This window comes from Actinacidiphila sp. DG2A-62, from assembly GCF_035825295.1.
Classification (GTDB): Bacteria; Actinomycetota; Actinomycetes; order Streptomycetales; family Streptomycetaceae; genus Actinacidiphila.
The window spans coordinates 2,106,785-2,337,470 of sequence record NZ_JAYMGI010000002.1; the positions used below are offsets into that span (position 1 = coordinate 2,106,785).

At 73.8% G+C, this 230,686-nt stretch carries 175 protein-coding genes, 1 other RNA gene and 9 pseudogenes (2 of these 185 cut by a window edge); 78 read left to right on the top strand and 107 right to left on the bottom strand.

The annotated features are described in order from the left end of the window. On the top strand, nucleotides 1-238 hold the end of the coding sequence (locus tag VSR01_RS09300; RefSeq protein ID WP_326448775.1) for a hypothetical protein. The gene continues 1,943 nt to the left of window position 1, outside the view; only the last 238 of its 2,181 coding nucleotides appear in the window; the start codon falls outside the window, past its left edge; its stop codon occupies nucleotides 236-238. 87 nt (nucleotides 239-325) lie between these two features. Here the strand turns inward: VSR01_RS09300 and eda are convergent, their stop codons facing one another. Both eda and VSR01_RS09310 read right to left on the bottom strand, forming a co-directional pair. Then, nucleotides 326-949, bottom strand: a complete 624-nt coding sequence (gene eda, locus VSR01_RS09305) for a bifunctional 4-hydroxy-2-oxoglutarate aldolase/2-dehydro-3-deoxy-phosphogluconate aldolase (RefSeq protein WP_326448776.1) — start codon at nucleotides 947-949, stop codon at nucleotides 326-328. Nucleotides 950-1,120: 171 nt separating this feature from the next. Next, complete coding sequence (locus VSR01_RS09310) at nucleotides 1,121-2,014, bottom strand: NADP-dependent oxidoreductase (protein ID WP_326448777.1); 894 nt, start codon at nucleotides 2,012-2,014, stop codon at nucleotides 1,121-1,123. Nucleotides 2,015-2,083: 69 nt separating this feature from the next. Here VSR01_RS09310 and VSR01_RS09315 point away from each other — a divergent pair, with 69 nt between their 5' ends. Next, nucleotides 2,084-2,671, top strand: a complete 588-nt coding sequence (locus VSR01_RS09315; RefSeq protein ID WP_326448778.1) for a TetR/AcrR family transcriptional regulator — start codon at nucleotides 2,084-2,086, stop codon at nucleotides 2,669-2,671. A gap of 241 nt (nucleotides 2,672-2,912) precedes the next feature. Here VSR01_RS09315 and VSR01_RS09320 read toward each other — a convergent pair whose 3' ends face one another. Then, the gene (locus tag VSR01_RS09320; RefSeq protein WP_326448779.1) at nucleotides 2,913-3,347 is read right to left on the bottom strand and encodes a MarR family transcriptional regulator; all 435 of its coding nucleotides are present in this window, start codon (nucleotides 3,345-3,347) and stop codon (nucleotides 2,913-2,915) included. Between the two features lie 188 nt (nucleotides 3,348-3,535). Between VSR01_RS09320 and VSR01_RS09325 the strand changes: the two genes are divergently transcribed. The 6 genes from VSR01_RS09325 (at nucleotide 3,536) to VSR01_RS09350 (ending at nucleotide 9,629) form a co-directional block, all read left to right on the top strand. After that, complete coding sequence (locus tag VSR01_RS09325; RefSeq protein WP_326448780.1) at nucleotides 3,536-4,726, top strand: PP2C family protein-serine/threonine phosphatase; 1,191 nt, start codon at nucleotides 3,536-3,538, stop codon at nucleotides 4,724-4,726. Nucleotides 4,727-4,867: 141 nt separating this feature from the next. Beyond that, entirely contained in the window at nucleotides 4,868-5,758 is an 891-nt protein-coding gene (locus tag VSR01_RS09330) for an STAS domain-containing protein (protein ID WP_326448781.1), read from the top strand. After that, nucleotides 5,755-6,198, top strand: a complete 444-nt coding sequence (locus tag VSR01_RS09335) for an STAS domain-containing protein (protein ID WP_326448782.1) — start codon at nucleotides 5,755-5,757, stop codon at nucleotides 6,196-6,198. Before VSR01_RS09330 ends, VSR01_RS09335 begins: the two co-directional genes overlap by 4 nt. Beyond that, a complete protein-coding gene (locus VSR01_RS09340) occupies nucleotides 6,198-6,641 on the top strand; it encodes an ATP-binding protein (RefSeq protein ID WP_326448783.1) in 444 nt (147 codons plus the stop codon). Before VSR01_RS09335 ends, VSR01_RS09340 begins: the two co-directional genes overlap by 1 nt. Continuing rightward, entirely contained in the window at nucleotides 6,638-7,702 is a 1,065-nt protein-coding gene (locus VSR01_RS09345; RefSeq protein WP_326448784.1) for a SpoIIE family protein phosphatase, read from the top strand. The genes VSR01_RS09340 and VSR01_RS09345 overlap by 4 nt, the downstream gene beginning before the upstream one ends. A 4-nt stretch (nucleotides 7,703-7,706) precedes the next feature. Continuing rightward, nucleotides 7,707-9,629, top strand: a complete 1,923-nt coding sequence (locus VSR01_RS09350) for a PP2C family protein-serine/threonine phosphatase (protein WP_326448785.1) — start codon at nucleotides 7,707-7,709, stop codon at nucleotides 9,627-9,629. A gap of 31 nt (nucleotides 9,630-9,660) precedes the next feature. Here VSR01_RS09350 and VSR01_RS09355 read toward each other — a convergent pair whose 3' ends face one another. Continuing rightward, complete coding sequence (locus tag VSR01_RS09355) at nucleotides 9,661-10,167, bottom strand: MarR family winged helix-turn-helix transcriptional regulator (protein ID WP_326448786.1); 507 nt, start codon at nucleotides 10,165-10,167, stop codon at nucleotides 9,661-9,663. A gap of 203 nt (nucleotides 10,168-10,370) precedes the next feature. After that, nucleotides 10,371-11,204: a LysR family transcriptional regulator gene (locus tag VSR01_RS09360; protein WP_326448787.1), complete on the bottom strand. Its 834-nt coding sequence runs from the start codon at nucleotides 11,202-11,204 to the stop codon at nucleotides 10,371-10,373. A gap of 70 nt (nucleotides 11,205-11,274) precedes the next feature. Here VSR01_RS09360 and VSR01_RS09365 point away from each other — a divergent pair, with 70 nt between their 5' ends. Then, nucleotides 11,275-11,700, top strand: a complete 426-nt coding sequence (locus tag VSR01_RS09365) for an ester cyclase (protein ID WP_326448788.1) — start codon at nucleotides 11,275-11,277, stop codon at nucleotides 11,698-11,700. 127 nt (nucleotides 11,701-11,827) lie between these two features. On the opposite strand, the gene VSR01_RS09370 is transcribed toward VSR01_RS09365, so the two are convergent. After that, on the bottom strand, nucleotides 11,828-12,787 hold the full coding sequence (locus tag VSR01_RS09370) for an NADP-dependent oxidoreductase (RefSeq protein ID WP_326448789.1): 960 nt from the start codon (nucleotides 12,785-12,787) through the stop codon (nucleotides 11,828-11,830). Between the two features lie 147 nt (nucleotides 12,788-12,934). Between VSR01_RS09370 and VSR01_RS09375 the strand changes: the two genes are divergently transcribed. Further along, nucleotides 12,935-13,840: a LysR family transcriptional regulator gene (locus VSR01_RS09375; RefSeq protein WP_442785427.1), complete on the top strand. Its 906-nt coding sequence runs from the start codon at nucleotides 12,935-12,937 to the stop codon at nucleotides 13,838-13,840. On the opposite strand, the gene VSR01_RS09380 is transcribed toward VSR01_RS09375, so the two are convergent. Beyond that, a complete protein-coding gene (locus tag VSR01_RS09380) occupies nucleotides 13,830-14,750 on the bottom strand; it encodes an alpha/beta hydrolase (RefSeq protein WP_326448790.1) in 921 nt (306 codons plus the stop codon). The two genes, VSR01_RS09375 and VSR01_RS09380, sit on opposite strands and share 11 nt — an antisense overlap. A gap of 116 nt (nucleotides 14,751-14,866) precedes the next feature. Next, nucleotides 14,867-16,348, bottom strand: a complete 1,482-nt coding sequence (locus tag VSR01_RS09385; protein ID WP_442785428.1) for an MFS transporter — start codon at nucleotides 16,346-16,348, stop codon at nucleotides 14,867-14,869. A gap of 175 nt (nucleotides 16,349-16,523) precedes the next feature. On the opposite strand from VSR01_RS09385, the gene VSR01_RS09390 reads away from it, so the two are divergent. Next, nucleotides 16,524-16,877 (top strand): MarR family winged helix-turn-helix transcriptional regulator, encoded by a 354-nt coding sequence (locus VSR01_RS09390; protein WP_442785660.1) that lies wholly within the window; start codon nucleotides 16,524-16,526, stop codon nucleotides 16,875-16,877. Nucleotides 16,878-16,931: 54 nt separating this feature from the next. Here the strand turns inward: VSR01_RS09390 and VSR01_RS09395 are convergent, their stop codons facing one another. From VSR01_RS09395 to VSR01_RS09405, 5 genes and pseudogenes are all read right to left on the bottom strand, one after another. Continuing rightward, nucleotides 16,932-18,131, bottom strand: a complete 1,200-nt coding sequence (locus VSR01_RS09395) for a GDSL-type esterase/lipase family protein (protein WP_326448792.1) — start codon at nucleotides 18,129-18,131, stop codon at nucleotides 16,932-16,934. Between the two features lie 428 nt (nucleotides 18,132-18,559). Next, entirely contained in the window at nucleotides 18,560-19,078 is a 519-nt protein-coding gene (locus VSR01_RS09400) for an acyl-CoA dehydrogenase family protein (RefSeq protein ID WP_326453575.1), read from the bottom strand. A gap of 37 nt (nucleotides 19,079-19,115) precedes the next feature. Beyond that, a pseudogene (locus VSR01_RS37700) lies at nucleotides 19,116-19,550 on the bottom strand (acyl-CoA dehydrogenase family protein); the annotation flags it as partial. Then, nucleotides 19,505-19,801: pseudogene (locus tag VSR01_RS37705) on the bottom strand (acyl-CoA dehydrogenase family protein); the annotation flags it as partial. The pseudogenes VSR01_RS37705 and VSR01_RS37700, both read right to left, overlap by 46 nt. Nucleotides 19,802-19,893: 92 nt before the next feature. Beyond that, nucleotides 19,894-20,637 carry an IclR family transcriptional regulator gene (locus VSR01_RS09405; protein ID WP_326448793.1) on the bottom strand — a complete coding sequence of 248 codons (744 nt, stop codon included), beginning with the start codon at nucleotides 20,635-20,637 and terminating at the stop codon, nucleotides 19,894-19,896. Nucleotides 20,638-20,847: 210 nt separating this feature from the next. On the opposite strand from VSR01_RS09405, the gene VSR01_RS09410 reads away from it, so the two are divergent. The 7 genes from VSR01_RS09410 (at nucleotide 20,848) to VSR01_RS09440 (ending at nucleotide 26,880) form a co-directional block, all read left to right on the top strand. Beyond that, nucleotides 20,848-22,221 (top strand): MmgE/PrpD family protein, encoded by a 1,374-nt coding sequence (locus VSR01_RS09410; protein WP_326448794.1) that lies wholly within the window; start codon nucleotides 20,848-20,850, stop codon nucleotides 22,219-22,221. A 15-nt stretch (nucleotides 22,222-22,236) separates the two neighbouring features. Next, complete coding sequence (locus tag VSR01_RS09415) at nucleotides 22,237-22,740, top strand: MaoC/PaaZ C-terminal domain-containing protein (RefSeq protein WP_326448795.1); 504 nt, start codon at nucleotides 22,237-22,239, stop codon at nucleotides 22,738-22,740. A 16-nt stretch (nucleotides 22,741-22,756) separates the two neighbouring features. Further along, nucleotides 22,757-23,200, top strand: a complete 444-nt coding sequence (locus VSR01_RS09420) for a MaoC family dehydratase (RefSeq protein WP_326448796.1) — start codon at nucleotides 22,757-22,759, stop codon at nucleotides 23,198-23,200. Next, nucleotides 23,197-24,375 (top strand): CaiB/BaiF CoA transferase family protein, encoded by a 1,179-nt coding sequence (locus VSR01_RS09425; protein WP_326448797.1) that lies wholly within the window; start codon nucleotides 23,197-23,199, stop codon nucleotides 24,373-24,375. The genes VSR01_RS09420 and VSR01_RS09425 overlap by 4 nt, the downstream gene beginning before the upstream one ends. Nucleotides 24,376-24,431: 56 nt before the next feature. Further along, a complete protein-coding gene (locus VSR01_RS09430) occupies nucleotides 24,432-25,325 on the top strand; it encodes an HpcH/HpaI aldolase/citrate lyase family protein (protein WP_326448798.1) in 894 nt (297 codons plus the stop codon). A 104-nt stretch (nucleotides 25,326-25,429) separates the two neighbouring features. Continuing rightward, a complete protein-coding gene (locus VSR01_RS09435) occupies nucleotides 25,430-25,681 on the top strand; it encodes a hypothetical protein (protein ID WP_326448799.1) in 252 nt (83 codons plus the stop codon). Between the two features lie 224 nt (nucleotides 25,682-25,905). Further along, nucleotides 25,906-26,880 (top strand): alpha/beta hydrolase fold domain-containing protein, encoded by a 975-nt coding sequence (locus tag VSR01_RS09440; protein WP_326448800.1) that lies wholly within the window; start codon nucleotides 25,906-25,908, stop codon nucleotides 26,878-26,880. 16 nt (nucleotides 26,881-26,896) lie between these two features. Here VSR01_RS09440 and VSR01_RS09445 read toward each other — a convergent pair whose 3' ends face one another. The 4 genes from VSR01_RS09445 to VSR01_RS09460 all read right to left on the bottom strand — a co-directional run bounded on the left by VSR01_RS09445 (nucleotide 26,897) and on the right by VSR01_RS09460 (nucleotide 30,758). Beyond that, entirely contained in the window at nucleotides 26,897-27,793 is an 897-nt protein-coding gene (locus tag VSR01_RS09445; protein WP_326448801.1) for a cyclase family protein, read from the bottom strand. A gap of 90 nt (nucleotides 27,794-27,883) precedes the next feature. Next, complete coding sequence (locus VSR01_RS09450) at nucleotides 27,884-28,849, bottom strand: alpha/beta hydrolase (protein WP_326448802.1); 966 nt, start codon at nucleotides 28,847-28,849, stop codon at nucleotides 27,884-27,886. Nucleotides 28,850-28,865: 16 nt separating this feature from the next. Further along, nucleotides 28,866-29,726: an LLM class flavin-dependent oxidoreductase gene (locus VSR01_RS09455; RefSeq protein ID WP_326448803.1), complete on the bottom strand. Its 861-nt coding sequence runs from the start codon at nucleotides 29,724-29,726 to the stop codon at nucleotides 28,866-28,868. Nucleotides 29,727-30,068: 342 nt separating this feature from the next. Beyond that, a complete protein-coding gene (locus VSR01_RS09460) occupies nucleotides 30,069-30,758 on the bottom strand; it encodes a GntR family transcriptional regulator (RefSeq protein ID WP_326448804.1) in 690 nt (229 codons plus the stop codon). Between the two features lie 166 nt (nucleotides 30,759-30,924). Here VSR01_RS09460 and VSR01_RS09465 point away from each other — a divergent pair, with 166 nt between their 5' ends. Genes VSR01_RS09465 through VSR01_RS09475 form a run of 3 tightly spaced genes read left to right on the top strand, consistent with a single transcriptional unit; the run spans nucleotide 30,925 to nucleotide 34,519 of the window. Further along, nucleotides 30,925-32,118 carry an alpha/beta hydrolase gene (locus tag VSR01_RS09465; RefSeq protein ID WP_326448805.1) on the top strand — a complete coding sequence of 398 codons (1,194 nt, stop codon included), beginning with the start codon at nucleotides 30,925-30,927 and terminating at the stop codon, nucleotides 32,116-32,118. A gap of 25 nt (nucleotides 32,119-32,143) precedes the next feature. Next, nucleotides 32,144-33,652, top strand: coding sequence for a phytoene desaturase family protein (locus tag VSR01_RS09470; RefSeq protein WP_326448806.1), 1,509 nt, complete (start codon nucleotides 32,144-32,146; stop codon nucleotides 33,650-33,652). 48 nt (nucleotides 33,653-33,700) lie between these two features. Next, entirely contained in the window at nucleotides 33,701-34,519 is an 819-nt protein-coding gene (locus tag VSR01_RS09475) for an IclR family transcriptional regulator (protein ID WP_326448807.1), read from the top strand. 87 nt (nucleotides 34,520-34,606) lie between these two features. On the opposite strand, the gene VSR01_RS09480 is transcribed toward VSR01_RS09475, so the two are convergent. Next, nucleotides 34,607-35,221: a TetR/AcrR family transcriptional regulator gene (locus VSR01_RS09480; RefSeq protein ID WP_326448808.1), complete on the bottom strand. Its 615-nt coding sequence runs from the start codon at nucleotides 35,219-35,221 to the stop codon at nucleotides 34,607-34,609. A gap of 80 nt (nucleotides 35,222-35,301) precedes the next feature. Here VSR01_RS09480 and VSR01_RS09485 point away from each other — a divergent pair, with 80 nt between their 5' ends. Then, entirely contained in the window at nucleotides 35,302-36,201 is a 900-nt protein-coding gene (locus tag VSR01_RS09485) for an SDR family oxidoreductase (protein WP_326448809.1), read from the top strand. Here the strand turns inward: VSR01_RS09485 and VSR01_RS09490 are convergent. From VSR01_RS09490 to VSR01_RS09515, 6 genes are all read right to left on the bottom strand, one after another. Beyond that, nucleotides 36,183-37,169, bottom strand: a complete 987-nt coding sequence (locus VSR01_RS09490) for a branched-chain amino acid ABC transporter permease (RefSeq protein ID WP_326448810.1) — start codon at nucleotides 37,167-37,169, stop codon at nucleotides 36,183-36,185. The genes VSR01_RS09485 and VSR01_RS09490 overlap by 19 nt on opposite strands. Then, nucleotides 37,166-38,029 carry a branched-chain amino acid ABC transporter permease gene (locus tag VSR01_RS09495; protein ID WP_326448811.1) on the bottom strand — a complete coding sequence of 288 codons (864 nt, stop codon included), beginning with the start codon at nucleotides 38,027-38,029 and terminating at the stop codon, nucleotides 37,166-37,168. The genes VSR01_RS09490 and VSR01_RS09495 overlap by 4 nt, the downstream gene beginning before the upstream one ends. Then, nucleotides 38,026-39,255, bottom strand: a complete 1,230-nt coding sequence (locus VSR01_RS09500) for an ABC transporter substrate-binding protein (protein ID WP_326448812.1) — start codon at nucleotides 39,253-39,255, stop codon at nucleotides 38,026-38,028. The genes VSR01_RS09495 and VSR01_RS09500 overlap by 4 nt, the downstream gene beginning before the upstream one ends. A gap of 26 nt (nucleotides 39,256-39,281) precedes the next feature. Next, nucleotides 39,282-40,769, bottom strand: a complete 1,488-nt coding sequence (locus VSR01_RS09505; protein WP_326453576.1) for an ATP-binding cassette domain-containing protein — start codon at nucleotides 40,767-40,769, stop codon at nucleotides 39,282-39,284. After that, nucleotides 40,766-42,538, bottom strand: coding sequence for an FAD-dependent monooxygenase (locus tag VSR01_RS09510; protein WP_326448813.1), 1,773 nt, complete (start codon nucleotides 42,536-42,538; stop codon nucleotides 40,766-40,768). Before VSR01_RS09510 ends, VSR01_RS09505 begins: the two co-directional genes overlap by 4 nt. Before the next feature lie 547 nt (nucleotides 42,539-43,085). Further along, on the bottom strand, nucleotides 43,086-43,847 hold the full coding sequence (locus tag VSR01_RS09515; protein WP_326448814.1) for a FadR/GntR family transcriptional regulator: 762 nt from the start codon (nucleotides 43,845-43,847) through the stop codon (nucleotides 43,086-43,088). A 216-nt stretch (nucleotides 43,848-44,063) separates the two neighbouring features. On the opposite strand from VSR01_RS09515, the gene VSR01_RS09520 reads away from it, so the two are divergent. From VSR01_RS09520 to VSR01_RS09540, 5 genes are all read left to right on the top strand, one after another. After that, on the top strand, nucleotides 44,064-44,918 hold the full coding sequence (locus tag VSR01_RS09520) for a fumarylacetoacetate hydrolase family protein (RefSeq protein WP_326448815.1): 855 nt from the start codon (nucleotides 44,064-44,066) through the stop codon (nucleotides 44,916-44,918). 38 nt (nucleotides 44,919-44,956) lie between these two features. Further along, the gene (locus VSR01_RS09525; protein WP_326448816.1) at nucleotides 44,957-45,880 is read left to right on the top strand and encodes a VOC family protein; all 924 of its coding nucleotides are present in this window, start codon (nucleotides 44,957-44,959) and stop codon (nucleotides 45,878-45,880) included. Between the two features lie 5 nt (nucleotides 45,881-45,885). Continuing rightward, the gene (mhpA, locus tag VSR01_RS09530; protein WP_326448817.1) at nucleotides 45,886-47,538 is read left to right on the top strand and encodes a bifunctional 3-(3-hydroxy-phenyl)propionate/3-hydroxycinnamic acid hydroxylase MhpA; all 1,653 of its coding nucleotides are present in this window, start codon (nucleotides 45,886-45,888) and stop codon (nucleotides 47,536-47,538) included. A 120-nt stretch (nucleotides 47,539-47,658) separates the two neighbouring features. Further along, a complete protein-coding gene (locus VSR01_RS09535; protein ID WP_326448818.1) occupies nucleotides 47,659-48,309 on the top strand; it encodes a helix-turn-helix domain-containing protein in 651 nt (216 codons plus the stop codon). 93 nt (nucleotides 48,310-48,402) lie between these two features. After that, nucleotides 48,403-49,143 carry an SDR family NAD(P)-dependent oxidoreductase gene (locus VSR01_RS09540; RefSeq protein WP_326448819.1) on the top strand — a complete coding sequence of 247 codons (741 nt, stop codon included), beginning with the start codon at nucleotides 48,403-48,405 and terminating at the stop codon, nucleotides 49,141-49,143. 63 nt (nucleotides 49,144-49,206) lie between these two features. On the opposite strand, the gene VSR01_RS09545 is transcribed toward VSR01_RS09540, so the two are convergent. Continuing rightward, entirely contained in the window at nucleotides 49,207-49,776 is a 570-nt protein-coding gene (locus tag VSR01_RS09545) for a TetR/AcrR family transcriptional regulator (protein WP_326448820.1), read from the bottom strand. A 328-nt stretch (nucleotides 49,777-50,104) separates the two neighbouring features. On the opposite strand from VSR01_RS09545, the gene VSR01_RS09550 reads away from it, so the two are divergent. From VSR01_RS09550 to VSR01_RS09565, 4 genes are all read left to right on the top strand, one after another. Then, entirely contained in the window at nucleotides 50,105-50,740 is a 636-nt protein-coding gene (locus VSR01_RS09550) for a (2Fe-2S)-binding protein (protein ID WP_326448821.1), read from the top strand. Further along, entirely contained in the window at nucleotides 50,740-51,717 is a 978-nt protein-coding gene (locus VSR01_RS09555) for an FAD binding domain-containing protein (RefSeq protein ID WP_326448822.1), read from the top strand. The genes VSR01_RS09550 and VSR01_RS09555 overlap by 1 nt, the downstream gene beginning before the upstream one ends. Beyond that, the gene (locus VSR01_RS09560) at nucleotides 51,714-53,933 is read left to right on the top strand and encodes a xanthine dehydrogenase family protein molybdopterin-binding subunit (protein WP_326448823.1); all 2,220 of its coding nucleotides are present in this window, start codon (nucleotides 51,714-51,716) and stop codon (nucleotides 53,931-53,933) included. Before VSR01_RS09555 ends, VSR01_RS09560 begins: the two co-directional genes overlap by 4 nt. A gap of 63 nt (nucleotides 53,934-53,996) precedes the next feature. Beyond that, complete coding sequence (locus VSR01_RS09565; protein ID WP_326448824.1) at nucleotides 53,997-55,133, top strand: XdhC family protein; 1,137 nt, start codon at nucleotides 53,997-53,999, stop codon at nucleotides 55,131-55,133. Here the strand turns inward: VSR01_RS09565 and VSR01_RS09570 are convergent. Continuing rightward, nucleotides 55,069-55,689, bottom strand: a complete 621-nt coding sequence (locus VSR01_RS09570; RefSeq protein WP_326448825.1) for a TetR/AcrR family transcriptional regulator — start codon at nucleotides 55,687-55,689, stop codon at nucleotides 55,069-55,071. The genes VSR01_RS09565 and VSR01_RS09570 overlap by 65 nt on opposite strands. A 407-nt stretch (nucleotides 55,690-56,096) precedes the next feature. Between VSR01_RS09570 and VSR01_RS09575 the strand changes: the two genes are divergently transcribed. Together VSR01_RS09575 and VSR01_RS09580 are read left to right on the top strand one after the other, a co-directional pair. Beyond that, nucleotides 56,097-57,716, top strand: a complete 1,620-nt coding sequence (locus VSR01_RS09575; protein ID WP_326448826.1) for a GMC family oxidoreductase — start codon at nucleotides 56,097-56,099, stop codon at nucleotides 57,714-57,716. A gap of 66 nt (nucleotides 57,717-57,782) precedes the next feature. Next, nucleotides 57,783-58,343 carry a hypothetical protein gene (locus tag VSR01_RS09580; RefSeq protein ID WP_326448827.1) on the top strand — a complete coding sequence of 187 codons (561 nt, stop codon included), beginning with the start codon at nucleotides 57,783-57,785 and terminating at the stop codon, nucleotides 58,341-58,343. 158 nt (nucleotides 58,344-58,501) lie between these two features. Here the strand turns inward: VSR01_RS09580 and VSR01_RS09585 are convergent, their stop codons facing one another. Continuing rightward, entirely contained in the window at nucleotides 58,502-59,686 is a 1,185-nt protein-coding gene (locus VSR01_RS09585; RefSeq protein WP_326448828.1) for a hypothetical protein, read from the bottom strand. Nucleotides 59,687-60,375: 689 nt separating this feature from the next. On the opposite strand from VSR01_RS09585, the gene VSR01_RS09590 reads away from it, so the two are divergent. Further along, a complete protein-coding gene (locus VSR01_RS09590) occupies nucleotides 60,376-60,555 on the top strand; it encodes a hypothetical protein (protein WP_326448829.1) in 180 nt (59 codons plus the stop codon). Nucleotides 60,556-61,234: 679 nt separating this feature from the next. Here VSR01_RS09590 and VSR01_RS09595 read toward each other — a convergent pair. From VSR01_RS09595 to VSR01_RS09620, 6 genes are all read right to left on the bottom strand, one after another. Further along, nucleotides 61,235-76,891, bottom strand: coding sequence for a hypothetical protein (locus VSR01_RS09595; protein ID WP_326448830.1), 15,657 nt, complete (start codon nucleotides 76,889-76,891; stop codon nucleotides 61,235-61,237). Nucleotides 76,892-76,956: 65 nt separating this feature from the next. Further along, entirely contained in the window at nucleotides 76,957-84,762 is a 7,806-nt protein-coding gene (locus tag VSR01_RS09600) for a hypothetical protein (protein ID WP_326448831.1), read from the bottom strand. Between the two features lie 1,929 nt (nucleotides 84,763-86,691). Further along, complete coding sequence (locus VSR01_RS09605) at nucleotides 86,692-88,020, bottom strand: toxin glutamine deamidase domain-containing protein (RefSeq protein WP_326448832.1); 1,329 nt, start codon at nucleotides 88,018-88,020, stop codon at nucleotides 86,692-86,694. Between the two features lie 11 nt (nucleotides 88,021-88,031). Further along, a complete protein-coding gene (locus VSR01_RS09610; RefSeq protein ID WP_326448833.1) occupies nucleotides 88,032-90,443 on the bottom strand; it encodes a hypothetical protein in 2,412 nt (803 codons plus the stop codon). Next, nucleotides 90,440-93,460, bottom strand: coding sequence for a hypothetical protein (locus VSR01_RS09615; RefSeq protein WP_326448834.1), 3,021 nt, complete (start codon nucleotides 93,458-93,460; stop codon nucleotides 90,440-90,442). The genes VSR01_RS09610 and VSR01_RS09615 overlap by 4 nt, the downstream gene beginning before the upstream one ends. Next, complete coding sequence (locus VSR01_RS09620; RefSeq protein ID WP_326448835.1) at nucleotides 93,457-94,461, bottom strand: toxin glutamine deamidase domain-containing protein; 1,005 nt, start codon at nucleotides 94,459-94,461, stop codon at nucleotides 93,457-93,459. Before VSR01_RS09620 ends, VSR01_RS09615 begins: the two co-directional genes overlap by 4 nt. Before the next feature lie 1,001 nt (nucleotides 94,462-95,462). Between VSR01_RS09620 and VSR01_RS09625 the strand changes: the two genes are divergently transcribed. Further along, complete coding sequence (locus tag VSR01_RS09625) at nucleotides 95,463-96,401, top strand: hypothetical protein (protein ID WP_326448836.1); 939 nt, start codon at nucleotides 95,463-95,465, stop codon at nucleotides 96,399-96,401. Between the two features lie 4 nt (nucleotides 96,402-96,405). Then, nucleotides 96,406-97,104, top strand: coding sequence for a hypothetical protein (locus VSR01_RS09630; RefSeq protein ID WP_326448837.1), 699 nt, complete (start codon nucleotides 96,406-96,408; stop codon nucleotides 97,102-97,104). A gap of 683 nt (nucleotides 97,105-97,787) precedes the next feature. Here VSR01_RS09630 and VSR01_RS09635 read toward each other — a convergent pair. The 19 genes and pseudogenes from VSR01_RS09635 to VSR01_RS09730 form a co-directional block, all read right to left on the bottom strand. Continuing rightward, nucleotides 97,788-100,322: a WXG100 family type VII secretion target gene (locus tag VSR01_RS09635; RefSeq protein ID WP_326448838.1), complete on the bottom strand. Its 2,535-nt coding sequence runs from the start codon at nucleotides 100,320-100,322 to the stop codon at nucleotides 97,788-97,790. An 85-nt stretch (nucleotides 100,323-100,407) separates the two neighbouring features. Next, entirely contained in the window at nucleotides 100,408-101,262 is an 855-nt protein-coding gene (locus VSR01_RS09640; protein WP_326448839.1) for a type VII secretion system-associated protein, read from the bottom strand. Nucleotides 101,263-101,265: 3 nt separating this feature from the next. Continuing rightward, nucleotides 101,266-101,589, bottom strand: coding sequence for a hypothetical protein (locus tag VSR01_RS09645; RefSeq protein WP_326448840.1), 324 nt, complete (start codon nucleotides 101,587-101,589; stop codon nucleotides 101,266-101,268). A 64-nt stretch (nucleotides 101,590-101,653) separates the two neighbouring features. Then, a complete protein-coding gene (locus tag VSR01_RS09650) occupies nucleotides 101,654-102,094 on the bottom strand; it encodes a YbaB/EbfC family nucleoid-associated protein (RefSeq protein ID WP_326448841.1) in 441 nt (146 codons plus the stop codon). Nucleotides 102,095-102,253: 159 nt separating this feature from the next. Then, complete coding sequence (locus tag VSR01_RS09655) at nucleotides 102,254-103,204, bottom strand: hypothetical protein (RefSeq protein ID WP_326448842.1); 951 nt, start codon at nucleotides 103,202-103,204, stop codon at nucleotides 102,254-102,256. A 443-nt stretch (nucleotides 103,205-103,647) separates the two neighbouring features. Continuing rightward, complete coding sequence (locus VSR01_RS09660; RefSeq protein WP_326448843.1) at nucleotides 103,648-106,233, bottom strand: hypothetical protein; 2,586 nt, start codon at nucleotides 106,231-106,233, stop codon at nucleotides 103,648-103,650. Nucleotides 106,234-106,715: 482 nt separating this feature from the next. Continuing rightward, nucleotides 106,716-108,032 (bottom strand): WXG100 family type VII secretion target, encoded by a 1,317-nt coding sequence (locus VSR01_RS09665; RefSeq protein ID WP_326448844.1) that lies wholly within the window; start codon nucleotides 108,030-108,032, stop codon nucleotides 106,716-106,718. Nucleotides 108,033-108,075: 43 nt separating this feature from the next. Beyond that, nucleotides 108,076-109,107, bottom strand: a complete 1,032-nt coding sequence (locus tag VSR01_RS09670) for a hypothetical protein (RefSeq protein ID WP_326448845.1) — start codon at nucleotides 109,105-109,107, stop codon at nucleotides 108,076-108,078. 141 nt (nucleotides 109,108-109,248) lie between these two features. Then, on the bottom strand, nucleotides 109,249-109,542 hold the full coding sequence (locus tag VSR01_RS09675) for a WXG100 family type VII secretion target (RefSeq protein WP_326448846.1): 294 nt from the start codon (nucleotides 109,540-109,542) through the stop codon (nucleotides 109,249-109,251). Nucleotides 109,543-109,591: 49 nt separating this feature from the next. Beyond that, complete coding sequence (locus VSR01_RS09680; protein WP_326448847.1) at nucleotides 109,592-109,939, bottom strand: WXG100 family type VII secretion target; 348 nt, start codon at nucleotides 109,937-109,939, stop codon at nucleotides 109,592-109,594. A gap of 65 nt (nucleotides 109,940-110,004) precedes the next feature. Beyond that, a complete protein-coding gene (locus tag VSR01_RS09685; RefSeq protein WP_326454010.1) occupies nucleotides 110,005-110,835 on the bottom strand; it encodes a hypothetical protein in 831 nt (276 codons plus the stop codon). Between the two features lie 241 nt (nucleotides 110,836-111,076). Continuing rightward, nucleotides 111,077-111,826 (bottom strand): annotated as a pseudogene (locus VSR01_RS09690) (AAA family ATPase); the annotation flags it as partial. Continuing rightward, nucleotides 111,763-113,439, bottom strand: coding sequence for a right-handed parallel beta-helix repeat-containing protein (locus VSR01_RS09695; protein WP_326448848.1), 1,677 nt, complete (start codon nucleotides 113,437-113,439; stop codon nucleotides 111,763-111,765). The pseudogene VSR01_RS09690 and the gene VSR01_RS09695, both read right to left, overlap by 64 nt. Next, nucleotides 113,436-116,792: a hypothetical protein gene (locus VSR01_RS09700; protein ID WP_326448849.1), complete on the bottom strand. Its 3,357-nt coding sequence runs from the start codon at nucleotides 116,790-116,792 to the stop codon at nucleotides 113,436-113,438. Before VSR01_RS09700 ends, VSR01_RS09695 begins: the two co-directional genes overlap by 4 nt. A gap of 1 nt (nucleotide 116,793) precedes the next feature. Continuing rightward, a pseudogene (gene eccB / locus VSR01_RS37710) lies at nucleotides 116,794-118,124 on the bottom strand (type VII secretion protein EccB). 18 nt (nucleotides 118,125-118,142) lie between these two features. After that, entirely contained in the window at nucleotides 118,143-119,552 is a 1,410-nt protein-coding gene (eccD, locus tag VSR01_RS09715; protein ID WP_326448852.1) for a type VII secretion integral membrane protein EccD, read from the bottom strand. 94 nt (nucleotides 119,553-119,646) lie between these two features. Then, nucleotides 119,647-123,628 (bottom strand): annotated as a pseudogene (gene eccCa, locus VSR01_RS09720) (type VII secretion protein EccCa). A gap of 186 nt (nucleotides 123,629-123,814) precedes the next feature. After that, on the bottom strand, nucleotides 123,815-124,465 hold the full coding sequence (locus VSR01_RS09725; RefSeq protein ID WP_326448853.1) for a helix-turn-helix transcriptional regulator: 651 nt from the start codon (nucleotides 124,463-124,465) through the stop codon (nucleotides 123,815-123,817). Between the two features lie 135 nt (nucleotides 124,466-124,600). Then, a complete protein-coding gene (locus VSR01_RS09730; protein WP_326448854.1) occupies nucleotides 124,601-127,708 on the bottom strand; it encodes an AAA family ATPase in 3,108 nt (1,035 codons plus the stop codon). 411 nt (nucleotides 127,709-128,119) lie between these two features. On the opposite strand from VSR01_RS09730, the gene VSR01_RS09735 reads away from it, so the two are divergent. Continuing rightward, entirely contained in the window at nucleotides 128,120-129,241 is a 1,122-nt protein-coding gene (locus VSR01_RS09735; RefSeq protein WP_326448855.1) for an RICIN domain-containing protein, read from the top strand. A 23-nt stretch (nucleotides 129,242-129,264) separates the two neighbouring features. Here the strand turns inward: VSR01_RS09735 and VSR01_RS09740 are convergent, their stop codons facing one another. From VSR01_RS09740 to VSR01_RS09765, 6 genes are all read right to left on the bottom strand, one after another. Then, nucleotides 129,265-129,648: a LuxR family transcriptional regulator gene (locus VSR01_RS09740; protein ID WP_326453577.1), complete on the bottom strand. Its 384-nt coding sequence runs from the start codon at nucleotides 129,646-129,648 to the stop codon at nucleotides 129,265-129,267. 28 nt (nucleotides 129,649-129,676) lie between these two features. Beyond that, nucleotides 129,677-132,568, bottom strand: coding sequence for an AAA family ATPase (locus VSR01_RS09745; protein ID WP_326448856.1), 2,892 nt, complete (start codon nucleotides 132,566-132,568; stop codon nucleotides 129,677-129,679). Between the two features lie 251 nt (nucleotides 132,569-132,819). Further along, complete coding sequence (locus VSR01_RS09750; RefSeq protein ID WP_326453578.1) at nucleotides 132,820-133,653, bottom strand: dioxygenase family protein; 834 nt, start codon at nucleotides 133,651-133,653, stop codon at nucleotides 132,820-132,822. Between the two features lie 52 nt (nucleotides 133,654-133,705). Beyond that, a complete protein-coding gene (locus VSR01_RS09755; RefSeq protein ID WP_326448857.1) occupies nucleotides 133,706-134,557 on the bottom strand; it encodes a dioxygenase family protein in 852 nt (283 codons plus the stop codon). Between the two features lie 59 nt (nucleotides 134,558-134,616). Next, the gene (locus tag VSR01_RS09760) at nucleotides 134,617-135,606 is read right to left on the bottom strand and encodes an amidohydrolase family protein (RefSeq protein ID WP_326448858.1); all 990 of its coding nucleotides are present in this window, start codon (nucleotides 135,604-135,606) and stop codon (nucleotides 134,617-134,619) included. Between the two features lie 10 nt (nucleotides 135,607-135,616). After that, entirely contained in the window at nucleotides 135,617-136,180 is a 564-nt protein-coding gene (locus VSR01_RS09765) for an NADPH-dependent FMN reductase (RefSeq protein WP_326448859.1), read from the bottom strand. A 103-nt stretch (nucleotides 136,181-136,283) separates the two neighbouring features. Between VSR01_RS09765 and VSR01_RS09770 the strand changes: the two genes are divergently transcribed. Continuing rightward, nucleotides 136,284-136,880: a MarR family winged helix-turn-helix transcriptional regulator gene (locus VSR01_RS09770; RefSeq protein WP_326448860.1), complete on the top strand. Its 597-nt coding sequence runs from the start codon at nucleotides 136,284-136,286 to the stop codon at nucleotides 136,878-136,880. A 190-nt stretch (nucleotides 136,881-137,070) separates the two neighbouring features. Then, the gene (locus VSR01_RS09775; RefSeq protein ID WP_326448861.1) at nucleotides 137,071-138,036 is read left to right on the top strand and encodes an SDR family oxidoreductase; all 966 of its coding nucleotides are present in this window, start codon (nucleotides 137,071-137,073) and stop codon (nucleotides 138,034-138,036) included. Nucleotides 138,037-138,146: 110 nt separating this feature from the next. On the opposite strand, the gene VSR01_RS09780 is transcribed toward VSR01_RS09775, so the two are convergent. Then, complete coding sequence (locus VSR01_RS09780) at nucleotides 138,147-138,884, bottom strand: response regulator transcription factor (protein WP_326448862.1); 738 nt, start codon at nucleotides 138,882-138,884, stop codon at nucleotides 138,147-138,149. 307 nt (nucleotides 138,885-139,191) lie between these two features. On the opposite strand from VSR01_RS09780, the gene VSR01_RS09785 reads away from it, so the two are divergent. Genes VSR01_RS09785 through VSR01_RS09795 form a run of 3 tightly spaced genes read left to right on the top strand, consistent with a single transcriptional unit; the run spans nucleotide 139,192 to nucleotide 142,771 of the window. Beyond that, nucleotides 139,192-141,474 (top strand): hypothetical protein, encoded by a 2,283-nt coding sequence (locus VSR01_RS09785; protein ID WP_326448863.1) that lies wholly within the window; start codon nucleotides 139,192-139,194, stop codon nucleotides 141,472-141,474. 35 nt (nucleotides 141,475-141,509) lie between these two features. After that, a complete protein-coding gene (locus VSR01_RS09790; protein WP_326448864.1) occupies nucleotides 141,510-141,704 on the top strand; it encodes a hypothetical protein in 195 nt (64 codons plus the stop codon). Then, nucleotides 141,704-142,771 (top strand): S53 family peptidase, encoded by a 1,068-nt coding sequence (locus VSR01_RS09795; RefSeq protein ID WP_326448865.1) that lies wholly within the window; start codon nucleotides 141,704-141,706, stop codon nucleotides 142,769-142,771. Before VSR01_RS09790 ends, VSR01_RS09795 begins: the two co-directional genes overlap by 1 nt. A gap of 134 nt (nucleotides 142,772-142,905) precedes the next feature. Here the strand turns inward: VSR01_RS09795 and VSR01_RS09800 are convergent, their stop codons facing one another. Further along, on the bottom strand, nucleotides 142,906-143,250 hold the full coding sequence (locus tag VSR01_RS09800; protein WP_326448866.1) for an ArsR/SmtB family transcription factor: 345 nt from the start codon (nucleotides 143,248-143,250) through the stop codon (nucleotides 142,906-142,908). Nucleotides 143,251-143,449: 199 nt separating this feature from the next. Here VSR01_RS09800 and VSR01_RS09805 point away from each other — a divergent pair, with 199 nt between their 5' ends. Further along, nucleotides 143,450-144,664, top strand: coding sequence for an MFS transporter (locus VSR01_RS09805; RefSeq protein ID WP_326448867.1), 1,215 nt, complete (start codon nucleotides 143,450-143,452; stop codon nucleotides 144,662-144,664). 89 nt (nucleotides 144,665-144,753) lie between these two features. Here the strand turns inward: VSR01_RS09805 and VSR01_RS09810 are convergent, their stop codons facing one another. Continuing rightward, complete coding sequence (locus VSR01_RS09810; RefSeq protein ID WP_326448868.1) at nucleotides 144,754-145,533, bottom strand: response regulator transcription factor; 780 nt, start codon at nucleotides 145,531-145,533, stop codon at nucleotides 144,754-144,756. Between the two features lie 603 nt (nucleotides 145,534-146,136). On the opposite strand from VSR01_RS09810, the gene VSR01_RS09815 reads away from it, so the two are divergent. Then, nucleotides 146,137-146,850 carry an SDR family oxidoreductase gene (locus VSR01_RS09815; RefSeq protein WP_326448869.1) on the top strand — a complete coding sequence of 238 codons (714 nt, stop codon included), beginning with the start codon at nucleotides 146,137-146,139 and terminating at the stop codon, nucleotides 146,848-146,850. 137 nt (nucleotides 146,851-146,987) lie between these two features. Here VSR01_RS09815 and VSR01_RS09820 read toward each other — a convergent pair whose 3' ends face one another. The 4 genes from VSR01_RS09820 to VSR01_RS09835 form a co-directional block, all read right to left on the bottom strand. Then, complete coding sequence (locus VSR01_RS09820; protein ID WP_326448870.1) at nucleotides 146,988-147,206, bottom strand: hypothetical protein; 219 nt, start codon at nucleotides 147,204-147,206, stop codon at nucleotides 146,988-146,990. A gap of 23 nt (nucleotides 147,207-147,229) precedes the next feature. Then, nucleotides 147,230-147,979 (bottom strand): hypothetical protein, encoded by a 750-nt coding sequence (locus VSR01_RS09825; protein ID WP_326448871.1) that lies wholly within the window; start codon nucleotides 147,977-147,979, stop codon nucleotides 147,230-147,232. Nucleotides 147,980-148,167: 188 nt separating this feature from the next. After that, nucleotides 148,168-149,508, bottom strand: a complete 1,341-nt coding sequence (locus VSR01_RS09830; RefSeq protein WP_326448872.1) for an acyltransferase — start codon at nucleotides 149,506-149,508, stop codon at nucleotides 148,168-148,170. A 268-nt stretch (nucleotides 149,509-149,776) separates the two neighbouring features. Beyond that, entirely contained in the window at nucleotides 149,777-150,409 is a 633-nt protein-coding gene (locus VSR01_RS09835; protein ID WP_326448873.1) for a TetR/AcrR family transcriptional regulator, read from the bottom strand. Nucleotides 150,410-150,496: 87 nt separating this feature from the next. On the opposite strand from VSR01_RS09835, the gene VSR01_RS09840 reads away from it, so the two are divergent. Continuing rightward, a complete protein-coding gene (locus VSR01_RS09840) occupies nucleotides 150,497-151,516 on the top strand; it encodes an NAD-dependent epimerase/dehydratase family protein (protein WP_326448874.1) in 1,020 nt (339 codons plus the stop codon). Between the two features lie 71 nt (nucleotides 151,517-151,587). Here the strand turns inward: VSR01_RS09840 and VSR01_RS09845 are convergent, their stop codons facing one another. From VSR01_RS09845 to VSR01_RS09855, 3 genes and pseudogenes are all read right to left on the bottom strand, one after another. Further along, entirely contained in the window at nucleotides 151,588-152,403 is an 816-nt protein-coding gene (locus VSR01_RS09845; protein ID WP_326448875.1) for an NAD-dependent epimerase/dehydratase family protein, read from the bottom strand. Continuing rightward, nucleotides 152,400-152,873: a MarR family winged helix-turn-helix transcriptional regulator gene (locus VSR01_RS09850; RefSeq protein ID WP_326448876.1), complete on the bottom strand. Its 474-nt coding sequence runs from the start codon at nucleotides 152,871-152,873 to the stop codon at nucleotides 152,400-152,402. The genes VSR01_RS09845 and VSR01_RS09850 overlap by 4 nt, the downstream gene beginning before the upstream one ends. Nucleotides 152,874-153,039: 166 nt before the next feature. Further along, nucleotides 153,040-153,283, bottom strand: a pseudogene (locus tag VSR01_RS09855) (aldehyde dehydrogenase family protein); the annotation flags it as partial. 450 nt (nucleotides 153,284-153,733) lie between these two features. Between VSR01_RS09855 and VSR01_RS09860 the strand changes: the two are divergent. Further along, on the top strand, nucleotides 153,734-154,354 hold the full coding sequence (locus VSR01_RS09860) for a malectin domain-containing carbohydrate-binding protein (RefSeq protein ID WP_326448877.1): 621 nt from the start codon (nucleotides 153,734-153,736) through the stop codon (nucleotides 154,352-154,354). A gap of 455 nt (nucleotides 154,355-154,809) precedes the next feature. On the opposite strand, the gene VSR01_RS09865 is transcribed toward VSR01_RS09860, so the two are convergent. Then, on the bottom strand, nucleotides 154,810-156,309 hold the full coding sequence (locus VSR01_RS09865; RefSeq protein ID WP_326448878.1) for a GMC family oxidoreductase: 1,500 nt from the start codon (nucleotides 156,307-156,309) through the stop codon (nucleotides 154,810-154,812). Between the two features lie 902 nt (nucleotides 156,310-157,211). Here VSR01_RS09865 and VSR01_RS09870 point away from each other — a divergent pair. The 5 genes from VSR01_RS09870 to VSR01_RS09890 are packed head-to-tail and all read left to right on the top strand — an operon-like array spanning nucleotide 157,212 to nucleotide 160,998. Continuing rightward, on the top strand, nucleotides 157,212-158,435 hold the full coding sequence (locus VSR01_RS09870) for an ATP-binding protein (protein ID WP_326448879.1): 1,224 nt from the start codon (nucleotides 157,212-157,214) through the stop codon (nucleotides 158,433-158,435). Then, a complete protein-coding gene (locus VSR01_RS09875) occupies nucleotides 158,432-158,857 on the top strand; it encodes a roadblock/LC7 domain-containing protein (protein WP_326448880.1) in 426 nt (141 codons plus the stop codon). Before VSR01_RS09870 ends, VSR01_RS09875 begins: the two co-directional genes overlap by 4 nt. Next, a complete protein-coding gene (locus VSR01_RS09880; protein ID WP_326448881.1) occupies nucleotides 158,854-159,204 on the top strand; it encodes a DUF742 domain-containing protein in 351 nt (116 codons plus the stop codon). Before VSR01_RS09875 ends, VSR01_RS09880 begins: the two co-directional genes overlap by 4 nt. Continuing rightward, complete coding sequence (locus VSR01_RS09885; RefSeq protein WP_326448882.1) at nucleotides 159,182-159,775, top strand: GTP-binding protein; 594 nt, start codon at nucleotides 159,182-159,184, stop codon at nucleotides 159,773-159,775. Before VSR01_RS09880 ends, VSR01_RS09885 begins: the two co-directional genes overlap by 23 nt. Beyond that, nucleotides 159,772-160,998 carry a cytochrome P450 gene (locus tag VSR01_RS09890; RefSeq protein WP_326448883.1) on the top strand — a complete coding sequence of 409 codons (1,227 nt, stop codon included), beginning with the start codon at nucleotides 159,772-159,774 and terminating at the stop codon, nucleotides 160,996-160,998. Before VSR01_RS09885 ends, VSR01_RS09890 begins: the two co-directional genes overlap by 4 nt. Before the next feature lie 130 nt (nucleotides 160,999-161,128). Here the strand turns inward: VSR01_RS09890 and VSR01_RS09895 are convergent, their stop codons facing one another. Further along, nucleotides 161,129-162,298, bottom strand: a complete 1,170-nt coding sequence (locus VSR01_RS09895; RefSeq protein ID WP_326448884.1) for a serine hydrolase domain-containing protein — start codon at nucleotides 162,296-162,298, stop codon at nucleotides 161,129-161,131. A gap of 188 nt (nucleotides 162,299-162,486) precedes the next feature. On the opposite strand from VSR01_RS09895, the gene VSR01_RS09900 reads away from it, so the two are divergent. Then, complete coding sequence (locus VSR01_RS09900; protein WP_326448885.1) at nucleotides 162,487-163,068, top strand: TetR/AcrR family transcriptional regulator; 582 nt, start codon at nucleotides 162,487-162,489, stop codon at nucleotides 163,066-163,068. A gap of 248 nt (nucleotides 163,069-163,316) precedes the next feature. On the opposite strand, the gene rnpB is transcribed toward VSR01_RS09900, so the two are convergent. Further along, nucleotides 163,317-163,719, bottom strand: an RNA gene (rnpB, locus tag VSR01_RS09905) — RNase P RNA component class A. A 143-nt stretch (nucleotides 163,720-163,862) separates the two neighbouring features. On the opposite strand from rnpB, the gene yaaA reads away from it, so the two are divergent. Next, a complete protein-coding gene (yaaA, locus tag VSR01_RS09910) occupies nucleotides 163,863-164,651 on the top strand; it encodes a peroxide stress protein YaaA (protein ID WP_326448886.1) in 789 nt (262 codons plus the stop codon). A 10-nt stretch (nucleotides 164,652-164,661) separates the two neighbouring features. Here yaaA and VSR01_RS09915 read toward each other — a convergent pair whose 3' ends face one another. Together VSR01_RS09915 and VSR01_RS09920 are read right to left on the bottom strand one after the other, a co-directional pair. After that, entirely contained in the window at nucleotides 164,662-166,011 is a 1,350-nt protein-coding gene (locus VSR01_RS09915; RefSeq protein WP_326453579.1) for an MFS transporter, read from the bottom strand. 5 nt (nucleotides 166,012-166,016) lie between these two features. Continuing rightward, on the bottom strand, nucleotides 166,017-166,472 hold the full coding sequence (locus tag VSR01_RS09920; protein WP_326448887.1) for a MarR family winged helix-turn-helix transcriptional regulator: 456 nt from the start codon (nucleotides 166,470-166,472) through the stop codon (nucleotides 166,017-166,019). 223 nt (nucleotides 166,473-166,695) lie between these two features. Here VSR01_RS09920 and VSR01_RS09925 point away from each other — a divergent pair, with 223 nt between their 5' ends. Continuing rightward, a complete protein-coding gene (locus VSR01_RS09925) occupies nucleotides 166,696-168,276 on the top strand; it encodes an AMP-binding protein (protein ID WP_326448888.1) in 1,581 nt (526 codons plus the stop codon). A gap of 73 nt (nucleotides 168,277-168,349) precedes the next feature. On the opposite strand, the gene VSR01_RS09930 is transcribed toward VSR01_RS09925, so the two are convergent. Continuing rightward, nucleotides 168,350-171,616, bottom strand: coding sequence for a TIM-barrel domain-containing protein (locus VSR01_RS09930; protein WP_326448889.1), 3,267 nt, complete (start codon nucleotides 171,614-171,616; stop codon nucleotides 168,350-168,352). Between the two features lie 479 nt (nucleotides 171,617-172,095). Between VSR01_RS09930 and VSR01_RS09935 the strand changes: the two genes are divergently transcribed. Continuing rightward, nucleotides 172,096-172,620 carry a ricin-type beta-trefoil lectin domain protein gene (locus VSR01_RS09935; protein ID WP_326448890.1) on the top strand — a complete coding sequence of 175 codons (525 nt, stop codon included), beginning with the start codon at nucleotides 172,096-172,098 and terminating at the stop codon, nucleotides 172,618-172,620. Nucleotides 172,621-172,863: 243 nt separating this feature from the next. Here the strand turns inward: VSR01_RS09935 and VSR01_RS09940 are convergent, their stop codons facing one another. Beyond that, on the bottom strand, nucleotides 172,864-173,532 hold the full coding sequence (locus VSR01_RS09940; protein WP_326448891.1) for an XRE family transcriptional regulator: 669 nt from the start codon (nucleotides 173,530-173,532) through the stop codon (nucleotides 172,864-172,866). A gap of 199 nt (nucleotides 173,533-173,731) precedes the next feature. On the opposite strand from VSR01_RS09940, the gene VSR01_RS09945 reads away from it, so the two are divergent. Continuing rightward, nucleotides 173,732-173,944, top strand: a complete 213-nt coding sequence (locus VSR01_RS09945) for a hypothetical protein (protein WP_326448892.1) — start codon at nucleotides 173,732-173,734, stop codon at nucleotides 173,942-173,944. Beyond that, nucleotides 173,901-174,353 carry a DUF6907 domain-containing protein gene (locus VSR01_RS09950; protein ID WP_326448893.1) on the top strand — a complete coding sequence of 151 codons (453 nt, stop codon included), beginning with the start codon at nucleotides 173,901-173,903 and terminating at the stop codon, nucleotides 174,351-174,353. The genes VSR01_RS09945 and VSR01_RS09950 overlap by 44 nt, the downstream gene beginning before the upstream one ends. 80 nt (nucleotides 174,354-174,433) lie before the next feature. Here VSR01_RS09950 and VSR01_RS09955 read toward each other — a convergent pair whose 3' ends face one another. Further along, entirely contained in the window at nucleotides 174,434-174,940 is a 507-nt protein-coding gene (locus VSR01_RS09955; RefSeq protein ID WP_326453580.1) for a hypothetical protein, read from the bottom strand. Between the two features lie 184 nt (nucleotides 174,941-175,124). Between VSR01_RS09955 and VSR01_RS09960 the strand changes: the two genes are divergently transcribed. Then, a complete protein-coding gene (locus tag VSR01_RS09960; RefSeq protein WP_326448894.1) occupies nucleotides 175,125-175,595 on the top strand; it encodes an NUDIX hydrolase in 471 nt (156 codons plus the stop codon). A 68-nt stretch (nucleotides 175,596-175,663) separates the two neighbouring features. Here the strand turns inward: VSR01_RS09960 and VSR01_RS09965 are convergent, their stop codons facing one another. Next, nucleotides 175,664-176,392 (bottom strand): SDR family oxidoreductase, encoded by a 729-nt coding sequence (locus VSR01_RS09965; RefSeq protein WP_326448895.1) that lies wholly within the window; start codon nucleotides 176,390-176,392, stop codon nucleotides 175,664-175,666. A 133-nt stretch (nucleotides 176,393-176,525) separates the two neighbouring features. Between VSR01_RS09965 and VSR01_RS09970 the strand changes: the two genes are divergently transcribed. Then, nucleotides 176,526-177,578, top strand: coding sequence for an Lrp/AsnC family transcriptional regulator (locus VSR01_RS09970; protein ID WP_326448896.1), 1,053 nt, complete (start codon nucleotides 176,526-176,528; stop codon nucleotides 177,576-177,578). 203 nt (nucleotides 177,579-177,781) lie between these two features. Here the strand turns inward: VSR01_RS09970 and VSR01_RS09975 are convergent, their stop codons facing one another. Further along, nucleotides 177,782-178,234: a DUF1772 domain-containing protein gene (locus VSR01_RS09975; protein ID WP_326448897.1), complete on the bottom strand. Its 453-nt coding sequence runs from the start codon at nucleotides 178,232-178,234 to the stop codon at nucleotides 177,782-177,784. Between the two features lie 104 nt (nucleotides 178,235-178,338). Between VSR01_RS09975 and VSR01_RS09980 the strand changes: the two genes are divergently transcribed. Next, the gene (locus VSR01_RS09980) at nucleotides 178,339-178,911 is read left to right on the top strand and encodes a TetR/AcrR family transcriptional regulator (protein ID WP_326448898.1); all 573 of its coding nucleotides are present in this window, start codon (nucleotides 178,339-178,341) and stop codon (nucleotides 178,909-178,911) included. Between the two features lie 133 nt (nucleotides 178,912-179,044). Here the strand turns inward: VSR01_RS09980 and VSR01_RS09985 are convergent, their stop codons facing one another. Further along, nucleotides 179,045-179,839, bottom strand: a complete 795-nt coding sequence (locus VSR01_RS09985) for a TetR/AcrR family transcriptional regulator (protein ID WP_326448899.1) — start codon at nucleotides 179,837-179,839, stop codon at nucleotides 179,045-179,047. 123 nt (nucleotides 179,840-179,962) lie between these two features. Between VSR01_RS09985 and VSR01_RS09990 the strand changes: the two genes are divergently transcribed. After that, nucleotides 179,963-180,682 (top strand): SDR family oxidoreductase, encoded by a 720-nt coding sequence (locus VSR01_RS09990; RefSeq protein ID WP_326448900.1) that lies wholly within the window; start codon nucleotides 179,963-179,965, stop codon nucleotides 180,680-180,682. Nucleotides 180,683-180,799: 117 nt separating this feature from the next. On the opposite strand, the gene VSR01_RS09995 is transcribed toward VSR01_RS09990, so the two are convergent. Further along, the gene (locus VSR01_RS09995; protein WP_326448901.1) at nucleotides 180,800-181,846 is read right to left on the bottom strand and encodes a zinc-dependent alcohol dehydrogenase family protein; all 1,047 of its coding nucleotides are present in this window, start codon (nucleotides 181,844-181,846) and stop codon (nucleotides 180,800-180,802) included. A 394-nt stretch (nucleotides 181,847-182,240) separates the two neighbouring features. Between VSR01_RS09995 and VSR01_RS10000 the strand changes: the two genes are divergently transcribed. Continuing rightward, nucleotides 182,241-183,254 (top strand): dihydroxyacetone kinase subunit DhaK, encoded by a 1,014-nt coding sequence (locus VSR01_RS10000; RefSeq protein WP_326448902.1) that lies wholly within the window; start codon nucleotides 182,241-182,243, stop codon nucleotides 183,252-183,254. Nucleotides 183,255-183,442: 188 nt separating this feature from the next. Beyond that, a complete protein-coding gene (locus tag VSR01_RS10005) occupies nucleotides 183,443-184,225 on the top strand; it encodes a DAK2 domain-containing protein (RefSeq protein ID WP_442785429.1) in 783 nt (260 codons plus the stop codon). A gap of 255 nt (nucleotides 184,226-184,480) precedes the next feature. Here the strand turns inward: VSR01_RS10005 and VSR01_RS10010 are convergent, their stop codons facing one another. Together VSR01_RS10010 and VSR01_RS10015 are read right to left on the bottom strand one after the other, a co-directional pair. Continuing rightward, nucleotides 184,481-185,173: an HAD family hydrolase gene (locus VSR01_RS10010; RefSeq protein ID WP_326453582.1), complete on the bottom strand. Its 693-nt coding sequence runs from the start codon at nucleotides 185,171-185,173 to the stop codon at nucleotides 184,481-184,483. A 760-nt stretch (nucleotides 185,174-185,933) separates the two neighbouring features. Further along, a complete protein-coding gene (locus VSR01_RS10015; RefSeq protein WP_326448903.1) occupies nucleotides 185,934-187,058 on the bottom strand; it encodes a ScbA/BarX family gamma-butyrolactone biosynthesis protein in 1,125 nt (374 codons plus the stop codon). Nucleotides 187,059-187,228: 170 nt separating this feature from the next. Here VSR01_RS10015 and VSR01_RS10020 point away from each other — a divergent pair, with 170 nt between their 5' ends. Together VSR01_RS10020 and VSR01_RS10025 are read left to right on the top strand one after the other, a co-directional pair. After that, a complete protein-coding gene (locus tag VSR01_RS10020) occupies nucleotides 187,229-187,888 on the top strand; it encodes a ScbR family autoregulator-binding transcription factor (protein WP_442785430.1) in 660 nt (219 codons plus the stop codon). A gap of 337 nt (nucleotides 187,889-188,225) precedes the next feature. Continuing rightward, nucleotides 188,226-190,267: pseudogene (locus tag VSR01_RS10025) on the top strand (SpoIIE family protein phosphatase). Nucleotides 190,268-190,400: 133 nt separating this feature from the next. Here the strand turns inward: VSR01_RS10025 and VSR01_RS10030 are convergent. Further along, entirely contained in the window at nucleotides 190,401-191,582 is a 1,182-nt protein-coding gene (locus VSR01_RS10030; protein ID WP_326448904.1) for a type III polyketide synthase, read from the bottom strand. Between the two features lie 359 nt (nucleotides 191,583-191,941). Between VSR01_RS10030 and VSR01_RS10035 the strand changes: the two genes are divergently transcribed. The 3 genes from VSR01_RS10035 to VSR01_RS10045 all read left to right on the top strand — a co-directional run bounded on the left by VSR01_RS10035 (nucleotide 191,942) and on the right by VSR01_RS10045 (nucleotide 194,778). Next, the gene (locus tag VSR01_RS10035; RefSeq protein WP_326448905.1) at nucleotides 191,942-193,105 is read left to right on the top strand and encodes an epoxide hydrolase family protein; all 1,164 of its coding nucleotides are present in this window, start codon (nucleotides 191,942-191,944) and stop codon (nucleotides 193,103-193,105) included. 52 nt (nucleotides 193,106-193,157) lie between these two features. Then, nucleotides 193,158-193,625, top strand: coding sequence for an alpha/beta fold hydrolase (locus VSR01_RS10040; RefSeq protein WP_326448906.1), 468 nt, complete (start codon nucleotides 193,158-193,160; stop codon nucleotides 193,623-193,625). Between the two features lie 91 nt (nucleotides 193,626-193,716). After that, nucleotides 193,717-194,778: a glycosyltransferase gene (locus tag VSR01_RS10045; protein ID WP_326448907.1), complete on the top strand. Its 1,062-nt coding sequence runs from the start codon at nucleotides 193,717-193,719 to the stop codon at nucleotides 194,776-194,778. Between the two features lie 42 nt (nucleotides 194,779-194,820). On the opposite strand, the gene VSR01_RS10050 is transcribed toward VSR01_RS10045, so the two are convergent. Both VSR01_RS10050 and yczR read right to left on the bottom strand, forming a co-directional pair. Further along, nucleotides 194,821-194,946 carry a hypothetical protein gene (locus tag VSR01_RS10050; protein WP_326448908.1) on the bottom strand — a complete coding sequence of 42 codons (126 nt, stop codon included), beginning with the start codon at nucleotides 194,944-194,946 and terminating at the stop codon, nucleotides 194,821-194,823. Between the two features lie 61 nt (nucleotides 194,947-195,007). Then, nucleotides 195,008-196,501, bottom strand: coding sequence for a MocR-like transcription factor YczR (yczR, locus tag VSR01_RS10055; protein WP_326448909.1), 1,494 nt, complete (start codon nucleotides 196,499-196,501; stop codon nucleotides 195,008-195,010). Nucleotides 196,502-196,562: 61 nt separating this feature from the next. On the opposite strand from yczR, the gene yczE reads away from it, so the two are divergent. Then, on the top strand, nucleotides 196,563-197,462 hold the full coding sequence (gene yczE, locus VSR01_RS10060) for a membrane protein YczE (RefSeq protein WP_326448910.1): 900 nt from the start codon (nucleotides 196,563-196,565) through the stop codon (nucleotides 197,460-197,462). 137 nt (nucleotides 197,463-197,599) lie between these two features. Here the strand turns inward: yczE and VSR01_RS10065 are convergent, their stop codons facing one another. After that, a complete protein-coding gene (locus VSR01_RS10065) occupies nucleotides 197,600-198,430 on the bottom strand; it encodes a siderophore-interacting protein (protein ID WP_326448911.1) in 831 nt (276 codons plus the stop codon). A gap of 605 nt (nucleotides 198,431-199,035) precedes the next feature. Here VSR01_RS10065 and VSR01_RS10070 point away from each other — a divergent pair. Continuing rightward, on the top strand, nucleotides 199,036-199,833 hold the full coding sequence (locus VSR01_RS10070) for a helix-turn-helix domain-containing protein (protein WP_326448912.1): 798 nt from the start codon (nucleotides 199,036-199,038) through the stop codon (nucleotides 199,831-199,833). A 19-nt stretch (nucleotides 199,834-199,852) separates the two neighbouring features. Continuing rightward, nucleotides 199,853-200,731 carry a TOPRIM nucleotidyl transferase/hydrolase domain-containing protein gene (locus VSR01_RS10075; protein WP_442785661.1) on the top strand — a complete coding sequence of 293 codons (879 nt, stop codon included), beginning with the start codon at nucleotides 199,853-199,855 and terminating at the stop codon, nucleotides 200,729-200,731. Nucleotides 200,732-200,797: 66 nt separating this feature from the next. Here VSR01_RS10075 and VSR01_RS10080 read toward each other — a convergent pair whose 3' ends face one another. The 3 genes from VSR01_RS10080 to VSR01_RS10090 all read right to left on the bottom strand — a co-directional run bounded on the left by VSR01_RS10080 (nucleotide 200,798) and on the right by VSR01_RS10090 (nucleotide 203,901). Then, nucleotides 200,798-201,706, bottom strand: a complete 909-nt coding sequence (locus VSR01_RS10080; protein ID WP_326448914.1) for an ABC transporter ATP-binding protein — start codon at nucleotides 201,704-201,706, stop codon at nucleotides 200,798-200,800. Continuing rightward, a complete protein-coding gene (locus VSR01_RS10085; RefSeq protein WP_326448915.1) occupies nucleotides 201,706-202,722 on the bottom strand; it encodes a FecCD family ABC transporter permease in 1,017 nt (338 codons plus the stop codon). The genes VSR01_RS10080 and VSR01_RS10085 overlap by 1 nt, the downstream gene beginning before the upstream one ends. 117 nt (nucleotides 202,723-202,839) lie before the next feature. Beyond that, entirely contained in the window at nucleotides 202,840-203,901 is a 1,062-nt protein-coding gene (locus tag VSR01_RS10090; RefSeq protein WP_326448916.1) for an ABC transporter substrate-binding protein, read from the bottom strand. Between the two features lie 797 nt (nucleotides 203,902-204,698). On the opposite strand from VSR01_RS10090, the gene VSR01_RS10095 reads away from it, so the two are divergent. The 3 genes from VSR01_RS10095 to VSR01_RS10105 all read left to right on the top strand — a co-directional run bounded on the left by VSR01_RS10095 (nucleotide 204,699) and on the right by VSR01_RS10105 (nucleotide 208,692). Continuing rightward, nucleotides 204,699-205,178, top strand: coding sequence for a copper chaperone PCu(A)C (locus VSR01_RS10095; RefSeq protein ID WP_326448917.1), 480 nt, complete (start codon nucleotides 204,699-204,701; stop codon nucleotides 205,176-205,178). Nucleotides 205,179-205,629: 451 nt separating this feature from the next. After that, nucleotides 205,630-208,104, top strand: coding sequence for a heavy metal translocating P-type ATPase (locus VSR01_RS10100; protein ID WP_326448918.1), 2,475 nt, complete (start codon nucleotides 205,630-205,632; stop codon nucleotides 208,102-208,104). Between the two features lie 99 nt (nucleotides 208,105-208,203). Next, nucleotides 208,204-208,692 (top strand): hypothetical protein, encoded by a 489-nt coding sequence (locus VSR01_RS10105; protein WP_326448919.1) that lies wholly within the window; start codon nucleotides 208,204-208,206, stop codon nucleotides 208,690-208,692. A 172-nt stretch (nucleotides 208,693-208,864) separates the two neighbouring features. Here VSR01_RS10105 and VSR01_RS10110 read toward each other — a convergent pair whose 3' ends face one another. From VSR01_RS10110 to VSR01_RS10125, 4 genes are all read right to left on the bottom strand, one after another. Continuing rightward, the gene (locus VSR01_RS10110) at nucleotides 208,865-209,512 is read right to left on the bottom strand and encodes a sigma-70 family RNA polymerase sigma factor (protein WP_326448920.1); all 648 of its coding nucleotides are present in this window, start codon (nucleotides 209,510-209,512) and stop codon (nucleotides 208,865-208,867) included. 1,066 nt (nucleotides 209,513-210,578) lie between these two features. Beyond that, the gene (locus VSR01_RS10115) at nucleotides 210,579-211,508 is read right to left on the bottom strand and encodes a hypothetical protein (protein ID WP_326448921.1); all 930 of its coding nucleotides are present in this window, start codon (nucleotides 211,506-211,508) and stop codon (nucleotides 210,579-210,581) included. A gap of 131 nt (nucleotides 211,509-211,639) precedes the next feature. Continuing rightward, the gene (locus VSR01_RS10120) at nucleotides 211,640-212,704 is read right to left on the bottom strand and encodes an SCO family protein (RefSeq protein ID WP_326448922.1); all 1,065 of its coding nucleotides are present in this window, start codon (nucleotides 212,702-212,704) and stop codon (nucleotides 211,640-211,642) included. A gap of 471 nt (nucleotides 212,705-213,175) precedes the next feature. After that, entirely contained in the window at nucleotides 213,176-214,165 is a 990-nt protein-coding gene (locus tag VSR01_RS10125) for a hypothetical protein (protein ID WP_326448923.1), read from the bottom strand. A 344-nt stretch (nucleotides 214,166-214,509) separates the two neighbouring features. On the opposite strand from VSR01_RS10125, the gene VSR01_RS10130 reads away from it, so the two are divergent. The 3 genes from VSR01_RS10130 (at nucleotide 214,510) to VSR01_RS10140 (ending at nucleotide 217,372) form a co-directional block, all read left to right on the top strand. Next, the gene (locus VSR01_RS10130) at nucleotides 214,510-214,896 is read left to right on the top strand and encodes a hypothetical protein (RefSeq protein WP_326448924.1); all 387 of its coding nucleotides are present in this window, start codon (nucleotides 214,510-214,512) and stop codon (nucleotides 214,894-214,896) included. Between the two features lie 146 nt (nucleotides 214,897-215,042). Beyond that, nucleotides 215,043-216,542 (top strand): aminotransferase class V-fold PLP-dependent enzyme, encoded by a 1,500-nt coding sequence (locus VSR01_RS10135; protein WP_326448925.1) that lies wholly within the window; start codon nucleotides 215,043-215,045, stop codon nucleotides 216,540-216,542. Nucleotides 216,543-216,622: 80 nt separating this feature from the next. Further along, nucleotides 216,623-217,372, top strand: a complete 750-nt coding sequence (locus tag VSR01_RS10140) for a YqjF family protein (protein WP_326453584.1) — start codon at nucleotides 216,623-216,625, stop codon at nucleotides 217,370-217,372. 62 nt (nucleotides 217,373-217,434) lie between these two features. On the opposite strand, the gene VSR01_RS10145 is transcribed toward VSR01_RS10140, so the two are convergent. The 14 genes and pseudogenes from VSR01_RS10145 to VSR01_RS10210 all read right to left on the bottom strand — a co-directional run bounded on the left by VSR01_RS10145 (nucleotide 217,435) and on the right by VSR01_RS10210 (nucleotide 229,996). Further along, on the bottom strand, nucleotides 217,435-218,901 hold the full coding sequence (locus tag VSR01_RS10145) for a complex I subunit 5 family protein (protein WP_326448926.1): 1,467 nt from the start codon (nucleotides 218,899-218,901) through the stop codon (nucleotides 217,435-217,437). Nucleotides 218,902-219,251: 350 nt separating this feature from the next. Continuing rightward, nucleotides 219,252-219,599 carry a sodium:proton antiporter gene (locus VSR01_RS10150; RefSeq protein ID WP_326448927.1) on the bottom strand — a complete coding sequence of 116 codons (348 nt, stop codon included), beginning with the start codon at nucleotides 219,597-219,599 and terminating at the stop codon, nucleotides 219,252-219,254. Next, nucleotides 219,599-220,420 (bottom strand): MnhB domain-containing protein, encoded by an 822-nt coding sequence (locus tag VSR01_RS10155; RefSeq protein WP_326448928.1) that lies wholly within the window; start codon nucleotides 220,418-220,420, stop codon nucleotides 219,599-219,601. Before VSR01_RS10155 ends, VSR01_RS10150 begins: the two co-directional genes overlap by 1 nt. Further along, on the bottom strand, nucleotides 220,417-220,854 hold the full coding sequence (locus VSR01_RS10160; RefSeq protein WP_326448929.1) for a Na(+)/H(+) antiporter subunit B: 438 nt from the start codon (nucleotides 220,852-220,854) through the stop codon (nucleotides 220,417-220,419). The genes VSR01_RS10155 and VSR01_RS10160 overlap by 4 nt, the downstream gene beginning before the upstream one ends. 4 nt (nucleotides 220,855-220,858) lie before the next feature. Further along, nucleotides 220,859-221,236, bottom strand: coding sequence for a cation:proton antiporter (locus tag VSR01_RS10165; protein ID WP_326448930.1), 378 nt, complete (start codon nucleotides 221,234-221,236; stop codon nucleotides 220,859-220,861). Further along, nucleotides 221,233-221,520: an MrpF/PhaF family protein gene (locus VSR01_RS10170; protein ID WP_326448931.1), complete on the bottom strand. Its 288-nt coding sequence runs from the start codon at nucleotides 221,518-221,520 to the stop codon at nucleotides 221,233-221,235. The genes VSR01_RS10165 and VSR01_RS10170 overlap by 4 nt, the downstream gene beginning before the upstream one ends. Further along, the gene (locus tag VSR01_RS10175; protein ID WP_326448932.1) at nucleotides 221,517-222,080 is read right to left on the bottom strand and encodes a hypothetical protein; all 564 of its coding nucleotides are present in this window, start codon (nucleotides 222,078-222,080) and stop codon (nucleotides 221,517-221,519) included. The genes VSR01_RS10170 and VSR01_RS10175 overlap by 4 nt, the downstream gene beginning before the upstream one ends. Before the next feature lie 191 nt (nucleotides 222,081-222,271). Next, nucleotides 222,272-224,737, bottom strand: coding sequence for an ATP-binding SpoIIE family protein phosphatase (locus VSR01_RS10180; RefSeq protein WP_326448933.1), 2,466 nt, complete (start codon nucleotides 224,735-224,737; stop codon nucleotides 222,272-222,274). Between the two features lie 132 nt (nucleotides 224,738-224,869). Next, nucleotides 224,870-225,850: an electron transfer flavoprotein subunit alpha/FixB family protein gene (locus tag VSR01_RS10185; RefSeq protein ID WP_326448934.1), complete on the bottom strand. Its 981-nt coding sequence runs from the start codon at nucleotides 225,848-225,850 to the stop codon at nucleotides 224,870-224,872. A 14-nt stretch (nucleotides 225,851-225,864) separates the two neighbouring features. Beyond that, nucleotides 225,865-226,650 (bottom strand): electron transfer flavoprotein subunit beta/FixA family protein, encoded by a 786-nt coding sequence (locus VSR01_RS10190; RefSeq protein WP_326448935.1) that lies wholly within the window; start codon nucleotides 226,648-226,650, stop codon nucleotides 225,865-225,867. After that, nucleotides 226,598-227,365: a TetR/AcrR family transcriptional regulator gene (locus VSR01_RS10195; RefSeq protein ID WP_442785431.1), complete on the bottom strand. Its 768-nt coding sequence runs from the start codon at nucleotides 227,363-227,365 to the stop codon at nucleotides 226,598-226,600. The genes VSR01_RS10190 and VSR01_RS10195 overlap by 53 nt, the downstream gene beginning before the upstream one ends. Nucleotides 227,366-227,494: 129 nt before the next feature. Continuing rightward, nucleotides 227,495-228,292 carry an alpha/beta fold hydrolase gene (locus VSR01_RS10200; RefSeq protein WP_326448936.1) on the bottom strand — a complete coding sequence of 266 codons (798 nt, stop codon included), beginning with the start codon at nucleotides 228,290-228,292 and terminating at the stop codon, nucleotides 227,495-227,497. Nucleotides 228,293-228,568: 276 nt separating this feature from the next. After that, nucleotides 228,569-229,040 (bottom strand): annotated as a pseudogene (locus tag VSR01_RS10205) (carboxymuconolactone decarboxylase family protein). 101 nt (nucleotides 229,041-229,141) lie between these two features. Then, nucleotides 229,142-229,996, bottom strand: coding sequence for a helix-turn-helix transcriptional regulator (locus VSR01_RS10210; RefSeq protein WP_326448937.1), 855 nt, complete (start codon nucleotides 229,994-229,996; stop codon nucleotides 229,142-229,144). A 269-nt stretch (nucleotides 229,997-230,265) separates the two neighbouring features. On the opposite strand from VSR01_RS10210, the pseudogene VSR01_RS10215 reads away from it, so the two are divergent. Next, nucleotides 230,266-230,686 (top strand): annotated as a pseudogene (locus tag VSR01_RS10215) (SDR family NAD(P)-dependent oxidoreductase) (it continues 331 nt past the right edge of the window).

A 230,686-nucleotide genomic window follows, 5' to 3' on the forward strand; every position in this document is an offset into this window, starting at 1 on the left:
GGACTCCGCCGTTTCGGACGCCGCCGTCCTGAACTCCGCGGCCCTGGACGCCGCGACGCCGGACGCTGTTCCGCAGGACGACGCCGCGCCCGACGCGGCGCACTTCCCGTGCCTGCTGCCCGGCGAGTCGCGCGCGGTGACCCTGGGGTGCGGCGCCGGGCCGGCGGCCTCCGGGTCGGCGGGCGCCGTCCAGGTGGTCGCGGAGGCGTACAACGCGCTTGCGGCGCGGGCTTGTTGAGTTCGTACCGCGTCGAGCGGACGCCGGCGGCGGCCGGATGCCTTCCCGGCCGCCGCCGGCGTCCCCCACCCCGTCCGCGGTGGGCCGTCAACGGCCGCTGAGCGCGGCGGCTTCCGCGGCCAGCGCGGCGACCCGGTCCCAGGCGCGGGCGCGCAGCGCGTCCTGCGGCAGCATCCATGTGCCGCCCACGCAGGCGACGTTGGGCAGGCGCAGGTACGCCGGGGCGCGGTCGGCGTCGATGCCGCCGGTGGGGCAGAAGCGGGCGCGCGGCAGCGGCGAGGCCAGCGAGCGCAGGTAGTCCGGGCCGCCGGCCGCCTCCGCGGGGAAGAACTTCATGTCGGTGACGCCGCGCTCCAGCAGGCCGAGCGCTTCGCCGACGGTGGAGACGCCGGGCAGGAACGGCAGTCCCGAGTCCCGCAGCGCGTCGAGCAGGCGGTCGGTCCAGCCGGGGCTGACCAGGAAGCGGGCGCCGGCCTCGACGGCGGCGGCGGCCTGTTCCCGGCCGAGCACGGTCCCCGCGCCCACGACGGCGCCGGGCACGGCGTGGGCGACGGCCCGGATCGCCTCCAGCGCGGCCGGCGTGCGCAGCGTGATCTCGATCGCGGTCAGGCCGCCGTCGACCAGGGCCCTGGCCAGGGGGACGGCGTCCTCGGCGTCCTCCAGCACCACGACCGGGACGACGGCCGGGGCGAGGTCGAACACGGATTGCATCCGGTCATCCTTGCCCGCACGCCCACCTCCCGCAACGCGCGTTGCACCCCTCGCAACGACCGCGCCCACGCGAGCCGGCGCCCCGTCCGGGCGGCTCCTCCCGTCGCTGCGGGGAGGCGGTGTGCGGCCGCGCGGCGGGCGGCTGTGCGGCTGTGCGGCTGTGCGGCAAGCTCAGACCACCATGACCCTGCGCCCGCGCGTGTGGCCGCTCCGGCTGTCGGTGTGGGCTGCCGCGGCGTCGGCGAGCGGGTACGCCTTGTCGACCGGGATGCGCAGCTTTCCCCGTGTGATGAGGTCGACCGTCTCGGTGAGCGCCTGCGGCACGCTCCCGGCCACGCCGGAGAACCGGACCCCGAGCCCGGGGGCGGCGAGGTCGGCGATGGAGATCACCTTCCGCGGGTCCCCGGTGAGTTCGACGAGTTCACGGATCACGCCCGAGCCGGCCAGGTCGAGGGCCGCGTCGATCCGGCCGAGCGCGCGCACGCGTTCCACCCAGCCGTCGCCGTACGTCGTGGCGACGGCACCCAGGCTCCGCAGGTAGTCCTGGTTCGCGGCCCCGGCGGTGCCGACGACCGCGATGCCGCGGTCGCGGGCGACCTGCAGCACCGCCGACCCGACTCCCCCGGACGCCCCGCTGACCAGCAGCGTCTGTCCCGGCCGCACGCCGACCTCGCGGATGACGCGCAGCGCGGTCTCCATCACCGAGGGGTAGCCGGCCGCCTCCTCGAACGTCAGCCCTTCGGGCATGCGGGCCCAGGCCGACAGCACGGCGAACTCGGCATACGTGCTGGATCCTTCGCCGAACACGCGGTCGCCGACGGCGACCCCTTCGACGCCCTCCCCCACCTCGTCCACCACCCCGGCGGCGTCCTGTCCGACTCCCGACGGCAGGACGAGCGGATGGGCGCCCAGGACCTGGCCCTCACGGAGCCTCCAGTCGACGGGGTTCACACCCGCCGCGCGCACGGCGACGCGTATCCGGCCGGGCCCCGCGTGGGGTTCCTCGGCATCGATCAGTTGCAGGACGTCAGGGCCGCCGAACTCGGCGAAGCTCACCATCTTCATGCCGGGACGGTAACACTAACGGTTCCATTACTGAAACCGTTAGGATTTCGTACCTGCTAGCGTTGGTGCATGACCGTGTCGTCCGGGCGCCGCGAGCGCAAGAAGGCCGCAACCCGCCAGAAGATTGCCGACACCGCCGTACGGCTCTTCCTGGACCGCGGGTACGACGCGGTGGGCATCCGCGACGTGGCCGCCGAGGCCGACGTGGCCGTCACCACCGTCTTCGCGCATTTCGCCTCCAAAGAGGCCCTGGTGTTCGAGCGGGACGCGGACTTCGAGCAGCGCCTGACGCGGGCGGTCACCGACCGGCAGCCGCACGAGCCGCTCCTCCCCGCGCTGCGCCGCGTGATCGAGGCCCTGGTGGACCACTGCACGGCCGACGGCGCGGACCCGGTCTGGCGCATGGTCGACGCCTCACCCGCCCTGCGGGACTACGAGGAGTCGATGAGGCTGCGCCACGCGCAGTCCCTCGCGAACGCCCTCGCCGCCGATCCCCGGCTGCCGCAGACCGCGACGGCGGGCCGGGCCCTCGCGAGGTTCGTGATCGACGCCTACTCGCTGGCCCGTGAGTCCGCCGATCCCCAGGCCGCCCTGGACGAGGTCTTCCCGATGATCGAGGCGGCCTGGGAGGCCGCCGCCCCTGCCCCACGCGCGTGAGGAAGCCGTCGGGACGCTCGGCAAGGAGCGCCCGACCGGGGGTAGACGGGTACGGGTGAGGGACGTACGGGCGAGGGGCGCACAGGACAGTTGCCGTTTGACAATGATGGCCGCGCGGCAACAGAGTGACCCCTGGTCGGGGTGCTCGGGGAAGGACAGGGAACGGTGGCCGAGGACCGCTCTGTGTGCCGCCGGCCCGCGTACGGCGCGCGCCCGGCGGCCGGCCGCTCCCGCGGGCGGTTCAGGCCGTCCGGCTGCCGGCGTCCTGGGCGGCGCCGTGTATCTGCGTAGCCGCGGCGGCGCAGAACGCCTCCAGTCCCTCCAGCAGCGCGACCCGGCGGGCCGCGGGCACCTCCGCGAGCACCGCCCGCAGTTCCCGCTCCCTGCGCGTGCGCAGATCGGCCAGGAAGGCGCGCCCCCGGCTGCTCAGGTGCAGGCGCACCTCGCGCCGGTTCTCCGGACTCGGCACCCGCTCGACGAAGCCCGCGGCCTGGAGCCGGTCGAAGAGCCGGCTGGTGGCCGGCGGGGTGGAGGCGAGGGACTCGGCGAGCGTCCGCAGGTTGATGCCGTCGTGGTGTTCGAGGATGTGCAGCACGCGCAGCTGGGACGCGGAGGTGGGCGTGGTCGAGGCACGGCCCCACACGACCTCCAGCAGCTCGACGGCCGTGGTGGTCACGCGGGCGACCTCATCGGGCTCAGGGCGACGGAAGGCAGTCACGGTCACACTCTCGCAGGCGCTGGGATGCCCGTCAGCGTACTCGCCGCCCGGGCCGGCCCGGCGGCCCGCTGGTCCATGCGGCCGATCGCCGAACCCGCCCCCGGGCGGAACCGCACGTTGTCCGGAAAGGTTGGTGCAGTCCTCCAGTGAACAGATACCAGGCCGCTGAGCGCGCCCTGCGTACAGCGGCCCCGCACGCGTTGCTCGACGCCGTCCGCGCGGTCCTCGCCGAGCACTACGGCGCCGAGGACGTCGAGTTGTTCATGGCCGATTACGGTCTCAGCGTGCTTCAACCGGTGTCAATACTGCCGCACACGCTGGAGCCGGTGTCGGTGCACAACAGCTCGGCCGGCCGCGCCTTCGGCTCGCAGGCGCCCTTCGTCGAGGACCTGCGGGACGGCAGGGCGCGGCTGCACCTGCCGGTGAGCGTGCGCGGCGACCGGCTGGGCGTGCTCTGCGTGACCCTGCCGGGGAAGGACGCGGCCCGCCGGTACGCCGCCGAACTGGCCGACATCGCCGAGGTGCTCGGGCACGAGGTGATCGTGGCCGAGCGCGACACCGACCTGTACCTGCAGGCGCGGCGCAAGGACCGGCTCACGCTGGCCGCCGAGATGCAGTGGCAGCTGCTGCCCGGCCGCTCGTGCGCCCGCCCGGAGTACGAGTTGGGCGCCCAGCTGGAACCGGCCTACGCCATCTTCGGCGACAACTTCGACTGGTCGGCCACCGCGGACCGGCTCACGCTCTACGTCACCAACGGCATGGGCGAGGGCATCGAGGCCGCACTGCTGACGAGCCTGGCCATCAACGCCCTGCGCAACGCCCGCCGGGCCGGCGTCTCCATCGCCGACCAGGCCGCCCTGGCCGACCAGGCCGTCTACGCGCAGTACCGGGGCCGCTGCTACCTGTCCGTCCTGATGCTCGACTTCGACATCGCCACCGGCACGGCGCAGGTGGTGGACGCGGGCTCGCCCCAGGTGCTGCGCCTGCGCGACGGCAAGGTGGAGCGGATCGGGCTGGACGCCCAACTGCCGCTGGGCATGTTCGAGGAGACCGACTACGTGGCGGAGGACGTCCAGGTGCTGCCCGGCGACCGGCTGGTCTTCGTCAGCGACGGCGTCCACGCGGTGGCCTCCCCGAGGGGCGAGACCTACGGCGAAGTGGCCCTGGAGCGCGCCATCCACGCCACCCGGCTGCTGCCCGCCGCCGAGGTCCCGCGCGCCATCCTGCGCGAGTTGACCGGGCACCGCGGCGAAGCGGCCGCGGACGACGACGCCCTGGTCGTGTGCCTGGACTGGCACGGGGCGCCTGCCGGGGACGGGCACGGGGCGGCCCGCTGAGACGGGGCCGGCGGCCGCGCCGGATGCGGAGATCCCGTGTTGGCCGCCTCCGGCACGCGCGCTAACGTTTGCCATGTGGCAACAATTGCCTCATGGTTCGCCGGAGGCGGGCAACCCGTTCCGGAGAGGGAGACGACGCAGGTGACGGAGTTCGACACGGCCGGCGACGCGGCGCGGGAGCTGGGGCGCTTCTTCGAGCGGCGCCGGGAGCAGATCGCCCAGCGGTGGGCCGACGCGGCGCTGTTCCGCACGGTCTTCACCCACTCCAGGGACGAGGCGGTCGAGGCCGCCAAGGCCGTGGTGGACGCGCTGGCCGAGGTGGCGGGCGCCTGGCGGCTGGAGGACGTCGAGGCGGCCGGCTTCGGCGGCGTGCGCGACCGGCTCGGCCGGATGTCCGCGTCGCGCTCCCGGGCCGGGGTCGCCCCGGCGCGGATCGCCGGCGAGGTCGCCGACCTGCGCGAGCCGGTCGCCGCGCTGCTCCGCGGCGAGTTCGACGATCCCGGCGACGAGCACGGCCACGCGTGCCTGCTCGCGCTGACCGTGCTGATGGGAACCCTCCGGGTGGTGGTCATGCAGACCGCGCTGAGCGAGGGCGAGGAGCTGATCGCCCGTCAGCGGCAGCAACTGCTGGAGGTGGCCACCCCGGTCATCCGGCTGTGGGACGGCGTCGTCGCCGTACCGCTGATCGGCACCCTGGACAGCGCGCGCAGCCAGACCGTGATGGAGAACCTGCTCGACGCGATCGTGACCCAGCCGGCCCGCTACGCCATCCTCGACATCACCGGCGTGCCGACCGTCGACTCCCTGGTGGCGCAGCACCTGATGAAGACCGTGGCCGCGGCCCGCCTGATGGGCGCGGAGTGCGTCGTGTCCGGCATCCGGCCGGCCATCGCGCAGACCATCGTCCACCTCGGCATCGACCTCGGCTCGATCGTGACGCGCGCCACCCTCGCCGACGCCCTGGCCTACGCGCTGGCCCGGCAGGGCAGAGCGGTCTCCCCGGCTCCCGTCGCGGGAGCGCCGGCCCGATGACCGATGCCCCCGCTGCCCCCGCCTCCCCCGCCTTTCTCGCGGCCACCGTCCCCGTGCTCGCGCTGGGGGACGTCCTGCTGGTCACCCTGAACGGCGACCTCCCCGACGGGGTCGCCGAACGGCTCCAGCACGACATCACCCACCGGATCGCCCACAGCCCGACCCCGGTCGGCGGCGTGGTGATCGACGTCTCCGGCGTCGGCATCGTCGACTCCTACCTCGGCCGCGTCCTCGCCGACATCGCGGCCGGCGCCCGGCTGCTGGCCGCGCGCACGGTGCTCGTCGGCATGCGCCCGGCCGTGGCCATCACCCTGGTCGAACTCGGGCTGTCCCTGCCCGGCCTGGAGACGGCGCTCACCACCGGCGAGGCCCTGCGCCTGCTGGACCACCCGGCGGCGGCGCCGCCCCCGCGGCCGGAAGAACCGGAAGAGGGCGCGTGATGCACGCCCCACTCGCCCCCACCGCCACCCTCCCGATCGGCTCCGACGCGGACCTGGCCTGGATGCGCCAGCAGGTGCGCCAGATGACCGCCGACCTCGGGTTCACCCTCGTCCAGCAGACGAAACTGGTCACCGCGGCGAGCGAACTGGCGCGCAACACCCTCGTCCACGGCGGTGGAGGGCACGTGGAACTGACGCTCCTGGAGGACGGGCGGCGGCGCGGACTGCGGCTGTCCTTCGTCGACTCCGGCCCCGGCATCCGCGACGTCGCGTCGGCCATGACCGACGGGTACACCACCGGCGGGGGCCTGGGCATGGGCCTGAGCGGGGCCAGACGGCTTGTCCAGGAGTTCGCCCTGGACACCCGCCCCGGCCAGGGCACCAGGGTCACCGTCGCCGACTGGACCTCCGCCCTGCCCGCACCGCGCGGAGGCGGGGCATGAGCAGGGTCTGGGACGTCCCGGTGCTGGAGAGCACCCGGATCAAGGACGTGCAGACCGCCGCGGAGACCGCCTGCCGCCACGCGGGGTTCGACGCGCACGCCACAGCGGTCGCCGCGCTGGTGGCCACCGAACTGGCGACCAACCTCGTCAAGCACGCCGCCGCCGGCCGTATCGTCATCGGCCTGGTGGGCGCCGCCCGCGTCGGCGCGGACGCCGCGCCCGGCGTGCAGATCAGCTCGCTCGACCACGGGCCGGGCATCGGCGACGTCCCGATCGCCCTGCAGGACGGCTACACCACCGCCGTCTCCTCCCTGGGCGCGGGTCTGGGCGCCTGTCTGCGGCTGGCCGACGAGTTCAGCCTGCACAGCCGGCCGGGCCAGGGCACCGTCGCCGTCGCGCGGATCGGCCCGCCGCGCCCGCCGGGAGCACCGCGCGAGCGGTCCGACGCGCCCGGCGGCGGCGCCCGCGCCGGGGGCATCAACGTTCCTCTGGCGTACGCCGAGCACTCCGGGGACGCCTTCGCCTGGACCCGCTCCGGCCCCCGCGTCACCCTGATGCTCGCCGACGGGCTCGGCCACGGCGCGGGGGCGGCCGAGGCGTCCACCGCCGCGGTCGAGGCGCTGCGCCGCCACGCCGACCTGCCCCCCGCCGAGATCCTCCGCCGCCTGAACGACGCGCTGCGCCCCACCCGCGGCGCCGCGGTCAGCGTCGGCCAGGTCGACGAGGACACCGGCCGGCTGTCCTTCGCCGGCGTGGGCAACGTCGGCGCCCGGCTGCGTGCCGGCGGGCGGTGGCGGCACCTGCCCACCCACCCGGGCATCGTGGGCGCCCACTTCCCCGCCTCCGTGCCGGTGCACCAGGCGCCCTGGCGGACCGACAGCCTGCTGGTCGTGCACAGCGACGGCCTGCCCGGCCGCTGGACGCCGCCGGAGGACCCGGAGGTCCTCGCCTGCGAGCCGCCGGTGCTGGCCGCGGTCGTCCTGCGGAACGCCGGCAGCACCGCGAGCCCGCTGCGCGACGACACCAGCGTGGCGGTACTGGCCCCCGGCCGCGGGGCGTGAGCCCATGACCGTCACCCGTGCCGTGAGGAGGATCGGCTCCCTCGCCGACGCCGCCGCGGCCCGCGCCGCCCTGGCGCGGGTCGCCGCGGACGGCGACGCGCCGGCGCTGCCCCGGGCCCGGTTCCTGTCCGCGCTGACCGCACGGCTGCGCCGCTGCCTGGACGAGGGCGGCGAGTGGACGCTCCTGCTGCACCTGCACGCCCCCGCCGACGGACAGGACGGCCGGCTCGACGTCCGCCTCCGGCCGGCCCGCCGAACCCGCCCGCGGCCCGGCGAGGACGAGCCGGAGCCCGTCCCCGCGCGACGGCGCGAGGACGGGCCGGCGCCCGCTTCCGTCCGGCCGGGCGAGGACGAGCCCGTGCTCACCTGCCCGCTGCGCCGCCCGGTGGCCCGGGACAGCCTCCGCGGCGGGATACCGGCGGCCGAGGCCCTGCTGCGGGCCGACGAGGACACCGCGGCGGTGCTGGGCGCGCTGGACCAGCAGGAGCAGGTGGTACGGCTCTACCGCGAGGAGCTGCACCACACCAACCAGGGGGTGCTGGCCCTGCACGCGGAGCTGGACGCCGCGGCGCTCGCCCAGCGCGAACTGCTGGACGCCGAACGCGCCGCCCACGAAGCGGCCGAGCGGGCGCGGCGCCTGCTGACCTTCCTCGCCGACGCGAGCGCGGCCGTCACGGCGTCCCTCAGCCACACCGACGTCCTGCGCTGCCTCTCCGAACTGCTGGTCCCCGACTACGCGCGGCACATCGACGTGTGGATCTTCGAGGAGGAAGCCGACGAACAGCGCCCGCGCGGCTCGGAACAGCACTCGGCGGCCGCGGTGGTGGCCGCCCGCACCGGCCGCCCGCAGCACGCGGCGCCCCACGCCGGCGGCCTGCCCGGGGTCGACGACCTGCCGCCCTCCGCGCTCAGCCCGGACCGCGCGCTGCTGGCCATACCGCTCGTGGCGCAGCGCACGATGGGCGTGGTGACCCTCACCGCGCCCGGCGCCCGCTTCGACGCGGACACCTCGGTGATGCTGGTGGAGCTCGCCCGCCGGGCCGGCGTCGCCCTGGACAACGCCCGCCGCTACGAACAGCACCGCGACACGGCCGAGGCGCTGCAACGCGCCCAGCTCACCGACCTGCCGACGCAGCCGGGCCTGCTTCTGGCCGCCCGCTACCTCCCCGCCACCGGGGGCATGAACATCGGCGGCGACTGGTACGACGCCTTCCGCCAGCCCGACGGGAGCCTGCTCGCCGTCATCGGCGACGTCACCGGCCACGGACTGCGCGCCGCCGTGGTCATGGGCCAGTTGCGCACGGCGCTGCGCGCCTACGCCATCGAGGCCGGCGACAGTCCCGGCCGGATCCTGACACGGCTGCACCGCATGCTCCGGCACCTGCAGCCCGATCTCTACGCCACCGCGCTGATCGCACGGTTCCGGCCGGGCGAGACCCGCGTCGTGTGGGCCTCGGCCGGCCATCCGCCGGCCGTCGCCCGCACGGCGGACGGCGCCGTGCGGACCCTGGACGCCAAGCCCGGCGTGATGCTCGGCATCCCGGTGCCGTACGAGTACCCGGACCACGCCGTCGACCTGCCGCCCGGCTCGTCGCTGGTGCTGTACACCGACGGGCTGGTCGAGCGCAGGGCGCTGGGCATCGACCCCGGCATCGACCGCCTCGTCCGGGCCGTGGCGGGGCTGCGCGCCCCGGACCTGGAGGAGGACGTGGAGGCCGCCGCCGACTCCCTGCTGCGACCGCTCATGGCGGACTGCGAGGGGAACGACGACGTCTGCCTCATGCTGTGCCACGTTTTGGCGTCGGCGCGGGACGGCCACCGCGGCGCCCGGCCGGCCGCCGCCCTCGCGCGCGGCGCGGCGCCGCCGCGCGAGCGGCCCCGGCCGCGGGACGGCCACCGGGCGGCGGTCCAGGGCCGTCCGCGGTGACGCGGCTCAGCTGGTCGGCCGGCGCCGCGGCTCAGCTGGTCGGCCGGCGCCGCGGCGCGGCGCGCGCGTCCTCCCGCGCCACCGCGAAGGCGCGCAGACCGCGGCTGAGCGCCGCCCGCTCGCCCGCCCCCATGGCGGCCAGCGCCGCGACCAGGGCCCGCGCCCGCAGCGCGGCGATCTCGTCCAGGAGGTGCCGGCCGTGCCGGGTGAGGTTCAGCCGCACCTCGCGGCGCCGGCTGGGATGCAGCACGCGTTCCAGCAGACCGGCCGCCTCCAGCCGGTCGCACAGCCTGCTGGCGGTGGGAAGGCCGATGTCCATGCTCGCGGCCAGCCCGGTGAGGTTCAGGCCGGGCGCCGCCTCCATGACCTTCAGCGCCCTCAACTGATGGAGCGACAGCCGCAGGCTCGCGTTCTGGGCGGCCTGCATCCACAGGTGCGACAGGCTCTCCACGGCATCGGCGATCTCCAGCGCGAGGGAACCGGCGTCCTCGCCGGCCCTCTCTGGCTGGTCGTCCCCGAACCCACCGAGACGCGTCACGAACGTGTCACTTCCGGTCTCTGCCCGCCCGTACGGATTCCGCCCTCGTCCGGGTCCCGTTTCCACGCGGTACCCGCAGAGCCGCCGGACGCCGTACGTCCTCACTCGCGCACCGCCTGCCCCACCTGACCCGCCGCACACGCGCCGCGCGCGCCCCGGCGGCGTCCAAGGACCGGCCCCCGCCCGCCTGGTGCGAGGGTCGCCTAGTGCGGCGGCCGTGTCGCGGCGATCTCGGCCGCCGTCCGGACGAACGCGGCGAGCGCGCGGTCGCGGCGCTCCTCGGGCCAGACGGCGAGCAGGGTCGTACGGCGACCGTCGACCGGCACGGCGGCCAGGTCCCGGCCCAGGTGGCGTGCCACGGACTCGGGCAGCACGGCGACCATGCGGCCGAGGGCGATCAGCTCGGCCACCTGCCCGGTGTCCTTGATGACCGGCCCGCTGCCCGGTGAGTCCGCGGTCCACCGCGGCACGGTCTCCCCGGCCAGGTCGTCCATGCGCACGGACGCGCTCCCGGCCAGCGGGTGGGTGCGCGGCAGCACCGCCATCTCGCGTTCGGTCAGCAACTCCTCGGTGGCCAGGCCCTCCAGGTCGTCCTGCGGCAGCCGTAGCAGCGCGACGTCCGCGGTTCCGTCGCGCAGCAGGGCCTTCTCCTCGCCGATCCCGCAGATCGTCACCTCGACGTCGACCGCGTCGGGGTGGGCGGCGAATTCCTCGAGGACGGAGGCGAGCAGGCCGGCGTCGCCGCCCGGCTTCGTCACCAGCGTCAGCCGCCGCGCCTGCCCGGCGCGCCGTGCCAACTGCTCCGCCGCCGCGAGCGTGGAGAGCGCCTTGCGGCCCTCGCTCAGCAGGACCTCGCCGGCCCGGGTGAGCGAGACCTGGCGGCTCGTACGCTCCAGCAGCCTGACGCCCAGCCTCCGTTCCAGCCGGTTGATCGCCCGGGACAGCGGGGGTTGGGCGATACCGAGCCGCGCGGCGGCCCGGGTGAAGTTCCGCTCCTCCGCGACCGCGACGTAATAGGCCAGCTCCCGCGAATCCATACCCCCAGGGTATGGGCGGGCGCACCGATCGGTCTTGGCGCCGTTCGCGGCCGGCTGCTGGACTGAAGCCATGACAGGAAACGTCGACGGCGAATCCAACGCCGACCGCATGCGGCTCTTCGTCGAGCAGGTGCAGCACGAGGGGCGGTTCGAGCTGATCGACAGGCTCGTGCACGCCGACTACCGCAACCACACGACCGAACCGGGGCAGGGAGCCGACCGGGAAGGGCTCCTGGCCACCATGGTCGCCCTGCACGCGGCCTTCTCCGACCTGTCCGTACGGGTCCTGCACTGCGTGGGCGACGGAGATCTCGTGGCCACCCACAAGATCTTCAGCGCCAGGCACACCGGCCCGTGGTTCGGCGTTCCCCCGTCCGGCAACGAGGTCCGGTTCCGCGTGATGGACCTGGTCCGGTACCGGGACGGGCAGATGGCCGAACACTGGGCCGTCGCCGACGCGTTGAGCCTGCTGCGGCAGACCGGCGCGCTCTCCTGAGCCGAGCGGCCAGGCGCTGCGGGCGGGAAGCGCTCACCGTGCGGGCGGCGGGACGGGAGGCGCCGCGCCGTCCGAGCGGCGGGACGGGAAGCGCCGCGCCGTCCGAGCGGCGCGCGCGGGGCGCGGCTCAGCCGATGTGCAGCACGGTCTTGCCGCGCAGCCGCGCCGTCCGGGGTTCGCCGGCCAGGGCTCGCGGCGCGTCGTCGAGGGTCAGCGTCGTGCCGATGACGGGTCGGATGCCGCCGGCGGCGGCGAGTCCCACGAGGTCGCCGAGCCGCTCCGGCTTGCGGTCGAGCGTGTAGCGCGCGGCGCGGACGCGTGCGTCGGCCATCAGCTGGTCGTCGAGGCCGAAGGCGGTCGACAGCAGCGTGCCGCCGTCCTTCACCGCGCCGGCCAGGCCACTGGTGAGGGAACGGTCGCCGACGAGGTCGAGGACCGCGTCGAGGCCGTCGGGGGCGAGCCGGCGCACCGCCTCGTCGAGGGGCCGCGCCCCGCGGACGAGGATCTCGGCGGCGCCGAGTTCGCGCACCTGCTCGGCGTGCTGGGCGGACGCGGTGGCGAGGGTCCGGATGCCGCGGGCCGCCGCTGCCTGCACCGCGAAGGTGCCGACGCCTCCGGTGGCGCCGAGGACGAGCAGGGTGCCGCCTTCGGGCACCCGGGCGTGCTCGATCGCGCCGAGCGCGGTCATCCCGGCGGTCGGCAGCGCGGCGGCCACCTCGCTCGGCATCCCGGCGGGGACGGTCGTCAGCGCGCCGAGCGCCGGCTCCTCCTGGACGACGCAGACCTCGGCGAAGGTCCCGAACTGCAGCGGCCGGCTCCAGAACTGGCCGACGACCCGGTCGCCCACGCGGAATCGCGACACGTCGTCACCGACCGCGGTCACGGTGCCGGCGCCGTCCATCCCGAGCGTGAGGGGGAACCGGTACTCCCCGAGCCGTTCCAGAGCGCCGGACGCGATGGCCGTGTCCAGCGGGTTGAGCGCCGCCGCCTCGACGGTGACCTGGACCTGGCCGGGGCCGGGTTCGGGCACGGGCAGCTTCCTGAGCCGCGGGGTGTCGCCGAAGCGCTCGATGGTGAGGGCGCGCATGTGTCTCTCCGTTCTGCCGCGGAGCCGTTCGCCCGCCGCGACACCAGCGTGGGGTCGAGGTGAGGCCCGGGGGAACGACCGATCCGGCAGCCATCAGGAACAAAAAGGTAGTAATCCCGGTGCCGGGCGGGTCGTAATGTGGTTCCCATGGCAGTGGAGTCCCGGGCCGTGCGTTACTTCGTCGCGGTCGCCGAGGAACGCAGCTTCACCCGCGCCGCGAAGCGGCTCGGCATCGCCGGCCCCGCGCTGTCGCGGGCGATCCGCACCCTGGAGACCGAGCTCGGCGTACGCCTGCTGGAGCGGTCCACCCGCGTGGTGGAGCTGACCGAGCCCGGCGAGGTGCTGCTGACCCACGCGCGGCCCGCCCTGGAGGCTCTCGACGCGGCGGCCCGACGCGCCGTGCGGGCCTCGGCGCCGCAGCGCGGCCTGGTGCTCGCGGTGAAGGCGGACTCGGACGGCGGCCTGCTCGACGCCCTGCTCGCCGCGGTGGCCGCCGATCCCGACACCGGGCCGGTCGCCGTGCGCCTGTGCGGGTGGCGGGAGCACACGCGGCTGCTGCGGACGGGAGAAGCCGACGCGGCGCTCATGTTCGAGCCCTACGATCCGGGCGGCATCGACGCGGACGTCGTCGCGGTCGAGCCGCGCGTGGCGGCGCTGCCGGCCGATCATCCACTCGCCGGAGCCGGCCGGGTACGGCTCGCCGACCTCGGGATCGCCCCGGCGGACGTCCTCGACCGGGTGGAGCACGACATCGGCGAGCACGGCGTCCACGACCTCGCGCAACTGCTCGCGCTCGTCGGCCTCGGCCAGGCGATCACCGTGCTGCCGCAGTCCGTCGCAGCGCAGTACCCGCGACGCGCGGTCTCCTACGTCCCCGTCGAGGACTGCCCGCCGGCCGCGCTGGTCATCGCCTGGCCGGAACATTCCCGCAGCCGCGGCGTGGCCGCGCTGGTACGCGCGGCGGCGGCCGTCGCGCGGTCGCACGGCATCGGTGCCGCGTCGGACGACCTGTCGGCGCCGGGAGTCGGCTCCGGTCGCCATCTCAGCCGATGAGGGTCTGCGCCGGGGCCGCGGCGCCGGCGAGGTGCCGGAAGAGGAATTCGGACGCTCGCCGCAGGGCGGCGTCTGCCTCGTCCAGGAGGGTGGCGACGGCTTGGAAGACGTGGTGGACGCCGGGAGTGACGTCGAGGGTGACCGCCACGTCGTCGGCCGCGGCGCGTCCGGCGAGTCTCACGGCGTCGTCGAGCAGGCACTCGTGCGAGCCGGCCTGGACGAGCAGCGGCGGGAAGCCGTGGAAGTCGCCGAAGACAGGGCTGACGAGCGGGTCGGTGCGGGGTCGGTCGCCCGCGTACTCCCGGGCGCGCAGGTCGAGCGCCGCGCGGTAGAGGACGGGATCGACATCGGCCTTGGTGTCGACGCTCGCGCCGGAGAGGGTGAGGTCCGTCCACGGGGACATCACGAACGCGGCGGCGGGCATCGCCAGACCCTCTCGTCCGGCGGCCAGGAGCGTGGCGAGGGCGAGTCCTCCGCCGGCGGACTCTCCCGCGACGGCCAACCGGGACGGCGCGTAGGCGCCGAGTGCGGCCCGGTAGGCGTCGAGCCCGTCGGTGAGCGCTGCCGGGAAGGGGTTCTCCGGTGCGAGGCGATAGTCCACGGACAGGACCGTGACGCCGTTGCGGGCGGAGATCTGGCCCGGCAGTCCAACGGTCTCGGCCGCGGTTCCGATCGCGTACCCGCCGCCGTGGAAGTACAGCACGGCCAGGCCCGGCTCCGCGGGTCCGGTGGAGATGCGCACGGCCGGCGTGTCGCCGAGTCGGATGTCGTCGACGACGAGATCGGCCGGGCGCGGACGTGAAGCCATCAACTGCGCGAACAGGGCTCGCTGCGCCACCGCCTCGCCCCCGGTGTCGAGGGGTGAGTCTCGCAGCGTCCGAGCGATGGCTTCGGCTTGTTCTCTGCTCATGAGCGTTCTTTCCGGTGGGAGTGGTCGTGGGCCGGCGACGTGCCCCGTCGAGAGGGACCGCGACCCGGATCAGGAGGAGTCAGGAGGCGTCAGGAGGAGTGAGGAGTCAGGAGGAGTCAGGAGGCGTCGTCCTCCCCCAGCAGGGTCCTCTCGACGTTCGCCGCCGTGGCGTGAGCGGCCGGTGTGGTGATCGCGAGCCCTGTGGCGGTGATGGCGATCCCGCAGCCGAGGACGACCCACCAGCCGGAGTGGCTTGCCTGTGCGATGTCGAGGTGCGGGCTCGCTCCTGCCGCGGTGCCGGCGAGCGCGCCGACGATCGCGACGCCGAGCGCTTGGCCGATCTGGCGGCTGGTGGACGCGATCCCGCCGGCGACGCCGGCCTGCGCCCGCGGCATCCCGGACACGGCGGCGTTGCTGATCGGGGCGTTGAGCACCCCGAACCCGGCGCCGAACAGGGCGTAGGCCGGCGCCAGCAGTGCGTAGGAGGTGTGGTCGGTGAGGCCGGTGAGGATCGCGGCCGAGGCGGTGATGCCGAGCCCGCCGACCAGCAGGGGGATACGCGGGCCGCGGGCGGCGACGACCCGGCCCGAGATCGGCGCGACGATGATCGTCAGGACGGCCATCGGGAGCGTGTGCAGGCCGGCGTCCAGCGGCGACATTCCGCGGGTCTCCTGCAGGTAGAGGGTGTTGAGGAACAGGAACCCGCCCAGGGACGCGAACGCGCAGGCCGCGACGACGGTCGCGCCGGCGAACGGCAGACTGGCGAAGAACCGCAGATCGATCAACGGCTCCTGCGGCCGCCGCTCCCACACCAGCAGGGCGCACCCCGAGACCGCGGCCACGGCGAACGCGATGACGATCTTCGCCGAGCCCCACCCGGAGCCGGGTCCCTCGATGATCGCGAAGGTCGAAGCGGCGAACAGGGCGATCACGAGCACCTGGCCGGCCGGGTCCGGGCGGCGTGGCCTGGGCGCCCGCGACTCGGGGACGAACCGGGCGGTCAACGCGATGGCGGCCGCGGCGACCGGGATGTTGACCCAGAAGATCGACCGCCATCCCGCGGAGCTGACCAGCGCGCCGCCGACGATCGGGCCGAGCGCCATGCTGACACCGATGATCGCCGCCCACACGCCCATCGCCCGCGCGCGCTCGCGCCGATCGGTGAAGGTGTTGGTGATGATCGACAGCGCGACCGGGTTGAGCATCGACCCGCCCACCGCCTGAACCGCGCGGAAGGCGACCAGCGGACCGACGCCGGAGGCGAGGCCGCACAGCAGCGACCCGACGCCGAACACCGCGAGGCCGACCTGGAACACGCGGCGGCGGCCGAACCGGTCGGCCGTCGACCCCGACAGCATCAGCAGGCTCGCCAGCACCAGCGTGTAGGCGTCCACGATCCACTGAAGCCCGGAGACCGCGGTGTGCAGATCGTGGCTCATCGCCGGAAGCGCCACGTTGACGATCGTGTTGTCCAGACCCACGATCAGCAGGCTCAGACAGCAGATCGCCAGCACACCCCAGCGCCGCCTCCCGTCCTGCTCGACGGCGGACGCGCGGTCGCCGGTCCTCGCCTCGTCGCTGTCGCTCTTGGTAACCACGATCCCCACCGTAACTAAAAGCCTTGATGAGGATCAAGTTCTTGATATGCCTCAAGCACCTCTAGACTGATGCCATGGACCAGCCGCCGGACGTCATCCCCGAACAAGCGCTCCAGCGGGTCGGCTGGGCGCTACGCCGCGCCGACCTCGCGCTCCAATCCGCGAAGAGCCGGCCCTGCGAGCGGTCGGGCTCTCCACCGCCTCGTACTCGCTGCTGATGCACGTCCACGTCTATCCAGGGCTCAACGGCGCCGAGCTGGGACGCCGCCTCGGCGTCAGCACCCAGGCAGTCGCCCTGCTGGCGACCAAGCTCGAAGCAGGCGGACTGGTCGAACGACGCACCCACCCCCGGCACCGCAACATCCAGGAGCTGTACCTCACCGACGAGGGCCACCGCACGCTTCAGGCCGCCTACCAGCACGTCGGCAGAGTCGAGGACAAGCTCACCGACGCACTCGGCCCCGAGGACGCCCGACACCTGCGCGACCTGCTCGACACGGTGATCGCCGCGCTCGCGGACACCGAGTGAGGCCGCGCCCCCACGGGCAGTTCGTCCGGCTCGCCCGCGTCGACCCGACGCCGGTCAGAGCGGCAACCGCGTCAGGACTTCGGCCATCGCCTGGGCGAGCCGCTTGGACCCGTCGACGTTGGGGTGGGTGCGGTCGGGGGCGGCGTACGCGTCCGCGAGGCGGGAGGGGTCGGCCGGGGAGCGGATCGCCGCGTCGAAGTCGACGTACGCGTGCCCGCAGGTGCGGATCCACGCGTTGACCGCGAGGCGGAACTCCTCCCGGCCGGGCTCGTCCGCGACCTCCGGGCCGAGGGGTGTGACGGTGGCGAGGATCACGGTGAGCCCTCCCTCGCGGGCCCGCTCCACGAACTCCCGGTAGCCGTCGATCAGCTGGGCGACCGTCGGCATCTCGTCCAGCGGCGTGATCCTGCCGGGAAGGCCCCAGTCGTTGCTGTTGTAAGCGATCACCACGTGCGTGACGCCGTGGGTTTCGAGCACGTCCTCGTCGAACCGGGACAGCCCGGCCCTGCCCCACGACGGAGTCCGTCGCGGCGCGTCCAGGCGCATCCGGTTGCCGGCGATGCCGCGGTCGAGGACGGCGATCTGGGCGTCGGCGGGCAGCAGGGCGGCGGTGTACTGCGGCCATCCCATCACGGTGCTGGAGCTCCCGAGGCAGACGACCACCGCCTTCGCGGGGGCTCCGGCGACCTCGACGGTGCGCAGGAACGGGCCTCCCGCCGGCAGCGACCAGCCGGTTCCGTCGGGCGCGGGCGCGAACTCGGTTGCGGTCATGGGGATCTCACGCGATGCGCTGACCCGCGTCGGCGCCGACCCTTCGAGCGGGAACTCGGGTGACCCCGCGAAGTCGCCGGGACGCGACCGGTCGAAGGTGAATCTGTTCGCAGTCGCGTAGGGCGTGGGGTCGGGCAGATACACATCCACGAGAACCTGGTGGCCGTGGCCGACCGCCAGGTCCGCGGGGTCGCTCCAGCGTGACTCGCGGGCCGGGATGTCGGTGGAGGGCTTCCCGTCGAAGAAGACCTCGGCGAACCGCCCGCCGACTCCGACCGCGCACCGTCCGATCCGCACGGGGCCGTCCGCGAAGCGGTTGCTCAGTTCCACCCGTACCCGGCTGCCGCCGATGCTCGCCGGCACCGTCATACGGACGGTGACGTCGTCGAAGGGCGGCTCGTCGTCCTCGCCGCGGAAGTCCGTCATGGCCTGGGTCCAGGTCGGCCGCCAGCCCATGGCGCCCCTGGTCTCGTGTGTACGCATACCGGTCTCGCCTTCTCAACCGCGGATCTCGGGGCATGGAGCTTGTTCCATCACAAGTATGGAACATAGTTCCAGTCGTGTCGACGCGAGGTCGTGCCACGAGCACGGGGAAGAGCACCCGTCGGCCGGGGCGGGCGCCGCGGTCGGACGGCTGTCCCGGTCGTCCCGTCTCGGTCATCCGGTCTCGGGCGTCCCCGGGCCGCGGAACGTCGCGCGGTAGGCGATCGGCGAGACGCCCAGCGCCTCCTGCAGGTGCAGTCTGAGCGATGCGCCGGCGCGAAGCCGGCCTGCTCGGCGATCCGGTCGACCGGCAGGTCGGTGCTCGGACCGGACCCGGCGCCCACCGCGCGTGAGGCCGCACCGGTCACGGGCCGGGCGCCCGCGCGGGACGGGGCGACCCCGCGACCGCGTGCGCGTGACTGCGGCTCTCAGCACAAGGGGCTGCGGGGCAGCAAGCGGTCCGAGATGATCTTCTGCTGGATCTGGCTGGTCCCTTCGAAGACGGTGGTCAGGCGGGCGTCACGCCAATAGCGCTCGACTCGGTGCTCGGTGGTGTAGCCGTTGCCGCCGTGCAGCTGCATGGCCTGGCCGGTGACCTCGACAGCCATCTCGGTGGCGAGGAGTTTGGCCATCGCGGCCTCCCGCTCGCAGGGACGGCCGAGGTCGATCAGGTGGGCGACCTGCTGGTAGAAGGCGCGCGCCTGGTCCACCCGCGCGGCCATCTCGGCGGCCATGAACCGCAGCGCCTGAAAGTCTCCGATGGGGTGGTCGAACTGGTGGCGTTCCTGCAGATAGAGCAGGCACTCCTCGACCGCGGCCCGGGCGAGGCCGACCGCCCGCGCGGCGGTGTGCACGCGCGCCACGTTGAGGTCCTGTTCGACGGCGCGGAAGGCGTCGGCGTCCTTGCCCTCGCCGCCGGCGCCGCGACGGCCCAGATCGGCGACCAGGTTGGCGGCCTGGCACGCGCAAGCCGTCGAACTCGAGGTTCCAGGTGAGGAAGCCGTGGTAGCCGATCTTGTCGATGGGGGTCCCGGTCAGCCCTTCCGGGAATCTGCCGGGCTCCTTCTCGACGATGAGGGCGCCCATGCCCGCTGACCGCCGCTCCCCGGGCTCAGGGTCCCGCACCCGGCACAGGACCTGGATGAAGTCCGCGGCCTTGGCGTTGCCGCACCACCGCTTGGTCCCGGTGACGACGAAGTGGTCTCCGTCGCGCACCGCGCGCGTGCTGACGCCGGCGAGGTCGGAGCCGGCGCCGGGCTCGGACAGGGCGACGGCGCCGATCCACTCACCGCGCGCGCTCTTCTCCAGCAGCCGGCGGCGCTTGGCCTCGTCGTCGAAGCCGGTGCCCAGGCCCTGGGCCCGGCGATGATGCTGGCGACGCTCATCCAGCCGCGGGCCAGCTCTTCGGCGATCAGGCAGTACTCGAACACCCCGAGTCCCATGCCTCCGTACTCGGTGGGGACGAGGATCCCGAAGTAGCCCTGCCTGCCCAGCTTCTCGATCAGCGAGCGCGGCATCTCGCCCTTGAGCTTGTCGAGTTCGTCGGCGACCGGGCGCACCTCCTCCTCCGCGAAGCGGCGCGCCTCGGCCTGGACGGCCGGCCGCGAACCGGTGTCGTACGGAGGAGCCAGGACCGGCACGGGCGGAGCCAGGACGGTGGGAGAACTCATGGGCTACTCCTTCGTATCCCGTATGGCGGCATGGCATGCCGTTCATGCTTCTGGGGAGCATGCGCCCGGCCCCGCCGCCGCGTCAACCCGGCCTACCTCGTGAGATTGGCGCTGATGTCGGCCGCGGCCCGGACCGCCAGGGCCCCCCAGTGCGGCACCTTGCGGTGGTCGAAGCGGATGTCCGGCATGGAGATCGCGATGCCGGCGACGGGCTTGCGGTCGCGGCCGAGCACCGGCGCGCCGACGGCGCACACATTGGCCCGGTTCTCGCCGATGTTGACCGCATAGCCGAGCTCGCGGATCTCGCGGATGTTCTCCCGCAGCCGGGCCGGGTCGGTGATGGTGTTCTCGGTGACCCGCCGCAGGCCGTGGGCGATGACGCGCTCCACGTCCGCGTCGCCCATGGCGGCCAGCATGCTGCGGCCGATCGCGGTGACGTGCAGCGGCCCCGAACTGCCCAGGCGGTTGTAGGTGCGCACGGGCTGGTCGCAGTCCACCCGGTCGATCAGCACGATCCGCTCCAGGCCGTCGAGCACCGAGAGGTGGATGGTCTCCTGGGTGGCGTCGCGCAGCGCGGCCATGGGCTCGGCCGCCGCCTCCCGGACGCCGGTCTCACCCACCGCCCGCCTGCCCACGATCAACGCCCTGGCCGTCAGATTCCACCGGGTCTGCTCCTCCTCGGTGGGCCGCAGCCATCCCGCCTCGGCCAGCGTCACCAGGATGCGCTGCACGGTGGAGGTGGGCAGGCCGACCAGGCGCGAGAGCGCACCCACGCCGATGGGCTGGTGCTCGGAGACGGCCTCCAGCACCCGGAAGCTGCGTAGCACGCTCTGCACAGCGGTTCTCCTTCACTCAACGATCGGCGGCTGACGCGTCACTCGTTCACGCGTCCGCTCATTCACGCGTCCGCTCATTCACGCGTCCGCTCATTGACGCATCGCTCATTGACGCATTGACGCCGCGGACGACCGGGGCCATGCTGAAACCACGACTTTGGAACGGCATGCCGTATCGTGGCATGAATTTTCCTTCGCTTCAACGAAGAGGTGAAGACATTGCTCCAGACCTCGCCCCCACCCCCGCGCTCGACGACCGCGGTGCTGGCCACCGCCGTCTGCCGACTGCGCTTCGAGGATCTTCCGCCGCGGGTGGTCGCCCTCGCCCGGCACTGTCTGCTCGATGTGCTGGGCGCCATGCTCGCCGGGGCCCGCGAGCCGGCGGCGCGCATCCTGGCGGACTTCACCGCCTCCGAGATCCAGGGCGGCCCGTGCACCCTGGTCGGCATGCCGGGCACGGCCGCCGCGTCGTCCGCCGCACTGGTCAACGGCGCGGCCGGCCACGCCCTCGACTTCGACGACGTGATCAGCACCGTGGGCCATCCCTCGGTCGCCGTGGCTCCGGCCGCGCTCGCCGTGGCGGAGCGGACGGGCGCTTCCGGGCGCGCGCTGCTGACGGCGTTCGTGGCCGGAGTGGAGGCCGAAGCGAGAGTCGCCGAGGCGGTCGGCCCGGCGCACTACGCCCGGGGCTTCCACTCCACCGCCACCTTCGGCTCCTTCGGCGCGGCCGCCGCGGTCGCGCACCTCCTGGGCCTCGACGCCGCGCGCACCACCACGGCGCTGGCGATCGCCGGGACCCAGGCCGCCGGGCTGAAGGCGGTCTTCGGCACCATGAGCAAACCCCTGCACGCGGGTCGGGCGGCGGCGAACGGAGTCGTCGCCGGTGAGTTGGCCATGCGGGGTTTCACCAGCGCGGACGACATCCTCGGGCACCCGCAGGGCTTCGCCGCGGCGGAGTCCGACGTCTTCGACCCCCGGGCGCTGTCCCCGCAGTTCGGCGATCCCTGGCGGCTGGAGGAGGTGCGGTTCAAGACCCATGCCTCCTGCTTCCTCACCCACGCTTCCATCAACGCCCTGATCGCCCTGCGCGAGCACGACGGATTCGGGCTCGGCGATGTGGAGCGCATCGCGATCGCGGTCCCGCCGGGCCATCTGGACGTGTGCGGCATCGCCGAACCGCGCACCGGGCTGGAAGCCAAGTTCAGCCTGACCGGCACGGCCGCGCTCGCGCTGATCCACCGGCGTGCCACTCCCGACCTGTTCACCGACGCCGCGACCGCCGATCCGGCCGCCCTGGCGCTGCGCGAGCGGACCGCCGTCGTTCCCGACCCGTCGCTGTCCGGTCCCGTCGCCGCCGTGCGCGTCGCGCTGCGCGACGGACGCGAGCTGCGCTCCGTGTGGGACATGCGAGCGCCCGCCTGGAGCGAGGACCCCGCCGAACGGGACCGCGCCCTGACGGCGAAGTTCACGGGACTGGCCGAACCGGTGATCGGCCCCGAGCGCGCCGCCCTGGCGGCGGACGCCGTCGCCGGACTGGCCGGACTGGACGACGTGCGCGTGCTGTGCCGACAGCTGCGCGCCTGACCCGGAGGTTTTCTCATGTCACACGAACTCGCGGCGATCAGGAAGCTCGCCCGCCTGCTGGACAAGGGCCGGTGCTTCGAGGACTTCGAGGTGGACCAGGTCTTCGAACACCACTGGGGCCGCACCCTGACCGAGGCCGACTCCGTCCTGTTCACCACGTTGACGCTGAGCTACAACCCCGTCTACTTCAACGCCGAGACCGCCCGGGAGCACGGGCACAAGCAGCTGGTGGTGCACCCGAACCTGCTCTTCCTCGCCGTGTTCGGGCTCAGTGTGGAGGATCTCAGCGAGAACGGCGGCCCCTTCCTCGGCGTCGAGCAACTCACCTTCCACCGGCCGGTCCTGGTGGGCGAGACGGTCCGCGGGCGCAGCCGGGTCCGCACCGTCCGGCGCTCCGACAGCCACCCGGGCATGGGCATCGTCGGCTGGCACACCGAGGGCCTGGTCGGCGACGAGGTCGTGGTGGATTTCGTCCGGACCAATTTCGTGCGCACCGCCGACGCGCCCAGCGTCCTGTGAGCGAGGAGACATCGACATGTACTTCGAGGACTTCACCGTCGGCGACGTCTACCGGCACGCCCGCGGCAAGACCGTCACCGAGATGGACGGCGTCCTGATCACCAACCTGGTCATGAACACCGCCCAGGCCCACTTCAACGCCCACTCCCGTGAGGGCAGCGCCTTCCCGCACGTCCTGGTCTTCGGCGGGGTCACCATATCCATGGTGATCGGCTTGGCGACCCAGGACACCGGCGAGCACGCGCTCGCCGAGCTCGGCCTGGACAAGATCCGGCTCCGCGCCCCCGTCACCCACGGGCACACCCTCTACGCCTACACCGAGGTCCTGGACAAGCAGGACGCCGACCGGCCCGACGCCGGTGTGGTCCGCTTCAAGCACTGGGGCGTCAACCAGGACGACGTGCTGGTCTTCGAAGGCGAGCGCACCACGCTCGTCCAGCGGGCGGGGGCACGGCGATGACCGGCCCACTCGACGGAATCGTGGTGGTCGACCTGACCCGCGCCCTGTCCGGTCCCTACGCGACCATGCTCCTCGCCGACCTCGGCGCCGACGTCATCAAGGTCGAGTCCCCGGCCGGCGACTCCTCCCGAAGCACCGGTCCCTTCCCCCGCGACGACGAGACCCGCCACTACGGCGGCTACTTCCAGAGCGTCAACCGCAACAAGCGCAGCGTCGTGGTGGATCTGCGCGCGCCGGAGGGCGCCGCGGCGGTGCGGCGCCTGGCCGCCGGCGCCGACGTGCTGGTGGAGAACTTCCGCGCCGGGATCATGGACCGGATGGGCCTGTCCTACGAGTCCCTGCGGCGCGACAACCCCCGCCTGGTCTACGGCGCGTTGCGCGGGTTCGGCGATCCCCGCACCGGAGCCGGCCCCCATGCGGACCGGCCGGCCTTCGACGTCGTCGCCCAGGCCATGGGGGGCCTGATGGGCATCACCGGCCCCGCGGACCAGCCCACCAAAGTCGGCCCCGGCATCGGCGACATCTTCCCGGCGGCGCTGCTGGCGGTAGGCGTGCTGGCCGCCCTGACCGGCCGCGCGCGCACCGGACGCGGCCGGTTCGTGGACGTCGCGATGTACGACGCCATCGTCTCCCTGTGCGAGCGGACCGTCTACCAGCACTCGTACACCGGCGCCGTTCCCACCGGCGAAGGCAACGACCACCCGCTGCTGTGCCCCTTCGGCCTCTACCGCACCGCGGACGGCTGGGTGACCATCGCCGCCCCCCGCGACCACCAGTGGCAGACGCTGTGCACCGCCCTCGATCGGCCCGACCTCGCGAAGGACCCGCTCTACGCCACCAACAACGCGCGGGTCGCCGTGCGCGACAAGGTCCGCTCCGTCATCGAGGAGTGGACCACGCGGCACACCTCCGCCCAGGTGGTGGCGGCCGTCGCCGCGGACGTGCCCTGCGGTCCGGTGAACACCGCGGCAGACCTGTACGCCGATCCGCATCTTCGGGTCCGGGAGATGCTCGTCGACCTCGAGCACCCCGGCAGTGCGCAGACCGTCACCGTGGCCGGACAGCCCATCAAGTTCGCCGGCTCCGGGACCGTCGTCCATCGCCGCGCTCCGCTGCTGGGCGAGCACACCGCCGAGATTCTCGGCCCCGGCGCCCCGGCGGGCCGCGACCGCTGACCGTCCGCCGCCCCCGTTTCCTTCTCCCGTCGTTCATCGGAAGGCTTGCCATGCGCATGCGCCGCAGCGAACTGTCCACCCCCGGCAGCAACGAGAAGATGCTCGCCAAGGCCGCCGGCAGCGACGCCGACCTGGTCTTCTGCGACCTCGAAGACTCCGTCGCGCCCGCCGAGAAGCCGGCCGCGCGAGGGAAGATCGCGCACGCCCTGATCAACCACGACTGGCGGCCGGCCACCAGGGCCGTGCGGATCAACGACCTGGAGACCCCCTACGCCTACCGTGACATCCTCGACGTCGTCACCGGCGCTCGCGAGGCCCTGGACATCGTCATCGTGCCCAAGGTGAAGTCCGCGCGGGACGTGTGGTGGGTGGACCGCCTGCTCACGCAGATCGAGACGGACCTCGGCCTGACCAAGCGGATCGGCATCGAGGTCCTCATCGAGGAGGTCGAGGCGATGATCGCCGCGGAGGAGATCGCCCATGCCTCGCCCCGCCTGGAGGCGCTGATCTTCGGCCCCGGGGACTATTCCGCCTCCCAGGGCGTCCGGGTCGCGGCGATCGGCGCCGCCGACGGCGGCTACCCCGGCGACCTCTGGCACTACGCCCGCAACAAGATCGCCATCGCGGCCCGCTCCGCCCGGATCGCGGCCGTCGACGGTCCCTTCGCCGACTTCGGCGATCCCGACGGCTACCGGCAGCAGGCCCGCCTCGCCCACACCCTCGGGTTCTCCGGCAAGTGGGCCATCCATCCCAGCCAGATCGCCCCGGCCAACGAGGAGTTCCGCCCCACCGACGAGGAGATCGCCCAGGCCCGCAAGCTGGTCGCCGCTTTCGACGAGGCGCAGGCGCGTGGACTGGGCGCGGTCGCCGTGGACGGAACCATGGTCGACATCGCCTCCGTGCGCCTGCTGCGCAACACTCTCGACGAGGCCGAGGCTCTCGGCCTGTGAGCACCCTGTGAGCACCCTGCGAGGCCACTGCGACGCCCCTGCGAGCATCGGCCTCAGTCGTGCGGTACGGGCAGCAGCAGGTAGGAGGGGGGCTTCGGGCCGTCGTGGCCGGCGCCGGGCCCGACGTGGTCGTGGGCCTGGACGTCGGGCGCGAGCGGGCAGCCGGCGGGCAGTTGAACACGATCTCGGCGTCGTCCGGGGCGAAAGCGCGCAGCACCAGGAACAGGTCGCTGTCGACGGTCGAGGACGCGACGGGGAGCTTCGCGGCCACCGAACCCGTGGGTCCTCCCCCGCAGATGCAGGAACGGCCTGCCTTTGCCGTACGGGCCGCAGGCGAGGAGGACGGTCCCGCGTGAGTCCCGGGTGACCGATGCGAACGAAACTGAGCGGTGACGCCGTCGCTGAAGGGGAACGCGCCGCCCTCGCTCGAAGCGTCGCAGGGCGCTGCGATCGCGGGCTCTGCCATTGACCGGGAGAATTCGTGGGGCGACCGCCCGCCTGGGGCACCATCACGGCGAGGCCGCGAGTCGGCCCGCCGTGCGTCCGCCGCACCGGGCGCACGGGGCATCGAAGGAAGGGCGTGGTCAGCGTGACCGAAGCGGACGACGACTACGAGCGCCTGCGCGCGGAACGGCTCTCCCGCATCCCGGACCGGGAACGCACGGCGATCGAGCGGTGGCCCGATCTCGCGGAGATCGGCGTCTCGGGAGTGCGCGCCCTGATCTCCGGCAGCCCCCGGCGACCGGCGCATCCGGGCGTCGCCGTCCGGGACGTGGAGGTCGAGGGACCGGGCGGTCCGGTTCCGGTGCGGATCCACACCCCACCGCACGAGGACGGCGAACGCCTGCCGGTGGTCGTGCACACGCACGGCGGCGGATTCGTCGCCGGCGGCGGCCTCGACATGTGGGACGCCTCGAACTCGGCCCTGGCCGCGGCCGTGCCCGCGGTGGTGGTGCACCCCGACTTCCGGCTGCCGCCGGAGCACCCCTTCCCCGCGGGCCTGGAGGACAACTGGGCGGTGCTCAACTGGGTTGCCGGCGGTGGTGACCGCGACGCGTGGGACACGAGCCGCATCGCCATCGGCGGCGGCTGCTCGGGCGCCAACATGGCCGCGGCGCTCGCGCTGATGGCCAGGGACGCCGGCGGCCCCGACATCGCGCTGCAGTGGCTCCAGGCGTGGCCGGCGGACCTGCGCAACGACACGCGCTCGCAGGCGGAGTACGCCCGGGGGTACGGCCTGCGGAAGTCGGACAACGACTTCGTCACCGCGCAGTACCTCGACCGTCCGGAGACCCGGTGGGACTGGCGTGCCTCCCCGCTGCTCGCGGAGTCGGTCCGCGGTGTCGCCCCGGCGTTGATCTGGGTCGGCGAGTGGGACATCCTGCGCGACGAGGACGTCCGGTACGCCGACAGACTGCGTGACGCGGGCGTACCGGTCGAACTCCACGTCGACCCGGAGCAGGGCCATGTCGTCGCCGACCCGGGGCCGGCGACCGCCCGGCTGGTGGCCTGCCTGCAACGCGCGTTCGGGCTGCCTGCGAAGGAGGACCACTGAGCGGCCCGCCGCGCGTCTAGAAGATCGCCAGCGGATTGGCCGGGAGCCCGGTGGCGCCGCGTACCGGAAGCGGGCCGAGCGCGAACAGGAAGCTGTACCGCTCGATCTCGGCGCACACCTGCGCGAGTTCGGCCACGTCGACGCAGTCGATCAGTGGCATTCCCAGCCGGGCGAGTGCCGTGTTGTGCAACGCGGGTGCCGGTGCCGACGGTTCGGGGAGCTTGTCGCCGATGTCACCGGCGTACAGGCACACTTCCCGCTCCGCCAGCCACGCGACGGCGCTCGGCGAGGTGGTCGGCAGGGGGCCGAAGGGATCGTCCGCGGCGACCCATCCCCCGCGTACGACGAGCGCGTCGCCGGACTCGACGCGCACGTTCTGGCGCCGCTCGGCCGCCGCCAGGTCGTCCGCGGTCACCACGTGGTTCTCGGCGAGCCGTCCTCCCGGCGCCAGGTCGAGAAGCACACCCCGGGTGACGATCCCGCCGACGAACGCCGACGACGAACTCCGGCTGACCGTCGCCCCGGCGGTGGCGTCCGCGACCGACACGCCGGGGTAGACGGTGTCGTCGACCGGTATGTGCGCCAGGGCGTCGATGTGGGTCGACCGCGCGTGGTGGACGTTGATCAGCAGGACGTCGGTCAGGGCGGGCGTGGGCGAACCGGTGAACGTCAGTGCCTGCAGGACCGCGGACGGCATGCCCTGCTCGGCGAACGCGACGGGTGCGGCCATGGGCACCGGCGTGATCGGATGGGCCAGGGAGACGACCCGGCCCGTCCTGGCTTCGGCCGCGCCGCGGGCGCGTGCCGCGGGCGTGATGAAGTTCAGGGTGCCCCGGTCGTCGTCGGCGCCCCAGCGGCCCCGGTTGGTCGGCGGTTGGTCTCCGTGCGGCCTGGTGACGTCGTCCGTGTCCATCGTCGGTTCCTCGCAGGGTTGTTGTCTGTGGTCGGTCGGTCGAAGGCGGCCGGCTCCGTGCGCGTTCGCGCCGGCTCCGTCTGCCGGGTGTCAGCTCGTGGTCAGGAGCCGCCGGACCCAGGCGGCTCGGGTCGCCGACGCGGTCCGGGACAGCGCGGCCTGTGGCGCCATGCCGTCGGATCCGTGGAAACCGCCCGGCCAGACGTGCAGTTCGCACTGGACCCCGGCCTGGAGCAGCCGGGCGGCGTAGTCGATCGCCTCGTCGCGGAAGGTCTCGACGGAGCCGACGTCGACGAACGCGCTGGGCAGGCCCGCCAGGTCGGTCGCCCGGGCCGGGGCGGCGTAGACGCTCACCTGGTCACCGCCCCTGCGGTCGCCGAGCAGCGCGTTCCACCCGGTCGCGTTGCTGGTGGCGTCCCAGATTCCCTCGCCCCGGAGTTCCCGGCTGCTGGGAGTGAGGAAGCGGTCGTCGAGCATCGGGCACATGAGCACCTGGCCCAGCAGCCGGGGGCCGCCGCGGTCGCGTGCCAGGAGGGCTGTGCCGGCCGCGAGCCCGCCGCCGGCGCTCGCCCCGGCGACGACGATGCGCTCCGGGTCGCCGCCGATCTCGGCGGCATGCTCGTGCGTCCACAGGAGTCCCGCGTAGCAGTCCTCGACCGGGGCCGGGTCGGGGTGTTCCGGCGCCAGGCGGTAGTCCACCGACACCACCACCGCCCCGGTCTCGACGGCCCAGTCCAGCACACCCGTCACCCCGGTGCGGTGGTCGCCGATGATCATGCCGCCGCCGTGCATGTAGTAGAAGACGGGCGCGCCCGGCGCCGTGCCCACCGGCGTGAGGACGAGCAGCGCGATCTCGGGGGCACCGGGCGGGCCGGGCACGGACAGGTTCCGCACCTGGACGGTTCCGTCGCGCGTGAGGGCCTCGTCCGGGACCGCGAACATGGGGTTGGCCCGCAGGCCCTCGATGTCGTCGGCGGTGACGGTCGGCGACACGTACTGGTGGACGACCGCCAGCGCTGCGGCGAGTTCCGGGTCGAGCGGCGGGTGCGTGGGCATCGGTGGTTCCTCGGTCTCAGGGGAAGGTGATCGTGTCGAAGAGCGGGATGATGACGGCGTCGGCGGCCCAGCGGGCGACCGCGGGCGGATAGGGCGCGTGGAGCCCGAGGACGATGTGGCTGAACCCGCCGTCGAGCGCCGCGCGGACGGTGTTGCGGGTGTCCTGGGGACGGTCGTAGGAGACGGGCAGGACGATGGACCGGGTGATCTCGGCCGGGTCGCGGCCGATCTCCTCGCACAGCCGGTCCAGGACGGCGCTGCGTTCGATCGCCTTGTCGATGCTGCCGCCGGGCATGTTCCACCGGTCGGCGTGCTCGGCCGCCACGCGCAGTGTCGCGGTGGCCTGCCCGCCGACGAGGATCGGCGGGCGGGGCCGCTGGACGGGCTTGGGACTGCCGTACGCCCCCGTCAGGCGGTGGTGGTCGCCGTGGAAGTCGAACGGCGCGGTCTCGGTCCACAGTCGGCGGATGATCGTGCACGCTTCGGCGAGGCTCTCCACCGCGTGGGCGCTGTCGTGGAACGGAAGGCCGTGAGCCGCGTACTCACGTCGCGCGTGCGGCACGTCGGGCCGCGAGCCGACACCGATCCCGAATTCGAGTCTGCCGCCGGAGACGACGTCGACGGTGGCGGCGATCTTGGCCAGCAGAGCCGGTGGGCGGAATCTGTTGCTGGTGACCATCACCCCGAGCCGCAGCCGCTCGGTGCGGGCGGCGAGGGCGGACAGCAGCGTCCAGCCCTCGAAGGTGGGACCGTTCGGGTCGCCGCCGAGCGGCATGAGGTGGTCGAACAGCCAGGCGTGTGCGATCTGCGGGATGCCGTCCGCCTCGCGCCAGACCCGGAGGACGTCGTCGTACCCGACCTGCGCGGGGGCGGTCATGATGCCGAAACTGGGCCCGCGGGCCGGGGCGCGGTGGCCGGTCACAAATCGCCGCCGCCGGCAGGTGTGGTGCTGGTCATGGGATGGCGCCTTTCAGGGGACGTCGGGCGTCGGAAAGCGCGCGGCGTCTGAGAGGATGACAAATATGGAGCGCTGCTCCGATTCACCGTACGGAGCATTGCTCCGTTTTGCAAGCGGAGATCCGCGCCGTCAGCGATCGCGTCAGCTCTGGTTCATGGACGGCGCGGGCCGCCTGCGGCACTGGCGGTGGAGCCCCGAGGCGGGCTGGAGCCACGACACCTGGGGCAGCCGGCGGCGTCCGGCGCTCGGGGCCTTCCGCGCTCAGAGACCCGCCGCGTCGATCTCCGCGGCGGAACGTTCCAGCAGCACGTCGGTGGTGTGCTGGATGTGCGCGGCCAGCAGCGCGGCGGCGGCGTCCGCGTCCTGCGCCAGGACGGCGTCGAGCAGCGCGTGGTGCTCACCGGCGATGTCCCGGTGCTCGCGCCCCAGCGGGACCGACCACCGGCGGTACAGCTCGGCGGAGTCCCGCAGCGAGGCGGCCATCGCGAGCAGTCGCGGATTGGGGCAACCGGAGAGCAGGGCCAGGTGGTAGGCGTTGTGCGCCGCGACCCACTCGTCGGCGAGGCGGGCCGGATCGTCGCCGGTCATCTGCGGGGTGCGTTCGAGCCGGTGGTGGGCCGCGAGCACGGACGACTCCCAGGCCACACCGCCCTGGGCGAACGCCTGGCGCAGCACGAGCGTCTCGATCGCGAGCCGCGCCTCGGTGAGGTGCCGGAGATCCTCGACCGACACCGGCGTCACGCGGAAACCGTACTGCGGCTCCGACTCGACCAGCCCCTCGGCCGTGAGCCGGGTGAGGGCCTCGCGGATGACCCCCATGCTCATGCCGTAGCGCGCCGACAGCTCCGCGAACGGCAGGCGCGCCCCCGGAGTCAGCCGTCCGGCCAGGATGTCGGCCCGCAACTCGGCATGGACACGGGCGGCCCGCGTGGGTGCACCGCTGCGACTCATGGGGGCAGTCAACCATCTTCGGCTTGCCGCATCAATTTCGAAAAATGCTTGACCTATCGATAACGAGGTCTCAGGCTTTCCCCCATCGGCCTGGCGGCTGCGGCGCCGCCCCATCTGCCCTCCGCGGCGCCCGGGCGTCCATCAACGCGTCATGTGGAGACACCGAATGAAGCGAACGAGTGGAGAACCCGCGTCCCGCACCAGTCGGCGCACCTTCCTGGGCATGAGCGCCGGAGCGGCCGGACTGCTGGCCGGCACCGCGGGGCTGGCCCGGGCCGAGGGGAGCGGCACCGCCCCCGCGTCCGCCCCGGCCGCGACTCCGGCCGCGAGCGGGGACGAGTCCCTGCTGTGCCTGCCCGGGATCCCGGTCGCGGTGGACTACGACGCCCTGCGCACGCAGCGCATGACGGAGGTCGACCCCGAGATGCGCGCCATCTACGACCAGGTGGCCGCGGGCCCGTCGATCCGCGAGATCGGCATCGACGCGATCCGCAAGAGCGGCCAGACTCCGGCCAACGCGGTCGTCCCGCCCGGTGTGACGGCTCGCAACATCGAGATTCCGGGGCCGGCCGGGCCCATCCCGACGCGGATCTGGATGCCGGAGGGCGTCCGCGAGCCGGTCGGGGTCTATCTCAGCACCCACGGCGGCGGCTGGAACTTCGGCAACGGCATGGAGTACCACGACGCCGAAGAGGGCCAGCACGTCCTGGACTGGGGCTGCGCGGTCGTCCGGCCGGACTACCGCATCGCGCCCGAGCACAAGTTCCCCGCCGCCATCGAGGACTGCTACGCGGCGCTGACGTACCTCGGACGGCACGGCCGTAGCCTGGGCCTCGACCCCACCCGCATCGGCGTCGGCGGCGGCTGCGCGGGCGGCAACATCGGAACGGTCATCTCCCTCATGGCCCGCGACGCCGGTGAGGTGACGCCGGCCATCCAGTTCCTGTGGTCGCCGGCCTGCGACATGCGCAACAACTACCGCTCGCACCTGGAGTTCGGCTCGGGCTACGGGCTGCGCCTGGACGACGCCGACTTCGTCAGCCAGAACTACCTGCCCTCGCGGGAAGCCTCGTACGACTGGAGGGCCTCGCCCATCCTCGCCCCGACGCTCAAGGGCGCGCCCCCGGCCCTGGTGTGGGTCGGCGAATGGGAGATCCTGCACGACGAGACCATGGCGTACGTGGACCGCATGCGCGACGCGGGCGTCAAGGTCCACCTCATCGAGGGACCGCAACAGGGCCACGGCTTCATCTATCTCTACCCGCAGACGGCATACTCGCGGACGACACGACCGAAGATCGACGCGATCATGCGCAGCTACATCGGCCCGAGGCGCCGGTCGCGGGAGAAGCACGCCTGAGCAGGACCGGCGGGAAAGGCGCACCATGTACGACGTCATCGTCATCGGCGCAGGCGTCAACGGCCTGTCCGCGGGGCTGAACCTGGCCGCGTCGGGACTGCGGACGCTGATCCTCGACCGGAGCGGCCGGGCCGGCGGACAGGCGGTCACCCACGAGCCGCTGCTGCCGGGGTTCCTGGTGCACCCGCATGCGAACTACCTGTCGTACCGGGACCTGCACGCCCTGCAGCCCGACCCGGCCTCGCGGGTCGTCGCCGCCCGCGCGGTCAGGCCGGTCGCACAGCACGGTCTGGCCTTCCGCGACGGCGGGCCGCCCGTGGTCCTCCACCGCCGGGACCACCAGGACAGGACCCGCCGATCGCTCGCGCGGCATTCGGTGCGCGACGCCAGGACGTACGCGCGGTGCAAGAAGATCGCCGACCAGCTCACCCCCGCGCTGTCCGCGCTGTTCTTCTCCTCGCCCCGGGCGGAGTCCTTCGCCGGCGACCTCGCCGAGGTCGCGCGGGCCTTCGACGGCGTCGTCGACCCGAAGCTCCTCGGCTCGCGGTCGGCCCGGGCGCTCATCGACGAACTGTTCGAGGCCGACGCCGTACGCACGCTGTTCTACCTCCTCTTCGCGGAGTTCTCCGGAGACCTCGAAGAACCCGGTGGGGACGTCGGCGTCCTCGGCTACGTCTTCTGGCTGCTCGGCCGGCGGGAACTGCCGCTCGGGGGGATGGGCGCGGTCCCGGACGCCCTCGCGCGCGCCGCGGCGGCGGCCGGGGCCGAGATCCGGCTCGACGCCGAGGTGGCGCGCGTCGTGGTGGAGCGGGGGGCCGTCCGCGGCGTCCGGCTGCGCGACGGGAGCCTCCTGCGCGCGCCGATGGTCGCGTCGAGCATCGGCTACGACGTCCACCTCCGCGAGCTGATGGAGCCCGCCGACCTGTCCGCCGCCGAACGCACGGCCCTGGCCCGCTTCGAGAAGGCGAACGCCGGTCTGATCGGCAGCTACGCGGCGTGCCTGACGCAGCCGCCCCGGTACGCCAGCGGCGCGCACGACGCCGACATCGACGCCTGCGCCCAGACCTTCGTCGGGCTGGACAACACGGGCGAGGTGCTCGACCACTTCAGGGGGCTGCGGTCCGGAGAACTGCCGGCGCCCTGCGGCCCGGTGCGCGTGAACACCCTGTGGGACCCCGGCCAGGCGCCGGCCGGGCACCACGTCGCCGGGGCCGACTGCGCGTTCCCCGACGGGCTCGACGACGCCTACCTCTCCGGCGTCGGCCGCTCCTACCCGGCCGCCTTCACCCGCATGTGGAAGCAGTACGCGCCGGGCGTCGAGGACAGCGTCCTGGCCCAGCACATCTCGCTGTCGCGGGAGGTCAACCGCACGATGAGCCTGCGCGAGGGCGACGGCCAGTACCGGGGCCACGCCCGCGGCCTGTACTTCTGCGGCTCGTCCACCCACCCCGGCGGCGGCGTCCACGGCGCCTGCGGCGTCAACGCCTACCGCGTGATGACGGCGGACCGCTCCGCGGGTGTGGCGACGGCCTGACACCGCGTACGACGCGGCCGGCGTCGAGTCGTCTGCTACTTTCATTGAGTGGAAGAGGTGCCCATGCCAGGACCGGCGGCCAGGCCGCCCGCCGCGCGCGGCCGGGGGCACCGGCCGCCGGTCGGAGAACCCGTGCTGGACAAGGCGTTCCGGTTGCTGGAGTCGTTCTCGGACGACGAGCCCGCGCTGACGCTGACCCGGCTGAGCAAGGCCGCCGGTCTGCCGCTGAGCACCACGAGCCGGCTGGCCCAGAGCCTGGTGCGGCTCGGGGCGCTCGAACGCGGCGCGGACGGCGCCTACACGATCGGGCTGCGGCTGCTGGAGCGCGCCGCGCTCGCGCCCCGCGGCCACGGACTGCGCCGCACCGCGCTGCCGTTCATGGAGGACCTGCACCGGGCCACCAGCCAGCACGTCCTGCTCGGCGTGCGCGACGGCGGCGAAGTGGTCCTGACCGAACGCCTGTCCGCGCCCCACGCGGGCAAGGTCGACTACCGGGTGGGAGGCCGGCTGCCGCTGCATCTCACCGGCATCGGCCTGGTGCTGCTGGCGCACGCGCCGGCCGAGTTCCGCGACGCCTATCTGCGCGTCCCGCTCACCGACGACCAGGGGCGCCCGCTGGCGGCGCGGATGCTGCGCCGCCGCCTGGACGGCGTGCTGACCGCCGGAGTGGCCCACCTGCGCCGGGTCCTGCCGGAGCCGGCCTGGTCCGTGGCCGCCCCGATCCGCCAGGGCGGCGAGGTGGTGGCGGCGCTGTCGGTCGTCGCGGCGGACGGGTCCCTCAACCCGCGCGGGATCGAACCGGCCGTGGTGGCCATCGCCCACGCCGTCTCGCGCGAGCTGAGCGCGGGCGCGCGCCGCGAGGCCTGAGCGCGCACCGCCGTCCGCGGCCTGTGCAACGCTCCTTCGGCGAGAGCCTGAGCGCGCGTCGTCCTTCGGGCTCGGCGGCGCGACGTCCTACGGCCGCGAGCGCGTCGGCGACGCGTGGTCGCTCGCGCGGTCGCCCGACCGGTCGGCGAGCACCGACGACAACGCGTCCAGGTCGTCGCGGAAGAGCGTCGGCAGATCCTGGTGCTCCGGATCGGCGTACCACCGGGCGAGCGCGCCGCGGAACACCCACATGGCCGTCTCGGCCGCCAGGGTCGCGGCCTGCTCCGCGGCGCCGCGTTCACGCAGGGCCGCGGCCATCGCGGCGGCGAGCTCGGTGTGCTTGGTCAGGTCGCGCTCGCGCAGTTCGGGATTGGCCGCGAGGAGGTCCTTCCGGACGATCGCGGCGCGCCGGTTGCGCTGGACGGCCTCACAGCGCTGCGCGAAGGCCGCGACGACGGCGTCGATGGGAGACGTCCCCTCGGGAGCGCCCGCGATGACGGCGACGGCCTCGCGCCGCATCGTCTCCATGGAGTGGAAGAAGACGTCGCGCTTGTCCGGGAACAGCCGGAAGAAGGACCGCTCGTGCATGCCGGCCCGGGCCGCGATCTGCGCCCCGGTGGTCCGGTCGAATCCCTGGGCGACGAAGAGCTCCACCGCGGCCTTGGCCAGCCGGCCGCGCGGATCAGGTTCCCATCGCCCCATGGTCACGATTCTAGCGTGATGGCAGTCGCTGCTATCGCATGCTACGTTGATAGCAGTCACTGCTATCACGGAGGTACGCCATGAAGGTGTTCGTCACAGGGGCCAGCGGCGGGATCGGCTCCCTGCTCGTGCCCGAACTGCTCGCCGCGGGTCACGACGTGCTGGGACTGGCCCGTTCCGACGCCTCCGCGCGCATCGTGCGCGCGGCCGGCGGCAGCGTGCTGTCCGGTGAGATGACCGACCCGGACGTCCTGCGCACCGGCGCCGCGGCAGCGGACGCCGTCATCCATGTGGCCTTCAACCACGGCCCGGACCTCGCGCGATCGGTGGACGACGAAGCCCGGGCCGTCGAGACGTTCGGCACGGCGCTGAAGGGGAGCGGCAAAGCGCTGGTGATCGCGTCCGGCACGCCGATCGTGCCCGGCAGGCTCGCCACCGAGCAGGACTCGCCGGTCGCCGACGACCCGATGGCCGCCACTCCCCTGGGACGGCGCGGGCGGACCGCCCGGTACGTCCTCGATCTGGCCGATCAGGGAGTGCGGTCGGTCGTCGTGCGCCTCCCCCGGTCGGTGCACTCCCGCGGCCGCAAGTACGGCCTGGCCGGGGCGCTCATCGCGGCGGCGCGGCGCACCGGGGTCTCCGGTTACGTCGGCGACGGGAGCCAGCGCTGGCCCGCGGTGCACCACCTCGACGCGGTCCGGCTGTTCCGGCTGGCCCTGGAACAGGCCGAGCCGGGCACCTCGGTGCACGCGGTCGCCGACGAGGGCGACCCCATGCGCACGCTCGCCGAGACCATCGGCGGTGTGCTCGGCCTGCCCGCCGAGCCGGTGCCGGCCGGGCACTTCGGCCCGGCCGGCGCCGTCTTCGCCCTCGACCAGCCGGCCTCCAGCGAGCTGACCCGCGAGAAGTTCGGCTGGCAGCCCACTCACCCGAGCCTGATCGAGGATCTCGCCGCCGGGGACTACCCGCCCTCGAACTGACCTCGGGCCGGCGGTTCCGGGGCGCGGAGCGGCGCCGCGCGCCGGCTCCGCACCCGGGCGAGCCCCCTGGTGAGCAGCGGCCACAGGCCCTGGGGCGCGAAGCGGACGATGAGGACCAGCAGGACGCCCTCCACGATGATCCCCGCCGTCTGGTAGCTCTCCAGTTGCTTGGTGAGCAGGTAGTACACGACGACCGCCCCCACCGCCGGGCCGACGACCGTGCCGATGCCGCCGACCACCGTCATGAGCAGCGCGTTGACGGTCCAGTTGAGTCCGAGCATGCCGCCGGGCTCGAAACTGAGCTGCTGGAGGGCGAGGAGCGCCCCGGTCAGTCCGCTGAGGGCGCCGCTCACCGTCAGCGCACCCAGCCGGTGCCGGAACACCGACACCCCGAGGGCCGCGGCCGCCGGTTCGTCGTCGCGGACGGCCTTCAGCCGCATGCCGTAACCGGAACGTGCGACGAGGTGGGTGGTGATCATCGCGGCGGCGCCCACGAAACAGGCCAGCTGGAACACCTCCACCGGCCCGGGGACGCCGGCCGCCGGCAGGTTCAGACCCGTGGACCCCCCGGCGTACGACCAGTTCACCACCCACGCCTGCAGGGCGAGCGCGGCGGCGAGGGTGCCGATGGAGAAGTAGTCGCCGCGCAGGCGCAGCAGGGGCACGGCGAGCAGCCCCGCCAGGACCGCGCCGCCGAGCGCGGCGGCGGCGACGGCGGGCACGTAGCCGACGCCGGCATGGATTTCGAGGAGCCCGGCGCAGTACGCGCCGGTGCCCGCGAACGCGCTGACCCCGAGCGAGACCAGGCCGCCGTAGCCGGCCAGGATGTTCCAGCTCTGGGCGAGGCTGAGGAAGGCCAGCAGCGTGGTGGCGGTGTCGAGTTGGTACGGGGTGAACTGCGAGGTGGCCTGCGACCCGACGACCGCCAGCAGGGCCGGCGCGACGGCGCCGGGCCACATACGGTTCATGACGCCGCCCTCCGGGCCAGCAGCCCCTGCGGCCGGAGCGCGAGGACGACGAAGAACAGCAGGTAGACGGACAGGTCGCGGTATCCGCCGCCGAACTGCGCGGCGGCCAGCGACTGGACCAGCCCGAGGAGGAGCGCGCCCGCGAAGGTGCCGGCCACGCTGCCGACCCCGCCGAGGACGACGACGGCGATGCCGATCAGGAGGTACGAGGTGCCGGTGGTGGGGGTGAAGCTGTAGGTGACGCCGAGCAGCACGCCGCCCACGGCGGTGACGGCGGCGCCGAGTGCGAAGGTGACGGCGTAGACCTGCCGGATGTCGATGCCCATCAGTCCCGAGGTCGTGGGGTCGGCGGCCGCGGCGCGGACGGTGGTGCCGAGCCGGGTGCGGTTGAGCAGCAGGTGAGCGGCCGCGCACAGGACGGCCGCGGCGGCGAAGGCCACGAGATAGGCGGTACGGGTGTGGACTCCGGCCAGCGTCAGACCGGAGGTCGACAGGGAGCTGGACAGTGCCTTCGGCGTCGAGTCGAAGCCCTGCGCGAAGGCCCCCTGGGCCAGGAGGGACAGTCCGAACGTCGCCACCAGGGCGCCGTCGGCGCTGCGGACGAGCAGCCCGGTGAGCAGGAAGCGCTGGAGGAGGTAGGCGAGGGCCGCGGTCACCGCCACCACCAGCGGGAGCGCCGCGAACGGTCCCAGGCCGAGGTGCTCGCCGGCGAGGTACGCCAGGTAGGCCCCGGCCACCAGCAGCTCGCCGTGGGCCAGGTTGATCAGGCGCAGGACTCCGAAGACGATCGACAGTCCGAGCGCCACCAGGGCGTACAGGCCGCCCAGCAGCAGCCCGTTGACCACGGTGTCGGCGTTCATCGCAGCCCCTGGGCGGGCGCCTGGAGGACGACTCCGGGGGCGGCCGGCGCCACCACGGCGACGTCGCCGTGCTGCCACTGGGTCAGCAGGTACGGCGTGACGGACGTGTGGCCGCGGCCGAAGGAGATCCGACCCAGCGGATAGTCCGCGTCGGTCTGCCGCAGTGCGGCGTTGACCTGGTCGGCGTCGGTGCTCGCGGCCTTGCGGAACGCGTCGGCGACGACGCCCGCCACGGTGTATCCCAGCACGGCGATGTTCTCGTCGGGCAGGTTCCCGGGGAACGCCTTGCCCAGGGTGTTCGCCAGTGCGGCGCTGTCGGCCGCGCCCGTGGCGGGCGACCAGAACTCGTCGGACAGCGTCCCCTCCGCCAGGGGTCCCAGGGCCTGGGGCCAGCTCTTGCCGGAGGCCGCCTTGGCGGCGAACGCGGCGGTGGGCTTGTAGTCGAGCGCCTTCATCTGCTTCCACAGGGCGATGCCGTCCGGGGGAACCATCTGGGCGACGACGAGTTGGGCGCCCTTGCGCTTCGCGTCATCGATGAACGACGCGAAGTCGGTGGTGCCGACGGGGAAGGTGTAGTCCCCGACGACGGTCAGGCCCTTGGCCGCGGCCTGCTGCTTGTACAGCGGGCGCTCGGCGACGCCGTCCGGCTCGGTGTCGGTGAACAGCGCGACCTTCTTGTTCGCGCCGACCTCGGCCAGGCCCTCGGCGACGGCGCGGGCCTGGTCCCCCTCGTCGAAGAACAGGTCCCACGCGTACCTCCACCCGGCCTTGTTGCCGGCCTGGAACGCCCGCACCGGGGTGCAGGAGGTGACGTAGGGCACCTTCTGGCGGTCCGCGGCGAGGGCCTGGGGCACGGTGATGGGCGGGGTGCAGGCGCCGAGCAGGGCGCTCGCGCCGTCCTTCAGCACCAGCTCGCGGACCTGCTGCGTGGCGGTGTTGGGGTCGCTGCGGTTGTCCAGGACGGTCAGCTTGACGTGACGTCTGGTGCCGCCGACGTCCAGGCCGCCAGCGGCGTTGATCTGCGAGACCCGCTGTCTGTAGCCGGCCTGCAGGTCCACGCCGAACTGGCCGAGCGCGCCGGTCAGCGACAGGCTCGCCCCCAGCACGAGGTCCTTCCCCGAGGATGCGGCGCCGCCCTTGGCCGTGCCGCCGCAGGCGGACAGCAGGAGCAGCGGTGCGAGGGCGCCGATCGCGGCGGCCCGGCGGAGTGCGGTGGTGCGGCTCATGGGAACACGGTCCTTTCGGGGGCGGCTCAGCCCCGGGAGGGCAGAGCGGATTGCGTGCCGGCGCCGAAGTAGAAGGCGTTGAGGACGTCGGGGTCGGCGAGCGGTCCGGGGGGACCGCTGTAACTGACGCGGCCGCGCTCCAGGACGTAGACGCGGTCCGCCACGGTCAGCGCGCGGTGCACGTTCTGCTCGACCAGCAGGACGGCGACACCTGTCTGACGGATCGTCGACAACGCCTCGTACAGCGCGTCGACGGCCACGGGCGCCAGCCCGAGCGAGATCTCGTCGCAGATCAGCAGTCGGGGGCGGGACATCAGGGCACGGCCGATGGCGAGCATCTGCTGCTGTCCGCCGGAGAGGCCGCCGGCGCGGCGGTCGGCGAAGTCGGCGAGCACGGGGAAGACCGCGTGCACGTCGGCCATGCGGCGGCGGAGTTCCGGTCCGCGCAGGCGCGGCCCGGCCGGCAGCGCGAGATTCTCCCGTACCGTCAGGTCCTTGAAGATCCTGCGCCCTTCCGGGCAGTGGGCGATGCCCTCGCGGTTCCTCGTGTGCGGCCGGTGCCCGGTGATGTCGCGACCGTCGAGGAGGACCTGTCCCGACGCCGGGCGCAGCAGGCCCGACAGGGTGCCGGCCAGGGTCGACTTGCCGGCCCCGTTCGCGCCGAGCACGGCGACGATCTCGCCCTCGGCGACGTCGACGCTCACCTCCCGCAGCGCGGTGATGTCGCCGTAGGCGGTGGTCAGCGCCGAGGCCCGCAACAGGGGCGCGGCGTCGGCGGCGGGACGGCGGGGGGCCTCGGGCGCGGCGGGCCGTGCCGGACGGCCGGCGCCGAGGTAGACCTCCCGCACCCTGGGGTCGGCGGCGATCTGCGCGGGGGTGCCGTCGGCGATGAGCTTGCCCCAGTCGATGACCAGCACCCGGTCGACCAGTGAGGCGACCACGCCCTCGACATGTTCGACGAGCATCAGCGAACGGCCCTGGCCGTGGATGGCGCGGATGAGCGCGATGACGTCCTCCAGTTCGCGACCGTTGAGGCCGGCGGCCACCTCGTCGAGCAGGATCAGCGCCGGGTCCACCGACAGCGCCCTGGCCAGTTCGAGCCGCTTGAGATCCAGCAGCCGCAGGGACGCGGCCGGCAGGTCCGCCTTGCCGGCCAGGCCGCAGGTCTCCAGCACCTCGTCGACGTACGGGTCCCGGTGTCCGGCGCGCCGTCCGCCGCGCCGGGCCATGGCGCCGATCTCGACGTTCTCGCGGACGGTGAGCCCCCTGAAGGGCCGCGGGATCTGGTGGGCGAGCCCGATGCCGTGCCGGGCGATCGCGTGGACCGGCAGCGTCTCCACGGCGGTGCCGCCGACCAGGACGGTCCCCTCGTCCGGCCGGTACACCCCCGACAGGAGTTTGAGGAGGCTGCTCTTGCCCGCGCCGTTGGGTCCGATCACGGCGACGGCCTCACCGGCGGCGATGCTGAAGCTGACGTCGTCGACGGCGGTGACGCCCCCGAAGCGCTTGGTCAGTCCCTGGACGCGGACGTCCGCTCCGCCGGCGGGGCGGAGGGGCGGAGGGCTGGTGCGCGGCCCTGGACCCGGTGGCCCTCAACCTGGTGGCCCTGATCCTGGTGGCCCAGCACCCGGTCCCACAGCGCGTCGGGGTCGCCGGGCTCGGTGCCGCACCACGCGATGTGCTGGTCGGGCCTGACCAGCACCAGCCGGCCGTCCGGCGGTTCCCCGGCGCCGGGGTCCTCGACGCAGCGCAACGGGACTCCCCGGCTCAGGGCCGCATCGCGCAGGCGTCGTGCCGCGGGCCGTTCCTGGTCGCCCAGCAGGGTGTACTCGGGGCCCAGGCGGTCGTACAGGGACTCGGTCGGCGACAGCCAGCGGTGCGGAAGGCGGTGACCGGCCGCGGTGACCGGTACGTACCCCTCGCCGCCGGCGGCCGCCGTGCCGGTCCGGACGCCCGTGCCCGCTGCGGCGTCGGCACCGGACACGGCCGTCCCGTCCCGGTCGGGGACGACGATGGGAGAGCGCGGATAGGCGGTGCCCAGGACCAGGGGGAGGCTGTGGAACTCGGCGTCCTTGGTCCGGAGCACCGCGTCGCGGACCGCGGGCAGCGCCTCGGCGAACTCCTCGTCGGTGCCCGTCAGGCGTGGATCGGCCAACTCGGCGGCGAGAGTCGTCATGTTCGCGGTCGCCGCGGCGATGGTGGCGGCCGCCACCGGGCGCCGCTCGCTCTCGTAGCTGTCCAGGAGCGCGGGCGGCGCCCAGCCGTTCAGCACGGCGGCGAGCTTCCAGCCGATGTTGACCGCGTCGCCGATCCCGGTGTTGTAGCCGTGGCCGCCCCACGGCGGGTTGAGGTGCGCGGCGTCGCCGGCCAGGAACACCCGCCCGGCGCCGAACCGGTCGGCCAGCTGCATCCTGGCCCGCCACGGATCGCCGGCGAGGATCTCCACCGGCACCTCTCCCCGCGGATCGCCGATGAGGCCGCGGACCAGGGAGAGGGGGTCGGCGGCTCCCTCGTCGGCGTCCACGCCCACGGCGATGCCCCACCACAGGTCCGCGAGGTCGAGCCGCCCGAGGACCCCTGGCCGCGCGGGGTCGAGCACCCAGTACTGGACGGCGTTCCCGTGCGCCGTGCGGGCGTCCAGGTCCGGCGCCCGGAAGACGACGTTGTAGTTCGGCCGGCTGTCGTCGCTGCCCTGCAGAGCGGCGCCGATCACCTCGCGCACCATGCTGCGTGCTCCGTCGCAGCCGAGGGCGTAGTCCGCCCGGACGGTCCACGCGTGGCCGTCGGCGTCCTGTACCTCCGCCTCGACACCGGTGTCGTCCTGCGTCAGGGCGGTGACGGTCGTCGCCGGGCGCAGGGTGACGGCGGGATGTCGTTCGGCCGCTTCCCGCAGCACCGACTCCACCAGGGGCTGCGGGACCTGCTGGCCGGCTTCCGCGACGAGGTCGTCGTGCTGGAGGGCCAGCCCGAAGCAGCGGTCGAAGCGGGTGACCTCGCGGCCGAGCAGCGTGGTGCAGAAGACCACCTGGTCCGACCACGCGGGTGCCAGCGGGGCCCGGTCCCGCAGGGCGTCGGCGACTCCCCACCGGCGGAAGTGTTCCATGGTGCGCGCGGACGTCGTCTTCGCCCGGGGGCGTTGCCACGAGACGGCGGGCCGGGTCTCGACCACGGTGCTGGCCACACCGTGGAAGGCCAGTTCGAGCGCGGCGGACAGGCCGACCGGGCCGCCGCCGACGATCAGCACCGGGGTGCGACCGGGCGGTGTGCGTGTCTGGGTGCTCAAGGCGATCCATTCGCGGTGCGGACAGGACGCCCGGAACGTGTCGGCAGGGGGCGCCCTGCGCGGTGCGCGCCGCGGTGGGGGCGACCGCCCTGCGGGCGGCGCTTCGGGGCCGTCCGGCGGCCGAGCCGACTGGTCGGCGTCCGCAACAGCCGGCGAGCTGCCGGTCGGCGACCACAGCATGCGCGGCCGGGCGCGTGCCGTCGCCAGGAATGCCATTGAGCGGAACCCGCCCGGGGTGGACCCCCGCCGGGCGAGGACCGGCCGAGTCGGGCCCGGCCACGTGGGGCCCCGCCGCGTGCACCCCGACCGCGTGCACCCCGGCCGGGTGAGGCCCGGCCACGCGCGGGTCCGGCTGGATGGGGCCCGACCGCGCGCCCCGACCGGGCGAGGCCCGGCCACACGGGACCCGGCCACACGGGACCCGGCCGGACGGGGCCCGGTCGCGGACGGTTCCGGCGGGTGCGACGACAGCCGCGGCTGTCCGCCCCCGGGGTTCCGGGGGGCGGTCGTGCGCGGAGCGCCTACGCGGCGGGCCGCGCCGTCCGGCTCACGGCTGCGCCGGAAGCCGCGCCGGCGGCGCGTCCGCCGCCTCCGGGCTGGTGTTGTGCGCGTGGACCAGGCGCAGCGCCTCGGCGCGGTCCCGGCGGTCAAGGGCGTCGACGAGAGCGCCGTGCAGACGGTGGCGGTCGGCGATGTACTCGCCCAGCGGCCGGTCGCCGAAGGGCTGGACGGCCAGCGTGTGGCTCTCGATCAGGTCCAGCAGGCTGCTGTACAGCGAGCGCAGCAGCGGGTTGGGGCTGATGGCCGCGATGCGCGCGTGCAGCCGCCAGTTCGCGTGGACGAAGGCCACCGGGTCCTCCGTCTCCACCGCCCGGCGCATGTCGGCCAGCTTCTCGCGCAGATCGGCGATGTCGGCCGGCGAGGCGTGCCAGAGCGCGTCCTCGATCAGCAGCGGGTCCAGGGCGTCGCGGATCCTGACGGCCTCGGCCACGTCCGTCTGCTGCGCGTCCAGGGCCAGCACGGAGTTGCCGAGGCGGACCATCGGGGACTGCTCGGCGGTGAACAGGCCGCCGCCGGGACCCGGCCGCACGGTGATCACGCCGCGGGCCTGGAGGAGGCGCAGCGACTCGTTGAACGTCCCGACCGACACGCCGCACTGGGCGCGCAGTTCCTCCTTCGTGCCCAGCCGCACCCCGGCGCCGCGGCCTTCCGCCAGGGCGAGGATGTGGCGCGCCGCGGCCTCCGCCCGGGTCGTCCCCGCGCCGACGCGCCCTGAACGGCCCGACGCGTCCTTGGGTGCGGAGCTCACATGACCCTCCCGAGGGCTCGCCGCGCCCGCTTGCCCGCGACGTGCGGGCAGGCCGCCGCGGCGTTTCTGCAATTGATTATGCACTTTACGCCACCAGGGGCTTGACGTCAGCCGGACCTGGACACAACATCAGAATAATCATCATGCTGAATTAGGCGAGTGACACTCGTCGCTCCGCCGATCCGGCCCGACGGCCCAGAACCCGGGGAGCCCCACGTGCGTATCGCCAACCTCCGTGACCGACTCGTCCTGATCCGCGGGAACGAGGCGATCGACGTCGAGCGGGCCAGCGGCGGCCGGTTCGGGCCCGACCCGCAGGCCGTCTACGAGCGGTGGGCCGAGTTCCGGGCCTGGGCCGCGGCGGCCGAGCGGGCCTCGGCGCCGCCGGCCGGCGAGACCTTCGCGCCCCGCGACCTCGGCTCGCCGGCGCCGGCGCCCCGCCAGGTGCTGGCGATCGGTCTCAACTACCGCGAGCACGCGGCGGAGTCGGGCTTCGAGGCGCCGGAGGGCCTGCCGCCGGTGTTCACCAAGTTCGTCACCTCGATCACCGGCCCGGTCACCGAGGTCACGCTCCCCCAGGGCGGCCACTGCGACTGGGAGGTGGAGCTGGTCGCCGTGATCGGCGAGCGCGCCCGGCACGTCGCCGAACGCGACGCCTGGAACCATGTGGCCGGCCTGGCGGTGGGCCAGGACATCTCCGAGCGGGTCAGCCAGCTCGCCGGCCCCGCGCCGCAGTTCAGCCTGGGCAAGTCCTATCCCGGCTTCGCTCCCGTCGGCCCGTGGCTGGTGACTCCGGACGAGTTCGCCGACCCCGACGACCTGGAGCTGCGCTGCACCCTCAACGGGATGGAGGTGCAGAAGGCCCGCACCCGCGAGCTGATCTTCTCGGTGCCCCGGCTGGTGTCGCGCCTGTCCGCCGTGCTTCCGCTGCTGCCCGGTGACGTCGTCTTCACCGGCACCCCGGCGGGCGTGGGCCTGGGCCGCGACCCGCAGCACTGGCTGGCTCCCGGCGACGAGCTGGTCAGCACCATCGAAGGCATCGGCGAACTGCGCCAGCGCTTCACCGCCTGACCGCCCGGCCGGTCCGGAACGGACGAAGGAGTCCTGTCATGGCACTGCACCGCCTCACCTCGGTCACCATGGGGGTGCCCGATGTCGCCGCCACCGCGGCCTACTACAGCGCGTTCGGACTCACGCCCCAGGACGAGGGGTGGTTCGCCACCCGGGACGGCGGCCGCCAACTGCGGATCGTACGGGCGCCCACCCGCCGCCTGATCGAGGTCCGCGTCGGCGTCGACCACCCCGACGACCTGGCGGCGGCGGCCGACCGGCTCCACCGGCTGGAGATCCCCACCGAGAGCACTCCGGGCGCCGTCACCGCCCACGACGGTCCCACCGGTGTGCGCGCGGTGCTGGAGATCGCGCCGCGGCTCGTCCAGGAGCCGGCGCCGCCCGGCGCCTACAACGGCCCCGGGCGCGTCGACCGCGCGCAGGGGCGCGCCCCGGGCATCCTGCGCGACACGCCCGTCAGCCCGCGCAAGCTGGGCCACGCGGTCGTGGGCACCACCGATCTCGACGCCACGACCGCGTTCTTCCGCGACGGCCTGGGCTTCAAGGCCTCCGACTACATCAAGGACCACGGCGCGTTCCTGCGCTGTTCCACCGACCACCACAACATTCTGGTGCTCGCCGCGCCGGTGACGTTCCTGCACCACACCTCCTGGCAGGTCGACGACATCGACGAGGTCGGCCGCGGCGCGTACGCCATGCTGGAAGGCCACCCCGAACGCCATGTGTGGGGGCTGGGGCGGCACCACGCCGGCTCCAACTTCTTCTGGTACCTCAAGGACCCGGCCGGCAACTTCAGCGAGTACTACTCCGACATGGACTGCGTCGTCGACGACCAGTTGTGGACCCCGGAGGTCCTCGAAGGCGCCAAGGGCCTGTTCTCGTGGGGGCCGCCGCCCCCGCCGTCCTTCCTGCACCCCGAGGACCTCGCCGCCCTCATGACCGGCAGCCACCACGCCGGGTGAACCCGATGGCTCCCCGACTCCTGCCCGCCGCGCGACACGACGTGGCCGTCGTCGGCTTCGGCCCGGTCGGCCAGCTGCTGGCCCTGCAGCTCGGCCGCGCCGGACACGACGTGGTCGTCCTGGAACGCTGGCCCCGCCCCTACGACCTGCCGCGCGCCGTCCACTTCGACGACGAGACCGGCCGCATCCTGCAGAACGCCGGCGTGGGCGACGCGGTACGCGCCGTCACCGACCCGGTCCCCGACCACTACGAATGGCGCAACCGCCACGGTGACCCCCTGGTGCGGATCGACTGGTCCGGCACCGGCCCCAGCGGGTGGCCGGTGGCCAACTTCTTCTCCCAGCCGCAGCTGGAGGCCGTGCTCACCGAAGCCGTCGGCGCGCAGCCCACCGTCACCGTGCTGCGCGGGCACGAGGTCGTCGACGTCAGCGACACCGGTGAGGAGGTCCTGGTCGCCGCCCTCACCCCGCAGGGCGGCACCCGGACGCTGCGGGCCCGCTACGTCGTCGGCGCCGACGGCGCGAACAGCTTCGTCCGCGAACGCATCGGGACCGGCATCCGTGACCTGGGGTTCTTCTACGACTGGCTGATCGTCGACGTCATCCCGCGGGAGAAGACGACCTGGTCCCCGATGAACTGGCAGCTGTGCGACCCCGCCCGGCCCACCACCCTCGTCTCCGGCGGACCCGGCCGGCGGCGCTGGGAGTTCATGCTGCTGCCCGGCGAGACACCGCGGGAGTTCGACACGGCCGACACGGCGTGGCGGCTGCTGGAGCCCTGGGGCCGCACCCCCGACAACACCGCCATCGAGCGTCACGCCGTCTACACCTTCCAGGCCCGCTGGGCGGAGCAGTGGAACGCCGGCCGCATGCTGCTGGCCGGCGACGCCGCGCATCAGATGCCGCCGTTCGCCGGCCAGGGCATGTGCTCGGGCCTGCGCGACGCGGCGAACCTCTCCTGGAAACTCGACCTGGTGCTGCGCGGTCGCGCGGACGCGAGCGTGCTCGACACGTACACGAGCGAACGCATGGATCACCTCCAGCACGCCATCGCGATGTCCATGGAGCTGGGCCGGGTCATCTGCGTACTGGACGAGGAGGAGGCCGCGGCCCGCGACGCCCGGATGACCGCGGCCGGCGCCGACCCGGCCCGCGCGCTGCCGCCGATGCCGGCGCCGCGGCTGGGCGAGGGCATCCTGCACCAGGACCCGGACGGCGCCCGGATGCCCGGCGCCGGTCAGCTCACCCCGCAGCACCGGGTCACCCACGCCGGCCGCACCGCGCTGCTGGACGACCTCACCGGCCACGGCTTCACCCTCCTCGCCGACGGTCACGCGCCGCTCCGCGCCCTCGGCGCGGCCGAGCACGAGCTGCTGCGCGACCTGCGAGCGACGGTCGTCCCGCTCTACCACGCGGCGGACAGCTCCCGCCCGGCCGACGGCTGGACCGACACCGACGGCGCCTATCTGCCCTACCTGCGCGCCCAGCGGCACGCCGCGGCGCTGGTACGCCCCGACTCCTACCTCTTCGGCGCCGCGGTCGACGGCCCCGGACTGCTGCTCCTGGTCCGGCAGCTTCGCGATCGCCTCACCACCGATCCGACGAAGCCGGCCCGCTCCCGGTCCACGGCGGCTGCCGCGACGCTCCCTCCCGGGTGAGGGGATCTCAGTCGGGCAGGGCGGGCGGGAGCCCCGGCCCCGGCCAGGCGGACCCGGGAGCCGCATATACAGTCGTCTTTGTCTACGGGTGTGTTCGTGGGTAAGGGCAGGGGTCCGGCTGTGCAGAGGGAGCCGCGCAGCGTCGTCGACGGCGCGTTTCGCGTATTGCGCGCTCTTCCCGAAGCCGGGCGGGAGCATCAGGTGACGCGTCTGGCGTACCTGACCGGGCTGCCTCGTCCCACCGTGCACCGGCTGCTCGGCCAACTGCGCGACTCCGGCGTGGTGACGTGGGCCGACGGTCACTGGGCCCTTTCGGCCTCGCTGCTGGGCCTCGCGCAGCAGGTGGAACCGCTGTCGGGTCTACGAGCGGCGGCGTCGAGAGTCATCCAGAGTCTTCGGGAGGAGACCGGCGCCGCGGTCTCCCTGGTCGTGCCCTCGGAGGACTCCTTCGTGGCCCTGGAGATGCTTCCGGGCAGCGAGCCGCTGCCGATCGACGCGCGCAGTGGGGCGCGGATGCCCGCGTCGACCGCCGCCGCCCTGGTCCTGACTCCGGGCGCCCCGCCGGCGGCGCGGGGGCGGCCGTTCGGTGCCGCGATCGACGACCAGGACGTGCTCGACGGGTTGACCTGCTACGCCGTGCCGGTCGGCCTGCCCGGTGGGCGGCGGGCGTCGCTCCAGATCGCCACCACGGCGCTGCGGCCCGCGGAGAGGTTCGCGGCGCCGGTTCACCGAGCCGCCGTCGCACTGGAACGCCGGCTCTCCGTGCTGTGACCTGGCAGTTATCCGTCCAGCGGACAACCTTCCGTCCCGGCGGAATGTTTCCTCCATCGTGGGGAGGACCACCCCATCGACGGAGGGACTCTCATGGTGGACCGGAAGATCGCCCTGGTCACCGGCGCCGGACGCGGACTCGGCATGGGCATGGCGAAACACTTGGGGCAGTCGGGCGTCGCGGTTGTCGGCACCTATCTCACCAGTGAGCGCGCGGCCGCCGAGGCCGCTGGACCAGACCTCGTCTTCTGCCGACTCGACGTTTCCCGCATCGACACGTTCGCGGACTTCGTCACCACGGTACGGAGCACGCTGCGGAGCAGTTTCGGCGTGGAGACCTTCGACTACCTGGTCAACAACGCGGGCATCGGCACCTACGCTCCGTACGCCACGACCACCCCGGACCAGTTCGACGAACTGGTCCGCATCAATCTCAAGGCGCCATTCTTCCTCACCCAGGCGCTGCTGCCCCTGATCAACGAGGGCGGCCGTGTCCTCAACGTGTCGACCGCTCTGACACGGGGGGTCGTTCCAGGGATGTCCGCCTATGCCGCGACCAAGGGGGCGATCGAGGTCCTGACCCGCTACCAAGCCGTCGAACTGGCCGATCGGTCCATCCGGGTCAACACCCTCATGGGAGGGGCGGTCCTGACCGACTTCGGCGGGGGCATCATGCGCTCGCCGGAGGTGCAGCAGCTTGCCGCCCACACGATTGCCCAGGGCCGAATCGCCACCTCCGACGACATCACCGCCGCTGTTCCCGCCATCCTCTCCGATGCCTTCCAGTGGGCGACCGGCGCGATCATCGACCTTTCGGGCGGCCAGAGCCTCTGACACGCAGGCTCCGCACGAGGCTTTGAGGCCCCCGGGGGGAACAGCGGCACCTGACCGGGGCGCTCAGCTGCCGGAGTCTCCCAGGGTCTCCCTGAGCGAATCGAGGACCTCGTCGACGACTTGGGGCAGCTCCCGCTCCGGCTGGTCGCCCCAGAGCTCGAACGCGACCCGGAACGCGGCGACCATGGCCTCGGCGGTCACGCGTGCGGCGCGATCCTCGACGCCGCGGGCGCTCAGCGCTTCGGCGATGGTGTCGGCGACCGCCGCGAACATGATCAGCTCGCGTTCCCGCAGCTCCGGAGTGACCGTGATCAGGCGCCGGCGGTCCCTCGCCTCGTCCTGCCGAAGCTGCAGCGCCGCGGCGGCGATGTTGAGACCCGAGGCGGCGGTCCTGGCGGCGGACCACGCGGGCGGCGCCGCCGCGATGGTCTTCGCGACCCGCTCCCGCAGCTCCTCGTGGCCGGTGAAGAGCACGTCGCGCTTGTCGACGAAGTGGCGGAAGAAGGTGCGGGTGGTCACGCCCGCCCGCGCGGTGATCTGCGGGACGGTGGTCCGGGCGAAGCCGTTCTCGAGGTACAGCTCGAGGGCCGCTCGCTCCAAACGGCCGCTGGTGTCCGGCTCCCATCTGCCCATGAGCGGATTCTAGTGCGCGAACGCCCGGGTTCCGGATCCGACGTCGCAGCTCAGGCGGCCCTTCCAGCCGCCCCGGCCCGCGCGCGTCCGATGCCGCTGGTGCTGCCGTGATTGACCGCTCCCCCGACGCCGCATAAGATAGTCACCCGCATCTTATTTAGGGATGGTCGGCCCACGCCAGGTCCGCCACCCCGCTCTCCGGCTCCCGTCATGACGGCCGGCGCCACCCGCACGGGCCGCCCGGGCCACCCGCCGAGCACGAGAGCACCCCAGGATTTCCCGCCTTTGTGCCTGCGCGGCCCGCGGTCGCGTACCCACTGGAGACCTCATGACCGAACACGAACGATCCGAAGAGCCGGGCGACGGGTTCTCCCGCCGCGGCCTTCTCGGCAGGGCGAGCGCCGTGGTCGTCGGCGCCGCCGTCGTGTCGACGGCTCCGCCGGGCGCGGCGTCCGCCTCCGACGCGGCTGCTCCGGCGACGCCCGCTCCCGGAGTACACCCGGTCGACGTACGCCTCACCGTGAACGGCCGCCCGGTACGGCTGAGAGCGGACCCGCGGTGGACGCTGCTGGACACGCTGCGGGAACGTCTGGAGCTCACCGGCACCAAGAAGGGCTGCGACCGGGGACAGTGCGGCGCCTGCACCGTCCACGTGGACGGCCGCCGGGTGCTGTCCTGCCTCACCCTGGCCGCCGCCGCGGACGGCAGCGAGGTCCGGACCATCGAGGGCCTGGCCGACGGCGGTGAACTCCACCCGATGCAGCAGGCGTTCATCGATCATGACGGCTTCCAGTGCGGCGCCTGCACGCCCGGGCAGATCATGTCGGCCGTGGCCCTGGTGGACGAGGGGCGTGCGACGTCCGACGACGAGATCCGCGAGCACATGTCGGGCAACATCTGCCGCTGCAGCGCGTACCCGTTCATCGTCGACGCCGTCACAGCAGGCAGCAAGGTGATGCGCTGATGCGTGCCTACGATTTCGCGGCGCCGCGGTCGCTGCGTTCCGCGCTCGACAAGGCCGACGCTGACTCGGCCTATCTGGCCGGGGGCACCACCCTGGTGGATCTGATGAAGCTGGACGTCATGACGCCGAGCCGGGTCGTCGACATCAACCGGCTGCCGCTGCACGGCGTGCGCCTGGACCGGCAAGGACTGCACATCGGCGCCCTCGACCGGATGAGCGACGTGGCCGACCACCCGCTGGTGCGCACCCGCTACCCGGTCATCAGCCGTGCGCTGGAGCTCAGCGCCTCCCCGCAGCTGCGGAACATGGCCAGCATCGGGGGCAACCTGCTGCAGAGGACCCGGTGCGGCTACTTCCGGGACCTGAGCACCCCGTGCAACAAGCGTGAACCAGGAAGCGGCTGTTCGGCGCTGGACGGCCAGAACCGCACCCACGCCGTCCTCGGCGGCAGCGACGCGTGCGTGGCCACGCACCCCGGCGACCTGGCCGTGGCCCTGATCGCCCTCGACACCGTGGTCCACCTCTACGGATCGGGCGGCGCCCGGGACGTGCCGCTGGCGGACTTCTACCTTCTGCCCGGTCGGACCCCGCACCTGGAGAACACCCTGCGCCCCGGCGAACTCGTCACCGGCATCACGGTGCCGGCGCTGCGGTGGGCCGCCGACTCCACGTACGTCAAGGTCCGGGACCGGGCGTCGTACGAGTTCGCGCTCGCCTCGGCCGCGGTCGCGCTCGACGTGCGCGGCAGGACGATCGTCGAGGCCCGGGTCGCGGTGGGCGGCGTCGGGACCCGGCCCTGGCGCCTGCGCCAGGTGGAACAGGCCCTGGCCGGCCGGCCGCTGGCCGCGGCCACCTACGAGACCGCGGCCGGGCACGCCGCCGACGGCGCCCGGCCGCTGCGCCACAACGCCTTCAAGATCCCCTTGCTGCGCCGCACGCTGGTGCGCGCGCTGACCGAACTGGGAGACGCACGATGACCGCCACCTCCCCGGTAGGACACGAGATCAGCCGGGTGGACGGCCGGGCGAAAGTGACCGGCACCGCTCGTTACGCGGCGGACCAGCGCGTCGACGGCACGGCGTACGGCTACCTCGTCCAGTCCGCCATCGGTCTGGGCAGCATCAGCTCCATGGACACCGCGCGGGCGCTGGCCGCGCCGGGCGTGATCGCCGTGTACACGCCCTTCAACCCGCTCACGCTGTACGCGCGGCAGGGTGATTCGGCCGAGCGCTACGTCCCCCTGCAGGACGACACGGTGCGCTTCCGGGGTCAGATCATCGGGCTGGTCGTCGCCGAAAGCTTCGAACAGGCCCGTGACGCGGCCGTCCTGGTCCGCACCCGGTACCGCGAGGATCTGCGCCCCAGGACATCGGTGGCCGCTGCCGCGCCGGGCAGCACCGTGCCCAGCGACGCCGTCGGCTACCCCGGCCCGCCGAGCCGGAACAGCGTGCTGGCCCCTGGCGTCGCCTCCATCGACGACGCCCTGCGCGACAGCGCGGTCGTCGTGGAGAGCACCTTCTACCAGGATCCGCAGAACCACTGCGCGATGGAACCGCACGCCACGATCGCGGAATGGCGCGACGGCCGACTGACGGTGTACGTGGGCGCGCAGGGGCCGCAGCAGTACGCGGCTGCCCTGGCCGGGCGCCTGGGCGTCGCATCCGACCGGGTCCATGTGGTGAGTCCCTTCGTCGGTGGCGGCTTCGGCGGCAAGTACAAGGTGTGGAACGACGCGCTCGTCACCGCGGCCGCCGCCCGCGACCTGGGACGGCCGGTCAAACTGGTGACCAGCCGCGAGCAGGTGTTCGTCCTGAACGGGCACCGTCCCGCGCTGCTGCAGACCGTCAAGCTGGGAGCGTCCCGCGACGGCGTCCTGAACGCGGTGTGGCACGAGACCGACTCCGAGGACTCGGTGGTGGGCTACTGCCCCAACCTGCCGGCGGAGGTCACCCGCGGCCTGTACAAGACGCCCAACCTCCACTTCGACCAGCGGCAGGTCACCCTCGACCTGCCGCCCGTCTCGTCGATGCGCGCGCCCTGGGCGACACCCGGGACGTTCGCGCTGGAGACGGCGATGGACGAACTCGCCGTCAGGACCGGCGTGGACCCCCTGACGCTGCGCATGCGCAACTACGCCACCACGTCCCCGGAAACGGGCAGGCCGTGGTCGAGCAAACACCTGGACGAGTGCTATCGCGTCGGGGCGGAGCGTTTCGGCTGGGCCGACCGGAGCCCGGTGCCCGGTGCCCACGTCGACGGAGAGTGGCTGGTGGGCATGGGTATGGCGAGCGGGATGCTGACCGCGACGCGCGCTCCCGCGTCGGCACGGGTGCGCTTGTGCGACGACGGCACGGTGACGGTGGCCTCCGCCATCTCCGACCTGGGAACGGGCGCCACGACGATGCTGGCCATCGCCGCCGCCGACGCCCTGGGCGTTCCGCTGACCAACGTCTCCGCCGAACTGGGCGACTCCGCGCTGCCCGCCGGCGTACCCGCGATCGGTTCCATCGTGACGGGCAGCACCGTACCCGCCGTCCAGGCCGCGGCACGCGACGCGATCACCGCGCTGATCGCCCTGGCCGTGCAGGACCCCGCGTCGCCCTTCCACGGCAAGAACAGCGCCGACGTCCACTACCGAGAGGGCCGGCTGGAGGCCGGCGGCCGCTCCATCGGCTTCGCACCGCTCCTGCGCGCCGTCGGCGACCCGGCGGTCGAGGCCGTCGCGACCACCGCTCCCGGGGCGGAGACGAACCGGTACGCCATGGACAGCTTCGCCGCCCACTTCTGCGAGGTGCGCGTCAACCGGTTCACCGGCGAACCCCGCGTCAGCCGCTTCACCACCGTCGTCGACGTCGGCCGGGTCGTCAACGCCAAGGCCCTGCGCAGCCAACTCGTCGGCGGCGTCGTCTTCGGCATCGGCAACGCCCTCCTGGAGGTCAACGCCATCGAGGACAGCGGACGGCTCGCGCACAGCAGCCTCGCCGACTACCTGGTACCGGTGAACGCCGACATCCCGGCCATCGACACCCACTGGCTGGACCACCCCGACACCGTCTTCAGCGCGTTCGGCTCCCGCGGCGCGGGTGAACTCACCGCCGTCGGGTCCTCCGCGGCAGTGGGCAACGCCGTCTACAACGCCACCGGCATCCGCGTCCGGGACCTGCCCATCACCCTGGACAAGCTCATCTCCTGAGGCGCCGCGAGGAAGCGGGAGAACGGGAGGAACCCCAGCGGTGCGGCCACGGAGGAGGACATCATGCGGGATCTCGCAACGGACCTGATCGGCTGGCAGGAAGAGGGAGCCGCTTACGCGGTGGCCACCGTCGTCTCGGCGCACGGCAGTGCGCCGCGGATGCCGGGGGCCGCCATGGCCGTCCACGCGGACGGCCGGGTCGTCGGCAGCGTCTCGGGCGGCTGCGTCGAGGCCGCGGTCTACGACCTGGCACAAGAGGTCCTGGCCACGGGCACGCCTCGGCTGGCCCGCTTCGGCTGGACCGAGGACGACGCCTTCGCGGTCGGCCTCACCTGCGGCGGGACGATCGAGGTCTTCGTCCAGGCGGTCTCCGCAACGGAACCGGTCGCGTGGGCCCTGCGGGCGAGTGCGGCCGGTCGTCCGGTCACCCTCGCGCGGGTGCTCAGCGGCCCGCTCGCCGGGGCCGCGGTGGCCGTGTCCGACGACGCAGTCCGCGGCGGAACCGGCGATCCCGGGCTCGACGCGACGATGACCGCGGACGGGCGGGCCATGCTGGCCGGCGGCGGCACGGACACCAGGGAGTACGGCCCTCACGGGGCATGCGAGGGCGACGAGGTCCGGGTGCTGTACGAGCCGTGGACGGCGCCGCCCCGCCTCCTCGTCTTCGGAGCCCAGGACTACGCCGCGGCCGTCACCCGCGTCGGACGCTTTCTCGGCTACCGCGTGACCCTGTGCGACGCGCGCGCCACCTTCGCCACGCCCAGCCGGTTCCCGGACGCCCACGAGGTCGTCGTCGCCTGGCCGCACCGGTATCTCGCGACGACGCCGACCGACCGCCGTACGGCGGTGTGCGTGCTGACCCATGACGAGAAGTTCGACATCCCGCTGCTCGCGGACGCGCTGACGCGCGACCTCGCGTACGTCGGCGCTCTCGGCTCCCGGGCCACCCACGCCGCCCGGCTGGAGCGTTTGCGGCAGGCGGGTGTGACGGCCCGGCAGCGTGCCCGGCTACGCGCCCCCATCGGCCTCGACCTGGGGGCCAGGACGCCCGAGGAGACCGCCGTCGCGATCGCCGCCGAACTCGTCGCCTGCCGCCGCGGCGGAACGGGCCGACCGCTCTCGACGCTCGAAGGCCCTATCCACGCCCGGCCGGACGGGCGCCAGGACCCGTCCGGCCTGCTGTCGCCAGCGGCAGGATGATGGTGTCGACGATCTCCTCCAGCGTCGCGGACGGGACGGGCCCCATGGTCCGGGTGATCTCGACGGTGAAGAGATCGAAGGGCAGCGAACGGATCCGCGGGGTGAGCGACTCACGGTCGACCTCGCCGCGTTCCACGGCGGCCTCCCAGATCTCGTCCAGATTGCCGGCCATGAGCGTGATCAGCGTCTGGGGGGACGTTCCCGACTCCTTCGCGAACGCCGCGAGACGCGTCTGGAACACGGTCGCCATCTCGCTCCGCGTGCCCCTCTTCTCCTCCAGGTACGCCAGCAGGTCTCCGCGCAGGGTCCCGGTGTCGGGCAGGGCCGGGCGGTTCTGTTCGAGCCAGTGGCGTATGGCGGCGAGCACCAGCTCCCGGCGGTCGTTCCAGCGCCGGGCCAGCACGGGCCGGCTGGTCCCGGCGCGTTCGGCCACCGACTCCAGGCTCAGATTCTCGTAGCCCTTCTCCAGGAGTTCCTCCCAGGCGGCCGACAACAGGGCGCGGTCGAGCACCTCGCCCCTGCGGCGGGTCCGCTTGTCCGGCACTTCGTCCCCCATGAGACCGACCTGCGTACGTGGCTTGTCCAGTGCTGAGCCCTCACTATAAGCAGCCGGCTCCCGGCTCCCGCCTCCCGCCTCCCGCCTCCCGGCGCCCGCCGGGCCGGCGCGGCGCCCCGACGGCGCTCTCCGCCGCTGCGTGGCGCGGCGGCGCTCCGGCGGCGCTCCGGCGGCGCTGCGGCCGGAACCCCAGCGGCAGGGGCGGACCTCGATCTTGCCCGTTTGCTCCCCCGGTGCCCGTACGCCCGGGAAAGCCGCGGTCGCCGCGGTCGGGCCGTTCGCCGGGGCCGAACCATCATGGGCGGTGGCGGCCTGCCCGCAGCCCGCCCGAGGCGGCGGGGGACGGCGTCGGCGGCGGAGCGTCCGTTCGACGGAGCAGGACCCGACGACCCGAGGGGACGATGGACGTGAGCACCGAGCCCGCACACGACGGCACCGCGACGGCAGCGCATCCGGGGCGGCTCGATCTCGCCGACCGCATCGACGACGGCGAGACCTTCGACTACATCGTGTGCGGCGCCGGCTCCGCGGGTTCCGTCGTCGCCGGCAGACTCGCGGCCGACCCCGATGTCACCGTGCTGCTCGTGGAGAGCGGCGGCGACGACGACGCCGACACCGTGCGCGATCCGGACCTGTGGCCGCTCAACCTCGGCGGCGAGCGGACATGGGGCCATGTCACGGAGCCGAACCCGCACCTCGACGACCGCCGGCTGGCCTACGCGACGGGCCGCGGGCTGGGCGGCGGCGGGGCCGTCAACGCCGGCGTGTGGGCCCGCGGGCACCGGAGCGACTGGGACTCCTTCGCCGAGGCGACGGGCGACCCGGGCTGGGACTACGCCCACGTGCTGGAGGTGTACCGCAGGATCGAGGACTGGCAGGGCGCGCCCGATCCCGAACGCCGGGGCAGCGGCGGTCCCCTGCGCGTCCGGCCGGCGCAGGACGTGCACCCGCTGTTCACCGCCTACCTGGACGGCGCCCAGAGCGCGGGGTTCCCCCGCTTCGACAGTTCCAACGGCGCCATGATGGAGAAGGACACCGGCTGCTCCGTCCGTGAGGAGAACATCCACGCGGGGCAGCGCCAGACCCCCTTCCGCGCCTACGTCGCCGGCCTGGTGGGCCGGCCGAACCTGACCGTCCTGCCGCACGCGACCGTCTCCCGCGTCCTGCTCGCCGGCCGCCGCGCCGCAGGCGTCGAGATCGTCCACGACGGGAGGACGCTGCGGGCGAACACGTCGCAGGAGGTGGTCCTCTCCCTCGGCGCGATCGGCACGCCGGCCGTCCTCATGCGGTCCGGGATCGGCGACGAGGCCGAACTGCGCCCCTTCGGCATCCCGACCGTCCAGCACCTGCCGGGCGTCGGCCGCAACCTCGACGACCACATGCGCCTCGGCTGCGTGTGGGAGGCCAAGGACGTGCCGATGCCCCTGCCCACGCGCAGTCAGGCGGTCTGCGTATGGAGCGACGCCACCCGTCCGGGGGCGCCGGAGTTCGTCATGTACCTCTCCCCCACCGCCTCGGTCTCCGCCGAGAGCGCCGACCGGTTCCCGCTGCCGGACCGGAGTTTCACCCTGATGGCGGCCATGCGCCCGCGCGCCGGCAGCCGCGGCCGGGTGCGGCTGGCGAGCACCGATCCGCTGGCCGGGCCGCGTATCGAGACGAACTTCCTCGCCGACCCCGACGACCTGCGGTCCGCCCTGTCCGCCGTCACCATGGCCCGGGAGATCGGCAACTCGGCCGCGCTGCGCCCGTTCGCCGAGCGGGAGGTGTCCCCCGCGACGTCCTCCAGGTTTGTCCGCGAGGAGTTCGTGCGCAGCTCCGTCGAGACCTTCTGGCACCAGAGCGGCACGGCCCGGATGGGACGCGACGGCCTCGCCGTGGTGGACAGCCGCCTCAAGGTGCACGGCGTCGACGGCCTGCGGGTCGCCGACGCCTCGGTCCTCCCCCACGTGACGGTCGCCAACACGATGGCCCCGTCCATGGTCGTGGGCGAGCGCGCCGCCGAGATGATCGCCGCCGACCGCGGCTGACGGACGCGGGGTCCCGCGGGACCGCCCGGAAAGCGGGTGGCCCTCACGACGGAGGGGAGAAGCGACGTGCGTACGGTGCTGGACGACGAAGTCGACGTGTCCTACAGCCAGATCTACGTGGAGAGCCGGCACGCGTCCGAGTTCGACGACGTGAGCGAGGCGTTCGGCGGCCAGCGCAACGGGCTGTGCGGTGCGGCCTGGCCGGGTGTGATGTGGCTGGCGACCGGGCTGTACTACGGCCGGGTCGGTTTCCGGGTCGAAGTGCACCGCAAACGGCCGGCCGTGGACCTGGGGTGGGAGGAGATCGTCGAGGCGTCCTACCGTCCGGCGGGTGACGCCTCGTTGGTGGAGTGGGGCGGCGGGAACTCCTGGGACCTGGGCCTGGCGGACACCGACTACCGGGTCCGGTACTCGGCCTCCGGGATGGACCGCGCGGCGGCGGCGTACCGTCGCGGCGACCGGGAGCCGGTGATCGACCGCTACCTGCTGCAGTTCTGGCCCTGCGCGCCGGAACCGGACGTGGTGGTCAAGCAGACCGCCCGGGCCGCGGTCTACTGGCACGAGCGGGTCAGCACGCTGCCGCCGCCGGTCGTGCCGGATGTGGGCCGGCAGGCCCGTCGTCCATGACCGGGCGCTCGCCGCGCTGAGCCCGGGCCGCAGGCCGGGTGAGCCGGGCCCGCAGGTCGCGCTGAGCCCGGCCAGAAGGCTGGGGTGAGCCGGGCCCGCAGGTCGCGGTGAGCCCGGTCCGAAGCCCGCAGTGAGCCCGGTGCGCGCCCGGCCGCCGGCTACGCGCCCGTGGCCTCCGCAGGGCAGATCTCGATCGCGCTCATCCGGTCGACCCTGACGTAGACGCGGTGGTCCAGCTCGTTGGCGACGACGCGGGACAGGACCACCGCCGCGGCCATGCGGTGCGCGCTTCCCATGCGGAGCTCCAGCCGGAGGTTGGCCGGGTTCCGTCCCTCGGCGGCCCACCGGGAGCGGATGGTCTCGGCCACCTCGGCGCCGAGCCGGTGGGCGAACTCCTCACCCTGGGCCACCAGGCGCGGGTCCGCGCTGCTCAGCACGCCCTGCACCTGTTCCAGCGCCTCGGCGGGCAGGCCGTCGGGCGCGTCGAAGGTGTACGTGTCGGTCGACCGGGGCTGGATCGACAGCGACAGCGACAGCGCGGAGCGGGGCACCGCCGGCTGCTCCTGCGGAGCGGGCGCCGATGCGCCGGAATCCGCGGGACGGACCACCGCCGCTCCGTCCGGCGCCGTGTCGCCGAAGATGTCCGGCAGGGACTCCTCCAGGCCGTCGGCCAGGTGGTACGTGCCGGTCGCGTCGGGCTCCTTCTGCACCGGGAGCATGCCGTAGAGGCCGGCTGGGGCCTGGACCCGCAGGATGCCGCGCGGGCCCCGGAACTGCAGTTCCAGGTCGAAGCTGTAGTAGCGGAACCGGCGGGTCTCGATCCGGTTGTCCATCTCGATCCCGTCGCGGCGTCCTTCGTACTCGGTGGAGTCGTCGAACGAGACCTCGGCAGGCAGCATGGCGAGGAAGGCCTCCTCCCCGGGCTCGCCGCCGGCGGCCTGCGGACCGAGGGAGTAGAAGAAGCCGCCGCTGTTCTTGACCGTGTCGACGGTCTCCTCGTCCATCTGGACGTACCGCCGCGCCTTGAACACCGCGCCGTCCTTCGGCCCGATCACCTCGGCCCTGCGGATGTTCATGCCCACCAGGGCGGTACGGTCGCCGGCTCGGAGGTTGCCCTTGCCGGTGCCGCGGGTGACCACGTCGTCGCGTCCGACCGGCGCCTCGTACACGTGGGCGAGCAGCTCCAGGATGTTGGGGAGCAGCATCGCGGCGCTGGTGAAGTTCTGGTAGCGCAGGCCGCGCACCGTGCTGAAGTCCAGGCCCGGTATCCGCCAGGCGCCGTCCGCCGACAGATCGGCCGGCGGCCTGAACGGCGCGGCGGCCAGCGCCGCCCACCGGTGCACCGCCGCCGCGCCGGGGAAGGCGAACGGGTGCAGCGCGTGCGCCAGCTTCTCCCGCGGGGTGGTGGGAGTCCGGTCGCGGTCCGGGGAGGACAGGTCCGGGGTGATCGGGGCCAGGTGCCAGGCCGCGCCGGTGCCGTGGACCGGTTCGAGGCGGGGCCGGCCCTTCCTGGACCAGGTGGGCGGGCACGAGGACCCGGAGCGCGCCGGCCATGCGCGCCTCGTCCGACCGGGCGAGCGGCCGCGCCTGGTACCAGAGATCGGCCATCTCCCTGCCGTACCGCAGGAGGTCGGCGCCGTGCAGCAGACCGGCCCGGGTGGTTCGCAGTGCGACGGCGACCGCCTCGGGCAGTTCGGTGCTGACCGCCAGGTGCACGGTGAAGACCAGCGGATGCTCGAACTCGTGCGACTCGTCGGGGTTGACGCGGAAGATCTTCTGCACCTTCTCGGCGTCCTCGGCCGAGCGCTCGGTGGCGTGCCGGTAACCGGCGCCGCCTTCCAGGCCCCCGAGCCCGGTGTCCTTGCCGCCCTGGACATGGCCCTCGACGCCCCCGCCGTAGCGAGTCTCCCGGGACTTCGTGCGGGACGGCACGTCCTGCCCGTGGGCCCGCAGGGTCAGCTTCACCTCGGGTCGCGGACGGTCGGAGGTGTGGGGCAGGACCTGTGCGGTGACCTTGATGCCGAGGTAGCGGGTGGAGCCGAACGCCCCCGGCAGCGGCAGCGGCAGCCATCGCACCACACCGGCGTCGCTCAGCAGCATCGTGTACTGGGCGCGCAGCGCCTCGTTGCCGAAGGACGCCTCCAGTTCGTGCAGCGGCAGGTTCGCCCGCTCGACGCCGTCCTTCTTCTCGGTCCGCAGGACTCCGTTGTGACGCAGCGTCGTCTTGATCCAGTCCAGCACGTCGCCGCCGCGCAGCCGCTCGGGGTAGCCGGTGCCGGGCAGCAGGGCGGGGTGGACGTGGCGCGGCATGCGCGGCGACGGCGTCTCCAGCGGTGCGAGCCCTGCCAGTGCGGCCAGCCCCAGGTCGTGGACCAGCCGTTCGGGCACGAGCGTGTCGAGCCCGTGCCCGACCCGCAGGTAGCGACTGGTCGACGTGAGACTGCTGCCCTTCCAGCGCAGCAGGGTCACCTCGAACACCGGGTCCATCCGGAAGCCGTACTCGGCGCCGCCGTACACCGCCCGGGAGACGGAGACTCCGGTCTGTTCCAGCGCCTTCTGCCGCTTCCACGCCCAGTCGGCCCTGGCCTGGGCGTGCACTCCTATGCTCATGAACGGCTTCTCGTGCGACTCGCCCTCCTCGCCGGCGCCGGACTTCTCCTGGTCGCCGCCGGAGCGGCTGAGCAGTCCGTGTCCGACGTGGATCAGCGGTCCGCCGGCCGCCTCCGGGCCGGCGCCCCATCCGTGTCCCCGGCGACGCTTGTGGTCCACGCCGCCCTGGGCGTAGTGCTCCAACTCGATGGACTCGGCGGGGCTGAGAGGACGCGGCCGGTAGCCGCGCAGCCGGAGCCGGACGGCCTGCTTCCTTCCGTCCTCACCCGTGGGCAGATCGATCACCCGGCCGGTGCCGGTCTCGGTGTCGAAGTGCTCGGCGAGTGCGGAGGGAGTTCCCATGTCCTTGAGGGCGTCGGGCCAGTCGAAGCGGTCCTCGGCCCACCGGGCGGGCAGGCCGTTCGCCCGCGCGTACATCTCGGCCGCCATCCGGGGCAGTTCGGGCAGGGCGAAGAAGGCGGGGGTGACCCCCGAGGCGCCGCCGACGCCGAAGTCGACGACGTCGTCGTCCGGCCAGAAGAGGAGTTCCTCGGTGCGGCCGGCCAGTTCGAGGGTCTGCCGGTCGATCGGCTCGGCCGGGACGTGCTCGTGCGGGACGACGACGCGGGCGACGGTGTCGCCCGGCCGCGGGATCCACCAGGCCTCCGCGGGGGCGGGATCCGGCCGGTCGATCCACCAGCGCTCGGTGGGGCCGCCGGCCGGCCGCACCGCGAGTTCGTAGACGACCTCGTAGACGTGCTCGTCGACGTCCCCCGCGTCCTCGCCCGCCAGCCGGACTTCACCGTGCCGCCGAGGTCGTGGCCGTGGTCCTGCTCGTAATTGCCCTCGCCGCGAAGGGAGAAGAACTGGAAGCGGACCGCCTTGCCCAGCGGGCGCTGCAGCGACGCGCCCGCGCCGGCCTTCGTGTCCCACTTCCCGCCGCGGTGCCCCGACACCTGGGCGCTGTACAGGCCGCGGACGTCGACGGTCATCGGGTAGCTCTCGGGTTCGTCACCGATCCGCTCGCGCACGTGGGCCTGTGCGAAGAGCTGGTAGTCCCGCCCACCGACGGTCACGGTGTGGTCGATGCCGTACATCAGCGCCGCCAGGTCGGTCTCCAGCGCGGGCCTGCCGTACCAGTTGACGAGATCCAGGTCGGCCTGCGACCAGTCGGCGCCCCGGCCTCGGGTGCGCGCCGCGTCCAGCTCCACGAGCTTGGCGCGCAACTGGTCGTGCACGAGTTCCGCGCCCGGCAGCGCGATCAGCCGGCCGAAGCCGAGGCCGCGCCGTGTGGCTGGCGCCAGGGGCTCGCGGGGGTGCGGGGCCGGCAGCGGGAGGTCGAGCCGGGCGGGCCGCCGGTAGGCCGAGGCGGGCAGCGGGAGCGCGGCCTCACGCAGCAGCGCCCGCACGTGCGGCTGCGCGCTCACCGGCCCGTCGTCGGACCGGCCGGCCGCGCGCAGCGCCGGCGTGCGGACCGCGCCGAGCAGCCGCCGCTCGAAGTCGGGCGCGTCCGAGCGCGGCACGGCGACCTCGCTGTCGACCTCCTCCCGCACCGGCTCGACCGTGTGCGTGGTGGAACGGATTTCCACGGTGACCGCCTGGCCCGCCAGGTAGCGGCTCAGCAGGCCCTTCTGTTTGAGCACCGTCTGCCCGCCGGACTGCTCGACGAGCCGGTGGCCGGTGTCGCGCCCGTCGCCGAGGGTGACGGTGAGCATGGGAGCACGTGAGGATGCCTTGGAGTGATCCTCCGGGTTGTGCAGCCCGGTCAGGTCGAAGCCGGCGCCGATCGCCGCCTTGCTGGTGCTGTGCCGGCCCTGTGTGATGTGCAGGGTGCTGCCCGAGTCCTCGCGGACCTTCGCCGTGACGTCGCCCAGGTACTGGAGCCGCTCGATCGATCCGCGGATCACGAAGTGGGCTTCGAACGAGCGCGGCAGCCCGGCGGCGTTCCGTCCCGCCGGGACGGACACCTTCTCGGTGACGATGCCGTTGTCACCGAAGGGCCGGCTGCGGTCGAGCACCGCCTCCTCGTTGAGGAGGTCGTGCACCTTGTCCACGGCGGCCAGGACCGCGGGGGCGGGCAGCCCGGCGCCGAGCAGCCGCCGTTGCAGCGAGGCGGCGACGGGGATCAGGTCGATGGCGTTGAGCACCTCGCGGGCCGTGCCGGGCCGACGCCCGCGGGAGCCGCCGCCGGTGAGCGCCGCCCCGGCATCCGGGCGCGGCGCGTCCGCGCTCGCCAGGTCGCTCGGTACGTCGAGGGCGAGGCGGCCGGGGGACACCGGCACGTCCCCCCGCTCCACGCCGTCGACGAACACCAGGACGCGCACCCCGCCGTCGAAGCGGGTCTGCTTCTTCGCTTCGAGCTTGCGGCCGACGACGACGGTGCGCTTCCACCCGGACGACCGGGTGTTGGCGACGCTCGCGGTCAGTCTCGGCACGACGGGCAGGAACGCGCTCGCGACCGACGAGGCGATGGAGAGCACCGACAGCATGGCCGCGTCGACGCCCTTCTCGACCTCGTGCTCGCGCTGGAGACTCGTGGTGGTGGTGGCGTAGCCGCTCCCGTAGACCTCGACGTCGCCCTCCTCCGGCTGCACGGCGGGCACGAGGGCGGCCGGCACCGGGCGCAGCCACACCAGCCTGCCGTCCAGCACCAGCGTCCTGCCGCGGTTGAGCAGTTGCTGCCAGGTCTCCTTGGACTTGGTGGCGAGCACGTCCTTGAGCGCGTCCCGGAGGCCGGTGCGCAGGGCCGGACCGTCCTCCGGCCGGAGCGCCGCGCTCGCGGCCTGCCCGGCCGCCAGGTCGAGGGCGGCCGGGTCCGCCCAGGGATGGACCGCGACGACGGCCGCCGCGCCGAGCGCCCCCCGCTCCATGTACCAGGGCGCCAGATGCGGTGACGGCTCCGGCAGAAGCTCCTGCTCCTGCTCCGCGTCCTGTTCCTGACCCTGCCCCGGCTCCGGGACCTGCTCCGCGTCCTGCTCGGCGCCCCGCCCGGCGTCCTGTTCCGGCGCCGGGTCCTGCGGCGCCACGGCGGTGTCGCCGGGAACAGCCTCCGGCAGGGTCTGCCCGGCGGTGTCGCCGGGAGCCGCCTGCCGCACCGCCGGGCCGGGTCCGAGCCAGAACTCGGGGTCGGGGTAGCTGAGTCCGGCGGGTGCGGGCTCCGCACCGGCGCCGGCCGGCACCGGTGCGGAGGCGCCGGGCACGAACATGCGGTACCCGGCGGGCTTGCCCTGCCCGTCCTCGGCGACGTGGATCTCCGTCCGGCGGCCACCGGGACCGCCCGGAACGAGGGCGAAGCCGCTCGTGAACTGGAGGATCGTCACGCCGGTGCGGTCGGCTGCGCGTTGCAGCACCGGCGCGGTGACGGCCAGGGACGCTGCCGTCGTGCACGCCGCGACCGTCATCGTCGTCAGGTTCTTGGCGGCGACGGTTTCCGCGAACTTCTTCAGCCGCCCTTCGTCGAAGACCGTGTCGCCGTGTCCGACCAGCCAGGCGCCGGTGGCGGGCAGCGGACGGCGGTCCGCCGTCCTGCGGTTCGCCGCGTCGCGGGACCACTGGTTGTAGTGCCTGAAAGCGGGCAGGTGCGGCAGGGCCCCCGCCAGCCGCGCGTAGTCCGTACCGTTGAGGACGCCCCATCCGAACCACTTCCCGTTCCCGTCGGCGAGGTCGCGCCTCACGGCCGCGCCGGACTGCCAGGCGCCGGCGCCGGGCGGGGTCACGCCCATCGCGGTCAGCGCGGGGCCGTTGGCGTACAGCCACACGTGCCCGTCCGCGGCACTCGTCAGCGGCTGCTGCCGGCTGGCCTCGGGCACCTTGGGCCGGTAGACGGGAGTGACTGCGGTGGGGACAGTGGCGCGTACCAGATACCCGGGCGTCCGTGCGCTCTTCGTGCTGCCGCCGCCCTTCCCGGGTCCGGTTTTTTCGGTCACGGCGCCGGGACGGCGGCTGGTGCGGGCGCCCTCGACGGTGAGGCTGGCCATCCCCTCCGTGACCGCGTCGGGCAGCATCCCCGGGAAGGCCGGCTCCTCGGGGAAGGCGGCCAGGCTGTCCGTGACCTCGGTCGTGGCGCCCCGCGCGATCGTGCGGTCGAACGTGGCACCGGTGCCGGAGACCTTGGTGGTGTCGCCGGTGTCGTACACCTTGAGGTCCGACAGGTCCACTGTGACGGTGGCCCCGCTCAACGTCCGGCCGTGCAGGGTGATGTGGTGCCCGTCCGGCGTGAGGGCGAGCACGAAGGCGTGGGTCAGGTGGACCGCGTCGGTCTGGTGCATCAGCGGCTCGGCGCGGCGGGCGCTGACCAGCGGCCGGCCGGCGTGGGCGGGATCGGCGTCCAGCAGGAGGCCGCTGACGTACTCGTGCAGCCGCGGGGCCTGGAAGGGCTTGACGAGGACCAGGGCGTCCGGCGGGAAGCCCGGGGTGGCGCCCTGGCTCCACTGCTCGCGCAGCGACACCGACTGCTCGGCGATGGGATCGGCTCCCGCCGCCGCGTGGTACTCCTCCATGGGCACGGTCAGGCGCAGCACGTCGGTCGCGGCGGTCAGCTGACGCGGCTTGGAGTCCCAGGTGCTTCCTTCGGCCGGCGACCGGCCGAGCGCCTGGGTGACCTTGCCGCGGACGCCTCGATGCGGCCAGGTGTGCACCTGGAACTCCACGGTGACCGCGTGCACGAACCGGTGGGCGCCCCCGGACTGCTCGACGGTGATGGTCTGCTGATCGCCCTGCTCGTGCACCGGCCCCCAGGCGCGGGAGACCGTGCCGGCCGCCGTGGGGTCGAGCGGCAGCTGCCCGGCGAGCTGCTCGGCGACGAAGTCGCCGATCGTGCCGAGGTCGGACACCGCGGGCTCCGCGTCGGCCGACGCGCCGGCGCTCAGCGTGTTCGTCACCGCCTCGCGGGTCCGCGTGCTCGTCGTGTACGTCGTCGTCGTGGTGTAGTCGTCCAGCGTGTAGTCGTGGTGTCCGGCGCCCAGAGTGAGCTTGACCAGAACCGACTGCTCCCAGGTGATTCCCTTGTGCTGTTTCGACGCCTGGGCGAACAGCGGCAGCCCGCCGTTGAGCGCCTGGTTGAGCATCTGCGGCAGCCCGCCCGAGGTCGCCCGGTCGAATACCTGCTGTTCGAGCTGCTGGGCCATGTCGGCGAACAGCTGTTGCGGCGCGCCCTGTGCGAGCTGCGGATGCTGTGCCCGCCAGTCCCGCATCGCCTTGTCGAGGGCGTCGACGACGGCGGTCAGCGCGGCCGGAGGGTGCAGGGCGGGCGTGCCGATGCCGTGCCCGATGTCGGTGGGCGGCTGCCACAGCGGCAGGGTGGGGGCCCTGAGCAGTCCTGGCTTCGGAACCGACCCGGACGGGCGCTGGGCCGCGTGCATACGGTGGTAGCGGTCCTGGTCTTCCGGGTGCAGCTTGACGACCTGCTCGTCCGGCAGGACGCCGAGCGACGCCAGTTCGCTGGCGGGGATCCAGACCGCGACCGCGTCCGGGACGTCCCTGACCTTGGCGTGCGGCGCGCCGGTCGACCCGTGCTCCCCGGTCCGGGGCCCGCTCCAGACGCGGTCGGCCCGCGCCTGGAGGACCCGGGTCGTGTCGAACACCACCCGGTAGGCGCGGTCGGTGAAGGTGGTCTCGGTCCTGGTCTGCACCGTGCTGTCGTCGGAATCCTTGTGTGCGTGCGTGAAGCTGGCCCGGGCCTTGCCCGTAAGGCCCGCCGAGAAGTTTCCCGCCTCAAGCGTGTAACCGGTCTTCGCACTCGCCTCCGCGCTCTTGGACCGCTCGTCCGAGGAGGGCAGTCTGGTGGTGGAGACCTCGGTGACGCGGAAGGTCCGGGACTCGTCACTGTCGGTGATGCGGGGATCGCGCAGGAACTCGCCGAGGCCCACGTGGCCGTAGGCGTCCTGGCCGCCGAGGGGACCGCCGTCGTTGTGGCTCTCCAGCGACAGCCAGTCCGTTCCGGCACGCGGATTCGTCGTCGCCGTGAACCGGGCCTGGCGGACGTCCCGGCGTGCCCACAGTCCCAGGGCCATGGGGCCGGGCAGGCCCCCGCGGTCCTCGCCCAGCGCCTCGGCCTGTTCCCCCAACAGGCCGTGCGCGGCCAGCCGGATGCTCTTGCCGCGCCAGCCGCTGGCCTTCGGCATCTCGTCGAGCATGCCCGCCGCGGTCGACCGCAGAGCCCCGACCGGCTTCATCACCTCCACGTCCGCCACCGCGGGCAGCGCGATGCCGTCGCGGATCAGGTCCTCGGGCCGCGCGGGACGCCAGGGGGTCTCCACGGTCGACGACGCGACGTCCTCGGTGAAGTGCTTGACAGTGTCGGCCGGTCCGGAAACGACGATCCGCACCTGGTACGGGAGGGTGGAATCCTGCTTCAGCTCCTCCCAGTCGTCGCCCTGGGAGGTCTCCCCCGCCCGCGCCTCGACCGTCAGCGGGTAGGAGACACGCTGCGGCACCGTGTCCGGCTGCCACGACCGCTCCTGCGCCACCTCCACGGCGATCTCGTCGGTGTGCTCGGCGTCCATCGACAGCCGCATCGCCGCCGAGGTCTCCAGCGGCCCGGGCAGCCCGTCGACGGTCAGCTCGGCGCTGGCGGACCGGCCGTGGCCGCGGCCGCTGCGGCGGGCGGCCCCGGTGGCGACTCCCCGGCCGAGGCGCAGGTCGCCGGCCGGACCCTCGTAGCGGCCGCGGCCACGGTTCACCGTGCCGCGCAAATAGAGGCGGGGTCCGCCTGCGGACGGAGTGAACATCACTCCTTCGTCGCCGTCCACCAGGGCCGATACGTTTCCCCTGCGCCGCAGGAAGTTCTCCAACTCCTTGGCTGTGCGAGCCTCGGCGGTTGGGCCCAAGCGCAGCAGGCGCACGGCCTTGATGGAGATATGGGCCACCACATCCTCGGGCAGTTCGTGGCGCGCGTCGACGTGATCCGGAATCTCCTTCATGTCCAGACCGGCGGGCAGATCCCCCGGGCTGGCGAGGGTCGAGGGGGACGAGCTGAGCCACAAGGTGACGCCGCCGCCCTCCAGCCGCCACGACTCGCCCGCGGCCGACACCACGTAGGCCAGCGGCGCCTCGTAGTGGTCGAAGTCCCCGTGGTAGGTGTCAAACAGTTCGGTTCGGAAATTGATAACCGCCTCGTCGACCTCCGTGGTGAAGCGGTCACCTTTCAGCTCCAGCGAAACACTGGGCAGCAGGTTCGTCAGCGGGTCGCCGGTCTCCGCGCCCAGCGTGCCGCCCAGGCTGTGCCGGTGGCCGCTGCGGACCGTCTCCGACGCCTCGTCCGTGTGCGTGTACGTCACGCTGCGCTCGCCGCGGTCGGCGAACTCGCCGCGCAGTGCGGCGCTTCCCGGCGCCGCGCTCCGCGGGGGCGCGAGCGCCACCACGACCTCATGCCGGCCGCTGGTGAAGCCGAACGTGGCCCGCGCCGGCTCCCTGAGCATGCCGCGCGCCTCGTGCACCTGGGGCTGGCGCAGGCCCGCCACCCATTGGTCGAACCTCTGCTGCTCCTCCGGCGTCGCGAACGGACCGACGGCTTCGCTGTTCTTCAGCAGGTCCGGCAGGCCCTTCAGACCGTGGAAGAAGGCGTACCGCAGCTTCTCCACGACGCGCTGCGCGGACTTGAACGCGTCGGCGCGTTCACGGTCTCCCGCTCCGGCCCGCACCTGCGGATAGCCCAGGGCGACATCGGCGTGCGAGCCGGCGCCGGTCCGGGGCCGCGCCCAGGACAGCTTCATCGGCACGGTCACCCGGACTTTGTTTTCCTCACCCTTGTCCGCGGACACCTCGAACGTCACCGCGTGGTCGGCGACGTCCGCCGTCACCCGCGACTCGGTCGCCGACACCTTCTCCTGGCCGCCGGCGCGAGCGGTCACCGAGTGCTCCCGGGTGTCCCCGGCCAGGCCCCCCGACAGCGTCACGCCCGGGTGCACCGGCACCTTCACCAGCGACAGGGGGTCCAGGGCCGTACGCTCGGCCGAGTCGCTGAACACCTGTGGCGCCGAGGTGACGTGACCGCCTTGCGCCCGCTCCCCGGTCGACTCCGTGCTGCCGGTCGGCGGCGCGATGCCGACGACCTGGATCGTCACCCGCCTGCTGCTGACCTGACGGGCGGTCCCGTCCAGTGCCCCTGGGAACAGGTCCTTCAGCGCCTCGTCGGAGAACGCGTCGCCCCCATCGGATCCGTTGAGCAGGCCGCTGAGCGCAGTACGAAGAGCCGCACCGTCCGCCTCGGCCACCGTGGGATGCTCCCGGGCGGCCCGGCCCAGCCATCCTTCCGGCTCCACCTGGACCTGACGGCCGACGCCCGCGGCGGACGCCCCCATCTCCGCGAGCGTGCGCTCCAGGAACCCGGCGAAGTCCTCCTGACGCGGTTCGGGGCCCCGCCGCAGGCGCAGCGCCTCCAGGGCGCTGCGCACACTCGAACTCCGGCGGCTGCGCGTGGTGGCCGACTGCGCCGACCCGCTCCGCGGCCTGCGCGCGGCGGCGTCCGCCGGGGACAGCCCGCCCGACGTCGGCCGTTCCGTCGCCGATGCCCTGCTCGGCGACAACCCGCTGGAGCCGGGCCGCTGTTCGGCCGCGGGGGGCACGCTCAGGGAGAGCCTGTGCGAGCCGGGCCGCTGCTGCGAGCCCGGCCGGCGCTCAGGGCGCGGGGCTCCGCCCTTCATGGCCTTCACGGCGATCGCGGCGGTTCCAGCGGTTGCGCTTGTCGCGGCGGCCGGCTGGTGGGGAACCGCGGATTGCTGGGAGGCCGCGGTCATGGGCTGCTGCGAGAGGGCCGGCGCCTGGACGGCGGCCGTCTCGGACCGGGGCACGACGGCCACGAACGACAGATAGGGCTCGCCGTCCTCGGCGAACGCCGTCTTCCGGAAGTCGAGGGCGAAGTCGGCCTGCCAGGGCAGCAGCGCTTGCCGCCGCGTCGGGTCGCCGGCGGCGAAGGACACGTCACGGGCGGCAGAGCCCTCGACCCGCACCACCATGCGGTGCCACCCGGCGGCGGGGGCGGGCCCCATCGCGGCGAGTGCGTCCTCCGCGCTGCGGTAGGCCGTCTGGAACCTCGGCAGGCTCAGCAAGTCGGGCAGTGTCGGCTGCTCCGCACCCGGTTCCGCGGGCGCCCAGGTGGCGACGTACACCGCTTCGTCCTCGGGCAGCCGCGGCAGGGCGACCAGCGCCTCGCCCAGCATGGCCTGGGTCCTGCGGAGGGAGGACCGCAGCAGCGGCGCCCCGTCGGTGAACCAGCGCGTCAGGTCGGCGTGGAGGTCCAGGTAGTCGTCATCGTCGGAATCCGTGTCTGCGAGCGTGCGGGTCAGCCTCACGAACTCCTGATCGCCGGACAGCAGGTAGGAGAAGTCGTGGGAGCCGGTGTCGAACGTCTGAAGAACCGTCTCGCGCAGGCCCTCCGCCAGTTCGCTGTCGCTCCCGCCGGCTCCGGGGTCGTCGAGGTCGACGTGCAGCAGCGCGTGGTCCGGAGCGTGGGTCGCCAGGAACAACGCGGCCAGATGCGCGGGCAGCAGCCCGTCCAGCGATGCGTCCGGGTGCAGCGCGGCCCATTCCCGTAGCACCGCGTGCCGTGCCGCCCAGGTGGGTGCGCCGACCCTCGGGGCCCACGGCGCGGGCACCTGCGGCGGAGCCTTGGCCGAGCCGAGGGTCCGGACGGCCGCGGCCAGCCCCTCGGGCACAGCGAGGCCGCCGGTCTCCTTCTCCCCGACCCGCACGGAGTGCATCCGGTGATGCGGCGGAAGCCAGTTGCGGCCGTACTTCTGCGTCCGCTCGGCCTGGGTGCCCGTGAAGGGCGACAGCTTCGCGCCGACCCAGTGGTACATGTGCAGGGCGCCGGCGGCCAGAACCTCCGTGAGTTCCCCCGCGTCGACGTCCGCGCGGCGGGAAGCGATGTTATGGACGTAGTCGTGGAGGATCTCGGCCAGGGTCCGGGTCGCTGTGGCCAGTCGCCAGCCGATGATCGCCTTCAGCAGCCGCAGGTGACCGCCGGGTTCGCCGACGGCCGCGTGCGCGTCGAACATCGGCGTCACGCCGGCATAGTCGCCGACGCGCAGGAGCATTCCGCGGGTGGCCTCCAGGTCGCTCTGGGCCCTGGCATCGTCCGCCTCGGAGGTCCAGTCCGTCCCGTGAACACGGGTGACCGCCCGGTATATCCCCTTCATCACGTCGGCCACCGACGACGTCACGTCGGGGACGGCCACCTGGTACGTCCCCGAGTCCGCCAACGCCTGGGCGAACCGGCGGGCGAAGGCGAGCAGGTCCGGGTCGCCGTCGAAGGCCGCTCCGATCGCCTCCTCGTGGGCCAGGGCGACCTGCCTCCACCGGCTGTCGGCGTACCAGTGGTGGGCGACCAGTTCCTGGCCGGCCAGCGGCCCGCGAACACCGGGAGGTTCCGGTGCGGCGCCCACCGGCTGCCAGAGAAATGTTTTCCACGGGGACAGGGCCCCGGAGTCCTCTCCGAGCACCACTATCTGTTGCTTCCAGGGTGGCCCGACCTCGGCCAACGCGACCGTATCGGTCGCGCCGATGACATCCCCCTCAGAACGCCGCGAGGCCGCGGACTGCTCTGCGACGGCCTTGACACCGGGTGCGCCGGTGCCGGCCGAGCAGACCAGTAGGAGCTGCGGCGTGGCGCGGTCGAGACCGAGCCGCAGGATCAGTCGATCGGCGCTGCGGGCGGCCACCAGGCCGCTGCCTGCCTTGAGTCCTTCGCGGGTCGGCATCGTGAGGCGGCCGTCCGTGCCGTGGGAGCTCCAGAGGAGGAACGAAGGGGCTCCCACGGAGTTCAGCCCCGTGGTGACCGGCGGCGGAACCGGACGGCCGCCGCTCCACGCCTGGTCCTCGGCCCTGATGAAGTACTCCGTCACGTCCGGCAAGACCCGATAGGTGCTCCGCCATTCGAGCCAGTCCGGACCACTGTCCACGGCCTCGCCGTAGAGCACGCCGCCCGCGGTACGGATTTCCCTGGTGATGAGCTGCCGCTGCCATACGGGTGTCCGCTCCGGTTCCGCGGGCTCCCAGGTGACCAGCACGTACCCACCGCCGGCCGCCATGTCGAGGACGATCTCCCGCGTGACCTCGGAGTACTGGGAGGCGTCGGGGAAGACCACCTGGTCCCGGGGATCGCGGGCGAACGGCGCGAACTCGTAGGCGCCCACCGGCCTTTCGATCCGGTGCACCACCGGGTGCCCGCCGCTCCGTGCGGCGGCCCGAAAGGCAGCGCGCACCGCGGACGCGCTGTCGGTGGTCGCCTGGAACAACGCGGGCAGTTCAAGGGACCCGCCCGCCTCCTGCTTCCCGCCGGTGTCCGCGGGCCGGAGCGACACCCCCGGCTCCTGGCCGCCCCAGAACACCGGCGCCTCGGTCTCGGGCAGACCCGCGATCACCGCCCGGCGCGCCATCTCCGCGTGCTGAGCCAACTCCGCCACCAACGCGTCCGTGGCCACGGCGTCGGCCACCGCCCGCGCGTTCTCCGCTGTCCACCTCCAAGGCTGGTGCACGAACTTCTGCACCGCCTTCTCGCGGAGGAGTACGAGCGGCAACGAGGCGGGGGGCATCCCGTGTCCGAGTCCCTGTTCCAGCCCTTCCAACTGGGACCGGATCGCCTCCCGCAACCCCTCGCGGCCGCCGGCGACGACGTCCGAGCCCATGAGAGCGGCGTCCGCACCTCCCAGCAGGAACAGCGCGGTCGTCCCCGATACGACTGGTGTGATCTGCCCCCGGTGGCTCCGCATCCACCGCAGGCCCGCGGCACGACGGCGCCACGCCGCGTCGCTCCGGCCGGACGGGGACATGAATACACCCGCCCCCGCGAGGTCGTCGGCGAGGCCCTCGATGCCCGTTCCCTGCTGCCCGCCCGGGGAGAGCAGATCCTCCGCCCACTCTTCGTACCGTGCCTGGTGCGGAGGCCGGGACAACACGTCCGCGAGCGTCGCGTCATCGGCCAGCGGCCCTGCCGGGATCTGCCCCAGGGGATCCAGCAGGAACGGCACCAGACCGTACAGTTGGGACGCGTCGGCCTCCACGGCGTCGGCCGTCCGCAGATCCGGCTCCATCCACTGCGGCGGACGCGCATCGTCGACGTCCACGACGCCGACGCGCTGCGCCGCCCCCAGCAACTGCCCCAGAACCGGCGCGTGGGCGGCCTGGGCCAGGGTCCAGCCCAGCACGGCGTTCCGGAAGGCGAGGGTCTCCGAATAGCCGCTCCGGGGGTGCTTGCCGAACGGCACCACGCCGATGTCGCGGTGGACCCGCAGCAACGTCTCCACCTTGCCGATGCGCGCCGCCTTCTCGTCCGCGTGCTCGGCGGTGATCGGATACCCCAGCTCCACCAACCGCTCGGTCAGCGCCGGATCCACCGGAGCCGGTCCCGGCAGGCCGTGCCGAGCGGCATAGAACTCCGCGCCCCTCGCCACCGCCGCCATCACCGACGACAGGCTGGGAGTCTTCCCCGCCGTCTGGTCCAGCAGCGCGTCCAGAGCCGCCTGCGGACTCGCCGCGCCGCCCTGGTCCTGCGGCGGGATGAAGACCGGTGCGTGCTTCCCGGGCCCGACCAGCTCCTCGACCTTCTGGGCGAGACGGGCCAGTGTGGCCTGCGCCGCCAGCCGCCACACCGGATTTTCGACCATCACCCGGCCGAGAGCCCGTTCGTACTCCCCGGCGGTCTCCAGCCACGTGGTCCGGTTGTCCTCATCTCCGAAGTACAGGGACGGGAACAGGGGCCTGGCCTGCTGCGGCTGACCGGCCACCGCGGACGGCAGCGACGACGGGCCCGGCTGCGACGCCGGCGAGGCAGTGTCCTGCTGGGCAGACTGCCCGGCCGTGGCCGAGTGCTGGGCGGCCGGCGCGCCGCCGCGCAGGCGTCGGCCCGCGGGCCGGGTCTCGTCCGCGGTCACCGGGCGGACCAGGATCTCGGAACTCGGGTCCTGGACCAGATCCAGCACGATCTGCTGGGCCAGCAGGTTCAACGTCGCGTTCTTCAGGCCCTGACGCGCCCGCAGATACGGATAGCCCCTCTGCAGGTCCCCGGTCGTGAACGGATTCAGCGGAAGGTGGTTCCGCGCCAATTCCTTGTTCAGCTCGGCGAGCAGTTTTCCGGCGCCGACATCGTCCAGTTCTGGCTCCGGCGGGTACTGCCACCACCAGATGCGGTCCGTCCCCATAGCGGGCTCCCAGGCCGCCTCCGGCTCGAACCAGGCGACCGCACTCTTCCCCTTGCCCTTGCCCGGCGCCGACCAGGGCACCTGCGTCTGCACAGACACCGGCCACCGCGGTGCCACCGCCGCCTTCCCGCCCCGCGGACGCCGGCCGGCGACGCGCGGGCTCCATGGCGCGACCTCCACACGTCCGGCGACCGGTCCTGCCACCGGTGCGGAGGCGGCGGAACGGGTGTCGGCGGTCGGGTCGGCGGCGACGATCCACTCGAACGGCTCATGGCGCGCGTCCTGCGCCCGCAGGTGCGAGGTGACCAGGACTTCGGTGTCCCACGGGAACATCGCCTGCCGCAGACCGGGACGGCCGGAGGCGAAGGACACGTCCCGCGCCGCCGACGCCTGGACCTCGACCACCACCCGCTGGTAGCCGGCCACGGGAGGCACTGTCGCCAGCGCGTCCTGCGGGGTGCGCAGGGCGAGCTGGAACGCCGGGATCACCAGTCTCTGCGGCACCGCGGCCGTGGCCGGGTCCCCCGAGGGCCAGTAGACGCCGACGTAGACCGGCTCGCCCGCGGGCAGGTGCGGCAGCTTGCCCAGCGCCTCGGCCAGCATCCCCGCATGCAACGGAATCCAGGACCGTACGGTGGGCGCCAGTTCCGCGGCGCGCCGGATCAGCCGCTCCCGCGCCTGCCCGTGCCGCGGATCGTTCGGGTTCCGCAGGGCGGGGTCCGCGCTCCACTGCAGGAACGGGGCGTCGTCGGCGAGCAGGTACGGGAAGTCCGCCGATCCGCGGTCGACCAGGTCCTCGACGACGCGCGGCAGCTGCGCATGCGCTTCCGCGCGGGTGAGCAGGTCGTGGTCGGGCTGATGGGTCGCCAGGAACAGCGCGGTCAGGTGGGCGGGCATGAGACGGTCGAGCGGCGATGCGGAGTGCTCCCGGCCCCACGCGTCCACCGCGGTCCGCCGTTCGGCCCAGGTGCCTGCGCCCACCTCGTCCGCCAGGTCCGGCGTGACCGGCGGCAACTGCCCGGTCATCTCCCCGATGGCCAGCACGAGTCCCTCGGGCACCGTCAGATCGCCGGTGGTCCGGATGGTGAGCCCGGGGTGGTACATCTGGTGGTGCGGCGGCAGCCACGCCTCGCCGTACTGTGCGAAGAGGTCGTCCCAGGCGCCGGCGATCGGGACCAGGTTCCTGCGCACCCAGTCGTAGATGTCCACGGCGTCGCCGAGCAGCGCGTCGCGCAGGCCGTCGAAGGCGATGCCCCGGTTGTCGTCGGCCACGGTGCGCGAGTAGTCGTGGAGAACCGCGGCAAGGGTGCGCCCGGTGGACCGTCCCAGGGCGATGGCCGCCAGCAGCAGTTTCCGGTCGTCCAGCGTCTCGTGGTCCGGCCGTTTGAGGACTACTTCCCGATAGGCGTCGAAGAGCGGCGCCATGCTGCGGAACTCACCCCTGCCCACCAGGACGCCGCGCTGCGCGAGGAACTCGGCCTGTTCCTGGCCGTCTTCCGCGAGGGTGTACGTGCGTTCCGCGGGGGCGTCCGTGCGTTCCGCGCGGGCGGCGTGGACGGCGGTGTCGATCGCCGCCATCAGGGTCACGAGCGTCCGCGTGCCCTGCGGCGCGACCACCGAGTAGCCGGAGCGGTTCAGCTCGTCGGCCAACTCCTCGGCGAAAGTGAGCAGTTCGGGGCTGCTGACCGAGGCGTCGAAGATCGCGGCCTCGTGCTTCTCAGCTGTCTGCCGCCAAGCGGGGGTCTGGAACAGCTGGTGACGTCCGGATCGCCGACCGCCGAACGGCAGGCCGACACGCTCGTGAGCGGTCGGAGCGAGCGCTTTCCTCTGGAAGCTCAGCCACGCCGCATCCGGCCCGCCTGGTGTGCTCTCGGCATAGATCTCGGTCCGCAGGCTCCTGCGGACCATCATCCCCGACGTTCCGGTCGCTGCGGTGACCGAGCCTCCCGCACGCCGGTTCGCGGCGTTCTGGGCGAAGGGCGGGACGCCGGCCTCACCGCCCGAGGCGGCGTAGCAGACCAGAAGCAACTGGCGTGTGGCGGGCGCGAGCGTGTCCGCGAGGCGGCCCGCCAGCCCACCGCTTACCCACGTGACCCCCTCCGGGCCGAATACCTGCCCGGTCGCGGGCCGGCCATGGGTGGCGAACACGACGAACGGCGGCTCATCGTCGGTGAACCCTGTTGCGACAGGAGGGTTCACCGGGCGCCTCGTGCCGTCCTTGTCGCGGATGACATAGTTCGTGAGGTCGGGCAGGAGCGGGAAGGTCCACCGCCAGGCGCTCCAGTCGAGGACGCTGAATGCGGAGTGTCCGATGACCGCTCGACTGCCGGTCGTCGTCTCGACGCTGATCGCCCGGAGCATGTACTGCTCCTGCCATGCCGCCTTGGTTTCCTGCTGGACCTGCTCCAGGGAGACCAGGACATATTCCCGGCCCGACGCGAGGTCGCGCGCCCGCTCCCACTGCGTGGGCCGGAACAGGGCGCCGTCGGGGAAGGCCGCCTGCTTGCCAGGATGCCGCGCGAAGGGCCCGAACTCCCGTACCCCCACCGGCTGTTCCACCTGGAACACCACCGGCGCCGCCCCCGACCGGTCGGAGTCCAGGAAAGCCTGCTCCCTCGCGGCCCGGCCATCGGACGTTGCCTGGAACAGCCGCGGAACGCGCACCGGCTCGGACGAAGGCACGAGGGCGGCCGGCGGCTGCGCGGCCCACCACACCCGTCCCTCCGCCTCGGGCAGGGTCAGCAGCGCCCGACGCGCCATCTCCGCGTGCTGTGCCAGCTCCGCCACCAGATCGTCGGTGGCCATCTCATGCGCCAGCTGCACCGGCCGATTCTGTGTATGCGGCTGGGCACCCTCGACGAGCTGACGCACCCGCCGATCGCGGAGCATCACGTAGGGCAGTTCCGCTGCCGGCGCACCCTGGTCCAACCCCTCAAGCAGCGACAGAATCCGTCGTTCCAGCTCCGCCCGGCCCTGGGCGGGGGAACGGCCGTCACCGCCGGGTCCATCAGCACCGCGTCGGCGCCGCCCAGCAGGTGGAGAGCGGCCAGATAACCGGCATAGGGAGCCCTGGGGTAGCGGCGGCGGTGTTCCTGCATCCACTCGATGAAGGCCCAACGACGCTGCTGCCACAGATCCCTGTCCCGCGCCGAACCCGCTGCAATGGACATGGCATCGGAGGCGAGATCCCGCCGCAGGGTGTCCAGGTCCACCTCTGTATCGATGAGGTCGGGGTACAGCAGGTCTTCCGTCCACTCTTCGTATCTGACCTCGTGCGGGAGTCGGCGCAGACGCAGGTCACGGCTCTCGGATTCGAAGAGGAACGGCACCAGACCGTAGAATCCCGCCACGTCGGCCTCCACGGAACCGGCCGTGCTCACGTCCGGCTCCATCCTCCGTGGCGGCACCGCCATGTCGGTGTCGACCACACCGGCTCGCTGCGCCGCGCCGATCCATTCCACGAGTGTCGGCACGTCAGCCCGATCACCGTGCTCGCTCGTCCCGCTCTGCAACAGTTTCGAAGCGATCGCGGCGTTGCGGAACACGACCGCACGCGTGTCCTGTCCGCTGAAGTCGCGGGTCCGCGCGCCGAGGTTGGTGACCCCGATCCGCCCATGGACCAGCAGCAGCCTTTCGAATTCGGCCAAGCGCGCCTTCTTCTCGGCCGACAGGTTCTCGGCGACGGGATACCCCAGGTCGTGCAGTTCCCGGGCCAACTCCGGGTTCATGGGCACCACCTGCAGATTGTTCCGAGCGGCGTAGAACTCCGCACCTCGCTCGACCGCGTCCATCACGGCGGTCAGCGAGGGCAGCTTCTTCCCGCCCTTCTCGTCCTCCTCGTCCTCCTCGTTCGTATCGTCCGTCACCAGCAACGCATCCAGGTCGTCGCGCAGCTGATCCGAGGAACGGCCGTCCTGCGGGAAGAACACCCGCCGCTCCTCACCCTTCGGGACCAGCGCGGCCACCTGCTTGACGAGCGCGTCGAGGGTGGCCTGCGCGGCGTGCAGCAGGTCCGCGGAGCCCGCCATCGAGCGCCCGACCTGCTTCTCGTAGCGCAGCGCCGTCCCGACCCACTCCTCCCAGTCCTCCTCGTCCTCCCCGAAGTACAGGCTGGGGAACAACGCCCTGGCCTGGCGCGACTGGCCGACCCCCGCCGCGGACGGCAGCGACGACGGGCCCGGCTGCGACGCCGGCGAGGCAGTGTCCTGCTGGGCAGACTGCCCGGCCGTGGCCGAGTGCTGGGCGGACGGCGCGCCGCCCTGCAGGCGTCGGCCCGCGGGCCGGGCCTCGCCCGCGGTCTCCTGACGGACCGGGAGCGCGTGGGAACTGAAGGCCGCCCCCGCGAGGGCCGGCTGGGACGGCCCGGGCACCGTCTGCGGCTGCGGGGCCGCGGGCTGCGGACCGTACGTGACGTGGCGGGTGTTCGCGGTGCGGTCGGTGGCGGCGACCGACTCGTACGGCCGGCCGCCGGCGTCCGGCATCCACCCGTAGGAGGTGACCTGGATCTCGGTGTCCCAGGGGAACATCGCCTGCCGCAGGCCGGGACGGCCCGAGGCGAACGACACGTCACGCGCCGCCGAGCCGTCCACCGCGATCACCGTCCGGTGGAAGCCGGGCGGGGAGGCGTCCACCGCGGTCAGCGCGTCCTCCAGCGTGCGCCACGCCGGCTGGAACGCCGGGATCGTCATGACCTCCGGCATGGGGGCGGCCGCCGCCCCCGGAGCATCCGGCCAGTGCACCGCCACGTACACCCGCTCGCCCTCGGGCAGGTGCGGCAGCCTGGCGAGCGCCTCGCCGAGGATGCCCAGATGCAGCGGGATCGAGGGGAGCGCCCGGTCCGCCAGCAGTCGGCCCCGCTGGAGCAACCGGCTGCGCACCTCTTGGTGCCGCAGGTCGCTCGGGTCGCTCAGCGCGGGGTCCTGGCTGAGCTGCGCGAACCGGCTGTCCTGCGTGAGCAGGTACGGGAAGTCCGGCGCGCCGTCCGCGAAAGCGGACAGGGCGTCGGTGTCTCCACGCAGCAGGCGCTGGTCCGGCTCGTGGGTGGCCAGGAACAGCGCGGTCACGTGGGCCGGCCGCAGGAGGTCCAGCGGTGAGCCGCCGTGCGTCCGGATCCACGCGCTCACCGCGGCCTGCCGCTCGGCCCAACTGGCCGCGCCGGCCTGATGCGCCACGCCCTGCGTCCCGGGCGGCATCTGACCGGACATCACGCCGATGGCCCTGACGAGCCCCTCGGGCACCTTCAGGTCGCCGATGGGCTCGGCGGCGAACTTCGCCTGGTGCGTCAGGTACATCCGGTGGTGCGGCGGGAGCGCGCTGTGGCCATGGCGGGCCACGAGGTCCTGCAAGCCGCCGATGTGCCGCGCCAGGTTCCGGCTCACCCAGTCGTACACGTCGGTGACGTCACCGAGCAGGGCGTCGTTCAGGCCCGCCGTGCTGACGGCCTGGTTCGCGGCGGTGGCGATGGCGTAGTCGTCGAAGACCTGGGCGAGGGTGGCCGTCCGGGTGAACAGCCGACGGGCGATGGAGGCGAACGCGGGGTGGGGCATCCGGTGGTGGGCGGGCTGCCACGACTCGTCGTACCGTTTCGGAAGGTCCTCCCAGCTGCCGGTGAACGGCGCCAGGGTCCGGCGTGCCCAGTCGTAGAGATCGACGGCATCCCCGAGCAGGGCGTCGCGCAGTCCGGCCAGGTCGATGCCGTGGTCGTCGCCGCCGACGTTGCGCGCGTAGTCCTCCAAGACGTCGGCGAGAGTGGCGGTGCCGGTGGACAGCCTCCAGCCGATGACGGCTGCCAGCAGCCAGCGGTGGTCGTCGGCCGCCGTGGTGGCGGGCTGCCGGTCGAAGACGACAGCACGCTGCGCCGCGAACAGCGCCGCCGTGCTCGGCTGTTCGCCGGTGCGCACCAGCAGGCCGCGTTCCTCCAGGAAGGCACGGCGCTGTGCGCCGTCGCCGGCCACGACGTACACGCGATCGTCGCGGGTGGCGTCGTCGATCGCCCTCATCACGTTCACAAGCGTCGGCGCGCCCTGCACGAGCACCGGGAAACCGGCGCTCCTCAGCGCGGCGGCCAGTCCGCTCGCGAAACCGGCCAGTCCGGGGTTGCCCGCGAGCGCGGCCCCGAGGAACTTCTCGTGCTGTTCCGCGATGTCCTGCCACCCGCGGGTGCCGTTGCCGAACCACCGGCGGCGGCCCGGCCTGCGGCCGGCGAAGGGCAGAGCGGACCGCAGCTCTGCCGGCACGGGCACCGGCTGCTTGCCGAACTGCTGCCACCGCGGGTCCGGGCCGCCCTTCTCACCCTGGACGTAGACGTCGGGCAGCGATGTGCCGGGGGCTGAAGCCGTCACCACCACGGCGTTCCCCGCGATGACCCTCCCGCCCCGACCCCGGTTGGCCGCCGTCTGACCGGCGGACCGGGCGCCCTGGGCGGCGTAGCAGACCACGAGCAACACGTCCTGGGTGACCGGGTCGCGGCCCGTCAGCCGCATCACCCGGTCGGCGAGCCGGGCGGCCACCGTGCCGCTCCCGCGCGCGAGCCCCTCACGGCTGTACGCGGCCACCACGTCGTTCGGCAGGCCGTGTGTCTCGATGGCAACGGCGTTCGGGCGGCCCACGGAGTCGAAGCCCGAGGCGACAAGGGGCGTGGGCAACGTGTCGAAGCTGCCGTCCTTGTTCTGGAGCATGTAGTCCGTGGCCCCGGGCAGGTGGACCATGTTCCACGAGAAGTGGGGCCAGTCCGCACTGTTGATGGCGGAGTACGCGAAGGGGATTCCGCTGTCGGTGCTGACCAGCCGGACGACGGGGTCCGCTCGCCACACCGGCCCGTCGGTCCGCTCCACCTGTTCCAGCGGGATGCGGAGATACCAGCGCCGCCGCTGCACGTCCCAGACCCACTGCGGCTTCAGCGGGCGGAACTCCACGTCGTCCGGGTAGGCCGCGTGGTCACCCGGTCGCTGGGCGAACGGCCCGAACGCCCGCGCCTTCGACGGCTGCTCCACCCAGTAGACGACCGGCACGCCCGAACCCGACCGGTCGACGGCCTCGAACGCGTCCCGGACCGCGGCCCCGCCGTCCAGCGTCACGCGCGACAGCGCGGGCCTGACGAACCCGCCCGGCTGGACCGACCCATGTGACGGTCCGGGCGCCGACTCGCCCCACCACACCGGCCCCTCGGTCTCGGGCAGAGTCAGCAGCGCCCGCCGCTGCATCTCCGCGTGCTCCGCCAACTCCGCCATCAGCTCGTCCGAGGCCAGGTCGTCAGCCAGCGAGGCGAGGTGCTGCGGCGTGCCCAGCGCCGGGTGCGCGACGAGTTCGGCCACCAGCGGTTCGCGCCGCATCACCAGCGGCAGCTCCGCTTCGTCCGCCCCCTGGACCAGCCGTTCCAGCCACCCCAGGATCCGGCCGCGCAGGACGCTCCTGCGGGCGGCGTGGGGAGCGGCGTCCAGGCCGAGGAGCGTCAGCGTCGCGTCGGGACCTCCCAGCAGGTACAACGCGATCAGATGGCCGGGGGTGGCACCCTGGTAGTGGTGGCGGTGCTCCCGCAGCCATGCGATGAAGGCCTCACGGCGCTGCCGCCAGCGGTCCGGGTCCCGTTGGTCGGGCCGGAACGTCACGGTGCCGGAATCGAGAGCGTCGATCAGGTCCGTCACGGCCCGGCCGTCACCGGAACCGTCGACGTCCAATTCCAGGAGGTCGGCGGCCATCTGCGCGTACCGCTTCTCGTGCGGGAACCGGCGCAGTGTCGGGTCGATGCTCTCGGGGCTCAGGAGGTAGGGCACCAAGCCGTGCAGCTCGGCCACGTCCGCCTGCACCACGGTGGAGTTCCGGAAGTCCGGTTCCATCCACTGCGGCGGCACGGCCATGTCGGTGTCGACCACGCCCGCCCGTTGCGCCGCGCCGAAGAGTTCGGCCAGCGACAGCCGCCCGGCGAACGTGGCGAACACCGCACCGCGGAAGGCGACCGCGTTCGCGTCCACCTCGTCCCCAGCGCCGTACAGGTGGCCGAGGGAGACGACGCCGATCCGCCGGTGGACCAGCAGCAGCCGCTCCACGGACCGGATCAGCGCCGTCCTCCCGCCGTCCGGTGTCTCGGGCACGGGATGGCCCAGCTCCCACAGCCTCCGCGTCAGGCCCGGGTCGACGGGCGGCACCGTCAGGCCCTGGCGGGCGGCGTAGAACCGCGCGCCCGCGCCCACCGCGGCCATCACGGCGCCCAACTGGGGCGCCTTGGCCGGGGCCCACTCCAGGAGCGCGTCGAGCTGGGCGGTCAACTGGTACGAGGGGCGCTTGTCCTGCGGGAAGAACACCCGTGCGGCCCGGCCCGGCGGGACCATCGGGGTCACCTTCGCGACCAGGGCCGCGAGGGTGGCCTGCGCGGCCTGACGGTACGACACGCGCTGCTGCAGGGCACGGAGGACGGCGGCTTCGTACCCCCGCGCGAGCCGCAGCCAGTAATCGCGATGGGTGTCGTCCCCGAAGTACATGCTGGGGAACAGCGGCCTGGCCTGCGTCGGCTGACCGGCCTCCACCGCGGCCGGCGCGCCGCCGCGCAGGCGGGGCGGTTCCGTGCCGGCGATCAGTTGCGCGATGGCCTCGCCGCGGTGGTGGGGGTTGCGGCTCTGCTGCCAGCTCGGCAACCGGTCGTGGAATCGGGCCACTTCCTCCGCGGTCGCGTCCCCGCGTTCGGGCCGCAGCGTGCGCAGCACACTCCGCGCCCGCTCCAGCACCGCCGGATCCCAGGCCGGGCCCTCGCGCGCCTCCTCCGGCTCCCAGTACACGGCCGCGGGATCCGCCGGCTCGATCGCGTCGATCGCGTCCGCCTGCCGCTGACGTGGGCGGGACGGCGCGGGCGCATGCTGCGGGACGGCCGTGTCCGACGGCTGCAGGACGGGCTGCTCCGAAGCCGCCGGCCGCTCGGGCTCGGCGCCGGCCCGCGGTTCGGGTTCGGGTTCGGACCGTGCCGGGGCGGTGGTGGGCCAGTGGGCCGGTTTCTCGAGTTCGGTGAGGACGTCGGTGAGGGTGGCGCGGGGGCCGAGGAGGCCGGTGTCGATGGGCAGGCCGTCGCGGTAGGCGGTCCAGCCGGTGGTCGGCGTGGCGGTGAGGTGGAAGCGGTCGGCGGTGCGCCGGGCGAGGCCGGTGGCTCCGGAAGCGGGGCGGGGGTCGCCGTGGGCGCCGAGGACGTCCACGGTGTAGGGAGCCAGGAGGCGGCTGAGCTCCTGGGCCAGGGCGGTGCCGCGCGGTCCGTAAACGACCAGGCGGCGCGGGGGCGCGACGCCGTCGGCGGTGAGCCGGGCGGTGATCTGCTCGGCGAGTTCCGCGGTGGTGAACGTCTTGCCGCGGACGGTGTACGTGCCCTGCTCGTCGGGGGCGGCAAGGGCCAGCGCGCGGGCACCCGCGGGCAGCGGCTCCAGGCCCAGGGCGTCGGCGTATTCGGTGGTGTCACTGGGGAGGGCGTAGCCGGACGGGGTGGTCTTCCAGGCGAGCGCCGAGTGGGTGGCGGCCGGGGCCGCGCCGCCGAGCAGGCTGGGCCACATACCGGTGCGGAGGTATTGGACGATGGCCAGCCCCAGTGCTTCCGCTTGTTGGTTGCTGGGCTGGGTGTCCTGGCCGTACCGCAGGTTGCGGGGCCGTTGATCGTAGGCCTGGTCAAGCTGCTGCATGGTGAACGTGACGTTCGGGAAATGCGCGGACAGCACGTCGTCCATCGCGGCACGAACCGGTTGGTACCAGAGGTCGTTGCCGCGGTCCACCTCGGCTCCGGCCGGCGCGGGCGGGTTGTCCGCGGCGGTGATGGCATCGACGTCGTAGGGGTCGTTGCCGGGTGGGGCTGGCAGGGCGGTGAGTTGGACGGTTGCGGTGGAGTCGAGGACGGTGCCGTGGGGTTCGTAGTCGAGATCGCCTGCCTGGTCGGGTCCGTTTTGGAGGTCGGCCCAGTGGATGCCGTGGTCGTAGGTGTAGTAGGCGGCGATGGCCCCGCTGGCGCGGGTGGGGTGGTGGAGGAGAACGAGGGCCATGCTGCCGGGGCCGGCCCGGTGGAGGGCGTCTTCGATGTCGAGCCACCCCACGCGGGTGGTGTCGGGAGCGCGCAGGAGCTGGTCGAGGACTTGCCGCGCGGGCACAGGTGCGCCGTCGAGGATGTCTGGGACGCGGATACCGTCGACATGAATGATGTCGGCGAGTCGGCTGAGCAGGTCGACGCTGAGATGACCCGGTTCTGTGCCCATGGGGTCGGGCTCGCCGGACAGCGGGGCGCTGGTGTCTTTGCACCAGCCGACCGTGGTGGTGAAGTCGTCGAGGGAGAGGACGGGACCTGCGAGGAGGTCGGAGCGCATGCGGTGCCAGACGACGATCGCAGCGATCTGTACGGGGTTGTGCCAGATCTTGGGGGAGTATTGCCATCCGCGGAGGTGGCGCTCCAGGGCGGTGCGGAGTTCAACGGCAGTGACGCCGCGAGGGGCGCGGGCAACCCCGGTGAGGGCATGGTCGAGGCTGCGCTGGTTGTCGAGGATCGCGGCGACAATGCCCCATTCGCCGGGGAAGGCGGATGTGACGCGGTCTTGATGGAGGTCGGAAGGCCCGATGGGCGACCAGCGTGCGACATGGTCGCCGCCGACGGCGTAGAGCAGGCCGATGGTCGTGCCGCCCTCACCGATGGTGTAGCTGCCCGCGGGCGTGCTGATCCGCAGGGTCAGGTCGTGCACCCGGGCAACCGCGGCGGCAATGACGCCATCACCGGGAAAACCGAAGATCTCAGGCTGGCGGAACCGGTCGATGACGTCCCGGCGCGCGAGGTCGAGCTGGCCGTCATCGCACAGGACGTCGACGACTCGCTCCCCGATCCATTCAGCGCGGGGAAGTTCGAGATCAGCCGGCCTGGTCTGCCTGCCGGACCACCAGATCAGCGACGATCTGGGCGGTGAGCCAGGGGCTGTCCCACAGCCGGCGATCGTCCCCCGGGCGGTTCAGGTCGTCCTGCAGGACAGCGATCACATACTGGTGGGCCTCCGGACCTGTCAGAGGCCGCCCGCCAGAGTCGGTCAGCACGGTCGCGGCGGCTACGGCATCGAGCAGACCACCGCCGTGATGGGCGAGGGGGAAAACGACGGGTCCATGGCCAGCCGAGACCTCGATATGCGGCGCGAACGGTGCAGAGGAGACCTCCGCGGCGCCCGCCGCACCCGACGAAACATCGGCCTCGGCAGACTCGGGAACCATTCCCCCAGGCCCCGCCCAATTGATGCCCCAGCCCTCTTTCCTCTTGCCGCGTGGCACCAAACGCATCCTCGCCCGCCTCAACGCCGCCGCCTCCAGCGGCCCTGCCACGCTTGCGGGTTTGGTGAGGTCGTGCAGCCGCCTCCTGATCTTGTTCTCCCAGTCCGGCGCTTCCTTCCTGCGCTGGGTCGGCATGCGCCCGGGTTCCGCCTGGGAAACGATCCGCCCGTCCCCCGAGCCGAAGAACAGAAGATCGATATGCCGCGCACGCTGTTCATCAAGCTCTGCATCAGTAGCCGCCGCCGGATTCTCCCGACGCAAACCCTCGGATTTGATGCCCCAGCCATTCCCGCGTGGCACCACAGGCATCCCCGCCCGCCTCAGCGCCTCCGCCTCCAGCTCCCCCGCCACGCTTGCGGGTTTGGTGAGGTGGTGCAGCCGCCTCCTGATCGCGTTCTCCCAGCCCGGCGCTTCCTTCCTGTGCTGGGTCGGCAGGACGCCGGGGTCCGCATGGGAAGCGATCCGCCCGTCCTCCGAGCCGAAGAACAAAAGATTGATATCCCGCGCACGCCTTGCATCAGTAACCGCCGCCGGAGTCTCCAAACCCTCGGATGTAATGCCCCAGCCATTCCCGCGTGGCACCACAGGCAGCCCACACGCCTCCAGCGCCGCCGCCTCCAGCGGCCCCGCCACGTAATCGGGAGAGGTGAGCTGGTGCAGCCGCATCCTGGTCTTATCCTCCCAGGCCGGCGCACCCTTCCTGCTCCAGGTCGGCAGGACACCGGGGTCCGCACGGGAAGCGATCCGCCCGTCCTCCGAGCCGAAGAACAGAAGATTGATATGCCGCGCACGCTGTTCATCAAGCTCTGCATCAATAACCGCCGCCGGAGTCTCCAAACCCTCGGATGTAATGCCCCAGCCATTCCCGCGTGGCACCACAGGCAGCCCACACGCCTCCAGCGCCGCCGCCTCCAGCGGCCCCGCCACGCTTGCGGGTTGGGTGAGGTCATGCAGCCGCTTCCTGATCTCGTCCTCCCAGTGCGGCGCACCGTCCCTTCTACTGGCCGGCAGGACGCCGACTGTCGCGTGCGGGCCGGAGAACAGACGACTTATCCGCTCCGCATTTTGTACATCAGGAGATGCGTACTCCGGCTCCCAGTTCGGGTCGTCTGCTTCGAGGGCCGATGTGTCGTGCTGGTCGGTGACAGAGTGGTCGGTGCCGGCGAGCGCGGCGGTGTCCTGCGCCGATTCCGCCCGGCGCGAGCGGCGCGAGCCCCCGCCGGGCGCCCCGCCGTACAGCCCAGGCGGGGCCAGCAGATTCGCGATCGCCCGGACCTGCGCGGCGGTCCACGGCTGTCCCGGCTCCCCCCGAAGCGCGGGAGGCAACTGCCCATACAGCTCGGCCACCCTCGCCGCGGTCACCGACACCCCGGGCCGGTGCGCGTCGTGGTCCGCCCAGGCAGCATGCACCGCCGCCAGCAGACCCGCGTCCCAACCCGGACCCTCGCCGACCGAGGACTCCTCGGGCGCCGCCACCTCGATGGAGTCCCGCCCGTCCGACCACACCACGCGGCCGGGCGCCAGGTCGTCGACGGTCTGGGCGAGCACGTCCGCGCCCAGGCCGCGCAGCCGTTCTCCCGCAGACAGGACCTCGTCCTGCCGCCCTCCGGCCTGTCCCTGCTGGCCTCGCGCTCCGGCCTGCGGGCGCCGACGCCTGCGGCGCCGGCCGGTGCACCGTACTCGTCGGTCACCGGGTGGTCGACGTGGGGCAGTTCGGGGTGCTCGGACTCGGTGACCCCCGCAGGCGCACCGTTGGAGCCGGCGTAGGTACGGCCGGTGCTCGTCACGACCAGGACCTGGGCCAGCGCGGCAGGCAGGTCGGGCGCCTCGGCGGTCGTCGCCACGGATCGCCCGTCCGACGGCTGCAGGTCGATCCACTGCACCGGGCCCCGGGGCAGGCTGTGGGCGAGGAAGGCATGGCCCAGCTGGTTGGGGCGCTGCACCAGGATGAATGCCGTGGAGTTGGGCCCGGCCTCACGCAGCGCCTGCGTCACCTCTCCCCACGTGGACGGACGCGTCCACCCCTCGCCGGGTGCGATCCGGGCCCGCGAGCCCCTTCCGCCGAGAACCCTGTCGTCAGTGGTCCACGGGGGCGCGATGCCCTGCGGGAAGAAGTCGCGGCCGACCTCTTCGACCAGCGCGAGACACGAGTTGGGAGACAGCGTGCCGCCGCTGCGTGCGGCGACCCGGCGGACCGCGGCACGAAGCCGGCCGAGGAGCTGAGCCGACGTCAGCGACAGCCGGGGGCGGTCCGCCACCGCGCCGCGGACCTCGTCGGCACGCGTCGGTTCCGCGCCTCGCCCCATGCCGGCGACACCGGAGACCGGCTCGGCCTCCCACGCGAGGGCCCCGTTCTCCAGCGCCTCGTCGTCGATGTCGACTCCGAGGAACTCTCCCGTCACAGGCCGGCCCCGCTCGGGCGCGGCGTGTTCGGGCGGCGGCGCATAGCCCGCGCCCCCCGGGCCCTCCGGGGAGTCCGGGGGTGGGTCCCCGAGCACCTCGTCGTACCCGGGCAGCTCGTCGTACCCAGGCGGCTCCTCGTGCACGGTCGACGCCTCGTACCCGGGCGGCTCCTCGTGGTCCTCCACGTCCGAGTGGCCACTCGACGAACCGTCGTCCTGAACGGGCGGCTGGTCGACACGGCGCTGGGGACCGCCCGAACCGTCCGCACCGTACTCGTCGGTCACCGGGCGGTCGATCAGCGCGAGAGCGTCGGACGCGGACTCGGCCAGGGGCAGACCGACGGGGGCGGGGGCGCGGTCCGTTTGCTGCTCCGGCCGGCGATCCGCGTCCGGCGGGCGTACCGCGTGCTGGGCCTCCTCGTAGCCCGGCGGATCGTGCGGCGGCACCTGGGACGGCGGCCGGGCATCCAGCCGACCGTCCAGTCGGCCGTCCAGTCGGCCGTCAGCCGCCGGCCTGGGCCGGGCGGCCAGCCGCCGGGCGATGTCGAACGCCTGCGCCGCGAGCGGGCCGGTGTGCAGACGCTGCGGCAGACCGCTGTCGTAGTGGCCCAGGATGGTCTGCCGGTCCGCGGTGCCGGCGAGGCCCATCGCGGCCAGATCGTGCTCGACGGCGGCGACCAGGACGTCTTCGCCCTGCAGGTTGAGCGCCGGGGCCGGCCGCCGCCGGCGGCGGGAACGTCGCCGCCCGTATCGGCATCCCTCGGCGGTACGTGGAGACGAGGCAGTCCGTACCGGCTCCGCACCGTATTGTGCATGTCGACGGACCAGTGCCCGAGTCGGAAGAAGTCGGCCGCCAGGTCCGCCGGAGATGAGACGGCTGCGGCGAAGTGCGGCGCCTCCAGCCAGACGGCCTGCAGCCGGCGGCCGACGCTCCTCGGGATGTTGAGGTCCTGTCCGCGGAAGCCGGCGCCGCCCCTCGTCACGTCACCGGCCTGGGTGTACGGCCCGCTGTCCAGGAGCAGATCGTCCACGAGCAGACCGTCCAGGAAGTCCCCGATCGTATCGGAGGTGCGACCAGTTCTGACGGGAAGCCGCCAGTCGAGCACGTCGGTGAACTCATCGCCCGCGTACCCGACCAGTGTGTCGGTGAGCTCCTGCCGTATCCGATCCCTCTCGTCCGCCAAGAACGCCCGGGCCACCGGACCGAGGCCGACCCGCACGGCGGCGAGCTCTTCGTGGAGGACCAGCGCGGCGAATGCGGCGGCTGTGCCCGGACCCGACCCGCTCTGCACCGCACGGGCGGCAGCAGCGCTCTGGGAGTAGCCCAGCACCGCCGCGTCCCGCACCACATGCCAGTCTCCGTTGGTGCGGGCGGAACCCGGTCCCCGGTGGCTTTGGGCCCATTCCAGGAAGGAGTGCGCAACCCGGTCGGCGAAGTCGAGCGCGGCATGGCCGTCCGCAGCCTGCTGCGGGGTGTCTGCGGACGCGTCCAGGACCTGACGCATGAAGTCCGCGATCCCGCCGATCTGCACCGACTCGTGGAGGCTGACCGCCATCGTCCCCGTGCCCGACGGGTCCTGCCACACCGGCACGCCCGACGACGCGTCGGCCACCTGGTACCCGGCCGGCGCGGGGAAGATCGCCGCCAACCCCGCGTTGGGCGGTGCGGCGGCCAGCCTGGTCAGGACGTCCTCGAACGCCGCCATCACCTGCGCCCGGTCCACCCCGTCATGGGACCCGCCCGCCAGGGCAGAGGCAGGTTCCGAGATCACCTTCAGAACATGTGTCCCGCCAGAACCTTCGGCGCTGATGCGCAGGACACCGGGCAGTTCCACCAGCGTCCCGCCGTGCGCGACAGGAGCGTCCGGGGGCAGGAAGTACCCGTCCAGGACCGCCTCCCAGCCACCCGCCGGGTCGAACCCGTCGGTTGCCCCGGTGGGCCTGAGCGGATACCGCATGAGCGGACGGTCCATCGTGTTCGTCGGATACGGATCGACCGCGCCGACCATGCGCCGGGGGGTGACCACCGTGTGCAACAGCGACTCGATCGCCCACTCCAGCCGGTCGACGGCGTTCGACCGCATGGCGTCCGACGGCTCGGCCGCGCGCCAGGCCGACACGGCGGCCAGCACCTGCCGCAGATCACCCTCGCCCGGCCACCGCGGCAGGCGCGCCACCGCGCGGTCGATCGCCCTCGTCTCAGCCGACCTGCGCCGCCCGGGGACACCTGACGACCGCCGCCAGCCCTGAACGACCTCACGCGCCACCCGGTCCGCGCGCTGCCCGACGAACTCCCGGGACAGATGACCGATGTAGGAGGGTGCCGCCATCAGCTCGAAGCCGTCCGGATCGCTGTAATCCGGCACAGGCGCCTGCGCCGCCTCGTAACCCTCGGTCGATGGCCGGACGCCCTGCCGCTCCGCCGTGTCCGGCACGGCGGGGGGCAGGGCCCGCAGGAAGGAGGCGCCGGGTGCCCTGACGGTCCGGGCGTCGTCGACGCCGTCGGCTTCGGGGAAGGTACCGATCTGGTGGGCTTGAGAGGTGCGCGGCAGGTAGAGGTAATCGACCCGGAAGAGCGGGAATGCGATCGAACCGCCGAGGTGCTCATCGGTGACCGTGATGTGCACAGGCTGGCCGAGTGCGACGGCCACCGCGTCGGCGAAACTGAACAGTTCCTCCGGTAGGCGGGCGTGGGGATAGACCATCACGACCGGCTGGTCCGGCCTCCTGCCCAGTGCTTCCAGCAGGGCCGCGAACTCCGGCCCGGACGGCCAGAGGCCACCCGACGCCCCGAAGACGTAGGGGATTCCCTGCGAGGTCGCCGTCCGGACGACGAAGGCATCGGAGCGGCCGAACCGGTCACGGACCGCCGCGAAGTCCGGCCGGCCCCGCTGTCGGTCAGTTCGTGCACGTGGGAGGCGAACACCGCGCCGGCGCCGCCCGGTTCGGGAACGACGAGTATCCGGCCCAGCGGCCGGAGCCGGTCCAGGCCGGTCACACCGGCCGGGAGCTCCCAGCCCACGGACCCGGCGGAGACCGTCTCGGACTGGCCTGACGGCGGGGCGCCTTCCGCGGCGGCGGACGCGTCGGCTGCCGCCGGCTCGGTGTCCTGGCCCGCCGCGTCCAGCGCACCGCGCTGCGGATCGGCCGGCCCGTCGGTGGCGTCCTGAAGCGTGTGCGGAGCGACCGGTTCGCTGGCCGCCGACCGCGCCGCGGCCTCGTCGGTCACGCGGCCCGAAGCCTCCGCCGAACCGGACTCCCGGGTTTCGGACCCGGCCTCGCCGGTTCGGGGACCGTCTTCGGCCTGCGGCACCTGTCCGGTGCCCGCGGCCCAGCCCAGGGCGGTCCCGCGCGGCGCCTCCGCTGCGAAGCTCCACATCAGGGGGGCCTCGGGGGTCCGCCAGGCCGGGACCAGCGACGCGCCGAGCGTGTCCAGCGCGGCGCCCAGATCCGGCCCCAGCGGGACGTCCCGCCCGCCCCGCCCGGCCCGCGTCCAGCCCCAGCGCGGGTCGGTGTCCACGGTCATGCCCCCCGCGGCGGACGCTTCCGGCGCACCCGCGGTGATCACGGAGGCAGAGAGCTGCACCGGGTGCCCGGACGGCGCGATCACCACCGCGTCCGGCGAGCCCAGCTCTTCCGCGACCCGGCTCCCGAACGACGGCGTCCTCGCCCCCCGCAGACCGGCACGGCCCGCCTGGCCGGCCACCAGCACCACCGGCACCGGCGCGTCCCGCTCCCACGCGGTGTTCTCCTCGATCCAGCCGGCCACCTCCCGCGCGCCACGCCACCGGCCGTCCAGATAGAACCTGTCGCCGCCTGCCCAGTACAGGCCCGGGACGAGCACGGCACGCTCGGCCCGCGGCAGCCTCGTCCACATACGCTGCCCGTCCGCATGGCCCGACTCCGTCTGCTGCCGGGCCGGCGCCGTACCGTCGGCCTGCGGCAACTCCGTCCAGGTGACCCGGTCGGTGAGAGTCAGGTCGGCCCGGCTCGGGAACCGCGTCACCGGGAGCGCCGAGGCCGCGGCGGTCTGCGCAACGGCGGACGGACCGGCGGACGGACCGGTGGAGGGGACGGCGGACGGGACCGTCCCGAGGTCCTCGGTGGCCTGCCACCTGTGGCTCCACAGCACGGGGGTGTCCGGGGGCGCGGCGGCCGGGGTCAGCCGCACTCCGTGCCTCTCGAGCAGCGCGGCGCCCAGATCCGGCCCCAGCGGGACGTCCCGCCCCTCCGGCCCGGACTCCATCCAGCCCGTGGCCGGTCCTGTGCGCATGGTCACGGCACCCGGACCAGCGGCTTCCAGCGCACCCGCGGTGATCCCGGTGGCAGAGAGCTGCACCGGGTGCCCGTACGGCGCGATCACCACCGCGTCCGGCGAGCCCAGCGCCTGCGCGACCCGGCTCCCGAACGACGGCGTCCCCTCCGCTCGCAGAGCACCACGGCCCGCCAGCCCCGAGACCAGCACCACCGGCATCGGTACCGGCGCGTCCGGCTCCCATGCGGTGTTCCGCCGGATCCAGCGGGCCACACCCGCCGCGTCACGCCAACGACCGCCCACGAGGAAGGTGTCGTCAGCCGGCTGGTAGGGCCCCGGCAACAGCACGGCGCCCTCGGCCGAGGGTCCCGCGTGCCAGCCGTGGTTCGCGGTCGAGAACTCCTCGTCGCGCGGGAATCGCGGCCTGGCCATCACCGTCAGCCCGGCGCCGTGAGCGACGGCGGCCTGGGTGTCGGTGAGGTGGGCGAAGTCGCGGTAGGCGTCCAGCGCGTCCTGGCTCAGCCCAGGGGTGGCGATCGGATTAGCCCGCAGGGGGATCGGCGTGGACCCGAAGAGGGTGGCCAGCAGCTCGATGAGCGGGGCGGGTTCGGTCTCCCGCAGCCGGTCGGCGCCGTTGTTGCGCTGCTGGCCGGTGTAGGGGTCGCGGCCGTGGTTGGTGCCGAGATAGGCGTTGACGGACTGGGCGAAGTACTCCACGGCACTGCGCGAGGAGTAGTTGTCGGCGGGCCTGCGCGTGGAGTCGGCGAGCCTGCGCGTACCGTCGGGCCACTGCGCGTCCGGACCGGCGGCGCGCTTGGCGTCGTACACCGCGCGGATGAGGCCGCGTTGACCCTCCGTCAGGCCCCACTCGTAGATCATGTGCGCCAACTCGTGCGTGGCCGCGGAGTACCCGTCGGGGTAGTGCCCGCCGGGGCGGCCGACACCGGCGGTCTCGCCGACGAGGTTCTCCTCGGGGATGGCGACGAAGGCCTCCTGACCGGGATGGGTGGTCAGCCCGCGCAGGTCGTCGACGGGCCGGTCACCGCCGCTGTCGGGGTGCGCGGTGAGGTTCTGAAGGCCGGCGAACTCGGGCAGGTCCGTGACGCGCAGACCGCGTGGCACGACCACCACCTGGACGCCGTTGTCGCTGAGCCGGCCCACCGTGGCAGGGTCCCGCAGCATCGGTCCGAGCAGCCGACTCGCTTCGACACGGGCGCTGGCGGGCTGCTCCACCTCATCGGGTATGCGGAGCCGGCTCTCGATGAACTCCGCGGCCTCCGGCAGCATTTCGGACCGGACCGCCCGGCCGGAAGAGGTCGGCTGCGGTACTCGGGACGGCCGTTCGCCCTCGTGCGCCATCGGTGGCGCGGCGTACGGCCCCCAGGCGTGCCCCGCTGCCTCAGCTGCCAGCTGCGCGTAGTCCGGCGGGGGTTGGATCTGCTGGAGATGCCGGTCCAGCTCGATCGTCATGAAGAGATCGCCGGCGGGTAGAGGGGCCGGGCGCTGACCCGTCCGAGCTGGGCGTCGACCCAGAAGATCTGGCCCTGGTAGTTGACCGCGTTGTATTCGTGCGCATTCCCGTTCTGGTGCCGGAACGCGATGATCGCCGAAGAGCCGTGGCCGTTGTCCAGCAACCGGTCCGCCAGGGACCGGTACACCTCCGCCGCGCTCGTGTGGTGCGTCCGCCACCGGGCGTTCAGCCACTGCGCCGTCCGGTCGTTCCCGGTGCTCCGGCTCTCAGGATCGTCCGGACGCAGCACCGCGGCGGCGACCGTCGGCCGGCCGTGCCAGGTCGCGATGAAGGCACGCGACGCTTCGACACAGTTGACCAGGCGGCCGCTGGTACGGCGCGCGCCGGAGCGAGGCTGCCGCCCGTTGATCCGCTGGACCCAGCTGGCGGATCCCAGGTCGGTGAGGATACTGTTCCGCGGTTGACGGCGGTTGAGGCTGCGGACCGGTCCGGCCAAACCGTAGGTGAAACCCCGTGGATCCGGAAAGCGCTGATGGCCGCCGCGCCGGTCGAGCGGAAAATCCTCCTCCAAATGCGCCTGCAGAGACGCCTCCTGCTCCGGGGACGGACGCTCCAGCCAGCCCGATGCGTAATCACCTTCCCTGAAACTCCGCAGGGTGTCGGCCGGGGAGCCCGGCTGCGGCGTGTATTCCTGGCCGGCGGGGTATCCGCTGTCCGCGGACGCATGGGAATACTGCATCGGCGGTGCCGCGTAGGGCCCCAGGGAGGCCGTCGGGACCTCCTGCGTGGCCTGCTCAGCTGTCTCCGGGACAGGCGCGACGTCCTGCCGCGAAGCCGACGTCGTGCCGGAACGCTCCCCGGCGGACGACGTCGCGGGCTGCTGCCGGGCCGGGTCCTGCGGTACAGGAGTCCGGGCCGCGGCGCCGCTGCCGTCGTAACGGGCGACGCCGAGCGGCGCCTCGGGGCCGTGGCTCCACACGATGGGGGCGTCGGGCGGCACGGGGCCGGCGACAGCCGCACTCCGTGCGGTTCCAGTGCGGCCTCCGCCTCCGTCGCCTGGACCGACTGCGAACCCTCACCGAGCCCGCCCTCAACAGGAGCACTCGGCTCCGACCCGGACTCGACGGGGACGTGCACGGTCCCGGCGGGTGCCTGTTCCAGACCGTCCTGGTTCTCGGAAGGCGACCCGTCAGCAGAAACAGACGGCTCCCCGCCCGGTCGCGCTCCTTCCCACCACTCGTCGATGGCCCTGTCGATCCGCGACTCGATCTCGCCCGGATCCATCCCCAGGTCCTGCAATCGCTGACGGGCAAGGGCCAACCGCGCCGCCGTGCTGTTGAATTCACCAGGATCAGCAGCCCCGGACCGCATGTTCCGACGTGCCTCGACGTCGTCGTACGGCAGAACATGGTCCAGGCCGAGCCTGGCTGTGTCATGGCTCGTGACCGCGTCGTTGTACTCCTTCCACGCAGCGACACGCTCCGCCGGCGAACCCTGCCCACCGGCGCCGGCGATCGCCTCTTCCATGGCGGAGGTCCAGGTGTCAGGGACCGCCGGCGCATCCGACCGGCCGTTCCTGGCCTCGGGAAGCGACCGGTCGGCGGCGGCACCGGTGGCGCGGGGCTCCGGTTCGGCGTGGGCCGACGCCTGCTCCTGGGGGCGGGCGGACACGGTCTGCTCCAGCGGAACCGGCTCGTGGAGCAGCTCATCGGCGGCGTGGTCCGTGGGGCGGTTGGCGACAGGCGTGGTCCGCGGCGGCGACGGCTGCTGGACCGTTGTCTGGACGGACTGCGGGCCGTCGCCGGGGCCGGCCTCGGCGGGAGAACGCAGTTCCGACGGGGCTCCGGACTCGGGCGCCGGCTCCGGCTCCCGCTCGGACGAGGACTCCGGCTCGGGCGAGGGTCCGGACTCGGGCGAGGACTCCGGCCCTGGCGGACCGGGCGGCGCCGGAGGGGGGTCGGAGGACGGGAGGGAGTCCAGCGTGCTCTGGAAAGTGTTCTCGTGGTCCTTCTCGTGTTCCAGCCATGCGGCGATGTTGTGCTCATGCGGCGCGAAGAGGTTGTCGAAGGTGCGGACGGTCTCCTTGCGGAAATCGTCGGCGGTTTCCTTGTAGAGCACGTCCGCGGGCGAGAGCCTCTCCCCCACGGGGGCTTCCAGCTTCACGTCCTCGTCCCAGCGCAAAGGATGGAAATCCTCGGCGGCGCCCTCCAGGACCTGCCTCAGGTTGAATTCGTGGTCGAACCTCGCCTCGACCGAGGCATCGAGCTGCGCGCGGTTGTCGTCGTAGGAGTGGGCGGGCCGGTTGTCGTCACCGTCCCAACGGGGCTGGACGTGGCCCCGGGTGTCCGGCTGCTTCAGGTGGCCGAACCAGTGCTCGTCCACCATCTTCTCGTTGACGTGGGTGAGTTCGGTGGTCAGGCGGTCCTGGGCGCCCTCGTCGAGGGACCGCAGGTACTCGTCCTCGTAATAGCCGAACGCCTCGTTCAGCCGCTCCTGCAGATCGGCATTGCGGAACTGCCGGAACTCGGCATGCCCGATCCGACTGCCCAAGGTGTCGAACATCCGGCCGACGGTCTGCTGCCAGTTGCGCGCGAACTCCGCCTCCGCGCGAGCTGCTGCCACCTCCGGATCGGCGGCCTCCAGTACCTGCTGGAAGGACCTGCGAAGGTCGTCCTGGAACTCCTGACGGAGCCTGGCGAGCTCCTCCCCCCGAATTCCTCCGTTTCCGTCGACGACCGCCCGGACTCGCTGTCCGTCTCCGTATCCGTCGACGACCACCCGGAGTCGCTCTCCGTCTCCGTATCCGTCGACGACCACCCGGACTCGCTCTCCGTCTCCGTATCCGTCGACGACCACCCGGACTCGTCCCCGCCGAATTCCGGCCGGGGCGGGCCCCAGCAGGCTCGGCCTCCCCCAGGGGCCACTGGAGGGACATGGTGAGGTCATGCTCGAACTCCCGACGGAGCCCGGCAAGGTCTTCCGCGCTGATCCCGGGCCGTGCCGATTGCGCGAGCCGACCGTCCAAAGCGTTGTGCATATCGTGGACGGTCTGCTGCCAGTTGCGCGCGAGCTCCTGCGCGCGGGCGGCTGCCCCGTCGGCGGCCAGCCGTGCGCGCTGGTAGGACATGTGGATGTCGTCCTGGAACTCCTGACGGAGCCTGGCGAGGTTCTCCTCGTCGAGTACGTGCTCCGGCAGCCGCTCCGTGACGGGCTCGGGGTCGACGATCTCGTTCAGCTGCCGCGTGGCCTGCGCGACCTCCCTGGACGAGTCCGCAAGCAGTCCGATCCGCTGGGGCAGGTTCTCGCGCAGCGCCGAGACCTCTGCGTCGATCGCCCCCCTCTGCGCGGCTTGGTCGTCGGGGAACTCTTTGTGGGCGCGGTCGACGATCGAGCGGACCTTCGCGAAGGTGTCGGCGCGCAGGTGGGACAGCGACGTCGGTACGAAGCCGTCCTCGCCGGGACGCGGCTTGCCGTTGTCGGTGTCGTAGGTCGGGTCCTTGTAGTGGTCTGTCTCATAGTCGTCGCGACTGGGCAGGCCCTCCGCCTCCTGGAGGTACCGCCCTCCGAACAGGTCGCTCTGCCGTACCTGCTCGACGGCGTCGGCGAAATCCTTTTCCATGCGGACCAGTTCGGCATGGCGTGAGGACGCGTTGGCGAAGTAGCGGTCGGCGGTCGCCATGTGCTGCGCGTAGGCTTCGTCCCACGCCGCTCTGTGGTAGCCGTCAGGGCCCTTCGCCTGCCACCGCGCCTTGAAGTCGTCGAGGACGGCGCGGAGGAAGTACTCCTCCGCCTGCCGGTGACCGATGCTGTCCTCGGGCAGGTACTGGCCGCTGACCAGGTCCTTCTGGACGAAGTTCCGGTAGCCGTCCTTCAGGGCCACGGCCGCATGACCGGGTTTCTCCTGCTGGAAGTAGTACAGGAACTCATTCGTACGGGCGTCGCGGCCGGCGCGGTAGTCGCTCCACTGGGCCACCGGCTCGAGCGGAGACGGACCGGTATCCGGCGGCGTGAGAATGTCGCCGGACGGATCGCTCCCGGACCCGGGGTGCTCGTTCCCGGACCCGGGGTGCTCGTTCCCGTGCGCCTGGGACGACGTCCCGGTTCCGGCCCCGGTCGGCCCCGTCGGAGCGCCGTCCGGCGTCCGGGCCGGGTGCGGAGACGTGGCGGCCTGGGCGGCATACGACTGCGCGACCTCGCCTTGGTGCGCCTGTCCCCCGGTGGGAGCGGACTCTGCTCTGTCGGAATCCGACGAGGTCACGTCCTGTCCACGGATCGGGGCACGGGCGGGCGGCGGACCCTCGGAGATCGGCTGCGGCCCGCCGGGGGTCAACTCGGGCTGCCGGGGTCCGGTCTCCTGAGCGCCAGGCCCGCGCGGACCACTCCGCCGCGCGTCGGTTTCCTGGACGCCGGGCTCGGACGAACCGTGCTCCTGCGGGCCGGGCTGCTGCGAGCCGGGCTGTCGCGGTCCCGTCTCCGGCGCGCCGTCCTCCGGCGGCCGCGACGCACGAGGGGGCGCGCCTGAACCGCCCGTCGTGGTGGTCCGCGGCGTCGGCTGCGATCCGACGCCGGTGTGCGTCGAGCCGCCGCCCGGCTGCGGCACGATGCCGGCGGGCGGCTCCGGGGAGATGGTCCTGTCCGCGGGCGCGGTGGGCGTCTCGACCTCGCGCGGCTCCGGCGCGGTGGGCGCCCCAGGCTCGCGCGGCTCCGACACGGTGGGCGCCCCGGGTTCGTGCACCGCCCCGCGGGAGGGCGGTGGCACCGCCGACGCCGGGGACTCGTGCGCCGTGGAGGGCGTGCCCTCGTGCGTTCCGGCCGCGGCGGCGCCGGTCGGCGGAAGGTGCGGCGCGGGGACCTCGACCTCCGTGTGCGGGCCGTCCAGGCCTCGCAGGCTCGCGCTCCCCGCCTCCGGAGGCTGCCCGGCGGACGGTTCGAAGGAGCCATGAGGGGATGGCGGGATCGGCCGGTACTCGGCAGGGTGGAACAGGCCGCGCGACTGGCCGCCGGCGGGGGAGCCTCCGAGGGCGGGGGTTCGGACACCCTCACGTCCGGCTGGGGCCCCTGCGGCCCTTCCAGACCGGGCAAGCCACGGTCGGGAGCGGTCCACGGCGTCGACGGCGTGCCGGACGGGGTTCGGGGCCCGTCACCGAACTCCGAGACCCGCGACGGCGATTCCCCGTCATCGATCTCCGAGACGACGACGTTGCTCCCCACCGACCTGTCGTCCAGCGAGGACACCACGCTCGTCGCGTCGCCATTCGCCGGATAGCGCTCGTCGAGCCGATCGGCCACCCGGTCCTTCGGTCCGGGTACCTGGCCGAGCGCCTCGGCGGTCAGCCTCGTCCCCTCCGCGGGGGGCGGGGCGGGCCTGCTCAGGTCGGACGTGATCGGCGGCGTGCCGGACGGGGTTCGGGGCTCGTCACCGAACTCCGAGACCGGCGGCGGCGTACCCTCGTCGTCTTGGAAACCGCCCAGCAGCGGGTCGCGCTCGCCCCCCTCGAGGCCCCCGGCAGACCCCTGGTACGGCTCGTACGGCGCATACCGCTCGACGGACGACGAATCGGCCTCGCTCTCCCAGCCGTCGAACTCACCTCGCCCCTCACCCGCCGCACGCGGCCCACCGCCCGGCCCGTCGACCGAGAGGCCGACACCGCGACCGAAGGGACGGGACCCGCCCCCGCCAGAGAAAGAAGCGGTCTCCGCATCCTCGTCCTGGAAACCGCCCAGCAGCGGGTCGCGCTCGCCCCCCTCGAAGCCCCCGGCAGACCCCTGGTACGGCTCGTACGGCGCATACCGCTCGACGGACGACGAACCGGCCTCACTCTCCCAACCGTCGAACTCACCCCGCCCCTCACCCGCCGCACGCGGCCCGCCGCCCGGCCCGTCGACCGAGAGGCCGATACCGGGGTCGAAGGGGCCGGACCCGCCCGCGCCCTCGGGAGGAGCGGTCTGCGGGCCCGGGGTCTCGGTGGACACGCGCGGAACGGCGCCGCCGAGGTCGGGCGGCGTCTCGTCCATCTCCGGGATCTTGGCGTAGCCCTCGCCCTCCGGGCCGCCCTTGCCGCCGCGCAGCGCCGGAATGTGCCCGATCGCGCCGCCGACCAGGCCCGCGACGAAACCGAGCCCCGGGGAGCCGTCGAGGCCGAACGCCGCGTCCGAGGCCGCCGTCCCGGCCATGCCGCCGAGGCCGCCCAGCGCCATCTTGCCGAGGAGCGAGGAGACGATGGCTTCCCCGGGCTTGCCGAGCGCTCCCACCCCCGCGAACAGCCCGCCGGTGATGGCTCCGGAGATCGCACCGGACCCGACGGCGATGATGAGATCGCCCCAGTCGAACTGGTGCCGGTGTCCCTCGGCGAACTGGATGCCCTGGGCCGCCGCGGACATGAGACCGCCGATTCCCGCGCCGATCGCGGCGGCCAGTGCCACTTCCGCGAGGATTCCCAGGATGATGCTCCGGCCCGCGGCGAGCCATTGGCCGATCAACCAGGGGGCCCACCAGGCGAGGAAGGCGATCTCCGCCGCCAACGAGGCCAAGGTCATCAGGATCATGAGCTTGGCGTACTCGATCTTGACCGCGAACTCATCGATCTTGTCGGCCAGTTGTTCGCAGGCCGACGCCACGTCCTCCAGGTTCGTCTGGAACTTCCGCAGATAGGACTCGAACTGCTCCGCGGTCGCGCCCGACACACCCGCCCGGACGTCGGAGAGCACGTCCCCGAACCGCTCGGAGATCGAGCGCAGTTGTTGCGCGTAGTCCTTGTGCGCCTGGCACAGGGCCCATAGTTTGTCCTCGTCCGCCTTCGGCCAGGTGCCGCCGGCCAGGGCGGCCACCCACTCCAGCTCCGGCGGCATCATGATGCTCATGCGTGCCACCCGCCTTTCCGGGCATGCCGAAGCACGGCGCCCGCCGCGGAACGGGCAGGCGCCGGGACGGCGGACGGGGAGCCGGTCAGAGGAAGTCGCCCCTTTCGACGTCGGCCGCGGCGGCGGAGCCGTCATCAAGCGGGGGTGCGACGGGAGCAGACGGCACGGCGACCCCGGCCGGACCGCCCGGACCGTCGTCGTCGGAGGGGGCAGCGGTGCCGCCTTCCGCCGCCGGCGCGGGCAGCAGGTCGTCCAGGGCGCCGAGCCAGCCGTCCTCGTGGTCCGCGACGCCGGCGGCCTCGACCGCCTCGCGCAGCGGCCCGAGTTCCAGCGTCATGCTCACCGGGCCGGAGGGGTTGAGGAAGAGCAGATGGCCTTCGGGCACCAGGTCGAGCAGTTCCGGGGCCCGCATCGGCCGGAAGGACAGCCGGCCCGCGGTCTGCAGGTGCTGCGGCGAGGTGAACACCGGCACGACCGGGGTCTCGTCGTCCGGCGCCAGGGCGGACAGCGGCGCGCCGCCCGGCGCCATGAACACCGCGACCTCCTGCTCGGCCAGGGCGCGCGCGATGTCCTCGGGCGGTCCGTAGTCGGTGGTGGCCAGCTGGATCGCCGCGTCCACCGGGTCGGTCGGGTCGGCCCAGCCCAGGGCCCTGGGCGAGGGGCGGTAGTCCTCGTTCTCCTGCCACTCCACGATCTCGCCGTGTTCGTCGGAACGCCAGCTGCCGATCATCGCCCACTCCGGCGGCTCGCCCTGCCCCGACCACGTGGGGTCGATCAGGCCGAACCAGTGGTCGGGGGCGAGCCTGGCGGCTTCCACGACGTGGTCGGGCGGCGTCGGCATCTCGTGGGGGGCCTCTTCCCCTCCTTCGGCTTCCTCTCCTGCGCCCCCTTGCGATGCCGTGATCGCCATGTCCTCGGGTCCTTCCGGGGTGCTGCTCATCCGTCACGCACCGTCGGTCGGTTCGATCGCCACCTGCTGGCCGGTGATGACAGCCTGGGCCTCGATGGCGTTCAACGCCGCCACCAGGTCGTTCAGTTGGCCTGCCGCGTCATCGAGCGCCGCGCCGCCGTCGGTTCCTGCCTTCAGCGCGTCGGAGTGGGGCTGCAGGTATTCGCCCGCGAAACTCTTGCCGTTCTTGTCGTCACCCCACGGCTGGCCGAGGGCCTGCGACCGTTCCTCCAGGTCGTGGGCCGCCTGCTTCAGCGTCCACGCCAGTTCGCCCAGTGCCTCGGCGGCCAGATGGATCTTGTCGGTGTCGACGTGCACCGGACCGTCCCCGGAGGACCCGGAGGATTCGGACGACGAAGAGGCACCCCCGTCGTTCCCGCCGCTACTCACGTCCGCCGGCCTTCGTCGCGCCCAGTCCCTGTTCGAGGTACGCCCGGACCGCGTCGGGCATGCGCACGTCCTCGGGGATCAGCACACGCGGGTCGAAGTCGCCCCGTGCCAGCGCGGCCGGCGTCAGGCCGCCGGGCAGGGGTCCGAGGGCTGTCTCCATCACCTGTTCCAGCGCCTTGGCACGGGCCTTCTCCAGGGTGCTGACGATCACCTTCGAGAGTTCCTTCGGCGCCATCGTGCGGTAGGCGTTGGTGGGGAACTCCAAGGCGGTCACCTGGCCCTGTGCGCCGACGGTCACCTTGACCGAACGCCGGGGCGCGGTCGCCGTGGCCTCGATCTCGTTGATGCGGCGGTGGGTGTCCACCGCCTGCTCCCGCGCGGTGCGGTACTCGGTCAGCAGATCCTCGATCTGCTGATCGTAGGGAGACGGCATGGGTGTCCTCCTGCCTGCTGTGGTCCCCACCGGTCGGACGCGGTCGAGTCAAGTCCGGCGGACCTCGGATACCAAGGGACTGCGGCCGTGGTTGACCGCGTGAACAGCCGCTTCTGCCCTCGTGCACACCGGCCGCCGCCGCGCTGCGGCGGCCGGAGGTCAGCCGGGGGTGCCCGTACGGCGCGGGCCGGTCCCCCAGATCTCCTCGCTCTGCCGCAGCAGGTCGGCGACGCTGGACTCGCGGTCGTCCGGCTGCTTGCCCTTGGCGCCCTTCCGGCCGTTGGCTTGAGCGTCGGTATCCTCCGGCCCGCCGGAGTTCTGCGCGGGCGGCGGTTCCTCGGGCCCGGTCGCGCAGGTGAACTCCATGCGCCGCGGGGTTCCGGGCCCCGGCGGCTTCGGCTTCCAGGCGGGCCGTACCGGTTCGCCGAACGGCTCCGCCTCGCCCGCGGTGTTGAGGCGTCCGACCGCGTACGCGGCGCCGGCGGCCCCGATGAGGGCGGCCGTCTCCTGGTCCGCGGTGAGCACGCCGGACCCGGCGGCGTGGGCGGATGCCCCTGCGGCGGGTTCCCCGAGCAGGTGCAGCAGCGAGGTGTCCGGCGCGTCCCAGGAGGACACGTCGTCGACTGCCGGTCCCGCGGCGGCGGTCACGGGGTCAGCGGGTGCGCCCGCACTGATACGCGCGGCGTCGCCTGGGGCAGCGGGAACGTCGGCGCTGGAACCGGCGGCGGGTGTACGCGCCCCGGAGGCCGCGGTCTGCACCGGCCTGCGAAGCGATCCCTCGACCGGCGAGTGCGGAGAGGTGTGCGCCGTAGCCTGAAGCGGACTGCCGCTCGGACCGGCCGAGCTGCCCGATCCGGCCGAGCTACCCGAACCGGCCGTGCCGGCCGCACCGGCGAACTGCCCCCGTACGGGCTGGGCGGGGGCTACGGTGCCGGCCGACGCGGCGACGGTCGCGCCCGCCGGGTGGGTGAGCGTCTCGTACGCCTCCCCGTCCGCCGGGTGGCCGTGCGCCGGGGAGGCGGCCACCTCGGCCGGCTGGGCCTGCGCGGCCGGTTCCCTCTCTGCCTGGGCGATCTGGTCCGCGCCCGCCTCCGCCCCGACGTCGTCCACGCCCGGAGCGCGCGGACCCCGCGCTTCGAGTCGCAGGGGGACTGCCGCGGGCGTGACGGCGGCAGCCTCGGACACGGCGTCGGCCGTCTCCGGAACCCCTGCCTCCGATGCCTGCGTTCCCTCCTGGGGGCCGACTCCCTCATCGGGGGTCGCCGAAGTGGCGTCCGGACGAGCGGCGTCCGGCGCGCCGGAGCCGGCCGGGCCGACCCCCTGCGAGCCGGCGCCCTCCCCAGCGGCCGTCGCTGGAACAGCGCCCGCCGGACTGGGCCCGGCGGGAGCGGCCTCCCACAGTTCGGACCCCGCGTCGACCACGGCGTCCGGCGCGCCGGAGCCCGCAGGAGAAGTCCCGTGCGGGCCGACACCCGGCTGCGCAGCGCCCGCCGGGACCGCCCCCGCCGAAGCGACCTCTTGCGAGGGCGAGCCGGCTCGCGCCTCGTCGGACGTCATGGGGGCATCATCCGCTGACGTGGCGTCCGGCGCACCGGCGCCCTGAGCCGGGGCGGTTTCCCAGAGCGCGTCCTGCCACGCCGTGGACCGCTCGCCGCGGCGGTCGTCCGGGCGGCCGGCCGCGCCCGCCCCGGAACCGGCCGCGGCGCCCCACGCGCCGGCCGCCAGGAAGGACAGCCCCTCCAGCATGGCGGTCGCGGACTCGTCGGCCGGCGATGCGGTGTCACGGGCGGCATCCGGGCCGGCGGGCACGCCGGTCGGCGCGGCGGCGGTCGCGGAGCCGGCGTCATCCGCCCCAACAGCGGGTCCGGCCGCGGGTCCGGCCGCGGGTCCGGCCACGGCCGCGGCGTCGCCGCCGGGCAACCACAGGCGCCCCGCCCCCGGCGCCGCGCCCGGCGAGGAGCCGGCATCGACGCCGTGCCGCACCGGGGTGACCGACCACGGCTCGCGGTCGCCGGCCAGGAGTCCGGACGCGTCGGACGCGGGCCGGTCGCCGTCGCTGTTCCCCCGCCCATGCCGCCCATTCCGCCCATCGGCATCATCGGCGTACTGGCGGCGGTTGCGCCCGGGCCTTGCGCGGGCGTGCCCCCGTCGGCCGCCGAACCGTCCAGACCGACCAGACCGTCCGGACCCGCCGGGGAGGACGGCCCGCCCGGCAGATCGAGGCCCGGAGCACCGGACGTCGGAGCGCCCGACAGACCGCCCGACAGACCGCCGGACCCGGCTACGGACGTGTCCCCGCCCAACAGGTCGTGCGAGGACTGCGGGCCAGGCAGGTCGAGGCCAGGCCCGCCCGGCGCCGTACCGTCCGGCAGACCGCCGGCCCCGCCCAGCGACGTGTCCCCCAGCCACGGCTGCGCACTGCCCTGCAACAGACCCGACGCATCCGACGACGGCACGTCCGAACCGCCCGCACCCGCACCGCCCGCACCCGAACCCATCCCACCCATCGGCATCATCGGCATCGACGAGCCCACAGTGCCGGGACCGCCGACGCCCTGAGCAGGTGTATCCGCTGCGAACGCCAGGGTGTCGAGCCCGTCCAGTCCGCCGAGTCCGCCGAGTCCGTTGCCGACGGACTGCGGGTTTGGCAGGTCGAGGCCAGGACCGCCCGACGCCGTACCGTCCGGCAGACCGCCGGCCCCGCCCAGCGACGTGTCCCCCAGCCACGGCTGCGCACTGCCCTGCAACAGACCCGACGCATCCGACGACGGCACGTCCGAACCGCCCGCACCCGCACCGCCCGCACCCGAACCCATACCGCCCATCGGCATCATCGGCATCGACGAGCCAAGGGTGCCGGGACTGCCGGCGATCTGGCCGGCCGGGTCGGAGGCGAGGGAGGTGTCCGGATAGGGCTGGAACTGCTCGCCGAGGTTCGGCGCGGCGGTTCCGGTCGTGTTCAGGGCGGGCAGGTCGGAGCCGGGGTAACCGGACGCCTCGGACGGTCCGGAGTATCCGGGGAGGTCGACGCTGCCCGGGCTGCCCACGGAGCCGGTGCCGAAGTCGTCGGCACTGTCCGGATACGGCGAGAGACCCTTGCCCGTGTCCTCCGACGCCCCGGTCTTGCCTCCGCCCGTACCCGTGCCGAGCGAGAGGCCGGGATACGGGACCGGGCCGGGCATGTCCCCGGTGACGGGCGCGGTGCCGCCGGGATTCAGGGCCGCGTCCATGGTCGGGTCGAGCGTGCCGTCGCCGGGCAGGCCGTCGCCCGGCAGGCTTCCGCCGTTGCCGAGCGAAGGGTTCCCCTGGTAGTCCTGCACGCCCGGGTAGTCGGAGGGCAGGCCGCCGTCGACGCCGCCCGGCCCGTCGCCGCCGAGGCCCGGAAGGCCGCCGACCGCGCCGGTGTCGCCGCCGGGATACGGCACAGGACTGTCCGCACCCGTGTCGCCGAAGTCCGGCAGGTTCCCGCCGGCGCCATCGGAGCCGCCGCCGGGGTACGGCGCAGGACTCCCCGAAGCCGCGAAGTCCGGCACCTGCCCGCCGCCGGCACCGGAATCGCCACCACCGGGGTAGGGCACCGCGCTTCCCGGACCCGATGAACCGAAGTCCGGCAGATTGCCGCCGTCGCCGGCCGAACCCACATCCGGGTACGACGTAGGATTGTCCGGACCCGACGAGCCGAAGTCCGGCAGATATCCGCCGCCGCCCGAACCCATGTCGGGATACGGGACGGGATCGCCGGAGTCGCCGTAACCGCTGGAGTCTGTGGGGCCCGGGCCTCCCGACCCGTTGGCCGGATTGTCGGGCGGCGTGGAGTAGGCGGCGTTCTCGATGGTCACCCGGTAGTGGTCCGCCAACGAGCTCATCACCGCCCGCATGTCGGCGCTCATCCGGTCCGAGAGCCCCGGGACCTGGCTGACCGCGACACGCCCGTCGTCCATCGTGATGTCCCGGAGGTGAGCATGCGCCCACTGCAGAGCCTTCATGGCGTACCAGCTGTCGATGTCCTCGAGCCTCATGATGGCGTACCTCAAGGTCGCCGCATCATTCGCCAGTTGCTGCGGAACGTCATAGTCACCGGTGATGCCGCCGGACAGCTTGTCAGCCATGTCCTGCGTCTGCTTCACCAACGTCGTCATGACACCGTTCAAAGCCCCGGCAGCAGCACCCTGCCACGGCCCGTCCGGCCCCGTAAGCGCCCCGACCTGATCACCCAGCTTCTCAGCCGCGTCACCAAGCACCTTCTGCACGTACCAGAAAGCATCCGCAGCATCCTGAAGCGTCTGAGGATTGGACACCGCCGAACCGTCCACCGCGGGGTTGTCCGGATCGAAGCCGGTGACATAGCGCATGACGTCTTTCCAGTCCAGATGACTGTAGTCACCATGCTCAGAAGACGCACCACTACCCGAGCCGCCGCTCCCACCATCCGCACCAGAACCAGAACCAGAACCGGAACCAGAGCCGGAACCAGAGCCGGAACCAGAGCCGGAACCAGAGCCGGAACCAGAGCTGTTGTTTCCGCTGTCCGTCCCGGACCCGGAGTCGCCCGACCCGCTGCTGCCCTCGGCCATGCCCTACGCGCTCCCATCCCCCTCGCGGCTTGTGGTTTCGTGACCGCCTAGAACCCAGGCAGTCCGGCCGGCTCCTTCTGATCCGTAAGCGCCACCGGGCCGGGCCCCTCGTCCACCGTCAGCGGATCCACCCGCTCCCGCCTCAAGGTCCGGTAGCCGTCGTCCGGGTCCGACGTCGCGGCGTCGGCGTGGCCCTTCACCAGGGTGCGGTAGGTCTGCGGATCGCTGTCTGACAAGCCGTCACCAGCCTTGTGCAGTACCCGCGTGGTGGGAGCCTTGTGCAGTACCCGCAGGGCGGGCGTGTCGCCGGACGGATCGGACTGACCGGTCGGCGGCACGGTGCCGGGGCCCGGCGTCGCCGCATCGCCGCCCGACGCGGCACCGCCGTCGCCGACCGCCTGCGTACCATCCGGCGGCAGGTACCCGGCCGCCGCGTTCGAAGCGCCCGGTGATGCGCCACCGTCACCGCCCGAACTCGTGTCGGGATACGAGTCAGGAGGTCCGTAGCCGCCGTAGCCGCTGGAGTCGCCGTAACCGGCGGAGTCTGTCGGGCTAGGGCCAGGGCCAGGGCCTCCCGACCCGTTGGCCGGATTGTCGGGCGGCGTGGAATAGGCGGCGTTCTCGATGGTCACCCGGTAGTGGTACCCCAGCGTGCGTATCACCGTCTGCATGTCGGCGGTCATCAGATCCGTGAGCAGCGGTTTGGTGTGCGCCTGGCTGATGGCGACACGCCCGTCGTCCATCGTGATGTCCCGGAGGTGATCATGCGCCCACTGCAGAGCCTTCATGGCGTACCAGCTGTCGATGTCCTCGAGCCTCATGATGGCCCACTTCAACGTCGCCGCATCGTTCGCCAATTGCTGCGGAACGTCATGATCACCGGTGATGCCGCCGGACAGCTTGTCAGCCATGTCCTGCGTCTGCTTCACCAACGTCGTCATGACACCGTTCAAAGCCCCGGCAGCAGCACCCTGCCACGGCCCGTCCGGCCCCGTAAGCGCCCCGACCTGATCACCCAGCTTCTCAGCCGCGTCCTCAAGCACCTTCTGCACGTACCAGAAAGCATCCGCAGCATCCTGAAGCGTCTGAGGATTGGACACCGCCGAACCGTCCACCGCGGGGTTGTCCGGATCGAAGCCGGTGACATAGCGCATGACGTCTTTCCAGTCCAGATGACTGTAGTCACCATGCTCAGAAGACGCACCACTACCCGAGCCGCCGCTCCCACCATCCGCACCAGAACCAGAACCAGAACCAGAACCGTTGCTTCCGCTGTCCGCCCCCGAGCCGGAGTCGGTGTTTCCGCTGTCCGTCCCGGAACCGCCGCTCGCGCTGTCCGTCCCGCTGCCGCTGTCCTCGGCCATGCCCTACGCGCTCCCATACCCCGGCTTGTGCTGTCGTGACCGTCTAGAACCCAGGCAGTCCGGTCGTCCTCTCCCGCACCCAGTCCTCATCCGACGTCGTGCCCGACGTCCCGTCGGTCTTGACCCTCACATCCGGGTCCGACGAACCATCGGCCTTGACCCTCACGTCCGGGTCCGACGAACCGTCCGCCCTGACCCTCACGTCGTCGCCCCTGACCCTCACGTCCGAGTCCGACGAACCATCGGCCTTGACCCTCACATCCGGGTCCGACGAACCGTCCGCCCTCACCCTCACGTCGTCGCCCTTGTCCCTCACGTCCGAATCCGACGGAGCCGACGGATCAAGACGAACCCGCACGGCCTCTCCCGGATGCACCACCGGACCGGGACCTTCAGCCACAGGCGCTGGCTCCCCCGTCAGACCGTCCGGGTTCGACCACGTGGGCGAAGAACCCCCGTACGAGCCGTCCGGCACCCGCGGCGTTACCGCGGACGGGGCGGCGCCGGACGGAGCACCCCACACGCTCGGTGTGGCAGCCGAGCCACCGTACGAAGGGTCGTACGGACTGCCGGACACATCGGACGGGTACGGACTGCCCGACGTACCCGACGTGTCACCCGACCCACCGTACGGATAGCCGTACGGACTGCCCGACGTACCGGACGTGTCCCCCGACCCCGAGGTGCCCGTGTCCGTGCCTTCGGTCGCCGATCGGATGGCCTGGATGTCGCCTTGAGCCTCCCGGATCAGATCGCTCAGCTCGTTCCCCGCCTTCGCATTGACCTCCTCGATCGTCGAGTATTTGGTGGCGATGTCCCTGATTCCTTCGGCCGTGCCCTCCAGCGCCGTGCACAGGGCGTGCAGCGAGTCCAGGTAGTTCTGCTGCAGACCCTCGCCGCCGGACTTGCCGGTGATCGCGGACGTGAGGTTGTGCGCCTCCACGAACCGATCGTCTCCGGCCAGAATGGGGTTGAGGTGGTCCGGGTCCAGCTTCTGCCTGGCCGTCTTGACCACGCTCGCGATGGTGTCCAGGTTGTCGGCGAAGATCTTCAGCGCGGAGGTGTCGACGGACACGTTCCCGGGTCCGTTGCCGACCACGCGAGGAGGATCGGGCATGTCCGGTATCTGCTGGCCCTTGTCGACCGTGCCCGTGACGGGCGGGACGGTCGTGCCGTCCGGGTACCTCAGCGGGCTCGAATCCGAGCTCACTTCCTCTCACTGCTCCCAGAGGCTGGTGCCGTACTTCTCGCCGCTGGCGTAAAACTCACCGACGTTGCCCACTGCCGCCTGGGCGCGGTTCAGCAGATTCTGCATCTGGACGAAGAGGTCCGACCACTCCTGCTGCGTCCGGTTGTAGAGCTGCCTCGGGTCGCTGTTCACCCAGTGCTGGAGGTTCCGGTGGACCTCGTCGTTCAAGTTGGCCAGCGTCTGGCCGAGCCTGTTGCTGATGGCCTGAAACTCACCCTCGACGTACTGCATCTGTTCGAGGCTGACCTGATACGTCGTCATATCCCTGCTCTCCTTGACTTGTTGGTGAGTGCGCCGGCGGGACCGTGCGTCAGAAGCCGGGGAGGCCACCCGCGATCGCGTTCTTGAGGGCGTTCGCCTCGTCGACGGTGTTGCTGTGCACGGCCTGGTAGTTTCCGGTGTCGGCCTCGAACTTCTCGTAGATGGTCTGAAGCTTCGACCGGACGCTTGAGAAGTCCTCCAGCCACTGGCGCATGGCACCCAGGAACACCGACGCCGCTTCGCCTGTCCAGTTGCCCCCCAGGGTCTCGACTTGCGCCTCCAGGCCCGTGTATTGATTGCCGGTCTCGGCCAGCGCCGACTCGAACGCGGGCATCGTGGCCCGCATTCCGTCGATGTCGATACTGGTCAGTCCCGTGTCCGGGAGCGGTGTGCTCATGTCCTGTCCTTCCGGCTACGCGTGCCGCGCCGTCCGACGCCGCACCGAGAACTGTTGCTTCCATGTCAATCGTGGGCTGCCAACCCGCCCGCAAGAAATGCCGCGGGCTCCTTGTTGCCTGCCGGTACAGGAGGAGTTGTCTGCCTGTGCGCGGCCGCCCCGGGCCCGGGAAGGGACGGTTCGGCGGGAGTGGCGGCGGCCGTGGCACGCTCGGGAGAGACCCGCTCCGCCATCCGGTCGGCGAGCCGGTGTGCTCCGCGCGCGCCGTCGGCGAGCGGCCGGTCGGCCAGCCGCGCCACCAGCGCGCCGCGGGTGGCCTCGTCGACCTCGTGTCCGCGGGCGGTGAGTCGCCGGCAGATCAGTTCGGCCACCTCCTCCGCGGTGTACGCGGGGAAGCGCAGGAACAGGTCGAAGCAGCGGGCGACGTCGGGGCGTTCGCGCATGAGGTCGCCGAGCCGGCTCTGGGGGCCGCGCAGCGCCAGCGCGGTCTGCGGGGTGCGCTCCGCGTGAGCGACGAGCGCGTCCCACACGGCGGTGCGCTCGGCCGCGGGGCGCGCGGTGAAGGCGGTGTCGAGGTCGAGTTCCAGGACGCCTCCGTCGGCGTCGGCCAGCAGCGCGGCGGTGTAGGCGCGCGCCTCCCCGGGGCTGCGGGCGAACACCTTGGACAGGGCGATCCGGTGCACCGCCCCGTTGCGCAGCACGCCGGTCTCGGCCAGGCACTTCGCGTACAGCGCGGACACGGCGGTGCGACCGCTTCCGGTGTCGCCCGCCAGGACGACGTTCGCCGCGTGGGCGGGCGGCGCTCCGTCGCGGCTCGCCGAGACCAGGTCGTTGACGCGCTTCAGGAGGGCCGCGCGTACCTCTCCCAGGCCGCACAGCCCGGCGAGGCGGCGCATGGCGGGCGGCGGCTCGGCCGGCGGGCCGGCGGAGCGCTGCGGCGGGCCAGCGCGCTGGCGCGGGCTGCTCCCGGCCGGGCCGGGCGGCGGCCCCGGCCCCGGGCCCCGGCACGTCCCCGGCCCTCGCGGGCGGGACGTCCTCCGCCTCGGACACGTCCGCCGCAGGCACGTCCGCCGCGGGCACATCCGCCGCGGAAAGGCGGTTGAGCGCGGTGCTGTCGTCGGAGGAGGGACCGGCCGCGAGCCGCGACGCCTGATTGCTGATCATGGTCTCGAACAGCGAGCGCGCGACCCGGCCGTTGCCGAAGGTCGGCCCCTTGGGGACGGCCTCCAGGTAGCGGGTGAGGGCGTCCAGCGCCGAGTCGTCCATCTCGTAGTAGTGCTTGCCGCACAGGCCCTGCACGATGGTGACGAGTTCGGAGACCTCGTAGTTGGGGAACTCCACGGTGCGCGCGAAGCGCGAGGCCATGCCGGGGTTGGACTCCAGGAACTGGTCCATCTGCTCGGAGTAGCCGGCGACGATGACGACGATCTCGTCGCGGTGGTCCTCCATCAGCTTCATCAGCGTCTCGACGGCCTCCTGGCCGAAGTCGGGCCCGCTGCCCTTGGACTGGTTGGTGAGCGTGTACGCCTCGTCGATGAACAGCACGCCGCCCAGCGCCTTGTTGAAGACCTCGGTGGTCTTGATGGCGGTGCCGCCGATGATCTGCGCGACCAGGCCGGACCGGGACACCTCGACGATGTGTCCCTGGGCGAGGATGCCGAGTTCGGCCAGCACCGCGCCGTACAGCCGGGCCACGGTGGTCTTGCCGGTGCCGGGCGGCCCGGCGAAGACCAGGTGACGGCTCATCGGCGGCATGGGCAGGCCGAGTTCCAGCCGGCGCTGGGCCATCTTGTTGAGGTTGATCAGCCCGGTGACCTCGCGCTTCACGCTCTCCAGGCCGACCAGGGCGTCGAGTTCGGCCAGCGGGCCTGTGGTGCCGGCCGCCATCCCGCGCCCGTTCGCCGCGGCACTGTCCGGCCCGGGGCCGGCTCGCCGGCGGGCTCTGCCGCGCCGGCGGAGGCCGGTACGCCGTCCTGGCTGCGCAGCCGGTTGACCTGCCCGCCGCCGTTCCCGCTGACGTCGCAGTGCTGGACCAGCACCGGTTCCTCGGAGTTGCTGCGCACGCCGTCGCCGACGTTGCCGGTGATCAGACAGTCGGTGAGGTCGGCGCGCCCGGAGATCTGGACGTTGACGCCGTGTCCCTGCGCCTCGTGCACCCGGCAGCCGGTGGCGATGAGGGTGCCGCCGCCCAGGACCCGGGCGCCGTCTCCGGCGGTGCCGGACACCTCGCTGTCGCGCAGCAGCGCCTCGCCGTCGGTGCCGACCAGGACGCCCGCGCCGGTGACGCTGGAGTCCGCGGCGGCGATGCGGGCGCCGCCCGACACCGCGAGGCCCCAGTCGCCCGTGGCACGCAGCCGAACGTCGGTGAGGAGCACGGTCGCGCCCTCGTTCGCTTCCAGGCCGGTGCCGCGCTCGGCCTCGATCTCGCCGGCCTTCAGGGTGAGCTGCGCGGAGCCGGTCACGCGCAGCCCGGCCGACCCGTCCCCGACCGACAACTCCCGGAATTCCGCAGCGGCTTCGCCCCCCAGCTGCACGGCGGTCCGCTGCGCGCCGCTGATCCGCAGCCGGTGGAACTCGGCCCGGCTGCCGTCCTCGACGATCACCGCCAGCGGGGTGCCGGTGATCGCGCAGTCCTCCAGCCGGGGGGTGGAACCGCCGGTCACCTGGACGCCGCTCGCGGCCGCCGAGTCCAACGTGCAGCCGCGCAGTCGCGGGGACGCGCCGCCGCCAATGTGCAGCGACTGCCCGCCCGAGCCGGTCAGTCGGCAGTCGATGAGCGTGGTCATGCCCTTGCTGGTCAGATACGCGTCGAGGCTCGCGGACGACGTCACGGTGGTCCGCATCAGCTCGGCCCTGGCGTCCTGCTCCACGACGACCGCGGGCTTGCGGCTGTCGGCCACCGTGGTGTTCTCGACGGTGACGGCGCCCTGGCCGTTGACGCAGATGCCGTTGCCGCCGGAGCGTTCGACGGTGCAACCGCGTACGGTCAGGCGGCCGTTCTCGGCGACGACGACCGCCGAGGAGCCGAAGTCGCGGGCGGCGGTGTCCTCCAGGGTGTTGTCGGCGGGCGAGGTCACCACGACGCCGGCGCCGCCGGGGTTGGTGACCGTGCAGTTCCGGGCGGCCAGGTGGCCGGACTGCCAGGCGATGACCGCGGCCCACGCCTGGTCGCCGGCCACGGTGCAGTTCTCGACGGCGGTCTGCCCGCGGCGGATGTCGAGGACGGCCGCGTCGGCGTCGGACCCGTGGAGGGTCAGGCCGGTCAGCCGTACCGCGTCGGCCTCGACCACGACCGTGCTGCCCATCGGCGACTCCAGCCGTACGCTGCCGGGCGTGCCGTCCCCGGACAGCGTGACCGCCCGGCTGATGGTGAGCGACTCGGTGTACGTGCCCGGGGCGACGGCGATCACCGCGCCGTCCGGCGCGGCGGCCAGCGCCTGTGAGACGGTGCGGTAGGTGCCGGTCTCGGTAGCGGAGACGCGCAGGACTTGGCGGATCACGGATTCCCCCTTTGCTGTGGCGTGCTGCCGGGGCCTTGCTGTGGCGTGGTGCCGGGGTCGAGTGCCGGCGTCGGGGCGCCCGGATCGCCGGGCGGTCGCTGGAGCAGCCCGGGGGCGGCGCGGAAGGCGTCCGCGTGCTCCGGCGGGAGGGGCTCGCCCATGGCGTCCTCCTCGGTGCCGTCCTCGGCCTTCTGCCAGCGGGCGTGCAGCTGGTCGAGGCCGGTGAGCGCGATCTCGTCCAGCGGGACGCGTTCCTCGCGCGGCTGTCCCCGCTCGTCCAGCTCGGCCGCGGCCATCTCGCGCATCAGCACGGCCGGGCGGTCGCCGCCGACCGTGCGCAGCACCTTGAACCGGGTGCCGGGCGCGAACAGCAGGCGGTCGGGCAGCTCCGGGACCACGAGCGCGGTCCGCCGGGCCGTCAGCGACCACAGCACGATGTCGGTGTCGCCGGGGAGTCCGGGGCGGACCGAGGACAGGGCGGCGAGGAAGGACCGCTCGACGACGACCGAGCCCTCCCGGTACCAGGCGTGCTCGGCCGGGGTGAGGGCGGCCCGCGCGATGGCGCCGCCCCGGTGCGAGGGCAGGCGCCGCAGTCCGCCGGCGGCGCACCGCGCCAGCGGGACGTGCGGGCCGGTGGCGGCCGACCGGATGGCGGTGTCGATCGCCGAGGTGCTTCCGGTCAGGTACAGGCGGACGGCCGCGAGGTCGGTGAGGGCGTCGCCCACCGAACTGCGCGGCCCGCCGTGCAGTCCCGGCGCCTCCGACAGCACACGTGAGACGAGGGCGGCCGCGGTGTCGTAGCGGGCGCCGAGGTTGCGGCGCAGCCAGTCGCGTTCCCGCTCGACGCCCTTCGCAGGCGGCAGCACGTCGGCGGCGGGGCCGGGCTCGGGCTGCACCCGGACCTGGCCGTCGCCGGGGGGCGCGGGAGCCGCCGCGGACTCCGGCGGCGTCGCGAACCCCGGTGACGTCGGGAAGCCCGGCGGCTGCGCGGCGGGAGCGGCCGGTCCGGCTTCCGGCGGTGCGGCGGAGGTGTCCCCGGCCGCCACCGGTCCCCCGGCCGGAGCGGGCTCCGCCGCGGACCGATGCGGGGCCGGCGACTCCAGACGGATGCGCGGAGCCGAGGCAGGAGTGCCGACCGACGCCGCGGCCGCCGGGTCGTTGTGCGGGACAGCCGAGGTTCCTGCCGGGGCGGGACCGGACGCCGCGCCCCCGGGCGGCGTGGTCACGTCGTGCGGGGCGGAGGGCACGGGGGCACCCCCCGCCCCGCCGCCGACCGGACGCGCGGGGAGTGACGCGGCCGGCGGCGGTCCAAGATCCACCGACGCCTGCGAAGACGCCGGCGGCCGGTCGGCGGCCCACACACCGCCATGCGGGGCGGAGAGCACGGGGGCACCCTCCACCCCGCCGCCAACCGGACCCGCGCCACGGGGGAATTGCGCGGCCGGCGGCGGTCCAAAACCCACCGACGCCTGCGAAGACGCCGGCGGCCGGTCGGCGGCCCACACACCGCCATGCGGGGCGGAGGGCACGGGGGCACCCTCCACCCCGCCGCCAACCGGACCCGCGCCACGGGGGAGTGACGCGGCCGGCGGCGGTCCAAAGTCCACCGACGCCTGTGGAGAAGCTGTCGGTGGCGGGTCGGCGGCCGGTGGTGTCTCGATCACCGGCCGCGCTGGGGAAACGGATGCGGACGGGTCGGCGCCGGGCCAGGGCGGCGCGAGCGGCGCGGGCCTCTGGGGGTCCCAGGACCCGGAGTCCTCCGCGTCGGTCCGCGTGGACGCAGGGAGTGATCCGGACGCCGGCTGGGCCGCGGCGGTCGACGGGCCGCCCTCCAGCGACCAGTCGGCCGGACCGGACTGTCCCGCCGGCCCTGGCTGCACCGGCGGGCCGCCGTTCGCCGAACCGCCGTTCGGCTGCCCGGCGCCGGGCCCCGGAGCGATCGCCGGAACGGGCCCCGCCGCCCCCACCGCCGGAGCGGGCGTCACACGCGCCGCCGGGTACGTCGCGGGCGGGGTGCCCCCGTCCGGCGGTATGGTCCGCGCGGCGCTGGAGGGCAGGACGCGGCCGCTGGTGGCGAACGTCGGGTCGAGCGCGTTCACCAGCTCGTAGGCCACCGTCCGCATGCGGTCGGCGACCGCCGGGTCGTCCTGTTCGTACAGGATCGCGGGGTACGCGGGGTCGGCGGGCGCGGTGCGGACCGCGTAGCCGCCGAAGGGCTCGGCGGGCGGCCGGACCCACAACCCGCTCGGCACGACCTCCAGCAGCACGTCCGGCGCGTACCGGTAGACGCCGGGCGCCACTTCGGCGACGGCGCCCGCCGGCGCCCGGGTGCCCAGCGCCACCGGCGGCGCCGGGTCGCCGCCGCTCTCCGCGCGCGGCGCGTAGCCGAACCCGTCCGCGTACGGGCGCCAGCCGAGGCTGCCGTCGCCGCGCAGGGTGCGCACCTCGCGCGACACGCCGTCCTCGCCGGGGGCCGGCAGGCCCGCCTGCACGATGACCCGGTGGCCGAGCCGGTCGGCCAGCGCCTGGCCCAGCGACTCGCCGCCGGGCACGGCCACCGGGCCGTACGGGACGAACCGCACCAGGTGCCGGGCGCTGCCGGGGACCGTGGCCCAGAACGCCGCGATCTCCTCCAGCTCCAGCACGCCGGACGACCCCGGGCCGCCGAGCACGATGCCCAGCAGCTCCGGGTCGGCGACCAGCAGGTCGATGAGGCGCTGCCGGTCCCGGGCCAGGACGCCGTCGTCCGGGCCGCCGCGGATCCACACGCCGCCCGGCAGTGGTTCGGCGACCGCGCCGACGCCGAGCTGCTGCGGGCGGTCAGGGACCGAGTACTCCCACTGCGGCTTGGGGAAGCGCCGGCTGTCGGGGGCCGCCGACAGTCCGGGGCGGAAGCGCAGCCAGCCGGTGCCGTGGTCGGCGGGCACGAACAGCGCCCCGCCGGCCGCCGGGACGACCGTCCCGTCGGGGGCGAGCACGATCCGGTCGAGACGGTCGGCGAGCCACTGTGCGGCCCGCCGGACGTCCTCGCGGGTGCCGCGGCCGGGCACCAGCCGGAAGCTGACGCCCCTGCGGTCCAGGACCCGGGCGACGCTCTCCCACACCGAGTCCTCCGGGCTGGCCGGCAGGTCCAGCACCACCAGGGTGTGCTGCGGGTCGGCGGCCAGCCGGCGGACGAAGGCCAGCGCCCGGCTGTCGACGAAGCCGCGCGGGTGGACCAGCAGGGCGTTGCCGACGCTCCGGGACTCCACCGCGGGTCCGGCCGCCCGCAGCGCGGCGCGGGCGAACCGGGCCGACAGCCGGTGGGCGAGGTCGCGGCGGGCCGCGGCGCGCTCGTCGGGGGCGCCGGTCACGTCAGTTCTCTCCGGGCACGGCGACGAGCGCCTTGGACCGGCTCAGCTGCGGTCCGGTGGTGATCTGGTCGAGCGTGGCCTGCGGCAGCATCCGCGGGGTCAGGCCGCCGTAGCCGAGCGCGCCGGGCGCGTCGCTGCTCAGGGGGTACTTCACCGCACGGTCGGTGATCAGGTACGGCGTGGGGGACTTCGCGTCGTGCGGGCCCTTGGGCGGTGCGGCCAGCACTCCGGCCTCGGGCGGCAGGAGCACCGCGGCGGTGGTGTCGGCCGCCCTGCCGGTCTCCCGGACCAGCGTGCTGTACAGCGCGGAGCCCTTCATGTTCTGCATCAGGCACAGCGCGGAGCGGTCGGCGGTGGCGTCGGCGCCGGTCAGCAGGTCGGGGACGCGGTGCAGCAGGGAGGTGTCGGCGGAGGACGGCAGGGCCGCGACGGCGCTGGGGCTGACCGTCCGCGGGTCCTTGCCGCTCGCGGCCGCCAGCAGCGCGGACTCGGTGGCGGTCAGGGAGGCGACGCCGTCGCGTTCCAGGACGTAGTAGTGGCTGGTGCCGGAGACGACGGTACGCAGCAAGGCGCCCGTCTTCTCCGCCGTGCCGGCCACGGTGCGTCCCGGGCCGCCGGCCCCGGGATCGTGGCCGCGGCGAGCGCGGTGCCGGTGGGCAGGGCGTTCAGCCACGCCGAGGTGGCCGGGACGGGCTGTTCGGCGTCCATGCCGAGGGCCAGGAGCGCGGAGCGGTCGCCGATGGGGTGCTTGGTGTTCTGCCACAGCACGTACCGCTTGCCGTCCGGGCCGGCCACCAGCACGTAGGTGGAGCCGGACACCGCGTGGACGGTGCCCGGCGCGAAGTCCAGCGTCTCGCTGACGTCCTTGCCGGGCCGCAGGCAGTCCGCCCAGGCGCCGGTCATCAGCAGCCCGGTCGCGTCGGGCACGTCCTCGGGCGCGCCGGGGATGCCGATCGTGGAGCCGCGGGGCACGCCGGCGAGCGCGGACCGGCCGACGTCGTGGACGCCCGCGCCGCCGGACGCCAGCAGCGCGGAGGCGTAGTTGGCGGTGGGGTGGAGCTGTCCGTCGGCGTAGAAGTAGCGGGTGCCGGTGCCGCTCTCGACGATCAGGGCGCCGTTGGTGGCCCAGGAGTGGTCGCCGGCCGGCTTGAGGTAGCCGTAGGCGGCGGCGGCCAGCACCAGCAGGCAGGCCAGCATCACGCCGAACACGGCGCCGAGCCCGGCTCTGCGCATCGGGGTCTCGCCGCTGCCGGGGTCGCTGGAGACCAGCGAGGAGGCCAGCCGCCCGGTGGCGAACTGGTACGCCTGGAGGTGGTCGCGTCGGGTCTGCACAGTCGTCCCTCGGATCTCTCAGATCGCGTGGCGCACGCGGGCGTAGACGTGCAGCAGTTGCAGGAGCAGCGGTAGCAGCGCGATCCCCGACAGCACCTCCAGCACGTCCGCGGTGTGCCCCCACACCGGCAGCAGCCGGGTGTGCGGCAGCCGCCACGCGCCGACCAGCAGCAGCACGGCGGCGACCAGCACTCCGAGCAGGAGGGCGCAGCGGGTGCCGGTGCCGCCCGCCGCGGCGGTCCACGCCAGCAGGACGGAGAGCGCGCCGAGCACGCCGGAGAACGTGGCCGGCACGCGCTGCCAGATACCGTTCAGGCCCTTGGCCCGCAGCAGGACCGCGCCGGAGAACACCAGCGGAAAGGCCCGGGCGGCCCACCCGTCGGCGAAGGCGAGCACCGCGAAGTCGGCCGTGCACAGCAGGGCGACGGACAGGGTGAACACCGTCAGCAGGGCGTCGGCAGCCGCCGCGCGCCGGCTGATCGACCCCTCCGAGTGCGGCTCCACGTCCTCCTGGAGTTCGGCCGCGTTGTGCGGCAGTTGGGGTACCCGCACCCGGGCCAGGCGCAGTGCCGTACGCGGCGCGAGGTGCCCGAAGAGAAAGGCGGCGAGCGCCACGACGCTCAGGCTGCGCACGGCGTCCCAGCCGGTGGCGGCGGCCAGTCCCGCGGTGAGCGCGGCCAGCGCGGGGGCGAACAGCGCGGCCCCGGTCACGGCGAGCGGCACCCGCGGTGTGGGCAGCAGGACGACCGCGGCGACCAGGACGCCGCAGACCGCGCCGAGCGCGATGCCGCCGGGCCGCGGCGCGGTCAGCCCGGAGTGCCGGTCGGCCGCGGTCAGCCCGGCCAGTACGGCGAAGGCGCAGGCGCCCAGGCCGGTGACGATCGCGATCCCCCGGTCGGCCGACCACCGCTGGTCCAGTACGCAGCAGACGCCCAGGCCGACCGCCGCGACGCCGTACAGCACCGGCACGACCGTGCCCTTGCCCGCCAGGGGCACGGCGGCGGCGAGGGCGAGCAGCACCAGGCAGGCCAGCGCCAGGAAGAGCCGGCGGGTGGTCTCCGGGCGCCAGCGGTCGGTGCGCGCGCCGACCACGTGCGCGACGCCCTCGGAGGCGTCGTCGAACTCCAGCTCCGGCATCGGGTCGTCGGCGGGCCGCAGGTACAGGACGTCGCCGTGGCGCAGTCCGGCGGTCTGCGGGGTGGCGTCGAGGTCCAGCGGCGGTTCGCCGAGGCGTTGCAGCGTCCAGGTGCCCACCGGCCGGGCCGGGTCGGCGGGGACGTGGCGCAGCAGCACCGGCAGCAGCGCGGAGACCCGTGCGGTGACCGGCACGGCCAGGTCGGCGCGTCCGGCGGGCCCCGCGATGGTCAGCCGGCACACCTCGGTGCCGTACGGACCCGGGGTGCGGGCGGCCGGGATGGCGGTGGTCATGGTGCTCCTGGGAGGGCGGTCGTGGGACGCGGACGGGGCGACCTGGTGTCTCGACAGGGGGCGCCGTGGGTTGGGTTCGACGCGGAAGACGTCGTCAGGAGCCGACATGTCCCACCTGCATCAGCCGGATGCCGCGGCGCGTGACGAGCTGGGCGCGGCCCGGCGGGAGGGTGCGGGGCCGGGCCTCGCCGATGAACTTGCCCTCCTCCTTGGGGTAGGAGTGCAGCAGCGCGGGGCTGCCGAGTTCCCACATGCGGCGCAGCACCGGGTCCATCATGGCGCGGCTCGCGCCCGAGGTGGACCGGGAGATCACCATGTGCAGGCCGATGGTGGCCGAGTGGGCCAGCATCGGGGCGAGGGCGGTCAGCGGGGAGCCGGCGCCGGGCGTTCCGCCGTACAGGTCGTAGTCGTCGATGACGATGAACAGTTGCGGACCCGTCCACCAGTCGCGGTGCGGCAGCCGTTCGGGGGCGATGTCGGGGCCGGGCACGCGCTTGCCGACCGAGACCGCGGCGCTGGCGGCCAGCGAGGTGAGGCTCTCGCCGTCGACCGCGAAGCCCACCCGGTACTCCTCGGGGACGACGGCCAGCAGGTCGCGCCGGGTGTCGGCGAGCAGGATCTTGGCCTCGTCGGGACGGTAGCGGCGGGTGACGGCGTCGATGACCACGCGCAGCACGTTGGTCTTGCCGGTCTCGGCGTCGCCGAACACCATCAGGTGCGGTGCGGCGGCGAAGTCGTGCCACACCGGGGCCAGTCGCTGCTCGTCCCAGCCGAGGCACACGCGCAGGTCGCCCTCGGGCGCCGGAAGCCGGTCGAGCGGGAGCCGGGCGGGCAGCAGGCGCACGCCGGGCGCCGGGCGGCCGGGCCAGAAGGCGTCGATCTCGGCCACGGCGGACTTGGTCGCCTCGGTGAGGCCGTCGGTGCCGCCGACGCTGTCCAGCCGCGGCAGCGCGCTCATGAAGTGGAGCTTGGCCTTGGTCAGGCCGCGGCCGGCCTGGTGCGGGACGGTCGCGGCCGGCTTGGAGCCGAACTCGGACTCCATGGGGTCGCCGAGCCGCAGTTCGAGTTTGGTGCCGAACAGGTCGCGGGCCCGCGGGCGGATCTCCGACCAGCGCACCGCGGAGGCGACGACGTGCAGCCCGAAGGACAGGCCGCGGGCGGCAAGGTCGGTGATGCGCGGTTCGAGGTCCTCGAAGTCCTGCTTGATCGTGGACCAGTTGTCGACGACGAGGAAGACGTCGCCGTACGGGTCGTCGATCTCGCCGGTGTCGCGCTTGCGGCGGTAGGCGTTCATCGACTCCAGTCCGCGTTCGGTGAAGCGCTGTTCGCGCACCTCCAGCAACTGGGTCAGTTCCTCGACGGTGCGCTGGACGCGGTCGCGCTCCATCCGGGTGGCGATGGAGCCGACATGCGGCAGGCCCGCCGTGGACTGCAGGCCGCCGCCGCCGAAGTCCAGGCAGTAGAACTGCACTTCGCGAGGGGTGTGGGTGAGGGCCAGCGACAGCATGAGGGTGCGCAGGGTGGTGGACTTGCCGGTCTGCGGGGCGCCGGCCACCGCGAAGTGTCCGTCGGCCCCGGACAGATCGGCGATCAGCAGCTCGCGCACCTGCTCGAAGGGCCGGTCGACCATGCCGAGCGGCACCCGCAGCCCGCCGAGCGCCGGGTAGTCGCCGACGGTCATGCCGCGCTGCGGGTCGGGCACGATGCCCGGCAGCAGCTGGTCCAGGCTGGGCGGGGACTCCAGCGGCGGCAGCCACACCTGGCGGGCCGGCGGCTGGCCCCTCCAGCCGGTCGATGAGGACCTCCAGCAGGCTCTCCTCCTCGCCGCCCGCGGGCTCCGGGCGCGGCTCGGCGCCTTGGGCGAGCCGCTGCTCGGCCGATTCCAGCCCGTCGGGGTCGTCCACCGCCGGCCGGGGGTCCGGCAGGCGCTGCTCCATCGAGAACACCGCCACGTCCTCGGCGCCGAGCGCGGCCTCGTCGGGCCGGGCGGCGGTGGCGGTCACCGGGCACGGCCCGGAGACGTAGGCGGCCTTGAAGCGGGCCAGGTTGGTGGTGTCGACCTTCAGATAGCCGTTGCCCGGCGCGGACGGCAGCTCGTAGGCGCTGCCCACGCCGATCACACTGCGGGACTCCATCGAGGAGAAGGTGCGCAGCGCGATCTTGTACGACAGGTGGCCCTCGACGCGGTGGATGCGCCCCTCGTCCAGGCGCTGGGAGGCCAGCAGCAGGTGCACCCCGAGCGAGCGGCCGAGCCGGCCGATGGTGACGAACAGGTCCACGAACTCCGGCTTGTTCGCGAGCAGTTCGGAGAACTCGTCGACGACGATCAGCAGGGAGGGCAGGGGCGTCAGCGGCGCGCCGCCGAGCCGCGCCTTCTCGTACTCGAACAGGGAGGCGTAGCCGCTGTCCCGCAGGAGTTCCTGGCGGCGGATCATCTCGCCGTTGAGCGAGTCGCGCATCCGGTCCACGAGGTGGAGTTCGTCGGCGAGGTTGGTGATGACGGCCGAGGTGTGCGGCAGCCGGTCCATGTCGAGGAACGTCGCGCCGCCCTTGAAGTCCACCAGCACGAAGTTGAGCACGTCGGAGGAGTGGGTGGCCGCGAGGCCGATGACCAGGGTGCGCACCAGCTCGCTCTTGCCGGAGCCGGTCGCGCCGATCAGCAGCCCGTGCGGGCCCATGCCGGTCTGCGCGGACTCCTTCAGGTCCAGCTCCAGCACCTCGTTGTCCTCGGTGATGCCGATCGGCACCCGCAGCCGGGCGCTCTGCGCGGCGCGGGTGCGCCACAGCGCGGCGACGTCGAAGGAGCGCGGGTCGCGGATGCCGAGCAGGGTGCCGAGGTCGAAGTCGGACTCCAGCGGCTGCTCGACGAGTTCGACGCCGCCGCTGGTGCGCATCGGCGCCAGCTGCCGGGCCAGGTCCTCGGCGGCGGTGAGGGTCAGCGCGTCCGCCTGCGCGGTCACGGAGCCGTCGGCCACCGCGTACTCCACCTCGCCGTCGCGCACGGTCAGCCGCAGCACGTGCGGGCCGCCGGTCATCGCCCCGGTGGCGTCCAGCAGCACCACGTTGCGGATCCCGTCGGTGAGCAGCCGGGAGGTGTCCGGGACGAGCACGCGGTAGGCGACGACGACTACCAGGGGTTCGGTGGGCCGTGGCGGCGAGCCGGGATCGTGCTCGGGGCGGTCGGTCACCTCGGCGCCCAGCAGATCGAAGAGCGTGTCGTGGTCCTCCGCCACCAGTCGCAGCGGACCCGCCTGGTCCTCCTGGGACGGATGGGCGTTGTGCGGCAGCCACTTCAGCCAGTCCCACTCCTCGCGGCCGACCGCGTCGGTGAGGACGGCGATCCGCAGCTCGTCCGGAGCGTGCAGGACGGCGAGCTGGCCGAGCATGGCCCGCAGCAGGTCGAGCGCGGCCGGGCCGTCGCCGGCGAACTCCACGCTGGTGAACCGGCGCAGCGGCACCGGCACCGGCACGTGGCCGACGGACTGGAAGGCCTTGGTGAAGCGCCGCAGCGAAACGGCCGTCAGCGGTTCGAGATCCTCGACCGGCTTGGTCTCCGGCGGCACCAGCAGCAGGTCGGCGCGGCTGGTGCCGACGCCGATCCGGATCCGCCCGAAGTCGTCGTGGGCGCCCCTGCGTTCCCACAGCCGGGGCCCGGCGGCGACCGCCCACAGATCCTGCGGGCGCGGGTTGTCCCAGGAGGCCGCGGCCCGCTGCTCGGCCGCGGCCCGCCGGGCCCGCGTGCGCAGCTGGGCGAGGTAGCGCAGGTAGTCGCGGCGCTCCGAGCGCATCTTGCGCTTGCGCTCGGCGCCCCTCCGGCCGATCTGGCTCAGACCCATGCTGATCATGGCCGTGCCCATCATCCCGGACATCATGAAGGTGTACGGAGACCGGGTGCCGACCGTGAACATCATGGCCATGGCGCCCATGCCGAGGGCCATCGGGATGTACATCAGGGCGGAGGTGAAGTCCGCGGTGGCCGGTTCGCCGAGCGCGGGCGGTTCGGCCAGCTCGATCTGCCCTTCCGGGGCCTGCGGGCCGGAGGCACGCGGCGGGCGCTTCACGACCACAGTGCTCATGGGCTGTCCTTCACGTACGTGGGCACCTCCGTGGAGCCGAGTGCCCTTCGACAGGGCCGCGCTTCAGGTTATGGACGGCGCGCCCGCGCCAACGCGCCCGAAGGGGCCGGTTGTCCATGCGGACAGCGGACTCTGCCCGGCCATCCAGCGACGGCGGACTCGCCCCGCCGCCGCGGCCCGCGGCGGTCAGATGAGGCCGGTGCGGATGGCGTACGACACCGCGTGCGTGCGGTTGCGCAGTTCCAGCCGCTTCATCAGCCCGTAGAGCACGTACTTGATGGTGCGTTCGGAGAAGCGCAGCCGGTCCGCTATGTCCGCCAGTTCGCAGCCCTCGGCGAGCAGCCGCAGCACGTCCACCTCACGGGCGCTCACCCCGGAGGCGCTCAGCCCGCGGGGCGCGAGCACCTCGCGCTGGATCACCCGGATCTGCTCCATCAACGCGCCCTGCAACGGCGCGGGGAGGCTGCCACCGCCCTGCGCCACGGAGATCAGCGTCTGGGCGAACTCGGTGGCGGCGAAGGAGCCCCGCGGCAGCACCGCGCGCACTCCGCGGTCGACGGCCGCCGACACGTCGGCCTCCCAGCGCCGGCCGACCACCACCACGAAGTTCAGACCGCCCGGCTCGGCCCCTGCGTCCTCCGCGAGGCGGTGCAGCAGCCCCAGAGTGGAGGCGTTGGCGACCTCGGCAGCCACCACCGTGACGTCCGCCTCTCTCGCGGTTTCCGCGAGCGACAGCCGGCGGTCGTACCGCAGGTAGCTGACCAGCCCGGCACGCGTCAGCTCGTCGGACGAGTGAACCGCCACCCGCACGGTGTCGGTGAGCACTTGCTGTTGCATGTGCACCCTCCTGGTTCAAGGTCTAAACCACAGAACGGGATGCTGCCACGCGCGCATCGGGTCATGACGGACTTGTCCGGCCCCCCTCGCTAGCCGCAGGGAAATGTGGCACCCTCCGGCCGCCCGGCCCTCACCTCACCAGTCCGCCGCCGGCATGCTCCTGCGCAGCACGGCCGTGACCAGTTCGGTACGCGACCGCGCTCCGGTGCGGGCGAACAGCCGGGTCAGCCGGTTGGCGACGGCGTCCGGGCTGAGCCCGAGCGCCGCGGCGATCTGGCGGTTCCTCAGCCCTTCGGAGACCAGGGTGGCCAGCAGTCGGTCGCCCTCCGCCATGGCCTGGTCGTGGTCGGGCACCGGCACTTTGGCCCGCCGCATGTCGGTCCGCGCCTGGAAGCGCCACAACGGGGCGCCGACCTGGCCGAAGAGCTCGTACGCCTCGGTCAGCAGTGATGCCGGCTTCTCGCCGAGCCGCGCGGCGGCCAGCAGCGTCGTCGCGGTCTCGAACGGCTGCTCCCGGCTGCGGGCCAGCGCGACGGCGTCCGTCAGGTGCTTGCCCGCCGCATCCGGGTCGTCCGCCGCGTGCAGCCGGGCGGAGGCCACCAGCCACAGCAGGCGGCTCCGCCCGCTCTCCGTCCGCGCCGCGATCTCCTCCAGCTGTCGCACGCACTGCGCCGCACCCGGAAGGTCCCCCGCCTGGACGAGCAACCCGACCAGTTCGGCCAGGAGTTCGTCGGTCGCGAAGACCTCGCCGTGGGTCCGGGCGGTCTCCAGGCCGCGGCGCAGCACCCGTACGGCCTCCGCCGGGTCGCCGAGGGTCCGCGCCACCTCGGCCTCCGCGCGGTCCAGCAGGTGGCGCGGATCGGCCAGCGGGGCCAGGCCCTCGCGGATGTCGGCGATCAGCCGCCGGGTGGCGCCGATCCGGCCGCGGGCCAGGAGTATCACCGTGGCACGCTCGGGATAGAGATGGATGTGCAGACCGGACGCGACCGGATGGCCGTTCGCCCTCAGCCAGCGCAGATGCCCCATCGCCTCGTCCCAGCGGCCCTCCAGCCGACGCCACTGGAACCTGAGATGGGCCGGCGTCTCCTCGACGGTCATCCCCCGGGCGGCCAGCAGGCCCGCCGCTTCCCGCAGGTCGCCGGAGTTGAGGAGCTGTTGCACCTGGATCAGCGTCACCATCTGCCGGCCCTGCTCGCTCAGGCCGCCGATCTCCGGCAGGGTGAGGCTGCGCCGGAACCTCTCCGGCCGGCCCAGCACCAGTTCGGCCACGCCCCGGCAGACCTCCGCCAGCACGCCGGCCGCACCCGCACTCCACTGTGCTTCCGGCTGCCCGAGGACTTCCTCGGCCGCCCGCCACCGGCCCAGACAGCACAACGCCAGCGCGCGGCCCAGCGCCACGGCCGCCGGCGGCAGCCCGAGCGGCCACCACCAGCGCGCCTCGGTCATGTGCGACAGCTCCGGGAAGAGGCCCGCGCCGGAGGTCGACCCCGCCAGCGCGCAGATGCCCATCTGGAGCTGCTCCTCGCCGGGACCCCCGCGCCCCGCGGCCGACTGCAGCAGTTCCCCGACGGCTCCCCGGACGCTGCGGTGGTCGGCCTCCACGGTGGCGCGCAGGGCCCGTGCGAGCAGCAGCTCGTCGCGGGTGGTGGTCTCGCCGGCCAGCTGCGCGGCCGCCTTGAGCCACTGGAGTGTGAAGCGCCGCCCGGGGCCTCGGCCCATCCGCTCGGTGGCGGCGACGAGTTCCGCCACCGCCCGCTCGGTGTCGATCAGCGGGCCGGCCTTGACGATCCGGTCCGGCAGGTAGGTGCCCGCGTCCGCCTCCGCCACGACATGGGCGGCCGGTTCCGCATCAGCGCTCCCGCCGGCCAGCCCGTCCCCACCGCCGGCCGCGGATTCACCGCCGGACACGGGTTCACCGCCGGCCGCGGATTCACCGCCCGTACGGTCCCCGGCCGCCCACAGCGCCTGCACCGCCGCCGCGGCCAGGCGGCCCCGTTCCAGCGGTCCGAGCCGCTCCCGTACGGCGTGCTTGGTGAGCGGGACCCTGAACGTCCAGCCGCGGGTGGCGCCGTCCTCGCGCACCGGCAGCTCCTCGACGATCCCGGCGTCCAGCAGCTCGCGCAGCCCGGCCCGCACGTCCGCCGCCGGCAGTCCGTAGACCTCGGCGATCAGCGCGCACACCGCCGAGCCCAGCGGCCACAGCACGCTCAGCCCCGACGCCACCTTCTCCGCCGGCTCGCCCAGCGCCCGCAGCGCCTCGGTGAAACGGTTGTCCCGCGGCGCGGCCGGCAGCACCCTGCCGCCGTACAGCAGCGCCGGCCTCCCGGCGGTCAGGACTTCGCCGTGCCGGGCCCACTCGGCCAGCAGGATGTCGACCGCGGCGGGAAGACCCCGGCTCGTGTAGTGCACCAACCTGATCAGCGCGGAGTCGGGGACCGCCGGCAACCGCCGCGCCAGCAGGGCGGCCACCTCGGCCCGGGCCAGCGGCGCCAGCTCGATGACCCGAGCGGCGGGGTGGCAGCCCGGCAGCAGTCCGGCCGCGTCGCCGCCGCCCGGCGCCCGCCTCCGGCCCGCCGCCCCGCCGGGCCGGAGCAGGGACAGCACGAGGCGCACGCCCGGCGCGGCCCGCGCCATGTCGAGCGCGCCGAGCAGATCGACGGACGCGCGGTCCGCGTACTGCACGTCGTCCACGACGACGAGCGCCGGCGCGGCATGAGCGAGCGCCTCGGTGAGCGCCTCGGCCGCCGCCGCCCGGTCGTCGTGCTCGACGGCGGCGGTCATCTCCGCGACCGGGTCACCCGTGCGCCGCGGCCCGCCCGGGGCGGGCCGGTGCTGCTCCAGCGTCCTGACCAGCCGCAGGGCCAGCAGGTAAGGCCGCAGGCCGTCCCCGGGCACGCAGTCCACCGGGAGCACCGTGCCGCCTGCCGCGCCGTGCCTGCGGGCGGCGGCCCGCAGGAAGGCGGTCCGCCCGGCGCCGCGTTCGCCGACCACGAAGACGACGCGTGGCCCGTCAGGATCGGCCAGGCCGCGGTCGATGACGGCCGACTCCCGGTCCCGGCCGATGAGGGTGTCGCCGCTGTCGGCGCCCGCCCCGGCCCACCGCCGGCCGGCGGCTCGACCGCGGCAGTGCTCGTCACCACGCCTCCCCCGGGCGTCGACGGCCGGTCGGGTACGCCCCGGCCGGCGAAGGCCGGGAACCGCCGGGTCACGGCGACCCGTCGAGGTCATCCCATACGAAGGCATGCCGTTCCTCTGATCGTTCGGGCGCGGCCTCCGCGCCGCCGGGCCGGATCTGACGCGGCGCCGGTGCGGAGGCGGTGTCGCGGCGGCGCGACCCGGGAGGCCGATCCGCCGCGTGCACGGCATCGCGGCCGGCCGTGGCGGCGGCAGGACACGCGCGGTCGCAGCGAGCGGACCGGGCTCCTCCGGTTCCGGATTATCGCCACCGACGGCCGCAGGCAGGCAACCGCCGGGCGGCGTGCTGCCTGTCTGTACGGGATCTCCTGTACGGCCGGGAAGAAGGCGGCGCGCAGACCCCGCGGCAGGTCGGGCGCGCCGTCCCGGACGACTAGCATCCGTCACCGGACGAGCCGGTCCCGCGCCTGTTCCGGCCTGCGCCCGGCTGTTCCCGACCCCTTCCCGAGGAGGCGTGCCGTGTCGTCGTCCGAGCAGCGAGAGCCCGTCGGCGGCGCCGAGCCCGCGGGAACCCCGGCCGGCGCGCCGCGTCCGGAGACACCCCGGCAGGGCGGCGACGCGGCGGCCCCGCCCGGCGGCGGTGTCGGCGTCGGCACCGCGGTCCGTTCGCTGTTGCGGCGCCCACGGGCGGAGGTGAGCCGGCGGCCGGACCCCGGCTCGCCCGCGATATGGGACCGCGACGACCACGTCCTGCCCGCCCCGGTCACCGGACCGTCCGGGCCCGGCGGCGGCTCGACACCGCCCGGCCGGCCCACGCGTACCGTCGTATGGGCCGCCGTCTGCGGCGTGGCCCTGCTGTCCGTGCCTTTCGTCGTGGTCGCCGCCGGCTCGCACGGCGACAAGCCGCACGGCGCCGCGCACACCACGCTCGCCGACGACGACCGGCCGGCGCCCGCCGTCCCCGGCACCGTGGCGGCCCCGCTCCCGCCGTCGCCCTCCCCCACGGCCTCGTCCACCCGCAAGCCGCCGCACAAGCCGTCGCGCAAGCCGTCGCTCGCGCCCTCGCCGTCCGTCGCACACGTCGCCGGCCGCGCCGCGCCGCACACCAAGGCGGCCCCGCCCCCGGTGCGGACGCCCGCGCCCCACAAGCCCACCTTCGCCGAGGTGTTCGGCGGCGCGAACCGCGTCCTGCTGAAGAACCTCGCGACCGGCATGTGCGCGGACCTGCCCCAGTACGGCAAGGGCAGCGTCGGCGGGGTGATCGACCAGTACGACTGCCAGGCCGGCGCCGCCGACAACCAGGAGTGGGACCTGAAGGTCGTCGGCGGCCCCAAGGGCCCGGGCGGCGCGCGCCTGTTCACCATCAGCAACGACGCCGACCACCTGTGCATGGACATCCCGTGGTACGGCGTCGAGCCGGTCGGCACCAGGGTGACGGAGTACACCTGCGACGCCACCACGGACGACAACCAGCTCTGGTACCTGGCGCCCGGGCAGGGCAGCCACTACCGCATCCGCAACTACGTCTCCGGCAGCATGTGCCTGGGGGTGGCCGGCGGCGCGGGGACCCCGCACGGAGTGAGCCTGATCGTGGAGACGTGCAAGACCACGTCGGACGACTGGGCCATGACCACCGGCTGACGGCGCCACGGCCACGCCGTTCGTCATCGCCCCCGCGAGTCCGGCGGCAGCCCGAGCCAGTCGAGGCGACCGTCCAGCCGGGCCGCCGCGAGTTCCGACCGCGAGCGGCAGCCGGTCCGCCGGAACAGCCGGGTCAGGCGCTGCTCCACCGTCTTCTCGCTGCATGCCAGCCGCAGGGCGATCTGCCGGTTCGTCGCGCCCTCGCTGACCAACTCGACCAGGCGCAGGTCCAGTTCGCCCGCTCCCCCACCGGCGGTGCGCCGCCTGGGCGCCGAAAGGCCCAGCCCTCGCGTCCGCGCCCAGTGCCCGAGCGGGGACCGCTCGATGTGCCGGACGCCCAGCTCGTGGGCCTCCTCCACCGCGGCGGCCAGCCACGGCTCCGGAGCCTTGTCGGCCAGGGCCCCCATTTCGAGGCACAGCAGCCTCAGCGGCTTGTCACCCCGCTCCCCGGCCAGGTCGAGCACCTCGCGGACGGTGTCCGGATCGCGGCGCAGCACCGAGCGGGCCAGCAGCAGCGCCTCGCCCGCCCTCGGCGAGGCCGACTCGTCGTACAGCGCCTCCAGTTCCGACACGGCCCGGTGGGTGACCTCCGGCCGGTCCTCGTAGCCGCCGTACTGGAAGAGCCGTCCCAGGAGCCGTTCCAGGCCCTCCAGCAGACCGCTCTCGCGCGCCCTGCGCACATCGCGCCAGCCGCCCTCGAACGCCTCGTCCGGGTTCCCCGAGCGATACCGCACCCCCAGCCGGACCCACCCGCCCAGCGGATGCACCACGGTGTCGGGTACCTGGCCGAGCCAGGCCAGGGCCCGCTGCTGCTCCCCTGACGTGCTGTGGATCTCGGCGGCGAGGACGCGGGCCGGCACACTGGGCCGGCCGCCCCGGGCCGCGGACGTACGCTTCGATCCGGCGGGCGCACGACAGGGCCTCCTCCCACTGTCCGGCGGTGTACGCGCCGACCATGGCGCGGTAGCGCTCGGCGACGCTGCCCCAGTTCGTCTGGCACCAGTTGTCCAGGACCGCGGCGAACGCGCCCGCCAGGTCGCCGTAGCCCGCCGCGGTGCGGATGGACTCCAGGGCCGCGTCGCCGGGCCCGCCCGGCGGCAGGTCCGCGCGGGCCGCCCGCAGCGCGTCGCCGCCGCTGACGGCCGTGGCCAGCAGCCGCAGGATCGCGGGAGAGGGAAGCGCGGGGGCAGTTCCCCAGACCGGGCCGGGCGAGGGGCCGGGTTGGGGTGCGGGGCCCTGGACGGGGTCGCGCGCGAGGCTGTCGCTCAGCCCGTCCGCCCGTCCGTCGGCGCCCGCCTCGGCGCAGGCCGCCACCGCGATCCCGCGCGTGGAGCCGTCATCGGCCGGCCCTCTGTCCGGCGCCGCCGCACCGGTCCGGGCCGTCGTTGCTGTCGGCACCGGATCGCGCCCGCCCGTCAGCCCGTCGACGGCCGCCGCCACGGCGGCGGGCAGGTCCGGGTCGGCCTGATGGGGGGCCTGGTGGTCGGGCTGGTGACCGGGCTGGTGACCGGGCTGCTGTTCCGTCTGCGCGCCGGGCTGCTGGACTGCCTGTGGGTCGCTCTGTGGGTCGCTCTGTGGATCGGCCGGTGGGTCGCTCTGTGGATCGGCCTGTCGGTCGGGCGGCTGGTCGGTCTGCGGCGCGGCGCCACCTCGCGCGCCCACGCCCGGGCGCTGCTCGGGTAGGGCCGGTCCGATCCCGTAGCGGCTGCCCAGCTCGGCCAGTTCGGCGATCCCGGGCAGTCGCCGTACCGCCCTCCACGGCTCCCCGCCGTCGGCGTCCGCCGAGATCTGCTGGTAGAGCGCGGCCAGGCCCCATGCCGCAGCGGGGTCCGCCAGCGCGGCCGGAACGGCGCCCGGCCCGGCCTCGACGGTGGCCCGCAGCGGTTCCCCCAGCGCGAGCAGTCCCGCGGGGTCCGCGGCGCGCCATGCGAGCACGGCCGCCGTCTGCAGGATGCGCACCCGGCCGGGGTAGTCCGTCGGCAGCCGCCGAAGCGCCGCGAGATAGGCCCGTACCGCGCGGCCCGGGGCCACCCCGGCGTACGCGCCCGCGGCCGTCAGCAGCAGCCGGGCCGCGTCCTCGTCCTTGACCAACTCCCCCGCGGCCACCACGTGTTCGGCCAGCCTCGGGTGGTCGGCGCTCGCCGCCGGGCCCATCCGCCCGACCGCCGCCGCCACGACCCCGGCGTGCGACGCCGGCAGGTTGAGGGGAGGCGGTGGCGTCGTCCGAAGCGCCGCGGCGAAGGCCGGTACGGCGAACCTCAGCACTCCGGCCCGGTCGACGGTGAGCACGCGGCGCGTCACCAGCCGGTCCAGGATCTGCGCGACCGTGACGGCCTTCCCCGGCGTCCACTGCCCCATGTCCTGCACATCGGTCAACCGGAAATCCGCGACGCCGGCCAGGTGCGCGAAGACCACCGTACGGGCCAGCACCTCCTCCTCCAGCGGCAGGCCGGGGTAGGCGACGCGGCACGCCTCGGCCACGGTCCCCCTCAGACGGAGGGCGTCCTGGGCGCTGACCAGCAGGACCCGGCCGTCCAGTTCCAGCAGGCCGGCGTCCTCCACGAGCGCGCCGAGGACGGACAGCAGCGCCTGGGGATTGCCCGCCAGCGGCCCGAGCGAGCGCATGACCGCCTGCGCCACCTCCGGCTCGGCCGGGCGGCCGAGCCACTGCTCGACCAGCGCCGGCACGTCGTCCTCGGTCAGCGGCGCCAGGTCCAGCACCCGATCCGCGGCGGCGAGCAGCTCCGCGCCCGGGTGACCGGGCGCCTCCGAGCCGGGGTGACCGGGAGCGTCCGGGCCGCCGTGGCCGGGCGCCTGCGAGCCGTGGGCCATCACCACCGGCAGGCCGGCGGGGCGGAAGGCGCGGAGCATCAGGCCTAGCGCCGAGGCGGTCGGTGCGGGCATCCGTTCGCAGTCGTCCACGACGAGTGCGAACGGGACGTAGTGGGCCGCGTCGGCCAGCATCCGGCTCATGGTGGACAGCACGGTCAGATCGCCGTCCCGTCCGGCGGTCCGCAGCTCCGCCCGGCGGATCTCGGTGATCCGCACCGGGAGCCGGCCGTCACGGATCCGGGCAAGCACCCGGCAGACGGCGTGGACCAGGGCGGGCACACCGGGCTCGCCCTCCGCGGACTCCCAGGCCAGCCGCATCACCTTGGCGCCGCTGTCGGACGCGATCCGACATGCCTCCTTCAGCACAGCCGTCCTGCCGACTCCCGCCACCCCGGTGAGCACCAGCGTCCGCGCGTGGCCGACGCCGCTCAGCGTCTCGACCACCGCGCTGACCTCGTCGTCTCTCCCCACCAGAGTCGGCCGGTGCTGCGACAAACGATCACTCCTTTCCCACCAGGCGCATCCACCTATGGAGATACTTCTACACCTCCGACATTTTCGTCTCCGGGGCAGCCTACGAGGGGGCCCTCGCGGGGCGGCAGGTGCCCGCGCCCGGGGGTCGCGTCGTCAGGGAGCCCGGGGCGGCAGGGAGCCCGGGGTGTCAGGGAGCCCGGGGTGTCAGGGAGCCCGGGGTGTCACGGAGCCCGGGGTGTCACGGAGCCCGGGGTGTCACGGAGCCCGGGGTGTCAGGGAGTCTGGAAGGAGCGTTTGGAGAGCCCGAATCGGTAGCCTTCGATCATGGTCCGGACGGTGGGTTCCGGGTCCGCGGCGGCCCCGAGCGTGACGAAGAGCGGCATGTAGTGCTCGGTGGTGGGGTGGGCGTAGTGCAGGGCGGGAGCTTTGCCGCGGTAGTCCGCCAGCGTCTCGACGTCACCGCGGGAGAGGGCGTCGGCCGCCCAGGCGTCGAACTCGGCGGACCAGCTCGGCACCACGTTGTGCACGAACTGGTCCCGGGTGAGGAAGGGGACGCCGTGGGTCATGAAACCCGACCCGACCACGAGGACGCCCTCTTCGCGCAGGGCCCTCAGCCGCCGGCCGATGTCGATGAGCCGCGCGGGCGCGTGGACCGTCGGCAGGGACATCTGCAGGACCGGCACATCTGCGTAGGGATACATGGTCTTCAGCGGCACCCATGCGCCGTGGTCCAGGCCGCGACGGGTGTGCTGGTGGACCGGTTCGTCATCCGGCATCAGGGCCGCGACCTTGGCGGCCAGCGCGCCGGCGTCGGGTGTTGCGTAGGTCATCTCGAAGTAGCGCCGGGCGAAACCCCCGAAGTCGTAGACCAGCGGTGTGCCGGCGCCCGACGCGGACAGGGCGAGCGGCGCCGACTCCCAGTGGGCGCTGACGATCAGGATGGCCGTCGGCTTGGGCAGGGCCTGCGCCCAGCCGAACAGTTCCCTCATCCACAGCGCGTCCTCGAACAGCGCCGGGGAGCCGTGGCTGAGGTAGAGGGCCGGCATGGGGCCGTCGGCCGGTGTCCAGCGGCGCTGGTCGCGGCTGGCGGGCGCCTGCTCGGTCATGAAGCGGTCGTAGACGGCCTCGGGGGGTGTGGTGATGTCCATGGGGGTCACTTCAGGTCGTGGTGGGGGCGGGGCGCAGGACGAAGTCGTGGGTGAGGGTGCGGTAGGGCCGGTCGAGGCGATCGTCGTGGTGACGGGTGGTCGTCCCGACCGCCTCGGCGGGCACGCCGCCCTCGATGGTGCTCTCGACCAGCGGATCGCCGTCGAAGTAGATCTGGGTGGTCAGCGGCAGGCACCCGTCGGCGGAGACGATCGCGTGGATGTGCAGCGGGCGTGCCCCTTCGAGTCGCAGGGCGCGGATCAGTGTGCCGAGCGGGCCGTCCGCGGGCAGGCCGAAGGACTCGGTGCCGGGCATCACCGTGCGGAACTCGTAACGCCCGTCGGAATCGGCGACCACCCGGGCGCGGAGGTTGTCCGCCGGGATGCCGGTGGAGTCGTTGGGGATGGTCAGCGGCTCGAAGTCGCTGCTGTCCATGCCGGAGTAGACGTTGTCGGCGTCGATCTGCCAGATCTCCAGGGCGGCTCCCGGCTGCGGGACGCCGGTGGTGGTGCGTACGGTTCCGGACACGATGAGGGGTTCACCGGGTTCGTCGGAGCGCATCGGCAGGACGGCGGGGCTGTGCAGGACGGGTGCTCCCGGGCGGTGGGCGGGGCCCTCCATCTCCCAGTGGCTCGCGCCGTCCTTCTCCGGATGGGCGTACGCGGCCCCCGCGGTTCCTTTGAGGACGGTCTTGTAGAACAAGATGCCGGTTGACGGGAGTTCGCCGGCGTCGGCGACCTCTTGCAGCCAGTCGATGGCGGCGAACAGCTCCTGCGGGGTGACCTGGTGTCTGAGGATGACGTCGTCGACGGCGCGGCGCAGATCGGCGAACACGACCTGCAGGCGGCTGGCGGAACCGCTCACGGGGGACACTCCATTTCGGCGGGCGGGCGGGAGGTGCTGCGTGGGGTGCGGAAGGCGGTTCAGCGCCGGATGCCGGCGGTGAGCTCCTGCCAGTTGCGGAAGGCGATGCGCTCGCGGGTCGCCTCGTCCACCGGGGCGTCGTCCAGGAAGCGCCGCGCGGAACCCGCGCGTTCCTGGTTGAACGGATAGTCGGAGGCGTACATGACCCGCTCGGCCCCCACCGTCTCCAGGGTCCAGCGCAGGTACCTGTGGCTGGAGATGCCGCCCGGGGTGACGAAGACGTTGGAGCGGAAGTACTCCGCGATCGGGCGCCGCAGGGTCGTCAGGCGGTCCATGGCGGCGATGCGGTCGAGGTAGAACAGCACGACCTCGCCCCAGTGCCCCAGGATCACCTGCAGCGCGGGGAACCGGTCGAAGACGCCGGCGACGATCATCCGGAGCAGGGTCAGCCCGGCCTCGTAGTGCCAGCCGAACGCCCCGGTGGCCAGCATGCTGTCCACCGGATCGCCGAAGCCGCGGTAGTAGGCCGCGGTGACGGCCGGGAAGGGGACGCTCGGGTGCAGGTAGAGCGGTGCGCGCAGGTCCTCGGCGGCCTCGTAGATGTCCCAGAACTCCGGGGCGTCCAGGGAGCGGCCGCCGGAGTTCGCGTTCACCAGGGCTCCGCTGAAGCCGAGTTCGGTGACGGCGCGCCGCAGTTCGTCGGCCGCGGCCGACGGCGCGGGCGTGGCGAGCGCCGCGAAGGCCTGGAAACGGTCGGGGTGGTGGCGCACGGCGGCGGCGATCGCGTCGTTGGTGGGTGCTTGGAGCGCGACCGCCTCCGCCGCGTCGAGGTTCTGCAGACCCGGCGTCGTGAGGGACAGCACCGCCGTGTCGATCCCCGCGTCGTCCATGGCGGCGACGCGCCCGGCGCCCGTGTCCAGCAGCGCAGGCGTGAGCGCGCTGTCGACCGCCCACTTCATCATCGGCTCGGCCAGCAGGGGGTCGCGCCGGCGCCATGCCGCGATCACGTCGGCGGTGACGACGTGTTCTTCGAGTCCGTAGAGCCTCATGGCGGCCCGATCAGCCGCGGACCGTCCTGAGCGCGCCGGCCCAGGACTCCAGCTGGGTGAACAGGACAGAGGCGGCGTCCTCGTGCACCGCCGAGGGCTTGAACACCGAGAAGTTCTCGAAGTCGGTGAGCAGCGAGAACGACAGCTGCTGGCGCACATGGGCGATCTGCAGCTCGCTGGCGATCGCCCGCAGGTGCTCGATCGCCCGCGCGCCGCCGAGCGAGCCGTAGGAGACGAAGCCGGCGGCCTTGTTGTTCCACTCGGCGTAGAGGTAGTCGATGGCGTTCTTCAGCACGCCCGAGGTGGAGTGGTTGTACTCCGGGGTGACGAAGATGTAGCCGTCGAACTGCCTGATCGTGGCGGCCCAGGCCTTGGTGTGCTCGCCGGCGTAGGCGCCCCTGCTGGCGGGCACCGCCTCGTCGAGGTGGGGCAGGGGGTGGTCGAGCAGGTCGACCAGCTCGTAGTCGGCGTCGACGCGCTTCTGCGCCTGGTCCAGGACCCACTGCGCCACCGCCTGTCCGTTGCGGCCGGGGCGGGTGCTGCCCAGGATGACGGCGATCTTCAACGTGCTCATGAGGCTGTCCGATCCACTATGACTTGAACTTTCACGTCACACCCTAGCCCGCCACGCTTGAAGATTCAAATGAGACGCGGAGGACCGTCGGTAGACTGCGCCCATGTCTGTCCCCGGAGGGCCGAGCGGCTCCGCGCCACGCTGGCTCAGCAGCGAGGAGCTGGCGGCGTGGCGCGGGTTCGTGCGCCTCGTCCACCGGCTGCCCGCGGCCCTGGAGGCACAGCTCCAGCAGGACTCCCGGCTCAGCTTCGTCGAGTACCACGTGCTGGCCCACCTGTCGGAACAGCCCGGGCGCCGCATCCGGATGAGCGAGCTGGCGGCCCTGGCCGACACGGAGCTGTCCCGGCTGTCCCACATGATCGGCCGGCTGGAGAAGCGCGCCCTGGTGCGCCGCGAGCCCGACCCGGACAACGGGCGGTACACGCAGGCCATCCTGACCGACGCGGGTTTCGCGTACCTGGCGGAGGCGGCCCCCGCGCACGTCGGCCGGGTGCGGGACCTGTTCGTCGACGCCCTGACCCCGGAGGAGCTGGGGGTGCTGCACCAGGTCGCCGACAAGGTGCTCGCCCGCATCGAGGGCCCGCCGGCCGGGGCGCGGCGAACACGCCCGCGCCCAGCGGGAGCGGGCTGCCGAGCTCCCGGTAGGACCACGACACGACACTCAGTGTCATGGCGCAGCCGGATCGGAGTACGCCGCTGATCACCCATTCTTCCCTCATTACAGGCTGAAACGCCGCGACGTCCGGTCGGCCGCCCGACCAACGGGATGAATTCAAGAGCCATGACAGCTACGATGATGACATCGAATGTCGTCACGGTGGATCGTCGGCGACGGCGTACGGAGTCGGCACGGCCATGGCCTGCCGGTCAGGCGGGAAGGGAGTCAGCTCATGCGTGTTTTCGTGACCGGAGCTACCGGATTCATCGGTACGCCCCTGGTGAAGGACCTGCTGGACAACGGGCACGAGGTGCTCGGCATGGCCCACACGGACGGCGGCGCCGCGAAACTGGCGGCGGCGGGCGCGGCGGTGCACCGGGGCGACCTGGCGGACCTCGACAGCCTGCGGAAGGGAGCGGCGCAAGCGGACGGCGTGATCCACCTGGCGTACCTGCACAGCATGGGGCACATGCCGTTCGGCACCAGGCTGGGGATCCTGCTGGGCGGCAGCCCGCGCGGGATCACCGGCCGGTTCGCCGCGGCGGGGGCGGGCGCGGACCTCAAGGCCATCGACACGTTCGGCTCCGAGCTCGCGGCCACCGGCGGACCCCTGGTGGTGGCGTTCCCGACGATGACGCTCGCGTCCGGCACGCTGGTCGACGAGCGCCAGGCCCCGGACCCGGCCTCGCCCGGCGCGGCACGCATCGGCTCGGAGACGGCGACACTGGCACTGGCCTCGCGGGGAGTGCGGGCGTCGGTCGTGCGGATTCCGCCGACGGTGCACGGCGACGGGGACAAGGCCATGGTCCCGCGGCTGATCGCCGCGGCCCGCAAGAAGAACGTGGCCGGCTACGTGGGCTCCGGCTCCAACCGCTGGCCCGCCGCGCACAAGCAGGACGTGGCGCGATTGTTCCGGCTGGCGCTGGAAAGCGGTTCGGCCGGATCGAGGTACCACGCGGTGGCGGAGGAGGGCGTGCCGATGCGCTCGATCGCGGACGTCATCTCCAAGCGCCTGAACGTGCCGGCGCGGTCACTGACGGCCGAGGAGGCGGCCGGCCACTTCGGCTGGCTGGCGGCGTTTGCGGCCCGGGACAACTACGTCTCCAGTGAACTGACGCGCAAGGAACTGGGCTGGCATCCCACCGGTCCCGACCTGCTCGCCGACCTGGACCGTCCCGAGTACTTCACCGTGCGCTGAGCCGAACGCCCGGCAGGCCGCCGTGCCCCGGCCGGCGCCTGCGGCGCCCCGCCGGGATCGATGGCGAGCGGCCGCGCGCTGTGGGCGCGGTGGGCCGGTGCGCGCGGACCTCAGACGGACAGGCGGTAGCCGGCGCCGCGCACGGTGAGCAGGAGGGTCGGGGCCGAGGGGTCCGGTTCGATCTTGCGGCGCAGCCGAGAGACGCAGGCGTCGACCAGCCGCGGGTCGCCGTGGGCGTGCCGGTGGCCCCAGACCCGCTCCAGCAGATTGCGCCGGCTCAGCGTCCGACGCGGGTGGGCGGCGAGTTCGAGCAGCAGGCGCACCTCGGTGGGGGTGAGCCGCGTCGCCGCTCCGTCCCGGACGGCGGTGAGCCTCACGGTGTGGACACGGAGCGGGCCGAGGTCGATCACCTCTTCCGTCGGGGGTTCCAGCGGGTCTTCCGCCGGGCCTCCGAGCGGGCCTTCCCGCGGGTCGGACCGTGGGGTCGACCCGCGCAGCAGCGCACGCAGCCGTGCTTCGAGCACGCGCGGGCCGACCGGTTTCACGAGAAAGTCGTCGGCGCCCCGTCCCCAACCGGTCAAGGCGTCATTCAGGTTGCCTCGGTCGGCCAGAATGACCAATGGCAGCGCACAGTCGGCTCGAATGCGACGGTATATCTCGGACGCGCCGGAATCCGGTGACCCGACGTCGAGGATCACCAGGTCCACTTCTCCTTTCGCCGCCCGCAGTCGGGCGGGCGCATTTTCATGCCCGTACACCTCGGTGACCGCGCATCCCATCGCGCGCAGCATGCGTACAAGCGAGTCGTCACGGGTCGAATCGCCCCTGACGAGCAGAAGTCGGTACACGGCAGTGGTTCCTGACGATCTGTCGGCCTGCGGGAGAACAGCGCCGCAAATGCTGCCACACCGATGTGACCGGCACCTGTTACATTTTGACAGTCCGGTCACACTCGTTTGCCGCCACCGCCCCGCAGTGAAAGCTCCTTGGCGCACCACCACCTCGACCAAGGAGATACGCGTGGGCATGGATGTATCGACCACCGGGTGGCCCGCTCCACCGAAAGCGGCCCCCTTACTCCGGAAACGCGGCCGGACTTTTCGCACCCGGCTCGCCGCAGCCGTCGCTCTCGGCCTCACCGCCTGCACGGCGGCGGTGACGGGCAGCACCGCGCGGGCCGCCGCTCCGGACAGCGCGTTTCCGGCCACGACGGGGACCCGTGTCCAGTACGTCACGCTGATCACCGGCGACCGGGTCGCCGTCACCACCACCGCGTCCGGCCGGGACGTCCTGGCCGTGCGTCCGGCCTCGCGCGCGGCCGGGGACGGCGCGTTCGCCTTCTTCCAGGACGCTTCCGGCGACCGGTACGTGATTCCGGCGTCCGCCGAACCGTACGCGGGACGGCAGTTGGACCTGTCCCTGTTCGACGTCACCGCGTTGCTGAAGGACCCCTCGGCCGCCGACCGGGTGCCGGTGACCGTGTCCTTCACCGCCGGTACCCGGCCGACCGCGCCGACCGGGCTGACGCTGACCACCACCACCGCGGCGCCCGCGGGCGCCCGCGCCGGACAGGGCGCCTCGGCGCACGGCTACGCCACCGCCGCCTCGGGCCGGCGCTTGGCGCGGCTGCTGAAGCAGCGCATCGGCGCCGACGTCGCGGCGGGCCGCACGCCCGGCACCACCCCGCTGTTCCAGGGGGTGGCGTCGATCGGCAGGACCGGCGCGGCCGGCCGGACCGCCGGGGCCGGCACGACCAGCGGGGCCGGCACGGCCGCGCCGCCGGGCGCCTCCGCCGACAGTCTCCAGGGCGGCACGTCCAACGGCTACAAACTCGACATCCTCACCCTGAACGTCGAGGACCGCTCCGGTGCCGGGGCCACCGGCCCGCTGCTGCTGACCGACACCGACGACGCGACCGTGTTCGCGGCCGTGCTCCCGGTCGTCGACGGCGTCGAAAAGGTGGCGGTTCCCGACGGCCACTACAGCGCCGCCGCACCCGTGCCGACGTACGACGCGGCGGGCGGCGTCACCGCGCAGTCCCTGGTCTCCCTCACCGACATCACCGTGTCCGGCGCCACCACCGAGGATCTGGACGCGCGCACGGCCACGTCCTCGCTGACCGCCGACACCCCCCGCCCGGCCGACGCCGACTTCATCAGCGCCAACTGGGCCCGGGCCGACGCCACCGGGCAGGTGCCGCTCGTGTCCGCCCCGACCGTCTACACGACCACCGCCGACGGCACCCCGGTCTACGCCAACGCCCAGCCGCCGGCCGCCGTCGGCACGGTCGGCTACACCGAGCAGTGGTCCGGCCACGCCCCCGGCGCCACCGGCGGCTACCGCTACGACCTCGCCTCGGCGTCCACCGACGACGTCCCCGCCGATCAGCGGATCCGCGTCACCACCGAGCAGCTCGCCGCCGTGGCCGAACGCTACGACCGCGACCCGGCCGGCCCCGCTGACGGCCAGGTGACCGGCGAGGAACTCACCTCGAACACACCCGCCATGTGGTCGGCGGTCGCGGACCAGACCATGCCCGCCCGCCTCACGGACTACCTGAGCACCTTCAACGGAGGCGACTGGCTCCAGGAGTCGTTCACCGGCGACCTCGTCTTCATCGGCGAGCGCGCCGTGCAGTCCGGACACGGCTACTCCGTCGCCTGGGCGCACGGGCCGCTGGCCCTGGGCCTGGGCCAGTACCCGGACACGATCCCGGCCGGGATCTGTGAGGCGTGCGTCGCGGACGGCGACCTGCTGGTCCTCATGGAGATGACCGACAGCGATCCGGGCCACACCGGCGGCACCAGCGTCTACGCCGACTCTTCCCGCGCGTACCAGGCGAGTCTCTACCGCGACGGCGCCCTGGTGGACAGCGAGGACAGCCCCGGCGTCTACGCCGAGGGCCAGGACGCGCCCGGCGCCCGCTACCGATTCGTCGCCGACCAGGACGCCGGCGCCGACGCCTCCGTCAGCCAGTCCACCAGCAGCCACACCGAGCTGACCTTCGGCCTGCCCTCGGCGACGGACACCGCGTCCCTGCTGCCGGGCGCCCTGTCCTGCGCGGGCCAGTCCGACAGCGCGCCCTGCCGGGTCCTGCCGCTGCTCACCGCGCACTACGACCTGGCCACCGACGGCACCGGCACCAGCCACTGCACCGACCAGAGCATGGGCGTGGAGATCGGCCACGTGGCCTACCAGGGCGCCGGCTCGCGGGCCGCGATCACCTCCGCCGCCGTCCAGGTCTCCTTCAACGCCGGCCAGACCTGGCACGACACCGCGGTCACCGGCTCCGCCGGCCACTACCAGGCGCACTGGACCAACCCGGCCGCCGCGCGCGGCACCAGCCCCTCGATCCGGGTCACCGCCGCCGACGCCGACGGCGACACCCTCAGCCAGACGGTGCTGCACGCCTACACCGTCGCCGCCGCCACCTCATGACCCCCGTACCTCCCCACAAGGAGACACCTTCCGCGATGAGAACCGCTCCCCGCGCGCTGCGCACCCTGCGCACCGCCGCCACCCTCTTACTGCCGCTCGCCCTGGCGATACCCGCCGCCGGCGCCGTCCAGGCGGCCGCGCCCGGCACGGCCCCGGGCAGCGCGCGCAGCACCGTGCCGGCCGATGTCGAGAACGCCTGCGGACCGGTGCCGGCCGGGTCCGCTGCCTGATGGAGGTCCGCACCGACGTCTCCGGCGGCCGGGGCGTGCGCGGCCCCGCCGCGGCGGCGGGCGCCGCCGACTCGGCCCTTCCCGAGGGGTACGGACCGGCGGACCTGCGCTCGGCGTACCACCTGCCCGCCGCCGGCGGCGCCGACCAGACCGTCGCGCTCGTCGACGCCTACGACGACCCCACCGCCGAGGCCGACCTCGCCGTGTACCGCGCCACGTACGGACTGCCGGCCTGCACCACCGACAACGGCTGCTTCCGCAAGGTGAACCAGAGCGGTCAGCCGAGCCCGCTGCCGCAGTCGGCGGGCACCAGCGGCTGGGCCGGCGAGACGGCGCTCGACCTCGACATGGTGTCCGCGGCCTGCCCGCAGTGCCACATCCTGCTCGTCGAGGGGGACGAGCCCACCGTGACGGACCTGGCGCAGGCCGTGGACACCGCCGTCGCCCTGGGCGCGAACGAGGTGTCGAACAGCTACGGAGGCACCGAGGCGAACGGGGACGACGCCTTCGCCCGGGACTACAGCCACCCCGGAGTGGCGGTGGTGGCTGCCTCCGGCGACGCCGGTTACGGAGTGCCGAACTTTCCGGCTGCCTATCCCGGGGTCGTCGCGACGGGCGGCACCACACTGACCCCGGCCGGCAACGACCGCGGCTGGCAGGAGACCGCCTGGGCCGGAGCGGGCAGCGGCTGCTCCGCGTGGTTCGCCAAACCGGCCTGGCAGCAGGACACGGACTGCCCGGGCCGCACCGTCGCGGACGTCTCCGCCGTCGCCGACCCGCAGACCGGGCTCGCGACGTACAACACCACCGGGCGGCCGGCCGGGTGGAGCGTGGTGGGCGGCACGAGCGCGTCCTCGCCGTTCATCGCCGGGCTGATCGCACTGGCCGGGAACCCCTCGGCCTTCCCCGACGCCTCCCGGTTCTACTCCGCCGACGCGGCTCCCGGCCTCAACGACGTGGTCGGCGGCGGCAACGGCACCTGCCAGGGCGACTACCTGTGCACGGCCGTGGCTGGGTACGACGGCCCCACGGGCAACGGAACGCCGAACGGGCTGGCCGCCTTCTGAGCCCGCCGTCCCCCTGAAAGGGCGGGGCGGTGCGCGGAGCGCGGCTGCGGCCCGCACGCGCACCGCCCCGGCCCGCCCCGGCCTGACCCGGCCCGCCCCGGCCCGCCCCGGCCCGTCTCCGGACACGGGTCAGCTCAGGCGCCACTGCGCGACGCGGCGCCCGGCATCTCGGACTCGGCGTTCGCCAGCACCGCCGCGAGCAGGCCGGGGAAACGGTCCTCGAACTCTTCGGTGCGCAAGCGGGCGGTCTGCTGCTGCCCCTGGTGCGTACGCCAGATGAGACCGCACGCGCGCAGCACGCGGAAATGGTGAGAGGCGTTGGACTTGCTGATGCCCAGAGCGTTGTAGATGTCGTTGCACTCCGTCTCGCCCTGGCGGGCGAGGAGGCTGACGATCGCGAGTCTAAGCGGCTCGCTCAGCCCGTGCAGGGCCTCGACCAGACTGACGTCGGCCAGGTCCGCGTGGACAGGATCCCGCATGAGTCTTCTCAATCTCCTCGGCTGTCGGAACGGGCCACGACGGCGGTGCCCGCTCGACCGGACGAGCGCCGTCGTCTTCGATTGTCCCGGCCGGGAGGCGAGCGCCGTGCAGCGGTGACCGCCTGGGCCCGCGACACGGGCCGCGGACGCCCCGCCCGACGTCTTTCCAAAGGTTCAGCAACCACTGTACCTTTGGACCATGACTCCACGGATCTACCTCTTAGCCCTCGGTACCTTCACCGTCGGCACGGAGGGCTACGTCATCGCGGGCGTCCTCCCCGACGTGGCGCACGACCTCCACTCGTCGGTTTCGGTGGGCGGACAGATGGTCACGGTGTTCGCCCTCGTCTACGCCCTCGCCGGGCCGCCGCTGATCGGCCTCTTCCAGCATGTCCGCCCCAAGCGCCTGCTCGTCGGGGCGGCGCTGGGCTTCGCGGCGGCCAACCTGCTGGCCGCCGCCGCTCCCGACATCTGGGTGCTGGCCGGCGCCCGGGTGTTCGCCGCGGTGGGCGCCGCGCTCTTCGCCGCGCCGGCCGCGGCCGCCGCGGCGGCGCTGTCCACCCCGGAGGAACTGCCCCGGGCGATCGCGGTGACCGCGGGCGGCAACGCCGTCGCGCTCACCCTGGGCGCGCCCATCGGCACCCTGATCGGCGGGGCGTTCGGCTGGCGTGCGGCGTTCGTCTTCGTCACCGCCCTCTCGCTGGTGACCGCCCTGGCGGTGGAGTTCGGCCTGCCGGAGATCCCGGTGGGGTCCTCGTCCGTCGCCGGCCGGCTCAACCTGCTCCGCCACGGGGCCGTTCGCTGGGGGCTGGCCACCACGCTCGGCCTGTTCCTCGCCGCCTACAGCGTCTACACCTACCTGTCCCCCGTCGTGCACCGGTCCGCCGGGCTCGGCAGCGGCGGCGTCGCGTCGTTGATGATCGTTTTCGGCGCGGGCGGCTTCCTGGCCGGCCGGGTCATCCACGCGGTGCTCGCCCGCTGGCACCTCGCGGCGGTCCTGCGGACGGTCCTGCTGGTGATCACCGGGCTGCTGGCCGTACTGACGCTGCTCACGGTCACCCATGTCCCCGACGTGGCGCGGTACGCGGAGTTCCCGTTGCTGTTCGCCTTCGGCGCCGCCTGGTGGTCCGGCGGCATCAGCCAGCAGACGCGGCTGGCCGGTCTGGCGCCACAGCAGCGCTCGCAGGTCCTGGGCCTGCACTTTTCCGCCCAGTTCCTGGGCGTCGCCATCGGCGGCGCGCTCGGCGGGCTGGCCCTGTCGGCGGTGAGCGCGGGAGCGGTTCCGGTGGTGGGCGGGCTGGTCGCCCTGGCCACGCTGGTCAGCGTCCGCCAGACCGTACCGGCGCCGGCCGCCCGGACGTCCGGCGTGGACACGCCCGGGGTGCCCGCGAACGACCCGGCATCCGCCCGGTGACCGTACGGCCGACGCCCCCACGGCCGTACGCGTGCCGGCAGGCGCACCCGGTGCGGTCCCGAGCGCACCCGGTGCGGTCCGGCCTGCGGTCAACTCGCCCGTTCCTCGCCCGCCGGCCAGGACTGCGGCGGCGCCAGCCGGAACCCCACCCCGCGGACGGTCTCGATCATCTTCGGCGTCCCGAGCTTCTTGCGCAGGCTGGCGATGTGGACGCCCAGCGTCCGGGTGTCGCCGGCGCCGTCGTGGCCCCAGACCGCGGTCATGAGGTGGGCCCGGGTGAAGACGCGGTCGAGGTCCGAGACGAGGACGGCCAGGATGTCGAACTCCTTGCGGGTGAGCTGAACATCCCGGTTGTGCACGGCGATCCGCCGCCGGCGCAGGTCGACGCGGATGTGGCCGACCTGGTGGACCTGGTGGACCTGTTCGAACCGCCCGACCTGGTAGGCCGGGTGGACCTGGTGCGGCCGGCTCCCTCGCACCGGCCGGCCCACGGCGCCGGGCCGGGGCGCCCAGTGGGCACGGGCCCGCCTGCTGGCCGCCTCGACGCGGGCGGTCAACTCGCGCCCGCTGCAGGGGTACACGATGTAGTCGTCGGCGCCGAGCTTGAAACTCAGCACCCGGTCGACTTCGTCGTTCCGCGTGGTGATCATGATGACCGGCACCGGCGACACCGCGCGGACCGCCTGGCAGACGTCGAATCCGTCGACATCGGCGAGAAGGACGTCGAGGAATACGGCGTCGACGTCACCGCAGCGTTCCAGGACGATACCGCTGTCGGATCCCGTCTCGACGTGATAGCCCTGATCGCGTAAGTCACCCGCGATACCGGAAACTAAGTCGTCATCGCGGGAAACAGCGAGAACCTGCATGTATCTGCTCCCTTTTCAGCGTCATGCCCCGGCACCGGTCGACCCTGTGGGGTGCGGCACCGGAAGTGACTGAGTGGAAAATCCGGAGTGAGCGCCCCCGATTTCCCGGAATGAGCGGCGCACAGGGAAGCGGACTTTTGTGTTCCGGACCCCGCTGCCGTGACCCACCCCGCACTGTCGCGCGTCGCCCCTCGTCAGGACCGGCGTCGGTGCCGGCCGGGGCCGCTCCCATGGTGAGGATTCGGCCTGCCGTACGCATCGAGTGACGCACTTCACATCTCCACTGTGGCGCCGATATGCGCTCTTGAATGGGCTCCAGACGGACAGCTCAATTAGTCTACATGGACCGCATGGACCGTCAAGTGCACACTATATTTAGTTTACTTGTTGTGCGGATTACCAGGTCAGCCCGCAATGGGGATCGACAGCCACCCCGCACCCCGCCTCCCGACAGTTTTCACCGGCGCGCCGGAATGCTTGGGGAACGTCCGCGCCGTATTGTCAATGCCGGTTTGCGCCGTTTGCCGCGCGGACCGATGACCGGAGGCCGGCCGGACGCCGGCGGTCGCACGACACGGCACGGGAATGACGGGAGCGGGACCGATGAAGGATCAGGCCGGGCGGCACGTTCTGGTGGCGGGCGGGACCTCGGGCGTGGGACTGGCCACCGCCAAGGCGTTCGCCGCGCTCGGGGCCGAGGTCACGGTCGTCTCGCGTGGCAAGGAGCGGGTGGACGCGGCGGTGGCCGAGATCGGCGGCGGGTGCCGCGGCAGGGTCCTGGACCTGCGCGACGCCGACGCCGTCGAGGAATTCTGCGCGCCGGCCGCGTTCGACCACGCGGTCTGCGCCACCGCGGGCGCGGCCCGGGGCCGGGCGGACAGCCTGCCGCTGGCCGAGGCGCGGGCCGCCATGGACAGTAAGTTCTGGAGCGCTTACCACCTTGCCCGCAGCGTGCGCCTGCGTCCCGGCGGCTCGCTGACCTTGGTGACCGGCCACTTGTCGGTGCGCCCGGGACCGGCGTCGGCGCTGCAGAGCGCGGTGAACGGCGCCCTGGAATCGCTGGTACGGGCACTGGCGCTGGAACTGGCCCCGGTCCGTGTCAACGCGGTCTCTCCGGGGTTGCTGCGCACCCCGCTGTGGGATTCCCTGCCGGCGCGGGAGCGGGCCCGGATGTATACGGCCGCCGAGGAGCGGCTACCGGTGGGCCGCGTCGGGGAGGCGTCGGACGTCGCCGACGCCATCGCGTTTCTGGCGGGCAACGGCTACACCACGGGGGCGACCTTGTTCGTGGACGGCGGAGGCGTCGTCGCCCGCTGAGCGAGGAGGGCCCAGTCGCCGGACACCCGCCCGGCTGCGGCCCCCGCGTACGAGCCGGCGCCGACCCGCCCTTCCCGCCGTTCGCATCGCGGCCGGTGGGAAGGGGGGCCCGCGCCTGGCCGGCGTGGACGAGGGGCTCAGGACGGGCGGGCGTGCGAGGGACGGTGGGCGGGGACCCGGGTGGGCGTACCGGTGCGGACGCCGGCGCCGACGCCCCCCTCCCTCCCGGTAGGGGCAGGGGTACGGGAACGGGTTCGGTCGCCGAGCTGCTCCAGCGTGCGCCGCACGATCTCCCCCATCAGCTCCCCTTGCGTGTCCATGTGCGTGTCCATGCGGGTGTCCATGTGCGTGTCCATGCGCATCCCCACGTGCGTGCCCGTCAGCATCGCACCGGGTTCGTCAGCTCCAGCCCGGAGGCCGAGTCGCGCAGCGTGATCACGTCGCCGTCGCGCAGCTCCACGCCGTCCTTGTGGGAGCTGACGCAGGAACCCAGCAGGAGGTAGACGATCATCCCGGGCGGGAACAGCCCGGAGCGGCGCAGAAGCAGACGTTCCATCAGCGCCCGCGAGTAGAGCATGGCCTGCCGGCCCAGCGCGCCGCGCCGCCGCCACACGGCGGCCCCCTCGCGCTCGATGGACGCGTGCACCGTACTGGTGGCCGGCAGGTCCGCGAGGACGACGTCGGAACAGACGGCCGTGGGGTGCAGTTTGGAGAGATTGGCCAGATTGCGGTGCGCGCTGCGCAGCCCGGCGTCGGAGAAGTCGTTGGCCAGGGTGTGACCGAGGTACACGGCCTCACCGCGGGTATTCACGCAGTAGATCGCGCAGTACTCGGCTTCCGCGCCGCCGCCGACCACCATGGAGGTGCCGGCCAGCGGCTGCCCTTCGGTGACGAGGAGCGAGCCGGGCCCCTTGTAGTAGAAGTCCAGGTTGCCCTTCTCCACCCTGACGCCGTTCACCGCGACGTGCGAGTACCCGAAGCTGTAGACCGCGGAGAGCGCCGGCGAGGGCGGCAGGAACGGTACCCCGGTGGGCCGTGGCGCCGTGCCGGTCCCAGCCCTCTCACCGCCGGGTGAACCGGGTCCGGCGGCGTACCGGTGCCAGGGCTGCCCGCTGTCCGCGAAGGCCACCGCGAGGTCGTACCAGGGCGAGGTGCCGCCGGCCGGGTGCCGGCGGAGCTTCGCGGCTCCGGGGCGGGTGATGCGCCCAGCCCGGAGAGCAGCAGCGGGCCGCCGGCCACCACCGCCGGGTCCTGCCGTGTGTCGATCGCCATATCGTGTCCCTCTCGCTCGATGGTGCGCTCGGGGATGGGGAGGGGTCACTTCTTGGCGAAGACCTTGAAGCTCCGGCCGTCCACGGTGATGTCCCGCGTCTCCACCAGGCGGTCCGCCCCCTGCGGTCCGTCGGCCAGCCCGCGGGCCTCGGCGATGAGCACGCCGCCGGGCAGCAGGACCCGCTGGAGTTCGGGCAGCGGCACGGACGCGGCGGCCGGGTCGTACTCGGCGACCACCAGCTCGTAACCGACCCGCTTGTCGTAGTGGTACGTCCCGGCGGTCTCCAGCGGCAGGGCGGTGCCGGTGAGGTCGGAGCGGACGCGGACGCGCTTGGCCTTGGCGTACGACGCCCACTGGAGCAGGTAGGGGGTCAGTTCCTGCGAGCCGGTGACGATGTCGAGGCGGCCGCCGGACAGCGCCGGGACCAGGCGCAGCGATCCGGGCCGGACCAGCAGGGCCCGGGGGGCGGCGCCGGCGTCCTGCACGGACTCGGCGAACGGCGTGAGGTCGCCGGAGCCGAGCAGTGCGCCCGCCCGGTCGGCGTAGACCTGCCGCCAGTCGCGGTCGACCGCCGCCCAGTCGGAGATCCGCAGCGTCTCCTCGACCGTCAGGCGGTAGCGACCGAGCAGGAAGGCCTTGAAGGGCTGGTACTGCAGGATGCGGTCGTGGTCCCCCACGATGGAGTAGTCGCCCACCCAGTTGTTGATGAACGACCGGGTCCCGACGATGCTGCCCAGCCCCAGGTAGTCGCTGTTCCAGCCGACCATGGCGTCCCGGCCGACCCAGGCGTAGTCGCGCAGGGTGACGCCCGGCTGGGTGGTCATCGAGACGGTCCGCGCGCCGACCGAGGGACGGCCGTAGGCGCCGTGGTCCTGCCGCAGCAGCATGCTGCCCGGCGAGAGCCAGACGCCGTCGCCCATCGTGATGTCGCCGCCGGCGTTGATGCCGCTGTTCTTGCCGAACCGTACGTAGCGGCCGATCCGGATCCGCGGGATGTGGTGCGCGGCCAGGCCGTACTGGTGGTCGGCGTGCGGGGCGCTGAAATAGGCGCCGCCCTCGAAGTGCGTGGGCAGGATCCAGTGCTGGCCGGCGCCCTCCTTGACCAGGAGGGGCTCGCCCGTGGTGTCCACGGCGAAGTGCCCGTGGGGCAGGCTCAGTTCGGCCGCGAGGCGGGCGAACCGCGTGGCGACCAGCCGGCCGAATTCCATCTGCTGCTGCTCGTCGCCGATGGCCGCGGAGAGTGTGCGCAGTTCCTTGAGCACCTGGGCGTACCGCACGATCGGGTACGGGACGGCGGGCACGTCGGCGGCCAGCCGTGCGGGCAGTTCGTGCGGCGCGACCCGTTCCACGGTGGTGTTCACGTCGAAGTAGTCGGACTTGTTCACCAGATCTCCCTCGTATCGACTCCCGGCGGAATGCGGCCTGTGCCGCCGATGGGTACGGTCGCCGCTGACCGCCGCATCCTGTCCGCCGGAGGTTCACACCGACAGCGTCGCGACGACCGCGAGGCGATACAAGAAAATACGGTTCAGATTTTCATCATTTCGGGATGCCAAATATCAAATATCACCAAGGGTCTTATGAAGAGCCCTGGTGGGAGAGCTGTCCGCCGCCCGGCCCCGCCCCCCTACGCAATGCTCGTCACCCCACCCCCTACGGAATGTTCGTCCGCGGAGGTCCGGACACGTCGAGGAGCGCGAGCATGGCGGGAAGCAGGTCGCTGTGCAGCGGATCCGGATTGCCGCTGTCGATCGCGCCCTCCAGCGCGAGGGTCGTGTACCCGTGCACGAGGGACCAGACCGCGTAGCTCGGCAGGAGTGCCGGGTCGGTGTCGTGAGCCGCCGGTTCGGCGTCCTCGCCGCGCACGGCGCGGTTTAGAATGCCAAGGGCGCGGTGCTTCTGCTCGGCCAGTTCGGATGCGGTGAAGTCGAACTGCGTCATCCGCCACATCAGGTCGAACAGGGCACGGTTCTCACCCGCGAAGTCGACGTACTCCGCGGCGACGCGCGTGACGCGCTCTCGCGCGTCGAGCCCGGCGAGTTCGAGTGATGCGAGCCGATCGCACAATTGCCGGTACGCACGGGTCGCGAGCGCGCCGAGGAGCCCGCGCGCGTCACCGAAGTGGTGCTTGGGAGCGGACTGCGACACCCCCGCCCGTCTGGCGGCTTCGCGCATGCTGAACCCGGCGACGCCTTTCTCGGTCAGCACCACGAGCGCGCTGTCGAGCAGCGCGGCGCGCAGGTTGCCGTGGTGGTACTGGTCCCCGGTGCCCGGTCCCTTGCCCATCTCCCCATCGTGGCTCATCCCCTCATCTTGACAGTGAGCAGATGGTTCGTAAACTGCTCACTGTCAAGATGAGGGGACGGAGTGGACATGACGGACAGGGTGCTGGTCACGGGCATCTCGGGGTTCATCGGCGGCCACCTCGCAGCCGAACTGCTGCGGCGCGGCTACGCGGTGCGCGGTTCGGTGCGGTCGCCAGCCCGCGTCGGCGAGGTGCACGCGGCGATGGCGGCAGCTGGCGTCGACACGGCAGGGCTCGACATCTGCCGGCTCGACCTGCTGTCCGATCAGGGATGGGCGGAAGCGTGCGACGGATGCCGATACGCACTGCATGTGGCCTCCCCGTTCGTGTTGACGAAGCCGAAGGACCCGGCCGAGTTGATCCGCCCTGCCGTCGAAGGCGCCACCCGAGCGGTCGGGGCGGCGCTGGACGCGGGCGTGGAACGCGTGGTCATGACCTCGTCGTTGGCGACGGTGCAGTTCGCCCGCGCGCCCGAAGGGCACGTCTACACCGACGCCGACTGGACCGACCCGGACGACCCGCGCCTGAACGCGTACACCGTCTCGAAGGTCAGGGCCGAGCGGGCCGCGCGAGAACTCGTGCGGCAGCGCGGCGTCCCGGACCGGCTCGCCCTCATCAACCCGGGCGCGGTGATCGGGCCGCTCCTGACGAACGATCCGGGGACCTCGGTCACCGCGATCCAGCAAATCATGGCGGGGGCGCTCCCGATGATCCCCGACCTGAGGCTTCCATGGGCCGACGTGCGGGACATCGCCGACGCCCACATCGCCGCGATGACCTCCCCGAGCGCCGCCGGTCGCCGCACGATCGTCGCCACCGACCCGATGTCGCTCATCGAGGTCGCACGAGTCATCCGCGAACGCCTCCCCGAAGCAAGCCGGAAGGTACCCGCACGGGCGATGCCGACCTGGTTCACCTGGCTGGCCAGCGTGTTCGAACCCCAACTGCGCGACAACCGATGGCTGATCGGCCAGAAGCAGCGCTTCGACCGCACCACCGCCGAGGCGCTCCTCGGGCACCCGTTGCGCTCGATCCCGGACGCGATCGAGCAGACCGGGCGCAGCCTGGCCGAACACCAGCTCATCTGAACCCCGGGACGCGACTGCGGCAGACGAGTCGGAGGGCCCTGCGGCGCCCTCCGCCCGAGACGGTACGCGCCTTACAGGGTCCCGGCGGCCGCGGACCGGTACATGCTCGGCACCGTCGGGATGAAGCCCAGTTCGCGGGCGAGCGAGCCGTCGAGGCGGCCCTGCCACGGATCGGTCAGCGGCTCGGCCGACTCCGGGTACTCGACGCCGAGCAGGCGCGCGATCTCCAGCACCGCCGCGGGCGCGTCGTCGGTGATGTTGACCGTGCGCCCGTCCATCACACCGGTGAGGGCAAGCCGCACGGCGACCGCGATGTCCTGGTGGTGGACGAGGCTGAGGGTCTTGGCGGGGTGCCAGTTCCAGGAACCCAGGAGACGGGGCGCGGACTGCAGATGGTCGTCGGCGTCCCCGTAGACGAACGCGAGGCGCAGAATGCTCCACGTCAGCCCGCTCTCGCGCAGCGCGCGCTCGGCTACGATCTTGCTGGCCGGATAGGGCTGCTGGGGATCGGCGGGATCGTCCTCGCGTGCGGGCCCGGGCAGATCGGCGTCGTAGACGAGACCGGTGCTGGCCATGACGACCCGGGCGTCGGGGGCATGGGCCCGGAGCGCCGCGACGAGGTTGCGCGTGCCGTCCACGTTGACCCGCTGGATCTGGTCCGGGTCCGGGGTGCGCAGGACGGCCGCGAGGTGGACGACGGAGGTCACGCCCTGCACGGCCGGCGGAATCGAGGCCGGGTCGAGCAGGTCGCCCTCGACGGGGGTCACGCCCTCGGGCACTTCCCTGCCGGGGCGCACCAGCGCCCGGCAGTCCAGCCCCGCGTCCACGAGGCGGCGCAGGAGGCGGGTTCCGACGAGTTCGGTGCCGCCGGTGATCAGGATGGTCACGTTTGTCTTCTTTCTGGTCTTTCTGAGAGCAGGTCGTAGAGTCGACCTGTCGCTGCGCGGAGCACCCGCGTGGTCGTCTCGATGTCCGTCTGCGGGACATCGCCGAAGGCGACCTCGAGGATGCGGGCAATGGGGTCGGGCAGTTCGCGCCAGAGCGCGGTGCCGGCCGGGGTCAGGGAGAGCACCTTCTGCCGCTGGTCGGCCGCATCAGGTGTCTGCTCCACCAGGCCTTTGCGGACGAGTGCCGCCACCACGCCGGTGAGCGTCGCGCGCTCGACCTGGAGCATGCGCACCAGGTCACGCTGCGGCGTCGCCCCCGCATTGGCGAGCTGGTGCAGGACGTACCACTGGGTCGGTCCGAGATCGTAGGGGCGGAGCACCGACTCGATCACCAGGCGCGACGCCATGTGGTACTTCTTCGCCCAGACGCCGGGAAAGTCGGGGTGCGATTCAGGATGTTCGTTAGTCACCTTACGATTATCGCCGGGGACACGGACCGGCCAAACAGCCCCGGCGAGGGCCACTGCCGGCAGCGGCTGGCGACGGCGTCATGGCCCCCCGGCGCTGCTGTGCGCGGCCCGGCCGGCGGAGCCCGGGAGGGTGCGACGCGGTCAAGGACCGTGGGCCGGTAAAAAGGGGAGAAGACCGCTGCGAGCGTGACGCCGCCGCTGACCGGCGTGCGGCTGTCCGGCTTGAGGAGGACCGCGTTGCCCAGCGCGAGGGCCGGAGCCACGGCGCGGATCGACAGGACGATCGGCGCGTTGAACGGGGCGATCACCGCCACCACCCCGGCCGGGAAGCGGCGACTGAGGCTGAGCCGCGGCTGGGCGGACCGGAGGACCTCGCCGTAGGGCACGGAAGCCAGAGCAGCCGCCTCGTAATCCTGCCGGCCCATCGGCCCGGGTCGAGGAACCTCGTCGTCGTGTTCACATGCTCACCTTTCGGCCGGGCGCAAGGGCGACCGGCACGGCGTCGCCGATGGACGCCCCATCCGGAATCGCTAGGTACCTTACATACTTTGCTAGGTGCCTAGCGTATTGTCAATCTGCTGGGCCGCCGCGGTTCGGGCCAGCTGATCGTTGCTACGGGTGCGCGGGGGCGAATCCGTCGGCCGGCACGCCCTCGGGCCGTCCTGTGCGCCGCGGCGCCCGGTTCCCGACTCCGCCCCGCGCGACAGCCGACCGTCCCTGTCTGATTCAGGCGAAAACGAATTCCGGGCAAAATTCTGGTCCGTCCGCTCTTTCCTTCGCGGACCGATGTTACGGTGCGTCAGGAGCGCACCCAGGCAAGGAAGTCGGGCGCGCATTGAGGCGGTCAGAAGGGGTTTGAAATGCGCAGCAACGGCACAAGGAGAGCAACGGGCACCATACGCGTCGCGCTGAGCGCCGTGACGGCCGCAGCGGCCATCGCGGGGGTCGGTCTGCTGGGCCCGAGCGTCGCCCAGGCTCAGGCCGACACCAACGCGGGCGGCGTGTCGATCGACATCGGCGGCGCCGGGGACAGCACGTTCGTCGCCGACACGTACGGCACCGGCGGCATCCCCGACACCAAGCCGGCGGACGTCGCCAGCCTGCCCAACTTCGCCGCGACCGTCGCCCACCCCATTCCGGCGGCCGTCTGGAACACCTCCCGATTCACCGAGTCCAGCTATTCCGTGCCGGATCTCACTGCGGGAGCCACCTACCAGGTGCGGCTGTACTTTATGGACTGGTATTTCCACCAGGCCGGACAGCGCCTTTTCGACGTGTCCGTCGACGGCACCAAGGTGCTGACGAATTTCGACATCGTCGGCACCGCGACAGCCCACGGAGCCGACGGGCAGGAGGCGTTCGGCGTGGAGGAGGACTTCCCGGTGACGGTGCCGTCCGACGGCACGGTCAGCATCGACTTCATCCGCGGCGCCGCGAACCAGCCGCAGGTCAACGCGATCGCAATCGTACCGTCGTCCTGAAACTCCGGTGCCCGGACCAGGCGCGCGGCCGGATGTCCCGGGCCGCGGCCGTACTCCATGGGCGGTCCGTAAACGTTTGAGTCCGCGGCGGGCGGCCACGTGCCGGTGGTTCATCAGGACGGCCGGCCGACCCGCCGAGGGCGTTCGGTTGACCGTCGGCGACGGTCCGCTGGTGGTCACCGACCTCGGTACCGGCTGCCCGCCGCGGTGCAACCGCCCCGGATTCCCGCGCATCGCCCTGCGGCGCGGGTGCTGCGCGTGGGGCTGGTCGACCTGATGTCCCAGGCCCTCACGCTGGTCCTCATCGCCCTGACCACGCATCTCGGGTTTCTGATCAGCCTTCGGACAGCCTGCCTCGTGAAAGGCCGAGGCTGACAGCCGATCGAACTCCGCGACCGCGCGACGTGTTGCGGACGCGGGCGGATCAGGTCCGGCAGATCCACTCGAAGACGGAATTATGTGCGTTTCCGTACCAGGGCTGCCGCGCGTTCCGCGATGGCGAGAACGGTGGCGTGCGTGTTGGCAGTCGGTATGGCTGGAATGACCGAGGCGTCCGCTATGCGAAGGCCGTCGATGCCGAAAACCCTGAGCTCCGAATCGACCACGGCGAGTGGGTCACTGCCTATCCGGCACGTCCCGACGTAGTGGAAGTACGTGCCTACACCTCCCCGCAGATGGTCGCCGAGAGAGGTGTCCGGGATGCCCGGTCCCGGCAGGACCTCTTCCCCCTGCCAGGCCGCCATGGCGGGCGCGCATCCGATGCGACGGGCGATCCGCAGGCCCTCTGTGAGTGCTTCACGGTCGCCGCGGTCGCGGAGATACTCCGGGTCGATCGCCGGCGGGCTGCTCGGGTCGGCGCTGCTCAGGCGCAGAGTGCCGCGGCTGCGCGGCGTCATCAAGCCGACCCCGAGGGTGTACCCCCGCTTCGGGGGGACGAGCGTGGGGGCGTTCAAGGGCATGGTCAACAAGAATATCTGGACGTCCGGTACCTCCACCGTGGGCTGACTGCGTATCAGGCCGAGCAGTTCACTGTGGTTGATACTGCCGGGCACTGACTCGGGGGTGGAGTAGGTGACGCCGGTGGTGGGGTGGTCGTGCAGGTTCCCTCCCACCCCCGGAAGGTCCACCACGAGGTCGACACCCACGTCGGACAGATGCGACTCCGGCCCGATGCCCGAGCGCAAGAGCACCTGCGGTGTGCCCACGGCACCGGCGCTCAGCAGCACCTCCCCTCGGCACGCGACGGTGACGAGATTTGGACCGGTGGAGTACTCGACACCGACGCAGCGGTCCCCGCGGAGCAGTACACGGTGCACAACCGCACGTGTGACAACCTGCAGATTCGGTCTCGTTCTCGCAGGGGTGAGATAGGCATCGGCCGCGCTGAGCCGGCGCCCCTTCATGACGGCGAGGTCGGGGAAGCCGAATCCCTCCTCTAGCCCGCCGCTGATGTCGTCTGCTTGCGCGTATCCGACCTGCTGAGCCGCTTCGATCACGGATACGGCAAGAGGACTCGGCGAGGCCGAAGGGGAGACGACAAGTGGGCCGGAGGTCCCCCGCAACGCGGCATCACGATGAGGCGCTGACTCCGTGCGGCGAAAATAGGGCAACAGATCGGCAAAACCCCACTCCTTGATGCCCATCGCCGACCATGCGTCATAGCCCGAGCGGTGCCCCCGCACATGCACCATCGCATTGATCGCCGACGAACCGCCGACGACCCGCCCGTGCGGCCAAGGCACAGGAACATCCAGAGTGGACTGCGCAACGGTGACGTCAGGCCAACTCGCCTCGCTGCCGAGCAGCATGGGCCATGTAGCAGGATCTGCCGATTCGAGCGGCGGATCTCCGCCCGCCTCCAGGAGGAGAACGCGTGCGTCCTGCTCCTCGGACAGTCTCGCCGCCAACACACAGCCGGCACTGCCCGCTCCCACGATCACGTAATCGAACTCCATTGCGGCAGTCCGCACTTGGCCTCCATAGCCGAGAAACAGGGTATCGCCCAGCGCTGAGCAGGAGGATCAATTGCGCCCCGGCCGCCGCAGTGCCTCTCCTGACCGCTCCGTCGCTTAGCCTGGGCGTTTAGCGAAGGTTCTTCTGAGCCGCAACGATGAGGCTTCTCTGGGGTCCCATGAGCTCTGAGGTCGGCCCGGCGCGCAGTGCAGGACATACTGAAAGCGCGCGTCCAGGGATTCATTGTGGTGTGCGCTGCTACAGCACGGAAGGCCCCCCGGATGATATTGCCCGTTTGTACAGCCGGTGATGTCCGCGTTTACAGCGGGTCGGTGGGATCGCGAGTGGGATGCCGATGGCTTCGCAGATCAGACAGGAAGGCGCCTTGCGGTCGATAGCAGGCAGACCGCTCCGCCCCTGAAATCTTCACGTGATCGCACATGCCCGTGCCCGGCAGGACTGGCGCTGACATTCCGCGTTTGGCGTACCATGCCCTCAGATTTTCAGCATGATCGGGCATCGCACGCGCCATAGAGTCGCATTGCCGTCTTCGATCGGAGTCCTCATCCAGATGATGCTCTCGACCCGCCACAGACGGACCGCCCAAAGCGTCGACCGTTTACGCCCACCGGAACGGTCGGCGCGAGTAGCGCGAGCGGCGTCCAGAAAGGAAGGACGGGATGAGCCGGGGTGAGCGGACGGCACCTCCATGGACCGGCCGGATCTCAGGCGCCCTCGTCTCGCACGGTCCTGTGCGGCCGGGTCAGGGCAGCGCCGTCCAGGCAACCGACCGTCCGCGCCACGGATCGCACCTGCATCACGCACCTGCCCGCAGACATCGACGAGAGATCAGATGACATTCCTCACAGCCGTGGTCGTAGCTCTGTGCTGCGCGGTCGCCCTGGTGGGCGCGGTCGCGCCGGTTGTCCGCCTCGCCCGCCGCTCCGCGCAGTTGCGCGCACGCATATCCGCGCTCGAGGCCGCGTGCTCCGCCCGGGACGCCGCCCTGGACGCCCTCGTTTCCGGGGTGCTGCCGACCCTGGCCGCCTCCTCGGGCAGGCCGGACGCGTCCGTCCCCGGCATCGGCGTGGCGGGCGGTCTCGCGGGCACGGCGTTCGCGGAGAATCTGCGAGCCGTGGTTGAGCAGTATGCAGGCGCCCTGCGCGCCGTGCGGAGTGAGGCCGAGGAGGCGACCCGCCTGCAGATCGAGGAACGCGCAAGGGAGGCCACCCAGGCGGCGGTGCGATCGGTCAGCGCGAGCGTGGTGAGCCTGGGCGCGGACCTGAGCAAGGTCGTCGCCGAGGCACTCCGTCAGCACGACGGCGGCGATGAGATGTTCGCGACGCTGACCCGCATCGACCATACGGTCCAGCAGATTGTCCGCCAGGCGCAGTCCTACGTCGTCATCTGCGGCGGCCTGCCCGGTCGGCGCTGGCCCGTGCAGATGCTGACCGACGTCGTACGCGGCGCCCTCGGCCGCATCCAGGACTACCCGAGGATCACATCCCGGGAACTCGACCGCGCGGTGACCGCCAGGGCCGTGGAGCCCGTCGTCCACGCGCTGGCCACCCTGCTGGACAACGCCGCCCGGTACTCGCCGCCGACCTCCTACGTCGACGTCACGTTCCAGGAGGGGCACCGCGGAGTCACCGTCGTCATCGACGACGCCGGGGTGGGCATGAGCGAGGAGCAGCTGGCAAAGGCCCGGCAGACGCTCTCCGGTGACGGACAAGCGGAACTGCACAAGCTCGGTCCCCATCCGCAGATCGGTTTTCTCACGGTGGCAGCCCTCGCGCGCCGCTACGGGTTCACGGCGTCCGTCGACGCCTCCAGCCCGTACGGCGGAGTACGCGCGACGCTGTTCCTGCCTGAGGACCTGCTGACCGCCGCCCCAGAGCCGGAAGAGTCCCGGATGGAAGTGGCGCACAGTCCCGTCCACGCGCTCGGCGCCACCAAGGGCGGACTGCCCAAGCGCCGCCGCCGTGAGTCCAACGCCGAGCCTGCTGTCAAGCCTGCCCTGAGCTCGTCTCCCGCTCGCGCGGGTGTCGCTGCCGCATGGCGCCGGGGAACCAACAGCGGCCGCGCCTCCCTGACCGAGTCCGAGCAGAAGGGATCTGATCACCAATGAGCACACCGACCGGGCCGGCTCGCGCCAACAAGCTGGGGTGGGCCCTGGACAAACTCGACATCGACGGGGTCCACTTCGCCGTCCTGGCGTCCGTCGACGGGCTGCGCATGGCCCATTCGGACAGCACTGACGTGGACGACGCCGAACGCTTCGCTGCCGCGCTCTCCGGCTTCCGATCGCTCGGCAGCGGGATAGCCACGTCCGTCGGAGGAAAAGGCCTGCGGCAGCTCCTCCTCGAGTTCGACAACCGCTTCGTCTTCATCACGGCCGCGGGCGAGGGCGCCCTGTTGGGCGTCGTGGCGGACACCGACGTCCAGGTGGACCTGATCACGCACCGGATGAACGAACTGGCCGAGCGGCTCGGCCGGGAGCTGGCCGCCCCGACCCGTCAGCCCGATAAGGACGGCGATCCGCAGCGATGAGCCGGAGCCGGCGCGACCTCGATTTGGTGCGGGCATACGTGCGGACAGGCGGCCGTGTCCGTCCCACGCGGGGCCTCGACCTGGTGACCCTGGTCATCGCCGCGAACGCCGATCAGCAGAACCTCGACCCGGACCAGCGCCGGGTGATGGGTCTCTGCCGGCGGCAGGGCGCGTTGTCCGTCGCCGAGATCGCCGCCCACCTTGACCTGCCCGCCTCGGTAGTCAAGATCATCGTGTCCGGGCTGATGGACACCGGCCGCCTCACCATGCCCACCGGCGATGACGCCCAGCAGCCCGACATCGCCATGCTGAGAGAGGTGCTGCATGGGCTCCATAAGCTCGCCTGAGAACGTCACCTATCTGCCGACCACCGTCACCCGGACGGTGAAACTGCTGGTCGCCGGCCACTTCGGGGTCGGAAAGACCACCTTCGTGGCCAGCGTCTCGGAGATCGATCCGCTGCGCACCGAGGAGCCGATGACACAGCAGAGCGTGGGCGTCGACGATCTGCGGGGACTGCCGGAGAAGACGCACACCACGGTGGCGATGGACTTCGGCCGCATCACCTTCTCGCGGACCGCCCTCTACCTGTTCGGCACGCCGGGGCAGAACCGGTTCGGCTACCTGTGGGACGAGTTGGCCCGCGGCGCTCATGGAGCGCTGGTGCTGGTCGACACCCGGCGCCTGGAGCAGTCGGACGACGTCCTGGCTGCGATCGAGCGACGGGGCCTGCGCTACGCGGTCGCGGTCAACCAGTTCGACGGCAGCGCGCGCTTCCCGCTGGAGGAGGTCCGGGAAGCCCTGGACCTGGACCCGGCCACGCCGCTGATCTCCTGTGACGCCCGGGACCGGACCTCCTCCCTCCACACACTGATCACCCTGTTCGAACACCTCATCCGCCAGCCGGAGCACCTGTGAACACTCTGCCCCCGTCGGGCTGCCCCGCCCACGCCCAGCCGGGCCGCGAGCCGCTGCACATCCCGGAGTTCGCCGCCGACCCGCACCGCAACTACGCACGGATGCGCGCCCGGCACGGCTCGCTCGTACCGGTGGAACTGGCCCCCGGCGTCCCGGCCACGCTGGTCATCGGTTACCACACCGCCGTACGGATCCTCAACGACCCGGACCGCTTCCGAGCCGACCCCCGGCGGTGGCAGGAGACCGCTCCGCAGGACTCCCCGATCGTGCCGATGCTCCAGTGGCGGCCGAACGCGCTGCGCAGCGACGGGGCGGAGCATGCCCGGCACCGCGCGGTGTGTTCCGACAGCCTGGAAGCCGTCGACCTGCACGCGCTGGACCGGATCACGCAGCGGGTCGCCCTTGAACTGATCAACGACTTCTGCGCGGTCGGCAAGGCGGACCTGATCAGCCAGTACGCCTTGCCGCTCGCCTTCCAGGTGCTGAGCTCGCTGCTCGGCTGCCCGCCCGAGATCGGGCACCGGATCGCCCAGGCCATAGCCATGATCTTCGACGGCACCGAGGCCGAGCGGGGCAACGCCGTGCTCGGCCTGGCGATGGAGGATCTCCTCTCGCTCAAGCGCCAGAATCCCGACGACGACGTCACCTCGCGGATCCTCGCCCACCCCGCGAGCGAGAACGACATGGAACTGATGGAACAAGTGATCCTCTTCTTCGGATCCGGCACCGAGCCCGAGCAGAACCTCATCGTCAACACCCTGCTGCTCATGCTCAGTGACGAGCGGTTCTCCGGAGACCTGCTCGGCGGCAGCCTGACCGTCCGCGACGCACTCGACGAGGTGCTGTTCAACGACCCGCCGCTGGCCAACTTCTGCGTGTCGTACCCCACGGAGCCGGTCCTCGTCGAGGGTGAGTGGCTACCCGCCGACCAACCTGTGGTCATCAGCCTGACGGCGTGCAACAACGACCCGGCGATCGCTGCCGAGCACCGCCCCGGGAACCGCTCCCACCTGGCCTGGGGCGCCGGACCGCACGCCTGCCCCGGCCAGCCGACGGCCCGGGTGATCACCGAAGCCGCCATCACCCAGATCCTCGACGCCCTCCCCGAGATGCGCCTGGAAATCCCCGCCGAGGACCTCACCTGGCGCCCGGGGCCCTTCCACCGCGCGCTGTCCGCCCTGCCCGTGGTCTTCCCGCCCTCCCCGCCGCTCCCCCTGCCGTGAGCCCTTCTTCCACGGCGAGCGCATCCTCCACGGCGAGCGCATCGCCTACGCGACCGGCACCGGGCCGCGAGGAGAGGGGATCGTGCTCAGTGTGCCGGTCTTCCGGGGGTTCCCGGCCCGCCGCGAGCGATCAGGCCCTCCTCGCGGCCCCGACCAGCGCGCTCAGCAGTCGCGAGTGGTCGGCGTCGGCCTGGGCGGGGACCAGGAAGCGTCGGCGCAGGAAGGCGTACGACAGCTCGTGGCGCGGATCGACCAACGCCTGTTGTCCACCGGCTCCGCTGTGGCCGAACGCGCCGGCGCCGAGGACCGGGTAGGTCTCGGCCGAAGCGTGGAATCCGACGGCCCACGCCTTGGGCTGTCGTAGTACCAGGTCGACACCGTTGGACTGGACCTGGCCGAACGCGGACGCGGTGCCGGGGTGGAGCAGGGGGTCGCAGCCGTCGACCGGCGACAGGAGCGCCGAGTACAGCTTGGCCAGGTCGCGGGCGGTGCCGACGCCCCCGAAGGAGGCCGGTCCGCGGGAGCGGACGACCGGGAGGTTGGGCAGTTCCCACACCTCCCGGTTCTGCGGGTGGTGACGGTTGAAGGCGATGCCGCTGAGGCTGTCGGGGGCGGTCGCGGTCGCGGCGAGCTCGCGCAGGCGTTCCGGGGTCGCCGTCATCGGTTGCGCGCCGAGGAACCGGTGGTCCTCGGCGGCGGGCAGTCCGAGGTGCAGGTCGAGCTTCAGCGGAGCCTGGAGCCGTTCGGCGAAGTGCTCCTGGACGGTGCGGCCGGTGGCGCGGAGCACGACCTCCCCGCTCAGCGCGGCCATCACCAGTGCGTGGTATCCCGCCGCCCGGCCCGGTCGCCAGAACGGGCGCTGCGCGCCGAGTCGCTCGGCCACGGCCCGGTCGTCGGCGAGTTCCTCCATGGTGAACCCGTCCGTCGCGCCGACCAGGCCGGCCTGGTGGGCGAGCAGTTCGCGCACCAGGAGGTCCCGCTTGCCCTCGGCCGCGAACTGAGGCCAGTAGTGGCTGACCCGCTGGTCCAGGTCCAGCACGCCGTCCTGGACCAGAAGCGCCACCACCAGGTGGGTGACGCCCTTGCTCGCCGAGTAGATCCCCATGACCGAGTCGGCATTCGCGTCCGGACCCGCCCACAGGTCGACCACCTTCTCCCCGCGGTGGTAGGCCGCCACCTGGACGTCCAGCTCGGTCCCCTCCGCCGCCAGCAGCACGGCGAGCTGCTCGCGCACGGCCTCGAATCCCGGCGCGACCGTCCCCCGGATGCCGACCGCCGTGCCCTCGCCCGTCTCCTTCATCGCGCCTCCCGACTGTCGCGGCGACGGCTGGTCCGTCGCGCACAGACCACCCTAGCTCATTAGTGACCAGTGGTCACTAATAGAGCCGGGGTACGCCGCCGCCGGACCGTCCCGGCCTCGTCCGTCACGGCCGCCCACCGCGGCGCACCGCGGCGAGCCTGACCACAAGGCGTGGCTATCGTCGTGCCATGACCGACGAAATGGCCGGGCGACGGCGTCCGGGACGTCCCGCCCAGATCAGCCGGGACAAGATCGTCGAAGCGGTGTCGCTGGCCGAGAACGTCGACACGCTGACCATGCGCGAGCTCGCGACGCGCCTCGGCGTCAGCCACGCCGCGCTCTACCGGTGGGTGAAGAACCGCGACGAACTCTTCGACCTCGTCAGCGAGGTCGTCGTCGAACGCATCCTGGCGCGGGCCGACGCCGGGCCCCCGGAATGCCGGGCCTGGCTCGCCCGGCTCGCGTGGGCGATGCACGACGAGTTCCTCGCCCTGCCCGGCTATGCCACCCACCTGTCCCGTCCGCACGAGCACAACGCGCACTCCGTCGACCGGCTCAGGAGCGCGGTCGGCGCCGTCCTCCGCCGGTCCGGCGTCACCGACGAGATGACCGGGCACAGCTGGCAGATCTTCATCACCTGTGTGGTCGGCTGGCTGGCGACGACCGAGAACTCGCTCCGCCTGGGCACCGACGCCCCGCGATTCGACCTGTTCCTCGACACCCTGTTGCGCGGCCTGCCGGCGCGCGAGCCCGGCGCCCGACGACCGTGACGGCGAGACCCGGGGCCCCGGCCGCCGGCAGAGGCTTCGCCGGCTCCGCCCCGGGCAGGCCAGCAGCCGGGAGGCGTCAGCGCAGCCGGGTCGGGCGACAGCGTCGCGCTGGTCGGGTCCGCCCCGCCCGCCAGCGCGAACGCCCGCTGGCGGAGGTACGGGGCGTACGCGGCGACCCCGGACACCACCGCCGCGGAGCACCGGCGAACCCACAACGGGGCGACGTCGCAGGTGGGACGCGACTGCGGCAGACGAGTCGGGCTGTACGCCGGGTTCTGTGCCCCGGGACCTCGCGGTCGTCGGGGCGACGGCCATCCATCTAGGGCTGCCGTTGCCGACAGCCTCGTGCGGTCCACCCGCGGACTCGGGCGGGCAGCCCTCGAACGTCCGCGCGGGCGCCGTATCGCTACGGCGCCCTCTTGACCTTGCTCCAGGTGGGGTTTACCTAGCCGTCCGGGTCACCCCGGACGCTGGTGGTCTCTTACACCACCGTTTCACCCTTACCGAGGACCGAGATCCCCGGCGGTCTGTTTTCTGTGGCACTGTCCCGCGGGTCACCCCGGGTGGCCGTTAGCCACCACCCTGCCCTGTGGAGCCCGGACGTTCCTCGGCGGTCCCCGAAGGGTCCGACGCGGCCGTCCGCCCGGCTCGTCTGCCGTGCGGCCATCGTAGTGGCACCGGCCGGGCGGGCGCGAACGCAGGTCGCGAACGCAGGTCGCGGTCGGCGGCGCGGCGCCGGGGGGACGTAGGCTGCTGCGGGTCCCCCGGTCCGTCCGTTCGAAGGAGACACCGCCGTGCTCGTCCTGCTTCCCCCCTCCGAGGGCAAGGCCGCCGGCGGCCGTGGGCGGCCCGTCGCGCTCGACGGCCTGTCGCTGCCGGAGCTGGCGCGGCCGCGGGCGACCGTGCTGGACGAGCTGGTCGGGCTGTGCTCCGCCGACGAGGACAAGGCCGCGGAGGTGCTCGGGCTCACCCCCGGGCTGCGCGGCGAGGTCGCCAGGAACGCGGGCCTGCGCACCGCCCCCGCGATGCCGGCCGGGCGGCTGTACACCGGCGTGCTGTACGAGGCGCTGGGCCTGGCCACGCTCGACGCGGCGGCGCGCCGCCGGGCCAACGCCTCGCTGCTGGTCTTCTCCGGGCTGTGGGGGGCGCTGCGGCTCACCGACCGGGTGCCGGCGTACCGGTGCTCGATGGGCGTACGGCTGCCGGGGGTCGGCGGCCTCGCCGCGTACTGGAAGCCGTGGCTGGACGCGGCGCTGCCCGAGGCCGCGGGCGGCGGCCTCGTCCTGGACCTGCGCTCCTCCGCCTACGCGGCGGCGTGGAAGCCGCGCGGCGACCTCGCGGCGCGCACCGCCCACGTCCGCGTGCTCCAGGTCGCGGTGGTGGACGGGGTGGAGCGGCGGACCGTCGTCAGCCACTTCAACAAGGCGACCAAGGGCCGCCTGGTCCGCGCCCTGCTGGAGGCCGGAGCCCGCCCGCGCACCCCCGCGGCCCTCGCGTCCGCCCTGCGCGACCTCGGCTTCACCGTCGAGCACGATCCGCGGTCCCCGACCCGCCTCGACGTCCTGGTCCGCGACCTCCACTAGCTAGGAATAGCTAGGAACGCCCGGCCGACTCCGTCGCGACGCCGCCGGGCGCGCCGCCGGCCGGGCCGCCCGGACCGTCGCCGGCCGTACGTCCCTCCGCGACGCCTCCCAATTCCGCGGGATCGCTCAGCGACACCCGGATCCGCGCTCCCTCCAACCGCACCCGCAACTGCCGGTACCGCACGACGTAGTAGACCCCGACGCCCAGCGCGGCGACCCCCGAGGCCGCGCCGACCGCGACGGCCCACCGCGGACCGTACGCGTCGCCGACCATGCCGGTCAGCGGCGCGCCGATCGGCGTGCCGCCGAGGCCGACCGCGAGCATGATCGCGACCACCCGGCCGCGCATCGCCGGGTCGGTCGACAGCTGGACCAGGCTGAACGTCGAGGTCGTGAAGGTCGGCGAGGCGACGCCGACGATCACCAGGGCGAGAGCGAAGAGCAGGTACGTCGGCGCCAGCGCGCCGGCGCCGAGCCCGACCGCGAAGATCGCCGTCGCCGCGAGGACCAGCGTGATCCTCGGGTTCTCGCGGCGCGCGGCGAGCAGCGCGCCGCACACGGAGCCGACCGCCATGAACGAGCTGAGCAGGCCGTACGCGCCGGCGCCGCGGTGGAAGACCGAGACGGACATCGTCGGGACGAAGATCTGGAAGTTCGCCCCGAACGTCCCGACCAGGAAGAACATCAGGAGCATCGCCTTGAGGTCCGGCCGCCGCAGCACGTAGCGGAAGCCGGCCGCGAGGTCGCCCGCCGTTCTCGGCCGCCGGTCGGACAGGTGCAGTTCGGCGACCCGGATGAGGAACAGCGAGCCGAGGACGGCCACGTACGACGCGGCGTTGATGACGAACACCCAGCCGGTGCCGACGGCGGCGATGAGGACGCCGGCGACGGCCGGCCCGATCGTCCGCGCGGCGTTGAACGACGTCGTGTTCAGCGCGAGCGCGTTGGACAGGTCCGGACCCTCGACCAGCTCGGCGACGAACGTCTGGCGGGCCGGCGAGTCGAAGGCCGCCGCGGAGCCGAAGAGGAACGCGAAGACGTAGACCTGCCAGAGCCGTACGGCGCCGGTGACGGTGAGCAGGCCGAGCGCGAGCGAGAACGCGGCCATCGCGCTCTGGCTCGCCATGAGCAGCCGGCGCCGGTTCAGCCGGTCCGCGGCGAGGCCGGTGACCGGCAGCAGCAGCACCTGCGGCGCGAACTGGAAGGCCAGGACGACGCCGACCGCGGTGGCGTTGTGGCGGGTGAGCTGGGTCAGGACGATCCAGTCCTGCGCGGTGCGCTGCATCCACGTCCCGACGTTGGAGACGATGGCGCCGGAGGCCCATATGCGGTAGTTGCGGACCGCGAGCGAGCGGAACATCCCGCTCACGAGTCGGCCATCTCGTTGAACAGCCGCGCCGCCTCGATCAGCGACCGCCGCTCGGCGTCGGTCAGTTGCTCAAGGCGCGTGTTCAGCCATACGTGCTTCACCCGGCGCCCCTCGGCCACCAGCTCGGCGCCGCGCTCGGTGGCGGTGACCAGCACCTTGCGCCCGTCGCCGGGATCGGGACGGCGGACGACCAGGTCCACCGCTTGGAGCGCGTTGACGGTCTGGTTCATCGCCGGCGGCGTGACCCGCTCCCGGTCGCTGAGCGCCCGCAGCGTCTGCGGGCCGTGCTTCACGAGGTACGTGAGCACGGACAGCTGGGTGCCGCCGAGCTGGCTGGCCGGCATCTCGGACCGCACCCGGCGGTAGATCCGCGCGACGGCGCGCTGCAACTCGGTGGCGAGGTCGGTCGTGGCCTGGTCCGCTCGCGCGGCCCCAGCAGTCGTCTCGGACATGGTCATTAAGCTACTTCATTAAGCTGCTTAACGACAAGCGGAAGGCGGAGCCGCCCGGAGCGAGATCCGGCCGGAGGGAGATCCGGCCGGAGGGAGGTTCCGGCCGGGAGGGGAAGCGCCGCCGGGCGCGCCGAAGCTCGCCCGGAAAGCGCGTGGCCGCGTGACGGCCGAGTCCCTAGGTTCGACGGAGGTACAGTCCCTCCTCTGTGACGGAAAAGGACTCATGAGCCCTTCACCGATCGTCGAAAACTACACCGTCGCCGTGCTGGAGCGGCTCCGGGCCACCGGGGCCCGCGAGGCGGTCGTCGGCGAGAGCCAAGCTCAACGCGCGGGCGACACGCTGCGGTTGACCGGCGAGCAGGCCCACGACACCGTGCTCCGGTACGCCGCCGCGCTGCGGGAGTCGGGGCTCGGGCCGGGCGACGGCGTGGCCCTGTTCGTGGAGAACTCCCCCGAGGCGATGCTGCTGATGCTCGCCGTGCACTTCACCGGCGGCCGGCTGGTGTTCGTGCCGCCGGAGCCCGGCAACGGCGAGTTGGAGGCGTTCCTGCGGCGCGCCGAGATATCGGCGCTGTTCTTCGACCCCGTCTTCGAGGAGCGGACCCGGCGGATCACCGAACAGCTCGACGTGCCACGGGTGTTCGCCATCGGCGCCTCGACACTGGCCCCGGACTTCCTCGCCGCGTCCGCCGACAGCCCGGCGCTGAAGCCGGACGAGGCGGCGGACGGATCACATCTGGCCACGCTGCTCTACACCGGCGGCACCACCGGCACGCCGAAACTGGTCACCCACCGCAGCCGCTACTACCGGGCGCTGGCCGCCACCGCCGAGCGGCTCGGCGACAGCGTCTCGGCCGAGCCCAAGTGGCTGGTGTGCACGCTGATCACGCACGTCAGCGGGCACGCGGTGTCGCTCGGCGCGCTGGTGAACGGCGCCACGCTGGTGCTGCTGCGCGGGTTCGACGCCGGCCGCGCGCTGTCGGTGCTGGCGCGGGAGCGGATCACCGGCTCGATCATCGTCACGCCGATGCTGTACGAACTCCTCGACCACCCGGACTGCCCACCCGACGGGTTCCCCGCGCTGCGCACCCTGCTCTACACCGGCTCGGGCCCCGCGCCGGCCAGGCTCCGGCAGGGCATCGAGCGCCTGGGCCCGGTGCTCCACCAGATCTACGGCACCTCCGAGAGCGGCGCCGTCATCGACCTGCCGGCCGCCGAGCACGACCTGTCCCGGCCGGAATCGCTGACCAGTTGCGGACGCCCCGCGCCGGGCGTCGAGGTCGAGCTGCGCGACGAGGACGGCAAGCCGGTGCCCGTGGGGCAGACCGGCGAGCTGTGCCTGCGCGGCGCGATGGTCATGGACGGCTACTGGAACGACCCCGAGCGCACCGCCGAGGTGCTCGGGGCGGACGGCTGGCTGCGCACCGGCGACCTCGCGCGCCAGGACGAGCGGGGATTCCTGTACGTCGTCGACCGGTTGAAGGACATCATCATCACCGGGCGGACCGCGGACAACGTCTACTCCCGGCTTCTCGACGACTTCCTGGCGTCGCTGCCGGAGATCAGGGAGGCCGCGGCGGTCGGCCGGCCGGGCCCGGACGGCGCCGAGCAGGTGCACGTCGTCCTGGTTCCGCAGGACCCGGGGCACGTGCCGGACCTCGACGACCTGTCCCGCCGGGTCACCGAGACCCTCGGCGACCTCTACACCCCCGCGTCGTACTCCGTCGCGCGGGCCCTGCCCCGTACGACGATCGGCAAGGTCGACAAGAAGGCGCTGCGGACGGCCCTGGTGGACGCGCCGTAGTCGGCGGACGGCCGCCAGGGCCCGGCGGTGGGCGTCCGGGGTGCGGACGCCCACCGCGGGCAGGGGCGGACGGTCAGCGGTAGCTGATAGTGGTCGCGCTGTGCACCGAGCCCGTGGGCGCGGTGACCTTCAGGGTGCGGGTGGCCTGGTCGTAGGACCAGGACCCGGCGGGCGCCCGGCGGCCGTCGATCTGGACGGTGCGCGGGGCGGTGGCGTTCGTGAACGCGACCGTCCACTGCCGCCGTTGGACCTGCCCGGCGAAGTGGCCCTTGGCCGGCGCGATGCGCAGGCTGTGGTCGCCGCCGTGCTCGGTGTACGTGAGCGCGGTGGTGGCCGAGGCGTTCGCGTTCGTGGTCGTGCCGTCGTCCTCGTAGAGCGAGGAGCGGCCGTCGGCGCCGCCGGCGACGGTCACGGTCGCCTTGGTGAGCGGGTTCTGCGTGTCGTTGGCGACGTCGCCGGTGCGGGTGGTGACGATGCCGCCGGACTTGACGAACACCGGCATCGCGTTCCAGTCGGTGGTCACCTGCTGAGTGGTGCCGCCGGCGTACGTCTTGCCGGTGAAGTAGTCCGTCCACTGGCTGCCCGGCGGGAACCACACCGTGGTGGCGGCGGTGGCGCCGGGCGAGGTGGCCGGCGCGACCAGGACGTCCGAGCCGTAGAAGTACTCACTGGCCGCGTGGTCGTACGCGGCCTGCTGACCCGGATACTCCAGGTAGGTCGCGCGCACCGCGGGAACCCCGGTGTCCTGGGCCTCCTTGGCGAGCGTGTACGTGTAAGGAACCAGGTCCTCGCGCAGGTTGAGGAACTTCTCCGACGCGGTGCGGGCGGCGTCGCCGTACTGCCAGGGCAGCCGGTCGCTGTGGTTGCCGTGCAGCCGGAACACCGGCTGGAACGCGGCGAGTTGCAGCCACCGCACATACAGGTCGTCGCTCAGCTTGGTGCTTCCGGGGTTGGCGCCGGGCGCCTGGGTGCCGTCGTTGTTGAAGCCGCCGATGTCGTGGCTGACCGCGGACAGGCCGGTGGACGCCGACTCGCCGGGGGTGTAGCCGACCTCGAACTTCAGGGTCTGCCAGTTCGAGGTGGTGTCACCGGTGAAGTGCACGGTGGTGCGCTTGTCCGCCCACGGCCCGGTGGGCACGCCCGCCTGGCCGCTGTACCCGCCGGCCTGCAGCGACCCGAAGGCCCGGGAGAAGGCGAAGCCGCGGCCGACGTTCTTGGCCGTGTCCAGCGCGTACTGCTGGTTGATCCACGCGTCGGGGGTGACGCCGGCCAGCGTCGACTGCGACTGCTCGCAGCACCAGTCCAGCCACCAGAAGTCGACGCCCTGCTGCTCCATCGTCTGGTGCAGGTCGAAATAGGCCTTCAGCTGCTGGGGGTCGGCCCAGTCGAAGGTGTAGCAGTCGGCCTCGTGGGCGATGTCGGCGTAGCAGCCCGCGTTGTTCTTGGTGAGCGAACCGCCTGCGGTGGCCTGCGCCTTCGGGAACTGCGGGTCGGAGGACACGATGCTCGGGTGGATGTTCATCGTGTTGTGCAGGCCCTGGGACTGCGCCCAGTCGAAGAATGCCTTGGGGTCGGGGAACTTGGCCGGGTCGATCTCCCAACCGTCCCACCGGTCGGGCGACTTGTAGTCGGTGTCGGTGACCAGCACGTCCAACGGCATGCCCTCGGCGCGGGCCTTGGGCAGGATGGTGTTCTGGTAGTCGGCGGCGCTGTAGTCGTAGTACTCGGAGAACCACACGCCGTACGCCCAGCGCGGCAGCAGCTCGGACGGGCCGGTCAGCGTGGCCAGGTCGCCCAGCGCCTGCTTGTAGTCCTGGCCGTAGCCGAACACGTAGCCGTCCTGGTAGGGGGCGTCGCCGTGGCCGGGGCGCGGAGTGACCGTGTGGGTGCGGTCGTTGAAGATCGCCGACGGGGTGTCGTCGAGCAGGTACCAGCCGTCCCGGTACAGCAGTCCGGGCGTGGTGGACGCGGCGCCGCTGACGCCGTCGAGGCCGCGCCGGTAGCCGCCCAGCGGGCTGTGCGGGAGCAGCACCGGCGAGTCCGGGGAGGCGGCGGCGACGGTGTCGAGGTTGACGTGGCAGCTGTCGGCCGTGGGGCAGCCGATCGCCACGGAGTTGTCGCCCTTGGCGAGGGTGACCGGCACGGTGGCGGTCGACCAGGAGTCCCAGTCGGCGGTGGGCGGGAAGGCCACGCTCACCGGGTCGCCGCCGTTCGCGGAGACCGAGGCGGTACGGGCCGGGGTCGCGTTCCCGTTGCTGTAACGGATCTGCAGGCGGTACTGCCCGGCGCGCGGCACGTCGGTGATCGCGACCGTGTCGGTGGCGCCGACCTGTTCCAGGCCGGCGGCGAAGCCGGTGCCCGCGTAGCCGTTGTGGTCGTTCGCCTGCTTGGCGCCGCCGGTCAGGGCGCCGGCCTCGGCCTCGCACACGGTGCCGTACGGGCAGGGCGTGGCGGTGGCGGCCGGGGCCGGGTAGGCCGCGCCGGGCGCCACCAGGGCCAGGCTGTCGATGTTGACGTTGCCCGAGTCGTTCGCGCCGCGGGAGACCGTGAGCGTGTGGGTGCCGGCGGTCAGCGCCAGCGTCGGCCCGGTCAGCTCGGACCAGTCGTTCCAGCTGGCGGTGGTGGGCAGGGTCAGCGTCTGCGCGGCGCCCCCGTCGACCGCGGCGCTGAGCGTGCGGGTGGTGGCCTGGTTGTCGCCGCCGGTGGCGTTGGCGTACCGCAGCCGCAGCTGGTAGCTGCCGGCGGTGGCGACGTCGACCTGGTAGGTCAGCGTGGACCCCTCTGAGGTGAAGCCGGCGGCGAACCCGGTGCCGGTGAACCCGCTGTGGTCGGAGGCCACGCTCACCCCGCCGGCCAGGGCGGCCTGCTCGCCCTCGCACAGCGCGCCGGCCGCGCAGCGCGGCGTCGAGGGGAAGGCCGGGTGCGCGGTGACCGTCTGGTCGCCGGAGCGCAGCCGCAGCGAGACGTTCTGCGCGGTGAAGGCGCCGGAGCCCACCTTGTAGCGCAGCGTCAGCTGGCCGGTGTCGATGGTCAGCCAGCCGTCCACGACGCGCTTGCGATACGAGGTCGGGCGGAAGCCGTCGCGGCCGATCGCGTTGAACGTGGCGGCGTCGGTGAAGTGGCCGTCGCCGGCGTACTCCATGCGGATCAGGGTCGGCGAGAGCACCTCGAAGCGGGCGTCGCCGGAGCGGACGGCGTGCTTCTGCGCGGCGGTGCCGGCCTGCGGCCGGTCCGGCGTCGACGCCGCCGCGGGGATCGCCGGGACGGCGGCGAGGCCGCCGAGCACCGCGCCGACGGCGAGCACTGTTCGGAACCGTCCGTGTCGTCGAAGTCGTCTCATCTCACTCCTCGTTGAGCGGTGGTGCCAGTGGAGCGGGGCCCGAGGGCCGAGCGTTGACAACGTTATCTGCGGGCGGGGTCGGCGAACAGGGTCGTGCGGGGTGTTCGCTCGGGCGTTCGGGCGGGGGGGCGTTCGGACGAGGGGCGGGCCGGGGTTCGGACGGGGGGCGCGGGCGGGGGTTCGCGGGGGCGCGGGGCGGCGCGCGGGGTTCGCGCCGTCGCGACGCCTGCCTATGAAATCGTTATTCACAGCCCTTTGGGGAGGAATTCGCGTTCGACGGCGGCGTCGACGCCATTTTTCGGAAGGGGCGGGTCCGGTTCTGCCGAATCGTTTCGCAGGACAATCAGTCTTTTGTGTGATGCCGGAGACCCGTGCGTGCGGCTAGCGTGGAGACGCGGAGACGACGGCATTCCTTTTCCTCTTCCTCCTCGGGAGTGCCGGAATTTCCGCTCATGTTTCCTTGGACGAAGGGAATTCACATGCACGCGAAGAAGATGGCGTTGTGGGCCGGCGCGGCCGGCCTCGCTCTGACCGGGCTGATGTCGGGCGTCAGCCAGGCCGACCCGCAGCCGGACCCGGTGACCACCGGTGTGCCGTTCACGGCGGACAACGTGGGCCTGGCCGACCGGGGCTACGAGCAGAGCCTGGACGCCAACGCCAGCGGCGACCAGGTCATCACCTACACCACCCACGGCGGCACCATCCAGCAGTGGCACGCGATCGAGCGCACCGGTGACACGTTCCTCCTGCAGAACGTGTACAAGCCGAGCCAGTGCATCAAGGCCCCGACCCAGCTCAACCAGCCGCTGACCATGGCGAACTGCAACAAGGCGTCGACGTACCAGCGGTGGATCGAGCGGACCGTCAACGGCAACGACGTCTTCCAGCTCGCCAGCAACCACGACCGGGCCATGCAGGCCACCGGGGTCAACTCGGTGGTGATCCTGGCCCTGTTCGACTCGGGCAACACTCTGCAGCAGTGGAGCGTGGAGAGCATCAACTGAGCCGTCCGGCAGCGGCGTGAACGGCGCGTCCACGGGACAGGGACGCGCCCCACGCAAGGGCGCCCCGGCCGGGGGCCGGGGCGCCTGCGGGGCGTCCCGGTCGCCCGGAGCGCTACCGACCGCTCCGGGCGACCGGGACATCCAGGGTCGGCGGGCCACGCCGCGCAGCGGAAAACGCCGCGCCGACGGGTTCAGGAGGAACGCCGCGCCGACGGGTTCAGGAGGAACGCCGCGCCGACGGGTTCAGGAGGAATGAGTCTCCGCCAGCGGCACCGCCGCCGACCAGAGTTCCTCGGCGTGGTCGGCGAACCGGTCGAACATGCAGCCGTCCATGGCCTTACGGAGGTGGATGAGGGGCGAGTCGTGTCCCACCAGCCGCGCCAGGTGAGGCGTCACGAGCGCGTCGCGGTCGAATCGGAACACGGAGAGCGCGATGTGACCGGCGGCGTCGTCCGGAGCGGAGCAGCGCACTTCGAGGCGCTCGTGAGAACCGATCTTCTGCACATTCTCCAGGGTGATCCGAATGCGCGTGGAAACGCTCAGAGCGACATTCTCCACGCGCTCCCGGCTACGGGTCACCTCCGCATCGGGATCACCCAGGAGAAACCGCACCCGGACCCCAGCCTTCATCTTCTCGACGAGCGTCGCCGCGAAATTCGGCTGCTCCAACCAGAGAAAGTAGTTCGTATAGCCGGCGAAGAACACCTCCTCGGCAGCCCCCGAGATCAACTCACCCCACGTCGTCGACGGACAAGCCGACCGATAGGGGTATGTTTGGACGATCTCCCGGTCGGTCCCCGTCTTGACACGGTCCTTGACGGCTTGAGGCCACAGCATCTCTTCGTTCACTCCCAGCACGGAGGAGGCGTCCACACGATTTCTGGCGTGCGGAACCAACTCCGCGTCAGCCATCCATCGCTCCACGGTCTTGCCGGACACGCCCACTCTGACGGCCAACTGCCGTGGTGTCACTTGGCAGCGCATCGGCCTACTTGGACTCAGAACCGCCTCTTAGCCCCCCGGCACGGCTCACGCAGAGCCCCCCGCGGCCGGCGCGAGCTGCCCGGAGACGTGGCCAACGCTGCGCTGAGGGTGCGCCCGTCATGAAGTTGTGGCCCCTGCCCCGCCGTACGGAAACCTCATCGCCACCCGGTTCGAGCGGCTGGAGCACGGGGTTCGGATCGAGGTGCACGACACCGCCGACACCAGGCCCGAGCCGCGCCGGGCATCGGCGGAGGAGGAATCCGGACGCGGCCTGGAACTGGTGGAAGCGCGGGCCGGTGCCGTCCGTCCGCACCTGGGCCGTCTCGACCACCAGCGGTGAGGTCGTCCGCGGCTACCTGCCCTGGTGGGCCGAGGACGACCCGAGCAGGACCGGCGTCCGCCTCGACCGGCTGCACCATGAACTGGCCGGCATCCTCCACCAGGCCGACCGGGGCGGCCTGCTCCTCCCGGTGGCCGCGGGGGCCGACCCGGCGCAGGTCTCGGGCGTGCTCGTCGTCACCATCGACTGCATCCCCTTCACCGAGGCCGGCGACCCCGACCTTCCGGTGGTCAACGTCCAGGTCGTGGACGACTGGTGGATCAAGGACCTCGACCCCACGGGCGTCACCGACCTCGGCCGGCGACTACAAGCCCTGGGTGACCGGCTGACCGGTGCCGTCGCACCGGAACTCGCCGCCGCCCGCGCGGACTGGGCGGCACGCCACCGCCCGCACGGCCCGACCGGATGAGCTGCCCCGTGCCGGCCTCGCCTCCCCGAGGGCCGGTGCGGGGCACGGCGTCCCGCCATTTCCCGGCTTCGCGGCACCGCTCACGCGGGTGTTTCGCCGTCGGCGGGGCGCGGCTGGGCCCCGGCGGCGGTCGGGAAGGTGAGGGCCGCGGAGATGGTGTGGGCCTGGATGACGGGGCCGTGCTGGGTGCCGCCGGTAATCGAGTTGTGGACCTCGTTGTGGACGGCCGGTGGTGCGGCGGCGGCGGTCAGGGGCTCCACCTCGGCGAGGAGTGCGCGGAGTCGGTCCGCCGCTTCGGGGTCGGACCTGAGCACGCGGCGGAGCCGGGCGCGCCACTCCGCCTCGATGTCGGCGGCGGCCTCCGCGTCGGCCTGCTGCCGGGCGGCCGTCAACTCGTCGCGGGCCGCGTCGAGTTCGCCGGCGACGGCGGCCGCCTCGGCGTCCGGCTCGGCGTCCGGGTCAGCGCCGCCGCGGCGCGCGAAGTATCCGGCGACCCGGTCCCGTACCTGCGCCCAGGCCTCCGAGACCATCGCGCCCACGAGCGTCGTCGCCCCCGACGAGGCCAGAGCCGCCAACTCCGCGTCCACCGCGCCCTCCCCCACCGCTCGACGCACCGTGACGACGCCACGACGCCGACTCCACCGTAAGGACCCGGCCCCCGCGGCGGTACCACGCCTGCCTCGCGGCCCGGTTCCGCCGCTGCCGGGGCATCCGCCGGGGTGGTACCTCTGGGGCGACGAGGGACGGACATGCCTGCAGGAGGCGAGCGCGATGACGGAGATCGCGGCCGCGGTCGTCGTGGACCGCGGGCGGGTGCTGTTGGTGCGGCGGCGGGTCGCCGAGGGGGTGTTGTCGTGGCAGTTCCCTGCGGGGGCGGTCGAGGAGGGGGAATCGGCCGGGGCCGCGGCCGTGCGGGAGGCGTGGGAGGAGACCGGACTGCGGGTCAGGGTGCTGCGGACGCTCGGGGAGCGCGTCCATCCGGCCACCGGGCGGCTGATCGCGTACGTCGCCTGCGCGGTCGACGCGGACACCGGCCACGCGGCGGACGCGGCTGCCGTAGGGGGCCCGGTGGGCGCGACGCACTCCGTGCCCGGCGCCGACGCGGCGCACGGCGCGTACGTCGCCGATCCCGAGGAACTCGCGGAGCTGGCCTGGTGCGCGCGCGGCGAGATCCCGCGCTACGTCCCCTACGGCCTGCACGCCCCGGTCCAGGCGTACCTGGACGGCGCCCTCACCGAATGACCTCGGCCCGTAGCGCGGGCCGCGTCCGGCACCGCGTCCGGCACCGCAGCCGGGCCCGGCCCGGCCCGTCACCAGGGCACCGTCTTGCCCCAGCGGTCCAGGTACGCCAGGCCGGCCGCGCCGCGCCGGGAGAGGATGACGTCGGCCAGCAGCGGCGCCGATTCCTCGATCGTGTAAGGGGCGTCCGAGCCGCCGAGGTCGGTGCGGATCCAGCCGGGCGCCAGAAGGAGCAGGCCGCGCGCGGTGTGCGACTGGCGGGCGGCGAAGCTGCGCATGAAGGTGTTCAGGGCGGCCTTGCTGCCCCGGTAGACCTCGCGGCCGCCGGCGGTGTTGTTCGCGACGCTGCCCTGCCCCGAGGACATCGCGCCGATGACGCCGGCCGGCGCGACGAGGTCCTCCAGCGCCTCGATCACCCGCATCGGGCTGAGCGCGTTGGTGACCATCACGTCGACGAAGTCGGCCACCGGGACCGCGCCGATGGGCGTCCGCTCGTTGTTGGTGACGCCGGCGTTGACGAAGAGCAGGTCGAGCGGGCGGCCCCCGAGGCGCCCGGCGAGGCGTTCGCGCAGCGGCGGGAGGTGGCCGGGCTCGTTGATGTCGAGGTGTTCGACGGTCACGTGGCCGCCGGAGCGGTCCGCGAGGTCGTGCAGCGGCGTACGGGCGGCGGTGTCGCGAACGGTGCCGACGACGTCCCACCCCCGGTCGAGGAATTCGGCCGCGAGCGCGTGGCCGAGGCCGCGCGAGGCCCCCACGAGGAGCGCGGTCGGTCGGTCCTGCGGTGTGTCGGTCGACGGCATGGCGCGACGCCTCCGTTTCGGTTCGGTGGTCCGGGCGGACGCCTTCGGTGGTCCGACCAGGCGCCTGTGGCAAGTCTTCCGCCCATGTGCTCCGACAGGCGAGCTGGAGCGGGCGAAACGTAGGATCGCGGCCATGGACCGCCCCTCCGTGTTCGAATCCGCGACGATCGACCCCGACGACGTACGGATCATCCGCGCGCTGCAGATCGCGCCCCGCGCGTCCTTCGCGTCGGTCGCGGCCGTGCTGGGCCTGACCGAGGGCACGGTCAACCGGCGGTACCGGCGGCTGCGCGCGGACGGCGTGGTGCGGGTGGCCGGCGTGGTCAACCCGGGGGCGCTGGGGCAGAGCCGCTGGCTGGTCCGGCTGCGCTGCCGGCCGGGCAGCGTCGGGCCGATCGCCGACGCGCTGGCCCGGCGCGAGGACGTCAACTGGGTCGCGGTCTCGGCGGCGGGCTGCGAGATCACCTGCGCGACGCAGTCGCGGACCCCCGAGCAGCGCGAGGACCTGCTGGAGCAGCGGCTGCCGCGGACCGGCGCGGTCATCGACATCGACGCGGCGGCCATGCTGCGGCAGTTCCTCGGCGGTCGCGGGCACTACTGGGCCGCGCTGCACGGCACGCTCACCCGGGCGCAGGAGGCGGCGCTGGGCAGCGACGGGCCGCCGTTCACCGAGGCGCCGGTCGTCGCGCGCGAGCCGATGACCCTGACGCCGCAGGACGAGCGGCTGCTACGGGCCCTCGCCGCGGACGGCCGCGCCAGCCTGGTGGACCTGGCCGCGGCGGCGGGGCTCACCCCGGGACGGGTCGCCCGGCGGCTGGACACGCTGCTGGAGCGCCGCGTGGTGACGGTCGACGTCGAGATCGCCGCGGCGGCGCTGGGCTACCGCACCCGCGCCAACCTCTGGCTGCGGGTGCACCCCTCGGCGGTCAAGAGCGTGGGCCGCACCCTCGCGCAGTCGCCGGAGACCGCCTTCGTGGCGGCCGTCTCCGGCCCGAGCAACCTGCACGCCGTCGTCCACTGCCGGGACCTGGACGAGCTGTTCGAGGTCACCACCGACCGGATCGGCGCGCTGCCCGGCCTGGAGGGCATGGAGGTCTCCCCCGTCCTGCGCCACGTCAAGCAGGCCGGCACCCACCTGTCAGGCGACCGCCTGGTGGAACCGGCGGCGGCGCGCACCGGCCGCTGACGCGGAGGGCATCCCGCCCGGGGAGCGCGGGGAGCGCGGAGCACACCGCGTCGGGAGCACGCCGCACCGGGAGCACGCCGCCCGGGGAGCACGCCGCGCGCCGGAGAGACCGCCCGAGCCGCCGGGGGCGGGCGCGGACCGGCGGGGGCGGGGAGGGACCGGCGAAGGCGGGCGTCCGGCGGCCTGCCCGGCCGGCACACAGGTCACGCGCGGGCCAGGGCGACCGCGAAGAGCGCGAAGGCGAGCACGATGACGGCCACCCGGACGTAGTGGAAGCGGTCCCACCGGCCGACCTGCTGCTTCCAGTCCGCGGGCGCGCCCTCGCGCGACCACGTCGCCACCCGCGCGTTGATCGGCACCAGCACCAGGAGCGACATCACCACGCTCGCCACGAGCAGCGCCACGCCCGCCGTGACGGCCGCCGCGCCCGCGTCGCCCCACGCCACCGCGGCCCACCCCCCGCCCAGCACGACCGAGCCGACGTACCAGAACGGCATGACCCGGCCGAGCACCCGCGCGCCGTCGCTGCGGGCGCCGATCCCCCCGTCCTCGGGCAGCCGGTCGAGGATCGGGTTGACGAACACCGCCACCGCGAACTCCACCCCCACCATCATTCCGACGACCACCACGGTGACGACGGACAGCGTGTCGCGCATGACTGCCTCCAAGTCCTTGCCGCACTCGGATCTAGCGGCGCTAGATTCTGATGCGATGCTAACCATAGCGGCGCTGGATTGTCTAGCGATGCTAGGATCGCATCATGTCGGTACAGGAGCGCAAGGAACGCGAGCGGGCCAGCCGCCACCAGCTGATCGTGTCCACGGCACGCGAACTCGCCGAGACGCAGGGCTGGGACGCCGTGACCACGCGGCGGCTCGCCGAGCAGATCGAGTACAGCCAGCCGGTGCTGTACAGCCACTTCAAGGGCAAGCGCGAGATCGTCGGCGCGGTGGCGCTGGAGGGGTTCGCCGAGTTGGCGCGGGCGCTGCGCGCCGCTGTGCCGAAGGGGCCGTCCGACCGGGCGGCGGTGACCGCGCTGGCCACCGCCTACGTCGACTTCGCCGCGCGCAACCCCGCGCTGTACGAGGCGATGTTCAGCCTCGACAGCGGCCTGCTCTTCGCCCACGAGGAGACGCCCGAGCCGCTGCGCGCGGGGTTCCAGGCCCTGACGGACACGCTCGCGCCGCACGCCGGCGCCGACGACGCCGGGGTGTTCGTCGAGACGTTCTGGGCGGCGCTGCACGGGCTGGTCACCCTGGCCCGCGCGGGCCGCGTGCCGCCCGCGCAGACCGGGCAACGCCTCGACCTGCTGGTGGACCGCTTCGTCCGGTGAGCGGAGGGCCGCGGGCGGCCGGCGGGGAGCGGGCAGCCGGCGGGAGTGAGCGGCCGGCGAGGAGCGGGCAACCGGCGGGAGCGAGCGGCCGGCGAGGGTGGGGCCGGGGGGTGCGGCGGGGCGGCCGGTGCGGCTACCCGCCCGCGGTCAGCAGGGCCGCCAAGCGGTCGGCCAGGTCCGCGTCGAGGGGCTGCGGGACGGCCAGCAGCCGGTACCACAGGACGCCGAAGAGGACGTCGGCCGCGAAGCCGGCGGTGAGCGTGGCCGGCAGGTCGCCGCGGCGCTCGGCGCGCTCCACGAGGACGGCGACGGCGGCCCGGCGCCGCTCCAGGAACTCGGCGCGGAAGCGGGCGCCGAAGGCGGGGTCGAGCTGCGCCTCCACCATCAGCGCGCGCAGTAGCTCCGCGACCTGCGGCGCGCGGGCCAGCGTGAAGCTGTCGTCGAGCGTACGGCGCAGGTCCGCGGCCCAACTGCCCTCGTCCGGCAGCGGGATGTGCACGTCGGCCTTACGGGCCAGGGCCTCCATGATGACGTCGCCCTTGGACGGCCACCAGCGGTAGATCGTCTGCTTGCCGACCCCGGCGCGCTGGGCGATCTTCTCGATCGAGACGGCGGCGTAGCCGTGCTCGACGACGAGTTCGGCGGCGGCCAGCAGGATCGCGTCGCGGCTGTCCTCGCTGCGCCGCCGGCCGGGCCTGCGCCGCTCGGGGGCGGAGCCGGTCGCGCCCGCGGGGGCGTCTCCGCCTGCCTCGGCGTCCGCGCCGATCCGGGAGCCCACGCCGGCCGCGATGCCTGCGGCGTCTGCGGCGCCACCGCCGGGACCGCCGTCCGGGCCGGCACCGGCGTCCGCGTCAGCGCCGGCATCCGGGCCGGCACCGGCGTCCGCGCCGGCACGGGCGCCCCTGGCCGCATCCGTCTCCGTGTCCATGACCCCGCATGATACCGATTCCGAGACGGACCGTTGCGATTTGCCGGAACGGGCCGGGCCGGCGTAGGCTCGGCGACGAACCGAATAACGAACCGAACCGTTCCGATTCGTAGGAGCTTCGTCATGGAGACGACCCGGACCACACTCGTCGTCGGCGGCACGTCGGGCATCGGCCTGGCCACCGCGCGGCAGCTCGCGGCCGGCGGCCAGGCCGTGCACGTCGCCGGGCGGGACCCCGGGAGGGTCGCCGCGATCGCCGACACGGCGCCCGAGCTGGTCGCGCACCGCGTGGACGGCAACGACGCGGCGGCCGTCGCCGCGCTCGCCGCACAACTGGCGCCGCTGGACGCGCTGGTGATCACCCTCTCCGGCTCCGAGGGCGTCGGCGCGCTCGCCGACCTGGACCTCGCGGCGCTGCGCCGGGCCTTCGAGGCGAAGTTCTGGCCGACGCTGACCGTGCTGCAGGCGGCCCTGCCGCACCTGGCGGAGCAGGCGTCGATCACCCTCGTCGGCGCGATCAGCGCGCACGCCGCGATGCCCGGCACCGCAGGGATCGGCGCGCTCAACGCCGCCGTCGAGTCCCTCGTCCGCCCGCTGGCCGTCGAGCTCGCCCCGCGCCGGGTGAACGCCGTCTCCCCCGGCCTGGTCGACACCCCCTGGTGGAGCGGGATACCGGAGGAGACCCGCACCGCCTACTTCACCGCGGCCGCGGCCGGCCTGCCGGTGCGCCACGTGTCCACGCCGGACGAGATCGCCGCGGCGGTCGCCCTGCTCGCGACCAACACCTCGACCACCGGGACGATCCTCGAAGTCGACGGCGGCGCCCGCTTCGTCCAGCTCTGACCCACGCTCCGACCCACGACGGTCCCGCGTGGCCCGCGTCCCCCGGGCCCGGGGGCCGGGGGCCGGAACCGGGCCCCGGGCCTGACCCCGAGCCCCGGCCCGGGGCCGCCTTCGTGTCTACGCCGTCGTCACGACGATCTTGCCGGGGTTCTCCTGACCCCGCGCCAGGTAACGGTGCGCCTCCACGATGTCGTCCAGGCCGAACACCCGGTCCACCGCGGGGTGCAGGGCGCCGAAGCGCAGGCCCGCGGTCAGGAACGCCGCGATGCGGCGGACCGCCGCGGGGTCGAGGGTGTGCTCGAAGCTCATGTAGCGGTGCATGGTGAGCGCGCCCATGGGATACGGCGCGGGCCGCGGGTCGAGCCAGCCCACCGTGACGAGGGTGCCGGTGATCGGCTTCGCGGCCTTGGCGAGGTCGGCGAGGCCCGGGCCCATCACGGGGTCGAGGATGATGTCGACGCCCGGGCCGGCCGCGGCACTTGGGCCGCCGACGCCGCCCGCGCCACCCGCACCACCCGCGCCACCCCCACCGGCCGTGTGCCGGCGCGCGGCCTCGGCGACGTCCTCCTCGTCGGAGGCGATCACCGCCGCAGCGCCGGCCGCCAGCAGTTCCTTCTTCTTCGCGGCGCTGCGCGTCACCGCGATCGGCACCGCGCCGATCTGGTTCGCGATCTGGAGGGCCGCGAGGCCGACCGTGCCGGACGCGGCGGTGATCAGGACGTGGTCGCCCGGCCGCATCCCGGCCTTCTCGACCAGCGCGCCGTACGCGGTGGAGTACGCGACCCACAGCGCCGCGGCGCCGACCGCGTCGAGGCCGGCCGGGCGCGGCACGATCCGGGCGGCCGGGAGCACGACGTAATCGGCGTAGGTGCCGCCCGCGGCCATGTCGGGCACCGCGGTGATCAGCACCGGGTCCCCGACCGCGAACCCCTCGACGCCCGCGCCGACCGCGTCCACGACGCCCGTCCCCTCGCAGCCCAGCCGCGCGTGCGGCAGCCGCACCGGCCGCGGCCCGGCTCCGGCGCGGGTCAGCTCGTCCAGCCGGTTGACCGCGAACGCCTCGATCCTGACGCGCACGTCGCCCGGTCCCGGCTCGCCGGCCTCTTCGACGACGTGCAGCACCTCGGGGCCGCCGGTCTCGTCGAACACGACGACTCGTGGCATGGGTGAACTCCCCTTCGTCCGCTGCGGGCGCCCGGCGGGCGCTCGACGTTCGGCTGGTCGCTGGGCGGCGCGCCGGCCGCTGTCGGCCGTGGTGCGCGTCCGCCGGTCCGCGGTTTCGCGGCCCGTTCCCGATTCTTTGTACAGTCGTACTAGAAAGTCAAGCGCGACCCGCCGGGGCGGACGCCGATCCGCGGACGCGTCCGTACCGGGGGCGCGGGCGGCAGTCCGCGGACGGGACGGGGCCGGGGGCGGGCCGGGGACGGGTCGGGCGCGCCGGGTCGTGCCGAAGCGCTGGTCAGGGCCCGTGCCGGGGCCGCCGGGGCCGCGTCCTGTTGCCGGGCTGCTGCGAAGCGCCCAGCATGAGGTTCAGAGCAGGAGGACAGGAGGTCGCGCCGTGAGCCTGTACTTCGCCAACGCGCCCGACGAGCTGGTGGACGACGCCCTGGCTGGTTACGCGCTCGCCCACGCGGACGCCGTGCGCTGGGACGAGCGCGACGGTTTCCTGCGGGTCCTGCGGCCCGCACCCGCGCGCAGGGTGGGCCTGGTCTCCGGCGGCGGCTCGGGCCACGAGCCGCTGCACCTGGGGTATGTCGGCCCCGGCATGCTGGACGCCGCCTGCCCCGGCCGGGTCTTCGCCTCGCCGCACAACCGGCAGGTGCTCGCGGCGGCGCGCGCGGTCGCCCGCGAGGACGGCGTGCTGCTGCTGGTCAAGAACTACACCGGCGACCGGATCAACTTCGGCATCGCCGCCGAGCGGCTGGCCCACGAGGGCGTGCGCTGCGGGCGGGTGCTGATCGACGACGACCTGGCCTCGCAGTCCGAGGACTCCGCGGCCGGCCGCCGCGGCACCGGCGCGGCCGTGCTGGTCGAGAAGATCCTCGGCGCCGCGGCGGACGAGGGGCGCGGCCTGGCGGAGCTGGAGGCCCTCGGGGCGTCGGTCGTCGCCCGCTGCCGGAGCCTGGCCGTCGCCTCCGCCGCGCACACCTCGCCGGTGACCGGGCAGCCGGCCTTCGCCCTTGACCCCGGCACGCTGGAGTACGGCGTCGGCATCCACGGCGAACGCGCGCGCCGCACCGTCAGCACGCGCTCGCTGCGGGACCTCGCCGAGGAGATGGTCGGCTCGCTGGGCGACGCGCTCGGCCTGGGCGCCACGTCGCGGCCGATCGTGCTGGTCAACGGGCTTGGCGGGGTCACCCGGCTGGAGCTGTACGCGGTGCTGCGCGAGGTGGCGCGACTGCTGGACAAGCGCGGCGCGGCCCCGGCGCGCACGCTGGTCGGCGACTTCGTCACCGCGTTGGACATGCGCGGTTTCTCGGTCACGCTGCTGGACGCGGACGACGAGACGCTGCGGTTGTACGACGCGCCGGCCGCCGCGCCCGCGTGGCCGGGGCACACCGGCCCGCCGTGACATGCGGGGCCGCGCGATCCGGGCGTGCCCGCGCCTCCCGAGGGCCGCGCGGTCCGGCCGCGCACCCCGCCCCGAGGCCGCGCGGACCTGCCGCGTCCCCGACTTCCTGACGCCCCGACCTCCCCGTACCGCCGCGCCCGACGCCCCTCCCCCGCGGGGCGTCGCGCCGCCGACCATCGGAGGTGCCCATGCACCGGACGAACAGCCGAACCGAGCCCGACGCCGCCGCCTTCGCCGGCTTCACCCGGCGCTGGGTGCGGGGTTTCGCCGACTCCGCGATGGCGACGGAGGCCGAACTGACCGCGCTGGACCAGCAGGTCGGCGACGGCGACTTCGGCACCAATCTGGTGGCCGGGCTGCGGGCGACGCTGCGGCGGCTGGACGCGCCGGAGTCCGCGGAGGCCACGGCCGACCGCGGCGCCGACGCCCTGTCGGACGCGGCGTCCTCGGCCACCGTGTCCGCGGCGCCGGCGTCCACGCCCGCGGCCGGACCGGGCGCCGAAGCCGCCGGGCCGCTCCGGGCCGCGGCGGACGCCTTCCTCGACGAGGTCGGCGGCACCAGCGGTCCGCTGTTCGGGCTGCTCTTCCAGGAGCTGGCGGTGACCGTACGGGCGAAGGGCGCGGAGGCCCCGACCGCGGCGCTGGCGCTCGGCATGAGCAACGGCCTCGCGGCGATCCAGCGGGTCGGCGAGGCGGAGGTGGGCGACAAGACGCTGGTCGACGCGCTGGCGCCGGCCGTGGCGACGCTGTCCGCGTCCTGTTCCGCCGATCCCGGCCGGGCGCTCGCGGAGGCCGCGGAGGCCGCCTGGCAGGGCGTCCGCGCGACCGCCCGCGGCACCGCCCGCCGCGGCCGGGCCAGCTACCTCGGCGACCGCGCGGCCGGCGTCCCCGACCCGGGCGCGGTCGGCGTCGCCCTCCTGCTGACCGCGGCGAACACCCCGGCCACCACCCTGCCGCCCCACCTCGCCTGACCCGCCCCGTCCGCCTGCGGCAGCCGGCACCATCGAACGGGGCGGGAGCCCGGACCCGCGCCCCCGGTCGGCCCGGCGCCGCCGGGAAGGGGCGCACCGGGCGCGCACGCCCGACCCCGCCCAAGATCGGAGCCACCCACCCGCCGCCAGGCACCGGCGGCACCACGGCGGGCGCGCCCCTCGCGGACGGCGGACGCGGGCCCGGGGCTGCGGGGCCGAGGGTCGGGGGGCCGAGGGGCCGAGGGGCCGAGGGGATCAGTGGGCCAAGGCCCGGGACTCGCGATGGGTGGCCCAGGCGGTGACGTCGGGGTCGTCGAGGCGGTCGACCCAGAGATCGGTGGTCGCGGCGACGACGGGTTCGGGGCGGGGGCCGACGCCCAGGACGCGCAGGCCGGCCCGGACCGCCGCCTGGACGCCGCACGCGGAGTCCTCGACGGCGAGGCTGTGCGCGGGCTTCGCGCCGCACAGGCGGACCGCGGTCAGGTAGACGTCCGGCGCGGGCTTGGGGCGCACCGCGCTGTCCGGGACCACGATGTGGTCGAAGTACGCGAGCAGCCCGGCGGTGGACAGGCACGTCTCCACCACGTCGGCCGGGCAGTTGCTGGCGACCGCGAGGGGCGCGAACGCCGCGGCGTGCGCGACCAGTTCGGCCGCGCCGGGCATCGTGACGGGGTCGGCCGCCACGAGCGCGCGGAAGTGCTCCAGCAGCGCGTCGGTGAGGGCGGCGCCCAGGTCGGGGCGGCCGGCCTCGTCGGCCATGAGCCGGCCGCACTGGGTGTAGTGCACGCCCTTGGCGCGCTCGGCGAACCCCGGACGCGCGCGCAACCCGTGGTCGCGCAGGGTCAGTTCACGGGCGTCCTGCCAGTGCCGCTCGGTGTCCATGAGCGTGCCGTCGCAGTCGAAGACGATCGCGTCCGGCGTCCACGACAGCAGCGGCGTCCTGCGCACCGACGCCCTCGGCCGCGCCGCCGAGGACGAGGACGCCGGCGCCGGCACCGCCGCACCGGAGACGGCACCGGCCGCGGCACCGGAAGCCGCGGAGCCGTTCGAGGCCGCCGAGCCGGTCGAGGCCGCGGAGCCGGTCGAGGCCGCCGAGCCGTTCGAGGCCGCCGGGTCGACCGCGCTCACCGGCCCGGCCGTGCTCACCGATCCGACCGCGCTCACCGAGTCGACCGAGCCCGCCGGGTCGGCCGGACCCGCGCCGCCGGCGCGTTCCGCCGCGCCGTCCGCGGCGTCCGCGCCGTCCGCGCCCGCGGGATGCGCCGGGTCCGGGTCCTCCGCGGAGCCCGCCGCGTCCGGGCGGGCCGCGTGGTCCGCGCACTGCGCGGACTGGTCGCACCGCGCCGCATCGGTCGGCGTCGGGGCCGGCGCGGAGGCCGGCTCCGCGCCCTGCTGCGCCGCGGACTGCGCCGAGACCGCGCGGGCGGAAAGCCGCGAGGGGAGGGGAAAGGGGATGACTGGGCCATGGGGGAATTCCGTTCGGGGAATGCCGGAGCACACGGATGGGGAACGCCCGTGTGCTCCGGCGGCGAGGCGGCCCGCACGCCGTCGCGAAGCCGGGGACATGCCGGTGGACGCGCGCGGCGCCGGGCTCCGGCCACCGCCGGGCGCCGCCGCGCACCCGCGGCGGGAGCCCCGGCGCCACCCGGAACATAACGATCGCTACGTTATGGACCGTGACGTACCGTCGTCAAGCAACTGCGGTCCGTCACACGGCGTGTCGGCCGTAGCCGAGGACGCCGTACGCGGTCGCGACGCCGCCCTGCCGGACCCGGAAGACGAGGGTGCGGTCGTGCGGCACGGCCTCCACGACGGCCGCCGGTTCGTACTCGGTGAACCGCACCGCGGCCATCCGCCCGTTCAGCGGTCGCAGCAGCTCGCCGCCGCTCGCCGCCGCCGCGGCCTGGCGCGCCGCCTCCAGCAGCACCATGCCGGGCACGTGGTCGCTCGGGTGATCGAAGAAGAACGGTTGCCGCAGGTCAGCGGGCTCGACGGTGAGCCCGCCGGCCCGCCGGGCGATCAGTACGTCACCGCCGCGGGCGACGCCGAGGAGCGCGGGCGCGGGGCGCCCGGCGGGGTCGGGCGGCGTGCGCCGGGCGTGCAGCAGACCGCCGCGCACGGCGGCGTAGCGCTCGGCGGACAGGAACCTCGCGCCGCCGCCCGCGGTGGCGAAGAGCCGACCGCCGGCGCGCAGCGCGACCGTCAACCGCAACGCGGCCAGTCCCCCGTCCGGGCGGTAGTGCGGGTCTGTCACCCGTATGGAGCAACCGACCTCGGTGCCGCCGTGGCCGGCGAGCGGCTCGCCGCCGGGGCGCAGCGCGAAGAAGAGGTCGTCGATGAGCAACTGGGCGGTGGGCGGCACGCCGTACCACCGCAGCGGCAGGTAGATGCCGAGCTGCCGCAGCGTCTCCACGACCAGCAGCGGGCTGTGCAGGTCGCCGCCTTCGGCGGGGAAGGTCGCGTGCGAGCGCGGCCAGAAGGCCGCGGCCCGGAACAGCCCCGCGCCGCCGACCTCGCCCCCGTCGCCGCGGCCCTCGCCGGGACTCCCGCCGACGCCGCCGGCGCCGACCGCGCGGACGTCGGTCAGCAGCACCTCCGCGGGCGAGGTCCGGTGCACCAGCGCGCGCGGCACGGTCCGCGACCAGCTCAGCCCCGCGTCGAGGTCCACGCGCAGGCCCGCACCAGGGCCCGCGCCGGGGCCCGCGCCGGGGCCCGCGTCACGGCCCGTGCCGTCATCCGCGCCGTCATCCGCGCCGCGGTCCGCGCCGTCGTGCGCGCCACCGCGATCCGCGTCGTCGTTCGGGACGGCCGGACCGTCGACCGAATTCCTCATATAAAAAGGGAAACTCGCATTCGCGTTTTCCGCACCCGCATCATGTCCGCACCATGTCCGTCGTGTTACCGAAGCGGCCCGCCGACCCGCTACATTGCTGCCCGTTGACACAGGGCCTTCGGTGGCTCCCGGCGAATCGGGCGGCTTTCGGCGGCGGGCGGAATGGCGGAGTGGACGTGCAGGAACGGGCCGAGGCGACGCGCAGGTATCTGGTGGAGGCCGCGGCGCGGCTCTTCGACGAGCGCGGCTACGCGGGGACCAGCATCAGCGACATCAGCGCGCGGTCGGGCCGCACCAGCGGCGCGATCTACTTCCACTTCGACAGCAAGGAACAGCTCGCGCTCGCCGTGGTCGAGGCGACGTACGCGACCTGGCCCGCCCTGATCGCGCAGGTCAGGGCGCTGCCCGTGTCGGCGCTCGAAAAGCTGGTGGCGCTGAGCTTCGCGGTGGCGCGCACCTTCCGCGACGACGTGGTGGTGCGGGCCGGCTCGCGGCTGTGGATGGAGCGCAAGGCCATCGAGGCGCCGGTGCCGGCCGCGTTCGGCGCCTGGATCGAGACGGTGACCGCGCTGCTGCGCGAGGCGGGGGCCGAGGGGGACCTGGCCGCGGGCGTCGCGCCGGACACCGCGGCGCTCACCGTGGTCTATGCGTTCTTCGGCCTGCACACGGTGTCCGACGCGATGGACGGGCGGGCGCTCATCGAGGACCGGCTGCACGAGATGTGGCTGGTGCTGCTGGCCGCGCTGCAGCCCGGCCCGGCCGCCGCCGACATGCTGGTACGCGCCCGCGCCGCGCTCGCGGGACCGGCCCCCGTCCCGCTTCCGGCCTGACCGCACCGGCCCCGCGGGCCCGTCACCCGGCTACGCGCGCACGCCGCGGAGGCCGCCACCGGCGCGCGTAGATCTCACGCGTAGATCTCACGCGTAGTTCTGCGGCCGGATCGGCTGTGCGAGCAATGTGGGCATTCGTGCTATTCAATGAAGTATGCGGCCGGGTCAGCCCTCCCCCTCGTCCTCGGCGTCCGAGGCGTCCTCGGCGTCCCCGGCTACGCGCCAGGGCTCCCCCGCGCCCGCGCCCTCGGACTCCGCGCCGCCCTCGGACTCCGCACCGCCCCCGGACTCCGCGCCGCCCCCGGCCGCCGCGTCGTTCGAACCGGTCAGCCACGCCCTGGACGGCTACATCCCGCAGGAGGGAGCGGCCGGCCACGAGCAGATCCTCGGCGCGGTCAACCTGGACCGCGAGCTGCGCATCACCCGGTGCAACCTCGGCGCCCCCGCCTTCACCGGGCTGACCGCCACGACCGGCGCCCCGTTCGTGGACCTGCTGCCGCCGGGCGACGTGCCGACGGTGACGCGCCGGCTGCGGCAGGTCCTGGACACCGGGGAGGCGCACGTCGCGCGGGTCCAGCGGCTGCGCCGGGACGACGGCTCCGAGCTGGTCGTCTCCATGAGCATCCTGCCGACCGCGGCGCCGCTGGAGGGCCTGACCGTCTCGCTGATCGCGATGGCCAAGCGGCTGCACCTGTACGCCTCGGAGACCGCGATCGGCACGTCCCTGGACGTCGGCGAGACCACGCAGTCCCTCGCGCAGTCGCTGCTGGCCTGGGGCGATGTGGCGGCCGTCGACCTGGACTACGCGGTGTGGACCGGCGAGGCGGTGGTGGAGCGGCCGCAGGGCCGTATCCGGCTGCGGCGGGCGGCGCTGGTGCCGGACCGGGTGTGGCCGGAGGGCTATCTGACGCCGGGCGACGACCTGCCCGCCGAGGCCAGCCGGCTGCTGTCGCTGGCGGTGCGGCGCGACGACGTGGCGCAGGCCGTGGTGATCCCGGAGCGGGAGACGATCGAGCGGGCGCTCGGCGACCCGCGGCTGGTGCGCGCGCTGGTGCCGGGCGACCGGCCCGCGAGTGTGGCGTGCATACCGCTGGTGCTGGAGGGCCCGGAGGACGGTCCGCCGGTGGTGCTGGGCGTGGCGGAGGTGTGGCGGCGCCCGGACCGGCCGTTCCACGACAGCGAGCTGCTGGACCTCCAGGAGCTGGTGGCCAGGACCGCCCACCACGTCGACCTGGCCCGGCAGCACCAGCGCGAGCACGCCCAGGTGCTGGCGCTCCAGCGCCGGCTGCTGCCGCGGGCCGGCGGCGACACCATCGAGGTCGCCAGCGTCTACCAGCCCACCACCCCCGACAGCGCGGGCGTCGGCGGGGACTGGGTGAACAGCTTCCCGCTGCCGGGCGGGCGCACCGCGCTGGTGGTGGGCGACGTGGTCGGGCACGGCCTGGGCGCGGCGGCGGCGATGGGCCAGCTCAGCATGGAGGCGCGGGCGCTGCTGTCGGCGGGGCTGGCCCCGGACGAGGTTCTCGAACACCTGGACGAGACCGTGACGCTGCTGGACGACGCGGACGCCGGCCTGGCGGCCGGGTACAGCGCCCTGGGCTCGACCTGCTGCATCGCGGTGTACGACCCGGTGAGCCACCAGGTGGTGGTCTCCAGCGCGGGGCACCTGCCGCCGGTGCTGGTGCTCCCGGACGGCAGCGCGCGGACGCTGGCCGTGCTGCCGCACCCGGGCCTCGGGGCGGAGTTCGCGGTGCGCGAGCCGTTCGACGTGCACACCTTCGACGCGCCGCCGGGTTCGCTGCTCGCGCTGTACACCGACGGCCTGGTGGAGGACCCGGCGCTGGCGATCGACGAGGGCATCGGCCGGCTGCGGGACGCGGTGGGCCGGGTGCACCCGTGGGACGACCTGCGCGTGGCGGCGCGGCGGGTGGTCGCCGAGGTGGCGCCGCCCGGTCGCGCGCGCGACGACGTGACGCTGCTGCTGGCCAGGACCGCGGGCTGCCGCAAGCGGGACACCGCGGCCTGGCGGCTGCCGGCCCGCGCGGACTCGCCGGCCCGGCCCGCTCGCTGGCCGCGGCGCTGCTGCGGCAGTGGAGCACCCGCGAGGAGATGCGCGACAGCGCGCTGCAGGTGATCGGCGAGCTGGTCGCCAACGCGGTGCGGTTCGCCACCGGGCCGATCGGCGTACGGCTGATCAGGACCGGCCACGACCTGCTGTGCGAGGTGGGCGACACCGGCAACGGCATGCCGCGGCTGCGGCGCGGCGACCTGCTCGACGACCGGGGGCGCGGTCTGCACGTCGTGCACAAGCTCACCACCCGCTGGGGCGTGCGCTGGACCGACACCGGCAAGGTCGTCTGGGCCGAACTCGCGCGGTAGCGCGGTCTGTTCGGGCGGGCCGTCGCGGCGGGCGGTCAGGCTCCCGCGCCCCGGCGGCGGGGCGCCCGCGGGACGCCGGGCGCCCCGCCGGGCCCGCGTCCGGAAACACGCCCAGGCCCGCGTCCGGGCTCGGTCACAGCCACTCGCCCTCGACGGCCGTGGCGGTCAGGCCGGGCGCGGCCGCGTACAGGACGGTCCGGCTGCCGGGCTTCTGGCCGGCGTCGTGGGCGCGGCGCAGGATGTCCAGGACGGCGGCGCCGCCGCGGTTGCCGGTGGTGTAGCTGTCCCGGCTGTGCGCCAGCAGTCCGGACGGCCAGTCGTCGGGCATGGTCTGCTCCATGTACTCCAGCACCCGGGTGCCGCCGGGGTGGGCGAGCAGCAGGTCGGGGTGCCAGGCGTGGACGTCGTCCTCGTGCCGCCGGCGCAGCCACTCCCACATGGCGGTGACGGTCTGCTGCACCGCGCGCGGGCCGCGGCGGTCCATCACGAAGTGCGTGCCGTCCTCCCGCGTCTCCAGCCGGTGCAGGTCCCGGGTGCCGGGCAGGGTGTGGTGCCAGGAGGCGTCCAGGCGCAGCACGGACTCCGCCCGGGGGCGGCCGGTGACCACGGCGGCGACCGCGGTGTCGGCGAACAGCAGCCGGACGATCACCGACTCCAGGCTGTCGTCGGCCGGCTGGTAGGTGGTGCTCAGCGCCTCGGATATCACGACCAGGACCACCCGGTCGGGGTCCGCGGCGACCAGATCGGCGGCCAGCGCGAGGGAGCGGGTGCCGGCGATGCAGGCCCACTGGGTGGCCGGCAGCAGCAGCGTGTCCGGGCGCAGCGGCAGCCGGTTGGCCAGCGCCACGTCGAGGCCCGGCAGCGCGGGGGTGGTGGAGTTGCTGGTGATCAGGCAGTCGACGTCGGACGGGTCCAGGCCGGCGGCTTGCAGCGCGCCGCGGGCGGCCCGCTCGCCGTAGTCCTGTACGGCGGCCCAGGCCGGCTCGGTGCGCTCCTGGACGGTCTGCGGGGCGGGTATCGCCTCCAGCGCGGCGATCGCCCGCTCCACGTCCTGCTCGGTGAAGCCGTCGCGGGCCAGCGCCTCGCGGGCGGCGGCCTGGCCGGTGCGCAGGGCCCCGCCCGTGCCGGGCGCGACCGCGGCCTCCAGCGGCAGCATCCAGCCGCGGGTGTCGATGCCGGTGCTCGCCGCGATGCCGTCGATCCGCGACGCCCAGGGCGCGTCGGGGTGGCGGTCGTGCACCTCCGCCAGGATCTGGCTGGTCTCGACGGCGTTCTCGCCGTGGATGACGGCGGGAGGGCAGAGGTATGCGGCCACGATGCGCACCTTTCTCGACACGGAAGGGGGGTGAGCCCGGAACGGGGAGGGCGGGGACGGGACGGGGACGACGGGGACGGAACACGAACGGGTCGCGTCCTGTTCCGACCGCCGGCGTCCGTCACGACAATGCCCGCCAAACGGACATTTCCGCTGTGACCAAGGCAACTCAGACGCCTACGAGTTCCTGTGAGACGCGGCACACCCCACTCGCCGGACGGATCCGGCGCCACGCCCGCCCCGCTACGGCGGTGGGACCGCGGTTCGTTCGGGAAGGACGGGAAGGATCGGCCGCACGAACGGGCAGTCCAGCCGGTGATCCTCCGCAGATCCGTCCAAGCCCCGATTACTTGGGGGAGGTGACTGAGATCGAGTCCTTTCCGGTGAACATTCCCGAACACCAACTGCAGGACCTGCGGGAGCGCCTGGACCGCGTCCGGCTTCCTGAACCGGAAACGGTCCAGGACGGGACGCAAGGCATCGGCTTGGACCGCCTGCGGAGCCTGCTGGACGCCTGGAAGGCGCACGACTGGCGGTCCCTGGAACGACGCTGGAACGCGATACCGCACTACCGCACCCGTCTGGACGGCCTGACCGTCGCGTTCTGGCATGTGCGCTCGCCCGAGGCGGGCGCCTTCCCCTTGCTGCTGACGCACGGTTGGCCCGGCTCGGTGCTGGAGTTCGAGAGCGTCATCGGGCCGCTGACCGACCCGGTCGCGCACGGCGGCGCCGCCGAGGACGCCTTCGACGTGGTCATCCCGGCTCTGCCGGGCTTCGGCTTCAGCGAGCGCCCCCGTGAACCCGGCTGGAACCCCGGCCGCACCGCACGGGCCTGGGCCGACCTGATGACCAGGCTCGGGTACCAGCGCTTCGGGGCGCACGGCGGCGACTGGGGCGCGCCCGTCAGCATCGGCCTGGCCCGCCTGGAGCCCGAGCGGGTCGCCGCCCTGCATCTGACCATGCCGTTCGCGTCCCCCCTGCCCGAGGACCTGGCGACGGCCGACGACGCGGAAAAACGCATGATCGCCAAGCGTGACGCATTCATGAGGACCGGTCCCACCCACGCGATCGTCCAGAGTGTGCTCCCGCAGACGCTGGGCTACTCCCTGCTCGACTCCCCGGCCGGGCTGGCCGCGTGGCTGGGCCAGGCGCTGGTCGACTTCTCGGACACGCGGCCCGAGGCCGGCGGCGGCGTCAGCGTGGCACAGCAGGTGGACAACATCGCCCTGTACTGGTTCACCGGCACCGGAGCCTCCGCCGCCCGCTGGTACTGGGAGGCGGCGCGGGCGACGCCGCGCAGCGCACAGGCGCAGAACCAGGAGACGGTGACCGTGCCCACCGCCTTCACGCTGTTTCCCGGCGAGCCGTACCCGACCGCCCGGCGCTGGGCGGAACACCGCTACCGCACCATCATCAGCTGGAACGAGATGGAGTACGGCGGGCACTACGCGGGCTGGGAGAAGCCCGGCCTGCTGGTGAGCGAACTCAGGAACGCCTTCCGCCAGGCCCGCGATCGCCGGTGACCGCCGCTCAGCGGCCGGCACGCCCCACCCCTTTTCGCATCCGAGAGCGACCATGACACCTGGCCACCAACTGGCGCACGACATCAAGGGCACCGGCCCGTTGCTCGTGGCAGTCCACGGCATCACCGAGAACCGAGGCTTCTGGGACCCCGTCCGCCTGCACCAGCACTTCCGCGTGCCGCGCGTCGATCTGCGCGGCCATGGGGAGTCGCCTCGGATCTCGCCGTTCGGGATCGACGCGTCGGTGGAGGACATCCACCGTCTGATCGAGTCGCTGAGCGAGGACCTGACGGGCGACCAGTCCCCGCCCGTCGTCGGCCATTCCCTCGGCGGGGTGATCGCGACCGCGTACGCAGCTCGTTATCCGACCCCGGGTGTGGTCACCATCGACCAGTCGCTGCGGGTCGGCCCGCTGCCGACCAGGATGTGTTCAGCGGCTTTTGGTCCCCGTTGCTCGATTCCGCACCTGGCAGAACCCGAATGGTTCGTCTCCCGCGTCCGTGAGTTCTTCGGCGGCTGAGTTCCCTGTCCGATCCCGTTCCCATCGTTCTTCCACGCTCAAGGAGCTTTCTGTGCGGATATTGTTCAGCGCCGTTCCGGCCCCGGGTCATGTGCTTCCCCTGCTTCCGCTGGCCAACGCTGCGGAGCGGGCCGGGCACACGGTCGGGCTGCTCTCGGGGCGGGGTGCCGCGGCGATCGTGCCGTCCATGGAGGTGTTCGAGGTCGGTCCGACCATCTACGAAGCGATCGCGGAAACCGGTCGCCGCCTCGGTGGCGACCAGGACGGGACCAAGCCCGGTCCCGGAGCGGTGGAGTTGTTCGGCGCGGTTCGCCTCGACGGTGTCGTGGACGAAGCGGTCGAGGCCGCGCGCCGGTTCGCGCCGGACCTCGTCGTGCACGACACGGTCGACACGATGGGGCCGCTGATTGCCGCGGTGCTCGGCGTCCCCCTGGCCGAGCACCGCATCACCGGCCCGATGCCCGAGGAGCTGCTGCAGGCGATCGCGGATCGTGCGCGTGCCGAGCACTCGGCACGCGGCGTCGCCCGCCCTGCGCCGATCGCGGTGGTGGACCCGTATCCGGACGCACTTCTCACGGAAGCGGAACGCGACGACACCCCCGGACGCCTCCCGCTCCGACCGGAACCCCACAGCACGTCGGACGCCGGACGCCCCCTGCCCGAACCCGACGGGCCGGTCGCCGCGGTGACGCTCGGCACCTCGGTCCAGAACGCCGCCGCGATGGGGTCGCTGGTCCGGTCGATCGCGAGTTCCGGGGTGTCGGTGCTCGCCACGGTCGAGCCGGGCGCGCTCGATGTCGACGACAGCGTCCGGCACATGGTGCACGAGGTCGGCTTCGTCCCGCTCGCCCGGCTGCTGCCCGGGGTGGACGTCGTGGTGAGCGCGGGAGGCTCGGGCACGCTGCTGGCCGCTCTGGCGCTGGGCAAGCCCCAGGTGATCCGGCCCTTCATCGCCGACCAGCCCTGGAACGCGCGGCGCGCGGCCGACCGCGGCGTCGCCGTCGAGATCGAGGACCCCGCGTCAGCCGGGGCCGCGGTGCGTCAGGTGATCGACGATCCGTCGTACTCCCAGAGGGCCGAGGCGATCGCGAAGGAACTCGTCGACCTCGATGACGCGGACCGGGTCCTCAAGGTGATCCTGGACCGGCTCTGACGGATCATCTGGCCGGACGGGTGCGGACCGGATGCTCGGCGCTCAGAGGAGACCGAGCAGCGGCGAGTCCAGGAAGGTGGCCAGGTCGGCGAGCTCGAAGAACGCGAGGGCGGCGAGGACTTCGGGGTGAACGGCACCGGCCCCGGCCCCGGTGGTCAGGGTCAGCACGGTTCGGCGGCGGGTGAAGGAGAGCGGGCCGCGTCGGCGTGGACTGGTCGTAGGGTGCGGGTCAGGCCAGGGGGGCGGGGGTGTGGGTGCCGGTGTGGCCGCGGGTGAGGGCTTGGTGTGCCGCGGCCAGGCGGCGGACGGCCTCGCCGAGGAGGTCCGGCGGGAGCGTGTAGGGCAGCCGGATGTTGCGGGCGAAGGCTCCGCCGACGCCGAACCGGGGGCCCGCCGCGACGGCCACGCCGTGGTCGGGGGCGATCGCCGCCAGCCGGGAGCTGACCGGCCGCGGGAACGCCGCCCACAGCGCCACGCCGCCGACCGGGTGCGTCACGCCGGCGCTGGCGTCCACCGCGCTCGCCGCGCCCGCCCCGGCCACCTCCAGCTCCGGCAGCCGCTCGGCGAGCGCCCATAGCAACGCCTCGCGCTGGAGGCGGAGTTGGCGCAGCGCCTGCGGCCGGCGCGTCTGCCCCGCGTCGAGGAGCGCCGCGGTGGCGAGCTGTTCCACCACCGGCGTCCCGAGGTCGGTGGTGGGCCGCAGTTGCGCGACGCGTTCCAGCAGCGCGGGCCGGGCGCGGATCCAGCCGGTGCGCAGGCCGCCCCAGACGCTCTTGGAGACCGAGCCGACGCTGATCGCCGACGGCACGTGCGCGGCGAACGGCTCGGGCGCCGGGCCGTCCAGCGCCAGGTCGGTCATGGTCTCGTCCACGACCGTGGGGCACCCGAGCCGCAGCCGGCCGCGCACGGCGGCGGTCATCGACAGCCCGGTCGGGTTGTGGAAGTCCGGGATCAGATACGCCAACGCCGCGTCGCGCCCGGCCGCGAGGAGCTGCGCGGGGTCCCAGCCGGCGGGCGTGACGGCGACCGGCACCAGGCGCGCCCGCGCCGCGGTGAACGTCGTGAGGGCGTGCGGATACGTCGGGTGGTCCACCACGACCTTGCCGCGCGGCGGCACGAGCGCGCGGGTCAGCAGCGCCAGGGCGTGCTGCGCGCCGTTGGTGACCATCACGTGGTCGGCCGCGGTGGGCAGCCCGCGCCGCCCGTACCAGTCGGCCACCGCCTGCCTCAACTCCGGTACGCCGTAACGGTCGTAGCCGTGCCGGTCGAAGTGGCGCGGCAGCCGTTCGAGCGCGGTGGCGTAGGCGGCGTGGAGGATCTCGACGGGCGCGGGCGGCGCGGCGAACGACAGGTCGATGACCCCGGGGCCGCCTCCGGCGCCGCTCCCGGCTCCGGTCACGGCTCCGGCCCCGCCCCATGCCCCGTCCCCGAGCTGCGGGGGCCGCGGCGGCGGGCCGCCGGGGAGCCGTACGGTCGCGCGGGCGCGCTCGCGGGTGGCGACGTACCCGTGGTCGGCCAGGGTCCGGTACGCGGCTCCGACGGTGGTCCTGCTGACGCCGAGCGCGCCGGCCAGCTCGCGTTCGCCCGGCAGCGCGGCGCCCAGCGCGAGGCGCCCGTCCAGGACCAGCAGCCGCAGCCGGTCGGACAGCCGCTGGTGGGCCGGGCCGGGGCCGTCCTGCCAGGCGCCGAGCAGCCGGGCCACGCCGTGCGCGCTCAGTCTCATCGGACCAGATTAGGTCATCTGGCTATGGAATCAGTGTCCAGATGGCCGCGAAGGTGGAGCCATGCCACCTCCCGCCCCGACCGCCACGGACACCCCCGAAGGACCGGACACCCCTGACGGCCCGACCGACCCCACCGGCCCGGGGGCGCGGCCCGCCCCGGCCGCCCTCGCCGCCCCCCGGGCGCGGCCCGCCCGGCCGCTGCCCGTACCGCGGATGACCGCGCTCGCCCAGCTCCGGGCCGGCCGCAAGCGCCGCCGTGTGCCGCAGTTGCTGCTCGGCCTGGTCGGATACGGGGCCGCGGTGATGACGCTGGTCGACTCCGGCTGCGGCGCGGCCAGTTGGAGCGTGCTCACCGAGGGAGTCGCGCACACGCTCGGCGTCTCGTTCGGCTGGGCGACGAACCTGATCGCGGTCACCGTGCTCCTCGCCTGGATCCCGCTGCGCGAACTGCCCGGTCTCGGCACGGTGTTGAACGTCGCGCTGATCGGCGTCAGCGCCGACGCGACCGCGCTGGTGCTCCCCCGCCCGCACGGCCCGCTCGCCGGGACCGGATATCTGGTCCTCGGGCTGGTCGCGCTCGCGTTCTTCGACGCGCTCTACCTCGGCGCGCAGTTCGGCCCCGGCCCGCGCGACGGCCTGATGACCGGCCTGGTGCGGCTGACCCGCCGGCCCGTCGCCGCCGTCCGCACCGCCATCGAAGTCACCGTCGCCGCGACCGGCTGGCTGCTCGGCGGCGCGGTCGGCCCGGGCACCGTGCTGATCGCGTTCGGCCTCGGCCCGCTCCTCGCGCGCTTCCTGCCGCTGGTGGCCGTCCGCCTGCCGCCGCCGGCCGCGACGGAGGCCGCGAGCGCCGCGGACGCCGCGGACTCCATGGACTCCATGGACGCGGCGCGCACCGGCGACGTCCCGGAGCCGCCCGGCCCCACCGGCCCGCGCCCGCACACGGAACCGGTCGCGTAAGCCCGTGCGTAACGGACCCGTGCGTAACGGACCCGTGCGTAACGGACCCGTGCGTAACGGACCCGTGAGTGACGAGCCCGCGGGCAACGGACCCGCGCGCGACGGACCCCCGCTCGCCGGACCACGAAACGCCCCGCTCAGTCGAGGCCGCGGCGCCCCGGCGTCCAGAAGGGCTTGGTGAGGACCGACCGGCGCGGCCAGCCGCGGGCGTCGACCAGGTGGCGGCGGACCGCGGCGACCGCGCGCGCCTCGCCGGCGACGTAGGCGACGCCGGGCTCCTCCGGCAGGTCCAGCGCGCGGACCGCGTCGAGCAAGGCGGTGGAGGAGGCGGCCGGGGCGGCGCCGCGGTGGACCCAGGTCAGCTCGTCGCCGCGGGCCGCCTCCAGGCGGTCGTCCGCGCCGGCCACCTCGATGACGCCGGCCACGCGCGCGTCGGCGGGCAGCGCGGCGAGGATCGCGGCGAACGCCATCTGCGCCGTCTCCTCGCCGACGACGAGGTGGTACGCGGCGTCCTCGCGCACCACCAGCCGCCCCTGCGGCCCGAGGAACGCGACCTCGTCCCCGACCGCCACCGCGGCGGCCCAGTCCAGGCCGGGCGTGCCGCCCTCGCCGTGCTGGTAGACGCACAGGTCGAGCCATCGGTGCGGCCGGTCGAAGGCCACGACGGAGTACGTCCGCAGCAGGTCGCGTGCCTTGCCGCGGCCGAGCGCGGCCAGCAGCCCCGCGTCGTCGACGCGGACCCTGATCTCCTGGCCGGGCCGCCACGGCAGCTCGCCGACCTCGGCGCCGGTCAGGCGGACGCGACGGATGCGCGGGCGCACCTGCTCGACCTCGGCGACGGTGGCGTGGTGCATCATCCGGTCGAGCAGACCGCCGCGGCGGCGGTCCCGGCCGCCGTCGCCGGCGCGGTCGCCGGGGGCGTCACGGGTGGCGTCGCGAGTGGCGTCGCGGGCGTCGGCGTCCGTCATGCGCGGACCTCACTTTCGCTGCGCGCACGCGCCGTCCCTGAGCGGTCTCCGAGTGGTCCCCGAGTGGTCCCTGCGTGGTTGCCGCGTGCGCTACGGGTTAGGCATGCCTAAATTAGGCTGGCGCGCGGGCGCGTGGAGGCCAACCGATACCCCGTATCGGCCAACCTCGGCGCCGGCCCGCGCGAGGCGGTCGGCGCGCGGACGCGGACGGAGGACGGCGGACGACCGCGCACGGACCGCGGACGGGCGGCAGAGGGGCGCGGACGGGCAACGGACGGGCGGCAGACGGGCACGGACGGACTGACTGCGGAAGGGACCGGCGCGATGGCCGACGGGAACCGGGAGGCGTACACCCCTCCCCTGCCGCCGTTCCCGTCGCGCTCCGGCGCCGGGCACGGGCAGGGGCCCGCGTACGAGCAAGGCCTCGGGCAGGCGCTCGGGTCCGCGTACGAGGCGGGGTCCGCGCACGAGTTCGGCCCGGGGCCCGGAGACGGGTCCACCGCCGCGGCCAAGTGGCCCGCCTCGCCGATCCTGACCATCGGCCACGGCGAGGCCGCCGGCTTCGAGAAGATCACCGCGCACGCCCACCCCGAGCCGATGCTGATGTGGACCTCGACCGCGACGGTGACCGCCACCGTCGGCGCGCGGGACGGCTGGTGCCGCCCGGCTACGGGATGTGGGTGCCCGGCGGGGTCGAGCACGCGGCGTCCGTGCTGCACGCGGGCGAGATCTCGGTGGTCGTCTTCGCCCCCGACGCCTGCCCGATCCGGTGGACCGAGCCGACCGGCATCGCGGTCGGGCCGCTGCTGCGCGAGCTGTTCGCGCACCTGGCCAGGACCGGCCCCGCGGACCCGAGCCGGCCGCACGCCGAGGCGCTGTTGTTCGCGCTGCTGACTCCGCTGCCCACCCACGACATCCACGTGTCCATGCCGTCCGACCCGCAAATCAGGGTCATCGCGGAGCAGCTCGTCGCCGACCCGGCCGACCCGCGCGAACTCGCCGTCTGGGCCCACCAGGTGAACGCGGGCGTGCGGACCCTGTCGCGGCTGTTCCGCGCCGAGACCGGACTGAGCTTCACCCGCTGGCGCACCAAGGTCCGGGTCCGCGCCGCCATCCGGCTGCTGGCCGAGGGCACGACGGTCCACGCGACCGCCCGCGCGGTGGGTTACCGCAAGCCGAGCGCGTTCATCGACGCCTTCCGCCGCGCCACCGGCCAGACGCCGGGCACCTACGCCCCGGTGGAGGGCGCCGCGCCCGCACCCGGCACGCGCGCAGATACCGGCGGCGACATCGGCACCGGGTCCGGTGCCGGATCCGGCACCGGACCCGGCCTCCGCACCGGCACGCAGCGGAAATTCCCTACCGCGCGGGCCGGGGAGCCCGCAGACTCGGCCCATGGCTGACAGGGCTGACCTCGCCGACATGCGGGACTTCCGGGCAGCGGTCACCGCGTGGGCGGCCGGCCGCCCCGACGACCCGATGCCGTCGTCCGCCGGTCCCGCGCCCACCGACGGCTCCGGCGACCCCGGCGGCCGACCCGCCTCCGCATCCACCTCCGCACCCGCACCCGCATCCACCTCCGCCTCCACCTCCGCCTCCAGAGCGCGCCACGCACACCACACGCGCCCGTCCCACGAGGCGTGCGAAGCCGCCGTACGCGACCTGGCCGCGCGGCTCCGCGTCCGGGTCGTCGTGCTGCTCGAAGGGCCGAGCGACGCCGCCGCGGTCGACGCGCTCGCCGCGCGCCGCGGCCGGGACCTGGCCGCCGAGGGCGTCTGCGTGCTGCCGATCGGCGGCGCGATGAGCGTCGGCCGTTACGCCCGCCTCCTCGGCCCGGCCGGCGCGGGCCTCGGCCTGCGTCTGACCGGGCTGTGCGACGAACGGGAACGCGGCTACTACGCCCGGGCGTTGACGCACGCCGGCGCGCCGCGGCGGGGAGCCGACGCGCTGGACTCCCCCGCCGCCCCCGAGGCCGAGGCCGAGCCGTACGCGCAGCCCGCGACGAACGCCGACGCCCGCGCACAGGACTTCTTCGTCTGCTCCGCCGACCTGGAGGACGAGCTGATCCGCGCGCTCGGCCCGGTCCGGGTGACCGAACTCGTCCGCGCCGAAGGCGACATGCGCGCCCTGGAGATCTTCCTGCGGCAACCCGCGCAGCGCGACCGCACCCCGCAGCAGCAGTTGCGGCGCTTCCTCGGCACGAAGAAGGGACGCAAGATCCACTACGGCCGCGTGCTGGTCGAGGCGCTCGCCCCGGACCGCGTCCCGGCCCCGCTGGACGACCTGTTCGCCGCGCTCTGACCGCGGGGCCACTCGGCGTCCGTGACCCGCCCCCGACGCCGCTCGCGGAACCGGCCGGGCACACCGTCACAGCCCGGCCTCCGGCGCCGGTGCGCGGTGGTCCACGGCGATCAGCGGGTCGCCGGTCAGCGGATGGTCGACCACGGCCGCGCGGATGCCGAAGACCCGGGCCAGCAGCTCGGGGGTGAGCACCTCGCGCGGCGGTCCGGACGCGGCCAACCGCCCCTCGTGCAGCACATGGAGGCGGTCGCACAGCGAGGCCGCGGCGTTCAGGTCGTGCAGGCAGACGAGCGTGGTGCGGCGCTCGGCACGCAGCAGCGCCAGCAGTTCGACCTGGTGCCGTACGTCGAGGTGGTTGGTCGGCTCGTCCAGCACGAGCACCCGTGCCTGCTGCGCGAACGCCCGTGCCAGCAGGGCGCGTTGCTGCTCGCCGCCGGACAGCGCGGTGTACCGGCGACCGGCCGCGGCGGCCAGGCCGACCCGGGCCAGCGCGCCGTCCACCGCGGCGCGGTCCGCCGCGTTCTCCGCCGCGAACGCCCTCTGGTGCGGGATGCGGCCCATCGCGACGACCTCGCGGACGGTCAACTCCACGCCGGTGCCGCGTTCTTGCGGCAGCGCGGCCACCGTGCGGGCCGCCCCGGCCGGCGACATCCCGGCCAGGTCGGCGCCGTCGAGCAGCACCGCGCCCGCCGTGGGGCGCAGGTGCCGGTACACACAGCGCAGCACCGACGACTTGCCGCTGCCGTTGGGGCCGACCAGGCCCGCGATCTCGCCCTCTCGCGCCAACAGCCGTACGCCCGCCACGACGTCGCGCCCCGCGTACGACACCCGCAGGTCGCGCACCTCGACTCGGCCGAAGTCCGCCTCGTCGACGACGAGTTGGCGACTGGGGTGGCTTGCCTCGGGGGTCCTCGCGGCGGACGCGTCCCCGTGGCGGGCGTCCGACCGGGCGCGTACGCGGGGCCGCCTTCGCATCACGCGCGCTCCAGGCGCCGGTCGAGCAGGTACAGCAGCGCCGGCGCCCCGATGAGCGAGGTCACCACACCGACCGGCAGCTCCTGGAGCGGCAGCGCGGTGCGGCAGACCAGGTCGACCACCACCAGCAGGACCGCGCCCGCGAGCGCGGACACCGGCAGCAGCCGGCGGTGTCCGCCGCCGACGAGGAGCCGGCAGGCGTGCGGGACCATCAGCCCGACGAAGCCGACGGCGCCCGAGACCGCGACCAGCACACCGGTCAACAGGCTGGTGACCAGGAACAGTTCGCGGCGCGTGCGGCCCACCGCCACGCCCAGCGCGGCGGCGGTCTCGTCCCCGGTGGCGAGGGCGTCCAGCGTGCGCGCCCTGGCCAGCAGCAGCGCCAACGCGGCCGGCACCGCGACTGCGGGCAGTGCCGACTGCCGCCAGGTCGCGCCTCCGAGGCTGCCCATCAGCCAGAACAGCACGCCACGGGTCTGCTCCTCGTCGCCGGCCCGCAGCACCAGGTAGCTGGTGACGCCGGACAGGAACTGCCCGACCGCCACGCCCGCCAGGACCAGCCGCAGCGGGGAGAAGGCGGCCCCGCGCCGCGCGGCCAGCCACACCAGCGCGAAGCTGCCGAGCGCTCCGGCGAACGCCGCGCCGGACAGCCCGAGTCCGAGGACGCCGCCGGACCCCGCCCCCAGCACGATGGCGGCCACCGCACCGAGCGAGGCGCCGTGCGAGACGCCCAACAGGTACGGATCGGCCAGCGGGTTGCGCACCAGCGCCTGCACGGCCGTCCCGACCGTTCCCAGCCCGGCCCCGACGAGCGCCGCCGACAGCGCCCGGGGCACGCGCAGTTGCCAGACGATCAGGTCGTCCGTGCCCGGCCGCGGGGCCCGGCCGGCGATCCGGCGCGCGACCACCGCCCACACGTCCTGCGGCGCGATCGACGTCGACCCCAGCGCGACGGCGGCGGTCAGCGCGGCGAGCAGCAGCAGGCCGAGCACGGCGCAGACCGCGCCCGCGCTCACCGCGCGGCGCTCGGGGGCTGGTCCGGCCCCGCCCTCCGGCGCGGGCTCCGCCGCCGCGGCCGAACCCGGCCGCGGGAGCCGTACTCTGGGCTGAATCCGCCCTGGGCGCGGGGGCATTCAGGAGACCTTGCCCGGGTAGAGGGTGCGCGCGATCCGCCGCACGGTGTCGGCGTCGCCGACCCCGGCGATGGTGGTCTGCTCCGAACGGATGCGCAGGAAGCGGTTGTCGCGCACGGCGGTCATGCCGCGGGTGGCCGGGTCGGACTTCAGCCAGCGCTCGGCGGCGTCGAACGCCTTCGCGTCGGCCGCCGGGCTGCCGTGGTTGCGGACGGCGAGCTGGATCCAGTCCGGGTCCCGGCTGATCACGTCCTCCCAGCCGACCTGCCGGAAGGTGCCGTGGCAGTCGCCGAAGACGTTGCGGGCGCCCGCCAGGGTGATCACCGCGTTGGCGATCTGCCGGTCGCAGACCACGCTGGGCTGCCGGGTGCCGGCGTCGTAGTCGAAGAAGAAGTACGTCGGCCGCCGGGCCTGCGGGACGCCGGAGACCGCGGCGGTCACCGCGGAGACGGTGCGCCGCATCCCCGCGACGAGCCGCCGGGCCGCGGTGTCGGCGCCGGTGACCGCGCCGAGCGTGGTGATGTCGTCCTCCACCGCGGACAGGTCGGTCATCGGCGTGGTGCGCCGCGCCGCGCACGCCGTGGACTTGAGGAACACCTGCCTGATCCCGGCCGCGCGGTACTCCGCCGGGCTCGGGATCGCCCCGGCGCCCGCCATGCCGCCCATCGCGCCGAAGGTGTCCACGTACACGTCGGCGCCCGAGCCGAGCAGCCGCTCCTTGGGGATGATCCCGGAGCCGAGCACCGGCACCTCGCGCGCCTGCGCGTCGTACGGCGCGGGCAGCGCGCCCCTGCCCGGCGGGAAGCCGGTCCCGACGACCCGCGCGCCGACGCCCAGGCGCAGCAGCAGCTCCAGGCCGGAGGCGTTGCTGGTCACGATGGCCTTCGGCGGCGCGTCGAACACCGTCCGCGCGCCCGAGCAGTCGGTCACGGCCACCGGAAACCCCCGGCCCGCGCCGGTCGCCCGCGCGTCGCCCGCCCCTCCGGCCGTCCCCCCGGAACAGCCCGCGAGCAGCAGCCCCGCCAGGACCGCCGCCAGGCCGTGTCGCGCACGCACTCGCATCGATTCGCCACCGTCCTTCCGCCACGCGGCGCTCGTGCCGCCCAGCAGATAGTCGGCGCACCCCCCGCCCGGGTTCCCGACCACCCGGACCCCGGCGGCGGCCCGGCGCGGGGCGCGGCGATGTTCCGGCCGACCGCCCGGCCGAGGAGGGCGAGCCGCAGCCGCGCCGACACGGCGGGGAGCCGCCCGGCGCGGCTGCGGCGTTGGACGGGCCGGACGGCCACGGGCCGGGGTTCGGGAACTCGGGGGACGCAGCCCAGCCGGCACCCGACAGCCGCGCCGACCAACCGGACAGCCGCCGGGCTACTGTCCGGCGCGGGGCGGACGGCCACGGGCCGATGGCCCGCGAACTCGCCGGGCGCAGCCCGGCCTACCCGCGGTCGACCGCCCGGCCGGGAGGCGTCCGGCAGCCGCATCGACGCGACGGGGAGCCGCCGGGCCACGACTGGGCGTTGGACGGGCCGGACGGCCACGGGCCGGGGTTCGGGAACTCGGGGGACGCAGCCCAGCCGGCACCCGACAGCCGCGCCGACCAACCGGACAGCCGCCGGGCCACGGCCCGGCGCGGGGCGAGCGACCACGCGCCAGGGTTCGGGAACTCGGGGGGCGTGTGGTTCGACCACTGCTGTGTGACGTACGACGACGCAGCCGCGCAGGCCCGCGGCGCAGGTTCCGGCGGTCTCCGCGACGACAGCGGCGGTGGGCCGGGCGGGCTCGGCGGCTCGGGGGGTGGGCCGGGCGGTGGGGTCGAGGGGGATTCCTCGGACGGTGGCGGCGGCCGGGTGGGGTGGTGGCGCGTGCGGCCAGCGGGGAGGCGGATCGCGCGGGGCGCGGCGGTTCCCGTCGCGGCCGGCGCCGCCGGGCTGCTCGCGCTGTCGCTGTACGCCTCGACGGGCGCGGCGGGCGCACCGGCCGCGCGGATCGAGGTGACCGGGGGCCGGCTGCTGCTGCCGTCCAACCCCGAGGCCACCGCGGCGTTCTTCGACCTGCGCAACACCGGCGGGTCCGCCGACACCCTGCTGGGCGTCGACTCGCCGGAGCTCGGTCCCGCCATGCTCACCCGGACGGCCGTCGCGGCCGGCGCCGGGCACATGGAACGCGTCGCCGGCGTCCTCCTGCGTCCCGGCGCCCGGCTGTCCATGACGCCCTACGGCACCGACGTGATGATCCCGCACCCGCGCGGCCTCGCGCTCGGCGCCCACGTGGCCTTCGACCTGCGGTTCGCGGGCAGCGGCACGATACGCGTGCGCGCCGTCGTCGTCCGCCCGGGCGGCTGAGTCCCGTGGCCCGCAGGGGAGTTGCGCGCGTCGCGACACACGGCCCGGCGGCCCGCAGCCCCCATCCGGCAGCACGCGACCCCACAGCCCCGCGAGCCCGCGAGCCCGTAACCCACCCGCGCACCGCGGCCGTTTGCACGACGGTCCGTACGGCCGTCCACAACCACCCTGCCGATCCCCGGAGTTCCCGTGCCACGCACACCCACGCCCGCACCCGCACCCGAGCGACCCGCACCGCCCTCGCCCTCCGCGCCCGGCGCCCGCGGTGACCTCCCCCGTCCGTCCTCCTCGGACTGTTCGCGCTGCTGCTCGTCGTCGTGTTCGCCGTCGCGTACGGCGTCGGCAGGGCGGCCGGGCCGGTCAATCCGGGCCTGCACCCGGCCCGCAGCGGCGTGCCCGGCGGCGGGGGCGGCGGATCGGCGGGCGGCGGGGACGGGATGGGGGGCATGGGATGAGCGCCGACACCGTCGCGCCCGGCGCCGCCGCCACCGTCACCACCGACCTGGAGGTGACCGGCATGACCTGTGCGGCCTGCGTGAGCCGGGTGGAGAAGCGGCTGGCCCGCCTCGACGGCGTCACGGCCGCGGTGAACCTCGCCACCTCGACCGCGCGGGTGACCCACCCGGCGACGGTGGCCCCGGCCGCGCTCGTCGCGCAGGTCGAGGCGGCCGGCTACGGCGCGACCGCGCGCGACCCGCGGGGCCAGCACGCGCCGTCCCCGGACTCCGGTGCGGGGCGCGGCAGTTCGGCCACGCGCGAGAAGGCGGTCCTGGCCGTCGTCGCGGCGCTGTCGCTGCCGGTGATGGCGCTGTCGATGGTGCCGTCGTGGCAGTTCCCGTACTGGCAGTGGCTGTGCTTCGCGCTCGCCGCTCCGGTGGCGACGTGGGGCGCGTGGCCCTTCCACGCCAAGGCGCTGCGCGGCGCGCGGCACGCGACCGCGACCATGGACAGCCTAGTGTCGCTGGGCGTCGTCGCGTCCTTCGGCTGGTCGGCGTACGCGCTGCTGTTCGGCGGCGCGGGCGGCGGCGGGGACTACCGGATGGCGTTCTCGCTGCTGCCGTCCGCCTCGGCGCAGCCGCGCGTCTACCTGGAGGGCGCGGTCGGCGTGCCGCTCGCGGTGCTGGCCGGGCGGCTGCTGGAGGGCAGGGCGCGACGCGGCGCGGGGTCGGCGCTGCGGGCGCTGGCCCGGCTGACCGTCGCGGAGGCCACGGTGCGCGGCCCGGACGGCGCCGAGCACGTTGTCCCGCTCGAACGGCTGCGCGTGGGCGAGGAGTTCATGGTGCGGCCGGGTGAACGGGTCGCCGCGGACGGCGTGGTGGTCGAGGGCGCGTCCGCGCTGGACATGTCGTTGATGACCGGTGAGAGCGCGCCGGTCGAGGTGCGTCCCGGTGACGCGGTGGCCGGCGGCGCGGTCAACGCCGGCGGTCTGCTCGTGGTGCGGGCGACCGCGGTGGGCGCCGACACCCAGCTCGCCGTCATGGCACGGCTGGTGGCCGACGCCCAGAGCGGCAAGGCGCGCGCGCAGCGCCTCGCGGACGCGGTGGCCGGGGTGTTCGTGCCGTGCGTGCTGGTGCTCGCGGTCACCGTCCTCGGCTTCTGGCTGGGCGCCGGCGCGTCGGCCGGGTCGGCGGTCACCTGCGCGGTCGCGGTGCTGGTCGTCGCGTGCCCCTGCGCGCTCGGACTGGCCACCCCCACCGCGCTGTTGGCCGCGACCGGCCGCGGCGCACAGCTGGGCGTCCTGGTCGGCGGCGCGCGGGCGCTGGAGTCGCTGCGCGCCGTCGACACCGTCGTCCTGGACAAGACCGGCACCCTCACCGCCGGCCGGATGTCCGTCGCCCGCGTCACCGTACGGCCCGGCGGGCGGTCGCAGGCAGAGGTGCTGTCGCTGGCGGGGGCGGTGGAGCAGGGGTCGGAGCATCCGCTGGGGCGGGCGATCGCCGAGCACGCGCGGGCGGCGGTCGCCGAGCACGCGCGGGCGGCGGTCGCCGAGCACGCGCGGGCGGCGATCGCCTACGTGCGCACGGGCACCGGGCAGGTGACGGCCGGCGCGGCGGCGCGGGCGACGCTGCCGCGGGTCGAGGACTTCGTCGCCGAGCCGGGGGTCGGCGTCAGCGGGAAGGTCGCGGGGCCGCACGGGGTGCACGAGGTGGCGGTCGGCAGGCCCGGTCCGCTGCCCGGGGTCCTCGGCGAGGCGGTGGCCGCCGCGGGCCGGGCCGCGCACAGTTGCGTGCAGGTCACCGTCGACGGCGTGCCCGAGGCGGTGCTGGGGCTGGGCGACGTGCTGCGGCCCGACGCCTACCGCGCCGTGGAGCACCTGCGGCGCCTCGGGGTGGTCCCGGTGCTGGCCACCGGCGACCACGAGGCCCCGGCGCTGGCCGTGGCCGAAGCGCTGCGCATCGACCGCGTCCACGCGGGGTGTTCACCGCGGGACAAGGCCGCGCTGGTCGCGGAGTTGCGGGCCGGCGGGCACCGCGTCGCCGTCCTCGGCGACGGCGTGAACGACGCGGCGGCGCTCGCGGCGGCCGACCTCGGCATCGCGATGGGCACGGGCACGGACGTCGCCGCGGCGGCGGCCGACGTCACCCTCGTCCGCGCGGGCATCCAGCCGGTTGCGGACGCGGTACGGCTCGCCCGCCGCACCCTGGGCACCATCCGCGCGAACCTCGCGTGGGCCTTCGCGTACAACGCCGTCACCGTGCCGCTGGCCGCGACCGGCTGGCTCGACCCGATGCTCGCGGCGGTCGCGATGTCCGCGAGTTCGCTGCTGGTCGTGGGGAACAGCCTGCGGCTGCGGACGTGGCGGCCGGGGCCGCCGGCGCGAGGCCGACGCGGCTGGCCGGCGCCGGAGACGCAGCCTGGGCGTGCCCGGGGGGATGTCGCGGGGCGCAGCGCGAGGCGCGTCGCGGGGCGTATCACGGGCGGGTGATTCACCCCTCGTGTGGGTGATGGCCCCGGTTTGCGCGCCTCGGAATACTGAAGCGGCAGGTCCGGGGGAGCGCCCCTGGACCCTGATCCCGGAGACGACATGCGCAACCGCCTTGCCACTGCCGCCGCCCTCAGCACCGCCCTGTTCGGCGCGGGCGCGCTGCTCGGCGCTCCCGCCGCCGACGCCGGCGACGCCGTCGCCGCCGTACCGGCCGCGCACGCCGTTCCCGCCGCGCCGGCCGCCGGCGCCCGACCCGCCGCCGACACCACCCACTTCGACGTCACCCTCGGCAACACCTACACCCGGGGCACGCTCACCTGGTCCAACCGCTCCTTCCACCTCGTGGGCGAGCACAAGTCGGTCAGCGCGACGAGCTGCCGCGGGACGACGGCGTTCGCCGTGAAGGCCGACAACCACGACGCGGCCAGCGCGTCCAGCAAGAACAACGTGTGCGGCAAGAGCGACGCGTTCGACTTCTGGCTGACGGTCGACGTGGCCGGGATCGACGTGGTGCGGGTCTGCCTCGACAACGGCGCGACGACCCCGCCGCTCACGTATCTGAAGTGCGTGCGTTACAGCCGTCCTTGAGGGTGCGCGGGGAGCGTGCGAGGTCACGCCGCGGGCGGCGGTGGGGCCGAACACCCCGCCGCCGCCCGCGGCGTTCGTCGCCGCCCGCGGTGTCCGCCGGCTCCCGGCCCGCCGGAAGGCAGGGCGGCTCGGGCGGTCCGGGCGGTCCGGCTGCCCGAGCGGCCCGCGACCGTCAGCCGGTCGGCGGGAGCGCGGAATCCGACCGGCCGCCGAGCGGTCCGTCGGCCGCGCGGAGCATCACGGACAGCTCCTCGCGGGCGCGGGCCACGCGGGAGCGGACCGTGCCGATCGGGCAGCCGGCCCGGCGGGCCGCCTCCGCGTAGGGCAGGCAGAGCACCTGCGTCAGCACGAAGGCCTCCCGCCGGGCGTGGTCGAGGCCGCCGAGCAGGTCGAGGAGCGCGACCCCCTCGTCGAACCCGGGCAGCCCCACGGGCTGCCGCCGCTCGGCCGCGTCCAGCCAGTCGGCGGCCCCGGACAGCCGGGGCCGCGCGGCGTCGTGGCGGTAACGGTCCACCACGACGCGTCGCGCGATCGACAGCAGCCACGTACGCGCGCACGAGCGGCCCGCGAACCGCGGCAGGCTCGACAGCGCCCGCAGATACGTCTCCTGCGCCAGGTCCTCCACGCCCGGCCCGCTCTCGGCGACGAGGTGCCCGACGAAGCGGCGCACGTCGCCGTGCGTCGCCTCCACGAACCGCCGCATCGCGTCCTCGTCGCCGCGGCCCGCGGCCAGGGCCCAGGCCGTCACCTGTTCGTCGTCGTCCCTGCCGGGACGGGGTGTCTCCTTGCGGTGCCCACGCGGGGGCGCCGTTGCGATCATCACAGTCAGTCCTCACCTCACGCGGGCCCGGCGACGTACGCCGTCCCGCGGCCAGGGGCGGCCCGCCCCTTCCCCCACACACCCCGCGCACCGACTCCCCGGCGCGCAGCCCCACCGGCCCGCAGGCCGAGCCGGCGTCCGCGGCCCCGGAAGCACCGCCCCGGAAGCCGGACCGCAGGCGCGGAAGCCGCGGCCCGCGCCGGAAGGGCCACCGGCGGCGGAGACCGCGCCGGACCGGGACCCCGGCGGACGCCCGGAGGCCCCGGACGGGCCCCGGCTTCCCCGACTCCGTCTCGGCTCCGACGCCCGGAGACCCGGCACCGGAGGCCCGGGCCCGAGCACGAGGGTCCGAGGGGCCGAGGGTCCGAGCCCGCGGACCCGACGTCCGGGCCAGAAGCCCCGCCGGGTGCGGCGGCCTCGTTCGCCCGGGCCGGCTGTCCGCTGTCGCGGAAGAGCCGCGCGTCGCGCGGACGCTGCCGGCGTCCGGGGCCGTCGTGGCTCCCGGGGCCGGGGCTTCCGCGCCACGAACGGCCGTCGTGGGCAGCCCTGTTCGCCGGAGTCCGGCCGGATCGCGGCGGCCCGGGGCAGGCTCCGCCGTGGACGGGCCGGGGCTCGCGAGCGGCGGAGTCGGCGTCGACGCCGGGTCCGAACAACCGGGCGACGCCAGGGTGTTCGGCGTGCGCACGACGCCGGTCCGCGCGACGGCTCGGGTCGCGTGGCTCGGGGCGGGGGTGGGGCCGCGCCGTTGCCACGCGCGCCCGACCGGTCGTCGGGCGGACGGACCGGTACGCGGCCGGTCCCGGTGCCGAGGTCCGGACGTACGGACTTCCGGACTTCCGGACGTACGAAGCGGGGTCCGCGGGACCTGGGTGGTCCCGGAGCGGGGACGCTCATCGCCGGGTGGCGAAGGCGGCGTGTGGGTGGAGCAGGCCGATCGAATGGGCCGGGTGCGCCCATGCGCGCACTCCGGCGTCGCGCCCGCCGCGCCCCTGGCGCCCCCGCGCCGCCGCGCCTGTGCAGGCGGGGCGCCACCCGGGGACGGCCGGCAGGGCGTTACGGGCGCCGGTCAGCCGTACGGAATGAGGACGTACGGCGGCCCCCGCCTGACCAGCGCGTACCGCAGGACGACCGCGGACGGCGGCGACAGCACCGCGGGCGCGGGCGCCCTCCCCGCGCGCGGCGTACGCAGCGGGGCGGCGCCGCCCACCGCCCGCGCCCGGCTCAGCGGCCCGGTGACCAGCGCGGCCAGCGCCCGGCCGAGCCGCCACACGGCGGCCTCGCCGCGCCACAACCACAGCGCGCAGACCAGCGCCGCGACGACGTGCGCGGCGAGCATGCCGAGCGTCCACGTATGCATCTCGTGCATCGCGGGCATCGCGTGCACCGCCGGCATGACGGGCACGGCGGGCCTGCCGTGCAGCGCGGGCACGGCCGGCATCCGGCCCGTCACGTGCGCCACGTGACCGCCGCCCGGCGCGCCCGGACCGCCGACGCCGCCCCCGGGCCCGCCGAGGACCCCGGAGCCGCCCGCGCCGCCGGGAGCACCCCAACCGCCGAGCAGGCCCGGGCCGTTCGGCCGGCCCGCGGAGCCGCGTCCACCGGGCGCGCCCGTTCCGCCGCTCAGGCCGCCGAGGCGACCGGGCCCGCCCGACCCGCTCGGCGTGCCCGCCCGCGAGGTCGCGGCCCGCACCAACTGGCCGGCCGCGAACAAGCAGTGCAGCCCCGCCTGGGCGGTGAGCGTCGCCGCCGTCACGGCGAGCCCGCCGCGTTCGCGGCCGGTCAGCCACCAGGCCGCCGCCGTGACCGCGGCGAACGCGTAGCCGAGCGCCCACACCGGGACCGTCGCGCCGGACATCATCACGTGCCCGAGCCCGCTCACGGTGACGCACAGCGCGGCGAAGACCGCCGCGCGCGCCAGCCGGAAACCCGGCCGCGCGCCGGGAGTTCGAGGTCCCCGCGTACGGCTACGCGGACGCCCGGCGTCGACCACCGCCACGTCCCCGACCTCCCTTCCGCACCGCTCGACCCCTCTTCACCCCGACCGACCGCCCGGGCCGCCCAGGCCGCCCGACCCGACCCCACCGACCAGCCCTGACAACCCAGACAACCCGGCCATGCCGCCTCACGTCACGACGCCGCGCCCGCGACCACCCCCGGCAGGTCGGCCGCGTACGTCGACTCGGACGTGCCGGACGGGAAGAGGAGGTGGGCCAGGCCGTCCTTCGGCGAGAACGCGACGACCTCCGCGCCGTGGCTGACGGTCTCCGAGCCGTCGGCGTTGCGCACCGGCGGCGCGACGCTGATGCCCAGGCCCGTCGCGGCGCTGCGGATCGTCTCGAAGTCGCCGGTCAGGCCGACGAACCGGGGGTCGATCGCGCCGAGCCACTCCTTGAGGCGCGCGGGGGTGTCGCGGCCGGGGTCGGTGCTGACGAAGACCACCGCGGGCCGCGCGGTCCCGGCGGGCAGCCGCCGCAGCGCACCGGCGAGGTCGGCCATCGTCGTGGGGCAGACGTCCGGGCAGTGGGTGTAGCCGAAGTAGAGCAACAGCGCGCGCCCGGCGGTCGCACGCCGCAGGTCGTACGGCTTGCCGTCCTGGTCGGTCAGCCGCAGCGCCGGCTTGGGGAACGGCGTGTCGAAGGTGATCGCCCCGGGCGGCCCCGAGTCGTCCCCTCCCGCGGTCACGACCGCAGCGGGCGCGTCCCCGGAACCGGCCGAGCCGGACGCGCCGCCGGACGAACTCCCCGAGCAGCCCGCGATCACGGCCGCGCCGACCGCCACCAGGCAGGCGCTCGCGAGGAGTCGGCGCCGGCGCGGCCCGCGCAGCGCGCGCGACCCGCGATCGGGACGCGACGGACTCGCGGGCGCGGGCACGTCCGCGGCCGTCTCGGCCACGCCGGCGCCGCGGCCGGCGGTCCTGTCGGTCGTCCGGCCGGCGGTCTGGTCGGCCGTCCGGTCGGTAGTCCTGTCGGCGACCCGGCCGGCGTTCTGGTCGGCCGTCTGGTCGGCCGTCTGGTCGATCCTCCGCTCGGCGACCCGGCCGGCGGGTGCGCTGAACGTCTGGCTGGCGGGTGCGTGGAACCGCCTGGCCGGGCGCATCGAGCCGTCGATCGGCGGACCGGTCGGCGGACCGGTCGGCGGAGCGGTCGGCGGACCGGTCGACGGACCCGCCGGTGTGCGTGCCGTCGCCGTCACGTCGGGTGTCCCATTCGGCCCGCGGGGCGTCCGCGGACCAGGTGATCTGTCGTCGCATGGTGGTGATGACCTCTGAACGTCTTCACGCGAGCGCGCGCAGCCCGGCCGCACCCGTGCGCGGCGGTCGACTGCGCGCGGGCGTACGGGCGTGGACGGACGGACCGGTGAGCCGTAGCGGACCGGCCCCGCCACGAACGGCGGAGCCCGGCCGTACGGACCGGTCCCGGCTGCGCGGCCCTCACGTACGGATGGGTACGGGGGCGGGTGCGTCGCGGTCGGCGCCGAGGCGGCTCGGAGGGTTCCGGGACGGTTCAGGACAACCGGAGAACCGGACCGGCCGGCACTGCCCCGATCGGCCCCGAGAACCAGGCCGACCGGCAGAACCGGCGGAACCCGCACAACCGGCGGTACCCGCAGAACCGGCGGAACCGCACGAGCGGCGGGAAGGCCGACAAGTGCGCGGACAGGGCGTCAGACCGCGACGGCGTACCGGGGAGGCCCACGGCGCACCGCGGGCGCGGCGGCCGGTCGTGGTCGGCGCGGCCCGTGGCGGCGGCGCCGGTGCGCGGCACGGCGCAGGCGGCGGACCGCCTCGGCGGCTCCCGCGACCGCGGCCAGGGCGCGCAGTCCCGAGGTGAACGCGCCGAGCAGACGGCGCAACGCGGCCTTCGCCGGCCGGGCCGTCAGCAGCCACAGCGCGGCGTCGCCGCGCCACAGCACCAGGCCCAGCAGGGCCGCCGCGACGAGGTGGGCAAGGGCCATCGCCGGGGACGGCAACAGGTGCAGCAGGTCTCCGGGGCGTGTCGGCACGGCCAGCCGCGTCCCGAGGAGGGCGGGCAGCGTGCCGTGCATCCCGGCCATGCCGCCCGTCCCGCCCATGCCCGGCATCCCGTGCATCGCCGACATCGCCGACATCGCCGATGTGCCCGACGTTCCCGACGTCCCCGGCATGCCCGGCATCGACGCGGACGGCATGGCCGGGTCGAGTCCGGCCCGCCGGACGACGGACGCGGCCTGGGCGGTGGTCAGGGGCGTGCCCAGGCCGCCGCACCGCAGGCGCGCGGCGAGCGTCAGGACGCCGGAGCCGGGAAACGGGCCCGAGCCCTGCCCCGTACCGGAGACGGACCCCGCGACCGCCCCCGAGCCGATCCCGGAGGCGGAGCCAGAGGCGGAAGCAGAGGCGAGCCCGGTAACGGGCGCGCACATCAGGCAGAAGAACGCGTGCAGCGCGAACTGGCCCGCGGCCAGCCCCGCGGCGACGCCGGGGACGGTCCTGCGCCGGCCGGCCAGCGGCACGACCCACGCCAGCACGCCCAGCCATCCGGCCACGAGCGCACCCGTGCCGGGCGGCCGGCCACCGGCCCACTGGTGTCCGGCGGCGGCCAGGAGCACGCAGACGCCCGCGAAGACCGAAGCCCTCAGCAGACGTACGTCGGCGGCAGCGCGCCCGGAAAGTCCCATGGCCCGGCCATCATGGCACCGCCCCCGCGTCCCCCGCGCTCCGGGGTGCGCACCGCGCGCGCGTGCTCCGGCGCCCTCCCGCGCCCCGGGTCCGTGCGGAAGGGGTCCACGCACCCGCAGTCCGGCGTCGGCACCGAAAAGGCCCGCGCCGAAAAGGCCCGCCGCCGAAGAGGCCCGCGCCGAAGAGACCCAGCACGCCGGGTCCACCCGGCGTCCACCCGGCGTGCCCTGCGGGTCCCGCGCCGTACTCCCGCGGTGACCGGTTCGGCCGGAACACGCCGTGCCGTCCGCCGCGCGCCGCGGCCAGAATGAGGCCTCTGTCCGTACCGCAGTGGGGGGTTCACATGCGCAAGACCGCTCTTCTGTTGGCCGCCGCGGCCCTCGCGCTCGGCGTTCCCGCGGTCGCGCCGGCGACCACGGCCTCCGCCGACACGCGTCTGTCGGAGATCGACTGCAACGACTTCACCTCGCTGCCGAGGGAGCAGCGGCACCGCATCTACCTGACCGACGAACAGCCCACCGTCGTCGAGGAGTTCCCGGAGCAGCCGCAGCAGATCCTGTGCGCGGAGTGGGAGGGCTCGGCTCCGGCGAGCTACTCCATCAGCTTCGTCATGAACGGCCTCGACCACCCGAACGGCGCGACGGGCACGGTCTCGGTCGGCCACGGCTTCGGCTTCACCCCGGCCATGCCCGGCTACATCTACGAGGTCACCTTTAGCGTCCTGCCCTGACCCGCGCCGGCCCGAGCGGGCCGCCTCGACTCCGCCGGACCGTCCGGCCCCGGTCGCCCGCCTGCCCGGCCCGGCCCGCCCGCTCCGGGCGGACGCCGTGCCCGGACCGGCGTACCGTGGGAAAAGGGTGAACGGGGGCGATCGGCATGGCGGGACCGGACGCGACGCTGGAGACGCTGCGCGCCGCCGAGGACGGCTACGGATATCTGGACGAGGGCGGGCACGTGTACCTCGACCACACCGGCGCGGGCCTGCCCGCCAGGGCCCAAGTGCGGGCGCACGCCGAGCGGTTGGCCGCGGGATGCTTCGGGAACCCGCACTCGGTGAGCCCGGCGGCCGAGGCGTCGGGGGCGCTGGTGGAGCGGGCGCGGCGCCGGGTGCTGGAGCACTTCCGGGCCGATCCGCGGGAGTACGCCGTGGTGTTCACCGCGAACGCGACGGGCGCGTGCCGGCTGGTCGGGGAGTCGTACCCGTTCGGCCCCGGCCGCCGGCTGGTGCTGACGCTGGACAACCACAACTCCGTCAACGGGCTGCGCGAGTACGCCCACGCGCGCGGCGCGGACACCGTGTACGTCCCTATGCGCACGCCCGGCCTCGACGTGGACGCGTCCGCGATGGAGGCGGTGCTGACCGCGCCGGCTCCCGCGGCGCCGGGCGCGGGAGGGCCCGACGCGGGATGTCCGGGCGCGGAAGGTCCCGGCGCACCAGGTCCCGGCACGGAATCCCCCGGCGCCGGCGACGCCCGCCCCCGCCGCGGCCTGCTCGCGTACCCCGCGCAGAGCAACTTCAGCGGCGTCCGGCACGGCCTGCACTGGATCGCCAGGGCCAGGAGCGCCGGCTGGGACGTCCTGCTGGACGCGGCGGCCTACGTGCCCGCGAACGTCCTCGACCTGTCCGCCGTGCACCCGGACTTCGTGGCGGTGAGCTGGTACAAGGTGTTCGGCTACCCCACCGGCGTGGGCAGTCTGATCGCGCGGCGGGAGGCGCTGGCCCGGCTGCGCAGGCCGTGGTTCTCCGGCGGCACGATCCACGCGGCGAGCGCGCTCGGACGGTGGCACACGATGGCCGACGGCGAGGCCGCGTTCGAGGACGGCACGGTCAACTACCTGAGCATCCCGGACGTCGAGGTCGGCCTGGACTGGGTGCGGACGATCGGCGTCGAGCGCGTCCACCGCCATGTCGCCGCGCTCACCGAGGAGTTGCTCGCCGGACTGGCCGGGCTGCGACACTCCGACGGCTCGCCGATGGCGCAGGTCTACGGCCCCCTGGACACCGAACACCGCGGCGGCACCGTCGCGTTGAACTTTCTCGACGCGCGCGGCGGGATCGTCGACGAGCGGATCGTCGCGCGCGACAGCGCGGCGCAGGGCATCTCGCTGCGCACCGGCTGCTTCTGCAACCCGGGCACCGGCGAGGCGGCGTTCGCCATCGACCGCGAGGTGCTGAACCGGGCGGTGCGGACCGCGACCGGCACGATCGACGACTACGTGGGGCGGCTCGGCCTGCCCTCGGGCGGCGCGGTGCGGGTGTCGTTGGGGCTGTCCTCGCACCGCAGGGACATCGCGGCGCTGCTCGCCTTCGCGACCGCGGCCTACCGCGACCGGGTCCCGGACGCGGCGGGCCTCACCCCGCGCGCCGCCTGCTGAGGCGGCTCCGGCATGCTGGCCGGGTGACACCGCCCGCCCCCGACGCCCCGGCGTCCCCCGCGCCGCGGCGGGCGCCCGACGTGCCCGCGGCCCCGATCACGCCGGACGCGCCGGTCGCGATCAGGACGCCGCTGCTCACCCAGCAGTGGCTGGACCTGTGCTTCGTGCACTGGTCCGTGCCGCCGGACGCGGTGCGGCCGCTGCTGCCGGCCGGGACGGTCCCCGACACGTACGAGGGGCGGACGTACGTGGGGCTGGTCGCGTTCCGGATGCACCGGGTCGGCTGGCTGGGGCTGCCGGGCGTGCCGTACCTGGGGTCGTTCCCGGAGACGAACGTGCGGCTGTACTCGGTGGACGCGCGGGGCAGGCGCGGCGTGGTCTTCCGGTCGATGGACGCCTCGCGGCTGATACCGGTGCTGATGGGGCGGATCGGGTTCCGGCTGCCGTACGTGTGGTCGCGGATGCGGGTCGAGGCCGGCGCGGGCACGGTGGCGTACACCAGCGCGCGGCGCCGGCCACGGCGGCGCGGCGTGCGCAGCCGGATCGTGCTGCGGCCGGGCGAACGGATCGCGGAGCCGACGGAGTTGGAGCACTTCCTGACCGCGCGCTGGGGGATGCACAACGCGTTCTTCGGCGGTGCGTCGTACCTGTCCAACGACCATCCGCGCTGGCCGCTGTACCGGGCCGAGCTGCTGGAGTGCGAGGAGAACCTCGTCGCGGCGGCCGGGCTGCCCACCCCGCAGGCGCCGCCGGTGAGCGTGCTGTACTCCCCGGGCGTGCCGGTCCGCCTCGCCGGTCCCCGCCGGGTCGCCGGCATCCCGACGCCCTGACGTGCCCGGGCCGGCACGCGCGGTCGCACGACGGGGACGGCGCGCCCGCCACGGGCCCGCGGTCACGTCTGTGCGGCGAGCGCCGCGCACAGGACCGCGACGCCGACCGCGAGCCAGGCGAGGTAGTCGCCGAGGTGGCCGGAGTGCAGGCGGCGCAGGCCGCGGACCGGGACCCGCAGCGGGTTGTACCGCCACGGCCGGGGGCGGCGCACGGCGAGCACCGCGAGCAGCACGGCCAGGGCGGCGGTGAGCAGGCCGAGCAGCACACCGGTGGCGGTCCAGTCCGCCGGCGCGGGGCCGGCGGCGGCCGCGGGCGGGGGCGCCGCGGGGGTGAGCACCGCCGCGCGGTACCCGCCCGCGTCGGTGAAGGTGCGCGCGCCGGCCGCCAGGGAGGACGCGGCGGCCGGCAGGCAGCCCAGCAGCACGGCGACGGCGAGCAGGACGGCCGGCACCGCGGTCGTCGTCGGCGGCACCGACCGGCGCGGCTCGCGGATCTCCGGCTCCTCGCCCTCGCCGCTGATCCCGGCCTCGTCCGGGTGCGGCTTCGTCGGGGCGCCGGCTCCCCAGAAGACCCGCAGTGCCGCGCGCAGCACGGCCGCGCCGGTGGACGCGGAGGCGATGACGAACACCGCGGCCAGCCACGGGTGTTCGGCGGCGGCGTCCTCGGTGAGCGCCTTGCCGAGGCCGGTGCCGGTGGGCGGCAGGCCGGCCAGCGCCAGCGCGCCGATCACGAACAGCACGCCGACCAGCCGCAGTTCGCGGGCCCTGCCGTGCAGGCCGCGTTCGTCGACCGATCCGTAGCGGTCCAGCAGCACGCCGGTGAGGCCGAACAGGGCGGCCTTCACGCAGCCGTGCGCGGCGACGTAGAGCGCGACGCCGGCGGTGCCGGCCGGGGTGAGCAGCGCGATGCCGACGGTGAACAGTCCGACGTGGCTGATCGTGGAGTACGCCAACAGGCGCTTGAGGTGCCGCTGCTGCCAGCACATCAGCGCGCCGAGCAGCGCGGTGATCACGCCCAGCGCCTCGAAGGTGTGGCGGAACGCGTCGTGCGGCAGCCCGCCCGGCCCGGAGAACACCGTCCAGTAGACGCGCGCGGTCCCGTACACGCCCAGCTCGACCATCACCCCGGACAGCAGCATGCACACCGGTGTGGGGGCGACCGCGTGCGCGTCGGGCAGCCAGAAGTGGAAGGGCGCCAGCGCGGACTTGACCAGCAGGGCGGTGGCCACCAGCACGAACGCGGTGACCACGAGCAGGTCGGTGCGGTGGCCGCCGAGCGCGCGGCCGATGGCGGCCAGGTCGAGCTGTCCGGTGCGGGCGTAGAGCATGCCGATGCCGAGCAACGAGCAGTACGCGGCGAAGGAGTTGACGATGCCGAAGGTGAGGGCGCCCTGCAACGGCCGCGGGTCCTCGATGCGGTAGCCGGTGAGCGCGTAGGCGGCGGCGCCCATCAGCTCGAAGAACACGAAGGCGTTGAACAGGTCGCCGGTGAGCGCGAATCCGACCATGCCGGCCTCGAACAGCAGCACCAGCGCGGGGAAGACGCCGACCCGGTCGCCTGGCCTCGTCGAAGTACCGCCAGGAATAGACGAGCACGGCCAGCACCAGGAACGCGGCGAGCAGCGCGAGTCCGGCGCCGAGCCGGTCGGCGGCCAGCACGATCCCGATCTGCGCGGGCCAACCGCCCAGCGGCGCGGTGGCCAGGGCGTGGGTGTCCGGCCACAGCAGCGCGAGGCAGGCCACGTCGGCGGCGGCGGTCGCCGTGGCCAGCACATCGCAGCCCCGGCGCCGCAGCAGCCGTCCGCCGGCCGCCAGCAGCACCGCGCCGGCCAGCGGGATCGCCACGGCCAGCGGCAGCAGCGTGGTGGCGCGCACCCGGTCAGCCCTTCAGGCCGGTCAGCGCCTGCGGGTCCACGGTGCCGTGGCGTTTGCGCAGTTGGACGGTCAGGGCGAGCAGCAGCGCGGTGACGGTGGCGCCGACCACCACGTCGGTGAGCGCGAGCGCCTGCACGACCGGGTCGACCAGCGGCCGGGAGCCGGGCTTGACGTCGGAGAAGACCGGCGCGGTGCCGTCGTGCCGGTAGCCGACGGAGAGCAGCAGCAGGTACGTCGAGGACTGCGCGACCGCCAGGCAGCCGATCGCGTGGATCAGGTTGCGGCTGGTCACCATCCCGTACAGGGCCACCAGCAGCACCCATCCGGCGGCGAGGTACGGCCACGGGCCCATCACGGCTCCTCCTGGGGGTCTGTGCGGTGGTCCGCGCGGCGGTCTGTGCGGTGGTCCGCGTCGGGGTGCGGGCGAGGGGGCCGGTCCGCGCCGTCGCCGGCGGAGATCTCGACGGCCTGGTCCAGGAAGTGCGCGAGCAGCACGATCAGGCCGGAGCCGACCTCGACGCCGACGGCGGCGTTGAGCAGCGGCACCGTGCCGCCGGAGGTGATCTGGTTGAACGTGCCCAGCGGCAGGGTGTTCTTCAGGAAGGCTCCGCCGGCCGCCAATCCGGCGATGCCCAGGGCGACGAACGCGCCCGCGGCGATCGCGTCCGCGACGTCCAGCACGGCCAGCGGCCGCACCTTCTCCAGGACGCGGTAGTCGGCGGCGATGTAGCCCAGGTGCAGCGCGGTGGCGAGGATGACGCCGCCCTGGAAGCCGCCGCCGGGGCTCAGTTGGCCGTGCGCCACGACGTACACGCCGACCACCAGCGCGACCGGCAGCAGCGCGGTGCCGAGCAACCGGGTGCTGGGCAGCACGTGTTCGGAGGGCGCGGGCCTGCGCCGCTCGTCGCGGGCCAGGCGCAGCAGCAGGGTGGCGCCGAGGACGGTGCCGAACAGGATCGACTCCTCGCCGAGGGTGTCGAAGGCGCGGAGGTCGAAGTTGACCGCGGAGACGGTGTTCGCGGTGCGGTGGGCGAGCGCGGCGGCCACCGCGCGGTCGCCGTACGGGTGGTGGTCGCCGCCGGCCGCGGGCATCTCGGTGCAGGCGACGGCGAAGAACACGGCGATGACGGCGACGGCCGCCAGGCACAGCAGCAGCCGGGCGCGGGCGCTCACGACCCGCCGCCCGGGTAGCCGTCGCTCCCGGCGTCGTCGCGGGTACGGGCCGCGTCGTCCGCGCCGCCGCGCGAACCGCCGCCGCCCGCCTCGCCGCTCCCGCGAGAACCGCCGCTGCTGCCGGAGCCGTTGGACCCGCCGGACCCGCCGGACCCGTCGGCGCCGTCGCCGCCCGACGCCGCGTCCGCGTCCGCGGTCGAGCGGCGGGAGACCTTGCGGACGGTGAGCAGGATCAGCAGCGGTGTCAGCGCGGTGCCGACGCCGAGTTGGGACAGCGCGACGTCCGGCGCCTGGAGCACCGCGAAGAGCACGGCGAGGCCGAGGCCCAGCACGGCGAGCACCAGCGCCTGGCGCACGGGGTCGCGGCACAGCACGGCGACCGTCGCGCAGACCACGACGAAGGCGAGGGCGACCGCGACCAGCGGCGTGTTCACCGGCTCACCGCTCCTTTCCGCCGCCGGCCGGCGGCCCGTCCGCGCGCCCGCCGCCCGAGCCGCCCCGCTCCCCGGCCCGCTCCCCGCCCGAGCCGCCCGGCTCCCCGGCCCGCGCCGCCGCCTTGCCGATCGCGATCGTGCCCGCGGTGCCGCCGGCCGCGAACAGCACGCCGATGACCAGGGTCTTGACGGCCGCGCGGCCCGCGCCCTGGTCGACGGCCACCGCCACGGCGATGAGCGGCACGCCCAGGCAGGAGGCGGGCGCGAGCGCGTGCAGGCGCGAGAACGTCCCGTCCAGGCGGTGCAGCGCCAGCGCCGAGACCAGGACGCAGGCCACGCCCGCCCACAGCAGTGCCAGGACGACGGCGTGCGAGGCGCTCATCCGCGGTCCTCCTCGTCGCCGCCCGTCGCGCGCGGCTGCCCGGCCAGGAACCGCGTGAAGACCAGCGTGCCCGCGGGCGCGAGGACGGCCAGCACCAGCGCCAGGTCCTGGTACGAGGAGCGCTGGTAGCCCTGCGGCAGCAGCAGGAACACCGCGCCGACGACGGGCGACAGCAGCGACACCGCGGTCAGCCGGCGCATCTCGCTGCCGCGCACCGCGCCCAGCAGGCACAGCGGCGCGGCGACCGCGAGCAGCACCAGCGCGGCGCTCGTCCACGCGTTCACCGCCCACCTCCTCGTCCGTGGTCACGGCCACGGCCGCGGCGCGAGGCGTCCGCGCCACGCGCACCGCCCGGCCCGTCGGAGCCACCCGGCCCGTCCGTCGTCGTGAGCGCGCGTTCCATCGGGCTCCGCGCGGACCCCAGGGTGTGCAACTCGACGGCGCCGCCGTCCTCCGCGCGGACCACGCACGTGTCGGGCGAGGCGGCGAGCGCGAGGGCGGCCCAGCCGGGGCCGGCGCCGTCGCGCACCGCGGTGCGGCGGAAGCCCGCGGGGACCGCGGCCGGGCGGACCAGCGCCGCGAGCAGCACGGCGACGCCGCGCAACACCGACCAGGGCAGCAGCAGCGCGGCCCGGCCCGCGCCGCGCAGGCCGCCGAACTCCACGCCCGCGGCGAGCCTGACCCACCGCACGGCCAGCGCGGCGCCGCACCCGGCGGCGACCGCGACCACGTACTCGACGGTGTCCAGCGGTCCGACCGCGACCACGGTCAGCGCGCACAGCACCGCCCACCACGCGCCGACCTCGATCACCGCGCTGCGCAACCTGCCCGTTCCGGGTGCCACCGCCGAACTCCGTTCGCCGTCCGCATTCTCCGCGCCGCGCGCCCTGACGCCCGGTCAGGCGGGCGGCGCATCCGCACAGCTCACCCGAACGGCCGCGTACGGGCGGCCCGCTGGGGCCCGCCTACCCCGGAAGGGCGCGGGCATGGGCGGCGAGTCCCCAGCCGCGGCGGCTCACCCGGGTGCCGGCCTGCCTACGCGGGGGCGCGCACACCGGGACCGGCGCCCGCACCGCCGCCCGCACGCGCGGACCCACCCGCGTCCCGGTCCGCACCCGCGTCCGTACGCGTGCCCGGGCCCGTCCGCGTGTCCCCGCCCGCGTCCCGGTCCGCACCGCCGCCCGCACGCGTGCCCGGACCCGTACGCGTGTCCCCGCCCGTGTCCCGGCCCGCACCCGCGTCCGGGTCCGCCTGCCCGTCCCCGCTCCCGCCCACGCCGACCTCGAACCACGTCGTCTTGCCGCGTCCCGCCGGCGAGCTGCCCCAGGCGGACGCGAGGGCGTCGACGATCAGCAGGCCGCGCCCGGACTCCGCCTCCAGGTTGCCGGCGTCGTCGTCCAACAGCGCGGTCGGCACCGGCGGATACGGGTCGCTGTCGCGCACCTCCACCCTGACCCGGTCCGGGTAGTCGCGCAGCCGCAGGTCGACGTCGCTGTGGGCGTGGATAAGGGCGTTGGTCACCACCTCGGAGACCAGCACCTCCAGGTCGTCGCAGACCCCCGGCAGGCCCCACCGGGCCAGCAGCTCGCGGACGAAGCGGCGCGCCTCCAGGACGGCGTGCAGGTCGTGCCGCTCCACCCGCATGCGGGCCACGCGGGCGGACTCGTCGGGCCGCGCGCCCTCGTACCGGACCAGGACCAGGGTGGCGTCGTCGCCGGGCGCGTCCTGGCGGCGGCCGGCGACCATGGTGTCCGCGAGCACCTCCAGGTCCTCGCCGCCGTGGTCGGCGAGCAGCGCCGCGAGCCGGCCGACCGACGCGTCCACGCCCATCCGCCGTACGTCCAGCAGGCCGTCGGTGAACAGCGCGACCACGCTGCCCGGGGTCATCTCGACCGCGGCGTCGCGGTAGGTCGCCTGGGGCTGGACGCCCAGCGGCGGCCCGGCCGACAGCGACGGCTGGCCCACCCCGGAGCGGCCGTCGCCGATCAGCGGCGCGGGATGGCCGGCGCTGGCCACCACGGTGGCGCCGGTCGTCAGGTCGATCCACACGCAGCAGCAGGTGGCGTACAGGTCGGTGTCCAGTCCGCAGAGCAGCCGGTTGCTGCGCTCCAGCACCACGGCCGGGTCGTGCCCCTCGGCCGCGTAGGCCCGTACGCCGCTGCGCAGCTGGCCCATCACCGTGGCCGCGTCCAGGCTGTGTCCCTCGACGTCGCCGACGACCAGCCCCAGCCGCTTCTCCGGCAGCGTCAGCACGTCGTACCAGTCGCCGCCGATGCCGACGCCCTCGGTGGCGGAGAAGTAGCGGGCGGTGGCCACCGCCTCCGGCACGTGCGGGAAGCTGCCCGGCAGCAGGGCGTGCTGGATGCGGCGGGTCAGCGCGTGCTCGACCTCGTGCGAGCGGGCCCGCGCGAGGGACTGCCCCACCTGTTCCAGCATCAGGGTGAGCAGGGAGATCTCGGTGGGCGTCAGCGGCCGGTACGGCCCGGCGAACTCCAGGGTGCAGCAGCCCACCGCGCGGCCGGTGTACATCAGCGGGATGTACGCGCGGGCCTGCTGGTCCATGTCGATCTCCAGGCCCGGATAGGCGCGGGCGAGGTCGGCGGCCGAGGCGTAGACCCGCACCTGGGCGCTGTGGATCGCGTCGGTCTCGGGGGTGCGGCGGGACAGCGGCGTCCCCTCGATGGCGGCGACCGCCTCGCGGCTGAGCCCGACCGCGCCGGCCACGTGCAGCCGGCCGCCCTCGGCCATCGACAGAGCGGCGGCCCGGCCGCCGAAGGGCTGCACGACGCGGGCCTGCCCGATCGCGAGGATGTCGGCGGCGCGCACCGCGCCGGTGAGTTCCGCGGCCAGCCGCTGGAGCTGGTGGAGGTAGCTGCTGCGGATCGCCGAGGACGCGGCGGCCTCGCGCAGCAGCCGCCGCTCGTCGTCCGGATCGCCGGTGGAGCGCGCCGGGCGGGCGGGCAGGAAGACCGGGACGACCGGCGCCACGAGCCCGTCGTCCACGCCGGCCAGCCGTTCCAGCTCGGCGGCCAGCTCGTCGGCGGCGGCCTGGAGGAACGCGCGCTCCCGCGCGGACACCGGCCGCGGCGGCACCCAGCGCAGGCCGATGGTCCCGTAACGGCGCCGCACGGTGCGCACCGGCACCGAGGCCACGGTCATCGCGAACGGCACGGTGATGGCGATCGCGGGCGTCGACAGGCGGGCGCTCTCGCGCATGTTCTCCGCGTCGAAGACCACCACCTCGCCGCTGCGGTACGAACGGGTGGTCGGCCACACCAGGTCGTCGGCGTCGAAGCTGGACGGCACGCCGAAGCTGAGCGGTGTGTCCACGGTCATGGCGGCGGTCAGCGTCCTGCCGCCGTCCGCCGGGACGTACGCCGTGCAGGTGCTGGGCCGCACCTGTTCGTACACGTGCAGCAGCGCGTCGGCGAGAACGCGCTCCGCGCGCGTCCGCGGCCCGACGAGGTCGGAGGGCGGCTGACCGGAGACCGTGCGGTCCATGGGACCTGTCCGTAGCGTCGGGTACGGGCCGAACCCGCACACACATCCGATTCGTCATGCTTTCCCTCCATTATGAGGGATTCGGCTGGGTGCGCGGGTCGGGCCGTGGTGTGCCCGGGTGGTCGGTCGGGGTCAGCTCTTGCGGGCGGTGATCTCCTCGGTCAGCTGCGGGACCACCTGGAACAGGTCACCCACCACCCCGAAGTCCACCAGATCGAAGATCGGCGCCTCCGCGTCCTTGTTCACCGCCACGATCGTCTTCGACGTCTGCATCCCCGCACGATGCTGGATCGCCCCCGAAATACCATTCGCGATGTACAACTGCGGCGACACCGACTTACCCGTCTGCCCCACCTGGTTCGCATGCGGATACCACCCCGCGTCCACCGCCGCCCGCGACGCACCCACCGCAGCCCCCAGCGCATCCGCCAACGCCTCGATCACCGCGAAATTCTCCGCACCGTTCACCCCCCGACCACCCGACACCACGATCGCCGCCTCCGTCAGCTCCGGACGCCCCGTCGACGCCCGCGGCGTCCGCGACACCACCCGCGTCCCCCGCGCCGACTCCCCGAACTCCACCGCCAACTCCTCCACCACACCCGCGGCAGCAGCAACCTCCACCGGCGCCGCATTCGGCTTCACCGCCACCACCGGCACCCCCCGCGTCACCCGCGACACCGCCGTGAACGACGCAGCGAACACCGACTGCACCGCCACCACACCACCCCCACCCCCACCGTCACCGTCACCGGGGCGCACGTCCACCGCATCGGTGATCACCCCCGACCCCAGCCGCAACGCCAACCGCGCCGCGACCTCCTTGCCCTCCCCCGACGACGACACCAACACCGCCACCGGCCCCACAGCCTCCACCGCCGCCTGCAACGCATCCACCTTCGGCACCACCAGGAACTCCGCGAACTCCGGCGCATCCGCCACCAGAACCCGCACCGCCCCGTGCTCCCCCAGCACCCGCGCCGCAGCCCCACCCCCCGGCCCCAGATGCACCGCCACCGGCTCACCCAACCGCCGCGCCAACGTCAACAACTCCAACGTCGGCTTACGCACCACACCATCAACATGATCGACAACAACCAGCACGTCAGCCATCTCTACCGCTCCGCTCAGATGAACTTCTGGTTCGCCAGGAACTCCGCGAGCTGCCTACCGCCCTCGCCCTCGTCCTTCACGATCGTGCCCGCCGTACGCGCCGGACGCGCCGCCACCGACTCCACCGCACTCCACGCCCCCGCAAGCCCCACCTCACCGGCATCGATCCCCAGATCGGCCAGACCCCACGACTCCACCGGCTTCTTCTTCGCCGCCATGATCCCCTTGAACGACGGATACCGCGCCTCACCGGACTGATCGGTCACCGACACCACCGCCGGCAACGCCGCCTCCAACTCCACACTGGCCGCATCACCGTCCCGCCGCCCCGACACCACCCCACCGGCCACCGACACCCGCGACAACAACGTCACCTGCGGCACCCCCAACCGCTCCGCCAACAACGCCGGCACCACACCCCCCGTCCCGTCCGTCGACGCCATCCCCGTCACCACCAGATCGAACCCCACCCGCTCGACCACCCTGGCCAGCACCAACGACGTACCGAACACATCCGTACCGTGCAGCCCCTCGTCCTCCACATGCACACCCCGGTCCGCACCCATCGACAACGCCTTGCGCACCGCGTCCCGCGCATCCCCAGGACCCACCGTCACCACGGACACCTCGGCATCCCCCGCCGACTCCGCGATCTGCAACGCCTGCTCCACCGCATACTCGTCCAACTCCGACAGCAGACCGTCCACAGCCTCACGATCAGTCGTCAGGTCCTCAGCGAAACGACGATCACCCGTGGCATCGGGCACATACTTCACAGCCACTACGATCCTCAAGCTCACGTCGTACTCCTTCGTACGGAGGGTTGTCCGTCTGCGGGTTGTCCGTCCGCCGTTCCCGCCGCGCCGTCCTCGATGAGGCGGCGCAGCGCCGGGAGCAGCGTGTCGATGTCCTGGTCGGTGGTGAACGCGACGACGGTCGCGCCGCCGGCCGGGAGCCGGCGAAGAGGGTGGTCACCTCGCGCATGGCGTCGTCCAACTCGCCCACGGGGTCGGTGCATTCGCCGCGCAGCCAGCGGCGCAGCACGTGGTTGTGGGCGGAGACGACGGCGGCGGCCATGAGTTCGGCCCGCAGCGCGCCCTGCCGGGTGCCGCCGATCCACTGGGCGATGAACTCGCGGAAGACCCGCTGGTAGCGGGCCACGCTCGCGATCTCCCGGTCCCGCAGCGCGGGCACCTTGCTGGTGAGGGCGTAGCGGCGGCGGGCGAGGTCGCCCTCGCCGACGTAGTGCAGCAGCACCTGGCGGACCGCCTCGGCGACCGCGACGAGGGCGGTGGCGCTGTCGGAGGTGGCCAGGCGGGTCGTCACCTGCTCGATCATCCGGTCGTGATCGGGGAAGATCACGTCGTCCTTGGAGCGGTAGTGGCGGAAGAACGTGGTCCGCCCGGCGCCGGCGCGCTCGGCGATCTCGTCGACGGTGGTCCGCTCGTAGCCCTGCTCGTCGAACAGCTCGAACGCCGCGCGCGCGAGGCGTTCGCGTGCGGTCTCCCTGCCCATGGCGCCCACCTCTGCCGTCCCCCGGTGCGGGGTGCGCGGGGGCGGCGGGCCGCTGGGGCCGCCGTCACCTCGCGTCGCGGTACTGCGTACCGAAAAGATGGTACCCCATCCCACCCGACTTCGGGCGGCTCAGCCCTCCCGGTGCGCCTGCGCGAAGTCCCAGACCACCGGCAGGAACTCCGCCGGCGTCTCGACCTGCGGCATGTGTCCGGTGCCGGGCAGCAGGCGGAACTCGGCGCCCGGAACGGCTGCAGCGTACGCGCGCCCGTACGGCGCGTCCACGATCTCGTCGCCCTCGCCCCAGGCGACCAGCACGGGGTGGGCGACCTTGGCCAGCCGGTCCGGGAGCGTGGGGTCGGCCATCTCGAACGGGCCGGAGTACGCGCGCAGGGCCTGCTGGTTGCCGGCCATGACGGCGCGCAGTTCGTCGGTCAGCGCGTTCGGGTCGAAGCGGAACTTCGAGGGGTCGAAGAAGGACAGCCGGGACAGCTCGACCGGCGTCAGACCGAAGGTCTCGGCTATCGGGTGGCCGGGCACCTCGATGCCGACCGCGTTGGCCAGCACGACGGCGCCGATCCGGTCGCTGCCCAGGGCGGCCAGCTCCGCCGCCGTCCAGCCGCCGATGGAGTTGCCGACCACGACCACGTCGCGCAGGTCGAGGATCTCCAGCAGGCGGGCGTAGACCTGGGCGAGGGTCCGCACGTCGGCGAGCCACTCGGGGCGCTCGGTGCCGCCGAAGCCCGGGTGGACGGGGACGTGGACGGCGGCCGGGTGCTCGCCGGCCAGCAGCGCGGCGAACGGCGCGACGGTCTGCGGGCCGCCGCCGCCGTGCAGCAGCAGGAACGGGCGGCCGGTCTCGCCCTCCCGGTCGACGGCGATGTCCAGGGAGCCCTGGTCGAGGGTGACGGTGTGCGTGGTGCGGATCATCGGGACGCTCCTCGTGCGAGGTGGGACGGCAGGTCGACAGCTTCATGAGAGCTGACTCTCATGAGAATAGACAGCCGTCACCACCTCGCGCAAGTGGACTCTCATAAAGAGAGCCGGGCATTACGAGGGGGTGCGCCGGGCCCGCTCGGTCGGGGCCCGGCAGGGCGGGTGGGCGGGCGGGGTGACCGACGCGATCGGGGCCCGAGGGGCGGGGACCTACGCGATCGGGGCCCGAGGGGCGGGTGACCGACGCGATCCGGCCCGCGACCGCAGCCGTCAGCCGAACTGGCCGGGCTGGTAGTCGCCTGGCCTGGCGCACGATGACGTTCATCCGGTTGTAGGTGTTGATCAGCGCGATCAGCGCCACCAGGGCCGCGAGCTGCTCCTCGTCGTAGTGCTTGGCGGCGGCCTCCCACGCCTCGTCCGTGACGCCGCCGGCCGCGTCGGCGATGCGGGTGCCCTGCTCGGTCAGCTCCAGCGCGGCGCGCTCGGCCTCGGTGAAGACCGTCGCCTCGCGCCAGGCCGCGACCATGTTGAGCCGCACCGCGGTCTCGCCCGCGGCGACGGCGTCCTTGAAGTGCATGTCGGTGCAGAAGCCGCAGCCGTTGATCTGGCTCGCGCGCAGCTTCACCAGCTCCTGCGCGGCGGCCGGCAGGGTCGAGTCCGTGACGACCTTGCCGGCGGAGTTGATGTACCTCGCGAACCTGGCCGCGAGGGGGTTGGCGTAGAAGTTGAGGCGGGGTTCCATCGTCGTCGTCTCTCCTTGTGCGGTGCGTGCGTGGGGCACGTATCGGTGCTTCACAAGGACTGACCCCGCGGACCGCGGTGATGTGACAGCGGCCGGCCCGGCTATCCCCGGCGGTCGTCCATCCGCTGGGTGCCGATCACCGAGAGCAGCCGCAGCGCCTCCTCGGACGACGAGCCGGGCGCGGCGGTGTAGATCACGACGTGCTGGTCGCGGTCGGCGATGTCGAGCGCGTCGCAGTCGACGGTGACCGGGCCGACCACCGGGTGCTGGAAGGTTTTGCGCAGGGCGGGCTGGTCGGCCACGTCGTGCGACTCCCACAGCCGGGCGAACTCCTCACTGCCGGCCAGGAGTTCGCGGATCAGCTCGGCCAGTTCCGGGTCGTCGGGGTAGCGGGCGGCGACCGCCCGCAGGTCCATGGCCGCGACACGGCCGAACCGGTCCGCGTCGGACACCCCGAACAGCCGCCTGCCGTCGGGGTACGGGCCGAGGAACGTCCGCCGCAGGAGGTTGCGGTCGCGCCGCGGCACCGCGGAGAAGTCCTCCATGAGGGCGGCGGCGAGGTCGTTCCAGGCGATCACCTCGTACATCGCCGACGTGACGATCGTGGCGGCCTGCGGGAGGCGTTGCAGCAGGTCGAGGATGCTCTGCCGGACCACCCGGGAGGGGCCGGGCGGCGGGGCCGGCGGCGCGCCGGCGAGGTGGTGCAGGTGGTCCCGCTCGGCGTCGGTCAGCCGCAGCGCGCGGGCCAGCCCGGCCAGCACCTCGCGCGACGGCCGCGGGCCGCGGGCCTGTTCCAGCCGCGTGTAGTACTCGGTCGAGATGAACGCCAGCTGCGCCGCCTCCTCGCGGCGCAGCCCCGGCGTCCGCCGCCGCGGCCCGGCCGGCAGCCCCACCTGCGCGGGCGTGATCCGCTCGCGCCTGCTGCGCAGGAACGCGGCCAGTTCTGCTCTGTCCACGCCTCCAGTGTGCGCACCGGCGCGTGACGGAACCAGGTATGGCCAGTGCCTGGATGGGCTCAGCGGACCGCCGCAGGCTCGGTGGCATGGACGAGAGGGACGAGGCGAACGAGATGAGCGGGGCGAGCGGGATGAGCGGGGCGAGGGGCGCGGGCGGCGGGACCGGCGCGGGCGGTGACGGGGGTACGAGCGGCGCGGTCGGTGGCGTAGGCGCTGGCGGTGCGGGCGGTGCGGGCGGTGCGGGCGGTGACGGGGGCGGCGCGGCCGGGCTGCTGGACGGCAAGGTCGTCTTCGTCACCGGGCCGGCCGGGGCATCGGCGCCGCCGCCGCGCGGCTGTTCGCCCGCGAGGGCGCCCGGGTGATGCTCGCCGCGCGGACCCGGGGGGAGCTGGAGGCGGTGACGCAGGAGGTGCGGGCGGCCGGCGGCACCGCGGACCACGTGGTGTGCGACCTGGCGGACGCCGATGCCGTACGGGCCGCGGTGGACCGTACGGTTTCGGTCTACGGCCGGCTCGACGCGGCGTTCAACAACGGCGCGGCGCTCACCCCGCCCGGCCCGGTGGACCAGGTGCCGGAGGCCGACTTCGACCTCCTCTACGCGGTGAACCTGCGCGGGCCGTGGGTGGCGATGACGGCCGAGATCGCCGCCATCCGCGCCACCGCGGGGACCGGCGCGATCGTCAACAACTC

Excerpts from the sequence above, each read along its gene's own strand:
- eda (WP_326448776.1), bottom strand. The coding sequence starts at position 949 with ATGCAATCCGTGTTCGACCTCGCCCCGGCCGTCGTCCCGGTCGTGGTG.
- VSR01_RS09310 (WP_326448777.1), bottom strand. The coding sequence starts at position 2,014 with ATGAAGATGGTGAGCTTCGCCGAGTTCGGCGGCCCTGACGTCCTGCAA.
- VSR01_RS09315 (WP_326448778.1), top strand. The coding sequence starts at position 2,084 with ATGACCGTGTCGTCCGGGCGCCGCGAGCGCAAGAAGGCCGCAACCCGC.
- VSR01_RS09335 (WP_326448782.1), top strand. The coding sequence starts at position 5,755 with ATGACCGATGCCCCCGCTGCCCCCGCCTCCCCCGCCTTTCTCGCGGCC.
- VSR01_RS09340 (WP_326448783.1), top strand. The coding sequence starts at position 6,198 with ATGCACGCCCCACTCGCCCCCACCGCCACCCTCCCGATCGGCTCCGAC.
- VSR01_RS09345 (WP_326448784.1), top strand. The coding sequence starts at position 6,638 with ATGAGCAGGGTCTGGGACGTCCCGGTGCTGGAGAGCACCCGGATCAAG.
- VSR01_RS09350 (WP_326448785.1), top strand. The coding sequence starts at position 7,707 with ATGACCGTCACCCGTGCCGTGAGGAGGATCGGCTCCCTCGCCGACGCC.
- VSR01_RS09360 (WP_326448787.1), bottom strand. The coding sequence starts at position 11,204 with ATGGATTCGCGGGAGCTGGCCTATTACGTCGCGGTCGCGGAGGAGCGG.
- VSR01_RS09365 (WP_326448788.1), top strand. The coding sequence starts at position 11,275 with ATGACAGGAAACGTCGACGGCGAATCCAACGCCGACCGCATGCGGCTC.
- VSR01_RS09370 (WP_326448789.1), bottom strand. The coding sequence starts at position 12,787 with ATGCGCGCCCTCACCATCGAGCGCTTCGGCGACACCCCGCGGCTCAGG.
- VSR01_RS09375 (WP_442785427.1), top strand. The coding sequence starts at position 12,935 with ATGGCAGTGGAGTCCCGGGCCGTGCGTTACTTCGTCGCGGTCGCCGAG.
- VSR01_RS09380 (WP_326448790.1), bottom strand. The coding sequence starts at position 14,750 with ATGAGCAGAGAACAAGCCGAAGCCATCGCTCGGACGCTGCGAGACTCA.
- VSR01_RS09395 (WP_326448792.1), bottom strand. The coding sequence starts at position 18,131 with ATGCGTACACACGAGACCAGGGGCGCCATGGGCTGGCGGCCGACCTGG.
- VSR01_RS09415 (WP_326448795.1), top strand. The coding sequence starts at position 22,237 with ATGTCACACGAACTCGCGGCGATCAGGAAGCTCGCCCGCCTGCTGGAC.
- VSR01_RS09420 (WP_326448796.1), top strand. The coding sequence starts at position 22,757 with ATGTACTTCGAGGACTTCACCGTCGGCGACGTCTACCGGCACGCCCGC.
- VSR01_RS09425 (WP_326448797.1), top strand. The coding sequence starts at position 23,197 with ATGACCGGCCCACTCGACGGAATCGTGGTGGTCGACCTGACCCGCGCC.
- VSR01_RS09430 (WP_326448798.1), top strand. The coding sequence starts at position 24,432 with ATGCGCCGCAGCGAACTGTCCACCCCCGGCAGCAACGAGAAGATGCTC.
- VSR01_RS09445 (WP_326448801.1), bottom strand. The coding sequence starts at position 27,793 with ATGGACACGGACGACGTCACCAGGCCGCACGGAGACCAACCGCCGACC.
- VSR01_RS09450 (WP_326448802.1), bottom strand. The coding sequence starts at position 28,849 with ATGCCCACGCACCCGCCGCTCGACCCGGAACTCGCCGCAGCGCTGGCG.
- VSR01_RS09455 (WP_326448803.1), bottom strand. The coding sequence starts at position 29,726 with ATGACCGCCCCCGCGCAGGTCGGGTACGACGACGTCCTCCGGGTCTGG.
- VSR01_RS09460 (WP_326448804.1), bottom strand. The coding sequence starts at position 30,758 with ATGAGTCGCAGCGGTGCACCCACGCGGGCCGCCCGTGTCCATGCCGAG.
- VSR01_RS09465 (WP_326448805.1), top strand. The coding sequence starts at position 30,925 with ATGAAGCGAACGAGTGGAGAACCCGCGTCCCGCACCAGTCGGCGCACC.
- VSR01_RS09470 (WP_326448806.1), top strand. The coding sequence starts at position 32,144 with ATGTACGACGTCATCGTCATCGGCGCAGGCGTCAACGGCCTGTCCGCG.
- VSR01_RS09480 (WP_326448808.1), bottom strand. The coding sequence starts at position 35,221 with ATGGGGCGATGGGAACCTGATCCGCGCGGCCGGCTGGCCAAGGCCGCG.
- VSR01_RS09485 (WP_326448809.1), top strand. The coding sequence starts at position 35,302 with ATGAAGGTGTTCGTCACAGGGGCCAGCGGCGGGATCGGCTCCCTGCTC.
- VSR01_RS09490 (WP_326448810.1), bottom strand. The coding sequence starts at position 37,169 with ATGAACCGTATGTGGCCCGGCGCCGTCGCGCCGGCCCTGCTGGCGGTC.
- VSR01_RS09495 (WP_326448811.1), bottom strand. The coding sequence starts at position 38,029 with ATGAACGCCGACACCGTGGTCAACGGGCTGCTGCTGGGCGGCCTGTAC.
- VSR01_RS09500 (WP_326448812.1), bottom strand. The coding sequence starts at position 39,255 with ATGAGCCGCACCACCGCACTCCGCCGGGCCGCCGCGATCGGCGCCCTC.
- VSR01_RS09525 (WP_326448816.1), top strand. The coding sequence starts at position 44,957 with ATGGCACTGCACCGCCTCACCTCGGTCACCATGGGGGTGCCCGATGTC.
- mhpA (WP_326448817.1), top strand. The coding sequence starts at position 45,886 with ATGGCTCCCCGACTCCTGCCCGCCGCGCGACACGACGTGGCCGTCGTC.
- VSR01_RS09540 (WP_326448819.1), top strand. The coding sequence starts at position 48,403 with ATGGTGGACCGGAAGATCGCCCTGGTCACCGGCGCCGGACGCGGACTC.
- VSR01_RS09545 (WP_326448820.1), bottom strand. The coding sequence starts at position 49,776 with ATGGGCAGATGGGAGCCGGACACCAGCGGCCGTTTGGAGCGAGCGGCC.
- VSR01_RS09550 (WP_326448821.1), top strand. The coding sequence starts at position 50,105 with ATGACCGAACACGAACGATCCGAAGAGCCGGGCGACGGGTTCTCCCGC.
- VSR01_RS09555 (WP_326448822.1), top strand. The coding sequence starts at position 50,740 with ATGCGTGCCTACGATTTCGCGGCGCCGCGGTCGCTGCGTTCCGCGCTC.
- VSR01_RS09560 (WP_326448823.1), top strand. The coding sequence starts at position 51,714 with ATGACCGCCACCTCCCCGGTAGGACACGAGATCAGCCGGGTGGACGGC.
- VSR01_RS09565 (WP_326448824.1), top strand. The coding sequence starts at position 53,997 with ATGCGGGATCTCGCAACGGACCTGATCGGCTGGCAGGAAGAGGGAGCC.
- VSR01_RS09570 (WP_326448825.1), bottom strand. The coding sequence starts at position 55,689 with ATGGGGGACGAAGTGCCGGACAAGCGGACCCGCCGCAGGGGCGAGGTG.
- VSR01_RS09615 (WP_326448834.1), bottom strand. The coding sequence starts at position 93,460 with ATGACGATCGAGCTGGACCGGCATCTCCAGCAGATCCAACCCCCGCCG.
- VSR01_RS09630 (WP_326448837.1), top strand. The coding sequence starts at position 96,406 with ATGCTCGAACTCCCGACGGAGCCCGGCAAGGTCTTCCGCGCTGATCCC.
- VSR01_RS09635 (WP_326448838.1), bottom strand. The coding sequence starts at position 100,322 with ATGAGCATCATGATGCCGCCGGAGCTGGAGTGGGTGGCCGCCCTGGCC.
- VSR01_RS09640 (WP_326448839.1), bottom strand. The coding sequence starts at position 101,262 with ATGAGCAGCACCCCGGAAGGACCCGAGGACATGGCGATCACGGCATCG.
- VSR01_RS09650 (WP_326448841.1), bottom strand. The coding sequence starts at position 102,094 with ATGCCGTCTCCCTACGATCAGCAGATCGAGGATCTGCTGACCGAGTAC.
- VSR01_RS09660 (WP_326448843.1), bottom strand. The coding sequence starts at position 106,233 with ATGACGACGTTGGTGAAGCAGACGCAGGACATGGCTGACAAGCTGTCC.
- VSR01_RS09665 (WP_326448844.1), bottom strand. The coding sequence starts at position 108,032 with ATGGCCGAGGACAGCGGCAGCGGGACGGACAGCGCGAGCGGCGGTTCC.
- VSR01_RS09675 (WP_326448846.1), bottom strand. The coding sequence starts at position 109,542 with ATGACGACGTATCAGGTCAGCCTCGAACAGATGCAGTACGTCGAGGGT.
- VSR01_RS09680 (WP_326448847.1), bottom strand. The coding sequence starts at position 109,939 with ATGAGCACACCGCTCCCGGACACGGGACTGACCAGTATCGACATCGAC.
- VSR01_RS09685 (WP_326454010.1), bottom strand. The coding sequence starts at position 110,835 with ATGCGCCGCCTCGCCGGGCTGTGCGGCCTGGGAGAGGTACGCGCGGCC.
- eccD (WP_326448852.1), bottom strand. The coding sequence starts at position 119,552 with ATGACCACCGCCATCCCGGCCGCCCGCACCCCGGGTCCGTACGGCACC.
- VSR01_RS09725 (WP_326448853.1), bottom strand. The coding sequence starts at position 124,465 with ATGCAACAGCAAGTGCTCACCGACACCGTGCGGGTGGCGGTTCACTCG.
- VSR01_RS09730 (WP_326448854.1), bottom strand. The coding sequence starts at position 127,708 with ATGCCTTCGTATGGGATGACCTCGACGGGTCGCCGTGACCCGGCGGTT.
- VSR01_RS09740 (WP_326453577.1), bottom strand. The coding sequence starts at position 129,648 with ATGGGGGCCCTGGCCGACAAGGCTCCGGAGCCGTGGCTGGCCGCCGCG.
- VSR01_RS09750 (WP_326453578.1), bottom strand. The coding sequence starts at position 133,653 with ATGACCGAGCAGGCGCCCGCCAGCCGCGACCAGCGCCGCTGGACACCG.
- VSR01_RS09760 (WP_326448858.1), bottom strand. The coding sequence starts at position 135,606 with ATGAGGCTCTACGGACTCGAAGAACACGTCGTCACCGCCGACGTGATC.
- VSR01_RS09765 (WP_326448859.1), bottom strand. The coding sequence starts at position 136,180 with ATGAGCACGTTGAAGATCGCCGTCATCCTGGGCAGCACCCGCCCCGGC.
- VSR01_RS09770 (WP_326448860.1), top strand. The coding sequence starts at position 136,284 with ATGTCTGTCCCCGGAGGGCCGAGCGGCTCCGCGCCACGCTGGCTCAGC.
- VSR01_RS09775 (WP_326448861.1), top strand. The coding sequence starts at position 137,071 with ATGCGTGTTTTCGTGACCGGAGCTACCGGATTCATCGGTACGCCCCTG.
- VSR01_RS09790 (WP_326448864.1), top strand. The coding sequence starts at position 141,510 with ATGAGAACCGCTCCCCGCGCGCTGCGCACCCTGCGCACCGCCGCCACC.
- VSR01_RS09795 (WP_326448865.1), top strand. The coding sequence starts at position 141,704 with ATGGAGGTCCGCACCGACGTCTCCGGCGGCCGGGGCGTGCGCGGCCCC.
- VSR01_RS09800 (WP_326448866.1), bottom strand. The coding sequence starts at position 143,250 with ATGCGGGATCCTGTCCACGCGGACCTGGCCGACGTCAGTCTGGTCGAG.
- VSR01_RS09805 (WP_326448867.1), top strand. The coding sequence starts at position 143,450 with ATGACTCCACGGATCTACCTCTTAGCCCTCGGTACCTTCACCGTCGGC.
- VSR01_RS09810 (WP_326448868.1), bottom strand. The coding sequence starts at position 145,533 with ATGCAGGTTCTCGCTGTTTCCCGCGATGACGACTTAGTTTCCGGTATC.
- VSR01_RS09815 (WP_326448869.1), top strand. The coding sequence starts at position 146,137 with ATGAAGGATCAGGCCGGGCGGCACGTTCTGGTGGCGGGCGGGACCTCG.
- VSR01_RS09820 (WP_326448870.1), bottom strand. The coding sequence starts at position 147,206 with ATGGACACGCACATGGACACCCGCATGGACACGCACATGGACACGCAA.
- VSR01_RS09835 (WP_326448873.1), bottom strand. The coding sequence starts at position 150,409 with ATGGGCAAGGGACCGGGCACCGGGGACCAGTACCACCACGGCAACCTG.
- VSR01_RS09840 (WP_326448874.1), top strand. The coding sequence starts at position 150,497 with ATGACGGACAGGGTGCTGGTCACGGGCATCTCGGGGTTCATCGGCGGC.
- VSR01_RS09860 (WP_326448877.1), top strand. The coding sequence starts at position 153,734 with ATGCGCAGCAACGGCACAAGGAGAGCAACGGGCACCATACGCGTCGCG.
- VSR01_RS09865 (WP_326448878.1), bottom strand. The coding sequence starts at position 156,309 with ATGGAGTTCGATTACGTGATCGTGGGAGCGGGCAGTGCCGGCTGTGTG.
- VSR01_RS09875 (WP_326448880.1), top strand. The coding sequence starts at position 158,432 with ATGAGCACACCGACCGGGCCGGCTCGCGCCAACAAGCTGGGGTGGGCC.
- VSR01_RS09880 (WP_326448881.1), top strand. The coding sequence starts at position 158,854 with ATGAGCCGGAGCCGGCGCGACCTCGATTTGGTGCGGGCATACGTGCGG.
- VSR01_RS09885 (WP_326448882.1), top strand. The coding sequence starts at position 159,182 with ATGGGCTCCATAAGCTCGCCTGAGAACGTCACCTATCTGCCGACCACC.
- VSR01_RS09895 (WP_326448884.1), bottom strand. The coding sequence starts at position 162,298 with ATGAAGGAGACGGGCGAGGGCACGGCGGTCGGCATCCGGGGGACGGTC.
- VSR01_RS09900 (WP_326448885.1), top strand. The coding sequence starts at position 162,487 with ATGACCGACGAAATGGCCGGGCGACGGCGTCCGGGACGTCCCGCCCAG.
- VSR01_RS09915 (WP_326453579.1), bottom strand. The coding sequence starts at position 166,011 with ATGTTCCGCTCGCTCGCGGTCCGCAACTACCGCATATGGGCCTCCGGC.
- VSR01_RS09920 (WP_326448887.1), bottom strand. The coding sequence starts at position 166,472 with ATGTCCGAGACGACTGCTGGGGCCGCGCGAGCGGACCAGGCCACGACC.
- VSR01_RS09925 (WP_326448888.1), top strand. The coding sequence starts at position 166,696 with ATGAGCCCTTCACCGATCGTCGAAAACTACACCGTCGCCGTGCTGGAG.
- VSR01_RS09930 (WP_326448889.1), bottom strand. The coding sequence starts at position 171,616 with ATGAGACGACTTCGACGACACGGACGGTTCCGAACAGTGCTCGCCGTC.
- VSR01_RS09935 (WP_326448890.1), top strand. The coding sequence starts at position 172,096 with ATGCACGCGAAGAAGATGGCGTTGTGGGCCGGCGCGGCCGGCCTCGCT.
- VSR01_RS09940 (WP_326448891.1), bottom strand. The coding sequence starts at position 173,532 with ATGGCTGACGCGGAGTTGGTTCCGCACGCCAGAAATCGTGTGGACGCC.
- VSR01_RS09960 (WP_326448894.1), top strand. The coding sequence starts at position 175,125 with ATGACGGAGATCGCGGCCGCGGTCGTCGTGGACCGCGGGCGGGTGCTG.
- VSR01_RS09965 (WP_326448895.1), bottom strand. The coding sequence starts at position 176,392 with ATGCCGTCGACCGACACACCGCAGGACCGACCGACCGCGCTCCTCGTG.
- VSR01_RS09970 (WP_326448896.1), top strand. The coding sequence starts at position 176,526 with ATGGACCGCCCCTCCGTGTTCGAATCCGCGACGATCGACCCCGACGAC.
- VSR01_RS09975 (WP_326448897.1), bottom strand. The coding sequence starts at position 178,234 with ATGCGCGACACGCTGTCCGTCGTCACCGTGGTGGTCGTCGGAATGATG.
- VSR01_RS09980 (WP_326448898.1), top strand. The coding sequence starts at position 178,339 with ATGTCGGTACAGGAGCGCAAGGAACGCGAGCGGGCCAGCCGCCACCAG.
- VSR01_RS09985 (WP_326448899.1), bottom strand. The coding sequence starts at position 179,839 with ATGGACACGGAGACGGATGCGGCCAGGGGCGCCCGTGCCGGCGCGGAC.
- VSR01_RS09990 (WP_326448900.1), top strand. The coding sequence starts at position 179,963 with ATGGAGACGACCCGGACCACACTCGTCGTCGGCGGCACGTCGGGCATC.
- VSR01_RS09995 (WP_326448901.1), bottom strand. The coding sequence starts at position 181,846 with ATGCCACGAGTCGTCGTGTTCGACGAGACCGGCGGCCCCGAGGTGCTG.
- VSR01_RS10005 (WP_442785429.1), top strand. The coding sequence starts at position 183,443 with ATGCACCGGACGAACAGCCGAACCGAGCCCGACGCCGCCGCCTTCGCC.
- VSR01_RS10015 (WP_326448903.1), bottom strand. The coding sequence starts at position 187,058 with ATGAGGAATTCGGTCGACGGTCCGGCCGTCCCGAACGACGACGCGGAT.
- VSR01_RS10040 (WP_326448906.1), top strand. The coding sequence starts at position 193,158 with ATGACACCTGGCCACCAACTGGCGCACGACATCAAGGGCACCGGCCCG.
- yczR (WP_326448909.1), bottom strand. The coding sequence starts at position 196,501 with ATGAGACTGAGCGCGCACGGCGTGGCCCGGCTGCTCGGCGCCTGGCAG.
- yczE (WP_326448910.1), top strand. The coding sequence starts at position 196,563 with ATGCCACCTCCCGCCCCGACCGCCACGGACACCCCCGAAGGACCGGAC.
- VSR01_RS10065 (WP_326448911.1), bottom strand. The coding sequence starts at position 198,430 with ATGACGGACGCCGACGCCCGCGACGCCACTCGCGACGCCACCCGTGAC.
- VSR01_RS10075 (WP_442785661.1), top strand. The coding sequence starts at position 199,853 with ATGCGGGACTTCCGGGCAGCGGTCACCGCGTGGGCGGCCGGCCGCCCC.
- VSR01_RS10080 (WP_326448914.1), bottom strand. The coding sequence starts at position 201,706 with ATGCGAAGGCGGCCCCGCGTACGCGCCCGGTCGGACGCCCGCCACGGG.
- VSR01_RS10090 (WP_326448916.1), bottom strand. The coding sequence starts at position 203,901 with ATGCGAGTGCGTGCGCGACACGGCCTGGCGGCGGTCCTGGCGGGGCTG.
- VSR01_RS10100 (WP_326448918.1), top strand. The coding sequence starts at position 205,630 with ATGAGCGCCGACACCGTCGCGCCCGGCGCCGCCGCCACCGTCACCACC.
- VSR01_RS10105 (WP_326448919.1), top strand. The coding sequence starts at position 208,204 with ATGCGCAACCGCCTTGCCACTGCCGCCGCCCTCAGCACCGCCCTGTTC.
- VSR01_RS10110 (WP_326448920.1), bottom strand. The coding sequence starts at position 209,512 with ATGATCGCAACGGCGCCCCCGCGTGGGCACCGCAAGGAGACACCCCGT.
- VSR01_RS10125 (WP_326448923.1), bottom strand. The coding sequence starts at position 214,165 with ATGGGACTTTCCGGGCGCGCTGCCGCCGACGTACGTCTGCTGAGGGCT.
- VSR01_RS10130 (WP_326448924.1), top strand. The coding sequence starts at position 214,510 with ATGCGCAAGACCGCTCTTCTGTTGGCCGCCGCGGCCCTCGCGCTCGGC.
- VSR01_RS10135 (WP_326448925.1), top strand. The coding sequence starts at position 215,043 with ATGGCGGGACCGGACGCGACGCTGGAGACGCTGCGCGCCGCCGAGGAC.
- VSR01_RS10150 (WP_326448927.1), bottom strand. The coding sequence starts at position 219,599 with ATGGGCCCGTGGCCGTACCTCGCCGCCGGATGGGTGCTGCTGGTGGCC.
- VSR01_RS10165 (WP_326448930.1), bottom strand. The coding sequence starts at position 221,236 with ATGAGCGCCTCGCACGCCGTCGTCCTGGCACTGCTGTGGGCGGGCGTG.
- VSR01_RS10180 (WP_326448933.1), bottom strand. The coding sequence starts at position 224,737 with ATGGACCGCACGGTCTCCGGTCAGCCGCCCTCCGACCTCGTCGGGCCG.
- VSR01_RS10185 (WP_326448934.1), bottom strand. The coding sequence starts at position 225,850 with ATGGCTGACGTGCTGGTTGTTGTCGATCATGTTGATGGTGTGGTGCGT.
- VSR01_RS10195 (WP_442785431.1), bottom strand. The coding sequence starts at position 227,365 with ATGGGCAGGGAGACCGCACGCGAACGCCTCGCGCGCGCGGCGTTCGAG.
- VSR01_RS10200 (WP_326448936.1), bottom strand. The coding sequence starts at position 228,292 with ATGATCCGCACCACGCACACCGTCACCCTCGACCAGGGCTCCCTGGAC.